Source organism: Pseudoxanthomonas sp. LARHCG66 (assembly GCF_052871755.1).
In genome coordinates this window covers 299,577-518,628 of record NZ_JBIXJW010000002.1, presented here as the reverse complement: position 1 = coordinate 518,628, position 219,052 = coordinate 299,577, and the positions used below count along the sequence as shown (strand labels likewise).

Annotated in this window: 226 protein-coding genes, 1 other RNA gene and 3 pseudogenes (1 of these 230 running past the window's edge); 130 read left to right on the top strand and 100 right to left on the bottom strand. The window is 65.9% G+C overall.

What is annotated here, in order from left to right; all coding sequences use genetic code 11:
• Together ACIPRS_RS09390 and ACIPRS_RS09385 are read right to left on the bottom strand one after the other, a co-directional pair.
• Positions 1–269: the 5' portion of a hypothetical protein gene (locus ACIPRS_RS09390; RefSeq protein WP_192202439.1), read on the bottom strand. The gene continues 97 nt to the left of window position 1, outside the view; 269 of the gene's 366 nt are visible here — the first part of the coding sequence; its start codon is at positions 267–269; the stop codon falls past the left edge of the window.
• A 90-nt stretch (positions 270–359) separates the two neighbouring features.
• Positions 360–1,823 carry a Do family serine endopeptidase gene (locus ACIPRS_RS09385; RefSeq protein ID WP_337731923.1) on the bottom strand — a complete coding sequence of 488 codons (1,464 nt, stop codon included), beginning with the start codon at positions 1,821–1,823 and terminating at the stop codon, positions 360–362.
• 554 nt (positions 1,824–2,377) lie between these two features.
• On the opposite strand from ACIPRS_RS09385, the gene ACIPRS_RS09380 reads away from it, so the two are divergent.
• The 10 genes from ACIPRS_RS09380 (at position 2,378) to ACIPRS_RS09335 (ending at position 12,763) form a co-directional block, all read left to right on the top strand.
• Positions 2,378–4,528: an adenosylcobalamin-dependent ribonucleoside-diphosphate reductase gene (locus tag ACIPRS_RS09380; RefSeq protein WP_337731717.1), complete on the top strand. Its 2,151-nt coding sequence runs from the start codon at positions 2,378–2,380 to the stop codon at positions 4,526–4,528.
• An 874-nt stretch (positions 4,529–5,402) separates the two neighbouring features.
• Complete coding sequence (locus tag ACIPRS_RS09375; RefSeq protein ID WP_446538363.1) at positions 5,403–5,993, top strand: hypothetical protein; 591 nt, start codon at positions 5,403–5,405, stop codon at positions 5,991–5,993.
• Between the two features lie 118 nt (positions 5,994–6,111).
• Positions 6,112–6,948: a TSCPD domain-containing protein gene (locus ACIPRS_RS09370; protein ID WP_446538362.1), complete on the top strand. Its 837-nt coding sequence runs from the start codon at positions 6,112–6,114 to the stop codon at positions 6,946–6,948.
• A 10-nt stretch (positions 6,949–6,958) separates the two neighbouring features.
• Complete coding sequence (locus ACIPRS_RS09365) at positions 6,959–8,146, top strand: AAA family ATPase (RefSeq protein ID WP_446538361.1); 1,188 nt, start codon at positions 6,959–6,961, stop codon at positions 8,144–8,146.
• Positions 8,143–8,727: a DUF4276 family protein gene (locus tag ACIPRS_RS09360; RefSeq protein WP_446538360.1), complete on the top strand. Its 585-nt coding sequence runs from the start codon at positions 8,143–8,145 to the stop codon at positions 8,725–8,727. The genes ACIPRS_RS09365 and ACIPRS_RS09360 overlap by 4 nt, the downstream gene beginning before the upstream one ends.
• Positions 8,728–9,010: 283 nt before the next feature.
• The gene (locus ACIPRS_RS09355; RefSeq protein WP_446538359.1) at positions 9,011–9,706 is read left to right on the top strand and encodes a hypothetical protein; all 696 of its coding nucleotides are present in this window, start codon (positions 9,011–9,013) and stop codon (positions 9,704–9,706) included.
• 53 nt (positions 9,707–9,759) lie between these two features.
• On the top strand, positions 9,760–10,434 hold the full coding sequence (locus ACIPRS_RS09350; protein ID WP_446538358.1) for a DUF6988 family protein: 675 nt from the start codon (positions 9,760–9,762) through the stop codon (positions 10,432–10,434).
• Between the two features lie 297 nt (positions 10,435–10,731).
• Positions 10,732–10,950, top strand: coding sequence for an XAC0095 family protein (locus tag ACIPRS_RS09345; protein WP_446538357.1), 219 nt, complete (start codon positions 10,732–10,734; stop codon positions 10,948–10,950).
• A gap of 43 nt (positions 10,951–10,993) precedes the next feature.
• A complete protein-coding gene (locus ACIPRS_RS09340) occupies positions 10,994–11,761 on the top strand; it encodes a hypothetical protein (protein WP_446538356.1) in 768 nt (255 codons plus the stop codon).
• 534 nt (positions 11,762–12,295) lie between these two features.
• Positions 12,296–12,763 (top strand): hypothetical protein, encoded by a 468-nt coding sequence (locus tag ACIPRS_RS09335; RefSeq protein WP_446538355.1) that lies wholly within the window; start codon positions 12,296–12,298, stop codon positions 12,761–12,763.
• 132 nt (positions 12,764–12,895) lie between these two features.
• On the opposite strand, the gene ACIPRS_RS09330 is transcribed toward ACIPRS_RS09335, so the two are convergent.
• Entirely contained in the window at positions 12,896–13,513 is a 618-nt protein-coding gene (locus ACIPRS_RS09330) for an FMN-dependent NADH-azoreductase (RefSeq protein WP_446538354.1), read from the bottom strand.
• Between the two features lie 130 nt (positions 13,514–13,643).
• On the opposite strand from ACIPRS_RS09330, the gene ACIPRS_RS09325 reads away from it, so the two are divergent.
• The 3 genes from ACIPRS_RS09325 to ACIPRS_RS09315 all read left to right on the top strand — a co-directional run bounded on the left by ACIPRS_RS09325 (position 13,644) and on the right by ACIPRS_RS09315 (position 15,512).
• The gene (locus ACIPRS_RS09325) at positions 13,644–14,000 is read left to right on the top strand and encodes a winged helix-turn-helix transcriptional regulator (protein WP_337731702.1); all 357 of its coding nucleotides are present in this window, start codon (positions 13,644–13,646) and stop codon (positions 13,998–14,000) included.
• 153 nt (positions 14,001–14,153) lie between these two features.
• On the top strand, positions 14,154–14,507 hold the full coding sequence (locus ACIPRS_RS09320) for an FKBP-type peptidyl-prolyl cis-trans isomerase (protein WP_446538353.1): 354 nt from the start codon (positions 14,154–14,156) through the stop codon (positions 14,505–14,507).
• Positions 14,508–14,723: 216 nt separating this feature from the next.
• Positions 14,724–15,512, top strand: a complete 789-nt coding sequence (locus ACIPRS_RS09315; protein WP_446538352.1) for a tetratricopeptide repeat protein — start codon at positions 14,724–14,726, stop codon at positions 15,510–15,512.
• Between the two features lie 63 nt (positions 15,513–15,575).
• Here ACIPRS_RS09315 and ACIPRS_RS09310 read toward each other — a convergent pair whose 3' ends face one another.
• A complete protein-coding gene (locus ACIPRS_RS09310) occupies positions 15,576–16,157 on the bottom strand; it encodes a pyridoxamine 5'-phosphate oxidase family protein (RefSeq protein ID WP_446538351.1) in 582 nt (193 codons plus the stop codon).
• 454 nt (positions 16,158–16,611) lie between these two features.
• On the opposite strand from ACIPRS_RS09310, the gene ACIPRS_RS09305 reads away from it, so the two are divergent.
• Complete coding sequence (locus ACIPRS_RS09305; protein ID WP_446538350.1) at positions 16,612–17,691, top strand: hypothetical protein; 1,080 nt, start codon at positions 16,612–16,614, stop codon at positions 17,689–17,691.
• An 18-nt stretch (positions 17,692–17,709) separates the two neighbouring features.
• On the opposite strand, the gene ACIPRS_RS09300 is transcribed toward ACIPRS_RS09305, so the two are convergent.
• The 4 genes from ACIPRS_RS09300 to ACIPRS_RS09285 form a co-directional block, all read right to left on the bottom strand.
• Positions 17,710–18,456 (bottom strand): LytR/AlgR family response regulator transcription factor, encoded by a 747-nt coding sequence (locus ACIPRS_RS09300; protein WP_446538349.1) that lies wholly within the window; start codon positions 18,454–18,456, stop codon positions 17,710–17,712.
• Positions 18,450–19,604, bottom strand: coding sequence for a sensor histidine kinase (locus tag ACIPRS_RS09295; protein WP_446538348.1), 1,155 nt, complete (start codon positions 19,602–19,604; stop codon positions 18,450–18,452). Before ACIPRS_RS09295 ends, ACIPRS_RS09300 begins: the two co-directional genes overlap by 7 nt.
• A 178-nt stretch (positions 19,605–19,782) precedes the next feature.
• The gene (locus ACIPRS_RS09290; protein ID WP_446538347.1) at positions 19,783–20,211 is read right to left on the bottom strand and encodes a hypothetical protein; all 429 of its coding nucleotides are present in this window, start codon (positions 20,209–20,211) and stop codon (positions 19,783–19,785) included.
• Between the two features lie 53 nt (positions 20,212–20,264).
• A complete protein-coding gene (locus ACIPRS_RS09285) occupies positions 20,265–21,719 on the bottom strand; it encodes a M20/M25/M40 family metallo-hydrolase (RefSeq protein WP_446538346.1) in 1,455 nt (484 codons plus the stop codon).
• A gap of 199 nt (positions 21,720–21,918) precedes the next feature.
• Between ACIPRS_RS09285 and ACIPRS_RS09280 the strand changes: the two genes are divergently transcribed.
• From ACIPRS_RS09280 to ACIPRS_RS09270, 3 genes are all read left to right on the top strand, one after another.
• Positions 21,919–22,116, top strand: coding sequence for a hypothetical protein (locus ACIPRS_RS09280; RefSeq protein ID WP_446538345.1), 198 nt, complete (start codon positions 21,919–21,921; stop codon positions 22,114–22,116).
• A 173-nt stretch (positions 22,117–22,289) separates the two neighbouring features.
• Complete coding sequence (locus ACIPRS_RS09275) at positions 22,290–23,780, top strand: ComEC/Rec2 family competence protein (protein WP_446538344.1); 1,491 nt, start codon at positions 22,290–22,292, stop codon at positions 23,778–23,780.
• Between the two features lie 114 nt (positions 23,781–23,894).
• Positions 23,895–24,530, top strand: a complete 636-nt coding sequence (locus tag ACIPRS_RS09270) for a hypothetical protein (protein WP_446538343.1) — start codon at positions 23,895–23,897, stop codon at positions 24,528–24,530.
• Positions 24,531–24,579: 49 nt separating this feature from the next.
• On the opposite strand, the gene ACIPRS_RS09265 is transcribed toward ACIPRS_RS09270, so the two are convergent.
• Both ACIPRS_RS09265 and ACIPRS_RS09260 read right to left on the bottom strand, forming a co-directional pair.
• On the bottom strand, positions 24,580–25,614 hold the full coding sequence (locus ACIPRS_RS09265) for an NAD(P)H-dependent flavin oxidoreductase (protein ID WP_446538342.1): 1,035 nt from the start codon (positions 25,612–25,614) through the stop codon (positions 24,580–24,582).
• A 102-nt stretch (positions 25,615–25,716) separates the two neighbouring features.
• Positions 25,717–26,535, bottom strand: coding sequence for a hypothetical protein (locus tag ACIPRS_RS09260; protein ID WP_446538341.1), 819 nt, complete (start codon positions 26,533–26,535; stop codon positions 25,717–25,719).
• Between the two features lie 169 nt (positions 26,536–26,704).
• Here ACIPRS_RS09260 and ACIPRS_RS09255 point away from each other — a divergent pair, with 169 nt between their 5' ends.
• The gene (locus tag ACIPRS_RS09255; protein WP_337731691.1) at positions 26,705–26,905 is read left to right on the top strand and encodes a hypothetical protein; all 201 of its coding nucleotides are present in this window, start codon (positions 26,705–26,707) and stop codon (positions 26,903–26,905) included.
• A 9-nt stretch (positions 26,906–26,914) separates the two neighbouring features.
• Here the strand turns inward: ACIPRS_RS09255 and ACIPRS_RS09250 are convergent, their stop codons facing one another.
• Positions 26,915–27,301 carry a DUF6165 family protein gene (locus ACIPRS_RS09250; RefSeq protein WP_192202218.1) on the bottom strand — a complete coding sequence of 129 codons (387 nt, stop codon included), beginning with the start codon at positions 27,299–27,301 and terminating at the stop codon, positions 26,915–26,917.
• 82 nt (positions 27,302–27,383) lie between these two features.
• Here ACIPRS_RS09250 and ACIPRS_RS09245 point away from each other — a divergent pair, with 82 nt between their 5' ends.
• The 4 genes from ACIPRS_RS09245 to ACIPRS_RS09230 all read left to right on the top strand — a co-directional run bounded on the left by ACIPRS_RS09245 (position 27,384) and on the right by ACIPRS_RS09230 (position 32,984).
• Positions 27,384–28,673 carry a glycoside hydrolase family 2 TIM barrel-domain containing protein gene (locus tag ACIPRS_RS09245; RefSeq protein ID WP_446538340.1) on the top strand — a complete coding sequence of 430 codons (1,290 nt, stop codon included), beginning with the start codon at positions 27,384–27,386 and terminating at the stop codon, positions 28,671–28,673.
• A gap of 81 nt (positions 28,674–28,754) precedes the next feature.
• Positions 28,755–29,369: a hypothetical protein gene (locus tag ACIPRS_RS09240; RefSeq protein WP_446538339.1), complete on the top strand. Its 615-nt coding sequence runs from the start codon at positions 28,755–28,757 to the stop codon at positions 29,367–29,369.
• A gap of 85 nt (positions 29,370–29,454) precedes the next feature.
• Complete coding sequence (locus ACIPRS_RS09235; protein ID WP_446538338.1) at positions 29,455–30,687, top strand: MFS transporter; 1,233 nt, start codon at positions 29,455–29,457, stop codon at positions 30,685–30,687.
• A gap of 152 nt (positions 30,688–30,839) precedes the next feature.
• On the top strand, positions 30,840–32,984 hold the full coding sequence (locus ACIPRS_RS09230) for a methyl-accepting chemotaxis protein (protein WP_446538337.1): 2,145 nt from the start codon (positions 30,840–30,842) through the stop codon (positions 32,982–32,984).
• Positions 32,985–33,005: 21 nt separating this feature from the next.
• Here the strand turns inward: ACIPRS_RS09230 and ACIPRS_RS09225 are convergent, their stop codons facing one another.
• On the bottom strand, positions 33,006–33,584 hold the full coding sequence (locus tag ACIPRS_RS09225) for a mechanosensitive ion channel family protein (protein WP_337731686.1): 579 nt from the start codon (positions 33,582–33,584) through the stop codon (positions 33,006–33,008).
• A 109-nt stretch (positions 33,585–33,693) separates the two neighbouring features.
• Entirely contained in the window at positions 33,694–34,146 is a 453-nt protein-coding gene (locus ACIPRS_RS09220) for a hypothetical protein (RefSeq protein WP_446538336.1), read from the bottom strand.
• 206 nt (positions 34,147–34,352) lie between these two features.
• Between ACIPRS_RS09220 and ACIPRS_RS09215 the strand changes: the two genes are divergently transcribed.
• On the top strand, positions 34,353–35,189 hold the full coding sequence (locus tag ACIPRS_RS09215; RefSeq protein ID WP_192202211.1) for a hypothetical protein: 837 nt from the start codon (positions 34,353–34,355) through the stop codon (positions 35,187–35,189).
• A 123-nt stretch (positions 35,190–35,312) separates the two neighbouring features.
• Here ACIPRS_RS09215 and ACIPRS_RS09210 read toward each other — a convergent pair whose 3' ends face one another.
• Entirely contained in the window at positions 35,313–35,735 is a 423-nt protein-coding gene (locus tag ACIPRS_RS09210; protein WP_337731684.1) for a hypothetical protein, read from the bottom strand.
• 304 nt (positions 35,736–36,039) lie between these two features.
• On the opposite strand from ACIPRS_RS09210, the gene ACIPRS_RS09205 reads away from it, so the two are divergent.
• A complete protein-coding gene (locus ACIPRS_RS09205) occupies positions 36,040–36,783 on the top strand; it encodes an SDR family oxidoreductase (protein WP_446538453.1) in 744 nt (247 codons plus the stop codon).
• 16 nt (positions 36,784–36,799) lie between these two features.
• Here ACIPRS_RS09205 and ACIPRS_RS09200 read toward each other — a convergent pair whose 3' ends face one another.
• The 3 genes from ACIPRS_RS09200 to ACIPRS_RS09190 all read right to left on the bottom strand — a co-directional run bounded on the left by ACIPRS_RS09200 (position 36,800) and on the right by ACIPRS_RS09190 (position 38,588).
• Positions 36,800–37,438: an isochorismatase family cysteine hydrolase gene (locus tag ACIPRS_RS09200; protein ID WP_446538335.1), complete on the bottom strand. Its 639-nt coding sequence runs from the start codon at positions 37,436–37,438 to the stop codon at positions 36,800–36,802.
• 109 nt (positions 37,439–37,547) lie between these two features.
• Positions 37,548–37,820, bottom strand: a complete 273-nt coding sequence (locus ACIPRS_RS09195) for a hypothetical protein (protein WP_446538334.1) — start codon at positions 37,818–37,820, stop codon at positions 37,548–37,550.
• Positions 37,821–37,973: 153 nt separating this feature from the next.
• Positions 37,974–38,588, bottom strand: a complete 615-nt coding sequence (locus tag ACIPRS_RS09190; protein WP_337731680.1) for an ECF-type sigma factor — start codon at positions 38,586–38,588, stop codon at positions 37,974–37,976.
• A gap of 342 nt (positions 38,589–38,930) precedes the next feature.
• On the opposite strand from ACIPRS_RS09190, the gene ACIPRS_RS09185 reads away from it, so the two are divergent.
• Complete coding sequence (locus tag ACIPRS_RS09185; RefSeq protein WP_337731679.1) at positions 38,931–39,395, top strand: transposase; 465 nt, start codon at positions 38,931–38,933, stop codon at positions 39,393–39,395.
• A 431-nt stretch (positions 39,396–39,826) separates the two neighbouring features.
• A complete protein-coding gene (locus tag ACIPRS_RS09180; RefSeq protein WP_337731678.1) occupies positions 39,827–40,036 on the top strand; it encodes a hypothetical protein in 210 nt (69 codons plus the stop codon).
• Between the two features lie 33 nt (positions 40,037–40,069).
• Here the strand turns inward: ACIPRS_RS09180 and ACIPRS_RS09175 are convergent, their stop codons facing one another.
• Together ACIPRS_RS09175 and ACIPRS_RS09170 are read right to left on the bottom strand one after the other, a co-directional pair.
• Positions 40,070–40,588 (bottom strand): adenine phosphoribosyltransferase, encoded by a 519-nt coding sequence (locus tag ACIPRS_RS09175; RefSeq protein ID WP_446538333.1) that lies wholly within the window; start codon positions 40,586–40,588, stop codon positions 40,070–40,072.
• Between the two features lie 111 nt (positions 40,589–40,699).
• The gene (locus tag ACIPRS_RS09170) at positions 40,700–41,233 is read right to left on the bottom strand and encodes an outer membrane beta-barrel protein (protein WP_192202202.1); all 534 of its coding nucleotides are present in this window, start codon (positions 41,231–41,233) and stop codon (positions 40,700–40,702) included.
• A 317-nt stretch (positions 41,234–41,550) separates the two neighbouring features.
• On the opposite strand from ACIPRS_RS09170, the gene ACIPRS_RS09165 reads away from it, so the two are divergent.
• Both ACIPRS_RS09165 and ACIPRS_RS09160 read left to right on the top strand, forming a co-directional pair.
• Complete coding sequence (locus ACIPRS_RS09165; RefSeq protein ID WP_446538332.1) at positions 41,551–42,069, top strand: DUF1993 domain-containing protein; 519 nt, start codon at positions 41,551–41,553, stop codon at positions 42,067–42,069.
• A 221-nt stretch (positions 42,070–42,290) separates the two neighbouring features.
• Entirely contained in the window at positions 42,291–44,030 is a 1,740-nt protein-coding gene (locus tag ACIPRS_RS09160) for a caspase family protein (RefSeq protein WP_446538331.1), read from the top strand.
• Positions 44,031–44,036: 6 nt separating this feature from the next.
• On the opposite strand, the gene ACIPRS_RS09155 is transcribed toward ACIPRS_RS09160, so the two are convergent.
• From ACIPRS_RS09155 to ACIPRS_RS09145, 3 genes are all read right to left on the bottom strand, one after another.
• Complete coding sequence (locus ACIPRS_RS09155) at positions 44,037–45,302, bottom strand: RNA polymerase sigma factor (RefSeq protein WP_446538330.1); 1,266 nt, start codon at positions 45,300–45,302, stop codon at positions 44,037–44,039.
• Positions 45,303–45,393: 91 nt separating this feature from the next.
• On the bottom strand, positions 45,394–45,807 hold the full coding sequence (locus ACIPRS_RS09150) for a VOC family protein (RefSeq protein ID WP_337731673.1): 414 nt from the start codon (positions 45,805–45,807) through the stop codon (positions 45,394–45,396).
• 119 nt (positions 45,808–45,926) lie between these two features.
• Positions 45,927–46,313, bottom strand: coding sequence for an MmcQ/YjbR family DNA-binding protein (locus ACIPRS_RS09145; protein ID WP_337731672.1), 387 nt, complete (start codon positions 46,311–46,313; stop codon positions 45,927–45,929).
• A 146-nt stretch (positions 46,314–46,459) separates the two neighbouring features.
• Between ACIPRS_RS09145 and ACIPRS_RS09140 the strand changes: the two genes are divergently transcribed.
• Positions 46,460–46,855 carry a low affinity iron permease family protein gene (locus ACIPRS_RS09140; RefSeq protein ID WP_337731671.1) on the top strand — a complete coding sequence of 132 codons (396 nt, stop codon included), beginning with the start codon at positions 46,460–46,462 and terminating at the stop codon, positions 46,853–46,855.
• A gap of 72 nt (positions 46,856–46,927) precedes the next feature.
• Here ACIPRS_RS09140 and ACIPRS_RS09135 read toward each other — a convergent pair whose 3' ends face one another.
• The 3 genes from ACIPRS_RS09135 to ACIPRS_RS09125 all read right to left on the bottom strand — a co-directional run bounded on the left by ACIPRS_RS09135 (position 46,928) and on the right by ACIPRS_RS09125 (position 49,798).
• Positions 46,928–47,401, bottom strand: coding sequence for a GNAT family N-acetyltransferase (locus ACIPRS_RS09135; RefSeq protein ID WP_446538329.1), 474 nt, complete (start codon positions 47,399–47,401; stop codon positions 46,928–46,930).
• 57 nt (positions 47,402–47,458) lie between these two features.
• A complete protein-coding gene (locus ACIPRS_RS09130; protein ID WP_446538328.1) occupies positions 47,459–48,322 on the bottom strand; it encodes an SDR family oxidoreductase in 864 nt (287 codons plus the stop codon).
• A gap of 579 nt (positions 48,323–48,901) precedes the next feature.
• The gene (locus tag ACIPRS_RS09125; protein WP_446538327.1) at positions 48,902–49,798 is read right to left on the bottom strand and encodes a TIGR01777 family oxidoreductase; all 897 of its coding nucleotides are present in this window, start codon (positions 49,796–49,798) and stop codon (positions 48,902–48,904) included.
• Between the two features lie 117 nt (positions 49,799–49,915).
• Between ACIPRS_RS09125 and ACIPRS_RS09120 the strand changes: the two genes are divergently transcribed.
• From ACIPRS_RS09120 to ACIPRS_RS09090, 7 genes are all read left to right on the top strand, one after another.
• Positions 49,916–50,614, top strand: coding sequence for an alpha/beta fold hydrolase (locus tag ACIPRS_RS09120; protein WP_192202193.1), 699 nt, complete (start codon positions 49,916–49,918; stop codon positions 50,612–50,614).
• A 90-nt stretch (positions 50,615–50,704) separates the two neighbouring features.
• On the top strand, positions 50,705–51,610 hold the full coding sequence (gnd, locus tag ACIPRS_RS09115; protein WP_446538326.1) for a phosphogluconate dehydrogenase (NAD(+)-dependent, decarboxylating): 906 nt from the start codon (positions 50,705–50,707) through the stop codon (positions 51,608–51,610).
• 61 nt (positions 51,611–51,671) lie between these two features.
• Positions 51,672–52,349: a type 1 glutamine amidotransferase domain-containing protein gene (locus tag ACIPRS_RS09110; protein ID WP_446538325.1), complete on the top strand. Its 678-nt coding sequence runs from the start codon at positions 51,672–51,674 to the stop codon at positions 52,347–52,349.
• A gap of 60 nt (positions 52,350–52,409) precedes the next feature.
• Positions 52,410–52,697 (top strand): DUF3247 family protein, encoded by a 288-nt coding sequence (locus tag ACIPRS_RS09105; RefSeq protein ID WP_337731664.1) that lies wholly within the window; start codon positions 52,410–52,412, stop codon positions 52,695–52,697.
• Complete coding sequence (locus ACIPRS_RS09100) at positions 52,697–52,891, top strand: CPXCG motif-containing cysteine-rich protein (protein WP_337731663.1); 195 nt, start codon at positions 52,697–52,699, stop codon at positions 52,889–52,891. The genes ACIPRS_RS09105 and ACIPRS_RS09100 overlap by 1 nt, the downstream gene beginning before the upstream one ends.
• Positions 52,892–52,955: 64 nt before the next feature.
• On the top strand, positions 52,956–54,266 hold the full coding sequence (locus tag ACIPRS_RS09095; protein WP_446538324.1) for a PQQ-dependent sugar dehydrogenase: 1,311 nt from the start codon (positions 52,956–52,958) through the stop codon (positions 54,264–54,266).
• A gap of 66 nt (positions 54,267–54,332) precedes the next feature.
• Positions 54,333–54,776, top strand: a complete 444-nt coding sequence (locus ACIPRS_RS09090) for a hypothetical protein (RefSeq protein WP_446538323.1) — start codon at positions 54,333–54,335, stop codon at positions 54,774–54,776.
• 189 nt (positions 54,777–54,965) lie between these two features.
• Here ACIPRS_RS09090 and ACIPRS_RS09085 read toward each other — a convergent pair whose 3' ends face one another.
• Both ACIPRS_RS09085 and ACIPRS_RS09080 read right to left on the bottom strand, forming a co-directional pair.
• Entirely contained in the window at positions 54,966–56,813 is a 1,848-nt protein-coding gene (locus ACIPRS_RS09085; protein WP_446538322.1) for an ABC transporter ATP-binding protein, read from the bottom strand.
• Positions 56,814–56,872: 59 nt separating this feature from the next.
• Complete coding sequence (locus ACIPRS_RS09080; protein WP_337731659.1) at positions 56,873–57,445, bottom strand: NADPH-dependent FMN reductase; 573 nt, start codon at positions 57,443–57,445, stop codon at positions 56,873–56,875.
• 70 nt (positions 57,446–57,515) lie between these two features.
• Here ACIPRS_RS09080 and soxR point away from each other — a divergent pair, with 70 nt between their 5' ends.
• The 3 genes from soxR to ACIPRS_RS09065 all read left to right on the top strand — a co-directional run bounded on the left by soxR (position 57,516) and on the right by ACIPRS_RS09065 (position 59,173).
• Positions 57,516–57,980, top strand: a complete 465-nt coding sequence (gene soxR / locus ACIPRS_RS09075; protein ID WP_192202184.1) for a redox-sensitive transcriptional activator SoxR — start codon at positions 57,516–57,518, stop codon at positions 57,978–57,980.
• A gap of 61 nt (positions 57,981–58,041) precedes the next feature.
• On the top strand, positions 58,042–58,569 hold the full coding sequence (locus tag ACIPRS_RS09070; RefSeq protein WP_337731658.1) for a DUF2059 domain-containing protein: 528 nt from the start codon (positions 58,042–58,044) through the stop codon (positions 58,567–58,569).
• A complete protein-coding gene (locus ACIPRS_RS09065) occupies positions 58,556–59,173 on the top strand; it encodes an HAD family hydrolase (protein WP_337731657.1) in 618 nt (205 codons plus the stop codon). Before ACIPRS_RS09070 ends, ACIPRS_RS09065 begins: the two co-directional genes overlap by 14 nt.
• Positions 59,174–59,341: 168 nt before the next feature.
• Here the strand turns inward: ACIPRS_RS09065 and ACIPRS_RS09060 are convergent, their stop codons facing one another.
• Entirely contained in the window at positions 59,342–60,382 is a 1,041-nt protein-coding gene (locus ACIPRS_RS09060) for an oxidoreductase (RefSeq protein WP_446538321.1), read from the bottom strand.
• Between the two features lie 171 nt (positions 60,383–60,553).
• Between ACIPRS_RS09060 and ACIPRS_RS09055 the strand changes: the two genes are divergently transcribed.
• Positions 60,554–60,907, top strand: coding sequence for a BON domain-containing protein (locus ACIPRS_RS09055; RefSeq protein ID WP_337731655.1), 354 nt, complete (start codon positions 60,554–60,556; stop codon positions 60,905–60,907).
• A 112-nt stretch (positions 60,908–61,019) separates the two neighbouring features.
• Complete coding sequence (locus tag ACIPRS_RS09050) at positions 61,020–61,568, top strand: lipocalin family protein (protein ID WP_446538320.1); 549 nt, start codon at positions 61,020–61,022, stop codon at positions 61,566–61,568.
• 152 nt (positions 61,569–61,720) lie between these two features.
• On the opposite strand, the gene ACIPRS_RS09045 is transcribed toward ACIPRS_RS09050, so the two are convergent.
• The 7 genes from ACIPRS_RS09045 to ACIPRS_RS09015 all read right to left on the bottom strand — a co-directional run bounded on the left by ACIPRS_RS09045 (position 61,721) and on the right by ACIPRS_RS09015 (position 70,453).
• Positions 61,721–62,302 carry an acyloxyacyl hydrolase gene (locus tag ACIPRS_RS09045; protein WP_446538319.1) on the bottom strand — a complete coding sequence of 194 codons (582 nt, stop codon included), beginning with the start codon at positions 62,300–62,302 and terminating at the stop codon, positions 61,721–61,723.
• A 94-nt stretch (positions 62,303–62,396) separates the two neighbouring features.
• Positions 62,397–63,812 carry an efflux transporter outer membrane subunit gene (locus tag ACIPRS_RS09040; RefSeq protein WP_337731652.1) on the bottom strand — a complete coding sequence of 472 codons (1,416 nt, stop codon included), beginning with the start codon at positions 63,810–63,812 and terminating at the stop codon, positions 62,397–62,399.
• Positions 63,806–64,558: an SDR family oxidoreductase gene (locus tag ACIPRS_RS09035; protein ID WP_337731651.1), complete on the bottom strand. Its 753-nt coding sequence runs from the start codon at positions 64,556–64,558 to the stop codon at positions 63,806–63,808. Before ACIPRS_RS09035 ends, ACIPRS_RS09040 begins: the two co-directional genes overlap by 7 nt.
• Before the next feature lie 31 nt (positions 64,559–64,589).
• A complete protein-coding gene (locus ACIPRS_RS09030; protein ID WP_446538318.1) occupies positions 64,590–67,757 on the bottom strand; it encodes an efflux RND transporter permease subunit in 3,168 nt (1,055 codons plus the stop codon).
• A gap of 90 nt (positions 67,758–67,847) precedes the next feature.
• On the bottom strand, positions 67,848–69,056 hold the full coding sequence (locus ACIPRS_RS09025; protein WP_446538317.1) for an efflux RND transporter periplasmic adaptor subunit: 1,209 nt from the start codon (positions 69,054–69,056) through the stop codon (positions 67,848–67,850).
• Between the two features lie 126 nt (positions 69,057–69,182).
• Positions 69,183–69,980, bottom strand: a complete 798-nt coding sequence (locus tag ACIPRS_RS09020) for an SDR family NAD(P)-dependent oxidoreductase (protein ID WP_337731922.1) — start codon at positions 69,978–69,980, stop codon at positions 69,183–69,185.
• Positions 69,981–69,985: 5 nt separating this feature from the next.
• Entirely contained in the window at positions 69,986–70,453 is a 468-nt protein-coding gene (locus ACIPRS_RS09015; RefSeq protein WP_446538316.1) for a hypothetical protein, read from the bottom strand.
• Positions 70,454–70,807: 354 nt separating this feature from the next.
• Between ACIPRS_RS09015 and ACIPRS_RS09010 the strand changes: the two genes are divergently transcribed.
• Positions 70,808–71,836, top strand: a complete 1,029-nt coding sequence (locus ACIPRS_RS09010) for a LysR family transcriptional regulator (RefSeq protein WP_337731646.1) — start codon at positions 70,808–70,810, stop codon at positions 71,834–71,836.
• A gap of 267 nt (positions 71,837–72,103) precedes the next feature.
• Positions 72,104–72,634, top strand: a complete 531-nt coding sequence (locus ACIPRS_RS09005) for a hypothetical protein (protein ID WP_446538315.1) — start codon at positions 72,104–72,106, stop codon at positions 72,632–72,634.
• 243 nt (positions 72,635–72,877) lie between these two features.
• Here the strand turns inward: ACIPRS_RS09005 and ACIPRS_RS09000 are convergent, their stop codons facing one another.
• The gene (locus ACIPRS_RS09000) at positions 72,878–73,213 is read right to left on the bottom strand and encodes an OmpA family protein (RefSeq protein WP_446538452.1); all 336 of its coding nucleotides are present in this window, start codon (positions 73,211–73,213) and stop codon (positions 72,878–72,880) included.
• Between the two features lie 60 nt (positions 73,214–73,273).
• Positions 73,274–75,301: pseudogene (locus ACIPRS_RS08995) on the bottom strand (sodium-translocating pyrophosphatase); the annotation flags it as partial.
• 260 nt (positions 75,302–75,561) lie between these two features.
• Here ACIPRS_RS08995 and ACIPRS_RS08990 point away from each other — a divergent pair.
• Positions 75,562–76,083 carry a hypothetical protein gene (locus ACIPRS_RS08990; protein ID WP_446538314.1) on the top strand — a complete coding sequence of 174 codons (522 nt, stop codon included), beginning with the start codon at positions 75,562–75,564 and terminating at the stop codon, positions 76,081–76,083.
• Positions 76,084–76,137: 54 nt separating this feature from the next.
• On the opposite strand, the gene ACIPRS_RS08985 is transcribed toward ACIPRS_RS08990, so the two are convergent.
• The 6 genes from ACIPRS_RS08985 to ACIPRS_RS08960 all read right to left on the bottom strand — a co-directional run bounded on the left by ACIPRS_RS08985 (position 76,138) and on the right by ACIPRS_RS08960 (position 79,623).
• Positions 76,138–76,629, bottom strand: coding sequence for a DUF2846 domain-containing protein (locus tag ACIPRS_RS08985; RefSeq protein ID WP_192202167.1), 492 nt, complete (start codon positions 76,627–76,629; stop codon positions 76,138–76,140).
• 3 nt (positions 76,630–76,632) lie between these two features.
• A complete protein-coding gene (locus tag ACIPRS_RS08980) occupies positions 76,633–77,250 on the bottom strand; it encodes a hypothetical protein (protein ID WP_446538313.1) in 618 nt (205 codons plus the stop codon).
• Between the two features lie 117 nt (positions 77,251–77,367).
• Positions 77,368–77,736, bottom strand: a complete 369-nt coding sequence (locus ACIPRS_RS08975) for a nuclear transport factor 2 family protein (protein ID WP_446538312.1) — start codon at positions 77,734–77,736, stop codon at positions 77,368–77,370.
• A gap of 29 nt (positions 77,737–77,765) precedes the next feature.
• Entirely contained in the window at positions 77,766–77,897 is a 132-nt protein-coding gene (locus tag ACIPRS_RS08970; RefSeq protein WP_446538311.1) for a hypothetical protein, read from the bottom strand.
• A gap of 69 nt (positions 77,898–77,966) precedes the next feature.
• The gene (locus ACIPRS_RS08965; protein WP_446538310.1) at positions 77,967–78,359 is read right to left on the bottom strand and encodes a DUF488 domain-containing protein; all 393 of its coding nucleotides are present in this window, start codon (positions 78,357–78,359) and stop codon (positions 77,967–77,969) included.
• A gap of 7 nt (positions 78,360–78,366) precedes the next feature.
• Positions 78,367–79,623: a 6-phosphofructokinase gene (locus tag ACIPRS_RS08960; RefSeq protein ID WP_446538309.1), complete on the bottom strand. Its 1,257-nt coding sequence runs from the start codon at positions 79,621–79,623 to the stop codon at positions 78,367–78,369.
• Positions 79,624–79,743: 120 nt separating this feature from the next.
• Between ACIPRS_RS08960 and ACIPRS_RS08955 the strand changes: the two genes are divergently transcribed.
• The 5 genes from ACIPRS_RS08955 to ACIPRS_RS08935 all read left to right on the top strand — a co-directional run bounded on the left by ACIPRS_RS08955 (position 79,744) and on the right by ACIPRS_RS08935 (position 85,930).
• Positions 79,744–80,322, top strand: a complete 579-nt coding sequence (locus ACIPRS_RS08955) for an adenylate kinase (RefSeq protein ID WP_142125568.1) — start codon at positions 79,744–79,746, stop codon at positions 80,320–80,322.
• Positions 80,323–80,461: 139 nt separating this feature from the next.
• The gene (locus ACIPRS_RS08950) at positions 80,462–82,171 is read left to right on the top strand and encodes a cellulase family glycosylhydrolase (protein WP_446538308.1); all 1,710 of its coding nucleotides are present in this window, start codon (positions 80,462–80,464) and stop codon (positions 82,169–82,171) included.
• Positions 82,172–82,292: 121 nt separating this feature from the next.
• Positions 82,293–83,624 (top strand): UDP-N-acetylmuramate:L-alanyl-gamma-D-glutamyl-meso-diaminopimelate ligase, encoded by a 1,332-nt coding sequence (gene mpl, locus ACIPRS_RS08945; RefSeq protein WP_446538451.1) that lies wholly within the window; start codon positions 82,293–82,295, stop codon positions 83,622–83,624.
• A 238-nt stretch (positions 83,625–83,862) separates the two neighbouring features.
• On the top strand, positions 83,863–85,248 hold the full coding sequence (locus ACIPRS_RS08940; RefSeq protein ID WP_446538307.1) for a S8 family peptidase: 1,386 nt from the start codon (positions 83,863–83,865) through the stop codon (positions 85,246–85,248).
• A gap of 103 nt (positions 85,249–85,351) precedes the next feature.
• Positions 85,352–85,930 carry an LON peptidase substrate-binding domain-containing protein gene (locus ACIPRS_RS08935; RefSeq protein WP_446538306.1) on the top strand — a complete coding sequence of 193 codons (579 nt, stop codon included), beginning with the start codon at positions 85,352–85,354 and terminating at the stop codon, positions 85,928–85,930.
• Positions 85,931–86,066: 136 nt separating this feature from the next.
• Here ACIPRS_RS08935 and ACIPRS_RS08930 read toward each other — a convergent pair whose 3' ends face one another.
• Positions 86,067–88,073 carry a bifunctional DedA family/phosphatase PAP2 family protein gene (locus ACIPRS_RS08930; protein WP_192202159.1) on the bottom strand — a complete coding sequence of 669 codons (2,007 nt, stop codon included), beginning with the start codon at positions 88,071–88,073 and terminating at the stop codon, positions 86,067–86,069.
• A gap of 129 nt (positions 88,074–88,202) precedes the next feature.
• Here ACIPRS_RS08930 and ACIPRS_RS08925 point away from each other — a divergent pair, with 129 nt between their 5' ends.
• The 8 genes from ACIPRS_RS08925 (at position 88,203) to ACIPRS_RS08890 (ending at position 96,256) form a co-directional block, all read left to right on the top strand.
• Positions 88,203–88,799 carry a phosphotransferase gene (locus ACIPRS_RS08925; RefSeq protein ID WP_255431487.1) on the top strand — a complete coding sequence of 199 codons (597 nt, stop codon included), beginning with the start codon at positions 88,203–88,205 and terminating at the stop codon, positions 88,797–88,799.
• Positions 88,796–89,353: a DUF2867 domain-containing protein gene (locus tag ACIPRS_RS08920; RefSeq protein ID WP_446538305.1), complete on the top strand. Its 558-nt coding sequence runs from the start codon at positions 88,796–88,798 to the stop codon at positions 89,351–89,353. The genes ACIPRS_RS08925 and ACIPRS_RS08920 overlap by 4 nt, the downstream gene beginning before the upstream one ends.
• Positions 89,350–90,168 (top strand): SDR family oxidoreductase, encoded by an 819-nt coding sequence (locus ACIPRS_RS08915; protein WP_446538304.1) that lies wholly within the window; start codon positions 89,350–89,352, stop codon positions 90,166–90,168. Before ACIPRS_RS08920 ends, ACIPRS_RS08915 begins: the two co-directional genes overlap by 4 nt.
• A gap of 58 nt (positions 90,169–90,226) precedes the next feature.
• On the top strand, positions 90,227–90,631 hold the full coding sequence (locus ACIPRS_RS08910; RefSeq protein WP_446538303.1) for a DoxX family protein: 405 nt from the start codon (positions 90,227–90,229) through the stop codon (positions 90,629–90,631).
• Between the two features lie 397 nt (positions 90,632–91,028).
• On the top strand, positions 91,029–92,087 hold the full coding sequence (locus tag ACIPRS_RS08905) for a tyrosine-type recombinase/integrase (RefSeq protein ID WP_446538302.1): 1,059 nt from the start codon (positions 91,029–91,031) through the stop codon (positions 92,085–92,087).
• Entirely contained in the window at positions 92,078–93,817 is a 1,740-nt protein-coding gene (locus ACIPRS_RS08900) for a hypothetical protein (RefSeq protein WP_446538301.1), read from the top strand. The genes ACIPRS_RS08905 and ACIPRS_RS08900 overlap by 10 nt, the downstream gene beginning before the upstream one ends.
• Positions 93,818–94,752: 935 nt before the next feature.
• Positions 94,753–95,856, top strand: coding sequence for a hypothetical protein (locus ACIPRS_RS08895; RefSeq protein ID WP_446538300.1), 1,104 nt, complete (start codon positions 94,753–94,755; stop codon positions 95,854–95,856).
• Positions 95,843–96,256 (top strand): hypothetical protein, encoded by a 414-nt coding sequence (locus tag ACIPRS_RS08890; protein WP_446538299.1) that lies wholly within the window; start codon positions 95,843–95,845, stop codon positions 96,254–96,256. The genes ACIPRS_RS08895 and ACIPRS_RS08890 overlap by 14 nt, the downstream gene beginning before the upstream one ends.
• A 55-nt stretch (positions 96,257–96,311) precedes the next feature.
• Here the strand turns inward: ACIPRS_RS08890 and ACIPRS_RS08885 are convergent, their stop codons facing one another.
• The 3 genes from ACIPRS_RS08885 to ACIPRS_RS08875 form a co-directional block, all read right to left on the bottom strand.
• The gene (locus ACIPRS_RS08885) at positions 96,312–97,049 is read right to left on the bottom strand and encodes an SseB family protein (protein WP_446538298.1); all 738 of its coding nucleotides are present in this window, start codon (positions 97,047–97,049) and stop codon (positions 96,312–96,314) included.
• A 3-nt stretch (positions 97,050–97,052) separates the two neighbouring features.
• Positions 97,053–97,322: a BPSL0761 family protein gene (locus ACIPRS_RS08880; protein WP_446538450.1), complete on the bottom strand. Its 270-nt coding sequence runs from the start codon at positions 97,320–97,322 to the stop codon at positions 97,053–97,055.
• A 101-nt stretch (positions 97,323–97,423) separates the two neighbouring features.
• A complete protein-coding gene (locus ACIPRS_RS08875; RefSeq protein ID WP_446538297.1) occupies positions 97,424–98,236 on the bottom strand; it encodes a hypothetical protein in 813 nt (270 codons plus the stop codon).
• Between the two features lie 118 nt (positions 98,237–98,354).
• Between ACIPRS_RS08875 and ACIPRS_RS08870 the strand changes: the two genes are divergently transcribed.
• Positions 98,355–98,597: a helix-turn-helix domain-containing protein gene (locus tag ACIPRS_RS08870; protein WP_446538296.1), complete on the top strand. Its 243-nt coding sequence runs from the start codon at positions 98,355–98,357 to the stop codon at positions 98,595–98,597.
• Positions 98,598–99,104: 507 nt separating this feature from the next.
• Here the strand turns inward: ACIPRS_RS08870 and ACIPRS_RS08865 are convergent.
• Positions 99,105–100,070: an NAD(P)/FAD-dependent oxidoreductase gene (locus ACIPRS_RS08865; RefSeq protein WP_446538295.1), complete on the bottom strand. Its 966-nt coding sequence runs from the start codon at positions 100,068–100,070 to the stop codon at positions 99,105–99,107.
• Positions 100,071–100,760: 690 nt separating this feature from the next.
• Between ACIPRS_RS08865 and ACIPRS_RS08860 the strand changes: the two genes are divergently transcribed.
• Complete coding sequence (locus ACIPRS_RS08860; protein WP_446538294.1) at positions 100,761–100,907, top strand: hypothetical protein; 147 nt, start codon at positions 100,761–100,763, stop codon at positions 100,905–100,907.
• A gap of 396 nt (positions 100,908–101,303) precedes the next feature.
• On the opposite strand, the gene ACIPRS_RS08855 is transcribed toward ACIPRS_RS08860, so the two are convergent.
• Complete coding sequence (locus tag ACIPRS_RS08855) at positions 101,304–102,188, bottom strand: manganese catalase family protein (protein WP_446538293.1); 885 nt, start codon at positions 102,186–102,188, stop codon at positions 101,304–101,306.
• A 303-nt stretch (positions 102,189–102,491) separates the two neighbouring features.
• On the opposite strand from ACIPRS_RS08855, the gene ACIPRS_RS08850 reads away from it, so the two are divergent.
• The 8 genes and pseudogenes from ACIPRS_RS08850 to xth all read left to right on the top strand — a co-directional run bounded on the left by ACIPRS_RS08850 (position 102,492) and on the right by xth (position 108,268).
• Complete coding sequence (locus ACIPRS_RS08850; protein ID WP_446538292.1) at positions 102,492–102,929, top strand: hypothetical protein; 438 nt, start codon at positions 102,492–102,494, stop codon at positions 102,927–102,929.
• 51 nt (positions 102,930–102,980) lie between these two features.
• A complete protein-coding gene (locus ACIPRS_RS08845; RefSeq protein ID WP_446538291.1) occupies positions 102,981–103,424 on the top strand; it encodes a ZIP family metal transporter in 444 nt (147 codons plus the stop codon).
• Positions 103,425–103,597: 173 nt separating this feature from the next.
• Complete coding sequence (locus ACIPRS_RS08840) at positions 103,598–103,774, top strand: DUF3606 domain-containing protein (RefSeq protein ID WP_446538290.1); 177 nt, start codon at positions 103,598–103,600, stop codon at positions 103,772–103,774.
• Positions 103,775–103,778: 4 nt separating this feature from the next.
• A complete protein-coding gene (locus tag ACIPRS_RS08835) occupies positions 103,779–104,282 on the top strand; it encodes a DNA polymerase ligase N-terminal domain-containing protein (RefSeq protein ID WP_446538289.1) in 504 nt (167 codons plus the stop codon).
• Between the two features lie 166 nt (positions 104,283–104,448).
• Positions 104,449–106,323 (top strand): annotated as a pseudogene (gene ligD, locus ACIPRS_RS08830) (DNA ligase D); the annotation flags it as partial.
• Positions 106,313–106,897: a DUF488 domain-containing protein gene (locus ACIPRS_RS08825; RefSeq protein ID WP_446538288.1), complete on the top strand. Its 585-nt coding sequence runs from the start codon at positions 106,313–106,315 to the stop codon at positions 106,895–106,897. The pseudogene ligD and the gene ACIPRS_RS08825, both read left to right, overlap by 11 nt.
• A gap of 289 nt (positions 106,898–107,186) precedes the next feature.
• Positions 107,187–107,465: a hypothetical protein gene (locus tag ACIPRS_RS08820; RefSeq protein ID WP_446538287.1), complete on the top strand. Its 279-nt coding sequence runs from the start codon at positions 107,187–107,189 to the stop codon at positions 107,463–107,465.
• A gap of 5 nt (positions 107,466–107,470) precedes the next feature.
• Positions 107,471–108,268, top strand: coding sequence for an exodeoxyribonuclease III (gene xth, locus ACIPRS_RS08815; RefSeq protein WP_446538286.1), 798 nt, complete (start codon positions 107,471–107,473; stop codon positions 108,266–108,268).
• A gap of 9 nt (positions 108,269–108,277) precedes the next feature.
• Here xth and ACIPRS_RS08810 read toward each other — a convergent pair whose 3' ends face one another.
• Genes ACIPRS_RS08810 through ACIPRS_RS08800 form a run of 3 tightly spaced genes read right to left on the bottom strand, consistent with a single transcriptional unit; the run spans position 108,278 to position 110,959 of the window.
• On the bottom strand, positions 108,278–109,018 hold the full coding sequence (locus ACIPRS_RS08810) for a DNA-formamidopyrimidine glycosylase family protein (RefSeq protein WP_446538285.1): 741 nt from the start codon (positions 109,016–109,018) through the stop codon (positions 108,278–108,280).
• Positions 109,011–109,787, bottom strand: coding sequence for a DUF72 domain-containing protein (locus tag ACIPRS_RS08805; protein ID WP_446538284.1), 777 nt, complete (start codon positions 109,785–109,787; stop codon positions 109,011–109,013). The genes ACIPRS_RS08810 and ACIPRS_RS08805 overlap by 8 nt, the downstream gene beginning before the upstream one ends.
• 8 nt (positions 109,788–109,795) lie before the next feature.
• Complete coding sequence (locus ACIPRS_RS08800; protein ID WP_446538283.1) at positions 109,796–110,959, bottom strand: zinc-dependent alcohol dehydrogenase; 1,164 nt, start codon at positions 110,957–110,959, stop codon at positions 109,796–109,798.
• 170 nt (positions 110,960–111,129) lie between these two features.
• Between ACIPRS_RS08800 and ACIPRS_RS08795 the strand changes: the two genes are divergently transcribed.
• From ACIPRS_RS08795 to ACIPRS_RS08735, 13 genes are all read left to right on the top strand, one after another.
• Positions 111,130–111,624, top strand: coding sequence for a YciE/YciF ferroxidase family protein (locus ACIPRS_RS08795; RefSeq protein ID WP_446538282.1), 495 nt, complete (start codon positions 111,130–111,132; stop codon positions 111,622–111,624).
• A 5-nt stretch (positions 111,625–111,629) separates the two neighbouring features.
• The gene (locus ACIPRS_RS08790) at positions 111,630–111,923 is read left to right on the top strand and encodes a hypothetical protein (RefSeq protein WP_446538281.1); all 294 of its coding nucleotides are present in this window, start codon (positions 111,630–111,632) and stop codon (positions 111,921–111,923) included.
• Between the two features lie 35 nt (positions 111,924–111,958).
• Positions 111,959–113,473, top strand: coding sequence for an FAD-dependent oxidoreductase (locus ACIPRS_RS08785; RefSeq protein WP_446538280.1), 1,515 nt, complete (start codon positions 111,959–111,961; stop codon positions 113,471–113,473).
• Positions 113,470–114,000 carry a hypothetical protein gene (locus ACIPRS_RS08780; protein WP_446538279.1) on the top strand — a complete coding sequence of 177 codons (531 nt, stop codon included), beginning with the start codon at positions 113,470–113,472 and terminating at the stop codon, positions 113,998–114,000. Before ACIPRS_RS08785 ends, ACIPRS_RS08780 begins: the two co-directional genes overlap by 4 nt.
• Before the next feature lie 232 nt (positions 114,001–114,232).
• The gene (locus ACIPRS_RS08775; protein WP_446538278.1) at positions 114,233–114,448 is read left to right on the top strand and encodes a hypothetical protein; all 216 of its coding nucleotides are present in this window, start codon (positions 114,233–114,235) and stop codon (positions 114,446–114,448) included.
• Positions 114,421–115,680, top strand: coding sequence for an NAD(P)H-binding protein (locus tag ACIPRS_RS08770; protein ID WP_446538277.1), 1,260 nt, complete (start codon positions 114,421–114,423; stop codon positions 115,678–115,680). The genes ACIPRS_RS08775 and ACIPRS_RS08770 overlap by 28 nt, the downstream gene beginning before the upstream one ends.
• Positions 115,661–116,137: a DUF2269 family protein gene (locus ACIPRS_RS08765; RefSeq protein ID WP_446538276.1), complete on the top strand. Its 477-nt coding sequence runs from the start codon at positions 115,661–115,663 to the stop codon at positions 116,135–116,137. The genes ACIPRS_RS08770 and ACIPRS_RS08765 overlap by 20 nt, the downstream gene beginning before the upstream one ends.
• A 69-nt stretch (positions 116,138–116,206) precedes the next feature.
• Entirely contained in the window at positions 116,207–116,863 is a 657-nt protein-coding gene (locus ACIPRS_RS08760) for a DUF6766 family protein (RefSeq protein WP_446538275.1), read from the top strand.
• Positions 116,864–116,906: 43 nt separating this feature from the next.
• Complete coding sequence (locus tag ACIPRS_RS08755; RefSeq protein ID WP_446538274.1) at positions 116,907–118,304, top strand: cytochrome ubiquinol oxidase subunit I; 1,398 nt, start codon at positions 116,907–116,909, stop codon at positions 118,302–118,304.
• A complete protein-coding gene (cydB, locus tag ACIPRS_RS08750; RefSeq protein WP_446538273.1) occupies positions 118,304–119,305 on the top strand; it encodes a cytochrome d ubiquinol oxidase subunit II in 1,002 nt (333 codons plus the stop codon). The genes ACIPRS_RS08755 and cydB overlap by 1 nt, the downstream gene beginning before the upstream one ends.
• 69 nt (positions 119,306–119,374) lie before the next feature.
• The gene (locus tag ACIPRS_RS08745) at positions 119,375–119,896 is read left to right on the top strand and encodes a hemerythrin domain-containing protein (RefSeq protein WP_446538272.1); all 522 of its coding nucleotides are present in this window, start codon (positions 119,375–119,377) and stop codon (positions 119,894–119,896) included.
• A gap of 28 nt (positions 119,897–119,924) precedes the next feature.
• Complete coding sequence (locus ACIPRS_RS08740; protein ID WP_446538271.1) at positions 119,925–120,338, top strand: CBS domain-containing protein; 414 nt, start codon at positions 119,925–119,927, stop codon at positions 120,336–120,338.
• Positions 120,339–120,552: 214 nt separating this feature from the next.
• On the top strand, positions 120,553–122,376 hold the full coding sequence (locus ACIPRS_RS08735; RefSeq protein WP_446538270.1) for a mechanosensitive ion channel family protein: 1,824 nt from the start codon (positions 120,553–120,555) through the stop codon (positions 122,374–122,376).
• 3 nt (positions 122,377–122,379) lie between these two features.
• On the opposite strand, the gene ACIPRS_RS08730 is transcribed toward ACIPRS_RS08735, so the two are convergent.
• The 10 genes from ACIPRS_RS08730 to ACIPRS_RS08685 all read right to left on the bottom strand — a co-directional run bounded on the left by ACIPRS_RS08730 (position 122,380) and on the right by ACIPRS_RS08685 (position 131,809).
• Positions 122,380–124,488, bottom strand: coding sequence for an amylo-alpha-1,6-glucosidase (locus tag ACIPRS_RS08730; protein ID WP_446538269.1), 2,109 nt, complete (start codon positions 124,486–124,488; stop codon positions 122,380–122,382).
• 3 nt (positions 124,489–124,491) lie between these two features.
• Positions 124,492–125,544 carry a glycosyltransferase family 4 protein gene (locus ACIPRS_RS08725; protein ID WP_446538268.1) on the bottom strand — a complete coding sequence of 351 codons (1,053 nt, stop codon included), beginning with the start codon at positions 125,542–125,544 and terminating at the stop codon, positions 124,492–124,494.
• Positions 125,541–126,941: an alpha,alpha-trehalose-phosphate synthase (UDP-forming) gene (locus tag ACIPRS_RS08720; RefSeq protein ID WP_446538267.1), complete on the bottom strand. Its 1,401-nt coding sequence runs from the start codon at positions 126,939–126,941 to the stop codon at positions 125,541–125,543. The genes ACIPRS_RS08725 and ACIPRS_RS08720 overlap by 4 nt, the downstream gene beginning before the upstream one ends.
• Entirely contained in the window at positions 126,938–127,702 is a 765-nt protein-coding gene (gene otsB, locus ACIPRS_RS08715) for a trehalose-phosphatase (protein ID WP_446538266.1), read from the bottom strand. Before otsB ends, ACIPRS_RS08720 begins: the two co-directional genes overlap by 4 nt.
• 70 nt (positions 127,703–127,772) lie before the next feature.
• Positions 127,773–127,952 carry a hypothetical protein gene (locus ACIPRS_RS08710; RefSeq protein ID WP_446538265.1) on the bottom strand — a complete coding sequence of 60 codons (180 nt, stop codon included), beginning with the start codon at positions 127,950–127,952 and terminating at the stop codon, positions 127,773–127,775.
• 192 nt (positions 127,953–128,144) lie between these two features.
• Positions 128,145–128,483 carry a hypothetical protein gene (locus ACIPRS_RS08705; protein WP_446538264.1) on the bottom strand — a complete coding sequence of 113 codons (339 nt, stop codon included), beginning with the start codon at positions 128,481–128,483 and terminating at the stop codon, positions 128,145–128,147.
• Complete coding sequence (locus ACIPRS_RS08700; RefSeq protein ID WP_446538263.1) at positions 128,480–128,728, bottom strand: hypothetical protein; 249 nt, start codon at positions 128,726–128,728, stop codon at positions 128,480–128,482. The genes ACIPRS_RS08705 and ACIPRS_RS08700 overlap by 4 nt, the downstream gene beginning before the upstream one ends.
• Positions 128,729–128,822: 94 nt before the next feature.
• Positions 128,823–129,770: a BON domain-containing protein gene (locus tag ACIPRS_RS08695; protein WP_446538262.1), complete on the bottom strand. Its 948-nt coding sequence runs from the start codon at positions 129,768–129,770 to the stop codon at positions 128,823–128,825.
• Positions 129,771–130,307: 537 nt separating this feature from the next.
• Entirely contained in the window at positions 130,308–130,502 is a 195-nt protein-coding gene (locus tag ACIPRS_RS08690) for a hypothetical protein (RefSeq protein WP_446538261.1), read from the bottom strand.
• Complete coding sequence (locus ACIPRS_RS08685; protein ID WP_446538260.1) at positions 130,499–131,809, bottom strand: sigma-54-dependent transcriptional regulator; 1,311 nt, start codon at positions 131,807–131,809, stop codon at positions 130,499–130,501. Before ACIPRS_RS08685 ends, ACIPRS_RS08690 begins: the two co-directional genes overlap by 4 nt.
• Positions 131,810–132,016: 207 nt before the next feature.
• Here ACIPRS_RS08685 and ACIPRS_RS08680 point away from each other — a divergent pair, with 207 nt between their 5' ends.
• Entirely contained in the window at positions 132,017–132,589 is a 573-nt protein-coding gene (locus ACIPRS_RS08680) for a COG4315 family predicted lipoprotein (RefSeq protein ID WP_446538259.1), read from the top strand.
• A 99-nt stretch (positions 132,590–132,688) separates the two neighbouring features.
• On the opposite strand, the gene ACIPRS_RS08675 is transcribed toward ACIPRS_RS08680, so the two are convergent.
• From ACIPRS_RS08675 to ACIPRS_RS08665, 3 genes are all read right to left on the bottom strand, one after another.
• Positions 132,689–133,138 carry an RES family NAD+ phosphorylase gene (locus ACIPRS_RS08675; RefSeq protein WP_446538258.1) on the bottom strand — a complete coding sequence of 150 codons (450 nt, stop codon included), beginning with the start codon at positions 133,136–133,138 and terminating at the stop codon, positions 132,689–132,691.
• Positions 133,139–133,257: 119 nt separating this feature from the next.
• Entirely contained in the window at positions 133,258–134,124 is an 867-nt protein-coding gene (locus ACIPRS_RS08670; RefSeq protein ID WP_446538449.1) for an SDR family oxidoreductase, read from the bottom strand.
• 125 nt (positions 134,125–134,249) lie between these two features.
• Positions 134,250–134,639, bottom strand: a complete 390-nt coding sequence (locus ACIPRS_RS08665) for a sensory rhodopsin transducer (RefSeq protein WP_446538257.1) — start codon at positions 134,637–134,639, stop codon at positions 134,250–134,252.
• A 109-nt stretch (positions 134,640–134,748) separates the two neighbouring features.
• Between ACIPRS_RS08665 and ACIPRS_RS08660 the strand changes: the two genes are divergently transcribed.
• Complete coding sequence (locus ACIPRS_RS08660; protein ID WP_446538256.1) at positions 134,749–135,711, top strand: TIGR03885 family FMN-dependent LLM class oxidoreductase; 963 nt, start codon at positions 134,749–134,751, stop codon at positions 135,709–135,711.
• Between the two features lie 54 nt (positions 135,712–135,765).
• The gene (locus ACIPRS_RS08655) at positions 135,766–137,979 is read left to right on the top strand and encodes a glycogen debranching N-terminal domain-containing protein (RefSeq protein ID WP_446538255.1); all 2,214 of its coding nucleotides are present in this window, start codon (positions 135,766–135,768) and stop codon (positions 137,977–137,979) included.
• 19 nt (positions 137,980–137,998) lie between these two features.
• Here the strand turns inward: ACIPRS_RS08655 and ACIPRS_RS08650 are convergent, their stop codons facing one another.
• On the bottom strand, positions 137,999–138,619 hold the full coding sequence (locus tag ACIPRS_RS08650) for a DUF4142 domain-containing protein (RefSeq protein WP_446538254.1): 621 nt from the start codon (positions 138,617–138,619) through the stop codon (positions 137,999–138,001).
• A gap of 478 nt (positions 138,620–139,097) precedes the next feature.
• Between ACIPRS_RS08650 and ACIPRS_RS08645 the strand changes: the two genes are divergently transcribed.
• The 4 genes from ACIPRS_RS08645 to ACIPRS_RS08630 all read left to right on the top strand — a co-directional run bounded on the left by ACIPRS_RS08645 (position 139,098) and on the right by ACIPRS_RS08630 (position 141,661).
• Positions 139,098–139,463, top strand: a complete 366-nt coding sequence (locus ACIPRS_RS08645) for a response regulator (RefSeq protein ID WP_446538253.1) — start codon at positions 139,098–139,100, stop codon at positions 139,461–139,463.
• 192 nt (positions 139,464–139,655) lie between these two features.
• Positions 139,656–140,012, top strand: a complete 357-nt coding sequence (locus ACIPRS_RS08640; RefSeq protein ID WP_446538252.1) for a response regulator — start codon at positions 139,656–139,658, stop codon at positions 140,010–140,012.
• A gap of 91 nt (positions 140,013–140,103) precedes the next feature.
• Positions 140,104–141,027, top strand: a complete 924-nt coding sequence (ku, locus tag ACIPRS_RS08635) for a non-homologous end joining protein Ku (protein WP_446538251.1) — start codon at positions 140,104–140,106, stop codon at positions 141,025–141,027.
• Between the two features lie 112 nt (positions 141,028–141,139).
• Positions 141,140–141,661 (top strand): GIY-YIG nuclease family protein, encoded by a 522-nt coding sequence (locus ACIPRS_RS08630; protein WP_446538250.1) that lies wholly within the window; start codon positions 141,140–141,142, stop codon positions 141,659–141,661.
• 168 nt (positions 141,662–141,829) lie between these two features.
• Here the strand turns inward: ACIPRS_RS08630 and ACIPRS_RS08625 are convergent, their stop codons facing one another.
• Both ACIPRS_RS08625 and ACIPRS_RS08620 read right to left on the bottom strand, forming a co-directional pair.
• Positions 141,830–143,488, bottom strand: coding sequence for an ATP-binding protein (locus ACIPRS_RS08625; RefSeq protein WP_446538249.1), 1,659 nt, complete (start codon positions 143,486–143,488; stop codon positions 141,830–141,832).
• 3 nt (positions 143,489–143,491) lie between these two features.
• Complete coding sequence (locus ACIPRS_RS08620) at positions 143,492–145,000, bottom strand: ATPase domain-containing protein (protein ID WP_446538448.1); 1,509 nt, start codon at positions 144,998–145,000, stop codon at positions 143,492–143,494.
• 331 nt (positions 145,001–145,331) lie between these two features.
• Here ACIPRS_RS08620 and ACIPRS_RS08615 point away from each other — a divergent pair, with 331 nt between their 5' ends.
• The 10 genes from ACIPRS_RS08615 to ACIPRS_RS08570 all read left to right on the top strand — a co-directional run bounded on the left by ACIPRS_RS08615 (position 145,332) and on the right by ACIPRS_RS08570 (position 154,422).
• Positions 145,332–146,084, top strand: coding sequence for a hypothetical protein (locus ACIPRS_RS08615; RefSeq protein ID WP_446538248.1), 753 nt, complete (start codon positions 145,332–145,334; stop codon positions 146,082–146,084).
• A gap of 54 nt (positions 146,085–146,138) precedes the next feature.
• On the top strand, positions 146,139–146,540 hold the full coding sequence (locus tag ACIPRS_RS08610; RefSeq protein ID WP_446538247.1) for a host attachment family protein: 402 nt from the start codon (positions 146,139–146,141) through the stop codon (positions 146,538–146,540).
• Positions 146,537–146,887 (top strand): thioredoxin family protein, encoded by a 351-nt coding sequence (locus ACIPRS_RS08605; protein WP_446538246.1) that lies wholly within the window; start codon positions 146,537–146,539, stop codon positions 146,885–146,887. Before ACIPRS_RS08610 ends, ACIPRS_RS08605 begins: the two co-directional genes overlap by 4 nt.
• A gap of 355 nt (positions 146,888–147,242) precedes the next feature.
• Entirely contained in the window at positions 147,243–148,925 is a 1,683-nt protein-coding gene (locus ACIPRS_RS08600; protein ID WP_446538245.1) for an ABC1 kinase family protein, read from the top strand.
• 609 nt (positions 148,926–149,534) lie between these two features.
• Positions 149,535–149,957: a VOC family protein gene (locus ACIPRS_RS08595; RefSeq protein WP_446538244.1), complete on the top strand. Its 423-nt coding sequence runs from the start codon at positions 149,535–149,537 to the stop codon at positions 149,955–149,957.
• Positions 149,958–150,054: 97 nt separating this feature from the next.
• Complete coding sequence (locus ACIPRS_RS08590; protein ID WP_446538243.1) at positions 150,055–150,591, top strand: RNA polymerase sigma factor; 537 nt, start codon at positions 150,055–150,057, stop codon at positions 150,589–150,591.
• Positions 150,588–151,688: a hypothetical protein gene (locus tag ACIPRS_RS08585; RefSeq protein ID WP_446538242.1), complete on the top strand. Its 1,101-nt coding sequence runs from the start codon at positions 150,588–150,590 to the stop codon at positions 151,686–151,688. Before ACIPRS_RS08590 ends, ACIPRS_RS08585 begins: the two co-directional genes overlap by 4 nt.
• A 106-nt stretch (positions 151,689–151,794) precedes the next feature.
• Positions 151,795–152,460, top strand: a complete 666-nt coding sequence (locus ACIPRS_RS08580; RefSeq protein WP_446538241.1) for a hypothetical protein — start codon at positions 151,795–151,797, stop codon at positions 152,458–152,460.
• 115 nt (positions 152,461–152,575) lie between these two features.
• Entirely contained in the window at positions 152,576–153,112 is a 537-nt protein-coding gene (locus ACIPRS_RS08575) for a cysteine hydrolase family protein (protein ID WP_337731627.1), read from the top strand.
• A gap of 83 nt (positions 153,113–153,195) precedes the next feature.
• Complete coding sequence (locus ACIPRS_RS08570) at positions 153,196–154,422, top strand: acetylornithine transaminase (RefSeq protein WP_446538240.1); 1,227 nt, start codon at positions 153,196–153,198, stop codon at positions 154,420–154,422.
• A gap of 30 nt (positions 154,423–154,452) precedes the next feature.
• Here ACIPRS_RS08570 and ACIPRS_RS08565 read toward each other — a convergent pair whose 3' ends face one another.
• The 6 genes from ACIPRS_RS08565 to thiE all read right to left on the bottom strand — a co-directional run bounded on the left by ACIPRS_RS08565 (position 154,453) and on the right by thiE (position 160,270).
• Complete coding sequence (locus ACIPRS_RS08565; RefSeq protein ID WP_446538239.1) at positions 154,453–155,736, bottom strand: sensor histidine kinase; 1,284 nt, start codon at positions 155,734–155,736, stop codon at positions 154,453–154,455.
• The gene (locus ACIPRS_RS08560) at positions 155,733–156,422 is read right to left on the bottom strand and encodes a response regulator transcription factor (protein WP_446538238.1); all 690 of its coding nucleotides are present in this window, start codon (positions 156,420–156,422) and stop codon (positions 155,733–155,735) included. Before ACIPRS_RS08560 ends, ACIPRS_RS08565 begins: the two co-directional genes overlap by 4 nt.
• Before the next feature lie 4 nt (positions 156,423–156,426).
• Entirely contained in the window at positions 156,427–157,551 is a 1,125-nt protein-coding gene (locus ACIPRS_RS08555) for a DJ-1/PfpI family protein (RefSeq protein ID WP_446538237.1), read from the bottom strand.
• Between the two features lie 70 nt (positions 157,552–157,621).
• The gene (locus ACIPRS_RS08550) at positions 157,622–158,251 is read right to left on the bottom strand and encodes an HAD-IA family hydrolase (protein WP_446538236.1); all 630 of its coding nucleotides are present in this window, start codon (positions 158,249–158,251) and stop codon (positions 157,622–157,624) included.
• A complete protein-coding gene (gene hemL / locus ACIPRS_RS08545; protein ID WP_446538235.1) occupies positions 158,248–159,540 on the bottom strand; it encodes a glutamate-1-semialdehyde 2,1-aminomutase in 1,293 nt (430 codons plus the stop codon). Before hemL ends, ACIPRS_RS08550 begins: the two co-directional genes overlap by 4 nt.
• Positions 159,541–159,634: 94 nt before the next feature.
• Complete coding sequence (gene thiE, locus ACIPRS_RS08540) at positions 159,635–160,270, bottom strand: thiamine phosphate synthase (RefSeq protein WP_446538234.1); 636 nt, start codon at positions 160,268–160,270, stop codon at positions 159,635–159,637.
• Positions 160,271–160,335: 65 nt separating this feature from the next.
• Here thiE and ACIPRS_RS08535 point away from each other — a divergent pair, with 65 nt between their 5' ends.
• The gene (locus ACIPRS_RS08535; protein ID WP_446538233.1) at positions 160,336–160,527 is read left to right on the top strand and encodes a rubredoxin; all 192 of its coding nucleotides are present in this window, start codon (positions 160,336–160,338) and stop codon (positions 160,525–160,527) included.
• 205 nt (positions 160,528–160,732) lie between these two features.
• On the opposite strand, the gene ACIPRS_RS08530 is transcribed toward ACIPRS_RS08535, so the two are convergent.
• The 3 genes from ACIPRS_RS08530 to ACIPRS_RS08520 form a co-directional block, all read right to left on the bottom strand.
• Positions 160,733–161,581, bottom strand: coding sequence for a SirB1 family protein (locus ACIPRS_RS08530; RefSeq protein WP_192202143.1), 849 nt, complete (start codon positions 161,579–161,581; stop codon positions 160,733–160,735).
• Positions 161,582–161,619: 38 nt separating this feature from the next.
• Entirely contained in the window at positions 161,620–162,066 is a 447-nt protein-coding gene (locus ACIPRS_RS08525; protein WP_446538232.1) for a DUF192 domain-containing protein, read from the bottom strand.
• A 91-nt stretch (positions 162,067–162,157) separates the two neighbouring features.
• Positions 162,158–162,583, bottom strand: a complete 426-nt coding sequence (locus ACIPRS_RS08520; protein ID WP_446538231.1) for a hypothetical protein — start codon at positions 162,581–162,583, stop codon at positions 162,158–162,160.
• A 159-nt stretch (positions 162,584–162,742) separates the two neighbouring features.
• On the opposite strand from ACIPRS_RS08520, the gene ACIPRS_RS08515 reads away from it, so the two are divergent.
• Positions 162,743–163,132: a transcriptional regulator gene (locus ACIPRS_RS08515; RefSeq protein WP_192202140.1), complete on the top strand. Its 390-nt coding sequence runs from the start codon at positions 162,743–162,745 to the stop codon at positions 163,130–163,132.
• 27 nt (positions 163,133–163,159) lie between these two features.
• Here the strand turns inward: ACIPRS_RS08515 and rpiA are convergent, their stop codons facing one another.
• From rpiA to ACIPRS_RS08480, 7 genes are all read right to left on the bottom strand, one after another.
• Positions 163,160–163,810 (bottom strand): ribose-5-phosphate isomerase RpiA, encoded by a 651-nt coding sequence (gene rpiA / locus ACIPRS_RS08510; protein ID WP_337731615.1) that lies wholly within the window; start codon positions 163,808–163,810, stop codon positions 163,160–163,162.
• A gap of 170 nt (positions 163,811–163,980) precedes the next feature.
• Positions 163,981–164,448 (bottom strand): EVE domain-containing protein, encoded by a 468-nt coding sequence (locus tag ACIPRS_RS08505; protein ID WP_446538230.1) that lies wholly within the window; start codon positions 164,446–164,448, stop codon positions 163,981–163,983.
• Positions 164,445–165,068 (bottom strand): 5-formyltetrahydrofolate cyclo-ligase, encoded by a 624-nt coding sequence (locus ACIPRS_RS08500; RefSeq protein WP_446538229.1) that lies wholly within the window; start codon positions 165,066–165,068, stop codon positions 164,445–164,447. The genes ACIPRS_RS08505 and ACIPRS_RS08500 overlap by 4 nt, the downstream gene beginning before the upstream one ends.
• 178 nt (positions 165,069–165,246) lie before the next feature.
• Positions 165,247–165,433: non-coding RNA, 6S RNA (gene ssrS / locus ACIPRS_RS08495), on the bottom strand.
• 84 nt (positions 165,434–165,517) lie between these two features.
• Positions 165,518–165,814, bottom strand: a complete 297-nt coding sequence (locus tag ACIPRS_RS08490) for a cell division protein ZapA (protein WP_142125591.1) — start codon at positions 165,812–165,814, stop codon at positions 165,518–165,520.
• Entirely contained in the window at positions 165,811–166,032 is a 222-nt protein-coding gene (locus tag ACIPRS_RS08485; protein ID WP_142125592.1) for a TIGR02449 family protein, read from the bottom strand. Before ACIPRS_RS08485 ends, ACIPRS_RS08490 begins: the two co-directional genes overlap by 4 nt.
• A gap of 117 nt (positions 166,033–166,149) precedes the next feature.
• Positions 166,150–168,411, bottom strand: coding sequence for a putative bifunctional diguanylate cyclase/phosphodiesterase (locus ACIPRS_RS08480; RefSeq protein WP_337731612.1), 2,262 nt, complete (start codon positions 168,409–168,411; stop codon positions 166,150–166,152).
• 137 nt (positions 168,412–168,548) lie between these two features.
• Here ACIPRS_RS08480 and ACIPRS_RS08475 point away from each other — a divergent pair, with 137 nt between their 5' ends.
• From ACIPRS_RS08475 to ACIPRS_RS08460, 4 genes are all read left to right on the top strand, one after another.
• A complete protein-coding gene (locus ACIPRS_RS08475) occupies positions 168,549–169,091 on the top strand; it encodes a UPF0149 family protein (RefSeq protein ID WP_337731611.1) in 543 nt (180 codons plus the stop codon).
• Positions 169,091–170,413, top strand: coding sequence for an aminopeptidase P N-terminal domain-containing protein (locus ACIPRS_RS08470; RefSeq protein ID WP_446538228.1), 1,323 nt, complete (start codon positions 169,091–169,093; stop codon positions 170,411–170,413). Before ACIPRS_RS08475 ends, ACIPRS_RS08470 begins: the two co-directional genes overlap by 1 nt.
• Before the next feature lie 10 nt (positions 170,414–170,423).
• Complete coding sequence (locus ACIPRS_RS08465; RefSeq protein ID WP_446538227.1) at positions 170,424–170,558, top strand: hypothetical protein; 135 nt, start codon at positions 170,424–170,426, stop codon at positions 170,556–170,558.
• 354 nt (positions 170,559–170,912) lie between these two features.
• Positions 170,913–171,878, top strand: coding sequence for a hypothetical protein (locus ACIPRS_RS08460; protein ID WP_446538226.1), 966 nt, complete (start codon positions 170,913–170,915; stop codon positions 171,876–171,878).
• A 62-nt stretch (positions 171,879–171,940) separates the two neighbouring features.
• Here ACIPRS_RS08460 and ACIPRS_RS08455 read toward each other — a convergent pair whose 3' ends face one another.
• Both ACIPRS_RS08455 and ACIPRS_RS08450 read right to left on the bottom strand, forming a co-directional pair.
• On the bottom strand, positions 171,941–172,372 hold the full coding sequence (locus ACIPRS_RS08455; RefSeq protein WP_446538225.1) for a GFA family protein: 432 nt from the start codon (positions 172,370–172,372) through the stop codon (positions 171,941–171,943).
• Positions 172,373–172,381: 9 nt separating this feature from the next.
• Positions 172,382–172,777 carry a YciI family protein gene (locus tag ACIPRS_RS08450; RefSeq protein WP_446538224.1) on the bottom strand — a complete coding sequence of 132 codons (396 nt, stop codon included), beginning with the start codon at positions 172,775–172,777 and terminating at the stop codon, positions 172,382–172,384.
• A 165-nt stretch (positions 172,778–172,942) separates the two neighbouring features.
• Here ACIPRS_RS08450 and ACIPRS_RS08445 point away from each other — a divergent pair, with 165 nt between their 5' ends.
• Positions 172,943–173,335, top strand: a complete 393-nt coding sequence (locus ACIPRS_RS08445) for a GFA family protein (protein WP_446538223.1) — start codon at positions 172,943–172,945, stop codon at positions 173,333–173,335.
• Positions 173,336–173,416: 81 nt separating this feature from the next.
• Here the strand turns inward: ACIPRS_RS08445 and ACIPRS_RS08440 are convergent, their stop codons facing one another.
• The 9 genes from ACIPRS_RS08440 to rph all read right to left on the bottom strand — a co-directional run bounded on the left by ACIPRS_RS08440 (position 173,417) and on the right by rph (position 181,923).
• Positions 173,417–173,869 carry a hypothetical protein gene (locus ACIPRS_RS08440; protein WP_446538222.1) on the bottom strand — a complete coding sequence of 151 codons (453 nt, stop codon included), beginning with the start codon at positions 173,867–173,869 and terminating at the stop codon, positions 173,417–173,419.
• Between the two features lie 69 nt (positions 173,870–173,938).
• Entirely contained in the window at positions 173,939–174,256 is a 318-nt protein-coding gene (locus ACIPRS_RS08435) for a hypothetical protein (RefSeq protein ID WP_446538221.1), read from the bottom strand.
• A 168-nt stretch (positions 174,257–174,424) separates the two neighbouring features.
• A complete protein-coding gene (pepQ, locus tag ACIPRS_RS08430; RefSeq protein ID WP_446538220.1) occupies positions 174,425–175,780 on the bottom strand; it encodes a Xaa-Pro dipeptidase in 1,356 nt (451 codons plus the stop codon).
• Positions 175,781–175,847: 67 nt separating this feature from the next.
• Positions 175,848–176,195, bottom strand: coding sequence for a PilZ domain-containing protein (locus ACIPRS_RS08425; protein WP_192202128.1), 348 nt, complete (start codon positions 176,193–176,195; stop codon positions 175,848–175,850).
• Complete coding sequence (locus ACIPRS_RS08420; protein WP_446538219.1) at positions 176,192–178,726, bottom strand: DUF1631 family protein; 2,535 nt, start codon at positions 178,724–178,726, stop codon at positions 176,192–176,194. The genes ACIPRS_RS08425 and ACIPRS_RS08420 overlap by 4 nt, the downstream gene beginning before the upstream one ends.
• Before the next feature lie 90 nt (positions 178,727–178,816).
• A complete protein-coding gene (hemW, locus tag ACIPRS_RS08415; protein WP_446538218.1) occupies positions 178,817–179,971 on the bottom strand; it encodes a radical SAM family heme chaperone HemW in 1,155 nt (384 codons plus the stop codon).
• A gap of 138 nt (positions 179,972–180,109) precedes the next feature.
• On the bottom strand, positions 180,110–180,703 hold the full coding sequence (rdgB, locus tag ACIPRS_RS08410) for an RdgB/HAM1 family non-canonical purine NTP pyrophosphatase (protein ID WP_192202125.1): 594 nt from the start codon (positions 180,701–180,703) through the stop codon (positions 180,110–180,112).
• A gap of 6 nt (positions 180,704–180,709) precedes the next feature.
• Positions 180,710–181,099: a VOC family protein gene (locus tag ACIPRS_RS08405; RefSeq protein ID WP_337731600.1), complete on the bottom strand. Its 390-nt coding sequence runs from the start codon at positions 181,097–181,099 to the stop codon at positions 180,710–180,712.
• Between the two features lie 98 nt (positions 181,100–181,197).
• Positions 181,198–181,923 (bottom strand): ribonuclease PH, encoded by a 726-nt coding sequence (rph, locus tag ACIPRS_RS08400; RefSeq protein ID WP_446538217.1) that lies wholly within the window; start codon positions 181,921–181,923, stop codon positions 181,198–181,200.
• A 129-nt stretch (positions 181,924–182,052) separates the two neighbouring features.
• Here rph and ACIPRS_RS08395 point away from each other — a divergent pair, with 129 nt between their 5' ends.
• The 5 genes from ACIPRS_RS08395 (at position 182,053) to ACIPRS_RS08375 (ending at position 186,899) form a co-directional block, all read left to right on the top strand.
• Positions 182,053–182,913 (top strand): YicC/YloC family endoribonuclease, encoded by an 861-nt coding sequence (locus ACIPRS_RS08395; RefSeq protein WP_337731598.1) that lies wholly within the window; start codon positions 182,053–182,055, stop codon positions 182,911–182,913.
• A complete protein-coding gene (gene gmk, locus ACIPRS_RS08390; RefSeq protein ID WP_192202121.1) occupies positions 182,910–183,527 on the top strand; it encodes a guanylate kinase in 618 nt (205 codons plus the stop codon). The genes ACIPRS_RS08395 and gmk overlap by 4 nt, the downstream gene beginning before the upstream one ends.
• A 228-nt stretch (positions 183,528–183,755) precedes the next feature.
• A complete protein-coding gene (gene rpoZ / locus ACIPRS_RS08385) occupies positions 183,756–184,055 on the top strand; it encodes a DNA-directed RNA polymerase subunit omega (RefSeq protein ID WP_142125611.1) in 300 nt (99 codons plus the stop codon).
• Between the two features lie 127 nt (positions 184,056–184,182).
• Positions 184,183–186,354 (top strand): RelA/SpoT family protein, encoded by a 2,172-nt coding sequence (locus ACIPRS_RS08380; protein ID WP_446538216.1) that lies wholly within the window; start codon positions 184,183–184,185, stop codon positions 186,352–186,354.
• A gap of 161 nt (positions 186,355–186,515) precedes the next feature.
• Positions 186,516–186,899, top strand: coding sequence for a RidA family protein (locus tag ACIPRS_RS08375; RefSeq protein WP_446538215.1), 384 nt, complete (start codon positions 186,516–186,518; stop codon positions 186,897–186,899).
• A gap of 88 nt (positions 186,900–186,987) precedes the next feature.
• Here ACIPRS_RS08375 and ACIPRS_RS08370 read toward each other — a convergent pair whose 3' ends face one another.
• A complete protein-coding gene (locus tag ACIPRS_RS08370) occupies positions 186,988–188,025 on the bottom strand; it encodes an AraC family transcriptional regulator (RefSeq protein WP_446538214.1) in 1,038 nt (345 codons plus the stop codon).
• A 119-nt stretch (positions 188,026–188,144) separates the two neighbouring features.
• On the opposite strand from ACIPRS_RS08370, the gene ACIPRS_RS08365 reads away from it, so the two are divergent.
• The 4 genes from ACIPRS_RS08365 (at position 188,145) to recG (ending at position 195,253) form a co-directional block, all read left to right on the top strand.
• The gene (locus tag ACIPRS_RS08365; RefSeq protein ID WP_337731594.1) at positions 188,145–189,380 is read left to right on the top strand and encodes a parallel beta-helix domain-containing protein; all 1,236 of its coding nucleotides are present in this window, start codon (positions 188,145–188,147) and stop codon (positions 189,378–189,380) included.
• Positions 189,381–189,389: 9 nt separating this feature from the next.
• Complete coding sequence (locus ACIPRS_RS08360) at positions 189,390–190,565, top strand: SO2930 family diheme c-type cytochrome (protein WP_446538213.1); 1,176 nt, start codon at positions 189,390–189,392, stop codon at positions 190,563–190,565.
• Between the two features lie 36 nt (positions 190,566–190,601).
• On the top strand, positions 190,602–193,061 hold the full coding sequence (locus ACIPRS_RS08355; RefSeq protein WP_446538212.1) for a TonB-dependent receptor: 2,460 nt from the start codon (positions 190,602–190,604) through the stop codon (positions 193,059–193,061).
• Positions 193,062–193,147: 86 nt separating this feature from the next.
• The gene (gene recG, locus ACIPRS_RS08350; protein WP_446538211.1) at positions 193,148–195,253 is read left to right on the top strand and encodes an ATP-dependent DNA helicase RecG; all 2,106 of its coding nucleotides are present in this window, start codon (positions 193,148–193,150) and stop codon (positions 195,251–195,253) included.
• 15 nt (positions 195,254–195,268) lie between these two features.
• On the opposite strand, the pseudogene ACIPRS_RS08345 reads toward recG, so the two are convergent.
• A pseudogene (locus ACIPRS_RS08345) lies at positions 195,269–195,511 on the bottom strand (DUF6053 domain-containing protein); the annotation flags it as partial.
• Here ACIPRS_RS08345 and ACIPRS_RS08340 point away from each other — a divergent pair.
• The 3 genes from ACIPRS_RS08340 to ACIPRS_RS08330 all read left to right on the top strand — a co-directional run bounded on the left by ACIPRS_RS08340 (position 195,417) and on the right by ACIPRS_RS08330 (position 198,222).
• Positions 195,417–196,355 carry a nucleoside hydrolase gene (locus ACIPRS_RS08340; protein ID WP_446538210.1) on the top strand — a complete coding sequence of 313 codons (939 nt, stop codon included), beginning with the start codon at positions 195,417–195,419 and terminating at the stop codon, positions 196,353–196,355. The pseudogene ACIPRS_RS08345 and the gene ACIPRS_RS08340 sit on opposite strands and share 95 nt — an antisense overlap.
• A gap of 74 nt (positions 196,356–196,429) precedes the next feature.
• Positions 196,430–196,672, top strand: coding sequence for a type B 50S ribosomal protein L31 (locus tag ACIPRS_RS08335; RefSeq protein WP_055940095.1), 243 nt, complete (start codon positions 196,430–196,432; stop codon positions 196,670–196,672).
• A gap of 260 nt (positions 196,673–196,932) precedes the next feature.
• Entirely contained in the window at positions 196,933–198,222 is a 1,290-nt protein-coding gene (locus tag ACIPRS_RS08330) for a citrate synthase (RefSeq protein WP_446538209.1), read from the top strand.
• 72 nt (positions 198,223–198,294) lie between these two features.
• Here ACIPRS_RS08330 and ACIPRS_RS08325 read toward each other — a convergent pair whose 3' ends face one another.
• From ACIPRS_RS08325 to ACIPRS_RS08315, 3 genes are all read right to left on the bottom strand, one after another.
• Positions 198,295–199,329, bottom strand: coding sequence for an aldo/keto reductase (locus ACIPRS_RS08325; RefSeq protein WP_446538208.1), 1,035 nt, complete (start codon positions 199,327–199,329; stop codon positions 198,295–198,297).
• Between the two features lie 109 nt (positions 199,330–199,438).
• Positions 199,439–200,095 (bottom strand): hypothetical protein, encoded by a 657-nt coding sequence (locus ACIPRS_RS08320; RefSeq protein WP_446538207.1) that lies wholly within the window; start codon positions 200,093–200,095, stop codon positions 199,439–199,441.
• A gap of 106 nt (positions 200,096–200,201) precedes the next feature.
• A complete protein-coding gene (locus ACIPRS_RS08315) occupies positions 200,202–202,628 on the bottom strand; it encodes a penicillin-binding protein 1A (protein WP_446538206.1) in 2,427 nt (808 codons plus the stop codon).
• 216 nt (positions 202,629–202,844) lie between these two features.
• Between ACIPRS_RS08315 and ACIPRS_RS08310 the strand changes: the two genes are divergently transcribed.
• From ACIPRS_RS08310 to ACIPRS_RS08245, 14 genes are all read left to right on the top strand, one after another.
• Positions 202,845–203,903, top strand: a complete 1,059-nt coding sequence (locus ACIPRS_RS08310) for a pilus assembly protein PilM (RefSeq protein ID WP_446538205.1) — start codon at positions 202,845–202,847, stop codon at positions 203,901–203,903.
• Positions 203,903–204,679, top strand: coding sequence for a PilN domain-containing protein (locus ACIPRS_RS08305; protein WP_446538204.1), 777 nt, complete (start codon positions 203,903–203,905; stop codon positions 204,677–204,679). The genes ACIPRS_RS08310 and ACIPRS_RS08305 overlap by 1 nt, the downstream gene beginning before the upstream one ends.
• Positions 204,676–205,365: a type 4a pilus biogenesis protein PilO gene (locus ACIPRS_RS08300; protein WP_192202108.1), complete on the top strand. Its 690-nt coding sequence runs from the start codon at positions 204,676–204,678 to the stop codon at positions 205,363–205,365. Before ACIPRS_RS08305 ends, ACIPRS_RS08300 begins: the two co-directional genes overlap by 4 nt.
• Positions 205,362–205,889, top strand: a complete 528-nt coding sequence (locus ACIPRS_RS08295) for a pilus assembly protein PilP (protein WP_446538203.1) — start codon at positions 205,362–205,364, stop codon at positions 205,887–205,889. The genes ACIPRS_RS08300 and ACIPRS_RS08295 overlap by 4 nt, the downstream gene beginning before the upstream one ends.
• A gap of 14 nt (positions 205,890–205,903) precedes the next feature.
• A complete protein-coding gene (locus ACIPRS_RS08290; RefSeq protein ID WP_446538202.1) occupies positions 205,904–207,835 on the top strand; it encodes a type IV pilus secretin PilQ in 1,932 nt (643 codons plus the stop codon).
• A 137-nt stretch (positions 207,836–207,972) separates the two neighbouring features.
• The gene (locus tag ACIPRS_RS08285) at positions 207,973–208,983 is read left to right on the top strand and encodes an AAA family ATPase (RefSeq protein WP_192202106.1); all 1,011 of its coding nucleotides are present in this window, start codon (positions 207,973–207,975) and stop codon (positions 208,981–208,983) included.
• Positions 208,984–209,014: 31 nt separating this feature from the next.
• Complete coding sequence (locus tag ACIPRS_RS08280; protein ID WP_446538201.1) at positions 209,015–209,911, top strand: DUF58 domain-containing protein; 897 nt, start codon at positions 209,015–209,017, stop codon at positions 209,909–209,911.
• 2 nt (positions 209,912–209,913) lie between these two features.
• The gene (locus tag ACIPRS_RS08275) at positions 209,914–210,366 is read left to right on the top strand and encodes a DUF4381 domain-containing protein (RefSeq protein ID WP_446538200.1); all 453 of its coding nucleotides are present in this window, start codon (positions 209,914–209,916) and stop codon (positions 210,364–210,366) included.
• A 14-nt stretch (positions 210,367–210,380) separates the two neighbouring features.
• Positions 210,381–211,385, top strand: a complete 1,005-nt coding sequence (locus ACIPRS_RS08270) for a vWA domain-containing protein (protein ID WP_446538447.1) — start codon at positions 210,381–210,383, stop codon at positions 211,383–211,385.
• A complete protein-coding gene (locus ACIPRS_RS08265) occupies positions 211,382–213,142 on the top strand; it encodes a tetratricopeptide repeat protein (RefSeq protein ID WP_446538199.1) in 1,761 nt (586 codons plus the stop codon). The genes ACIPRS_RS08270 and ACIPRS_RS08265 overlap by 4 nt, the downstream gene beginning before the upstream one ends.
• Positions 213,139–214,815 (top strand): BatD family protein, encoded by a 1,677-nt coding sequence (locus tag ACIPRS_RS08260; RefSeq protein ID WP_446538198.1) that lies wholly within the window; start codon positions 213,139–213,141, stop codon positions 214,813–214,815. Before ACIPRS_RS08265 ends, ACIPRS_RS08260 begins: the two co-directional genes overlap by 4 nt.
• 138 nt (positions 214,816–214,953) lie before the next feature.
• Positions 214,954–216,267 (top strand): dicarboxylate/amino acid:cation symporter, encoded by a 1,314-nt coding sequence (locus tag ACIPRS_RS08255; RefSeq protein WP_192202101.1) that lies wholly within the window; start codon positions 214,954–214,956, stop codon positions 216,265–216,267.
• A gap of 99 nt (positions 216,268–216,366) precedes the next feature.
• Positions 216,367–218,364, top strand: a complete 1,998-nt coding sequence (gene tkt / locus ACIPRS_RS08250) for a transketolase (protein ID WP_446538197.1) — start codon at positions 216,367–216,369, stop codon at positions 218,362–218,364.
• A 116-nt stretch (positions 218,365–218,480) separates the two neighbouring features.
• Complete coding sequence (locus tag ACIPRS_RS08245; RefSeq protein ID WP_446538196.1) at positions 218,481–218,954, top strand: REP-associated tyrosine transposase; 474 nt, start codon at positions 218,481–218,483, stop codon at positions 218,952–218,954.
• Positions 218,955–219,052: the final 98 nt, after the last annotated feature.

The following is a 219,052-nucleotide window of genomic DNA, read 5'->3' as shown; positions in this document are numbered from 1 at the left end:
TCCGCGGCGCTGTCGATCAGGTCGCGGCCCTTGTCCATCAGCGCGTCCACCTGTTCGCGCGCAGCACCCCCGCCGGCTTCGGCGGCCGCGATGCCGGACAGCGCGGTGTCGGCCAGTTCCGCCTTCACGTTGGCCTTGCCCAGGCGGAGTTCATCGCCGGCGGCACTCGCGGCGCCCTTGATCGCTTCGCCGGCAGCGGCGGCGGCGGACGCGAGATGCGAACCGGCTTCGCCCAGATTGGACTTCAGCGCATCGGTGTTGGTGGGCATGGTCATGGTCGGCTCCTGTGGGCGGGGGATGGGGCCACTCTAATGCACGGCGGTGAACGGGCTGTTATGCCCGTCCACCGTGATCGCCGGTCACTGCATCAGCAGGCGACCGGTGCCGCGTCCACGCAGGATCTGCAGCACCAGCTGCTCGGGTTTGCGTTCGAAGCTGGCGCGGAAACCCGGCAGGTCGCCGAACTCGCCGCTGCTGCCGGCCACGATGATGTCGCCCGCGCGCAGGCCGCTGTTCCAGGCGCGGCTGTTGCGCACCACGTTGCTGACCTGCACGCCACCGTTGGCACCCTGGCTGCGCAGTATCTGGCGTGCCGATTCGTCCAGTTCCTTCAGCGTGGCGCCAGTCAGGCGTGCATCAAGGCTGGCGCCTTCCGCACTGCGCACGCCTTCCTTCAGCGCCACGTTGAGTTGCAGCGGCTTGCCGTCGCGGCGCACTTCCAATGCCACGCGTGCGCCCACCGGCTGCAGGCCTTCGAAGTTGTGCAGGGCGGCGCGGTTGTCGATGCGCTGGCCGTTGGCGGCCACCACCACGTCGCCGGGTTGCAGGCCTGCCGCAGCGGCAGCCGAGCCCGCATACACGCGCGTGAGCAGGGCGCCACGCGGGGCCTCCAGGCCCAGCCCGCGGGCGACGCGTTCGTCCACGTCCTGCGATTCCACCCCGAACGTGCCCCGGCGCACCACGCCGTTGTTGGCAATCAACTGGTCCATGATCCCGCGCGCCATGTTGATCGGGATGGCGAAGCCCAGGCCGATGTTGCCGGCCATGCTGCCGCGTGGATTGAAGCTGGCGGTGTTGATGCCCACCAGCCGGCCCTGCAGGTCGACCAATGCGCCGCCCGAGTTGCCCGGGTTGATCGAGGCATCGGTCTGGATGAAGTTCTGGTAGCCGGCCACCGGGATGCCGCTGCGGCCCACCGCCGACACGATGCCCGATGTCACCGTCTGGCCCAGGCCGTAGGGGTTGCCCATCGCCACCACGAAGTCGCCCACCTGCAGCTGGTCGCTGTCGGCCATCGGCACGGCGGTGAGGCCCTGGGTGGGGATGCGGATCAGCGCGATGTCGGTATCCGGGTCCGAACCGATGAACTCGGCCTCCACCTGGCGGCCATCGCTCAGCGTGACCGACACGCCGTCGGCGTTCTCCACCACATGGTGGTTGGTCAGCACGTAGCCCCGGGTGGCATCGACGATCACGCCCGAGCCCAGTGCGCGCTCCACGCGCTCGCGCGGCATGTCGGGGATGCCGAACAGGCGGCGGAACACCGGGTCATCGCCGAACGGCCCCAGCGGGCTGGCCACCCGGACGGTCTGCCGGCTGTACACGCTGACCACCGCCGGGGTGACCCGCTTGAGCATGGGGGCCAGCGAAGGCAGCGCCTGGCCGTCCGCGGTGGCGGGCAGGGCGGCGGCGGCCGGGACGGCGGCTGCGGCGACAGGGGCCGCCTGGGCCGGCTTCTGCAGCAGATCGTTCAGGCCGGTGGCGGCGAAACCGCCGAACGCGGCGGCGGCGGTCAGGGCCAGCAGGGTGGGAAACGGGCGCAGCGCTTTCTTCATGGTCGGTCGGCAGGTCGTTGCGTCGGGAAGGGAATGGGGCCGGAAGGGCGCCCGTTCAACCTGAATGAGTCTGCTGACGGACCCCTAAACCTGCAATGAAGTCCGGCCTCCGCGGCCCCTGATCCGGCACCGGCGCGTGATGACGGACGGTGGGGTGGATGCCATGCAATTGTCATGTCAATCCGGTTGACAGGGGTCACCCCCGGGCGTAGTTTGACGGCTTCGCGCGGACACAAGATGTTGCGGTCCAGCACGAAGCGGACCCAAGCACTGGTGTTTTTTCGGGCTTTGCGCTTGGGAAATCGGGCGCCTTTGGGGATTGGCGCATGAGGGCGAGGGAAGCAGTGGGCACCATGGCGATGGCAGGTCCCACTTCCACAATCCGGCAACCCGGGCGGCGCATCCTGTGCGGCTGCCCGCGGCGCCGTCCCCGTCGTCCGGGTCCGCCATGAACATCCCGCAGTGAATCGCGGGGGTGGGCCCACCGCCCACCCGCCATAGCCAACACACGTTCCAGTCGTTTTTAGGAGAACAACATAACCATGAGTACGGTGCGCCTCGAGGCGATCAAGACGGAACAGCCTGCCCTGATTCCCATGCAACCGGCATCCCAGGACATCTGGGACAAGAAGTACCGGCTGAAGACGAAGCAGGGCGACGCCCTGGACGCCGACATCGATGGCACCTACCAGCGCGTGGCCCGTGCCCTGGCCGACGCCGAAGGCACCCCGGAAAAGCGTGCCTACTGGTACGAGCGCTTCGTGTGGGCGCTGCGCCGCGGGGCCATTCCCGCCGGCCGCATCACCTCCAATGCCGGCGCCCAGCAGCACAAACCGGCCACCAGCACCATCAACTGCACCGTGTCCGGCACCATCGAGGACTCCATGGACGGCATCCTGGACAAGGTCCACGAAGCCGGCCTGACCCTCAAGGCCGGCTGCGGCATCGGCTACGAGTTCAGCACCCTGCGCCCGAAGGGCGCCTTCGTCGCCGGTGCCGGCGCCTACACCTCCGGCCCGATGTCCTTCATGGATATCTACGACAAGATGTGCTTCACCGTCTCGTCGGCCGGCGGCCGCCGCGGCGCGCAGATGGGCACGTTCGAAATCTCCCACCCGGACGTCAAGGACTTCATCCGCGCCAAGCGCGAAGACGGCCGCCTGCGCCAGTTCAACCTGTCGCTGCTGATCACCGACGGCTTCATGGAAGCGGTCGACACCGACGCCGACTGGCCGCTGGTGTTCCCGGTGAACATCAAGGAGAAGGGCGACATCGACGTCGAGGACGCCGCCCAGGTGGTCTGGCGCGAGTGGCCCACCCACAAGAACTACATCGTCCGCGACGACGGCCTGGTGGCCTGCAAGATCTACGGCCACATCCGCGCGCGGCACCTGTGGGACATGATCATGGTGTCCACGTACGACTACGCCGAGCCGGGTTTCATCCTGATCGACCGCGTCAACGAGATGAACAACAACTGGTGGTGCGAGACCATCCGCGCGACCAACCCGTGCGGCGAGCAGCCCCTGCCGCCCTACGGCGCCTGCCTGCTGGGCTCGGTCAACCTGACCACCTTCGTGCGCAACCCGTTCACCGACCAGGCCAGCTTCGACTGGGAGGAATACAAGGAAGTCGTGCGCGTGTTCACCCGCATGCTCGACAACGTGGTCGAAGTGAACGGCCTGCCGCTGGAACAGCAGCGCGCCGAGATCCTGCGCAAGCGCCGCCACGGCATGGGCTTCCTGGGCCTGGGCAGCACGCTGACCATGCTCAAGCACAAGTACGGCAGCCCGGCGTCCTGCGAGTTCACCGAAGCCATCGCCCGCGAGATGGCCGTGGCCGGCTGGGAAATGGGCCTGGCGCTGGCGAAGGAAAAGGGCGCCGCGCCCATCATGGACGAACTGTTCACCGTCACCGCCGCCATGCTGCGCCAGCGCCCGGAAATGGCGAAGGACGGCTGGAAGGTCGGCCAGGAGATCCCCGGCAAGGTGCTGCACGCCAAGTACAGCCGCTACATGCAGCGCGTGGCCAGCGTGGCCCCGGAGCTGGTGGACGAACTGGCCGAAGTGGGCAGCCGCTTCACCCACCACAGCTCCATCGCCCCCACCGGCACCATCAGCCTGTCGCTGGCCAACAACGCCAGCAACGGCATCGAGCCCTCGTTCGCGCACCACTACAGCCGCAACGTGATCCGCGAAGGCAAGAAGTCGAAGGAAAAGGTCGACGTCTGGTCGTACGAGCTGCTGGCCTACCGCGAACTGGTCAACCCGAAGGCCATGCCGTTCTCGGACGACGCCGATGCGAAGCTGCCGGAGTACTTCATCGCCGCCGACGACATCAGCCCGAAGGAGCACGTGGACGTGCAGGCCGCCGCGCAGAAGTGGGTGGACAGCTCCATCTCCAAGACCGCCAACGTGCCCACGGACTACCCGTACGAGCAGTTCAAGGACATCTACCGTTACGCCCACCAACAGGGCCTGAAGGGCTGCACCACGTTCCGCTTCAACCCCGCCGCCTTCCAGGGCGTGCTGGTGAAGGAAGCCGACCTGGAGAACACCACCTACCGCTTCGAGCTGGAAGACGGCAACGTGGTCGAGGTGAAGGGCAACGAGCAGATCGAGTACGACGGCGAGATGCACACCGCCGCCAACCTGTTCGATGCGCTGAAGGAAGGCTACTACGGCAAGTTCTGACGCTTTACTCCTCTCCCCGCCTGCGGGGAGAGGATGCCCGAAGAGCCTGCCCCGTACTTGATACGGGGGCAGGTGAGGGGGAGCGAGCGCAGCGAGTTGCTGTTGCTCTTCGCGAAAAGCGGCCCCTCATCCGCCTTCGGCACCTTCTCCCCGCATGCGGGGAGAAGGAAAGAGGGAATTCCTCCCCGCTTGCGGGGAGAAGGAAAAGAAGGAGATCGGCTGTACCCCTCTCCCCGCCTGCGGGGAGAGGATGCCCGGAGGGCAGGTGAGGGGGAGCGAGCGCAGCGAGTTGCTGTTGCTCTTCGCGAAAAGCGGCCCCTCATCCGCCTTCGGCACCTTCTCCCCGCTTGCGGGGAGAAGGAAAGAGGGAATTCCTCCCCGCTTGCGGGGAGAAGGAAACGAAGGAGATCGGCTGTACCCCTCTCCCCGCCTGCGGGGAGAGGATGCCCGGAGGGCAGGTGAGGGGGAGCGAGCGCAGCGAGTTGCTGTTGCTCTTCGCCAAAAGCGGCCCCTCATCCGCCTTCGGCACCTTCTCCCCGCTTGCGGGGAGAAGGAAAAAGGGAATTCCTCCCCGCTTGCGGGGAGAAGGAAAGAGGGAACTCCTCCCCGCTTGCGGGGAGAAGGGAAAGAAGGAGATCGGCTGTACCCCTCTCCCCGCCTGCGGGGAGAGGATGCCCGGAGGGCAGGTGAGGGGGAGCGAGCGCAGCGAGCTGCTTTTGCTCTTCGCGAAACGCGCCCCCATCCCACCCTTCCCCCGCACGCGGGGGAAGGGGCGCATCACGGCAGGCTTCGATTCATCGGCTTCACCGTTTCACCCCGCGCAATCGGGTATAGCATCGGCAGCGTCACGAACCTCGCCCACAAGGAGGGCAACATGAGCAACGGCAATGGTGTCACGGCGACGCTTTCCGGCGCGGCCGAAAGCGTGAAGGAAACAGTGGCAGGCATCGGCGAAGCGGTGGCCACCACCGCCAGCGAAACGGTCGCCAAGGCGAAGAAGGCGGCCAAGAAGGCGCGCAAGACGGTCACCGCCGACATCGCCAAGGCGAAGAAGGCCGTGGCCAAGCGCACCGACAAGGCCACCAAGGCGGTGAAGAAGACCGTCGCCAAGGCGAAGAAGAAGCTGGCCGCCGCCAGTTCCGCCGCCAAGGCCGAAGCCGCCAGCCTGCAGAAGAAGGTGACCGGCAAGAAGGCCGCCAAGAAGACGGCGAAGAAGGCAGCGAAGAAAGCCACCAGGAAGACGGCTGCCAAGAAGGCCGTGAAGAAGGTCGCCAGGAAGGCCACGGCCAAGAAGGCCGTCGCCAAGAAGTCGGTGAAGAAAGCAGCAAAGAAGGTCGCCCGCAAGGCGCCCGTGAAGAAGGCGGCGAAGAAGGCCGCTCCGAAGAAAGCGGCCAAGAAGGCCGTGCGCAAGGCAGCCCCGAAGAAAGCCGCAAAGAAAGCAGCAAAAAAAGCGGCCCGTAAGTAAGACCTGATGCACCCCTCCTCCCCCGGGTCCGGGGGAGGGTTGGGGCGGTCGCCGGCCCGGAGGGCCAGGTCCCGCCCATCGATGACAACTTTCAGAACACGAACAGGATTCCACCGTCATGGCCGTCAAGATCGACAAGAAAATCAAGGGCTACAGCGTGCTCACCCCGGAAGACAAGGCGCGCGAAGCCGCTGCGCTGATTCCCACGGCGTCGGTGCCGCGCGAGACGGTGGAAAAGGAAGTGCCGCAGGACAACATCATCCAGATGCACGAGCGCATCGAGCGCCCGGAAGTCCTCATCGGCAGCACCTACAAGATCAAGTCGCCGCTGGTGGAGCACGCCATGTACGTGACCATCAACGACATCGTGTTGAACGCCGGCACCGAGCACGAGCTGCGCCGTCCGTTCGAGATCTTCGTCAACAGCAAGTCCATGGAGCACTTCCAGTGGATCGTGGCGCTGACGCGCATCATGTCGGCGGTGTTCCGCAAGGGCGGCGACGTGACGTTCCTGGTGGACGAGATGAAGGCGGTGTTCGATCCGCGCGGGGGTTACTTCAAGGCCGGTGGCGTGTACATGCCGTCGCTGGTGGCCGAGCTGGGCGCCATCGTGGAAGAGCACATGAAGTCGATCGGCCTGATCCACGACCCGGAAATGAGTGCGCACCAGCGCGCCATCCTGGCCGAAAAGCGCAAGCAGTACGAAGACCGCGCAAAAAAAAACTCTGACGTAAGCGTTGTTCCTTCTCCCGCCCCGGCGGGAGAAGGTGCCCGAAGGGCGGATGAGGGCGCTTCTGCCGTCATGCCCGGTTCTTCGGAAGACATCGCCGTCACCGGCGACGGCGCCAGCTTCCCGCCCTCCGCCACGCTCTGCCACAAGTGCAGCACCAAGGCCCTCGTCATCATGGACGGGTGCGCTACGTGCTTGAACTGTGGTTATTCGAAGTGCGGGTGAGGAGTTTTTCTTGAAGATTGAATCAATCCGTCTTCGAAACTTTAAGGCATTCAGGGATGTTCATCTTCAGGATATCCCCGCGTTCCTCGTGGTTGTCGGTGCAAATGGGGCCGGAAAGTCTACGCTGTTTGATGTCTTCGGCTTTCTACACGATTGCCTGAAGGGCAATGTTAGGCAAGCCCTCGACAGTCGAGGTCGCTTCAAGGAGGTTCTGAGTCGAGATGCAACCGACGACTCGATCCTCATCGAAATTCAGTACCGAATGCCGCTTGCGGGAGTTGAGCGACTAGTAACGTATTCTCTAGAAATTGCTGAGCGTTCGACTGGGCCATACGTTAGGCGCGAGGTACTAAGATATAAGCGTGGCCGATATGGAAGTCCGTTTCATTTCTTGAATTTTTCCGATGGCGAAGGCTATGCCATCACCAATGAGGAAGATTTCAATAAGAGCGACGAAGAGTTGGAGCGCGAGAGTCAGCGCGTCTCCTCAGACACTCTCGCCATTAAAGGCTTAGGTCAGTTTGAGAGATTCAAGGCCGCTAACGCATTCCGTCAGCTAATCGAATCTTGGCATGTGTCTGACTTTCACATAAATATGGCGCGTGGAAGGAAAGAGGCTTCTGGCGATTCGGAGCATTTATCAGAGACTGGCGACAATTTGCCGCGTGTTGCTCAATTTTTGTACGAGCAACATAAGCCTACCTTTACAAAGATATTGGAGACAATGTCCAGACGAGTTCCGGGCATCTCATCTGTCGAGCCGCTATTGATGGATGATGGATACCTAACACTACGTTTTAAGGACGGTTCCTTCAAAACGCCTTTTCTTGATCGGTACGTTTCAGACGGCACCATCAAGATGTTCGCGTACTTGATCCTTCTTTACGATCCAAATCCTCACCCGCTTCTATGCGTCGAGGAGCCAGAGAATCAGCTTTACCCGAAGCTCATGACTGAGCTTGCTGAGGAGTTTCGGCTATACGCACTTAGGGGGGGGCAGGTGTGGGTTTCGACCCATTCACCAGACTTTCTTAACGCCGTAGAGCTCGATGAGGTTTGCTGGTTAGTAAAAGTTGGTGGGAGCACGCAGATCAGAAGAGCGAAAGACGACCCTCAAATCAGCGCATACATGAGTGAAGGGGACAAGATGGGTTACCTGTGGAAGCAGGGGTTCTTCGAGGGCGCTGATCCTGTATGAGAGAGCTGGTTTTCTTGCTTGAGGAAGAATCAGCTAAAGCGCTGTTGGATTCGATGCTCCCGCGATTTCTTGATCCTACTATTGCGCTACGATTCATCGCCTTTGAGGGTAAACAGGACTTAGAGGGGCAGCTAACTCGGCGGCTTCGTGGTTACATGAATCCGAACGCCAGGTTCGTGGTGCTTCGCGATCAAGATAGTCACCCTGACTGCAAGCTATTGAAGCAAAGGCTGGCTGATCTCGTGGCTGCGTCAGGCAGAGCTGATGCAACTGTAGTTCGTATTGCCTGCAGAGAGCTCGAAGCTTTTTACTTGGCAGATCTGGATGCCGTGCAAGCAGCGATCAAGGTGGATGGTATTGCGGCCCTGCAGGGGAAGGCGAAGTACCGAGTGCCAGACTCTTTCGGAAGTCCGAGCCAAGAAGTGAGGACTTTAACCGGTGGTATGTACCAGAAGGTAAACGGCTCTCGCGAGATAGGTAAGTACCTAGATCTAGAAAACGAGCGGTCCGCGAGCTTCAAGAGTCTCATTGGCGCTGTAAGAAGGCATGAGCGAGAATTGCTTACTCTAGATCTCTGGTAGCCAGCGTAGCTCGTAGGGTGGGCTTCAGCCCACCTTCCCCTCAGCTGAGGGGAAGCGAGCAGGTCGGCCAAGGCTTACCCTACGTTTTTATATGACGACCATCCGTTATGGATAGATGCATGGAGAGAATTGGCGCCAGAATAGACGAGCGGCTCTGGGCGACGGAGCAGCGTGCAGGCTAGGACTAAGTGCACCGTTCCGCCCGTAGCTATGCGGTTCCGCGGTGATTTTAGCCCACCAGGTGAGTTAAGTGGCCGGATGAGAGTGATTTTAAGGGGCGGGTATGGATTGCAAGCTGCTGGAATTCTGCACTCTCCCGCTGGATGCGCAGGCGGGCTGGGCGCAAGTCGTCATTGGGCTGATCGCCGCAATTGCCACATTTTTTGCTGTTCTAGTGGCACTCCATTCAAGTCGTGTGTCGGCCGCCACCGCGATGAGTATTGCGAGAGATGAGTCGGAGGAAAGAAGTCGATTGCGGAATGTTCAATCTAAGGCCATGGCTGCCGCATTCACTGACGAACTCTGGGACAATATTGCACGCGTCGAAGCAGGAAGAATTAACGTTGAGTTGCGAGCGAACTGGGAGGAGGATCACTTGGCTGACCATGTGGCCTCGCAGCTCTCGAACTGCTCAGCGCCTGTACTTGAGTCTTGCATCACGAGGCTGGACATCTTCGATCCTGAAGACGCGAAGCTCTTCGCTCGCGCGGCAACGAAGCTGATCTACGCGCGACGCCGTGCCGGTGTCCTGAAGGACAATATAAGCCTGAATCTTCACTCGGACGTCGTGTATGACGGTTCAGCCATATTGGACTCCATGCTGGAACTTCTCTGTAGTGCTCTCCAGCGGGCCCATCAAATATCAGGGATAGCCGAGGCTGCAGAGTCCCCGCGCGCTCACGCGGAAGCTTTCGTCGCTCGCGGAAACGCGGAGTCGATGCGCGGGGAGCGCACTGATCAAGGCAACGACAGCGCGTAGGATGGATTGAGCGAAGCGAAACCCATCATCCGATGCGAGAAGGTGGAGGTCCGGTGGAGTACAAACGGGACGAGCCAAATCCTGCGGCCATCGAACGGCTGGAGCGCGTCTCTCATGGAAGTCGCCTTCTGCACCTGGCGCTTGATGAGCTTTGGGAGGAGCTGCCAGCCCCTTTGGATAAGCGGATGTTGGTAGTTCAAGCGTTTGCAAACATCGTGAAGCAGCACACGACTGCCCAATGGGTTCTTATCCAGCATCAACTGGACGTTACTGCAACGGCACTCGTTAGGCCTGCTTACGAAACTATGCTGCGCGCGATTTGGGCCTTTCGCGGTGCTGACGATGCCTGGATAGAGGAGTTCCTAAGCCCAGTGCCGGCGGCGTTGACCTCTGATGCGGAGACGCGCATGGGGCCTGACGTAAAAACAATGCTGCGAGTCATCGCGCAACATCATCCTGCTTCCATTTACGAGCCCCTTGCTGCGCTCAAAGATGCCACGTGGCGAGGAATGCACTCCTACGTGCACGGCGGGATACGTGCAGTTGTACAGAGCTCCGTGCCGTTTCCGCACCACGAAGCCGGCTCCGTCCTCATCAATGCCAATGGGATGTTGATTCTGGTGACTAATGTCGTACGAATGGCGCACGGCTTGTGGTCTCCCACCTTGCCTCTGTTGCAGCAGCAGTACGCCGATTGCCTGCCAAACGCGCCTGTTGCTGGCGTCTAGTTTTCACCTGCTGAAAATGTAAATAGACACCACGGCATTACCAACGCAAACTCGCCTCCAAGGAGCGTCGAATCTCCCCTAGTAGCGGTACCCACCTCCGACATCTTGGTGGGTTTTTTGTGCTCAATGCATCGGGCGCATCCGACGCAGACTGTTCCGCGTCGGGAGGGCGGCTAATACAACACCCTTGAGGGAAATATGCCCGCCGGCTACTAGCGGTTCGAACCTCCCGACACCCTGCGGGCGCATGCCGCGCCCGCAGGCACGCCTTGCACCCCGCACGCGGAAGGATTCGCCATGAAGCACGCAACGCCCACCGACCCCGGCTACCACCTGCCCGCCGACGCCCGCGCCGAACTGCAGGCCCTGCGCGACCACCTGCACCTGCTGGCCCAACTCAGCACCCCCGAACACCAGAACCCCGACGACCTCATCCTCACCCGCAACGGCCTGGCCCACTGCTTCACCCACCTCGCCGACACCGCCGACCACATCGTCGCTGCCGTGACGGCGTGATGGCATAGTTCCGGGTAGGGGATAACCACAAGGAGCGTCGGGGATGGGCGTACTGGCAAGCATCGGATCCAAGATCCAGCACCTGCTCGAGTTGGCCACCAAGCTCACCATCATCGGCGTACCGGCACTGTACTTCGCGGGGTGGGCATATCTGGACACCTACTGGAGTGAGTTCGGTATCGGCGATGCACTGCTGGGCTACACCAGCGTGGACTACATACGTAGTGGTGCGTTGGTACTCATCCAATCCTTAATCGGCGGCGCTCCGTGGGTCCTAAGGTTTGCTTGGATATCCGTCGCAGTTCTCGTCATGCTCGCGTGCATAAGGACCTTCGGTATTCCTCGACTGTTCGGTGCAAGCAGGATGGCCAGGAAGTTCCAGGCCGAGATGCGTCGGCTGGGCCGGGTTGACCCAAAGCACCGCGCCGTGGCGGGTTCCGTCGATGCAGTATTCGAGAGCAGCCAAGCCGGTGTGCTCAGCCTGCTCCTGTTATTCCTTTTCGCCGTCGGCCTGATCTACCTCGGGATCAAGCCTGCGGCATCCAAAGCGAAGGCAGACGCCGAGAAAGAGCGCGTCGCGCTGTCCAAGCTCGCCACCCTGGAGCGCAACTGGGTGCTGGGATACACCGAGGCCGAGTCGGCAAGGCCGGCGCTGGTCATGCAATGCGGAAACGACATGTGCGTGCTGCTGAGAAGCGAGAGGACCGAAGCTGTCCCGCGCTCGTCGATCACCCGCATGGAGACCTGCCGTCGGATAAGCAAATCGGACGACGGCATGTTCCGCTGTACTACTCGGACGGAACTTCTCTGACCCCGTAGGGTGGGCTTCAGCCCACCTTCCCATTAGTCGCCATGCGATCCAGGCGGTGGGCCAGGGCCCACCCTACGCATGAGATGGCATTCCAGGCCCCATCGCTCTCACATTGAGCCCCATCGATGGAGCTCCGAGTCCCATCGATCGAGCTCGGAATCCCAAGCGCCGGGCTCCCCCATGCCATCGATGGCTTTCCGAAAGCCATCGATCGCTCTCCCAAACCCATCGATGGCATTCCGAGCCCCGCCGCTCTCACATTGAAAGCCATCGATCGCTTTCAAAGACCCATCGATGGCACTCCGAGAGCCATACCCTGGCTTTCCGAAAGCCATCTGCAAGGCTTCGAGCTCCAGACCTCACATTCCGAATGCCATCGATCGCTTTCCGCGCTCGGTCGTTGGCATTCCGAGCTCCATCTCATTCCGAGAGCGCCCTGCATTTGTGAGAGGTTTTGCGAACGCATGCACGCTAGGCTGCGGTCGTCGGCGATGAACGCCGACGTGTCCTTTCAATGTGATCAATGGAGTGAACATGACCCAGAACCGCATCTCCCTGCGCCTCACCGGCGAAGACATAGTCGCCGCCGAAGACGCCATCACCACCCTGGAGCAGCGCCTCACCGGCCTGATCGGCCTGACCCCCGACGAGCGCCGCGAACTCACCAAGATGGGCGACAAGTCCGAAGCCTTCTGCCGCCAGGCCGTCATCACCCTGGGCAAACACGCCGACGTACTGCCGCGCAACTTCGACGTGGACGAATACCGCGCCGACCTGGCCGCCCTCGACACCCTGCGCCCACTGCTCACCCGCCTGCAACGCGTGTACGACCGCATGGTCGACAGCGAAATGGCCCTCGGCAGCGACCTGATGGTCGCCTCCCTGGAAGGCTACGCCCACCTCAAGGTAGCCGGGCAAGGCGATGGCCTGGACACGTTGAAGGAAGCCCTGGGTGCCCGCTTCAACCGCAAGCGTCGGCAGGAACCCGAACCGGCCGCGTGAGCGCAGCGTCATGCAAAAGAAAGGCGGGCTTCGGCCCGCCTTTTCTCTAAGCGTGCGACCAAGGCGTCGGCCCACGCGGCATAAGCCGCCATGCACCCCGACAGCAGAGTGAACGTTCACCCTGCACGTGCATCACGCCGCTTCCAGCTGGCCCGCCTGCGCCAGCGCACCGGCCATCGCGGCCTGCGCATGCTCGGGGCCCAACCGCACGCCCTCGGCACGCACCACCTCGATGCGGGTCACGCCCAGGAAGTCCAGGAAGCTGCGCAGGTAGGACTCCTGGTGCTCGTACCCCGCGACCGGGGAGCCCGCCGCGTAGACGTTGCCGCGTGCGGACGCGATGATCACGCGCTTCTCGCCCAACAATCCGTGCACCCCCTGCGCGTCGTAGCGGAACGTCCTGCCCGGCACCGCGATTGCATCCAGCCACGCTTTCAGTTGGCTGGGCACACTGAAGTTGTACATCGGTGCACCGATGACGATGACATCCGCCGCCAGCACTTCCTCCAGCACACGGCCCACCACCGACACGTCCGCCTGCAGCGCGCTGTCCTGCGCCGGCACGTCAGCGCCCGCCGCCACCGCCAGCAGCGGCGCCGACGCCTGCGGCAGCGGCTGCGCGGCGAGGTCGCGATAGGTGATGTCGGCGTCCGGGCTGAGCGCGAGCAGGCGTTCGACCACCGCCGCGGTCAACGTGCGGCTGACCGAATCGCCGCCGGTGATGCTGGAATCGATATGCAGGATCTTCATGGGGCAAGTGCCTTGTGGGGAAGGAGTGCGGCCGCATGTCGATCGTCTCCGTGACGCCGCTGCCACCGCGTCGCGAAAATCTAGTGGCGTATAGTCGTGTCAACAAGAAGGATTGATTTGAGTACCAGGTATGCAAAACCATACTGAGCAGGTATGCACCGACATCGCACACAACATCGATGAAATACATGGCGACATCAGGAAGGCCGTCGCCATCTTCGGTGGCAAATGGAAACTGGAAATCCTCTGGCTGCTGCACCAGCGCATGCACCGCTTCAATGAACTGCGGCGCGCCATTCCCGGCGTGACCCAGCACATGCTGACCGCGCAACTGCGCGAGCTGGAAAGCGACGGACTGGTACGCCGCACCCTCTACGCGGAAGTCCCCCCACGCGTGGAGTACGAACTCACCGACCAGGCCGTGCGCCTGCAGCCCGTGTTCGAAGCGATGCTGGAATTCATGCGGGGCAGGCGGCCGTCGGCATAGTGTTGAAGGCGGGCTTGAGCCCGTCCACGTAGGCCGTGCGCGTATGTGCATGAGGGCAAGGCCCCCTGCGACTCTCTACCCCTTTCCTCCTCTGGACCGCACGGGCGATAGACTACGCACCACGAACATCCCGATCCCCACAAGGAACACCCCATGGCATTCACCACCACAACCTCCGGCCTGCAATTCGAAGACACCGTCGTCGGCAGCGGCGTCGAGGCCAAGCCCGGCAGCAACGTCACCGTGCACTACACCGGCTGGCTGTACGACAACGGCGCGCAGGGCGCCAAGTTCGATTCCAGCAAGGACCGCGGCGAACCCTTCATCTTTCCCCTCGGCGGCGGCATGGTCATCCAGGGCTGGGACGAAGGCGTGCAGGGCATGAAGGTGGGCGGCCAGCGCACCCTGATCATCCCCGCCAACCTGGGCTACGGCGCCCGCGGTGCCGGCGGCGTCATCCCGCCCAACGCCACCCTGAAGTTCGACGTCGAACTGCTGGGCACCTGAGCCAGGCGACCCGCGTAGTCCGGGTAAGCGCAGTGCACCGGGCGCATTCGCACGAAAGGTGGGCCGAGGCCCAGCCTATGCTGTCGACGCCGCACGCCACCCCGTAACATGCGCGAACCGATCCGCAGGGTTCACGCCTCCCGAACGATGAAGGCAAGGGCGCCGCGGTCATCACTACGCTGGGGGCGTATGCGACACCTTCTCATCGGTTTCTTTATGCTGCTGACCGCATGCAATGCCAACAGCGCCGACATGCGCGCGCAGTTGGACGCATGCAGCGACAGCACGCTGCCCGACGCCGCCATAGCGGCCTGCGCCCGGGTGCTCGGCGTCAAGCACCTGCCGCCGGATGGGCGCAGCCATGCGTACTTCATGCGTGCGCGAGCGGCCATGGAAAAGCAGGATTTCGCCGCCGCCTTGGCTGACCTGGATGAGTCCATCCGTCTGATTGACTCCCAATCGGCCAGCTTCGCGACGCGCGGCATCGTGCACGGCACGATGGGTGACATGGAGGCGGCGATCACCGACTTCAGTCGCGCGCTCGAACTGAACCCGCAGGATGCCGCGACCTTTCAGAACCGCGGCAAGGCTTACTCCGATACCGGCAGGCAGCAACGCGCCATCCAGGATTTCACGCGTGCCATCGAACTGGGCAACGACGAAGCCGCCACCCGCAACGGCCGCTGCTGGGCGCGCGCGCTTTTGGGCCAGGAACTCGACCTCGCTCGCGAAGACTGCGAGACCGCGGTTCGCAAGGAACCCAAAGATGGCAACAACCACAACAGCCTCGCCTTCGTCCGCTTCCGCAGCGGCGACTACCCCGGCGCGATCGCCGACTACACCACCGCGCTGTCGCTTGATGCCAGCGGTGCCTCTTCGTACTACATGCGCGGCCGCGCGAAAGCGCTGACCGGCGACGCGACCGCCCAAGCCGACATCGACAAGGGCCTGAGCCTGGAACCCGGCGTCGCCGACCGCTACGCCCGCTACGGCATCGCCCCGTAGGGCGGGCTCAAGCCCGCCATCGCACGCGATCCACACACGTCGAACGGCGGGCCGGGGCCCGCCCTACGGCGTCCGGCGCAGTTCGGCCACCTGCGCCTCCAACTCAGCGATGCGCGCGTCGCGCTCGGCAAGCGCACGCTGCACGTCTTCGGCTTCGAAGCGCACCGGGATGTACTTCGGACAATTCCAGTCGAAGGCTTCCACGTGGATCGTCATCGTGCGCTCGGTACGTCCCGCGCCCGGTGACTCCTCCACGCTCAAGCGGCCCAGCAGCTTCAGCCGCTGCCGATGCGTGTAGTCCATCAGGATCAACGCCACACGATCGTCCTGTGCCACGTTGCCCACGCTGATGAACTGCCGGTTGCCGGGCAGGTCGGTGAACGACAGCATCTTCGCATCGACCACGCGCAGGAAACCCGGCGCGCCGCCGCGATGCTGCACGTACGGCCATCCGGTTTCCGACACGGTCGCCATGTAGAAGCTGCGCTGCGCGTGGATGAAGGCGGCTTCGTCGGCCCCGAGTTCGGCATTGCGTACCTCGTCGCCGGATTCGAAGGCCCGCGCGTACTGCGCGCGGCTGCCGTCGCGTGCCTGCACGTCGCGTACCGCGGGGGTGAAGGCGATGTTCGCGAACGCGTGTCTCATGTCGATCTCCCAAGGCGGCCTGTCGGGTGGGCTCAGGCCCACCTTCGCACGGTATCCGCCTCCATCCAACGGTGGGCCAGGGCACACCCTACGGCACCGGCCACACCTGCGCCGGCTGACGTGCCATGCGCTTCGTGGCGCCTGTGATCAACGACATCCGCGAGGGTGCGGATGACCGGCACCTCATCCCGCGCTGTGCAAGGCTTGGTCATGCCGGAGACGCGCCTCGGGCTTGCCGTGCAGGCACGTCCAGCCCCACAACCGGGGCCGGGGACGACCGACGGAGGCGGACCGGGTGTCATCGGTTGTCGCTGCCGACAACGGCTTATTCGTGATCGACGCTGGACGGAGGAAGGGTGTGGAGACAGTCAGGATGAGAACAGGAAGGCGTCGCGCGGCGCGCGCGCTGGTCGCGATGGCATTTGCGGCCTTGCCGGGCATGGGATGGGCGAACATGCTGATGCTGCACGCGCAAGGCGATCCCGGCGACCGGGAGCTCTACTTCACCCAGCTCATGATGGCCGACCGCACGCCGATGGACGCGATGCTGGGGACCACGTCGATCCGCGAGATCGAGGTCTTCGGTCTTTACGAGAATGCGGGCAAGCCGGACTGGACCGTGCTGAAGTTGCAGTTCGAATGTCCGGCCGATTCCGCGCCATCGGCGACGCCCAGGCGCGCGACGGGCCCCGCGGTTGCGGCGCCGCAGCGTTGGCGCATGGGCGAGCGCAGCTATCAGTTCACCCGCGACGCGGACAACGTGCCGCTGCCGGCCACCCCGTGGCAATCCCTTTCGAATCCCGCCTACAGAAAGGCCGGCATGCTGGCCTGCAATGAGCTCCTGACGCGGTCCGCACTCCATGCGGCAGGAGGATGGGACGCGTTGGATCCCGCCAGGTTCAACGCGGGCCTGGCGCCGCTCGGGATCGGCGAGGTCATCTCGGTCGCCCAGGCGACGAGCATCGTCACCGTGGGGAGCTTCGTCTGGCGGGATATCTGGAAGGCGCAGAAGCCGGGAGGGGCGAGGGACAGGCGATTGACCGAGGCGGAGATCGCGAAGAACCGGAGCGAACTGGCGGCGGTGGGCGCGAAGATGGAGACGCTGGATGCGGAGGCGCGGGCGTTCGCGCAACCGATCATCGAAGCGGACCGGACCGAGCAGGAGTTCCTCGCGATTGCGAGGAAGGTCCAGGCAGGCAGGAAGGTCACCGAACTGGAGGGGTCGATGCTGATGGTGTGGCTGGGCAAACCTGAGGCGCTGGCGCTGGCCCGGCTCGGCGCGAATCCGCAGGTGACGGAGGCATCCGGGATGCGGTTCATCAGCTACAGCGACGAGGCGGATACCCGGTCGGCGGTCGTGAGCGCGGCATCGGGTCGTGTGCTGTCGCAATCCGGCGCCTATACCTCGTGCGACGTCAGCTTCGTGACCGTTCCCGACAAGACCCAGGCGTGGCGTGTGGCGGACATCCGCATCCGTTCCGAAGGACCGGCGGGCGGCATGTGCCGATCCCTCCTCAATACCCCGGAGAACTGACGGACACGTCTGACGACCTCAGGCCGATGCGGATGCGGATGCGGACGGCGGGGTCGCCAGGAGCGACTGGACGTCGTCCCGATAGCGGCGCCCGGTCACGATCACCCGTCCGCAATCCAGCGTCAGGCGGTAGCGGCCGGAGCCCAGGGTCAGGATTTCCGTGACGGCGGCGATGCGGACCACCGAGGATCGGTGTGCGCGCAGGAATGCGGTGGCATCGAGTTCCTTGATGAACTCACCCAGCGGACGCCGGTACGTGAACGTACCCAGCTTCGTTTCGATGTCCAGGTAGTTGCCCTGCGCACGCACGACCTGGATATCCGCCTGGTCCACGCGCATGGTGCGGCGGCCCAGCTGCAGTGACAGCGGGCGCCCGCTGGCCGGCAACGTGCGCGGCGGTTTGTCGGGCAGCGCCACCAGGCGCGACACGGTGTCCCGCAGCCGCTCCGCCGAGACCGGCTTGAGCAGGTAATCGATCGCCCTGTCCTCGAACGCCCGTACGCCGTGCTGGTCGTAGGCGCTGACGAATACGACCTTGGGCGGCGGGCCGTTCCACCGTCGCAGCGCGGTGAAGCCGTTGCCCCCCGGCAGCTCGATGTCGAGGAAGAGCACGTCCACCTGCGTGCGCCGCGCCAGGCGCATGAGTTCATCCACATCGGTGCACTCCGCCACCACCTGGATGACCGTACCGGCGACCTTGCCCAGCAGGCGTCGCAACCGCTGCCGTGCCAGCGGTTCGTCGTCGACGATGACCGCGGTCAGCACGTTGCTTCCCTCGCGGCTGGCGCGGCGGTCAGTGGACGGGGATCGGGCAGCGGCACCTGCAGATCCACGCGGTAGACGTCCGGGTCGTTTTCGCCCCGATGCAGCTGGCCGCGCTCGCCGTAGAGCAGGCGTAGCCGTTCTTCCACCGCGCGTTGCCCCATGCCGTTGCCGTCCTTGCGCGCGCCTTCGACGGCGCGCGAGTTCTCCACCGACAGGTGCAGCGTCTGTCCCTGCTGCCAGGCGGCCACGGTCACCCAGCCCGGGGCGCGCGATCGCGCGATCGCATGGACGATGGCGTTCTCCACCAGCGGCTGCAGGGACAGTGTGGGAACCGGGATATCCAGGCACGCGTCGTCCACCCGCACGGTGGCGTTGACGCGTGGGCCCAACCGGATCTCTTCGATCATCAGGTAGTTGGTGACGTGCTTCAGCTCGTCGCGCAGTGGCCGCTCCTGCAGTTGGTCGGCACGCAGCCCGTCGCGCAGCATGTCGCAGATGGCGACCAGCATGCGGTCGGCCTGGTCCACGTCGGTCTGCATCAGCTCGGCCACCGAGTTGAGCGCGTTGAACAGGAAGTGCGGATTCAGCTGCGCGCGCACCGCCTCCAGCCGCGCCAGCGCCAGGCTTTTCTCCAGCGCCGTCACCCGGTGCTGGCGGTCTTCGGTGTGCTCGAAATAGACGATGCCGTGAACCATGGCGACCACCATGATGCCGAGGATCAGGTTGTTGCTGACGCTGGTACCCAGCAGGTCGAGCATGGGCGGCAGCGTCGGATACCAGGCGAAAAGAGGATTGGACAGCCAGGCGTATATCGCCTTTGCCACGATGAAGCCGGCCACCAGGCCTGCATTGATGGCGACGTTCCTCCCGAGGTGCTGGCCGCCCAGCGGAAAGCGCGACACCACCAGATACGCCACCACGGTCATCGGCACCCAGGCCCAGGTGCTGCCGATGGCGTACGTCAGCGCGCCTGTCCAGCCGTACACCTCGCCGTCGGCGGACCGCATGTCGACCAGCTGTCGCGCCAGCATCAGTCCGTACAGCGCCCACCACCCGGTGATGACCGCGACCAGCACGGCGAAGCGCACACGCCCGCGGCGCGGTGTCCCGTGCGTGCGCGGAAAGGCGGTGTCAGCGTGGTCGTGCATGGCGTGCGTCAGTCCCCGGCCTTCCGACAGATGACTGGCATTGTGCGGGACAGGGCAGCCGCGTGCATCGACAGCGCGGACGGCCGGGGTTGCTTCCGGCGGAGGGTGAAGGCCAGACCTGCGACGCTGCGCTCGCAAGGCGGTGTCGATGGACGGACGGTGCGCGGCGCGACGGTGCTCAGCGCGGGTTGCAGACGGGCGGGTTGGTCATGCCGAACGAGAACAGATTGCCGCCATTGACGGTGCAGGCATAGGTCTTGCCGTTGCTGGCCTTGAGCGTCACGTAGGTGTTGACGCCTTCGGTGCGGCGTTCGACGAGGGTCAGCTCCGACGGCGACAGGCCCAGCACGCCGCCGGTTTCGGACAGGATGCGCTCGTCGGACAGGGTGTTGGTCTTGGTGGCCACGGCCGAGCAGCCGGTGAGCGAAGCGATGAACAGCGCGCTGATGAGGAGGTGCTGGGTATTCATCCGGGTTCCTTTGAAGAGGCGGGTGCCTGCGGTCCACCCTGCGAGGGCGGCCGATGGCGCGACGCCATCATCGGATCCGGCTTCGAACCCGCTCAATCGGGTGGGGACGACCCGCACCGGCGCGGTGATCAACGACATCGGCACTCGCGGCAACTGCCGCTGCCACCGTCCTCATCCCGCCGTCCGCCGGTTCACTGCACCGGCAACACCTGCGCCGGCCCTCCGGTGACCTTCCCGCGCGTCTTGGCGGTCTCGCCGAGATAGGCCAGGGCGAACTGGGTGAACTTGACGCTGTGCTGCGCCGATTCCCCCATCGTCGCCAGTGTGTCCTGGGGCGTGTGGATGTAGGGGAAGCTGCCGTTCGGCCCGCCGGCCTCGAACATCATCGCCGCGGGATAGCCGGCGTTCGTCCATGACGCATGGTCGGAGCACGCGTAACCACAGGCCACGCTGCTGCGCGTCAGGCCCATCGGCGCCAGGTAGGTATCGAACAGGGTGATGAAGAAATTCTTCAGATCGGTGTTGGAGTAGTCGCTGATCAGTTTCATGTCCGTCACCGCGCCCGACTTGTAGTTGGTCATGTCCACCTGCAGCACGCTGACCACGTTGACGCCGCTGGCGCGGAACGACTGCGCGATGGCATGCGAGCCGCGCAGGCCGACTTCCTCGGCGGCATACCCCATGAACTTCACCGTGCGCCGCGGCTGCCAGCCGTCGGCCAGTGCGATGCGCAGCGTTTCGGTGAGCGTGGCGATGCCCGATGCATCGTCGTCGGCGCCAGGCGCATGCTGGTTGGGATCGTAGGGATTGCTGCCGTTGATCGAGTCCAGGTGCGCGCCCAGTACGACGACGTCGTTGGGCAGGTCCCGGCCCTGGATGGTGAGGATGACCGAAGGCTGCGTGCTGCAGTTCGCGCAGGCGGTGAACAACTCCGTGCTGACATCATCGCGGCCGGCGGCGAGCGATTGCCAGTGGTCCCGGATCCATTCGGCCGATGTCTTGCCGTGGCTGCTGGCGAAGTAGCGGTTGCGATAGCTGGAGAGGTGGTTGATGGTGTCGTAGAGGCGCTGTTCCTGCACCTGCGGCAACCAGCGGCTCACGGTGGCCTGGTTGTCGAGCGTGTAGCCGGCGGCCAGTGATTTCGTCATCGCCTGCTTCGCGCGATCCGCACTGACGAAGGCCTCGGCCTGCGCGCGGCTGGGGAATGCGAAATAGCCGCCGCACCGGCGCTCGCTGACATGCACGTAGCGGCTGATCTCGCCGAGGCGGTCGGCCCGGGTTTCGGAAATCACCAGCGGCGTGCCGGTGCTGTCGCGCCGCGCGACCGCATCACGGGCCAGGCCGCGGATCCCCTGCCAGGTGTCGCGCGAGGTCACGATGTACACCGGCGCGAACGGGTCGGTCTGCGACGGCGGCGCCACCACCACGGGCGGGGCTGTTGTCCCGCCTGCCTGGACGTGATGCACGGGGGGCGCCTGGGTCGCATCGGCAACGCGCGTCGCCTTCCATCGGGCCACCCCGTGGGAAACGGCAGGTGCGTGCACCCCGGACGCCTGCACCGCCCGCAGGGTGTCCGACCTCAGCAGGAAAAAGCTGATCAGCAGGGAGAGCAGCAGTGTCATCGGACCCGGCAAGAACAGTTTCATCGTGGCATCCCCCCGGATGACGGCCTGCAGCGTTGCGGCTGCCACGCTACCACTTCCACAGCCGGTCCACGCGGGTGAAGCCCGTCATCCGATACCCCGTTTCGTCGGATCTCCGGTGGCTTGGTCGCACGCGGGTTGCGTGTGCCCCGGCGCGCGCACGACCCTGCTCCCCGCCATCAGGCCGCAACGGAGCAATCGCATGAAGAAACTACGATCCACCGTGCTGATCATCGGCGGCGTGGTGCTCGCCACCGTCAGTCTCTACGATGCCTCCCTGCCCACGCGCGCGCTGGGACTGCCGCTGGCGGGAGGCGAAGCTGCGATCGCCGCGACCTTCCTGTCGTTGGCCGCTGTCCTGGTCTGGTTCGGCATCCGCGGCCTGCACAGGGCGGTGTAGGGCGGGCTCAAGCCCCCCAGCAGGGATGCGCCGACACACGGGATGCTTCGAGCGAAGCCGCCCGACCGATGGATGACCTTGTGTGCATGGTCATGGCGTTGGCATGGAGGAGCGCGAACATGGCCATTGCCCGGGTCGCGTCCCTCCTTCGCCACGGTCCCGTGAGGAACCCCATGATCGACAATCCGTTCGACGCGTTCGTTGGATCCAGGAAGCCCGTGCCGATGTACGACGCGGCCGAGGAAGGGAAGGCCTTCGCGTACCTGCTGTGGGGCGACGGGGTGAAATTCGAAGGCGCGCCGGGCACCGGCAGCCGGCGCAAGGTCACCGCGCGCGGCAGGACGGGATGGGTGCTGGCCTCCGCGCTCGATGGCACATCGCTGCTGGAGTTCTACTTCATCGATGTGGGGCAGGGCGACGGCGTGCTGGTGAAGACCCCCTCCTTCCAGCACATCCTCATCGACGGGGGATTTCCGCGCGACAAGCAGCCCAGCGGAAAATCGGCGGCGGATTTCATCGACTGGAAGTTCGTGAAGGATTACGGACTGTCGAGCGTGGAGCTGGACGCCCTGATCTCGTCGCACAACGACGAGGACCACTACGGCGGACTTTCCGATCTGCTGGGCGTCGACGTGACCGAGGAGCTGGATGCCGAGGCCATCCACGTCGACCGCTTCTATCACGCCGGTGTTTCGTGGTGGACGCTGGGCGGGAAGCGGTCGCTCGGCGAGGTGGTGGAACACGACGGCGAACGCTACCTGGTCGACCTGCTGGATGACCGCGATTCCGCGCTGCAGGGCCTGGATGCCGCAAGCCCCCGGCCGTTGCAGGGCGAGTGGGCGAAGTTCATCCGGCGCGTGGCCGATACCACCACCGCCGATGGTGGCCATTGCGTGTTCGCCAGGCTCAGCGACGAGACGCCCTGGCTCCCCGGCTTCGACCCCGACACCAGCGACGTATCCATCCGCGTGCTGGCCCCCATCGAGGCCGAGGTGCAGGGACGCGCGGCGCTGCGCAACCTCGGCCGGAGCGAGCTCAACACCAACGGCCACAGCATCCTGCTGCGCGTCGACTACGGGCGCACGCGCACCCTGTTGACGGGCGATCTGAACAAGGGCGCGCAGCAGGACATCCTGCACGCGATGGCCGGCAGCCTGCTGGAACTGCAGTGCGACGTGGCCAAGGCCTGCCACCATGGAAGCGCGGATGTGTCGCTGGCCTTCCTCCAGGCGATGGCGCCCTCGGCGACCATCATTTCATCGGGGGACGCGGAGGGACACGACCACCCGCGGCCGGCCATCGTGGCCGCCAGCGGCGCGACGGGCCACCTGACGGTGGTGAAGGACGAGATCGTGACGCCGCTGGTGTACTCCACCGAACTCGCCCGCTCCTACGCGGTCGGCAAGCTGGACAGGATCGAGGTGCCCGGCGGTGCGGCCGTCGAGGGCGACGATCTTGCCCGCACCACGCTGCATTACCGCACCACCAAGGCGGGCGATCTGCGCCCGAAGAAGGGATCCCGCAAGGCACGGGGGGCCTACGTGGTGTCGGGCCTGGTCTATGGTCTGGTCAACGTGCGCACGGATGGCGAGACCCTGCTGGCAGCGACGCTGGACGAGAAGAACGCGGAGTGGAGTGTCAGGACGTTTCCGGCGCGTTTCTGACGGTTCCCATGCGATGCACGCGCATGCCCTCCGCCACGATGGCGCCTTCGCCGGAAGCGTGCTTTAGTAGCCCTGTCGCGCCCTGGGGAGGGCGCCATCCACCAGGGGAATTCGATGTCCAGATGTCCGGGCTGGCTGGCCCTTCTGTTCGCCGTGCTGCCTGCCACCGCCTGGTCGCAGCAGTGCACGAAGCCGGCGCTGCCGGATACCGAGATCGAAGGCTGGCACCGGAGTGAACTGGGTGGCGTCATCGTGGGGACCGCGCGCTATTCCATCGCGTCGCCCAATGCCGGGCCGAACGAGACCTTCACCCTCGGCATTTCCTTCAGTCACGCTGCCTCGGATGAATCGCACGACCTGCGTCCCCCCGACCACCGTGCATTGTCGGACCTGATGACGTCCAGCCTGCAGTTCCGTGACGAGCTCAAGGACCGCACCCGTCCACGCACCTGGGACACCGACGCCGTGCGTGTGATGCTGGATGGCAAACCCTTCCCCGGTCGCTTCGATGTGCAGGGCTCGCCGGGCCGCGACCATGCCATCGCGATCAACTGGGAGGTCTGGTACAGCGACGAGAACCTGATGGACGCGCTGGAAAATGCGCGCGAGGTGGAGATCATGCTGCGCCACACGCCCACCGGCACCTTTGCCACCCGGCGCTTCGATGTGTCTTCGTTCAAGGGCATCCGCAGCAAGCTGATTCCGTACTGGCGTTGTACCGCGACTCCGTTCCACACCCACCGTCATTGAGGCAGGCCGACGGAGGTGGGAGGTCGGGTCGCCCCGCCTGCGGCACCCCTCAGTCCATCCCCATCAACGCCCGCGTCACCGCCGCAGCGCCCACGCCGGGGAACCGGCCGGGACGCGTGCCTGACCACAGCGGCGAGAAGTCATCCCGCCCGCGCGCTTCCGCCGCCGCACGCAGGGGGGCGAGGGCCTGCGATGCCCAGGGGAAGGCGGGCGGCAGCGTGGAGATCGCGCCGAGGTCGCGCATCAGGCGATTGACCAGGCCGCGCGCGGGGCGGCCACTGAACAGGTTGGTGATCGCGCTGTCGCGGCCCTCCTGCTGGAGCGCGGCGCGATGCACGGCCGAGGTGGTGGCTTCCGGGCACAACAGATAGGCGGTGCCGGCCTGCACCGCGCTGGCGCCCGCCGCCAGCAGCCGCTGCACATCGGTCCGGTCGCCGATGCCGCCTGCCGCGATGACCGGCACCGTCAGCACCTTCGACAGCGCGGTGACGAGGTCGAGGGTGGGCGGTTGCGCGGTGAGGTCGTCGGCAAGGAAATGCCCGCGATGGCCGCCCGCTTCGATCCCCTGCGCGATCACCAGGTCGACACCGCGTTGCTGCAGCCAGCGGCCTTCCTCCACCGTGGTGGCGGACGCCATCACCCGTGCGCCCCACGCCTTCATGCGCGCCATCAGGGCGGCGTCGGGCAGGCCGAAGTGGAAACTGAGGACCTTCGGCTGGAACGGTTCCAGCAGATCCACGGTGGCCGCATCGATAGGCCGGCGTGCACCGGCCGTGGAGGGCGGCGGAGGTTCGACGCCGAACGCGTCGAAGTACGGCGCGAGCGCGTTCCGCCATTGCTGCTCATCCGCCGGGTCGGGATCCGCCATCGCGTGGCAGAAGAAGTTGAGGTTGATGGGGCGGTCCAGCGTGGCGAACGTCTGCAGGGCCGCTTCCAGCTGCGTTGCGCTGAGCAGCGCGCATGGCATCGAACCGAGGCCGCCCGCGTGGGCCACGGCCAGTGCGAGCGCTTCATCCTGCACGCCCGCCATGGGCGCCTGGATGAGCGGAAGGTCGATGCCCGGCAGGGACGGGATGAGAGCCATGGCGGAACTCCGGCGACGTGCGGTGGGTAGCTTACGCTCGCGTCAGGTTCTCCATTCCATCGGCATGACCAGGCGCAGTGGTACGCCTCGCATGTGGCGCCCTTACTGCACAGCCATTCCCGATTCCAGCAGCAAGGCAACCGCCGCATGCAGGTTGTGCGCGCCTTCCGATCCGGTGTCCGGATGGCCCGGCAGTGCGGCTTGCAGATGCAGAAGATCATGGTGGTCCATCTCGCCGTGCAGCACGGCGGCGAGAAGGATGGGGCTGCGCAGACGGTCCACCAGAGTGGCGACGGATGCCATGCCCTGGCGTGCGACCAGCGCACGCACGGCACGGCGCTGCAGCCACAGGTCGATGGCGCTGAAGGGCGATCCGGTGCCGGGTGACGAGAGTGCGAGCCGGTGGATGCGATCGTCGTCGGGCGCATCACGCCGGAGGATGTCCAGTGCCACCGAGAGTTGCGGCAGTCGTTCATGCAGCAGGGCTTCGTCCCATGCCGGAGACGTTCCTTCCTGCGCGAGCAGCCAGCCGGCCAGGTACGCATCCAGCGCATCGCGCGCGTCGTCGAGGGGCAGGGGATGGGGTGGTTCGCCCTCCGTGTGCCGGAGCCACGCCCAGGCATCGGGCAGGTCGCACGCGGCGAGCCATTGTTGCAGGCGCTCGTGTAACGCAGGTCCCAGGACATCGCGCAGCGGCGTCCCGGTCTTCCCGTCCAGCCGGTCGGTCCACGCGCGACACAGCATCACGATGGCGGCGACGGGATCGTCCGGCGCCGCCGCGCGCAACCAGGTCTGCTGCCAGTCGGTGGCTTCCTGCAGGTGGACGGGCAGGAGGAGGGGATCGGGCGCAAGCGGTACGCGCGCTTCCAGCGCGACCAGATGCGCGGCGAACGCGCTGTGTTCCGTGCAGTAGCCGCACATGGGACAGGACTCCGGATCAATCGGGACATGATCAGGATTCGTGTCTCAGGGCGTGAGCCGGACGGCAGAGACGAGGGAACCGGCCTCTGCGGACGCGCGCGGAGCACGCCATGACGTGGTGATGACGCGCGCCGTCTTACGCTGTAACCCATCCCGGAGGAGCATGGCCATGGCACAGACCACCCGCGAAGACGTCATCCTGCAGCTGGACCGCGTGGACACCGCGCTGGAAGCCCCCGAAGCCGACAAGGCGGCGATCCTGCGTGACGCGCTGGAGTGGCTGGCGGACAACCCGCCGAAGATCGCCGCCGATGCGCTGTACTACCGCGAACGCCTGCAGGTGATCCGCGAGCGCCACGGCGCGGCGTGAGCGCTGCCGTCAGGCCTGGTACTGCTTCTCTTCGATGAAGCGCGAGCCGGCCAGGCGGTTGATCGTGTTCTTCACTTCGATGCGCTTGCCGTTGTGCTGCGCCACCGCGCGTGCCAGGGCGATGAAGTCGGCGTCGAAGGCCTGCGCCGCTTCCTTGGCGCGCAAGGCGTCCTGCACGTCCCACATCAATTCGTTGATGGTGCGCAGATCCACCTTCAGGCCCGCCAGTTCCGGCTGCGCGGCCGCCAGCCCGCTCCACAGGGCGTTCAGGCCATCCAGTTCCACCTGCACGTGCGCGCGCTTGCCGGCATCGTCGATGCGCTCGGCCTTGATTTCGAGGATGGAGAGTTTGTCGGCCAGTTCGCCGATGGAGACGGGGATCAGGATGGTATTCATGCCGGCATTCTAGCGCCCGTCCGTGCCGCGACGGGCTGCGTGGCATGATGCCCCGTCGTCCTTATGGCCGGAGAACGCCCGCATGCTGCAGCGCCTGTTCGTGTCGATCCTTGCCCTGGCCGTGCCCGCGTGGGCAGTCGCGGCGCCGTCGCAGGTCCGCATCGTGCAGCAGGAGGGCGCATACGTATTGCTGGTGGACGGAAAGCCCTTCCACGTGAAAGGGGCCGGCATGGCCGGCGCCGGTCAGGAGGCGCTGGCCGCGCGAGGCGGCAACAGCTTCCGCACCTGGAGCACGGGAACCGATCACGTCGACGTGCGCGCGATGCTGGACCGCGCGCAGCGCAACGGGCTGAAGGTGGCGATGGGCATCGAGGTGGGCAACGAGCGTCATGGCTTCGACTACGACAACGACGCCGCGGTGGCGGAACAGCTCGAACGCATCCGCCGGGAAGTGGGCCTCTACAGCGACCATCCCGCCGTGCTGATGTGGGTGGTGGGCAACGAACTGAACCTGCATTACAGCAACCCGAAGGTGTGGAATGCGGTCGGGCAGATCGCGGACATGATCCATCGCGAGGACCCGCACCACCCGGTGATGACCACGCTGGCCGGTTTCGACCGGAAGCTGATCGACCTGTTGAAGGCGCGCGCGCCGTCGCTGGACCTGATCGGCATCCAGCTTTACGGCGACATCGGCGCATTGCCGGAGAAGCTGGCGACCAGCGGCTGGACCGGTCCGTACGTGGTCACCGAATGGGGCCCGACCGGGCACTGGGAAAGCCCGCTGACGGCGTGGAAGGCGCCGATCGAGGACGATGCCTCGCGCAAGGCGATGCTGTTGCAACAGCGCTACGAAGAGGTGATCGCAGCGGATACGGAACAGGGACTGGGTTCGTACGTGTTCCTGTGGGGCAACAAGCAGGAGCGCACGCCCACGTGGTACGGCCTGTTCCTGCCGAGCGGGGAGAGCACGCCGGCGGTGGATGCGATGCAGTACGTCTGGACCGGCGCGTGGCCGTCCAACCGTGCGCCATCGGTCCAGCCGTTGACGCTGGACGGTCGGCGCGCCATCGACAGCATCACGCTGGAGCCGGGCAGGGAATACACCGCGCAGGTCGATGCGTGCGACGCCGACGGCGACACGCTGCGCTATCGCTGGACGGTGCTGCACGAAACCACCGCCACCAGCATCGGCGGCGATCGCGAGGACGTGCCGCCGGAGGTGATGTTGGCGATGCAGGACGACGGCGAGGGCGGGGTGCGTTTCGCTGCCCCCGGCAAGCCCGGTGCGTACCGGCTGTTCGTGGACGTGCTCGATGGGCAGGGCCATGCCGCATACGCCAACCTGCCGTTCCGCGTGACGGAACGCTGAGCCGAGCCGCAGGATTGCGCGCCCGGCCGGACTGCGATGGAATGGCGCATGCGCGCCGGGGGGCGCCTCCAGGGGAACTTGATGCGGAACTTGATGATGGGCCTGCTGCTGCAGGCGGGCGTGGCGGTGTCCGTGTCGGCGCAGGAGCAGGCGCCGCAGGCGGCGGTGGTGGAGACCGGTACGCTGGTGGTGGACGTCAAGCCGTTCACCAGTGAGAAGGAACTGCCGAAGAAGGTCGACGAGCAGCTGAAGAGCGGCGCGCTGGAATGGGGCGTGCGCGATGGCCAGGTGGTGTTCTCGCTGGTCAACAAGCAGTTCATCGATTTCCCGCTCAACCACATGACCCGCTACGGCCAGCAGGAGACCCTTTCGTTGCCGGCGGGCGACTACCGCGTCACCGGCATCGGCCTGGAGATGACCACCGCGTTCAGCGTGAAGAAGGTGCTGGAACGGGGCGCGTTCGTGAACGAGGACGTGGTGACGTTCCGGATCGAGCCGGGCAAGACCACCACGCTGTCGGTGAATCCGGTGATCCGTCGCGACGCGACCTTCGCGGTCAATTTCTGGATGCCCACACTGATGACGCGCGTCATGACCGAGGCCGGCGAAACGCCGGAAACCGCGCTCAACACGCGTGGCCCCGCCTCGATCGCCTGGCCGCAGTACACGGGACCGCTGAAGTTCGTCGCCAAGTGAGGCAGTGCGGGGGCTGACGGCGGATAGCGGACAGCGTTCCAGTCGTGGGGTCGACTGCGGCTGCTGCGCCGCAGCATAATGCGTCATGGACGTTACGCCCCCGATTTCTTTCCCTTCCGTCGCCGACCAGCTCACCGCGCGCCAGATCGGCCTGATCCTGTTCGCGCTGACGCTGGGGGGCTTCGCCATCGGCACCAGCGAATTCGCCAGCATGGGGCTGATGCCGAACATGGTGGCCTCGCTCGGCGTGACCGAGCCGCAGGTCGGCCACCTGATCAGCGCCTACGCGCTGGGCGTGGTGGTGGGCGCGCCGCTGCTGGCCATCCTCGGTGCGGGCTGGAAGCGCAAGACGCTGCTGCTCGCCCTGATGGGCTTCTATGCGCTCGGCAACCTGGCCAGCGCACTCGGGCCGACCTACGAAAGCCTGTTGGTGTTCCGCTTCATCGCCGGGCTACCGCATGGCGCGTACTTCGGCGTGGCCGCACTGACGGCGGTGGCGATCAGTCCGCCCAACAAGCGCGGCCGTGCGATCAGCCTGGTGATGCTGGGCCTGACGCTGGCCATCCTGATCGGCAATCCGCTGGCGACCTGGCTGGGCCAGATGATCGACTGGCGCTGGGTGTTCGCCTTCGTCGCGATCATCGCGCTGGTGACGGGCGTGTTGCTGGCGGTCTGGCTGCCGGTCGGCATCGATGGCCCGAAGGCCAGGCCACTGGATGAGCTGCGAGCCTTCAACCGCGTGCCAGTCTGGCAGGCGCTGGGCATCGGCGCGATCGGTTTCGCGGGCATGTTCTGCGTCTTCAGCTACCTCGCGCCGACGATGCTTGACGTGACGCGCGTATCGCCGGCCTGGATCCCGCTGGGCCTGGCCGGTTTCGGCGTGGGCGGCGTGATCGGCAACTTCGTCGGTGGCTGGCTGTTCGACCGTTTCCAGCTGCGCGGCGCGTGGATGGTGCTGGCGTGGGCGATCGTGGCGCTGCTGCTGTTTCCGTGGCTGGCGACCACGTTGCCGACGATCCTGCTGGCCACCGTCGCCATCGGTCTGATGGGCGCGCTGGGGCCGATCCTGCAGTCGCACCTGATGGATGTGGCGGGCGATGCACAGACGCTTGCCGCCGCATCACACCACGCGGCCTTCAATACCGCGAATGCACTCGGCCCCTGGCTGGGCGGCATGGCGATCACCGCCGGCCTGGGCTGGACATCGACCGGCTACGTCGGTGCGGCGACCGCCGTGGTGGGCCTGCTGGTCTATGCATGGGCGCGGCATACCGCCCGTGCCGAGGCGACGGCGCTCGCCTGCGAGCTGACGCGCTGAGCTACGCGCGCTGTCGTGCGGCAACATGCGTGTCATCAAACTGAAACAAAGAGATGGCGGTCGTGGATTGCGGAATGCAGGGCGGTGGCGCGTCAATTCGCCGTGCCGCGCGCCGCTAAGGAAGGTGTATTCCTTCCCAACGTCGTACCGCCATGTCGTCCTATTCCGCTTCCCGCCCCCTCAGCCTGCAGACCAAGCTGCTGGGCGCCCTGACCCTGGGGCTTGCCGTCATCCTGTTGTGCGCGCTGGCCGGCCTGGGTTCGGCGTGGCTCAGTCTTTCCACCGAGGTGCCCGAAGAGGTGGCCCAGGCCGCGGAGGGTGAGCGCCTGAGCCGCGACTTCCGCGTGCAGGTGCAGGAGTGGAAGAACATCCTCATCCGCGGACACGACGAGGAGCAGCGGGCGAAGTACGTCGGCGCCTTCGATCGGAAGGGGCGCGAGGTGGCCGCCCTGGCGAAGACCCTGTCCAGCGGGATCGCCGATCCGCAGGCGCGCAGGCTGGCGGCCGATTTCGCCACCCAGCATCACGCGTTGGAAGGCAACTACCGCGCCGCACTGGTGCAGTTCGCGGCAGGGGGCTACGACACGCAGGAAGGCGATCGCCTGGTGAAGGGCATGGACCGCCAGTTGGGCGAGACGCTCGAAGCCCTGGTGGCGCGCACCAAGACGATTGCCGATGCGGCAGTGGTGGCGCGCTCGCAGGACGCGCGTCGCATGCTGGTGGGGTGCGCGGCCCTGTCGGTGGTGGCGGCGATCGTGCTGGTACTGGTACTGGCGTGGTGGATACGGCGGTCGGTGATCCGTCCTGTGGTCGAGGCCGCCGCTGCCGCGCGGGCGGTCGCGGCCGGGCGCCTGGACAAGCGGGTCGACGTGCGCAGTGGCGACGAGATCGGCCAGTTGGGCACGGCGATGGCCGACATGACCGCGACCCTGCAGGGCGTCATCGCCGAGCAGGGCGAAATGGCGTTGCGCCACGACGAAGGCAGCATCAGCTTCCGCATGGACGATTCGCGCTTCCCCGGCGAATACGGGCGCATGGTGCGTGACACCAACGCGCTGGTGGCGTCGCACATCGCGGTGATGCAGCGGCTGGTGGAGATCATGCAGTGCTACGCGGTCGGCGACCTGTCCATCGACATGGAGGCGCTGCCCGGTGAGAAAGCCGCATTGACGGACGCCATGCGCACCACCAAGGCGAATCTCTCTGCGATCAACGCCGAAATCAGGCAGCTGGCACTGGCGGCGGCGTCGGGCGACTTCAGCCGTCGCGGCGACACGCAGCGATACCAGCACGATTTCCGCAACATGGTGGACGGCCTGAATCGCCTGATGGAAACCACGGATGGCAACCTGGCGGATGTGTCGTCGCTGCTGCAGGCCATCGCGCGCGGCGACCTGACGGCGCGCATGGAAGGCGACTTCCACGGCGTGTTCGCCACCATGCGGGACGATGCCAATGCCACGGTGGCGCAACTGCGCACCATCGTGCGCCAGATCCAGGGCGCGTCATCGTCGATCAACACGGCAGCGGGGGAGATCGCAGCAGGCAACAGCGACCTGTCGCGCCGCACCGAGCAGCAGGCGGCCAATCTGGAAGAAACCGCCGCTTCGATGGAAGAACTGACCTCCACGGTGCGCCAGAACGCCGAATCCGCACGCCAGGCGAATCAGCTGGCGATCGGTGCGGCCAGCGTGGCATCGGAAGGCGGTGCGACGGTCGCACGCGTGGTCACGACGATGACCGAGATCGAGCAGTCTTCCCGGAAGATCGCCGAGATCATCTCGGTCATCGACGGCATCGCCTTCCAGACCAACATCCTGGCCCTCAATGCGGCAGTGGAAGCGGCGCGGGCCGGCGAGCAGGGCCGTGGCTTCGCCGTGGTCGCCTCCGAAGTGCGTACGCTGGCACAGCGCAGCGCCAATGCCGCCAGGGAGATCAAGGGCCTGATCGAGACCTCGGTGGACAAGGTGGCCGATGGCTCGGCGCTGGTGAACCAGGCCGGCGCGACGATGGGCGAAATCGTCACCGCCGTGCAGCGGGTGACCGACATCATGGCGGAGATTTCGGCTGCTTCGCAGGAGCAGAGTGCCGGGATCGAGCAGGTCAACCAGGCCATCGTGCAGATGGACGAAACCACCCAGCAGAACGCCGCGCTGGTGGAAGAGGCATCGGCCGCCGCCCGCTCGATGGAAGATCAGGCGCGCGAACTCATCGGGGCGGTGAATGTGTTCGTGCTGGATCCGCGTGCGTCGCCTGGTCTCGCCCCTGGCCGTGTACGCGCACTGGCCGCTGCCTAGTCGGGTACCGGCGCTGGCGGACTATTCGGGTGAGGTGGTCGCGGGGGGCGAGCCCGACCGCCAGCGCCGCGTGGTGCGCTGGAAGAAGTGGCTGTTGGGGATCTGCAGCACGGTGTCGCCGCGTAGCGCGTCTTCTTCCAGCAGGGTGGTGTAAAGCAGATTGATGTCGATCACGCGCCCGCGCAGGCCGGGCTTGTCGCCGTTCTCCAGCACTTCGATGTGGTCGTGCACGCGGAACGGACGCGTGGTCAGGATCAGCACGCTGCAGAAGATGTTGGACAGCACGCTCCATGCGGCGAAGAACGCGACTGCGGCGACCGCGGTGAAGCCCGTCAGTGCGGTCCACAGCACGCTGCCCGATACGCCGAGCCGTCCCAATGCGAGCATGAACGCCGAAACGTAGAGCAGCACGCCGAGCAACCGGCGCGCGCTCACGGCAACCTGCGCGGGCAGCCGGTAGTGATCGCAGATCCGGCGCACCACGATGCGCAGCAGGCGCAACAGCAGCCAGGCGGCGAGCAGGATCCCGAGCGCCTGCGCGACGGGAATCGCGAGGCTCGCCCATTCCTGCAACCAGTCGGGAAGTCGCAGCGACGCCATCAGCCTTCCTGCCGCGATGCATGACGCGCCGTCGGCGCCTTTGCCAGTGAGAGTTGGATGTTCATGCTGGAAGGGTGGCCCGCGCCTCGCGGATGGTCAACCGCGCGCATCATGGGTCGAAGGGATGGGCCTTGCCGCATGCGTAGACGTGGTTGTAGTCGCTGGACATGCACTGGTAGAAGTCGCGCCGCGCGCCGGTGGCGGCCGCACAGTCTTCCGCGGTCAGTGCAGCCAGCAGGCGCTTCAGCGCCGGGGTGGCCGCATCGTAGGCGGGCTGGCTCATGTAGCCGGCGCGCAGGTTCTTCTCGCCGACCTCCAGCATGGTCTCCACGCCCCAGCGGGCGTTCTCCACGGCCTTGTCGCATGACAGGGCCGGCGAGGTGTCGCTCACCTGCGCCAGGTGCCCGGCGATCGCGGTGACATCGGCCTGGACGTCCGGAGGGAGTTCACGCGGGGCGGCCGGCTCGCCGCCGCAGGCCATGCCCGCCACCAGCGACAACGCTGCCAGCGCCGGAATGTGGAGAACCCCAGGGCGGTGGGAACGGCAGGGTCCTGCGGTCATGGATTTGATGCGCGTTTGAAGTTTGGTTGCGCATTCTATGGCAGGTGGATCGTGGGTCCGGTACGGCAGGTGCAGCGCGCGAAGGCACGGGCTGCTTGTGATGCACGGTCCCCCTTGCAAGAATGCCGTGGGGCCGGGTCTGGCGCGGGCAGGAAGCGCCGCCCGTCGTATCCGGACCCCAGACACTTCCACTATGTGAGGACCACATGACCTACAAGCTACTTGCCGCCATCGCGCTCGCCCTGTCGAGCGTGGCGCCCGCGGCCATCGCGGGTGAATGCGAGGACAACTTCAGCAAGTCCGGCAGCATTTTCTCCGGCACCGATTTCAGCAGCCGCGTCACCGTGCCGGACTCGACCGTCAAGGATGCGATGGGCCAGCTGCGCGGCATCATGATCGCCGAGAAGATGGACGTGATCACCGAGGATGCGGAGACCGGTTCCATGCTGGTCGAACAGCGTTCCACCGGCACCACGCGCGCCATTCCCACCCTGATCAACGTGAGCGCCGAGGGCAAGGATGCGATCGTGCAGATGACGGTCAAGACCGAGAAGGGCCAGATCGCCAAGGCCGATGCCATGCGTCCCTACATGTGCACGCTGTTCGCCAAGCTGAAGGGGGGCAAGGAAGGCCGTGCCGCCGCGGCCCAGGGCGCGAAGACGCAGAACAACGCCGATGTCACGGTGAAGGACGTCTTCATTTTCTCGCGCGAGATCGCGCGTGAAGCCAAGGGCAATGCCGTGGCCGTCACCGCGCGCCACAAGGGCCGCAACTACGCGTTGCGTGGCCGGGTGGACTACGTGCAGGAAGATGGCGAGGACTACAACGTGTCCTTCGAGATCCCCGACCAGAGCAAGATGCTGATCCAGGTGCCGGGCGACAACGAGCCGCGCGTGGGCGTGGCGTGCCTGTTCCGTCCCAACCAGCTGGCCAACGTGCTGACGTTCCGCAAGGGCGACAAGGTGACGTTCAAGGGCCAGTTCCTGCGTTATGACGATTTCAAGCGCGTACTGTGGCTGCAGAACTGCGTGCAGACGCGATGACCCGCATCCGGTCCCGGACGTGAACGGCCGGGAACGACGTGCAAAGGAAGGGCGCCCCATGGGCGCCCTTCTTGTGTCAGTTGCTGAGGGGGTGCGTGGCAGGCGTGGCGTTCCGCCGTGGCGTCAGCTGTCCTGGCGACGGTAGACGCCGACATTGGTATAGCAGCGGCCATCACTGAGATGGCCGCGCATGCGGATCACGAGGGTGTCCGGATCGACCAGCTCGCGCTCGGACCATTGCACTTCGCGGCCGTCGTGCCAAGTGGTGGAGTGCAGTTGCGTGGGAGATACGGACTCGAAGCTCAGCGCATCGGCATGCGGCGTGCTGTGGTACGGATACGGGGTGCCGTCGACACGGCCGTCGAAGGCGGCCCGATGCCGCTTGCCGTTCTTGCCCAGCCATTCCGACGCGATCGACAGCGCACCGTCGGCGGCGCAGTCGAGTTGATACAGCGCCCTCCGCGGAGGGCGCCCGAGTTGGTAGTCGCACTGCTCGGGTAGCAGGTGCCAGGTGCCGGCGAATCCGGCGGCCGCATGTGTGGTCATGTGCGCTCCTTGCGCGAGAACCGGGCCGGTGACGGCCCGACCACGCCATGCTAGCGACAACCCCCGGGTGGCCGGTTGCTAACACCGTCGCACTTCCACATTCCGTCGTGATGATGAACGGGGCAGCGCGGCAGGCGTTCGGCGTGACTGTGAGCCGGATTGCGACGCATGCCTCAGCATGCGGACGGGAAACGCGCGCAGCGGCCGCGACCGGCGGGCTGTCACGCCGTGGCGCGGTACGGCGTCCTGGATGGCATGGCGGCTCGAAGCGCTGTCATTCCATCCAGTCCAAGGGAGTCGATCCATGAAAGTCGTCGTTGTGGGAGGTACCGGTCTGATCGGGAAGCGCCTAGTCGCGCTGCTCACGGCCGAGGGGCATGCAGTGGTGGTCGCAGCGCCGTCCACCGGTGTGAACGCCGTGACCGGAGAAGGCGTGGCGGCCGCACTCGCGGGCGCCGATGTGGTGGTCGATGTCGCCAACGCGCCTTCGTTCGAGGATGCGGCGGTGAAGGCGTTCTTCGAAGCCTCCACCGGACACCTGCTGGCAGCCGCAGCGCACGCCGGTGTGCGTCACTACGTGGCGCTGTCGGTGGTCGGTACAGAACGCCTGCAGGGAAGTGGCTATTTCCGTGCCAAGTGGGCGCAGGAGCAGCGCATCCGGGCGGGTGGGGTGCCTTACACCCTCGTGCGCGCGACCCAGTTCTTCGAGTTCATGGATGGCATCGCGCAGTCCGGCGTGCAGGGCGAAGACATCCTGCTGCCGATGGCGCGCATGCAACCGATGGCGGCCGATGACGTGGCCGCCATGCTGGCGGGCGTGGTCGATTCGACGCCGGTGGAGGGCATCGTGGAGATCGCCGGGCCGGAGGCGCGCCCGATGGCGACATTCGTTGCGGACCACCTGCGAACCTGCGGTGACAAGCGCGAAGTCAGGGCCACCGCCGGGGCCCTGTATTTCGGCGTATCGCTGGACGACGACACGTTGCTGCCCACGGGCGCCGCCCGCATCGCGCCGACGAATTACGCAACCTGGTCATCGCGGAAGTAGGTTTGCGCGGAGCCGATCAGACACGCGCACGTGCCGTCAGCGCATCGACAAGGCCCTGGGTGGTCAGGATGGCGTGCGCGTAGGTGGGGGCGTTGATTTCATGCGCGGCATGCATCGCGGCCGCGCTGGCGGCTGCGGTGGCATCGCGCACAAGGGTCACGTGGTAGCCCAGCTCCGAGGCGAACCGGCCCGTGGTTTCGATGCAGGTGTTGGCGATCAGGCCCACCAGGATCACATGGGTGATGCGGTGCTGCTTCAACAGGTAATCGAGGTCGGTGTTGGAGAAGCCACTGCCTCCCCAGTGTTCCTTGGCGATGATGTCGCCGGGTTGAGGCGCGAAATCCGGGTGCCACTCGCCGCCCCAGCTGTCCTTTGCGAAGGGCTGCACGCGTGCCGCGCCCAACTGGTACGGCGTCGGATGGTCCCAGCCCTTGAAATCATCCGGCTCCGAGCGATGGTGCGGCACGATGAACACGGGCAATCCTGCCTGCCTGACGCAGGACACCACGGTGCGCAGGTGGGCATGCAGATCCACGCTGCGCGCAATGTCGGCCACCAGCGGCCAGAGTTTTCCGTCTTCCGCGAGGAAGTCGTTGTAAGGGTCTACGAAGAGCAGCGCGGTACGCCCGGCGGGATAGCCCTGCATGGGAGACATGGCAGCGTGTCCTCATGACGCGGACAGTGGTCCGAAGCGGCAGCATCGCGCCGCGGGCCTTCCCCGCATTGCATCGGCGTGCGCGACGGGCCGCAGCGTGGCGCCGTCATCAGGCGCGCTGGGCGCGCCCGCCCGCCGGTTCAGCCGTCGCGTCATCCGGCAGTTCGTCCATTGGCATGGCATCGCCGGCGCCCGCGTGGCCGACCCAGGGCGGCACGTCCATTTCATGGTCCAGGGCATCGGTGACCAGCAGTTGGACCAGCGCGTCATGCAGCGCTGGATCGGACCGTCTCAGGACGGCCAGGGCCGCAGCCTGCTCTTCATCGCCCATGTCCGAATAGGCGTCGAACAGTTCCAGCGCGAGCGTCAGGCAGGCCTTCATCCCATCGCCGCCCTGTCAGACGGCGGGAACGGCTCCGCTTCCGGGGCCGTGAACCTTTGAGGGAGGGGAAGGTTTTCGCTCACATCGGGATCATTCGCCTTCCGGCCGCAATCCCGGACGTCCGGCGTAATGAAAGATACGCGTGCTGCCCGGTCAGAACGGTTCAGGCAGCTCACCGTCGCCAAGGTGACTGAACAGGAACGCGCGCGCCTTGCGCCAATCCCGGCGCACGGTGCGCTCGGTCACCTTCAGCACGCCGGCGATCTCAAGCTCACTGAGGCCCCCGAAATAGCGCATCTCCACCACCTGCGCCAGCCGCTCGTCCAGCTTGGCAAGGTCGTTCAACGCCTGATCGAGGATCAGCAGTTGCTCCAGCCGTGAACCCTGCCCCGGCTCCGTGTTCTCGTCCAGCGGCAACAGGTCCATGCCTTCGCCGCGCTTTTCCGCCAGCGCACGCCGCACTTCGTCCAACAGCACGAAGCGCATCGCGCGCGCCACCAGTGCGACCAGATGGGCACGATTCTCGACGCTGAAATCGGCGCTGGCGAGCTTGAGCCAGGTCTCGCTGATCAGCGAGGTAGGAGACCTCACATGACTGCGGCGCTGCTGGCGGATCTGCGACCGGGCAATCTGGTGCAGGTCCCGGTACAGCAACGCGTAGATCTGGTTCCAGGCCCCGGGCTGCCCGTTCTCCACGTTGCGCAGCAGTTGGGTGACCGAATCCGGGTCCGGCGGGGCCAGATCCTCGTTGCCTCGGGGGTGCAGCATGCCGCTCGTATCAGGTCCAGCGCCATCCGGGTCCCTCTTCTCTCTCATGTCCGGACTGTGCCTTTCATCACGATCTCGTCCCATATATGACCCGGCTGCGCTTGGACATGCAAGCCGTAACGGCGCATTCGCGGGTCATGTCGCAGTGGAGAAGGCATCCCTGCAAAGGGGTGGGAAGTGGGGGGGCCTGGGTGTTTCCGGGCGAACGGTCGACCAGCAAGAGGGGTGTCATGCATAGCGCGAAAAGAGTCTGTGGTAGGGGTCTTCCAGCCAATCTGGCCATGACGCGGGGGTTTTCCCTCGCGGCGGCCCGAGGGGTTCCGCATGCGGCATGAGGCATTGATGGGCACGTTGCGTGAAGAAGGCGACGAACTCGTGACACGTCAGCACCCCCTCGTCGCAGGGCCGCAGTCCTGGCCTCTGCCCCAGGGGCTGGGTCCGCGTGCCATCAGCCAATGGCCGATTACGCAGCGGCTCAGTGCGGAAGAATGGAATTTCCTGATGCAGGCGCTCCCGGGCCGGGTTGGCGCGCGTGCGCGCCATGGCGGCAATGCGCGCCGGTTTATCGAAGCGGTTCTCTGGGTGGCGCAGACCGGCGCGTACTGGTCGGATCTGCCGCGCGAATTCGGCTCCTGGCATGGCATCTATGTGCGGTTCATCCGTTGGGCGCAGGACGGCAACTGGAACGAGGTACTTGCGCGGTTCGATCGGCAGGACCAGCGTGGGCGAGACCTCCAGGCCCTGGTCGAACGCTATCTCCATCGCAACAACACCAAGCATCTCAGCCGGGCAATGCGCGCATCGTGAGACGCGTTTCGCGCGGCATGTACAGGAAGTGGAAAGCAGGGCGCCCGGAGGAAAGCCTCCCCTGGGTGCGGTAGCCCGCGCTGCTTCGCATGGTGGCCCGGCGTCATCGCGCGACATGCATCTGCGGATTCATCACATGGTTGGGGGGAATGCTTCTGCAGGCGCAGCTGCCTGCGCGACATCGCCTCTTTCCGAAGGCTATCTGTCGGCGCTCCCCGCCCGACAGCTAGGTGGGCCGGCCCGATCCCCAAGGAACCGGCTCGCAGCCCGTCATGCCCGACACATGACGGGTATCGCGCTTCGGCGCCTGAGGGGGAGGTGCAATGCCTCCCCCTCGTTCTTTGCGCACACACGGATTGATTACATTCCGCTTCAGTCCGCTTAACGGTTCGCCGCCTATGCTTGGGCACCCTGCTGTCAGGAGCACCCGCATGAGCACCCATGTCTTCACGGCGCAGGATGCCGAGGGTCGTCGCTGCCGTATCGAGGTACATCGTGGCAACGCAGGCGATGCGACGCATGGCGACGCTCCCGCCATGCCGAGGTATGTGCTGGAGGATGGGAGCCGCGTACGCCGCATCGACAACGACACCTTCCTGGTCGTCGGCACGGGGGCCTATGTGAGCCGCGTCATCGAGTGAGCGCGGTGTCCGCGCCAGGCGGTGCGATGGATGTCAGAACACCACCGACGCGTACAGCGGCGCGGGATGGGTCCAGGCGCTGCGCGCTCCCAGGAAGCCGAGTTCGACCAGTACGCCTGTCCCGACCACCGTGGCGCCCTGATGTTCGACCAGCTGCACGGCCGCCTTGAGCGTGCCCCCTGTCGCCAGCACGTCGTCCACCACGATGACGCGTGCGCCCGCAGGCATGGCATCGGCGTGGATCTCGAGACGATCACGCCCGTACTCCAGTCCGTAGTCCAGCGCCAGCGTGTGCGCCGGCAGCTTGCCCGGCTTGCGCACGGGCACGAAGCCGACTCCCAGTTCGCGCGCCACCGCGGCGCCCAGGATGAAGCCGCGCGCTTCCACGCCCACCACCGCGTCGATGCCTGCGTCACGCCAGGGTTCGGCCATCGAGGTGATCGCATCGGCGAAGGCAACCGCGTGCGCCAGTACGGGCGTGATGTCCTTGAACAGGATGCCGGGCTTGGGGAAGTCGGGCACGTCGCGGATGTGATCGGTCCAGGCGGGCATGGGGAGCTCGGATCCAGGGAGGCCGCCGATGCTAACGCAGTCGCGTCATCCGCAGAAAAAAGAAGAGCCGCTGGCAGGGCCAGCGGCTCGTGGCTTGCGGTCGGGTGCTGCTTAGAAGTCGTAACGGACCTGAAGCTGCGCCAGGTCCAGATCGGCATCTTCCACTTCGAAGCGGCTGTACTCGCCGCGCAGGGCGACCGTGTCATTGAGCCGGTACTGCAGGCCGACGCCGTAGACCGGGTCGGTGCCGTTGTCGTCTGTCGTGCCGGTCACGCCCGGCAGCGCAGTATCCAGGTCCCAACGCTGGAAGCCGGCTTTGGCGTAGCCGGAAAACTTGTCGGTAAAGGGCACCGTGCCCACCGCGGTCAGGTAGACCGAGCTGGCCTCGATGTCGCGGCCGATGCCGTCCGTTTCCAGTTTGCCGAGATCGGCGTAGCCACCTTCAAGACCGAACCAGCGATTGAACTGGTAACCACCGAACACGGAGAACGCGGTGTCCTCGTCGTCGTACCCGGCTTCGTCCACCAGCGACTGGCCCACGCCTGCGCCGACATGGAACCCCTTGTCGGCGGCTTGCGCACCGAACGCGGCAGCGCCGACAAGCACGGCGAGGAGAGTGCGGGACAGGATCTTGTTCTTCTTCATTGCTATCAACTCCAGCAGGAACACCGCGGGGGGAGGGAGAGCGGTGTCGCCAGCGACAGGTCCGGGCGGAATGCCAGGGCAGCTGTCGTTGCACGAAGAAGATGGGCGTGTCGGGAGGGCGTCCAAGGTCGATGATGGCGACGCACTTTCCCGCGGATGGAACGCACGCGTGCCTGCTTCCTTCCTGCATCACGCAGCGCGTTCCGGCGCATCGCGCGCGGAATGGACACGATGGGATGCACTCTCCCGCGAACCGTGGCTAATCAACCACCACGCGCCCGACTATCCTCGCGCTCTTCTTTCTCCGGAACTCCGCCATGAGCGCAGCGCTGTCGATGTACCAGGCTTCCATTCCCGTCTTCCTGCGTGCGCTGGGCAACCTGCGCCAGGTCCTGGAGAAGGGTGAGGCGCATGCGCGCGAACAGGGATATGAACCTGCCGTACTGCTGCAGTCGCGGCTGTATCCGGACATGCTGCCCCTGGTCCGGCAGGTGCAGATCGCCACCGATACCGCGAAGTTTGGCGCGGCGCGTCTGGCGGGGGTGGAATCCCCACGCTTCGAGGACGTGGAGACCACGTTCGCCGAACTGTTTGCGCGACTCGATGCGGTGGCCGCGTATCTCGGCACGTTCGAGGAGAGCGCCTTCGAGGGCAGCGAAGATCGCGTGGTCACGCTGACCACGCGCACGCGCGGCGACCTGACGTTCAATGGCAGTGGCTATCTGCTCGGCTTCGCCCTGTCCAACCTGTTCTTCCACGTGACCACCGCCTACGCCATCCTGCGCCACAACGGCGTGCCGCTGGGCAAGCTGGACTACCTCGGCCCCGCCGCCTGAGCGGTGTCCTCCGCCACCACCGCATGGCGTTGTCAGGAGTGAACCGCGCGCTCCCTGCCGTGCGGTGGCTTCCCTGAGGAGCCGGTTGCCCTGCGGCGACGGATTGCTGCCCGTGTCACGGCATGCGACCCGCTGCTCCGATACTGTCGGCCGGGCATCCACGCCATGCGAGGCCACCTCGCCTGCGCGGACGCCGGGACCACATCAGGGAGGAAGCAGCGATGGCAACGGCACTACGTATCCTGTGCGTGCATGGCGTGGGCCAGCATCCGCCGGGCGGGGCATGGCAGCAGCAATGGGAGGCGGCGATCCACGACGCCTGCCGCCAGGTCGATGCCGAGCGCGCGCTCGACATCCAGTACTGCCACTACGACGATATCTTCGCCCTGCACAAGGTCAGCCTCGGGGACACGCTCGAAGCGCTGGCGCGGCTGCTGGCGAACGGCATCACTGCCCCGTTCAGGCGTGCGCGCGGCGACGATTCTAAGCTGCGCCACACCGCCGGCATGGTGGTGAAGTGGGTCGAGAGCGCGACGTTCCGCAAGCAGACCCGGACGCGGCTGGTACAGCGCATCGAGGCGATGAAGCCGCACGTGGTGCTCGGCCACAGCCTCGGGTCGCTGGTCTGCTACGACACCTTCACCCATGAAGAAACGCGCGCCACCGCGAATGGCCGCTACTTCGCATCGCTCGGCTCGCAGATCGGCAATCCCTTCGTGCGTGGTGAATACCAGGCCGGTCGCCTCAGCGCGATCGAGAAGGCGCGCTTCTGGTACCACCTCTACAACCGTTTCGATTCGGTGTTCACGGCGCGTGTCTCCATTGCTGCCGACAACTTCCGCCAGGTCGACACGCATTTCGACATTCCCGGCAACGCCGACCATGCGGCCGAGGAGTACCTGCGCCATCCGCAGGCCATCAGCACGTTCTGGTTCGATGTGCTCAACGATGAAACCACGCGCATCACCCGCGCCCTGCGCGAACAGACGCCGGTCGCCTGCCGCGTGGCGACGCCGCGCAAGCGTGCGCTGCTGATCGGCATCAACGACTATCCCGACCCGGACCAGCGCCTGGGCGGTTGCGTCAACGACGTCTTCCTGATGAGCGCGATGCTGCAGGAACAGGGCTTCGATGCCGGCGACATCCGCGTGGTGCTGAACGAGCGCGCCACCGCCGATGGCATCCGCGAGCGCGTGGACTGGCTGCTCGAAGGCGTGCGCAGTGGCGACCAGCGCATCCTGTACTACAGCGGGCACGGCGCCCAGCTGCCCAGCTACGGCCTGGGGGACCGTGTCGACCGCATGGATGAAACGCTGGTGCCCTACGACTTCGACTGGACGGAGGACACCGCGCTCACCGACGACTGGCTGTTCGAGCGCTACGTGCAGCTGCCATACGACGTGGATTTCAGCATCCTGCTGGACTGCTGCCATTCCGGCGGCATGGCCAAGGGTGGTCCGGCGCGCATGCGCGGACTCAACCCGCCGGACGACATCCGCCATCGTGCGATGAAGTGGAACGCCGCCCGGGAGATGTGGGTGCCGCGCGAACTGGAACTCAACGAGCGCAAGCAGCTGGCCGTCGACCAGGACACCATGCCGCTGGGCGACATGAGCGGCCGCCTGGGCTATGCATTGCCGGTACGCACGCTGCCGCTGGGTGAAGCGCGCCAGATGCGCAAGAAGCTCGGCCACAAGGGACCGTACATGCCGCTGCTGCTGTACGCGTGCCAGGAAGGCGAATTCGCCTACGAATACGAGCACGGCGCGGTCCAGCATGGTGCGTTCACCTATGCGCTGGTGAAGAACATGCGCCGCATGCTGGCCGGGGGCCATGGGGACCGGCGGCGGTTGAAGGTCAGCGATCTGGTGAAACACACCTCGCAGGAACTGCGCGAACTGGACTACGACCAGACTGCCGCCCTGGCCGGGCCCGAGATCCGCCTGTCGCGCTGGATGTAGCGGGGCTTACCCGGCGGCGCACTCGCGCGCGCGCGCCAGCAGCAGGGCCTGCTCGCGCGCGTTGCGGGTCATCGCCGCCGCGCGCTCGAACTCCGCACGTGCTTCGTCGCGGCGGTCCAGCTTGAACAGCAGATCGCCGCGCACGCTGGGCAGCAGGTGGTACTGCTTCATCGCCGGTTCGTCGCGCAGCCGGTCCACCAGCGGCAACGCACTGGCCGGACCGGCGGCCATCGACACGGCGACCGCACGGTTCAGTTCGACCACCGGTGACGGATTCACCTGTGCCAGTGCCGCGTACAGCGTTGCGATCCGCGCCCAGTCCGTCGCATCCGCCGTGCCGGCGCGGGCATGGCAGGCGGCGATGGCGGCCTGCAGCGCATACGGGCCGAATGCACCGCCCAGCTGTTCGGCGCGCTCCAGCGCGGCCAGTCCGCGCCGGATGAGCAGGTGGTCCCAACGGCCGCGATCCTGGTCCAGCAGCAACACCGGCTCACCGTCCTTGCCGGTGCGCGCGTGCAGGCGCGAGGCCTGGATCTCCATCAGCGCGACCAGCCCGTGCACTTCCGGTTCGCGTGGCGCCAGTGCGGCCAGCATGCGGCCCAGACGCAGCGCTTCCTCGCACAGCGCGGGCCGCATCCAGCCGTCACCGCTGGTGGCCGAATACCCTTCGTTGAAGACCAGGTACACCACGCCGAGCACCGACAAAAGGCGCTCCTGCAGCTCTTCCCCGCGTGGCACCTCGAACGCCACGTCGGCGTCGGCCAGGGTGCGCTTGGCACGCACGATGCGCTGGGCGACAGTAGGTTCGGAGGTCAGGAACGCGCGCGCGATCTCGTCCGTCGTCAGCCCGCACAGCAGGCGCAGCGTCAGCGCCACGCGGGCCTCCATCGACAGCACCGGATGGCACGACACGAAGACCAGCCGCAGCAGGTCGTCGTCGATGTCGTGATCCAGCGCGTCTTCGTCACGCGCGCGCCGTTCCTCCTGCACATCCTCCAGCTCGCGCGCCAGTTCCTCGTGCTTGCGGTCCAGCAACTGGAGCCGCCGCAACCGGTCGATCGCACGGCGCTTGGCGGTGGTCATCAGCCACGCCCCCGGGTTGTCCGGCACGCCGTCACGGGGCCAGGTTTCCAGGGCGGACACCAGCGCGTCCTGCGCCAGTTCTTCGGCCAGGTCCAGGTCGCGCAGCATGCGGGCGAGACCGGCGATCACGCGCGCGGATTCGATGCGCCAGACGGCATCGATCGCGCGATGGGCAGGGGAGGTCGACATGCCGCGCATCACACCACGGCGCCGCGACCGGTGAAAGTCGCAGCGCAGCGAACAGGGGCATCACGGTGTGCACGACGTTCCCGCACGGGCATCAGGCATCCTTCTCGCAGTTGATCATCCACGGCACACCGAACGTGTCGACCAGCATGCCGAAGCGTACCGCCCAGAAAGTCTGCGCCAGCGGCATCGTCACCTGGCCGCCATCGGAGAGCGCGGCGAAGATGCGTTCCGCGTCGGCGATGCTGTCCACCGACAGCGACACCGAACAGCCCTTCACGCCTTCGTACGGATAGGACGGGTGGTTGTCCGACCCCATCAGCACGGTCTGGCCGAACATCACATGCGTATGCATGATCTTCTGCTTGTACTCGGCCGGCATGTCCTCGCAGCCTTCGGTGCCCTCGAAGCGCATCATCGGCCCCAGCGTGCCGCCCGTGGCCTGCGCGTAGAAGGTGAAGGCGGCTTCGCAGTCGCCATTGAGGATCAGGTAGGGATTGACGTTCATGGTGCGCTCCTTGGGGTGATGGGTACGGGCCTGGCCAGCCCTGCTTCTTTCCTTCGACGAACCGGCGTGCCCGGAATCGACATGCCAGGCCGGTCTTCTTCATTCGGGGCGCACGCCGCTCAGCGGACCTTTCCGTCCGGGGCCGTCGCCCCTTCCCGGATCTCGGCACGCTGCCGCCGGCTCAACCTGTCCCAGGCGTACCGGTATGACCACGCCACCAAGTCCTTCAGGTGATCGGCCGGCACGGTGGAAACGTCCACCACCGTGACCCAGCGGTGGTGCCCCAGCCAGCGCGCGGGCTTGATGCCGGGCTGGTCGGTCAGTTCAAGGAAGCGCTCCGGCGGCACCTTGAAACTGAAACGCCACCGCTCCGGTTCGCTGGTCTTGAAGTAGGCGAAGCGCTTGCCGCCCACCGCATACACCAGGATGTTGGCCGGTGCGTCGTACCGTTGTTCGACGGCGCCGGGCAGGGACCTGCAATGGCGTTTGAGGGCGGCGACATCCATGCAGGCATGCTAACGCCGCCACGGCGGGCGAAGCGCCGGCCCCGACACGGTCGAGGGCAGCGGCTGTCCGCGAGACGACGATGTTCACACCCGCCTTCGTGCAACGGATTACCTTGCGTGCCTTGCCATGCACAGGATCGCCCGCCATGTCGTCCCCCTCCCTGTTCACCCGCGTGGCCAAGGCGGCCTCCACGTTCACCGGCAGGCCCACGTGTTTCGCGCTGGCGCTGGCGGTGCTGCTGGCATGGGCGATCAGCGGGCCGATGTTCGGTTTCAGCGACACCTGGCAGCTGGTCATCAATACCGGCACCACCATCATCACCTTCCTGATGGTGTTCCTGATCCAGAACACCCAGAACCGCGACACCGAAGCCATGCAGATCAAGCTGGACGAGCTGATCCGCGTCTCGCGCAACGCCAACAACGCGTTGCTCGACCTGGAGGAAATGGAAGAGAAGGAGCTCGACGCCCTGCGCGCCCGCTACGAGGACATGGCGCGGCAGGCGCGCGAGGCGCAGCAGGCGAAGGCGGATCGCAGGTAGCCCATGGATGCCGCGATTGCGCTTGGTTCCATCCCGGCCTTCGGGTGAGTGGAATCCCGGCGCGATGGTCCATCACGCCGGCAACCGCTTCTCCATCCGGTAGTTGTGGATGGCCACGCCGCCGAGCGACAGATCGTTGCGGCCCAGCATCAGGAAGCCGCGGCGCTCGAACAGCGGCCGCGACAGCTCGCTGGCTTCCACGAAGATGCGCGGCACGTGCAAGTGCAGCGCATGCGCCTCCAGTGCGGCGTACAGCAGCGAACCCACGCGCATGCCTTCGGCTTCCGGTGCGATGTAGAGGAAGTCGAGGTGCCCGTCGTCTTCCATGTCGCCGAAGCCCAGCACCGATCCGTCGGCATCCTGCGCGACCAGCACGTGGCGCCCGTCGGTGCAACGGGCTGCCGTCCCCTCGAGGGTCGCCGTCGCCGCCCAAGCGGACACCTGCGCCGCGGTGTAGGCGCGTGGCCCGTAGTGCATGACGGATCTGGCGTACAGATCGGCCAGCGTGGAAGCGTCGTCGGGACGGTAGGGGCGAAGCGTCGGCATGGACGAGAACGAGGACGAGGACACCGGGGCGGCATCCTCAGTATGCCGTGCCTCGGCTCACGCCGAGATATGCCCGCCCCCGTTGATGTGGATCAGCTGGCCGGTGATGTAGCGCGCATCCTCGCTGGCCAGGAATACATACGCCGGCGCGACTTCCGACGGCTGGCCGGGGCGCTTCATCAGCGTGTCCGAACCGAATTCCGCCACCTGCTTGCGGGTGAACGAGGCCGGGATCAGCGGCGTCCAGATGGGACCCGGTGCGACCGCGTTGACGCGGATACCCCGGTCCGCCAGCGACTTGGCCAGCGAGAACGTCATCGCATGGATCGCGCCCTTGGTCGCGGCATAGTCCAGCAGCGTGTCGTGGCCGCGCACGCCGGTCACCGAGCCGGTGTTGATGATGCAGCCGGTCTTCTCCGGCAGGTGTTCCAGCGCAGCGTCGACCAGGTGGAAGAACGAGAACAGGTTGGTCTCGAAGGTATGCCGCAGGCGCGCGGGCGTCAGTTCTTCCGGCGCATCCACGGGGTACTGCTGCGCGTGGTTGTTGACCAGCACGTCCAGCGCACCGAACTGCTTCACCGTACGCGCGACCACGCGGCGGCAGCGGGCCGGCGTGGCCAGGTCGCCGCGCACGACCAGGGCGCGGCGACCCGTGGCCTCGATCAAGCGCTGCGTTTCCCGTGCATCGCGATCTTCTTCCAGGTAGGCAATCGCGACATCGGCACCCTCGTGGGCGAAATGCACCGCCACCGCCCGTCCGATGCCGCTGTCGCCACCGGTCACCAGCGCCACCTTGCCCTCCAGCCGGCCGCTGCCGCGGTAGCCGGGGCGGATGGTTTCGGGTTCGGGCTGCATCCGTGGTTGGCGGCCGGGCTGGCGGCGCTGGGTCTGCGGACGGTTGACGCGCTTCTTGGTGGGCATGACGCACTCCTGGAAGGAACGTCCCGACCGTAAGTGCGCGGACGTTACGCCTCCGTCGGCAGGCGATGAAGATCGTCGTGATCGCTGCCGCCATGGGGGCGCGCGACATTCACGCTGCGCTTGCCGTGGGCATCCGGAAACCGGACTCGCGTCACCGATGACCGGGCGTGTCCGTGGAGAAGGCCGGCGCTTCTCCCGTCAAGGCTAGCGCGTGCGCAAAAAAAGCCTGGCGCTGCTCTCACTCGGGCTGGCGCATGAGGCGAAAAGCCTCGTTCTTCTCTCATCAAGCCTGGCGTGCCAGCCGAACAGCCTCTCTCTACTCACACATAGCCTGACGCGACAGCCAAAAAGCCTGGCGCTTCTCTCATCCGGGCTGGCGCATGAGGCGAAAAGCCTCGTTCCTCTCTCATCAAGCCTGGCGCGCCAGCCGAACAGCCTCTCTCTACTCACACATAGCCTGACGCGACAGCCAAGAAGCCTGACGCTTCTCTCATCCGGGCTGGCGCACGAGGCGAAAAGCCTCATTCCACTCACACATGGGCTGGTGGCTCAGGCAAAACGTCTCGCGGGTGGCCGCGGTCACCTCGCCGGGCTCCGCAGCAGGTCCTCAAGCGCCGTCTCCAGCGTGGGAAAGCGGAACGTGAACCCCTCTGCCAGTGCATGCGCGGGCAGCACGCGCTGGCCGGTGAGCAGAAGCTGGGCCATTTCACCGAAGCCGAGGGTCAGCGCGAAGGCCGGCGTGGGCAGTACGGCGGGGCGATGCAGGGCCTTGCCCAGCGCGCGTGCGAAGTCGCGGTTGGTCACCGGCGCGGGTGCGGTGCCGTTGTAGGCGCCGCCGGCCTGATCGCGTTCCAGCAGCCACTGGACCAGGCTGACCAGGTCGTCGCGATGGATCCAGCTCATCCATTGCCGGCCATCGCCCATCGGTCCGCCCACTCCCATGCGGAACGGCGGCAGCATCTTCGCCAGTGCGCCGCCCTCGGTGCCGAGCACGATGCCGGTCCGCACGCGGCAGGTGCGGACATCCAGGCTTTCGGCCTGCATCGCTTCGGTTTCCCAGTCCAGGCACAGGCGTGCGGCGAAGTCGTCGCCGGGGGCGGCGGATTCGTCCAGCGCCACGTCGTCGCGCGGGCCGTAGTAGCCGATCGCCGAGCCGGATACCAGCACGCGCGGGCGCGCGGCCTGGCGTGCCATCCACGCGATCAGCGCCTGCGTGGTGCCGATGCGCGAAGCCCGGAATGCCGCCTTGCGCTCCGCGTTCCATCGCCCGGCCATGAGCGGCTCCCCGGCCAGGTTCACGACCGCTTCCACTCCGCTGGCCTCCTCCAGCGTGGCGAGCGCGTCCACGCCCGGCAGCTGCGCACGGGCGCGAGCAGGGTCGCGCGTCAGCACGCTGACGGTGTGGCCGGCCTGCAACAGGCGGGCGCAGAGGGCCTGGCCGATGAAGCCGGTACCGCCGGTGATCAGGACGCGCATGCAGCAGGACTCGTGAGGGATGCCTCCAGCTTACGCAGGTGTGCGTGTTGCGGATGTGGAACGGACCGTCGACGGCGATCGGCGATGGTCCGGCATGCGGGTGATTACACTGTCGGCATGGCTTCGCTACCCCTGCTCCTGCTCCCCGGTCTGCTGTGCGATGAGCGCTTGTGGCATGCGCCCGCTGAAGCCCTGGCCGACGTCGCGGCGGTGCATCACGCCGACCTGACCCGGGACGACAGCGTCGCCGGCATGGCAGCGCGCGTGCTGGCCACGGCGCCGCCGGTGTTCGCATTGGCGGGATTGTCGATGGGCGGCTATGTCGCGTTCGAGATCCTGCGCCAGGCGCCGCAGCGCGTTGCGCGGCTGGCGTTGCTGGACACCAGTGCGCGCCTGGATCCGCCGAAGCGGCTCGCCGTGCGGCGGGCGGGGCTGGCGATGGCCGAGTCCGGGCGTTTCGCGGGGGTCACCCGCAAGCTGCTGCCGCAGCTGGTGCACGAGAGCCGGGTGGACGACGCCGTGGGCGCGGAGGTGATGGCCATGGCGCAGCGCGTCGGCCGCGATGCGTTCCTGCGCCAGCAGCGCGCCATCATCGATCGTCCGGATTCCCTGCCGCTGCTGCCCACCCTCGCCGTGCCGACGCTGGTCGGCGTGGGCGAGGACGACCGCATGACGCTGCCGGAAGAATCCCGGATCCTGCACGAGCGCATTCCGGGCGCGCGGCTGCATGTGTTCGCGCGCTGCGGACACCTGCCTCCGATGGAAGTCCCGCAGGAAACCTCGACGGTCCTGCGCGACTGGCTGCTGGCCGCATGAGCCGCCGCACGCGCATGCACGCCATGGCCGTGCGCAGGGCGGACAATGTGCGGGAACCTCTTCTTCTTGACTGACCACACGGGAGTACACATGGAACTGGCGATGATCGGGCTGGGGCGCATGGGCGCCAACATGGCCGAGCGGCTGGTAAGCGGCGGCCACGCGGTGCGCGGCTACGATCCGGGCGATGCCGCGCGCCAGCAGGCGGAGGCGCGCGGCATCGTCGCGCACGCCAGCCTGCAGAACGCAGTGTCGGCGCTGCCCACGCCGCGCGTGGTGTGGCTGATGGTGCCGGCGGGGCACGTGGTCGATGACACCCTGGACCAGTTGCGTCCGCTGCTGTCGGCGGGCGACACGGTGATCGATGGCGGCAACTCCAACTACAAGGACAGCCAGCGCCGTGCCGCACAGCTGGGCGACGCCGGCATCCACTATCTCGACTGCGGCACCAGCGGTGGCGTGTGGGGCCTGGCGGAAGGCTACAGCCTGATGATCGGCGGCGACGCCGGCGCGGTGGAGCAGCTGCGCGCCGTGTTCGCCACGCTGGCGCCTGCGCCGGACAGTGGCTGGGGCCGGGTGGGTCCGAGCGGTGCGGGCCACTTCGCCAAGATGGTCCACAACGGCATCGAATACGGAATGATGCAGGCGTACGCCGAGGGCTTCGCCATCCTGAAGAAAAAGCAGGAGATGGCGTTCGACCTGGGGGCGCTGGCCGACATCTGGCGCGATGGCAGCGTGGTGCGCTCGTGGTTGCTGGACCTGACGGCCGATGCGCTGAAGAAGAATCCGGAGATGCAGGGCATCGCGCCTTACGTGGCCGATTCGGGCGAAGGCCGCTGGACCGTGGCCGAGGCCATCGACCTCAATGTCTCCGCGCCGGTGATCACGCTGTCGCTGCTGGAACGCCTGCGCTCGCGCGATGACGATTCCTATGCCGACAAGCTGCTGGCGGCGATGCGAAACGAGTTCGGCGGGCATGCGGTGAAGCAGGGTTAGGCTCACCTGGCCTTATCGCAGGCGAGGCTAGTCTGGCCGCATCGACACGAGGGAAACGCCGATGAAGATCCTGATGGTACTGACGTCCCACGATCGCCTGGGCGATACCGGGCACAAGACCGGCTTCTGGCTGGAGGAATTCGCCGCGCCGTACTACGTGTTCAAGGATGCGGGCGCGGAGGTCGTGCTGGCGTCGCCGAAGGGCGGGCAGCCCCCGCTGGACCCGAAAAGCGACGCACCCGATGCGCAGACCGCCGCCACCGTGCGCTTCAACGAGGATGCGGACGCACTGTCCGCACTGGCCGGCACGCTGCGCCTGAAGGACGTGGTGGATGGCGAGTTCGATGCCGTGTTCTATCCGGGCGGGCATGGTCCGCTGTGGGACCTGGCCGAGGATGCCGATTCCATCCGGCTCATCGAGCAGGCGTTCTCCGCCGGCAAGCCGGTGGCGGCGGTGTGCCATGGGCCGGCGGTGTTCCGGCACACGCGCGGCGCCCTGGGCGAACCGCTGGTGAAGGACAAGCGCGTGACCGGCTTCTCCAACGAAGAGGAAGCGGCGGTCGGTCTGGCCGACGTGGTACCGTTCTCGCTGGAAGACGTGCTGAAGAAGAACGGCGGGCACTACGAGCGCGGCGCCGTGTGGCAGTCGTATGTAGTGACCGATGGCAGGCTGGTGACGGGACAGAATCCCGCCTCGTCCGAAGCCGCGGCCGAGGACGTGCTGCGCCTGCTGCGCTGATGTGTTCACGGCCGCTTACCGCGCCGGGACTAGGGTGGGCCATCCGCACGGAGCCGAGCCATGACGCACGCGCCACAGCATCTCTACACCCGCCAGGACGACATCGCCCGCATGGAGGCGCTGATCCTGCAATTGCCGGACGAGGCGATGGTGGAGTTGAAGCTCACCGATGGCGGCTCCATCACCGGCATCGTGCCGGTGCGGCCCAGCGTGCAGGTGTTCCGCGATGCCGAAGGCCATGAAGGCTTCAATGCCGTGGTCCGCATCGACGATGGCGCGCGCCCGCACGTGGCGCATTTCCTGTGGCTGGACCGAATCGCGTCGGTGACGGCGCTGGGCTCGGCCTGATGCCGCACCTGCCATCCGCCGACATCACCTGCCCGTACTGCGGGGAAGTCATCACGCTGGTCGTGGATGATTCGGCCGGCGACCAGCGCTACGTCGAGGACTGCCATGTCTGCTGCAAGCCCATCGAGGTGCGGGTGACCATCGATGCGGACGGAATGGCCGAGGTGGACGCGTGGGGACAGGACGAGGCCTGAGCCGTTGACGCGGTGTTCGCACCGCCGCGCCTAGGCTCGCAGCATTCCGTCGGGAGCGCGTGCCATGGTGCCGATCCGCTGCCTGTTGCCGGTGCTGCTGCTGGGCTGCCTCTCCTGCACCGGGCGCGCGCAATCGCCGGCCGAAACCGGGCCGCAGCCCACGCTGCCGGCACCGCAGGAGCGCTGGATTCCCACGGTGAACGTGGCCCCGGCCGTGGGCTGGCCGGAGGGTACTGCGCCGGCGGCCGCGCCCGGCCTGGACGTCACCGCGTTCGCGCGTGGACTGGACCATCCGCGCTGGCTCTACGTACTGCCGAACGGCGACGTGCTGGTTGCCGAGACCAATGCGCCCCCCAAGCCGGCACAGAAGCAGGGCCTGCGCACCTGGTTCATGCAGCGCGCCATGAAGAAGGCAGGTGCGGCCGCGCCCAGCGCCAACCGCATCACCCTGCTGCGCGATGCCGACGGCGATGGTGTGGCGGAGCTGCGCACGGCCTTTCTCACCGGCCTGTTCTCGCCGTTCGGCATGGCGCTCGTCGATGGTCGGCTCTACATCGCCAACGCCGATGCCATCGTCAGCGTGCCGTACCGCGAGGGACAGACGGTCAGCGATGCGACGCCGGTGAAACTCGTCGACCTGCCCGGCGGCCCGCTCAACCATCACTGGACCAAGAGCCTGCTGGCCAGCGTGGACGGGCGCCACCTGTATGTCGGCGTGGGCTCCAACAGCAATGTCGGCGAGAACGGCGTGGCAATGGAAACCGACCGCGCCGCGATCCTGCAGGTGGACGCGGCGACCGGCGCGCGCCGCGTGTTCGCCTCGGGCCTGCGCAATCCGGTGGGCCTGGCGTGGGAACCGCAAGGCGGCGCGCTGTGGACCGTCGTCAACGAGCGCGACGAACTCGGCGACGCGCTGGTGCCGGACTACCTGACGTCCGTGCGCGAGGGCGCGTTCTACGGTTGGCCTTACAGCTACTACGGCGACCACGTCGACGCGCGCGTGCAGCCGCCGCGCCCGGACCTCGTGGCACGGGCGATCGCGCCGGACTACGCGCTGGGCGCGCACGTCGCCGCGCTGGGACTGGCCTTCCACGACGGGGCGGGCTGGCCGGTGGCGCTGCAGGGCGGTGCCTTCATCGGCGAGCACGGGTCCTGGAACCGGCGCGAGCCGGCCGGTTACCGGCTGGTGTTCGTGCGTTTCGCCAACGGACGCCCGCAGGGCACACCGGCCGACGTGCTGACCGGCTTCCTCGACGCCAACGGCAATGCGCGTGGCCGGCCCGTGGGCGTCGCCGTGGATGCGCGCGGCGGTGTGCTGCTGGCCGACGACGTAGGCAACATGGTCTGGCGCGTGGCCCCGGCCGCGCGACCGTAACGCGCGTATCGCGACGGGCGGGCGTATGCTCCGCCTCGGTCCGACAACCAACCCTGGGGAGGGGAGATGAACACGACCAACACCGCTGCATCCAAGCGTCCGCTCGGCTTCTGGATCATCGGCGCGTTCGCGCTGGTCTGGAACCTGATCGGCGTGGCCATGTGGTACCTGCAGGTGAACATGTCCGCCGAGCAGTTGGCGGCGATGACCGAGCCGCAACGCCAGGTCTACGAAGCGACACCCGGCTGGCTCAACATCGCCTTCGCCGTGGCGGTGTTCGCCGGCGTGCTGGGCGCGCTGGGACTGCTGCTGAAGAAACGCTGGGCAGGCACGATGTTCCTGCTGTCGCTGATCGCCCTGCTGGTGCAGATGATCGGCGCCTACGTGGTGACGCCGGCCTGGGCGGCCTATGGGCCGGTGGGACTGGTGATGCCGGCGGTGCTGCTGGTGATCGCGCTGTTCCTGTGGCGGTACGCGGACAAGGTGAAGGCGCGCGGCTGGCTGTCGTGACGTGTTTTCCCCTCTCCCTGCGCAGCGGGGAGAGGGTGCCGAAGGCGGGTGAGGGGCGACGAAGCCCGTGCTTTTGATGCCGACGGATCGTATCCAGGATCGGATTCAAGACGCGAAGCGATGCGTCGCCGCGCTCGCCCCTCATCCGGCCTTCGGCCACCTTCTCCCCGCCGCGCGGGGAGAAGGACATCAAGCCTCGACATCCTCCAGATCCACGCCGATGAAACCGCCCGACTGGCGGCGCCACAGCGCGGCATACAGGCCGTCTTGCTGGAGCAATTCCTCGTGGCTGCCGCTCTCGATCACGCGGCCACCATCCATCACCACCAGGCGGTCGAGCACGGCGATGGTGGATAGGCGGTGCGCGATGGCGATGACCGTCTTGCCTTCCATCAGTGCGTACAACTGCTCCTGGATGGCGGCCTCGACTTCCGAATCCAGCGCCGAGGTGGCTTCGTCCAGTACCAGGATCGGTGCGTCCTTCAGCAGCACGCGCGCGATGGCCACGCGTTGGCGCTGCCCGCCGGACAGCTTCACGCCGCGCTCGCCCACCTGGGTGTCGTAACCGCTGCGGCCCTTGGCATCGGTCAGGCCGCGGATGAACTCGTCGGCGTGCGCGCGTTCGGAGGCCTGCATCAGCTCGGCCTCGGTCGCATCGGGGCGGCCGTAGCGGATGTTGTCGCGGATCGAACGGTGCAGCAGCGAGGTGTCCTGGGTGACCATGCCGATGTTCCGGCGCAGCGACTCCTGGGTAACGTGCGCCACGTCCTGGCCATCGATCAGGATGCGGCCACCTTCCACGTCGTAGAAGCGCAGCAGCAGGTTCACCAGCGTCGACTTGCCCGCGCCCGAGCGGCCGACGATGCCGACCTTCTCGCCCGGCTTGATCACCAGCGACAGGTCGTCGATCACCCTGGCTTCGCGGCCGTAGTGGAACTTCACATGGTCGAAGCGGATCTCGCCGTGCGTGACGTCCAGGTCCTTCGCATCCTTCGCGTCGGCGATCGCCAGCGGCTGGGCCAGGGTGCCCATGCCGTCCTCGACGGTGCCGATGTTCTCGAACAGCCCGGCCACTTCCCACAGGATCCAGTCCGACATCGAGCGGATACGCATCACCAGCGCGATGGCCACCGCGATCGCGCCCATCGAGATCGACGCCTGCAGCCACGCCCAGATCGCCACGCCGGCGATGCTGGCCAGCAGGAAGGCGTTGAGCGTGTGCAGGGCGACGGTCAGCTGGGTGACCAGCCGCATCTGCGCGTGCACGGTGACCATGAACTCGTCCATCGCGCCGCGCGCGTAGTCCTGCTCGCGCATGGTGTGGGCGAACAGCTTGATGGTCTGGATGTTGGTGTAGCTGTCGACGATGCGGCCGGTCATCTGCGCGCGCGCGTCCGACTGCGCCATCGATACCTTCTGCAGGCGGGGCACGAAGTGGAACACCAGCACCAGGTAGCTGGCCAGCCACACGACCAGCGGCAGCACCAGCCACACGTCGGCCTGCGCGACCAGCACGACGGTACCGACGAAGTAGACGACGACGTAGACGAACACGTCCATCAGCTTCATCACCGTCTCGCGGATCGACAGCGCGGTCTGCATGACCTTCTGCGAGATGCGGCCGGCGAACTCGTCCTGGAAGAAGCCGACGCTCTGCCGCAGCAGATAACGGTGCGACAGCCAGCGGGCGATCATCGGGTAGTTGCCGAAGATCGTCTGGTGGATGATCAGCGATTGCACCAGTACCAGCAGCGGGTAGGCCACCACCACCAGCAGGCCCATCCACAGCAGCTTCTGCCCATGCACCTGCAGGAAGCTGTCGCGGCCGGTGCTGCCCATCCAGTCGACCAGCTGCCCCATGTAGTCGAAGAAGGTGATCTCCAGCGCGGAGATCACGCCCGTCAGCACCGACATCGCGATCAGCCACGGCAGCAGCGGCCGCGAATAGTGCAGCAGGAACGGCAGCAGCTTGCGGGGCGGGGTGGCGGGTTCGCCCTTGGGGTACGGATTGATGCGGGTTTCGAAGAATCGGAACATCGGGTCGGTCCATGGCAGGTGCCGCCGTCACGGCGCACCGGTGAGTGGGGTTTGCGTGCTCAGCCCGCGGGATACGGCCAGGCCGCGCGTGCCTGGCGCAGCGCATGCCCGTACCACGCCAGCTGGTCGAGCATGCGTCGCGCCGCACGCTCGCTGGCATCGGCGTCGTGCGGTCGGCCGCCGGCGTCGAAGCGGCTCCAGGCCTGGGTGAAATACACACCGTCGCGGACCGGTGCAGCGTGCAGCCCGCTGAAGACCTGTCGCAACTGCTCCACTGCACGCGAGCCGCCGCTGAGCCCGCCATACGCGACGAAGCCGACCGGCTTCGCATGCCAGTGCGAGGCCACCAGGTCGATCATGTGCTTGAGCGCGGCGGGGTAGCCGTGATTGTACTCCGGCGTGACCACGACGAAGGCATCTGCGCGCCAGATGCGTTGTTGCAGATTCACCAGGTCCACGCTCGATGCGCCCCCGTGCCGATGCGGCAGGTCGAGCATGGCCGGATCGATCGCATCGACGGCGTAGTCGCGGCGCTGCGCCAGCAGGCCGCGCAGCCAGTCGGCCACGGTGTCGCAGAAGCGGCCTTCACGCGTGCTGCCGTACAGCAGGGCGAGGTTGAGGGGTGGCGTCATGCCGGTCCACGTATTGCCAGGGGAGAGGCGGGCAGGGTAGAACCTCAAGCAATCTTGAGGTCAACCCGCCATGCCTGGAAAACAGCATCCGCCCATCGAAACGGAACTCACCGTCGGCCAGGTGGCCGCGCGTTCCGGCGTCGCCGTCTCCACCCTGCACTTCTACGAAGCGAAGGGGCTGATCCACAGTTGGCGCAATGCGGGCAACCAGCGCCGCTATCCACGCGAGGTGCTGCGCCGCGTGGCCGTCATCAAGGTCGCGCAACGCACCGGCATTCCGCTGGCGGAGATCCAGTCCGCGTTGTCCTCATTGCCCGATAACCGCACGCCCACCGCCGCCGACTGGAAGAAGCTCTCCGCGCGCTGGCACGCCGCACTCGAGGCCCGCATTGCCAGCCTCACCCGCTTGCGCGACCAGCTCGACGGTTGCATCGGCTGCGGCTGCCTCTCGTTGAAGGCGTGCCCGTTGCGCAATCCGTGGGACGAACTGGGCGAGGAGGGCCCCGGCGCCCGGTTGCTGGAAGCGGACGGGTAGGCGGCACGGGAGATGTCCTATCCTGCGCGGGCGCCAAGGTCGGCGCCGAAAAGGAGGACGCATGAAAAAGTGGATGCTGTGCTTGTTGCTTGTCGTGGTGTCGCCCGCGTTCACTGCCGCCGCCGCGCCGGCCAGCGAAGCCTCGGTACGCGAGCTGCTGGACGTCACGAAGACGCGCCAGATGCTGGACCAGGTGTATGCCCAGGTGGATGCCATGTACGCCGGCTCGATGCGCCAGGCGTTCGGGGGCACGTTGTCGGCCGAGCAGCAGGCCCGCGTCGACCGGCTCAGCACGCGCATGATGGCGTTGGTGAAGAAGGAGTTGTCCTGGGAGGTGCTGGCGCCGATGTACGTCGACATCTACGGCAAGTCGTTCACCGAGGACGAAGTGCAGGGCATGCTCGCGTTCTATCGGACGCCAGCCGGGCAGGCCGTGGTCGACAAGATGCCGGTGGTCATGCAGCACTCGATGGAGGCGATGCAGTCGCGCATGGGCAGCCTGATGCCCGAGATGCAGAAGCTGCTGGCCGAGGAGCTGGAGAATGCCCAGGCCGAGCCCGAGGCGACGGCACCGCATGGCGGCCACTGAGCACACGGACGGACGGGACCTTGCGCTGTTCGACTTCGATGGCACGCTGACCACGCGCGAGACGTTTCCGGATTTCATGCGCCATGCCGTCGCGCGTTCGCGGCTGCTGATCGGCAGCGTGCTGCTCGCGCCGGTGGTGTTCGGCTACCGGCGTGGCTGGGTGGCGGGCAATCCCACCCGGGCCAGCATCGTGCAGGTGGGACTGCGCGGCGTGGATGCGGAACGCCTGCGCGCGCAGGGCGCAGCCTTCGCGCATGACGTGCTGCCCGGTGTGCTGCGGCCGGAAGCGATGGCGCGCCTGGCGTGGCATCGCGAGCGTGGCGACCGCATCGTGGTCGTCTCGGGTGGGCTGGATGTCTATCTCGCCCCGTGGTGCGCGACACACGGCGTCGACCTGCTGTGCTCGGTGCTGGCCGAGCGGAATGGACGCATTACCGGCTATGCGGGGCCGCAATGCGTCGGCGAAGAAAAGGTGCGCCGCGTGCACGCGCTGTGCGATCCACGGGCGTATGCCGCCATCCATGCCTACGGGGATACGCCTGAAGACCAGGCCATGCTGGCGATGGCGCACCATCGGACGTATCGCGGCAAGGCGGTGGCCTGAATCTGCGTTCCTGTAGGAGCGACGTAAGTCGCGACCGCACGCCATCCGCAACACAGGATCCCGGGCGCGCTCCCGACCTGTCGTCTGGGTGAGCGCAATGCAGGTGCCTGGTGACTCGGGTGATCCGGCCTTGCGGTCGCGACTCGCGTCGCTCCTACAGGGAAGCAGTCAGCCCAGCGGGATCGCGCGCTGCTCCTCGCTGCTCTGCACGCCCGACTCGATCAGGCGCATCACGTCCAGCGCTTCCTGTGTCGTCACCGGGGGCGCGGTGCCCAGCAGGATCGCATCGCGGATGCCGCCGTAGTAGCGGCGATAGTCGCCGGCCTCGGCCTGCGCGACGCCGGCGACGAGGCGGCCTTCGCGTTCGGCCACCCGTTCTCCCGCACGCGTATCCACGCCCCAGCCCGGCGCGCCCGGCACCACGCCGGCACGCAGCTGGTCCTCCTGCACGTCCAGCCCGTGCTTGAGGTAGCTGCCGCGCGTGCCGTGCACCGCGAAGCGCAGGCCGTTGCCGGCGACGAGGGCGGATGCATGCAGGAGGGCACGGTGGTGCGGATAGCGGAGCGTGACGTCGAAGTAGTCGGGTGCGCGCGCGCCGTCGCGCAGGCGGGCGATGTCCGCGGTGATCGCTTCGGGAACACCGAACAGCTGCACTGCCTGGTCCAGCAGGTGCGGGCCCAGGTCGTACCACAGTCCGCCGCCGGGTTCGTCGCGCTCGCGCCAGCGGTCCTGTACGGCGGGGCGGAAGCGGTCGAAGTGCGAGTGGAATTCGGCCACGCGCCCGATCGCACCTTCATCGATCAAACGCTGCACGGTCAGGAAATCCGCATCCCAGCGACGGTTCTGGAACACGCTGACCACGCGCCCCGCGTGCGCTGCGGCCGCCACGACCTCCCGCGCCTCCCGCAGCGTGAGGGTGAACGGTTTGTCCACCACCACGTGCTTGCCCAGGCCGAGCGCCGCGATCGCCAGCGGTGCGTGCGAGTCGTTCGGCGAGGCAATGACCACCAGGTCCACGGCGGGATCCGCGAACGCATCGTGTGCATCGGGAGTGACACGCGTGCGGGGCCAGTCGGCGTGCACCTTGCCGGCGTCGCGCGAAACCACCGTATGCAGCGCGAGGCCGGGCGTGGCCTGGATCAGGGGCGCGTGGAACACCTTGCCCACGAAGCCATAGCCGACCAGCGCGACGTTGAGTGAGTCAGTCATGCGGGCAGTGTCCGGGAGCCAGTGGACATAGTAGGTGCAACACGCGCATTGATCACGCGTCCACCTGCATGAACGTCACGCAACGCTTAACTGAACAGTACGGATCCTCTTCACGTGCGCTGTACCCCCGCGCCCCGACACTCCGAACGCACCACGAAAGGAGAAAGAACCATGAACCATGTACGCACACGTTCGATGTTGACCGCCGCTCTGTCGACGGCCCTGTTGTTCTCCAGCGCCCATGTGCTGGCCGACAATCCGCCCAACGAGCCCGAGGAGAACACGCAGAACGACTCCTCGCAGCCCGTCAATGACACCTGGATCACCACCAAGGTGAAAGCCGACCTGCTGGCCACGGAAAACGTGTCCGGCCTCGATATCAAGGTCGAGACCGTCAATGGCGTGGTGACGCTCACCGGCGCCGTTTCCAACCAGGCGCAGAAGGACAAGGCCATCGCAGTGGCCAAGCAGATCAAGGGCGTTTCCAAGGTTGACGCCAGCGGCCTGACGCTCGCCGCGAAGTAAGCCGCGGTTCCGAGGTGTGGCACGGAGCGGATGTACTCCAGCGTAGGGTGCATCCGCTCCTCTGTTTCTGCCGTATGCCTCCCACCTTTCTCATCCATCGAGGGCGTGACCGATGAACCGCCGACACCTGGGTACGATCACCGTTGCCGCGCTGCTGGCGTGCAGCATGTTCTCCGTGCAGGCTGCCGCGCCCGTCACCTCGGTGCCACAGCTGGACATCTCGCGCTATGCCGGCCAGTGGCATGAGATCGCGCATCTGCCGATGGCATTCCAGAAGCAGTGCGTGGGCGACATCACCGCGCGCTATTCGCTGGATGCGCCGGGGAAGATCGGTGTGCTCAATGCGTGCAGGACGAAGGACGGCAGCATCGACCAGGCCCAGGGCGTGGCACGTCCGGTGGAAGGTCATCCGGGTCGGCTGGAGGTCCGCTTCGCCCCCGAATGGCTGTCATGGCTGCCCTGGGTATGGGCGGACTACTGGGTGATCGCGCTCGACCCGGAATACCAGTGGGCGATGGTGGGCGAACCCGGCCGCGACTACCTGTGGATCCTGTCGCGCGAGCCGTCGATGGAGCGCGCGCAGTTCGAGCAGCTGAAGGCGAAGGCCGAAGCGATGGGGTACGACCTGGCCCCGTTGATCATGGCAGCGCCGCTGAGATAGAGGATGCATGTTGCCGTTGTAGGAGTGACGTGAGTCGCGACCGCGAGAACTGAGGCTCCAGGGAACCTGCGGTAAGCGCGGGGGCACTGGCGCTACAAAGACCATCACACCGTGCAGTCGCGACTTGCGTCGCTCCTACAAAAGCCGAAACGTCAAAGCCTGTGCGTATAGCGGAACTGCAGGAAGTTCTCGCCCGGGTTCGGCTTCTCGATGCGTGCGTTGGAAAAATGCTGGAAGCGCAGCGACCATTCGTGCTGGCGATCCGCGCCGAAGGCCTTGCCCACGGCGATGTGGTCGCCGAAGTTGAAGGTGGTGCCGAACTCTTTCTTCCGCGTGTTGTACTTCGGGAAGATCACGTTCACGCCGATGCCGCCTTCGACGAACCAGCCTTCGCTCCAGCCATTCGGACGCCAGCGCAGCGCGGGCGTGAAGCCGACCTGCGTGCTGTTGTCGCTGTCGCTGTGCCAGCGGCCGATCTCGCCCTGCCACTGGCCGCTGACGTGGCCGTAGCGGTACTGCTTTTCCCAGCGCCAGTCGCGGCTCGCGCCAACGGTCAGCGCGTGCGCGTCCTCGGCGACGCCGCCCTGCACGAACCAGGCCGCGCGCGGCTCGGCGGCGGTGGCGGTACCGGCGGCAAGCGCCAGCAGGCCGGCCACGGACCAGCGGCTCAGCAGGGGAAGGGGGGAGGGGCGACGGGCGCGTGAGGGGGTGACGGCAAGGTTCTGGTTGGACACGGACACACTCGATCAAGGGGAACAAGCCGCGCCCGTGGGCGCGGCGGTACATTTTCCAGGTTGGGTCAGGGCGAGTGAAGGCGACGCGTCAGGCTCAGGGCTGCGCCGCCAACGCGGGGGCCACGTCCTGTTCGCCCCAGCCGCCCAGCGATTTGTAGATCGCCACCACCCCGACATTCACGCCAGCCTCTGCCTGTGCCAGCGCGTCATCGGCGGCCAGCTGGGTACGCTGCGCGTCCAGCAGGGTGAGGAAGTCGGACGAGCCGGCACGATACCGGACTTCGGCCAGTTCTGCTGCACGGCGCGCGGCAACGGATTGTTCCAGCCGGAATTTCAGCTGTGCCTGCTGCTTGGCATAGGACAGCAGTGCGTTTTCCGTTTCCTCCAGGGCACCCAGCACGGTCTTTTCGTACTGCGCCGCCACGCCATCGGCCTGGGCTTCGCTGGCACGCAGGCGTGCGCGCACGCTGCCCATGTCGAATGCGGCCCAGCTGATCGAGGGCGTGACCTGCCAGGCCCGGTTGTCGCCGCTCACCAGGTTGCCCCAGCCGCCGGACAGGAAGCCGATGAAGCCGCGCAGGCTGACCCGCGGGAACAGATCGGCCGTCGCCACGCCGACGCGGGCCGTGGCCGCCGCCAGTCGACGTTCGGCCGCGCGCACGTCGGGGCGCTGGCGCAGCAGTTCGGTGGTGTCGCCGATCGGCAGGGCCTTGGCGAACGCCGGCGCCTCGCGCGGGGCGAGCAATGCGTCCAGTTCACCGGGGCGCTTGCCCACCAGCACGGCGAGCCGATGCCGCGACTGGCCTTCGCTCGCTTCCAGTGCGGGCACGTCGGCTTCCACCGCACGCACGCGCGCCAGGCTGCTCTGCACTTCCAGCTGGCTGCCGGCGCCCAGGTCGAAACGCGATTCGGTCAGGCGCTGGGTGTCGCCCAGCGTCTGCAGAATGCGGCGCGCCACTTCCAGCCGCTTCTGCGTACCGCGCAGTTCGAAGTAGTTGCGTGCCACCTCCGCAGCCACGCTCACCTGCGCGGCCTGCAGGTCATTGCGCTGCGCCTGCAGGTCCGCGTGCGCGGCTTCGGTATTGCGGCGCACGCGACCGAACAGGTCCAGCTCCCACGCGGCATCGAAGCCGGCGGAGTAGCTGTCGGTCTCCACGCGGCCCTGTCCTTCCACGGGCTGCTTGGTGCGCGTGCCTTCCACGCCGGCAGTGACATGCGGGGCCAGGTCCAGGCGGCGTTCGGAGAACACCGCGCGCGCTTCGTTGACGCGCGATATCGCGATGCGTACGTCGGGATTGGCCAGCAGCGAATCGCGCACCAGCTGGTCCAGCACCGGGTCGTCGAACTGGCCCCACCACGTGGCGACCGGATGGTCCGCCACGTAGCCGGCCGATGCCGCATGCTGCAGTGCCGCCGGTGCGGTCTGCGGTGCGGTGTAGTCGGGGCCCACGGTGACGCAGCCGGCGAGCAGCGCGGCTGCCACGCCCAGCGTGAGGGAACGGATCACCATGGCAGCACCTGGTCGAAGTAGAAGTAGCCGCCGGTCGGGCCGTCGTTGCCGATCAGGGCCAGCTGCACGCTGGTGCGCGCGCCTTCCGGCACGGACAGTTCGCCGTTCTGCTGGTCGCCGGACTTGTTCATGTCGGTCTGCACGTAGCCCGGATGGATGGTGTTGACCTTGATGCCGGTGTCCTTCAGCTCGTGCGCCAGGTGCACGGTCCACGCGTTCACCGCGCTCTTGGACACGTTGTAGGCCGGTACGCCCTTGAACTCGTAGATGAAGGAGGCCGGGTTCTGGTGCTCCGAGATCGAGCCCAGCAGGCTGGATACGTTGACGATGCGGCCCGCGTCGGACTTGCGCAGCAGCGGCAGGAAGGCCTGCGTGGTTTCGATCAGGCCGAACACGTTGGTCTCGAACGTGGTGCGCCAGGTCTCCAGCGACTGGCCGGACACGCCCTTGGTCATGTCGTCGACCATGATGCCGGCGTTGTTGACCAGGATGTCGAGCTTGCCGTGGCGCTGTTCGATTTCCTTCACGGCCGCAGCGATGCTGGCCGCGTCGGTAACGTCCAGCGCGATGGCTTCCACCGGCAGGCCCTGGGCCTGCAGGTCGAGCGTGGCTTCGACGGCCTTGTCGCGATTGCGGCCGGCAAGGATCGTGTGCACGCCGGCTTCGGCCAGCTGGCGGACGGTTTCGCGGCCGATGCCGCGGGTGGCGCCGGTGACGAGGGCGATCTTGTTGGATGAAGTGTTCATGGCATTGCCTCGTGAGGGAGGAGAGGAAGCGTCAGTGGGATGCCGTGGCATCGGTGGCCGGCGCATGGGAAACGAGCGGACGGTTGGCCAGCTTGCGCAGGGCCACGTAGAACACCGGGGTCAGGAACAGGCCGAACAGGGTGACGCCCAGCATGCCGGCGAACACCGTGATGCCGGTGATCGAGCGGACTTCGGCGCCGGCACCGCTGGACAGCACCAGCGGCACGGTGCCGGCGATGAAGGCTACCGACGTCATGATGATCGGACGCAGGCGCAGGCGACAGGATTCCAGTGCTGATTCGACGATGCCCTTGCCCTGCAGCTCCAGCTCGCGGGCGAACTCGACGATCAGGATGGCGTTCTTGCACGCCAGGCCCATCAGTACCACCAGGCCCACCTGCACGAACACGTTGTTGTCGCCACCGGCCAGCCACACGCCGAACAGGGCGGACAGCAGCGTCATGGGCACGATCAGGATCACCGCCAGCGGCAGCGTCCAGCTTTCGTACAGCGCGGCCAGCACCAGGAACGCCAGCAGCACGGCCAGCGGGAACACCACCAGCGCCGCGCCGCCCTGCGTCATCTGCTGGTAGCTCAGATCGCTCCAGCCGATGCCCATGCCGGTCGGCAGCACCTGCTGCGCCAGCTCGGTGACCTTGGCCATGGCTTCGCCGGAGGACAGCACGCGCGGATCGGCGTCGCCCAGCAGGTCCGCGGCGGGATACCCGTTGAAGCGGATCACCGGGTCCGGGCCGTAGGTCTGCTTGACGCTGACCATGCTGCCGATCGGCACCATCTCGCCATTGCCGTTGCGGGTACGCAGGTTGGCGATGTCCTCGACGTTGTCGCGGAACGGACCGTCGGCCTGGGCGATCACCTGCCAGGTACGGCCGAACATGTTGAAGTCGTTGACGTAGGCCGAACCGAGGTAGGTCTGCAGCGTGTCGAACAGCTCGGTCAGCGGCACGCCCTGCGCCTTCGCCTTCACCCGGTCGACCTCGGCATCCAGCTGCGGCACGTTGGCCTGGTAGCTGCTGATCGGGAAGCCCAGGCCCGGCGTCTGCGACGCCGCGCCCTGGAACGCCTGCACGGCGTTCTGCAGTTCGCCATAGCCCAGGCGGGTGCGGTCCTCGATGAACAGCGACCAGCCGGAACCATTGCCCAGGCCCTGGATGGGCGGCGGCATGAAGGCGAAAGTGAAGCCTTCCTGGATGGTGGAGAACTTCTGGTTGAGTTCGGCGGTGATCTCCTCGGCAGAACGCGAGCGCTCACCGAAGGGGTCGAGGGTGAAGAAGATCACACCGTTGTTGGGTGTGTTGGTGAACTGCAGCGGGTTGAGGCCCGGGAACGCGATCTCGCTGGCGACGCCGTCGACTTCGTTGGCGAGTGCCGCCATCTTCTTGAGCACGGTGTCGGTACGTTCGATCGAGGCGCCTTCCGGCATCTTCACGCCGGCGATCACGTACAGCTTGTCCTGCACGGGAATGAAGCCCGCCGGCACCGCCTTGAACATGAGGCCCGCACCGATCAGCAGCACCATGTAGACCGCGAACACCGCACCGCGCTTGCCGAGCGCGCGCGACACCGCGCCTTCGTAGCGCTGCGAGCTGCGGTTGAAGAAGCGGTTGAACGGACGGAACAGCCAGCCGAACAGGCGGTCGATCAGCCGCGACGGGCCGTCCTTCGGCGCATGGTGCGATCTCAGCAGCTTGGCGGCCAGCGCCGGCGACAGGGTCAGCGAGTTGATCGCCGAGATGACCGTGGAGATGGCGATGGTGACGGCGAACTGCTTGTAGAACTGGCCGGTCACGCCGGTCAGGAAGGCCATCGGCACGAACACCGCACAGAGCACCAGCGCGATGGCGATGATCGGGCCGGAGACTTCCTTCATTGCCAGGTGGGCCGCTTCCAGCGGCGTGGCGCCGAGTTCGATGTGGCGCTCGACGTTCTCCACCACCACGATGGCGTCGTCCACCACGATGCCGATGGCCAGCACCAGGCCGAACAGGGTCAAGGTGTTGATCGAGTAGCCCAGCAGGTACAGCACGGCGAACGTACCGACCACCGAGACCGGTACCGCCAGCAACGGGATGATGGAAGCGCGCCAGGTCTGCAGGAACAGGATCACCACCAGCACCACCAGCAGGGTGGCTTCCAGCAGGGTCATGACGACGGACTTGATGGAGTCGCGGACGAAGATGGTGGTGTCGTAGATCGACTGGATCTCCACGCCCGGCGGCAGCGTCGGGCGGATCTCGTCCATCTTGGCGACCACGGCGTCGCGGATCTCCAGCGCGTTGGCGCCGGGGGCCTGGAAGATGCCGATTGCCGAGGCGTTCTTGCCGTCCAGGCGGGCGCGCAGCGTGTAGTCGCCTGCCGCCAGTTCGATGCGGGCGACATCGGCCAGGCGCACGATCTCGCCGTCGGTGCCGCTCTTCAGCACGATGTTGCCGAATTCCTCGACGGTTTCCAGACGGCCCTTGGCGTTGATCGGCAGCAGGAAGTCGCTGCCGTTCGGCATCGGCTCGGCACCGAGCTGGCCGGCCGAGACCTGCACGTTCTGTTCGCGCACGGCGCGCAGCACGTCGCCGGCGGTCATGCCGCGGGCGGCCACCTTGTCGGGGTCCAGCCACAGGCGCATCGCGTAGTCGCCGCCGCCGAACTGCTGCGCATCGCCGACGCCCTGGATGCGAGCCAGCTCATCCTTGACGTGCAGGCGCATGTAATTGCGCAGGTACAGCGAATCGTACTTGCCGTCCTTCGAGGTCAGGTGCACGACCATCAGGAACACGGGCGACTGCTTCTGGGTGGTGACGCCCTGCCGGCGCACGTCCTCGGGCAGGCGGGCCTGTGCCTGCGCCACGCGGTTCTGCACGCGCACGGCGGCTTCGTCGGGATCGGTGCCCGGCTTGAAGGTCACCGTCAGCGACAGCACGCCATCCGAGCCGGCGACGGACTTGACGTACATCATGTCCTCGACGCCGTTGATGGCCTCTTCCAGCGGCGTGGCCACGGTTTCGGCGATCACCTTGGGGTTGGCGCCGGGGTAGACCGTACGGACGACGACCGACGGCGGTACCACTTCGGGGTATTCGCCGATCGGCAGCAACGGGATCGAGATCAGGCCGGCGGCGAAGATCACGATCGACAGCACGGCGGCGAAGATCGGCCGGTCGATGAAGAATCTTGAGAAGTCCATGGGTGGATTTCCTGGAAAGAAGAAAGAGCGTCCCCGTCGCCTGCCAGGAAAGTGGCAGGCGTGGGGTCAATCAGGGCGATGCGCGGAGCGTCAGTTCTTGGCGACGGCCTGGGTCGGTGGCGCGTCGGCCGCCCCCATCACCACGGCCTTGGCCTGCACCGGCATGCCGGGGAAGAAGACCTTCTGCACGCCGCTGACGATCACGCGGTCGCCGGCCGACAGGCCCTTCTCCACGATGCGCAGGCCGTCGGCCATGCGGCCGACCTGCACGTCGCGGCGCTGGGCCTTGCCTTCCTTGTCCACCACGTAGACGTACTTGCGGTCCTGATCGGTCAGCACGGCCTTGTCGTCCACCAGCGCGGCCTTGAATTCACCGCTGCCCAGCAGGCGTACGCGGGCATACAGTCCGGGGGTGAAGACGCGGTCGGCGTTGTCCAGCAGCGCGCGGGCGCGGATGGTGCCGGTGCTCCGGTCCACCTGGTTGTCGAGGAAGTCGACCACGCCCGCATGCGGGAAGTCGGTTTCGTCGGCCAGTGCCACCTGCACGGGCACCTTGCCGTCGCGTTCGCTGGGACGCTCGCCGTTGCGGGCCATCTCGGCGTAGCGCAGGAAGGCGCGTTCGTCGGCATCGAAGTGCACGTGCACCTTGTCCAGCGAGACGACGGTCGTCAGCACGCTGGCGGCATCGCCGGCGCTGACCAGGTTGCCGGCGGTGACCAGCGCACGACCGGCGCGGCCATTGATGGGGGCGCGCACCTGGGTCCATTCCAGGTTCAGACGCGCGCTTTCCAGCGCCGCCTGCGCGGCGGCGACATTCGCCTGTGCCTGGTCGGCGTTGGCGCGGCGCTGTTCGTACTCCTCGGTGGACAGGGCCTGCAGGTCGGACAGGCGCTTGGCGCGCGAGGCCTCGCTGCGGCCGAGTTCGGCCAGCGTGCGGGCGCGTGCCAGTTCGGCCTGCGCGCGTGCCAGTTCGGCACGGTAGCTGCGCGCGTCGATGGTGAAGAGAACGTCGCCCTTCTTCACTTCCTGGCCTTCGGTGTAGTTGACGCGATCGATGTAGCCGGACACGCGCGGACGCAGGTCGACGTGCTCGATGGCCTCGACGCGGCCACTGAATTCGTCCCACTGGCTGACCGACTTCACGGGTACGGCCGCGACGCTGACCTCCGGCGGGGGCGGCGCGCCGTGTTCGGCGGCCTGTCCGCTGCAGCCGGCCAGCACGGCAAGGGCGAGCGCACTGAACGCACCCAGCGCCAGCAGACGGCGGGCGCGCGGGGGAGTGGGGAGATTCGTGTTCATGGGTGGTGGTCTCTTGGGGGAGAGGAGGAAACGGGGGCCAAGACTGCGACCTGAAGTCAGGTTGAGGTCAAGCGGCGGATCGGATCGATGCAGGCGGAGACGGAGCGGTGCGTTGCGGCGTGACAGTCAGGCGGATGCGCGGCCATTGCGCCGGGCGCCGGCGACGGCCCACAACGCGTCTTCGAAGTCGCACGCCACGGTCTGCTCCGGCGGCTTCGCGTCGCGCGCGGACCAGGTGACGATGGATTGCGAAGAGCGGCCGGTGCGCGTCAGCAGCGATACCGCGCTGCGTCCGACGGCCAGCGCATCGGGCCATTCCGCGCACGCGTTGATCGCGTTTTCAGGCGTGCAGACCGGCTTGTCCACCGACAGCAGCTGCACGCGCACGCCGAGGGCATGCGCTTCTTCGTGCAGCACCTGCGCCAGCATGCGCATCGCGGCGCCGGTGACCGAGGCATGGCCATAGCCGGACCAGCCGCGCTCCGCATACGGCCCGCCGATCAGCACGTAGTTGGCGGCGGTCTGGCTTTCGGCCAGCACCGGCAGCAGGTGGCGGGCGGCGGCGAGATGCGGGATCAGGTCGGCTTCGAGCTTTTCCAGCAGGAACGATGCCGGGCGATCCAGCAGGCGTCCGCTCTGCAGCGGCGTGCCCATGCTGGCGAACACTGCACGCAGCGGGCGACCACGGTCGCGCACCTGCTCGGCCAGGCGCGCGGCATCGCGGTCGTCGTGGATGCAGGGGGAGTGGATCAGCTCCAGTCCTGGCTCGTCCTCGAAATGTTCCGCCAGCGCACTCATGCGCGGGCCGTCGCGACCGACCGCCAGCACCGGGCTGCCGGCTTCGAGCAGCGCACCGACCACGCCGAATCCGACGTTGCCGCCTGCGCCCAGCACCAGCGCGCCCGGGGTGAGGGTGTCCTTCATCGTGTTCACTGCTTGCTCCGCATCGAAAGCGGTGCGATACGCGCGCTGGCACCGGCCGCCTTCACCCGCAGGCGCAGACGACCGCCATCGGCCAGATGGCGGGGCAGCGTGAACTCGCGGAAGCCGGTGGCCTTGCTTGCGAACGGCAGGTGCACGGCGGACCGACCCGTCGCGGGGGAGGATGACGACGGGTCGGCCGGCCTGCGGAAGCGTTCGGCCAGCGCACGCGCAACGGCACGGAGCCAGCGCATGGCGGCACTCGGAAAGGAAAAAGGCATGGGCGCCAGTCTGGCGACCGGTGCGGTGATCGCGATATCCGGATCCTGTTGCGCGATTGCCTGATCCTGCACGCCCTCGAGGGCGGTGGCCACGAACGCTTGGCAGGTGCCAAGGCGCAGCGCGGGGGTGCTGCGGTCATCGGCACCGGGGGCGACGCCGTTCGTCGGAAGGCGACGGGCTAGTGTCCCGCTCATGGGATGAATCCTCCCGCGACCGGGATAATCCCAGCCAGCGAGGCAAACCCGCCCATGCGGCGTCCACCACCCAGCACGCCACCACGCTGCGACCGCGGCGCGGCCACGTGGCCCGGGAGATCCCGCAACAACAGGCTTTTTCCGCGACGGAAAGCGCGTGGTGCCGGGGCTTCCTGCGGATCTTCGGGGTGTTCCAGGGATTGGAAGAGGCGGGCGAACAGCATGGGGGCGGTACCCGGTGGAGGACGATGGGCGCCACGTTACGCCCCCAATGAGGACTTGATTAGTCCTGATTTAGGGGAATAATCATCCCGTCAGCGGGCCAATGTGCCCTTCGTCCTCTGGAGTCATACGATGAGCCACGATCTCAACGACACCCTGATCTTCGTCAAGGTGGTGGAGCAGGGCAGCTTCATCGCCGCTGCCAATGTGTTGCGCCTGCCCAAGACCACGGTCAGCCGCAAGGTGCAGGAGCTGGAGACGCGCCTCGGCGCGCAACTGCTGCACCGGACCACGCGCAAGCTGGGCCTCACCGAAGCCGGCAACGTCTACTACGAACACTGCCAGCGCATCGCGCGCGAATTGAACGAGGCCGCGAGTGCGGTCAGCCAGCTGCACGCCGGTCCCCGCGGCTGGTTGCGCTTCACCGCGCCGTACTCGATCGGCATCGACAAGATCTCGCCGCTGCTGGGCGAATTCCATGCGCAGTATCCCGAGATCCGCGTGGAGATGGTGCTCGCCAACGACACGCTCGACCTGATCTCCGGCGAGATCGATGTGGCGCTGCGCATAGGCAGCCTGCCGGATTCCAACCTCGTCGCGCGCCGGCTGAGCACCCTGCGCACGCAGGTGTATGCCAGCCCGAAGTACCTGGCGCGTTATGGCGAGCCGCTGCATCCCGACGACCTGCAGCACCATCGCGTGCTGGCCATGCAGAAGCACCGCCGCGGCAACGGGTGGGCGATGACGCTCAGTGATGCGAGCGGCGAGCGCGACTACCCGATCAACCCCATCCTGGTCGCGAACGACCCGGCCGCGCTCAAGGGTGCATTGCTGTGCGGGGAGGGATTGATGCTGGGCGCCGATGTCATGGTGAAGTCGTACCTGGAGCAGGGCCACCTGCAGCGTGTCCTGGCCGGCTGGACCGGGCAGGAGTACGAGTTCAACGCGGTCTTCCCGCGCGGCCACGTGCAATCCCCGAAGGTGCGCGCGTTCGTCGATTTCCTGGTCGAGCGGATGAAGTTCGACGTGGACTACATGATGGAACACTGCCCGGTCTACCTGAAGCAGCAGGCCGAAGCGCGCGCCGCCGCCGGGACGGCGCCCGAGGCCGAAGCCGCGGCAGCGGTGGGGCGCAAGGTGCTGGCCGACGTGCTGAGTTGACGACGGCAGCCGCGCAACGTCGTCCCAACGTTCGTTGCGTCCCGTTGGCGGTTGCGGCTGCCCCCGCGGCTTGCGAACACGAGCAAAGGCAAGCTGGGTCCCGGCGTTCGCCGGGACGACGGTGGATGCGGTCGGGTTCCGGCTAACGATTCCCGAACGCAAGCCGGCGTGCGGCTGGCTAGGATGGAGGCGCATCGCCGGAGCTGGGTTGTCGCGCCATGGATGGACCACCGCACCGCGTCTGCCACCTGACCAGGAATCCGAACGATGAACAAGCTGATGACAGCATCGATGGTGCTGTGCCTCGCGGCCTGCGCGCCATCTGCGCCCGAGGTGGATACCCGGGCCACGCCCGCGGCGGCGCCCGCGCAGGCGGCGGTGGTCAAGACGGCGACACCTCCCGCCGAGGTTGCGGACGATCCTGCGGCGGTCAACCAGACGATCGATGAAGTGCTGGGCGAGCACGCGCGCTATGAAGCCGTGATCCGCCAACTGCAGCAGGCGGTCGCAGCGAACGACGCGGCGGCCGTGGCCGCGCTGGTGGACTATCCGTTCTCCACCGTGCGGGAAGGGCAGCCGATGAAGGTGGCGGATGCCGAAGCGTTCGTGCGCGACTACGACAGGATCATGCTGCCGGCCATCGCCGAGGCCATCACGCGGCAGAAGTATTCGCAGTTGATGGTCAACTACAAGGGCGTGATGTTCGGCAACGGCGAAGCCTGGGTGAACGGCATCTGCAAGGATGACGCATGCAAGGATGTCGACGTGCGCGTGGTGGCGCTGCAGCCGACGTCCTGATCCGATCATCGCCCTTGCGAACTAAGGTCCCTGTAGGAGCGACGCGAGTCGCGACCGCACGGTGTAAGCGCCGGGAGGCGCCCAATCGGCAGGAACAGATCGAATGATGATGTTCCTTTGTTTGTCTTAGTGGGTGCGGCTTACGTGCGCCGATAGCGTGCGGTCGCGACTCGCGTCGCTCCTACAGGGGATTAAGAAAGGGCGGCCAATGGCCGCCCTTCTTCTTGACGCATCGTGCTTCGCTTATTCCACCAGCACATCCACGCGCCGCGCTTCATCGGCATCGCCGCCGCCGGTGGTCTGCGCCGGCTTGTCGAGCGCGATCCGCTCCACCGCCACGCCATTGACCACCAGCCATTGCTGGATGGCCTCGGCGCGCTGCTTCGCCAGCGCCTCGTTCGCAGCGGCATCGCCACTGGCATCGTGGAAGCCGGACACGCGGACACGCTTGCCCGGATCGGCACCGAGCGTGCCCAGCACGCCGGCCATCCGCGCGCTGGTATCCGAGGGCACCACCGCCGATCCGCTGTCGAACAGGATGCGCGCACTGCGTCCGTCCACCACCTCACCGGCGGCCATCGGCGCGGCATGCGCGGCGACCTCCGTCGACGTGGCGCTGCCCAGCCAGCCATTGACCGGCAGCACCGGCACCAGCAGCAGCGCGACGATGTTGATGATCTTGATCAGCGGATTGATCGCGGGGCCGGCGGTGTCCTTGTAGGGGTCACCGACCGTGTCGCCGGTGACGGCGGCCTTGTGCGCCTCGCTGCCCTTGCCGCCATGGTGGCCGTCCTCGATGTACTTCTTGGCGTTGTCCCACGCACCGCCGCCGGTGGTCATCGAGATGGCCACGAACAGGCCGGTGACGATGGTGCCGATCAACAGGCCACCCAGCGCCTGCGGTCCCAGCAGCAGGCCGACGATGATCGGCACGATCACCGGCAGCAGCGATGGCACGATCATTTCCTTGATCGCCGACTTGGTCAGCATGTCCACGGCCTTGCTGTAGTCCGGCTTGCCGGTGCCCGCCATGATCCCGGGGATCTCGCGGAATTGCCGGCGCACTTCCTCCACCACGCTGCCCGCCGCGCGGCCCACGGCTTCCATCGCCATCGCGCCGAACAGGTACGGGATCAGGCCGCCGATCAGCAGGCCGACGATCACCAGGTGGTTGGACAGGTCGAAGGTGAACACCGTGCCGGGGTGCGCGGTCTGCAGGTTGTGCGTGTAATCGGCGAACAGCACCAGCGCGGCCAGTGCGGCCGAACCGATCGCATAACCCTTGGTCACCGCCTTGGTGGTGTTGCCCACCGCGTCCAGCGGATCGGTGATGGCACGGATTTCCGGCGGCAGTTCCGCCATTTCCGCGATGCCACCGGCGTTGTCGGTGATGGGGCCGTAGGCGTCCAGCGCCACGATCATGCCGGCCATCGACAGCATCGCCGTCGCGGCGATGGCGATGCCGTACAGCCCGCCCAGCGCATACGCACCGAGGATGGCGGCGCACACCGCCACCACCGGCCATGCGGTGGAGCGCATCGATACGCCCAGGCCGGCGATGATGTTGGTGCCGTGCCCGGTGGTGGATGCAGCGGCCACGTGCTTGACCGGCGCGTACTGCGTGCCGGTGTAGTACTCGGTGATCCACACGATCACACCGGTCAGCACCAGTCCGACCAGCGCGCAGAAGTACAGGTTCATTGCCCCGTAGCTGGAATCGGCCATCAGCTGCGTGGTGATGGGGTAGAACGCGACGGCCGCCAGCACCGCCGACACGATCACGCCCTTGTACAGCGCGCCCATGATGGAGCCGCCTGCCTTCACCTTGACGAAGAAGGCGCCGATGATCGAGGCGATGATCGACACGCCACCGAGCACCAGGGGATACAGCACGGCGTTCTCGCCGGCCTGCGCCGCCATCAGGCTGCCCAGCAGCATGGTGGCGATGATGGTGACCGCGTAGGTCTCGAACAGGTCGGCCGCCATGCCGGCGCAGTCGCCGACGTTGTCGCCGACGTTGTCGGCGATCACGGCGGGGTTGCGCGGATCGTCTTCGGGAATGCCCGCTTCCACCTTGCCCACCAGGTCCGCGCCGACGTCGGCGCCCTTGGTGAAGATGCCGCCGCCCAGGCGCGCGAAGATCGAGATCAGCGACGAGCCGAAGGCCAGGCCGATCAACGCATGCAGCGCTTCGGCCTCGGTGTAGCCCATGTGCAGGTGGAGCACCGCGAAGTAGCCGACCACGCCCAGCAGGCCCAGGCCGACCACCAGCATGCCGGTGATGGCGCCGCCCTTGAAGGCCACGTCCATCGCCGCGCTGATGCCCTTTCTCGCCGCTTCGGCAGTGCGTACGTTGGCGCGCACCGAGACGTTCATGCCGATGTAGCCTGCCGCGCCGGACAGCACGGCGCCGATCAGGAAGCCGATGGCGCTGGCCCAGGAAAGGAAGAAACCGATCAGCACGAACAGCACGATGCCGGCGATGCCGATGGTGGTGTACTGCCGGTTGAGGTAGGCGCTGGCGCCCTCCTGCACGGCCGCCGCGATTTCCTGCATGCGGGCATTGCCCGCGGGCTGTTTCATGATCCAGCGCGCAGCCACCACGCCGTAGATGATCGCCACGCCGGCGCAGATCAGCGCCAGCGTCAAACCGTGTTGTTCCAGCATGACCCCTCCCAAGGTTGATGGATGTCGTCCAGCAGAACGCTTGAACACGCAACCCAATCCCGGTGGAGCCTGTTGAACGATTGAGCGCACTCGACCGCTGCGATGGACTGCAGCACGAAACCCTTGTTCAGACATCCCTGGAGCTGGCCCGAGTATGACCGGATGCGATGCGTGCCGCCAGCGGTGACGGGCCGGTTCAGGCATTCCGTGCCAGCCTTTCGCCCCCGATCCTGTTTTCGCATCCGTTTCAAGGAGTTGCCATGCGCCAGACCGTCGCACTACCGTTGTTCGCCGTCTGCCTCGCACTGGCGCTGCCCGCACAGGCGGCCGATCCGGCGCCCGAGATCCAGCGTCCTGCCGGCGCGCCGCAGGCGGTCGGTGCGGTGCACAGCCTGCGGCAGATCCCCGAGGCCTGCGCGCGGCTGGAAGGCGCCTTCACCGGCGACGCGACGCAGCCTTATCACTATGCCCCGGTGCGAACGAGTCCGCAGTGCCAGCCGCGCGCGCGCTTCATCGATTTCGACAAAGCGAAGCCATCGGTCGCGACAGGCTGGAAACTCAATGACGTGATCCGCGTGCCGAGCGCCGCGTGTCCCTCGCAACAGGCGGTCGTGCGTGTGTGGCGCAAGCCCGGCAGCGCCGCGCCGCCGCCGCTGGATGGACAGGGCCAGTCGCGCATCTACCTGCAGGAAGCGAAGCAGCAGGCAGGCGCTGCGGCACAGGCGCCGTCGCTGACGGTGTATGCGGCGAAGCTTGAGGTGGAAGGCAAGGCCTGCAAATAAGGACGGCGACGATCTCCCTGGGGGAGACCGTCGCCGCGGGGTCCGCTTCCGCGCTTACTTCTTCGCGGGCTTGAGCTCTTTCGCCATGCCGTTGAAGGCGGCCTCGTCGGAAGGCGACAGGTTCGGGCGACCGGCCATGAAGCCCATCGTGATCGAGCCAAGCACGTAGTAGGTCTCGCCTGCTTCCACTTCCAGTGTCAGCACGTCCTTGGCTTCGGAGTGCACGGTGTACTGATGGGTGCCCGGCGCGACGGAGGCGACGAAGTACGTGCCGCTGCTGAGCTTGCCGAGCTCCGTTTCGCCTTCGCGGACCTTGTACTTCACCGCGGCGCCGGCGAATTTCTTCTCGCGGAAGAACACGATCTGGCCCATGCCTTCGGACGGTGCGCCGATCAGGCTGTCGCCCGCTGCCGGCGCAGGCGCGGGCGCTGCCTCGGGTGCTTCCGTGGCGGCAGGCGCAGCGGCCTCCTGCGATTGGGCGTGGCCGGCCGCCATCGGCAGCAGCAGGGCGAGGCAGAGCAGCGAACGGTTCAACGGATGACGCATGGGTTACTCCTGTGTGTCGGGTGGTTTCGGGGTGGAGGGGATGTCGGGCATCGAGGGCGTCGGGGCCGCCGCGTCTGGCGCGATGCCGCTCGTGGTGGCTTCCGTGGAAAAGGAGCCGGCCAGCTTGGCCGTCGCCGTCGTCAGCGCGGGTATTTCGATTTCCTTGCCGTGGATGAAGTGCGCGAAGGGTCCGATGCCCAGCGACGCGCCCAGTGCGGCGCCGCTGGTGTCGCGTCCTGCACCGCCCAGCTTGAAGCCGCGCAGCCGGATGGTGTGGTCGCCGATCTGGAGGCGCCGCGCCGCGAGGATGAGTTCGCCGGGTTTGCCTCCACCGCGCGAGGGCTCGGCATGCACGATCTCGCCGGTGCCTTCGATGCCGGCGGGGATCACGACCGCATCGTCCACGACCACCGGTTCCTTCAGGCGCAGACGGAAGGCGTCGCCGCGGTGGGCGTGCGCGGAACTGATGGGGTCGAGTATCTCGATGACGAGCAGCGTGCCATCAGGCAGTACGCAGCACGCAGGCTGCGCTGCTTCACCGCTGACGGGAGCAGGTGGCACCGGCGCGTCCTGCGCGCCGCACGGCAAGGCGCACAGTACCGCGAGCAGGCCCGCGGCCACGCATGTCCATTGTCTTAGCATGTTCCCCCCTGGCGGCAACGCTAGCGCAACAGAAGGGGGTCGCCAAGCGGGGGAAGCGGCCATTCCGTGGCCAGGGCCGGGTGCCGCAGGCGCCCGCTACGAAGCGGCAGGGGTACCCTGGTGATAGGACAGCTGCCAGCCGAGCGCGGTATGTCGCCACACCGACATGCGCAGCGCGGCACTGTGCCGTGTGCCGTCGCCAGCGATTCCGTGCGAGGCGAAGTGCAGCAACGCCACGCGGTCCGAGAGCCGCTCGATGCGGTGATCGTAGGCGAGGACGCGGGGCGGAGACGGGCGATCGGCGAGAAAGTCGATGACGGTCTGCCGCGTGTAGCGCGTGCCCGAACGGCCCACCTCATGGAAGTCGGCATGCAACAGGCGCTCCAGCCGTTCGCGCGTGCAGGTCACGCCGGGGTGATGGAGTTCGGATTCGAGGGCCGACAGTTCGGCGAGCAGATCATCCATCGGGCCATGCTAGCGCGAGGAGACGGCGGTCAGGACGTTGTGCGCAGGGTGGAGCTTGCCGCGTCCTTGTGCGCGAGATACTGCCCGAAACGGTAGCCGGCGCCTGCTACAGCGAGCCCGATGGCGACGGCAAGCAGTCCGATGAGCACTTTGCGGAACATGGGAGCACCCGGTGGCGTGGCGACGGATCCACGCTAGCACCACCGCGCAAGCCGCGACGGTGCCTGAAGTCATCCTGCCTTGATGCTGGCGCCGCGTTCGGCCAGCAGCGCGCGCAGCACCGACCGGTGGCAGTGTGCTTCGTCCTCGCAGTAGCAGCCGACCGAGAAGTCGCTGCCGTGCGACAGCGCGGCGAGCAGGTCCAGCGTGCGGGCATTGTCGGGCACGGCCATCTCGGCGCGATACTTCCTGGCGAAGGCAGCCCAGGCCTTGGGTGTCGTCGCCTCCTGCGCCTGCTTCACCAGCTCCGTGCTGGGCGCGAGATTGGGATACCAGACGTCGTACCAGTCCTGCGCCGCGAACTCCGCCTTCGGCACGCCACGTGGCGGCCTGCGCACCGTGCCGATGCGCAGGCCTTCGTCCTTCGCGCGCGGACTGCCAAGCCGGACGATGCGCAGCGTCACGCGTCCGTCAGCCTTCCCACGCCGGCAGTTTCTTCTTCACCGCCACGTTTTTCAGCGCGACGTACTTGGGCAGGCCGTCGGTGCCATAGGGCGGATAGGCTTCGCCGCGGATCAGCGGCTGCAGGTACTTCCGCGCGGCGGGCGTGATGCCGTACCCGTCCTTGCGGATGAAGCCCGGCGGGAATTTCTTCTCGTGGTTGGCCACCTTCGACAGCGGCGCGGCCTCGATCTTCCAGCGGAACGGTGCGTCGGACGTGCGCACGATCACCGGCATCACCGCGTTCTGTCCCTTGAGCGCGAACTGCACGGCGGCCTTGCCCACCGCCTGCGCCTGCTCCCAATCGGTCTTCGAGGCGATGTGGCGCGCCGACCGCTGCAGGTAGTCGGGCAGGGTCCAGTGCACTTTCAGGCCCAACTGGTCCTTCACCCGGCCCGCCAGGTAGGACGCCACGCCACCGAGCTGCGTATGGCCGAACGAGTCCTTGCCCCCGCCGGCATCGGCGACGAAGCGGCCATCGGCATGCTGGATGCCTTCGCTGGCCACCACCACGCACCAGCCCACGCGGTCGACGACCTTCTTCACCTGCGCGAGGAACTGCGTCTCGTCATAGGCGCGCTCCGGGAACAGGATGATGTGCGGCGCCTCGTCGGGCGACTGGCCGGCCATGCCCGCCGCCGCGGCCAGCCATCCGGCGTGCCGGCCCATGGCCTCGTAGACGAAGACCTTGGTGGAGGTTTCCGCCATCGCCGCCACGTCCAGCGCGGCTTCCCGCACGGAGACCGCCGTGTACTTCGCCGCCGAGCCGAAGCCGGGGCAGGTATCGGTGACAGCCAGGTCGTTGTCGACCGTCTTCGGCACGCCGATGCAGGTCAGCGGGTAGTCGAACGCCTGCGCCAGCTGCGAGACCTTCCACGCCGTGTCGGCCGAATCGTTGCCGCCGTTGTAGAGGAACCAGCGCACGTCGTGCGCCTTCAGCACGGCCAGCAGGCGCTCGTACTTCGCGCGGTCGGCCTCCAGCGATTTCAGCTTCACGCGGCAGCTGCCGAAGGCACCGCCCGGCGTGTGGGCCAGGGCGCGGATGGCGGCGGCCGACTCCTTGCTGGTGTCGATCAACTCCTCGCGCAGGGCGCCGAGGATGCCGTTGCGTGCCGCCAAGACCTTGATTTTCCGGGCCCGCGCTTCGGTGATGACCGCCGATGCGGAGGCGTTGATGACGGCGGTGACACCGCCGGACTGCGCATAAAGTAGGGTGCCAGATGCCATGTGGGGTTCGTTCCGGGTTGCCGGGATGCGGTAAGCTTCACACAGATGACGCGGTGCAGCGCGGCGCCCGGCGCCCGGCGCGGTCCACCGCTCGCAGGATTCCAGTTTGGGAGTTACAGCATGCGATTGGTTCTACTGGGCCCACCCGGGTCGGGCAAGGGCACTCAGGCGGCGCGCCTGAAGGACTACCTGCAGGTACCACACATCTCCACCGGCGACCTTCTGCGCGCCGAAGTGGCCGCCGGCAGCCCGCTGGGCCTGCAGGCCAAGGAAATCATGGCGCGCGGCGACTTCGTCAGCGACGACATCCTGCTCGGCATGCTGGAAGACCGCTTCGCACGCCCCGACACCGCCAACGGTTTCATCCTGGACGGCTATCCGCGCAACCAGGCCCAGGCCGATGCGCTGGGCACGTTGCTGGCCCGGCTTGGCCAGCCCATGGACTATGCGGTGCAACTGGAAGTGCCGGCCGACCTGCTGGTCGAACGCATCGCCGGCCGTGCCGCCGCCGAAGGCCGCGACGATGACACGCCCGAGGTGGTGCGCAACCGCCTGGACAAATACACCACCCAGACCGCGCCGGTGATCGATTACTACCGCCAGCACGGCCAGCTGACCGTGGTGGACGGCGTGGGTTCGCTGGACGAGGTGTTCACCCGCATCACCGAGGCGCTGGCACCGGCCAAGGAAGTGGGCTGACGTCCCCGCATTCCCGGACGCGACTCCACGAAGCCCCGCCATGCGGGGCTTCTTCGTTGAGGGCTGTGATGGCGGGCATCGCGGGCCGCAGGGGCCGGCTGTTATGGTCCGGGTCCCGAGGGGACGCCCGGAGTCGTCGATGAAGCGCATCGCCTGCCTGCTGCTTGCCAGCCTGCTCACCGCATCGGCCGCCGAAGCCAGGGACTTCCTGCGCGCGCAGGGCACGCAGATCGTCAACGAGGCGGGCAGGCCGGTGATCCTGCGCGGGATGGGGCTGGGCGGCTGGATGCTGCAGGAAGGCTACATGCTGGACATCGACGGCACGGGCACGCAGCGCAGCATCCATGCGCGCATCGCCGAGCTGATCGGGCCGGAGAAGGCCGATGCCTTCTACCAGGCCTGGCGAGACAACCACACCACCAAGGCCGACATCGACGCGATGGCGCGCTGGGGGTTCAACTCCGTGCGCCTGCCGATGCACTACGCGCTGTACACGCTGCCGGTGGAACAGGAGCCGGTCGCCGGCCGGCAGACCTGGGTGGAAGAAGGCTTCCGCCGTACCGACGAACTGCTGGCCTGGGCCAAGGCCAATGATCTGTACCTGATCCTCGACCTGCACGCCGCGCCCGGCGGGCAGGGCAACGACAACAACATCGCCGACCGCGATCCCACGCAGCCCTCGCTGTGGGACGACCCGCGCCACCAGGACAAGATGGTGGCACTGTGGAAGAAGCTGGCGCAGCGCTACAGGGACGAGCCGTACATCGCCGCGTACGACATCATCAACGAGCCCAACTGGGGCTTCGCCGACAAGGCCGACAGCAACGGCTGCAAGGAAGACGGCAACGCGCCGTTGAAGGACCTGCTGGTCCGCACCACGCGCGCGATCCGCGAGGTGGACAAACGCCACATCATCGTCATCGAGGGCAACTGCTGGGGCAACAACTACCGCGGCGTGCTCGACGACGGCCCGTGGGACGACAACCTGGTGATCAGCTTCCACAAGTACTGGAACGTCACCACGCGCGAGAGCATCGCCGACCTGCTGGCGCTGCGCGACAGGCACCGCATGCCCCTGTGGCTGGGCGAAACCGGTGAGAACTCCAACGACTGGTTCGCCCGCACCGTGGCCCTTGTCGAAGGCGAGGGCATCGGCTGGGCGTGGTGGCCGCTGAAGAAGATCCGCTACAACAACCCGCTGCAGGTGGTGCCGAACGACGGTTATCGCCGGGTGCTTGCGTACTGGAAGGGCGAGGGTCCGCGTCCGTCCTCGGAGGAGGCAGAAGCGGCGCTCATGCACCTCGCCCGCGAGGACGTGCGCTACGAAAACAACGTGCAGCATCCGGACGTGATCGATGCGTTGTTCCGCGCGCCGCATTCGGACCAGTCGGTGCCGTTCAAGGCGCACGCGATCGGTGCGCAGGGCGGCATCATCGCGGCGGTCGATTTCGACATGGGCCGCAACGGCGTGGCCTACCACGATCTCACGCCGGCCAATCACCATATCTCCGACGGTGGCGAGCGCGTGGTGTGGAACCCGGCCATGACCTACCGCAACGACGGTGTCGACCTGGGCAAGGGCGACGACGGTGCACTCCATGTGGCGGGCATGCGACGCGGCGAGTGGCTCAAATACACCTTCGATGCCGGTGCCGGCGGCCATTATCGGCTGGCGCTGGACGGGCGCGGCACGGGCCGTGTCTCGCTGGTGCTCAACGGGGTACCGGTGAAGGCCGCCGAACGCGCCCGCGGATTCCGTGCGCTGCGACTCGCACCCGGGCGCAACACGCTGGTAGTGAAGGCCGAGAGCGATGGCCTGGATCTGCAGGCCCTGCATTTTTCCCGCTGAACCCGCGTCACGTCCACGCCTTGCAGGACGTGCCGAACCCGGCGCGCTCGGCTAAAGTTCGCGGACTCATTCCGGAACCGCAGTCTTGAAGATCCACATCCTCGGCATCGCCGGCACCTTCATGGGCGGCGTGGCCGCCCTGGCCCGCGAACTCGGCCACACCGTCGAAGGCAGCGATCAGGCCATCTACCCGCCCATGTCGACCCAGCTCGAGCAGCTCGGCATCGCGCTGGCGCAGGGCTACCAGCCGCAGAACATCGCGCCGGACTGCGACGAGATCGTCATCGGCAATGCCCTCTCGCGCGGCAACCCCGCGGTCGAGGCGGTGCTGGACCAGGGCCGGCGCTACATCTCCGGCGCGCAATGGCTGTCCGAACGCGTGCTGCCCGGCCGCGACACGCTGGCCGTGGCGGGCACGCACGGCAAGACCACGACGACGACCATCCTGACCTACCTGCTGGAAGCGGCCGGGCGTTCGCCGGGCTTCCTGATCGGCGGCGTGGCCGAGGACTTCGGCGTATCGGCGCGCATTGGTGGCGGCCGCGAGTTCGTCGTCGAGGCCGACGAGTACGACACCGCCTTCTTCGACAAGCGCAGCAAGTTCGTCCACTACCGCCCGCTGGTCGCCATCCTCAACAATCTGGAATACGACCACGCCGACATCTTCCCGGACGTGGCGGCGATCCAGCGCCAGTTCCACCACCTGGTGCGTACCGTGCCGCGCCGTGGTCGCCTGATCGTCAACGGCGAAGACCGGAAGCTGGAAGAGGTGCTCGCAATGGGGTGCTGGACCCCGGTGGAGCGCTTCGGCTTCGATGCCGCGCTGGAGTGGAGCGCGCGCCTGATCCGCGACGACGGCAGCGCGTTCGCCGTCCGCCACCACGGCAACGAGATCGGCGAGGTGCACTGGCCCATGCTCGGCCGCCACAACGTGCTGAATGGCCTGGCCGCGCTCGCCGCCTGCCATGCGGTCGGTGTCGATGTCGCCACCGTGCTGCCGGCGCTGGCGGCGTTCCGCAGCGTGAAGCGGCGGCTGGAAGTGATCGGCCAGCACGACGGCATCACCGTCTACGACGACTTCGCCCACCATCCCACCGCCATCCACACGACCCTTGAAGGTCTGCGTGCGCGTGTCGGCGATGCGCGCATCCTGGTGGCGATGGAGCCGCGCAGCAACTCGATGCGTTCCGGCGCGCATGCCGAGGCGCTGGCACCCTCGCTCGACATCGCGGACCTGGTCGTCTTCCTGCACCGGCCGGAACTCGCGTGGGATGCAGGCAAGGTCGTCGGCGCCATCCGCGGCGACGCACGCACCGTCCCCGACGCCGATGCGCTGATCGCGGCGTTGAAGACGCAGGTGCGGCCTGGTGACCACGTGGTGTTCATGTCGAACGGCGGCTTCGACGGTGCGCCCCGACGCTTTCTCGCCGCGCTGTCGGCGACACGGGGCTAGCCACGCGCTCGCGCGTGGCGCTGCGGCGGCGCAACACGGAAGCGTCGTCCATGCCGGCGCGGCCGACAAAGGGCGCGTGGCGGATTTCGCCGTGGCGTGGGTTTCCAGATGAAGTGTGACCTGACGAGTGCGTGACCGGTCTTGCCTTGCTTTACGTGGGCGGCAGCAAGCGAACGCGGACCCTAGAGTGGCGCGGCACGGTGGATGCCGTGCTTCCAATCACACTCGGAGGTATTTCATGCAGCAGATTGCCCGCGCCATCGTCATGGCGCTTGGTGTGTTCGGCTACGCTGGCGGCGCCCACGCGACCACGTACGTGGTGACCGCCAACTCGAACAGTTTCGACGGCCAGCTCGCCAGGAAACTGGAGGCCACGGGCGCACGCATCGTGGCGACGCTGCCGCAGATCGGCGTGGCGATCGTCGAATCGGACAATCCCGCGTTCGTCTCGCTTGCGGGCCGCATTCCGGCCGTGCGCTCGGCCGTGGCCGATGTTGCGATCCACTACGACCTGCCCGCCGCGGCGGAACAGATCACCGCCGACTACGCCAATCCGCCGGCATCCGGTGACAACGACAGCTTCTTCGATTTCCAGTGGGGCCACGCCGCCATCGATGCTGCGGGCGCCTGGAACGCAGGTTACCGGGGCGCTGGCGCGACGGTCGCCGTGCTGGATTCCGGCGTCTACTGCGCGCACCTGGACATCATCCCCAATCTCAATACCGCCAAGTCGGCGTCGTTCGTCGCGGGGCAGACGTACTGCAACACCAGTGGCAGCACGCACGGCACGCATGTGATGGGCACCATCGGCGCGGCCGACAACGGCATCGGTACCATCGGCGTCGCCCCGGAGGCGGAACTGATCGCAGTGAAGGTACTGAATCCGGTGACGGGCAGCGGCTCGTTCGCCGCCATCATCCAGGGCATCGTGCACGCCGCCGATGCGGATGCTGATGTCATCAACATGAGCCTGGGCGTGAACGGCGGGCTGCAGGTGGGTGGCAGCGAGGTGGCGGAACTGGTCAACGCCACCGCCCGTGCGGTGCGATACGCCAACAAGCAGAACGCGACCGTGGTCGCATCGGCCGGCAATGATGGCCGCGACCTGGATCACGACAGCGGTCGGGTCTGCGACACCGATGGCACCTGCACCACGGTGAACCTGCGTTCGTTCCCCGGCCAACTGCCGGGCGTCATCACCGTCAGCGCGCTCGGCCCGCAGGCCTGGCTGAAGAATCCCACCGGCACCGACTTCGACATCCGCGCCAGCTATAGCAACTATGGCCAGTCGGCCATCCACTTCGGCGCTCCGGGCGGCAACTACGACTACCCGGGGACCGAGAACTGCACCTTCAAGGGCATCCTGCGCGCGTGCTGGGTGTGGGACATGGTGTTCAGCACCACGTCCGGCACCTCGGGCTACGGCTGGTCCGCCGGCACCAGCATGGCGGCACCGCACGTCTCCGGCGTCGCGGCGCTGATCATCGGCAAGCACGGTGGCGAGCTCTCGCCGGCCGCGGTGGAGCGCATCCTGCGCGCATCGGCGGACGATCTCGGCAAACCGGGCAACGACGCGACATTCGGTGCGGGACGCGTGAACGCGCAGCGTGCCGTCACGCAGTGATGCGCTGACCTCCACGCTGCCAGACGCGAGGGCCACGCCTGTCACGGCGTGGCCCTTTCGTTTCCGCTTCCCCGCGCGGAACATCGGCCTTTAAACTGCCTGCATGCACTCGCTGGAATCCCTGCCGCTGTTCCCACTGCACAAGGTGCTGTTGCCGGGCGCCGCCATGGATCTTCGCATCTTCGAGCGGCGTTACCTGGACCTGGTGCGTGATTGCGGACGCGCCGGGAGCGGGTTCGGCGTCTGCCTGATCCTGGAGGGCTCCGAAGCGGGGGCGCCCGCGACGCCCGCGGCTTACGGCGTCGAAGCGCGTATCGAGAACTTCGACATGGGCGAGGACGGACTGCTGTCGCTGCGCGTGCGCGGCCACCGGCGTTTCCACGTGGTCCGCACGCGCGTTCGCGACAACGGGCTGGTGATGGCGGATGTGGAATGGCTGTGCGCCGACGAGGACTGGGAGATCCGTCCCGAGCACGCACTGCTGGGCACCTTGCTGCAGACCATGATGGAAAAGGTGGGCAGCGATCTGAATGGATTGCCGCCGCGCATCTTCGAGCACGCCGCCTGGGTGGGATGGCGATTGGCGCAGGTGCTGCCGATCACCCCGGAACAGCGCGTGTCGATCCTGCAGGAAGATGACGTGCACGCGCGCCTGCAGCGCCTGCTGGAGTGGATCGACTGACACCGGCCCGGCAGGGAGGGCTTCAGCCTCGACCGCACATGCTGAATTCCGGGATGCTTGACGGAAGGGCGTCGGGGTTGGATTTCAACAGCCAGCAAGGCTGGTCAGCCCCTCCTGCAGGAACCCTCCCGGTGAGTCAGGGCGGGACCGCCTCGCCACCGGTGCGCAAGCGCAGCACCGGCAACCCAGAATCCGGATGCGGCGCGATCGCGTGAGCGAGATCCGGCGTGGCCTGCGTCACCGCGTCGAGCGCCGTGCGCGCTTCGCGCAGTGGCCGCCACAGGCGCACCAGATTGAAGGCGCGCTGCTGCTGCAGCACCTGCGCACTGCCGATCCACAGCGGTACATTGCCCGGCTGCAGCCGCGTGTCCGCCGGCCACAGGCGCAGCACGAACACTTCGCCGGGCTGGTCGCCATTGCGCAGCATCAGCAGGCTCTCCGCGCGCGTATCCAGCGTGGCCGGCAGCACCGGCTGCTCATCGTCGGGCAGGTCGCTGTCCAGCAGGTTCAGGGCTTCCTCCCACCCGGCCTGCGGCTGTTCGCGCCAACCGGCGGCCGTCAGGCTGGCCTTCAATGGCGCCAGCGGCCCGGCGACCTGCACGTCCAGCGGCCAGCGCTGTTCGTCATCGAATTCGTTCCGGCGCGCCGGCAGTGACTGCCAGTCGCGTTGCCACCAGTCCTGCAGCGCAATCGTCCGTTCGATCACAGGTGCCTGGAACTGCGCCAGCATGGGCTCCACGTTGCGCGGCGCATGCCACAGTCCGGCCAGCACGAAGCTGCCGTAGAACAACCATGCGATGGGCTTGATCCAGAACGAACGCACCATGCGGCGGCGGTACGCGATGCCCAGCACCAGCAGCCACACCAGGCCGAACAACATGCCGCCCACCACATCGCTGAGCCAGTGCGCGCCCAGGTAGATGCGCGCGAAGCCGATCAGCGCCACCACGATGCCCGAGACCAGGTAAGGCCACACGCGCGTACGGCCCGGCAGTTCGCGCGCGATCAACACAGCGAAGAAGCCGAAGGTGATCGTCGACATCGTCACCGCGATGGAGGGAAAACCGAAGCCGCTGCTGACGCTGGGCGGCTTGGGGATGTCCACCGACGCGCCGAGCCATGCGGTCAGCGCCAGGCCGAAGGCGAGCGCCGCGAGCCAGTGCCCGGCCGCCATCCAGCGCCTGCGCCAGCACAGGTAGACCAGCACCAGCAGCGACGCCGGTGCCAGCACCTGTTCGTCGCCCAGCGAAGCGATTGCGGCCAGCGGATAGTCCGCCAGCGGATTGCGCAGCGCACGCATCAGTTCGTGGACCCACAGGTCCATGGCGAGCGGTTCGCCGTGGCCGATCACGATGATGAGAAACGCGAACCACACCCACACGATCGCCAGCAGCAGGATCGCCAGCAGCGCGAGCGGCACGGACTCGCGCCGGAAGGGGTCGAACACGGCCGCGGTGTAGCGCCCCAGCACGGGGTGCGCGTGCGACCACGCCAGTGCGCGCGCCAGCAGGGCGTCGGCGTGCGCGGCGAACCAGCGGTAGGTATAGAGCACCAGCGCCCAGGCCAGCGCCAGCACCAGTACCAGCAGGCCCAGCACCAGGGCCAGCCGGCCCGCCACGGCGGCGACGGCATCGTAGGCATGGCCCAGCACCCAGCCGGGCAGCAGGAACGCCGCCGCCCATGCCACGCTGGCTGCGCCACTGGCCACCAGATAACGGCGCAGCGGCATCCGCGATATACCGGCCACGGCCGGCACGAAAGGGCGGATGGGCCCGACGAAGCGCGCGACGAAGATGCTCTTCCACGCATTGCGCCGGAACAGCAGTTCGCCGCGATCGAGCAATTGCGGGTATTTGCGGAATGGCCAGACCGTCCGCAGCTGTTGCCCCCAGCGGTGTCCTATCCAGTAGCTGGTCGCATCGCCGATCAGGGCGCCCAGCGTGGCGCAGGCAACCGCATACGGGCCGGAAATCTCCCCCAGGCCGATCAGCACGCCCACCGCGAACAGCAGCGGCAGGGCGGGCACGATGGCGCCGATGATGATCGCCGCATCGCAGAACGCGATGGCGAAGATCACCAGGCCCGCGGCGACAGGATGTGCACTGATCCAGGCCAGCAGGTTGTCGAACCAGGAAGATTCCATCGCGGGATTATAGGCGGCTGTTCCTGACCCGCGTCTGCCACCCCCGGGCAGTAGAATGACGTCGTGGACTTGCGCTCGCCCTCCGAAATCACCGCACTCAAGGCCGACAGCTTCGGTCGCATCTCCCTGATGCAGGGTCCGTCGGGTCCGTTCGTGCGCCGCGATCTCGCGCACGTGCCCCTGTGGCTGCGGCTGCCCGCCTGGTGGCTGGCGCGGCGCGAGGCTCTGGCGTTGCGCAAGGTCGCGGGGATGGCCGACGTGCCCCAGCTGCTCGACTGGACCGGCCGCCGGCTCGACCGCAGCTACATGGAGGGGGCGGCGATGTACCAGCGCCCGCCACGCGGCGACCTGGCCTACTTCCGCGCCGCACGCCGCCTGCTCCAGCACCTGCACCGCCGGGGCATCGCCCACAACGATCTCGCCAAGGAGGCGAACTGGCTGGTGCTGGAAGACGGCCGCCCGGCGATCATCGATTTCCAGCTCGCCACCCGCGGCGACCCGCGCTCGCGCTGGATGCGCCTGCTGGCGCGCCAGGACCTGCGCCATCTGCTCAAGCACAAGCGCATGTATTGCGGCGCGTCGCTCACCCCCATCGAGAAGCGGGTGCTCAAGCGCACGTCCTGGCTGCGTGACCTCTGGTTCCGCACCGGCAAGCCCGTCTACCGCTTCATCACCCGGCGGTTGCTGAAGTGGGAAGACAACGAAGGGCAGGGACCGAAGCCGTGAGCTTCCGGCGAGCACGCGCGGTCTCCTGTGCGGTGCCTGCGGACAGCACGCTGCGCGCCACGGCCGACGATGCCTACTTCGTGCATTGCGCCGCCATCGGACTGTCGCGCGCGCCCGTGTCCGCCTTGCAGGTGTACCAGGACATCGCGCATCTGGTGCCCGCCTGGTTCGAGGGAATGATGACGGCACGCAACTGCGTGATGCGGTGGTTGGGCATGAAGGACCTGGGGCGTATCCGTGCCGCAGGCCGGGCACCCGATGTGCGGGTCGGCGAGAAGGTCGGCATCTTCACCGTGCTCAGCCACGCCCCGGACGAGATCGTGCTGGGTGACCAGGACCGGCACCTGCGGGTGTCGCTGTCGTTGCAAGTCAGACGGCAGCACGATGCCGCGCATCTCTACTGCGCCACGGTGGTCGAACACCCCAACTGGCTGGGTCGGCTCTACATGCTGCCGGTGGATCCGATCCATCGGTTGATCGTGCCCCACCTGCTGCAACGCTACGCGCGTCGGCTGTGCGACGCCTCCGCCCCTTTCCCACGGGATGCACCATGAATCCATTATCCGGCAAGACCCTCTTCATCACCGGTGCCTCGCGCGGCATCGGCCTGGCCATCGCCCTGCGCGCGGCGCGCGATGGCGCCAACGTGGCCATCGCCGCCAAATCCTCGGTACCCAACCCCAAGCTGCCGGGCACCATCCACACGGCAGCCGAGGCGGTGAACGCGGCGGGGGGACGCGGACTCGCACTGAAGTGCGACATCCGCGAAGAAGACGACGTGAAAGCCGCCATGGCGGCCACGGCGGATGCCTTCGGCGGCATCGACATCCTGGTCAACAATGCCAGCGCCATCTGGCTGGCCGGCGCGCTGGAAACCCCCATGAAGCGCTTCGACCTGATGCAGCAGGTCAACGCGCGCGGCAGCTTCCTGTGCGCGCAGGCCGCGCTTCCCTACCTGAAGCAGGCCCCCAATCCGCACATCCTGACGCTCGCGCCGCCGCCCACGCTGGACCCGAAGTGGTGGGCGCCGCACACCGGTTACACGTTGGCGAAGATGGGCATGAGCTTCGTGACCCTCGGGCTGGCAGGCGAATTCGGTCCGCAGGGCATTGCCGTGAACGCGCTGTGGCCGCGTACCATCATCGCCACGGATGCGTTGAACATGATTCCCGGCGTGGAGATCCCGCGCTGCCGCACGCCGCAGATCGTCGCCGACGCCGCGCATGCCGTGCTTGCCCGTGATGCGCGTGGTTTCCACGGTCACTTCCTGATCGATGAGGATGTGCTGCGCGAAGCCGGCGTCGCGGATTTCGCGCCGTATGCCGTTGATCCGTCGCAACCGCTGCTGCCGGACCTGTTCCTGGAATAGCGGGCAGGTGCGTTGCGCAACCTGTCTTCGATGCCGGTCATGAAGAGGAGCCACGACGATGTCGCCATCTGAAACCGCAGGACGCCAGGCGCTGGCGTTCATCCGCATGGCCCTGGCCACGCTGCTTTTCGTCCACGGCATCGCGCGCGTGCTGGCCGATGGCGTGGCACCTTTCGGCGTTTTCCTGGAGTCGCGCGGATTTCCGTTCGGACTGGGGATCGCATGGTTCGTGACGGTGTTCGAACTGGTCGCGGCACCGGTGTTCGCGGCGGGCCGATGGATCACGCCGATCGCGCTGGTGTTCAGCGCGATCTACGCCTGCGGCATCTGGCTGGTGCACGCGCCGGCGGGCTGGTTCGTGGTGGGCCTTGGCCGCAATGGCGCCGAGTACAGCGTGCTGATCATCGCCTGCCTGCTGGCCAATGCGTGGGCGCACCGCACCCGTTCTACCGTTCCGACATGAGGCTGTCATGAAATACCTGCACGCGATGATCCGTACACGTTACATGTGAGCAAATCGTTGCATACCATACATGTAAGAGTAGTGACATAAGCTGCCTGTATTGTCCTGACTGACTGGAATTCGCTCAGGACGCTCCGCGTGGCGGCTTCGATTGCAATATTCATTGGGCTCTCTCCTTGGCTCGGCGATCGCCATGGCCACGCTTGAGTTTGTGCATTACTCCAAGCGGAGCCCGGAAGTTCGGGACGGAAAGGTGGAATGGCAAGATCTGCCAGGGCCATCACATAGCCTTCCGCAAATCCTTTGGAGAGACGGTCAGACCTGGGCTGAGGCTAACGTCTGGGCGCTAAGTCGAATGCTGGACGGTCGTTTAGACAGAAGGACGATCTTGAGCGCCATGACGCACCTGCTTGCGTTTGCAAAGTGGTGCGAGGAAGAAGGTGTGGAATGGTGGCACTTTCCAGACAAGCAAAGTGAGCGATGTCTGACGCGCTTTCGCGGCGCCCTGGTGAAGCAGCGAAAAGAAGGTGAGCTCGCGCCGTCGACGACAGCGCAACGCATGAGGGCGGTGGTTCAGTTCTATCGCTGGCTACTTGAAAGTTCGCTACTTAGATCAGACCGAGAACTGTGGGGCGAGCGGACAGTGCGCCGAAGGTTTACCGACAGTTTTGGCTTAGAGCACTCAATAAAGGTGGCGAGCACAGATCTCGCGATTCCCAACAGGAGTGTTGCCGGCGCCCTTCAGTATGAAGATGGCATCCAGCCAATATCTATAGAGGCGATGCGTCAAATTCTCGATTTCTCAAGCGAGAGAACGAGTCTAGAAATATGGCTAATGCTACGCCTAGGCTTCCAGAGTGGGCTAAGGATAGGTTCCATTCTAGATCTCAAGATTCGAACACTTGAGAAGGCGAGCCTTGATCCGGTCGTTGAGTGGAACCGGATCGCTGTAGGTCCTGGTGCCAGGCCGCCGGTGGCAACAAAGTTTGGAGTCACAGGCAACGTTCCGATCCATACAGACCTCCTGCAAGAGCTCTTGGCATATGCCACCAGCACGCGCCGGCTCAAGAGGCAGGCAATGGCCTCAGGGGAAAATCGAGATCTGTTGTTTCTTACGCGCTTTGGGGAACCTTATAGTGGAAATGAATGCAGGGCCGTGAACGTGGCGATGTCGCGCCTACGCAAGGGCGCATTGATCGCTGGAAGAAGAGAGTTCGAAGACTTTCATTTCCATAGGACAAGGGCCACGTTCGCAACTATGCTCATTCGCGCGGCGCTCAAGTACATGACCGCGAGTGCGGCAGTAGAGTTTGTTAGAGACGCATGCCTGCACAGAGACGACGCAACCACTCTGAGATACATCAAGTCAATGGAGGAAGGTGCGGAGATGTCGGAAGCGGCAGATGCATTCAGCCAATCATTCATGGGTTTGGCGAAGCATAGGGCATGTCAATGACAAGATTGCCGGGTCTCTCTCTGGAGAAGCTCCACTACGGCTCGCACCAACAAGTATGGGATCTCGGGTTCTTGCTCTACAAGAATGGAGCACTAACGCGGCGCGACAACTTCGTTGAAGCAATGCGTTCAGGTCAATTCGGTGCTCCCCTGAGCGAGCGCATAGAACTCGTGGAACGTCTTCACGAGGTGGTTCTCGCACGTATCGAGGCCGGAAAATCTGAACAGACGATTCGTTCAAGTCTTAAGGCGCTGAAGCAGTTCTGGGGATATCTAGAAGACCAGCAAGTAGAAATATCTCTAAGCAGCATCACAAGCGGCTTCCTGCTGTGGTGCGAATCCATGATCCATAGGGTCAGGATCAAAGGGGACTTGCAGCCAAAGACAGCCTTGAGTTCTGCAAAGAAGGTAGGTGCACTATTGGGGAGAGTTCTAGGGAATGAGTCTCCCCGACCTGCAGCCGGCTTGCTCCGGCTGACTCGAATTGGTTCACTCGGGGGAGGAAGTAGCGGCTTTCCGTTGGTGAAAGCAGATGAGCAAGACCTATCATCTCTCCCTAACTTTGGACATCTTCTGGCAGACATTAGCCACGCACTTGATGCGGCTGCGATACGTGGTCCTAGGCCAATATCGGTGGATCTCAGTGATGGAAGCAGGCTAGTCATTGGCGGTGGCTTGCGTAAGCCAGAAATGAAAGTTGAAGAGATTGTGAGCCGTGACCTTCGATTGATGGCGACGAGAGCGAGGATGCCACTAGGCGAAGGCGAGAGCGTCATTGACCAGAGGCCAAGCTTGTTGAACCAGAGAATAGAAGCCGAGCTTCTGATCTTCATAGCTCAGACAGGGATGAATCTGAGCCAGGCTGCCAAGCTAAAGATTGGCCCTTTGCGCTGGCAATCGAAGGGCGAAGATCTGCTGGCGTTCAGAGTGTACAAAGATCGCCGCGCGGGAGAAGCAGAGTTTCGCTGCTTCAAGGAATACAGAGAGCATTTACGTCGCTATGTGTCATGGCTGGGTGAAGTCGGTCTCCGGGATATGGATGAGCGAATTTTTCCATTTGTTGCTGTGCAGGGGAAAATACCAAGCTCTGAAGCGCTGCCGACATTTCAAGCCACGCGCGGAGCCTGCGCTGAGCTTGGGGTGCTTTATATTGCGCCAAGAGAACTGAGGAAGAGCCGAGTTAACTGGCTTCTACGATACGTCCATAGGCGTGGATTAGTTGCCAAGATGGTCGCGAACAGTGAATTGACCTTGATCCGCGAATACATTCGGCCAAGCCCTCAAATTGCTGCCGTTGAGATAACCCGTTTTCATGCCAAGAATGAATCCTTGGTACTTGCGCCAGGTCCAGGTCTCTGCGCCGACAGTGAACGCGGTCCAATTCCAATTGCTGGTATCCCTGCTGAGGCACCTAAACCAGACTGCATTAGCCCGGATGGATGCTTGTTCTGCATCCACCATCGAGATGTCCTCTCGAAAGAATATTGTTGGAAACTCACCTCACACCTGCATCTGAAGAAGCTTGAGCTCGCGCTGACACGGCCCACTAAAAACGCACCCGATCACCCTGTGGTAGCGGTGATTGACCGCCTCCGAGGCAAGCTCAAGGGCATCGCGGCGATAGGCTCGCGTAATTCCGCCTGGTCCGATCATGCCGAAGATGCTATCCGCTCTGGGAACTATCACCCGGCTTGGGATGTGGAAATTCGGTTGTTGGAGGCGCTGATATGAATCCAAGCAGTCTTCCGGGCCTTCAAATTGATTCACCTCTATCCAATCCAAAGTTTGCTAACTTCCGGCCCTCCTCCTGGCCACCCGAACCGGATTTCCCGGTGGTCATCGATGAAGCAGGCCGCGTCGTGAGTCAATTCAATGACCTCATTTGGGATCTGACCGTATGGGCTGGGAAAGTTCTTCGCTGGAACTTTGGTGATGGTCCCACCCGAGGGACGCCCCTAGATCGGAGGAACGCGGACGTCATGCGGCTCGCCGCTGCCTGGTGGCTTTATGGCCCCCATGCGGTAAGGACTGCAGGAGCGCTCGTGCAACGACTTAGCAGTCTGAAGCCTCTTCTTGCAGCGTGCTCTGAAGCTGGTATCTGTGCATCAGAACTGTGGCGATATCCGAAAGTTATAGAGTTGGCTGCAAGCAGGTTGGCAAAATCAAGTGCTTCCACCGTCATATCGCATTTGCACGACTTATTCTCTGCTCGAGAGACTATAGGTTTCACTATTCTCGATGAGGCCGGACTCCGTCTACTTGCGCGAATGCTGCCTACGCACCATACGACGCAAACAGCGTACATACCGCCAAGAATATGGGCATACCAAGTATCAAGACTGCGCGAAGCGCTGGACGACTTTCATGCGCATCGAGAACAAGTGGAAGCGTGCTATAGGTTCTGTCTAGAAGCGTATCTGACGAATGCGAACGGGGATCCGGGGTCTATGCGGTCCCTAGAAGATGGACGACTACCATTTAAGAGAGATCCTTATCCGAAGCGGCAGCCAGAGTACTGTGTTTTCCATGGCCCGTTTAAGGATACGGCCCGTCGCTTTGGTGTCGATGCTCTTTTCGATCGTTGGATTGGATCTACTGAAAAGTGCGGAGTCAAAGCGATCTCTTCCTACATGAGATGTGTGACGTGGGTAGCTACTGCATATCTCATGAACTTCAGCCTTATGCGCATCGACGAAGCGGAGCAGCTGAGATCCGATTGTTACCAAATTATTCGGGATGAACTGGGGGACGATATCCACCTTGTCCGTGGTCCGACAACTAAGACGAAGAGTGATGGAGAGACGAACTGGATCGTTGGATCCTCTGTGCAGTTGGCCGTAGAGGCAATGTCCGCTATTGCCTTCTTACGCCTGGAAGCCGCAGTGCTTGACGGGCCACTCGATGGCGTGGATCGAGCCAATCCTTTGCTCCAAGCGCGATCTTATGAGCCATGGTCCCCACGTCAACTAGTCAACGCCAGGAAGGCTACCATGTCGCTTGTCGGATACCTTCGGAAATGGCCGCAGGTTCTTGAAGAGGACCAGCTAAAGATCACGAGGGAGGATCTGGAAGTTGCAAATCGCATGACCACTGGCTTGGATCCGGAACTGTTCTCGATTGGCAAGACCTGGCCGCTGGCATGGCATCAACTCCGGAGAACCGGCGCTGTGAATATGCTCGCAACGGGTATGGTGTCCGAGCTTTCTTTGCAATATCAGCTCAAGCATGCGACCTTGGCGATGAGTCGATACTACGGCCAGGGATATTATCGGCTCAAAAAATCCTTGGACCCGGAAGCCAGGGGCGTCTATTTAAGAGAGATGTTTCAGGCGACGGCGCGTGATTTCATGAGTCTTCATGATGCGCGACAAGCGTCGCCCCACGGAGACAAGCGCAAGGAACAGATTCTCGAGCCAGTTCGCGAGAGCGATCATCTCGCCCTGTTGCGCAGTGCAGAGCAAGGCAGGATCTCATACAGGCAAACCTTTCTGGGTGGTTGCGCCAATCCGGGGCCACCCTGTCCTTTGGGCGGCATCAGCAATATCAGTGGATGCATGGGTCACCAGAACATCAAGCCATGTGAGTGGATTGTCGTAGACAAGGCGAAGAAGCCAGTGATTGAAGCATTGCAACGAGAAATTGCGCGGCGCAGAGAGAGTGCTGAGCCAGATACACCTCTATGGAATTCGCTAGGAGCGAACTTGGAATCGGCGGAGCGTGCCCTGCGTCTTATCAATGGACATGGGGGGAGCTCCGATGGGGCGGGCTGAGAATCAGTTCCGGGAGGCTTTTGGACGGTTGAAGGAAGGTAAGCCGATTCATCTTCCTAAGGGTTCAAAGGTCAGTCAGAACAATGTGGCTAAGGAAGCGGGTGTCGATCCTTCTGCCCTGCGTCGATCACGCTTTCCCGCGCTGATTGAAGAGATTCAAGCGTGGGTCGCCGCCGCAGAGTCAGTTGATGTCGCGCAGAAGCCAAGCCAGCAGCAAGTTAGGCAGGAGCGCCGTGATCTGAGGATGCTTCTTGCAGACATGAAGGTTCAACGCGACGATGCTTTGTCAAAGCTTGTCGGTGCCGAGTTGCGTCTGGTCGAGCTCATGACGGAACTTGACCAGCTTCGACTAAAAGTAGCCCCATCTACAGTTGTTCCGCTACGCGCGGGGAAGTCGTGATCAGTACGCGCATCACTTAAGTCGGCGGCTGGGAGCCAAGGTTCAAGCTCGAAGTTTATGCTGTCGGATGAGCGTGTGCTAAGAAGGGAGTCGCTCCAATCTCTTCCAGAAATCGTGGTCTGGGTTTGGTGTCGAATACGGCAACCTCGATATTTCTAGGTTTTCTAGGTCCCATCGCCTGAACGATGGAAATCAGATGCCGTGCACCTCGTTCCATTTGATCAGCCTCAACTCCCGCATAGATGAGCAGGGTCGACTCACTTGTTTCGTCCTCCATCGAGATTTTCTCAAGGAGATAGATCTCCCAGATGTATGAAGGGAAGGGCGCGCTCGCGACAAGCATCCTCATCAATCCATCAGGAGGTGAGGCTGCCAATCGTATGTTCAACAACCCAGCGCTGAGATCGACCTTGTCGAAGGTTTCCAGAGTTCCTACATTCAGTAGGATGGCTACTTCTTCGGGATAGAGAACAGCCCCACCGTCATTTGGATTGACCATCAAGGTTGCCCCTCTTGTCTGCTCAAAGAGTGTAGCGCAAGGAAGACTGACCGTTCGAACGGCTTTGGAGCTCGCGCGCAGGGCGCGCTGAGATGAAGTGAAAAAGGGAATCGCGTCAAATCCATCAGGGTGACGGAACTGAATCAGCCTAACGTTCTTCGAATCATCGGAGATCGGAACGTGTACATAGACCCTCGCGCGGAGCAGGCACGTGAAGAACCTCTCTTCGTTAAGATGGCTCCTCTTTCCCTGCTCAAACCTGTCTTCCAACTCGCGTTCGCTGACGATTGACATCGCTCAACCTCCAATGTGCGGTCCGTGCTTGTAGCTACTAACCCACGCCGGATCGAATTCTGTAACAAGCAGGTTCGGGTAAAAGAGCGAGCTCGCTACCTCAAGGAGTTTCGCCTCGTTGGCAGCAATGGCCTGGACATCCGATACCGATGGAAAGTGCCGGAGCAGTCTGTAGGCCTCCGCACGAATGTCCTTAGGAACATCCATGTTGGCGGAGAGGTCGCGAAGGAACGCGCCAGCCTGAATGAGGTGGCGCGTGCGCTCGACAGGCATGGTCACGGAGACACCTTTTTGTCTTGGAGTCACTGCAGGTAGGGGCGAAAATGGGCACAGTGGAAGGTCATGCTTCGTAGCCTCGGTTGGATCGCTGGTCGTTACGACTTTCGTGACGTCTTGCTGCGACTTATGGCATCAACTAAGCGACTTGGGTGATCCGCCCAATAGGAAAGCCCAGGTGGCAGCACATTGGAAAGGAAGACGCTCAGTAGAACAGGCTTTTTCCACTGAGGATCGGGCACGAACTGATACTCCTCTGGAGAGAGGTCATTATTGGCTGATCTCACAGTGAGCCAGCGTGACCTGCGGCGCATCTCGGCTAGCATTGCCGTGCGTGCAGCATCTTGATCCATTCCATTGCGAAGTAGGGCAGCAGTACCACCTCGGGTTGCGTGCCAGGCAAGGTATCGCTTTCGGGCCAAACTCAATTCAGACCAGTCATTTGCCATCGCATGCACGATAAAGGATGCGTTTGCGGGCTCCAGAGCATGGCGACGAAAAAGATGAGCCAAGTAAGTCTCTATCTCTGCGGTTGAGAGTGCTTCCCAGAGTTCGACGATGCCGCCTACCGAGCCTTGACGTGATACAAGTTCAAGTAGCGCTGCCTGAAGGGTAACCTGTAGGTGAAAGCGCTCACCCCAGTCAGTGAGGTGGCACCACCCTAAGGGTTCGTAGAGCGCACGATGGATGCCGGAGTCATGCTCTGACGGGGTACGCAAAACACGGGCTTCTTCAAGTTGACGAAAGAGCGCTTGGCTTAGCGGCGCCCCGGTACTAAAGGGCGCTTCGACCTGCGTCGACAACTCAAGAGCGTACCAGGCAGCAAGGCGCAGTAAACCGAGCGACTGGGCAAAAGGCACCAGGTCGCGAGCGGCGGGCAGAAGAGTCGATTGGGTGCGGACACATGTCATTGCACCTCTCGCGAGTAGGCCGGGGAGCTTATCAGTGGCCGGGTCAAGATGCTACACAATTTTCATGTAATCGGTAGGTGCGCCATAGATTTCCCAGTCGTCCAGGACTGGTGGCGACATGGCATCAAAAACAATCTACCGGGACGACTATCGACGGCTGGTGGAGCAGTTGAGAGGGCGTCGCGAGGAGCTGGGGCTGTCGCAGAGTGACGTGGCCCGCCAGTTGGGGTGGCCCCAGCAAAGGATTTCCGCCGTCGAGGCGGGGGCCCGCAGACTCGACGTCATCGAATTCTTCCAGCTGACCACAGTGCTCGGGCTAAGCCCGTCAAGAGCAGTAAAGCTCATTCTCCTCACGGTGTAGGGGCTCTGGTGTTCGCCCTGCAGAGGTAGAACGCCACAAGTGCCGCGTATACAACAGCTCCGGATATGGACTAAGTGGACTGCGTCATATGAGGCAGCTTGAATACCTGACCTGCACCCATATTCGGAGACGCATCCGCCATCTCGCCTGCGATGGGCGGAGGGCGTGGCAGCTTCCGACCTATTCTGTTGAAAAAACCCGGTTGCTCGGATTTCTCACTAGGCGAAAAGCATGAGAGTGCGATATCCACAGGTTTCGAGCTTCAAACTGCATTGAAAACGCGCCGTTTTCGACCTTACCCACGTCGCTGGAGAGTTCTTCAACGGAATAGGCCGGAAGCTGACATCGGCTAGCGTACGTGTCAAATATCGTCATCGAGGCCAGGCAAAGATCCACTCTCACCCTATCGCAGTGCGTGCCGTAGATACGGCGCCGCCGCAATCTTGTTCGACCTCGCAGCCTCGGGCGGCGTGCCTTGTGCGACACTTTGCCCCGCTTTGATCGTCCTCACCCCCGTGCCGGCTTGCGGGGTTTTGATGGCAACGCCTGATGGATAGCGCTGGCAGCGATCGCGGCATGACCGAACGCAACCGCGATTTGATTGAGATCGCTCACCACGTCGCCAATGGCATAGAGTCCGACAATCGAGGTCTCCATCCGTTCGTCGGTCATCACCGTTCCCTGTGCGCCAATCTTCGCTCCGGCACCTCGTGCCAAATCACCACGCGCTGGTGCCCCCATGGCGGCATACACGAGATCGAAGCGATGGGTACGCCCTGTCAGGTCGGTGACGTCCCAACCTCCTTCGGTACAGGTCAACGTCTGTAGCGGCGGAAGAACGTGGACACCGTTCGTATCGATCTGCCGAGAGGCTTCCGGATCCCCTCCCTCCGAAGGTACGACGGTTACGTCTGCGGAGAATGTGGAGAGGTAATGCGCGTTGGAGGCCGCTCTGTCCAGAGGCCCGACGACGGCTATGCGCTGGTCCGTGGCTTCATACCCGTCACACAACGCACATGACCTGAGTAGACCGTTGCGCAATGCAGCCTCGGGATCGCCCGAGGCCAAGGGGGGCAGGTGATCAACTACGCCTGTGGCCAGCAACACCACGGGGGCGTGCCACTCCTGCCCGCCGGCTTCTACCCGCCATCCTGTCCCGATCCGTTCCAGGAGGTCGACCCGCATGTGGTGAATCGTTGTCCCATACGTGGATGCCTGGTCACGCAATCTGCGAAGCAGTTCGGTGCCCGAAACGCCCCTCGGGAACCCCGGACAGTTGTGGCTCTCAGGGATCCAGCGGGCGCGGCTGCGGCCATCGTCGAACACGACCACGTGCCGGTGGAGCCGTCTGAGGTAAGTGGCGGCGGTCAGGCCGGCCGGACCGCCGCCTACGATGATGCAGTCAAGTTCCATCGAAAGGTCACCGGGGGACTGAAAGCTGCGTGCCACGTAACGCCGCATGTTGCACGCCATGGCGCGCCATTCTCGCAAGCTTGGATAGCGAACGTCCGCAGCTCGTCGCGCGATGAACGCGGTGGCTCAGGAAACCTGATCACAAGCTTTCCACGAGATCTTCGAGAGCCTGCGTTCGCATTGCGTTGCGGCACCCTCGACGACGCCCGAATCGCCAGTGTGCCGGAGCCGGACATCATTCACGTTCAAGGAGAAGCATTTCATGCGGTTCTCACGTCTCGCCAGACCGGAAGGCAAAGGTTGGCGGCACAAGAAGGCTGCCATTCGCCGATGGCTCGAAGCGGATCCAGGCATGCTGTTGCCGACCACCGAGCTCAGATTGGCGCGACTGTTTGAGACGCTATCCGAGCGCGACCAGCGGCGGGCCCATCGATATGTCGATCGAATCTCTCCGGCATGCCGTGCCGTAAAAGTAGTGCCGCAAGCAGGCATGCACTCGTAGGACGCTGACTACGTCCTCAAGACTCAACGGAATCCCGTTCCGCCATCTGGTGGACGTTCTGCTCGCCTGAATTGCGCAAGGAATACGTGGTTGCGGTGTCTTACAAAGCGCATTATGCCGCGGCATGCGGCAAGCATTCCTTCGCTGCATCGACCGGCATTGATCCTTCCGGAAACATTTTCTCTTCACCAAGCAGGGCACACCATCCGTCTACCGACACTTTCCGCGTCGGACAACGGAGAACCGAAATGGGCCAGGGTCAGAACAACCAGCACGAAAACCAGCAGAACGAGCGCAACCAGGACCAGAGCCGCCAGCAGAACGAGCAGCAGAACCGTGAGCAACAGGACCGCAACCAGCAGAACCGCAACCAGCAGGATCGTGAAGAGGAATAGCGCCAGCAACAACAGCGCCGCTGAAACGCAATACAAAAAAAGGCCCCAGTCGGGGCCTTTTCTGACTCTGGATCTTGTCTGATAGGCCACTGAAGAAGAGGCATGTCGTTGAAAATCTGTTTCACCTTGTGACGCTTGCCTCGCTGACGACAGTCTGGAGTTACGCAGGGTCGTTTGCGCCAGCTGACCAAGACATTGGTATCGATCAACGGTCTCAGTCGATCGTCGGACGGTTCATAGATCGCAATGGTGGCCTGCCTTGGCGATCGAGCGAGATCGGTCGGTCACCGTTGCATATGCCAGTCCGCAACAGGCCGGGTGCTGCACGTGGCGACGTGGAGTGAGCCTGACCGCTGCCAACCAATAGGCGGACGAGGCGCTGCCCCGCCTGTTCTGTCATCCCGTAGCGCCAGCACCCGGGCCTGCACCCAGTTCCGCCCCGGTTACGGGATTGGAGTCCGGATCCGACGCGGTTCTGGCTGCCATCGCCTCCAGTGCGGCTTGGTGCGACTCGTCCAGAACCACCGAGGCACGGCCATCGCCGCCGTCGACGGCCGCTTGTGCGTCGCGGTCGTCGATCCGTTCCCACAGTTCGCCGCTGTTCCAAGGCCCCTGCACATCGCCTTCGCCCTGGGACATGTCGTAGAAGATGTCGGTGAATGCGGGATCCCCGGGCAGCTTTCCGGGAGGGAAGTTCGGTGTGATGGCGTACAGCGCCTTCTCGAAGGATTTCTGGTGCGCCACTTCGCGTGTCATCAGAAACGTTAGCGCGTCCTTGATGCCGGGGTCGTCGGTCACGTTGATCAGGCGCTCGTACACCAGCTTAGCCCGCGACTCGGCCGCGATGTTGGAACGCAGGTCCGCAGTGGGATCGCCGATGGTGTCGATGTAGGCCGCTGTCCAGGGGACGCCGCTGGAATTCACCAGCGCAGGTCCGTTGCCATAGAGGATCGACTCGGTCTGGGTGGTGCTGTTGCCACTCAGCGTGCGCATGGCGGCCATCTCTTCGAGGCCTTCGGCCATATCGGCTTTGGCGCCCTTGCCGAGCATGGCGATGATCGAACCGATGATCTCGAGATGGCTCAGTTCTTCCGTTGCGATGTCGTAGAGCAGGTCTTTCCTGCCTGGATCGTCCTCGGCCAACGCCTGGGTGAAGTAGCGCATTGCAGCGGCCAACTCGCCCTGCGGACCGCCGAACTGCTCCAGCATCAAGGTCGCGAGCAACGGGTCCGCCTTGGCCACGCGGACGGTGTATTGGAGACGCTTGTTGTGTATGAACATGAGGGGGGCTCCTGGAGTTTTGTCGCGCTGACGCGCTGACAGAATCGAATCTAGGAGTGCCAAGGTGATGCGGATATGACGAGAAAGAAGCGTTTATGTATATCAGGCGAATACACAACCTGCTCATGCGTGCACACCAAGAATGTTTCGGCACATTCCGTGCCTATCAGGAGACCTGAAATGAACCAGTTCCGCGTCGCTCTATTGCTGATCGCCCTCTGCACCGCCGTTGCCCTCGCCGGTTGCCGGAACGACAACAACGACAGCAACCCGAACGATGTTTCAACGGACACCGTCTGATCCATGGCTGCCGATGGCGAACAGGGCGGAACCGGTGCATTCGGCCGCTTCTGGGTATCGCGCCAACGTCTGACGGGATGGCTCGGCGCCACCATCCTCATCGGTGGTACCGTCTCCCTGATGTCGCATGCCTGGGACGCGGTGGCGGCGAGCGTAGCTACGCAGCGGGCTTTCATGGGGGGATCGATGGCCACCATGGCGACTGCATTGGGAGCGTGTCCGGTCCTGCTGTCGAGGCGGTTATCGGACCGCTGGTTCGATGCCCTGCTGGGCTTCGGGACCGGCGTCACGTTGGCGGCCTGTGCGTTTTCTCTGATCATTCCTGCGGTAGAGGTAGCGCGCGGGCTCCCGCTTTCAATTGAGAGCGTATCGCTCGCGAGTACAGTCGTGGGAGTGGCGGTCCTGCTGGGCGGTGCATGGATGATGGCCGTGGACCGCTAGCTCCCCCATGAGCACTTCATCAAGGGTGTCGAAGGCGCAGCGTCGAACAGGGTGGGGCGCACGTGGCTGTTCGTGGCTGCCATCGCGCTGCACAACCTTCCGGAGGGGCTGGCCATCGGCGTTGGATACGCCAATCCGGATGGTCTCTCGCAGGCTAACGCGCTTGCGCTGGGCATCGCCATCCAGGACGTGCCGGAGGGGTTGGTGGTGGCGATCGCACTGCTGGCTGCCGGTTACCGACGCCTGACATCCGTCGCCATCGGGGCGGCCAGCGGCGTGATCGAGCCGATAGGTGCGGTGCTGGGTGCCGCCGTGGCCACGCAGTCGCTGGCGGCCCTCCCATGGGGCCTGGGCTTTGCGGCAGGGGCCATGCTGTTCGTCACCAGCCACGAGATCATCCCGGAATCTCATCGCAAGGGGCATGAACGTCTCGCGACCACCGGCCCGATCGCAGGATTTGTATTGATGATGATGCTGGACACTGGGCTCGGGTAAGGCTGCTCCGCAACCGATGGAATCCTTTGCGCTTGTGCGTCGGGCATCCTGGAGTCGTTGCACGCCGCTTCACTTCCTGCCCACGCGACGCGTTCTACGGTTGCACGTGCCGTGCCGGGCACTGTATGCCGCGGGAGCGGCGCTCCACGCGCAAATCCACTGGAGATACCGCGATGACCGACGACAAGCGCAACATAGGGTCGCCCGACCGCGACCGCATCAATCTTGGCGAGGATTACGAGGTCGAGTACTGGTCGAAAGAACTGAGCGTTACTCCAGAGAGACTTAGATCCGTCGTGGAGGCCGTCGGCCCGAGCGTGAAGGCCGTGCGGGAACATCTCGGCGCCTGAAGACGTGTCGCTGCAGGACTATCGGCGAAAACGGCGTTTTGACGCGACGGCCGAGCCGGAGCCGGGTGCGCGTCCTCGCAGAGCCGGGCGCGCCATCTTCGTTGTCCAGTTGCATCATGCGAGCCGACGGCACTACGACTTCCGCTTGCAGGTCGGAGATGCCCTGAAGAGCTGGGCGGTCCCGAAAGGCCCGAGCTACGATCCCGGCGTCAAGCGCATGGCGGTCGAGGTGGAAGACCACCCATTGGACTATGCGGCATTCGAAGGCGAGATTCCCAAGGGCCAGTATGGCGGTGGCCACGTCGCCCGGTTCGATCAGGGGGTATGGGCGACCGAAGGCGATCCCGAGGAGCAGCTGGCAAGGGGCCATCTCCGCTTCGAGCTGTTCGGCACCAAACTGAAGGGTGGCTGGCATCTCGTGCGGTCGGGCAAACCGGCCAGGCAGCCACAGTGGCTGCTCTTCAAGGACAAGGACGGGCACATTGGAAGCGGACGATCTGCTCGCTGACGTGGCAACTGCACCGCAGGAAGACCTCAAGCGCGCCGGCAGTGGCAAGCGCGCGAAGAAGAAACTCAGCGTCTTGCCGGCGGCCCGCAAGGGCCGCAGGAAGGACTGGGCCGCTCTTGCACAAGCGCTGACGAAGGCGAAGAAGTCGAGGCCGCCGAGCGGCCCGTTCGAGCCGCAGTTGGCAAAGCTGGGAGACACGCCGCCGGAAGGCGAACACTGGATCCACGAACTCAAATGGGACGGGTATCGCATCCTGACGACGATCGCCGATGGACGCGTGCGCTTATGGTCGCGCAACGCGAAGGAGTGGACGGACAAGATTCCGGAGATTCGCGCGGCCATCGAACGTCTTGGTCTTGCTTCGGCCGCACTGGATGGTGAGCTGATCGCTGGGGCGGGTACCAAGCAGGATTTCAATCTTCTCCAGGCTACCTTGTCCGGCGAACGCCAGGACACACTCACCTATGCGCTCTTCGACCTGTTGCACCTGGAGGGCGTGGATGTGACGGCCGCGCCGCTTCTCGAGCGCAAGACCTTGCTGCAGGCGGTGTTGCAAAACACGCCACGCCATCTCGCATTCAGTTCGCATATCGAAGGGGTGGGGAGCGCCGCGTATGAACTCGCCGGCAGGCGGCACTTCGAAGGCATCATTTCCAAGCGCGCCGACCGTGGTTACCAAGGAGGGCGTAGCGACGACTGGCGGAAGACGAAACGACTCGCTTCCGATGAATTCGCCGTCGTGGGTTACACCGCGCCCAAAGGCAGCCGCACCGGCTTCGGCTCGCTGCTACTTGCCCGCCCCGACCCGGAGCACGGCTGGCGTTACGCGGGCCGGGTGGGCACGGGCTTCGACGACGAACGCATGCGTCAAGTGACCGCACTGCTGACCGAGGGTGGCAGCAGGAAACCTACCGCCCATGTCGGCGCGACCGACACGGATCTGCGTACCGCCACGTGGTTCGCGCCCCGGTTCGTCGTCGAAGTGTTCTATCGCGGTGTCGGACGACAGGAGCTGCTCCGCCAGCCTTCGCTGAAGGCCGTGCGCCCGGACAAGGACATCGCCGATCTCATCGATACCGACAGAGGGAACACCATGGGCACCACGCTTTCCAAAGCGACCAAGCCGCGCAAGCCAGTAACAGCGCGGCGCGGAAAGGCGCCGCTCACCGCCGAGCTGCCGTCGTTGTCCAGCCCCGGGAAGGTCCTGTTCCCGGCCGACAGGATCACCAAGCAGGAGGTCTGGGACTACTACCTCGCCGTCGCTGAATATCTCCTGCCGGAAATCGAGGGCAGGCCGGTATCGATCATCCGGTGTCCTTCCGGCATCGCGAAGCCGTGCTTCTTCCAGAAGCACATCACGGCAGGCCTGGAACGGGTCGCTGCCGTCAGTCTGAAGGAAGAATCGGGCGTCGCGGCCGAATATCTGGTGGTCGAGGACGTGCCGGGCCTGATGGAACTCGTGCAGTTCAACGCGCTGGAGTTCCATCCCTGGGGCTCGCATGCTGTCGCACCGGAGCGCGCTGATCGGGTGGTGTTCGATCTTGACCCGGGGCCTGATGTTCCCTTTGCCGAGGTCAAGCGCGCCGCTGTCGACATCCGCAAGCTGCTGGCCCAGCTCGAACTCGAATCCTTTCTCCGCGTGTCGGGGGGAAAAGGGTTGCATGTCGTCGTGCCGCTGAATCCCGGGTGCGACTGGGACCTGACCAAGCGCTTCGCACATGGGTTCGCGGACGCGCTGGCGCAGTCGGAGCCCCAACGCTTTCTGGCGACGGCGACCAAGAGCAAACGAAACTGCCGCATCTTCGTCGACTATCTCCGCAATGGTCGTGGTGCGACAGCGGTGGCGTCCTACTCCATGCGTGCCCGCCCTGGCGCGCCCGTCGCCATGCCGCTGAGCTGGAGCGAGCTGGCCAAGCTCAGCCGATCCGATGCGTTCTCGATCAAGGACGTGCCCGCCAAACTGAGGCGTCGTCGCAAGGATCCGTGGGAAGGTATCGGGAAACTCAAGCAGAACCTGTCGCGGTGGAGCGATGGCGGGTAAGGCCGCCGCACCGGGCCATTTCGAGGAGGTCGGGGTGGGCGACGACGAGCTCGCCACGACCGTCTGGACCATCGGACATTCCACGCGAACGCTCGACGTCTTCGTGCGCCTGCTCCATCACAATGGCATTGGGGCCATCGCGGACGTGCGCCGCTTTCCCGGCTCGCGCCGCTATCCCTGGTTCGGTAGCGACGCCATGGCGGCGAGTCTCCACTCCGCCGGCATTGCCTATATATGGCTGCCCCAGCTCGGCGGCAGGCGGCGACCGCGGAAGGATTCACCGAACAGGGCATGGCGGAACGCCGCCTTCCAAGGCTATGCCGATCACCTGGCCAGCGCCGAGTTCGCCGAAGGGCTTGCGCAGGTCGTCGCGCTCGCGCCGGAGGCGCGCACCGCGATGATGTGCGCGGAGTCGCTGTGGTGGCGGTGCCATCGGCGCCTGATCGCAGACCTGCTGGTGCAGCGCGGATGGACGGTGCTGCATGTTCTGGACGAGGATGCGCCAAAGCCCCATCCGCTGAATGTCGATGCGCGCATTCAGGATGGCGTACTCGTTTATCCGCCGAAGGCGTGATCAACGCGATCCGGTCCAGCGCGGGTCACATCCTCTTCAAGCCACCCACGCAACACTGGCGACATGGCTCGCTTCCCATCCTCGCCGGACGAGCCGCTTTGACAGGGCCGGTGTCCGCACCGGCCCTGTTTCTCCGGGTTGACGCCCTGTTTACCCGGGACGTGTCCCACTGACTGGTAGTCCCTTGTCGGAGCACGCGATGGGTCGGTTCGATTCAGAAAGATTCCGTGAGCTACTGGAACGGCTGCGGCCCGCCGGCGGTGTCGCACGATGCCTGCACTATCCGGGCATGACCCCGATTCCCGAAGGGTTCGACCGCTTCGCCAGCCACGACGCGCACGAGAGGGAACTGGCGTGGGGAGACGTGTGTCCGGCGTACGCACTGGCGCTGGTATCCCGCGGCAGCTACGCGCTGCCGCAGGACGATACCGAGATGGAGGTGCTCTGGGACGAGCTGGGCGGTGATTCCACACGCGTGTGGACGGAGGTCAGGGACGTGGTGGTGCGCGCCTGGGCGTGGCTGGATGCGCACCACCCGGACGCGCTCGCGCCCGGCTCGGGCGGGTAGGCCGCATGGCGCGCCGGAAGAAGACCCTCAGGATTGCGACGTTCAACGTCAACGGCATCAACACCCGGCTGCCGCACCTGTTGACCTGGCTGGAACGGGAGCAGCCCGACATCGTCGGCCTGCAGGAATTGAAGGCCGTAGATGCGGCGTTCCCGCAGGCTGCGTTGGCGGACGCGGGGTATGGCGCCATATGGCAGGGCCAGCGATCGTGGAACGGGGTGGCGCTGCTCGCACGCGGACAGGAACCGGTGGAAAGCCGACGGGGACTGCCCTGGAGCCCTGGCGACGACCAGAGCCGGTACATAGAAGCGGCGGTGCACGGGATCATCGTAGGCTGTCTCTACCTGCCCAACGGCAATCCCCAGCCCGGTCCCAAGTTCGACTACAAGCTGAAGTGGATGGGTAGGCTGCAGCGGCATGCGCGGTCGCTCGTCGATCTCCCGCATCCGGTCGTGCTGCTGGGGGACTTCAACGTCGTCCCCACGGACGACGACATTTACGATCCCAAGAGCTGGCGTAAGGATGCGCTGCTGCAGCCTGCATCCAGGGAGACCTTCGCCACGCTGTTGCAGCAGGGATGGACGGACACCCTTCTGGATATCCACGGACCGGGGAGCCGCATCTACACGTTCTGGGACTATTTCCGCCAGCACGCAGAGCGGGATCGCGGGCTGCGCATCGACCACCTGCTCGCCAATCCCGTGCTCGCGAAGCGCCTGATCGATGCGGGTGTGGACCGCTGGGTCAGGATGCTGGAAAAGGCCAGTGACCACGCGCCCACGTGGATCGAGGTCAAACGCTGATCGACGCGTTCACCCGTTGTGACCAGGATGGTGCTGGCACGTCGGGCAGAAGAAGGTGCGTCGCTTGCGCGTGCCGAGTTCCTTCAGCGTGAGCGGTCCGCCACATGCTGGGCACGTCTTCTTCGCATGCACCTGCCAGTGGCGCTTGAGTACGCCCGCCTTCTTCCACGCCAGGAAGTCGAAGCTGTATTCTCGCGCTTGCGCGATCAGGCGGCCCAGCTGGCGCGGCGGAATCCGGCCGAGCGGCGTGGCGGGGTGCAGCCGGACACGGAACAGCACCTCGTTCTTGATGATGTTGCCGACGCCCGCGAAGATGTCCTGGTCCAGCAAGGCGTCGCACACCAGGACATCCGGCTGTGCGCGAAGCTTGGCGCGTGCGCGGGCCGCGCTCCATTCGGGCGCCAGTACATCTGTCCGCCAGTCGTAGACCTCTTCCAGCGGTGCCTCGATGTACTTGAGGGACGACGCATAGACATTCAGCACGCCATTGTCGAAGCGTAGCGATACCCGAGGGACGGCCGGCTTCTCCTCATCGATCCGGTAGGAGCCGAACAGCAGCATGTGGACGCGCAGGCTGAACCCGCTGAACTCCAGCAGGAAATGCTTGCCCCAGCTCCTGACCGACCGCACGCGTCGGCCCTGCATGCGTGCGATATCGAGCGTACTGTTGCCGGTGACGGCGCGGACGGTCTTGCCGCGGAACTTCGCGGCGGCTTCCCGCATGATGACCAGGGAAGGACCTTCAGGCACGTCCCCGTTTCCTCGTTACGCGGGTACGCACGATCTCCTGCAACCGTGCTGCATTGGCGGTGGCGAAACCGTGGGCCGTGTTGTCGAAGACGATCCAGGGCGAGGTCGCCGCCCGGCTTGCCGCGACGTTGGCGGCAAGCGCCACCAACGCTGCTTCGCCATAGTCGCTGTAATACATGCGTGGCGCTCCGTGCCAGCGCCAGTACGACCAGCCTGGATGGCCACCCGGTGTGGCGGCGGCAGGCACCAGCGCAGGATCGGCCGCGACGCGACTGATACCGTGCTCCATCATCAGTGCGTCCGCCTTCTCCGTAAACCAGCTGGCATGGCGTGGCTCGCAGGCACACGGCACTCGGGTGCGACGCCGCAACAGGCGAAAGAAAACGGACACCACGCGTGCATCGAACGCATGTGAGGGCGGCAGCTGCAGCAGGTAGCCACCCAGGTGTACTCCGAGCCCCAGTGTCTGTGCCAGAAACGCGTCGAGCGGGGGAGCGGCGCCCCGCAAGGCCAGGTCGTGGGAAATCAGCCGCGGCAGCTTGACGGAAAAGCGGAAGCCGGCAGGCACCGACTGCGTCCATCGTGCATAGGTCTCCGAGCGATGCGGCCGATAGAACGAGGAATTGATCTCCACGATCGGGAAGCGCGTGGCATAGCGCGATAGCACGCTGCTGCCCTCGCCGAAGAGCTCCCGGTAGGGGCGAGGTGTCGCCCAACCCGCGCATCCGACACGCGCCGCCTTCACCGGAGTCACCGAGCGTTGCTGCATGGGGTGATTCAGGGCGTCAGTACCACCTTGCGGCACTCATCCTCGCGATCGTTGAACATCTGGTAGCCGCGCGCGGCATCGTCCAGCGTCATGCGGTGCGAGATGATCACCTCCGGTGCCAGCCGCCCCTCACCGATCGCCTCAAGCAGCTCGGGCATGAAGCCCTGCACGTGGGTCTGCCCCATCTTGAAGGTCAGGCCCTTGTCGAAGGCGTCGCCAAACAGGAAGCCGTGGATGAAGCCTGCGTACACACCCGGCACGCTGACCGTTCCGCCCCGGCGGGTGGCGGCGATGCACTGGCGGAGCGCCTTGCCGCTCGAACCCTCCAGCTTCAGTGTGGTCAGCAGGGTTTCGGTAGCGCTGCCCTTGGCCTCGAAGCCCACGGCTTCGATGCTGGCATCGACGCCGCGTCCGCCGGTGGCTTCGATGATCGTGCCGGCGGGGTCGTCGTCGTCGTCGAAGTTGATCGGAATGACGCCATAGGTCGTCTTCGCGAATTCCAGGCGGTACGGGTTGTGGTCGATCATGAAGATCGTTTCCGCCTCGAGCATGCGTGCGCAGGCGGCCGCCATGTACCCCACGGGCCCCGCGCCGAAGATCGCCAAGGTCGACCCTTGCTTGACGCCTCCATTGAGCACCGCCTGGTAGCCGGTGGGCAGGATGTCCGAAAGGAACAACACTTGCTCGTCGCGTAGTACATCGGGTACGGGAAGCGGTCCGACATTCGCCTTCGGTACCCGTACGAACTCGGCTTGGCCGCCGGGGACGCCACCGTAGAGGTGGCTGTAGCCGAACAGCGCCGCGGGAGGCTTGATGTTCTTGGGGTTCATGGAAGCCCCGCGCCCGGTGTTGGTGGTCTCGCAGGCGGAGTACTCGTTGAGGAGGCAGTGGAAGCACTGCCCGCATGCGATGACGAACGGTATCACCACGCGATCGCCCCGCTTGACGCGGGTGACGGCCGATCCGGTCTCCTCGACGATGCCCATGAACTCATGGCCGAGAATGTCGCCGTCCTTCATGCCTGGAATCTTGCCGCGGTAGATGTGCAGGTCGGAGCCGCAGATGGCGGTGGCCGTGACGCGTAGCAGGATGTCGTCGGCCTCGACGATGGAGGGATCGGGTACCGTCTCCACGCGGACGTCTTTGGAGCCCTGGTAGGTCAACGCTCTCATGGCATGCATCTCATAACGGACGGGACTCAAAGCTCCCGCATCGTTGGTCAACAGGTTGTGAGCAAGCAACGACGAGGCCGGTAAGGTCTGCAGGCTGCGGCTTCTTCATAACCTCACCATGCCGCCGTCACTAGGGTGAAGCCTCACTCATTCCAAGGCGAACACCCGCGATGGCTATCAAGGACATGCAGGACCTCTTCATTCATGAACTGTCGGACATCTACAGCGCCGAGAAGCAGCTGACAAAGGCGCTTCCCCGTCTGGCGCGCGCCACTTCAAACCCGGATCTCGCGGAGGCTTTCACCTTTCATCTGGAAGAGACGCAGGGACAGATCGAGCGCATCGATACGCTGGTGGAGGAGTTGGGCATCAAGCTCAAACGCATCAAGTGTGCGGCGATGGAAGGGCTGGTGGAAGAAGGCAAGGAGGCCATCGAGTCCATCGAAGAAGGCCCGCTGCGGGATGCCGCGCTGATCGCCGGCGCGCAAAAGGCCGAGCACTACGAGATCGCCAGTTACGGCACGTTGGCCGCTCTGGCTAAGCAACTGGGCCACAAGAACGCACTGGCCGCCCTGCTGGAGACCCTGGAGGAAGAGAAAGCCACCGACGAGAAGCTGACGATGCTCGCCGAGCAGGGCGGCAATCAGGCGGCGGCGGAGGACTGAATGCCATGCGTCGCCCCCGCGCGGACACCGTGATCGAGATGGATCAGCTCGAGCGAAGGTTCGATCATCTCGGCCATGGAGCGGTAGTTACTGATTTTTCAGCGTTCGTCCGGGAGTGCGACCGCGTGGTCGCACTCCTGCCTGCCGCAGACCGATCCTGGGCCCGGGAGCGCATCGAGCAGCTGCGCGCCCGCCTTCACCGCGTAAAGCAGCAGGAGGGAGGCTGCGATCAGGCCCATGACGCCGCGCAGGACCCGGACGAACACGTCGCGCCCGGAAACGACCGACGCCTGCCATGAAGACGGCGCGTACCCATCCCGTTTGGCGGGACGTCATGGCGGAGACCGCGTCCTGGTGGCGTGACGCACCTCCGCAGAAAGCGGACGTGGTCGTCATCGGGGCCGGCGTGGCCGGCCTGAGTACCGCGCTGCAGCTCGCGCGGGCCGGGCGCGATGTGTGCGTCCTTGAACGTCGTGGCATAGGGTCGGGAGAGACGCTGCGGACCAGTGCGCATCTTGCCTCGGCGCTGGATGATCGCTTCACGACGCTGGCGCGCTACCACGGTGAGGAGGGCGCACGGCAGGCCGCTGCCAGCCACGCCGCCGCGATCGACTGGATGGCGGAGATCGCCTTGGCCGGGCACATCGACTGCGACTTCCGGTATGTGCCGGGTTTCCTCTTCTCCTGCCACAAGCGAGCCGACGAACTGAAGGATGAAGCGCAGGCGGCGAGCCAAGCCGGTCTGCATGCCGTATTGCAGGCCGAGGGGCTGGCATCGCTGCCTGCGCTGGGGCCCGTGATTCGTTTCGAGCGGCAGGCACGAGTGGACATCGGGTCCTACCTGTTGGCTCTGGCACGACGGGCCCGCGACGCGGGTGTCGTGTTCGTGCGCGCAGACGTCACCGGCGTAACGGGCGGCACGCGACCGGAGATCACGTGCCGGAACGGTATGGTGTTGCGCGCCCGGGCGGTGGTCGCGGCGACCAATGTGCCCGTCCACGAAACGGGCGCGACCTACCTGAAGCAGGCCGCGTACCGCACGTACGTGGTGGTCGGCCGTGCACCGGGCGGGAGCATTCCGGATGCGCTGTACTGGGACGATGGCGATCCTTACCACTACGTCCGTCTGCGCAGGCCAGATAAGGGCGATGGTGCGGAGGTCGAGATCCTCGTCGGAGGCGGTGACCACAAGACCGGACAGGACGATGATCCGACCGTCTATGCACGCCTGCAGGACTGGACGCGCGTCCACTTTCCTTCGGTCACGCGCTTCACGCATGCATGGTCAGGCCAGGTCCTGGAGCCATCCGACGGACTGGCTTTCATCGGTGCCGATCCCGACAACGAAAACGTGTTCCTCGTGACTGGCGACTCCGGCAACGGGCTGACGCACGGCACGGTCGCCGCAATACTGCTGGGCGAGCTGATCGCCGGGCGCGACCACCCTTGGGCCGCGCTGTACGCGCCGGGGCGCCATCGGCTGAAGAGCGCGCCCACGTGGCTGCGCGAGAACGCGAACGCCGCGTTGCAGTACCGGGACTGGCTGGCACCGTCGCACGAGCAGGCGCTGGCGGCACTCCCGCACGGGAGCGGGGTCGTCGTCCGTCGCGGTGTGCACCGTGTTGCGGTCTATCGGGCAGGCGACGGCGCGCTGAACGCGCACAACGCGCGGTGCACGCATCTGGGATGCGTAGTCCGCTGGAGCAGCGAAGAGAAGTCATGGGACTGTCCGTGCCATGGCTCGCGTTTCGATGCGGCGACGGGCACCGTGCTCAATGGTCCCGCGAGTGAGCCGCTAGAGCCCTTCGACCTGAACGGGGACGACGCGCGTGACGCGGACATCCCGTGACCACCACGCTGTGGGGCTTGTATGCGGGATATCTGGTCTGGCTGCTGGCCGGCTGTGTCGACTTCCATTGCCATCGCCGCACGGATCTGCCGCATACCTCCGGTCTGCGGGAGTCGGGCCTCCATCTGCTGCAGACCGGCCTGATGGGCGGCATGCTGATGGCATGGATGCTGTTCGAGCCAAGCCTGGCGCTGGCGATGCTGATGGGCGTACTGGTACTCGCGCATGCGATGGCCGGCTACGCGGACACGCGGGCCGCATGGCCGCGCAGGGCCATCACGCCGCTCGAACAGCACGTGCACAGCGTGCTGGATACCGCCCCCTGGATCATCCTCGTCGTCATGCTGTACCGCGACGGTCGCCTGGCAATGCAGCAGGGCTGGGACTGGGCGTGGCGTTCCCCGCTGCCGCCGGCCTCAGCGTGGGCGGCGATGTTGGTGCCCGCGTTGCTGTTGTGCGTGCTGCCCTTGCTGCAGGAGTTGCGGGCGGCGTGGCGGGCGCGTGGCGAGCCGGGTGCTCATCCATAGACCCGCAGCGAAGGCCGCGTAGACGGCCACCATGCCCGCCGGCCCCACTTTGTGTTCGAATCCGGGGCTCAGCCGCCGCGGCACCACGTGGTAGTCCACCACGTAGGCCAGGGTGGCGATGCCCGCCGCGCGTACGGCACGACCGCTTGTCGAGGCACGGGCCGGTCGTGTGGCTTCGTACCCGGTGGCCCAGAGGAGGGAGCTGGCGTGATGGATGACATAGCCAACGGCCGTGTGCCGCCAGGAAGGCGCGCGCGCGAAGCGGGCGCGCGGATACCAGAGCCACTGGCTGGCGGCATTGGTGCCGGCGGAGGCCGAACCGACGCGCCACCGGCTGCAGAGCGAGACGGCGAGCGTCGACAGCACGCTGGCGATACTGCCGCTGCGGACCACATCGCGCCAGCGGACAGGAGGTTGCGCGTGCTGGTGGCCGGCGGTCGTGGCGTGATCGGGCGTCGGCTGGTAAATGCGCTTCGTGTGCGGGGTCATGAGGTGGTCCTGGCAACGCGCGACGGGAGCGGCAACGGCGTGGTGCTGGATTTCGCGCACATGCCCAGCCAGGTCGAGCTGGTCCGCGCGCTAACGGGCATCGACGTCGTCATCAATGCGGTGGGTATCTTCCGCGCCTCAGGGAAGCAGAGCTTCGATGCACTGCATGTGAAATCGCCGGCGTGCCTGCTGGAGGCAGCGCGCGCAGCGGGGGTCTTCCGGTTCGTGCAGGTGTCCGCGCTCGGCGCCGACACCGCGTCGTCGATCGCGTACCTCGCCAGCAAGGGCGAGATGGATGCTCGCGTGCTGGCATCGAGCTCACCTGCGGGCATCGTCGTACGCCCTTCGCTGGTGTTCGATCCTCGCGGCGCCAGTACCCGCTGGTTCGCGATGCTGGCCGTCCTGCCGGTCACGCCGCTGCCCGGCGGCGGCCAGCAACGGCTGCAGCCGGTGCACGTGGAGGACTTGGCGAAGGCGGTGGTGCGTCTTGTCGAGGCGGGCAGTGCCGGCATGTGCGTGGATGCGGTAGGACCCCGTGCACTGCGACTGCGCGACTATATACAGCACTTCAAGCGATCGCTTAACGCGGGCAGTCTTTTCGTTACCGTGCCTGGGTGGCTGGCACGCGTTGCCGCGGGCGTCGCAGGATGGTTGCCGCGTGCGCCGTTCCACAGGGATGCACTGCGGATGCTGGAGCATGGCAATGTCGCTGCGGCCGATACAATGGTGCAATGGCGCGGCGGCGCGCTGCGTGATCCGGCGGATTTCACGACAGGCGCATCGGACTTGCGTACGACGGCGTGGCTGGGCTGGCTGCTGCCCATCATGCGGATCACGCTGGCGGCGATGTGGATAGCGACGGCGCTGGTCTCGCTGTGGGGATATCCGCGCGAGGCCAGCCTTGCGTTGCTGGTGCGCACCGGACTGCAGGGCGAATGGGCGACAGCTGCACTGTGGACTGCGGCACTGCTGGATCTCGTGCTGGGCTTGGCGATACTGCGGCCACGCTGGCGTACGCCGTCCTATCTCTTCCAAGGGTTAGTGGTGGTGGCCTACACCCTGATCATCAGCCTGTGGCTGCCCGAGCAGTGGCTACATCCCTACGGCCCGGTGTTGAAGAACCTTCCCGTGCTCGCCATGATCGCCTGCCTGTGGGCGCTGGACCGTGGACATGGACCTGATCCTCGTTAAGTACATACATGTGCTGTCGTCGACGCTGCTGTTCGGCACCGGCGTTGGCACGGCGTTCTACCTGCTGGTCGTCAGCCTGACCCGCGACGCGCGCGTGGTCGCCGTGGTGGCACGCTACGTGGTGGTCGCCGACTGGCTCTTCACGGCCACCACGATCGTCGTACAGCCGGCGACGGGCCTCTATCTGGCGCACCGGCTGCAGATCCCGTGGGGCACGCCATGGCTGTACTGGTCGCTGGTGGCCTTTGCCATCGCGGCGCTGTGCTGGCTGCCGGTGGTGTGGCTGCAGATCCGTCTGCGCGACATCGCCGTACAGGCCGCCGCTGCGGGTCAGCCCCTGCCGGCGCGCTACAGCGCCTATCTGGGGTGCTGGGCTGCGCTGGGCGTCCCTGCCTTAATCTCATTTCTCGCGATTTTCTTCATGATGGTCGCCCGTCGCGTGCCTTTCGCAGGCTGACGTACACCTTCACATTCTTTTTTCCCTCCAAAGCGAAGAGTCGGTCATCGAATTTGCAGGGTGATCGACATGTCTTCACGTACCTCGTGTTTCCACCGCAATGGCTTGTCGCTTGTACTGCTGGCGCTGTTTCTCGGCTTCTGGGTGGCGCAGGTAATCACCGGCCATGCCGCATACAACCAGGAGCGTCTGGATCAAGGCCTGACGCTGCTCTCATTGTCGGCTTACTTGCGAAGCGGGCACTTCATTTCCGCCACCTTCGAGAATTGGGAAAGCGAGTTCCTGCAGATGGGCATGTACGTGTTGCTGACGGTGAGCCTGCGCCAAAGGGGCTCCGCAGAGTCGCGGCCGCTCGATCCAGCGGAAGAGGAGGAACGTATCGATGCAGGTCCGACCCCTTGGCCGGTGCGCATAGGTGGTTTCTGGAAGTCGCTGTATGCCCACTCGCTGTCGATGGCGTTCCTGCTGCTGTTCGTAATGACCTTCGTCCTTCATAGCTGGGGCAGCTGGCTGCTCGAGAATGAGGAACGTGCAGCTCAGGGGCAGGCTTCCCTTTCCTGGACAACGCATCTGCTGGACAGCCAATTCTGGTTCGAGTCGATGCAGAACTGGCAAAGCGAGTTCCTGGCGGTGCTGTCCATCGTGGTGCTGTCGATCTTCCTGCGCCAGGACAAGTCGCCCGAATCCAAACCGCTGCGTGCGCCGCATTCGCAGACGGGGACCTAGTGCTTTCATAAGCTCTTCCCATGCCGGGTGGGAGGGTGTCGGCATGGACGCCCTGCTGCTTTCCCGCATCCAGTTCGCCTTCGTCATCAGCTTTCACGTGCTGTTCCCGGCATTCACGATCGGGCTGGCAAGCTGGCTGGCCTTCCTGGAGTTCCGCTGGCTGCGCACGCGCGACACCGTGTGGCGCGACCTCTACTTCTTCTGGTTAAAGATCTTCGCCGTCTCGTTCGGCATGGGCGTGGTCAGCGGGATCGTGCTGAGCTTCCAACTGGGCACCAACTGGGCGGGCCTGAGCCGGTTCGCAGGTGCGGTCCTGGGACCGCTGCTGGGCTATGAGGTACTCACTGCGTTCTTCCTTGAGGCCAGCTTTCTCGGCGTCATGCTGTTCGCCTGGTCACGCGTACCCCCATGGCTGCACTTCCTGTCCACCTGCATGGTGGCACTGGGTACGTTGCTGTCCACGTTCTGGATCCTATCGGCCAACAGCTGGCTGCACACACCGCAGGGCCACGAGATCGTCGATGGCATCGCGCGGGTCGTGTCCTGGCGCGAGGTCATCTTCAATCCCTCGTTTCCCTACCGCCTGGTGCACATGACGCTGGCCGCCTATCTGACCACGTGCTTCGTCATCGGCGGCGTGGCCGGCTGGTATCTGCGCAAAGGCATGCACACCGATCCCGCATGGCGCATGCTGCGGCTGGCGACGGTCTTCGCACTGGTCACGGTGCCTCTGCAGATCGTGGCCGGGGATCTGCACGGCCTCAACACGCTGGAACACCAACCGGCGAAGATTGCCGCGATCGAGGCGCACTGGCGGCCGGCGCCTTCCGGGGAGAGCGTGCCTCTGGTGCTGTGGGCCGTGCCGGACGAGACCGCCGCACGCAACCGGCAGGAGGTGGTGGTACCGAAGCTGGGCAGCCTGGTGCTGACGCATTCATGGGATGGCGCGGTACCGGCGCTGGAGGAGTTCGCGCCCTCCGAGCGTCCGCCGGTGCGGCCGGTGTTCTACGCCTTCCGCATCATGGTCGGCGTCGGCGCGCTGATGCTGCTGCTGGCGCTGGTGTCGGGATGGTCATGGCGGCGCGGACGACTACGCGAGAGCCGCAGCCTGCACGTGGCCTGGAATCTGATGCTGCCGGCCGGCTTCGTGGCGATCATCGCGGGCTGGTTCGTCACCGAGATCGGGCGCCAGCCGTGGCTGGTGTACGGCCTGCTGCGCACGGCATCCGCGGTCAGCGAAGTGAGCGCGACCAGCGTCGCCCTGTCCCTGGCTGTCTACGTACTGGCCTACGCGATCGTGTTCGGCTTTGGCATCACCTACCTCTACCGCATGCTGCGCCGCGGTCCGCTCCCGCACGAACCCGAACCGGACACGGAAGAGGGTGAGCGCACGCCGGCGCGGCCCATCAGCGCATCCGACGCTTCGCTGGAGGATGGCTGATGGACATGGCGTACTGGCTGCCCGTGGCGTGGTTCGCGGTCATCGCGTTCGGGGTCTTCATGTACGTGGTGCTGGATGGCTTCGTCCTGGGGCTCGGCATTCTGGTCCCGTTCGCACGAGATGATGCGCAGCGCGATCTAATGATGAATACCGCCGCGCCGATCTGGGACGGCAACGAGACATGGCTGGTGCTCGGGGGCGCTGGACTTCTCGCGGCGTTTCCGGCCGCGTATGCCACGATCCTGCCCGCGCTATACCTGCCTGTATTGATGATGCTGGTGGCGCTGGTGTTCCGCGGAGTCGCGTTCGAGTTCAGGTTCAAGGCCCAGCGCACGCGATGGCTGTGGGGCTGGGCCTTCGCCGCTGGATCGCTGTGCGCGGCGTTCTGGCAGGGTGTGATCCTGGGTGCGCTGGTCCAGGGGCTGCCGGGCGTTGGCGAAGGGGCCTGGGCTTGGCTGCGCCCCTTCGCCATGATGACCGGATGCGCGCTCGTCGCGGGCTACGCGTTGCTCGGCGCGACCTGGCTTATCCTGAAGACCACCGACGACGTGCAGCGACTGGCGCGCCGCTGCGCGCGCCCACTGGTCGTCGTCGTGGCGGGCTTCATGGCACTGGTCAGCGCGGGCCTGCCCTTCCTGAGCGCGCGTGTGATGGAGCGCTGGTTCACCGGGGGCGCCTTCTGGCAACTGGCGCCGGTACCGATGCTCGCCCTTGTGGCGGTGTGGCTGTTGTGGCGGGTCACCGTCCGCGAGGGACGCGACGCGCGCCCGTTCCTACTGGCGCTGCTGTTGTTCGCGCTGGCCTATGCGGGCCTGCTGCTCGGCCTGTGGCCTTTTCTGGTACCGCCGGTGCTGACGATATGGGATGCCGCGGCACCGCCGTCGTCGCAAGGTTTCATGCTGGTGGGCGTGGTGTGTCTGTTGCCCTTGATCCTCGGATACACGGCGTGGTCGTACTACGTTTTCCGCGGCAAGCTCCAGCCCGGCCAGGGTTACCACTGATCGATCACAACCTTTCCACCTCGTTGCCGGCAGATTGGAAGGCCCACCCAGATCATCAGGCAGGCATCCATGGCACGCGACATCCTGAAAACGCTCAAGGCCGAGCACGACCAACTGCGCGCGTTGTTCGCTGAGCTCGGAGAGACGACCGACCGCGGCGTCAAGAAGCGTCAGTCGCTCCTGGAGCGGATCGAAAGCGCATTGATCCCGCACGCCAAGTGGGAGGAGGAAGTCTTCTATCCCGCGTTCCGCGACCGGGCCGACCGCGACGGCCAGCAGGTCTACGCCGAGGCGCTGACCGAGCACCATGCGGTCGAGAAGACGGTGATCCCGGAGGTGCATGCAGCCTCGCCGGGAACACCCGAGTTCGCAGGACGCGCCAAGGTGTTCGGTGAGCTCATCGACCATCATGCGACGGAAGAGGAAACCACCATGTTCAAGATGGCGCGCTCCCTCTTCAATGCGCAGGAGCGCGCCGAACTGGACGAAGCGTATGCGGAGTGGAAGGAGTCCGCCGGTGCGCAGGCTGTCATGGCAGGCGAAAAGGCCAAGGCGGCCGTCAAGGGCACCGTGAAGAGTCTGACCCAGTAATGCGATCGAACCAGAAGAGGACGACGAAATGAAGATCAGCGAAATAATGAGTGGCAACGTGTGCGTCGTGGCGCCGGACGACCGCCTGTCCCACGCGGCCGCACTGATGGCCGAGCACGATGTAGGTAGCCTGCCGGTGGGAGAGGACCAGCGCCTGGTCGGTTTCCTGACCGATCGCGACATAGCCGTGCGCGCGGTAGCACGGGGGTTGGGCGGCGACGCGCGGGTACGCGAGGTCATGTCCACCGAGGTCAAGTACTGCTTCGACGACGATGACGTGGAGCATGTGGCCATGAACATGGCCGATCTGGAAGTGCGGCGCTTGCCGGTGGTCAGCCGGGACAAGCGTCTGGTCGGAATCGTCTCGTTGGGAAATTTCGCCCAATCGGGCGAGCGTGGTGCATCACAGGATCTGCTGGAAGGCGTGGCCGCGCGGCATTGACATGCTGTTCGCGCGCATTGCGCTACAACGAATGCGCGCCCGGTCCGCTTGAGCAACGTGCCCTGCGGATCGCGGCGCGACTCTCTCTTTCCCATGAGATACCTGCCACATACGTCTGCCCGTTTCGTCGCACGCGCACCCTGCGGTTGCGTTTCGCTGACATCGGACGCCTGGGCGAACCGGGTCCGATGAGTCCCGTCATGCAGGGGTGGCCATGATGCCTCGCGATGTTCTGACGCAGCGCCAGCTGTGGGCCGATGTGGTGGTTGCGGGCAGGCAGATCGGCGAGGGCCTCGGCGAAGCATTGCGCGCTTGGCGGGGTGCGCTGGAGCGGGCGACAGATCACTGGCCCGTTCTGGTTACGGCAGGCGCACTGCTGCTTGTGTTCCTGGCGTTCGTACGCTTCAGACTGCTCTCCGTTATCCAGGCCCGTTCATTGCGCCGTTGGCCTCAGCACCGTGTCGGGGAGACTGCGGGTGCGGTCGCGGTGGCGATCGCGAGTGGTTTGGCCATGTGGCTGGCCGGCTCGCTGTTGCTGCAGGTGTTCGTGTGGGCCGCGCAGCCGGCGCTATCGGTGCGTACCATGGCCCGCACGCTGGTTGCCGTGCTGACCTTGGCGTCGGTGGTCACCGCAACGGGACGCGGTCTGTTGCAGATCGTGGCGGCCGGCGGAGCAGCGGCCACCGTACTGCGCCCGGTCCCTGGGGTGCTGGCGGGTGCGCTCGTGGTGGTCGCCTTCATCGAACAGAGCTGGGACGCACGGTCGATGGGTGAGGCAGCGGCTGGCGCCGTCCGGACGGCCTCCATCCCGGTGATGGTGCTCGCGTTGGCGTTCCTGTTGTCCCGAGGAGCGCGTGCATTGGCCCTGACCGCGTCCGCGGAGGGGCAGCGCTTGGTCCACGCCGCGCGCGCAGGCCTGCTGCTGGGATGGCTGGTGCTGGCGCTGGTGATCGGCAGTGCGGTGACCGGCTATGTCGCGTTGTCCGCCTTCGTGGCCAAGCAGGCGGTCTGGAGCGTGATCGTGCTCGCTTGGCTGCTGCTGTTCGTGCGCCTCATCCGGGATGCGGGCGACTGCGTTGTTCTACAGCGCAAGGGGCTACTGCACTGGTCGCGGCGATTGGGCATCGGGACCCGCCGGTTACGGCAGCTGGTCGTGCTGGCGAGCGGGGCCGCTACCCTGATCGTGGTCTGCCTGGTGCTGGTGCTGTTGAGCGCGCCCTACGGACTGGGCCCCGACGACCTCGCCGGGCGCCTGTTCGACGATGGTGGCCGGTTCCGCGTTGGGAACCTGATCTTCAGTCCGCTGCAGCTAGTACGTGCCCTTTTCGTGCTGGCGGTGGCGGTGCTCGCAACCCGGCTGCTCGCGCGCTGGATGTCGTCCCGTCTTCTGCCGACCACACGGCTCGACGCGGGCGTGCAGACGTCGGTGACCACCCTGGTGGGGTACGCCGGCGTCATCGTCGGGATCGGTCTGGCGCTGGCGGCGCTGGGCGTGGAGGCCAACCGCATCACGTGGGTGGTGAGCGCACTGACGGTGGGCATCGGCTTCGGTCTGCAAGCAATTGTGCAGAACTTCATCTCCGGTCTGATCCTGCTGATCGAGCGCCCGGTGAAGGTCGGTGACTGGGTCGTGGTGGGAGACGCCGAGGGCGATGTCCGGCGGATCAACGTGCGCGCAACCGAGATCGCGCTGCCGGACCGTACGACGGTGCTCGTTCCCAACTCGGAATTGATCACCAAAGCGGTGCGCAACCGCACGTTCACGGCAGGCGAAGGCTTGGTCAAGGTACTGCTGCCGGTACCGGCGGTGGCGGACATCCCGCAGGTGGTCGCGATCGTCGAGCAGGTGGTCCACGGGCAACGCGAGCTCATGGCCTCTCCGCCAGCGCAGGTGCAACTGGAAGAAATCAGGGACAACAAGGTCTGGATCAGCGTATCGGGCTATGTGGATGGCCCGCGCCAGGTCAGTCGCATACGCGGCGAATTGCTTTACGCACTGGTCCAGAGCCTGCAGGCCAGCGGTGTCGCGCTGGCCTGAAGCTCAGTTGCGAACTTGCAACGAGACGTGACCCTCGGGGTCGCGTTCGACGAACGCAGCCACGCGCCCACCCGCCTCACGGAATACCAGATCCACGCGTTGCTCACCGACCGCGATGTCATGGATGGTGACGTCCTGGATGCCGAAGGGGAGCTCGGCGCGGTGCACGTGGATCGCCTTGGCGGCTCCATCCACCTGTACGCCCAAGCATGCCTGCAGCAGCATGAAGGCGGAGCCTGCGGCCCATGCCTGCGGCAAGCAGGCAACGGGATAGGCGACTGGCGGGGCTCCCTGCGACCGCGCGAATCCGCAGAACAGCTCCGGCATACGCATGTCGAAATGGACCGCCGCTTCGAACGCACCGCGCAAGAGCCGGGTAGCCGCGCCGCGCACGCCGCTCGAAGCCAGCCCGCTGGCGCAGAGCGCCGAATCGTGTGGCCATACTGAGCCATTGTGATAGGAGATCGGATTGAAGCGCGCTTCGCCGCGTGCCACCGTGCGGATGCCCCAGCCGGTGAAGAATGCCGGAGACATCAGTTGCTCGGCCACCGCCAGGGCGCGTTCCGGTGGCGGCAGGCCGAACTGCAGCAGATGACCCGCATTGCTGGTGCGGACCGCGCACAGCGCCCCTTCGCCGTCCAGCGCCAGGCCGTAGTAGGCGGCGTCGTCCATCCAGAAAAGACGTTCCACCGTGGCCCGAAGCTCCTGGGCCCGCCGCGTCCAGTGTTCCGAGGCCCGCGAGTCCCAGCGTGCTCCCAACTCTGCCATCGTGCGCAGCGCGGCGTAGGCATATCCCTGCACTTCGACCAGCGCGATGGGGCCTTCCGCGAGCCGACCATCCGCGTGGAAGACCGAATCGCCGCTGTCCTTCCAGCCCTGGTTGGCCAGTCCACGGTCACTGGCGCGGGAGTACACCAGCAAGCCACGCGGATCGGCGTCGCACACGCGCTCGATCCATTGCGTCGCGGCCAGCAGCGCCGGCCAGAGCTCCTGCACGGTCTGCAGGTCGCCGGTCCGGCGCAGGTAGGCGCCCGCCAGAGCGATGAACAGCGGCGTGGTATCCACGCCGCCGTAGTAGAGGCCGAACGGCAGCTCCTTCAGCGCGGACATCTCGCCCTTGCGCGTCTCGTGCATGATCTTGCCCGGCGCGGCATCGAGGAAAGGCGATTCCTCCTTGGCCTGGTGCTCGGCCAAGAAGCGGAGCACGCCTTGCGCCAGTCCGGGATCCAGCCACAGGGTTTGCATGGCGGTGATCACCGCATCGCGGCCGAAGGGTGTGGAGAACCACGGAATACCGGCGTAGGGATAAGGCCCGGTATCCAGCTCGCTGGTAAGCAGCGCGAGGTCCGAACGGGACCGCCGCATCCACTGGTCGAACAGCGGGCCACTGCTGGAGACACGCCCACCGCGACGCTGTCGCCTGCGCATGTATCTGCGCGCCTCTGACGCTTCGTCCCGATAGCGTTGGCGGGAGGGAGCGGCTTCGCACTCCGCGCCGATCTCGGTGTACAACTCCTCGTGCGCACCCGGCGCCAGTACCAGGACGAACTCGATGCATCCCGGCGACACCTGCGCGGGCGGCCGCGAGAACAGCACGGTCGAGGTGCGCTGCACGCCGTCCAGACCCTCGTACCCGAACGCATAGCCCCACTCGTTGCTTTCCGGGCCGAGCAGGCGGCCACGAGCGGCGCGCCGGCTGCCGCGTACCTCGAACATATCGACGAAGTCGGCGTCCAGGCGGAAGCGCAGGGGCAGGCGCGCAGGACGGTTGCCGTAGTTGGTGCAGGTGATCCGCTCGTACATGCGCTGCCGGCACAGGAAGCGGCTGCGGGTGATGTGTATCAAACCCTCCGGTGCGCCCATCTCGTCGATCGCGGACAACGCCCGGTTGGTCAGGTGGGCGACGAACAGCACGTTGTCCTGGGTCACTGCGGAACTGAGCAGCGCCGGTTCCTGATCGCCCAGCAACATCTCGTAACGCGAGACGACGCGCGTGTCGTGCACGAAGAAGCCCTCGGCAGGGGCGACGACATTACCGACCGCGTCGGCGACCAGGAAGCTGTCGCCGTCCTTCAGCACATAGCGGGTGAGCGGTGCGGATGCGCCCTCCATCGATCAGGCCTTCAACCGGCGGGACGCACCCTCCACCATCCGCAGGTAGAGGCTTTCGTAGTCCGCCGCCATTCGCTGCGCGTCGAAGCGCTGCTCGAAGCGCCGACGCACGTCGCCACGATCCAGTCGCCGGCAGCGCTGGACCGCGTCCACCGCATCGGCGATGGCGTCCACGATAAAGCCGGTCTTGCCCTCGTCGACTACCTCGGGGACGGAGCCTTCGCGCCACGCTATCACCGGCGTGCCGCAGGCCATGGCTTCGATCATCACCAGGCCGAACGGCTCGGGCCAGTCGATGGGGAAAAGCAGCGCGGCGGCGTTGCCGAGGAACTCCGGCTTGCCCGCGTCATCGATCTCGCCAATGAACTCCACGCCTCCCTCCGCCAGCATCGGCTCGATGGTGTCGTGGAAATAGCGTTTGTCCGCCGCATCCACTTTGGCGGCGATCTTCAACGGCAGTCCCGCAAGACGGGCGATCTGGATGGCCCGGTCCGGTCGTTTCTCCGGCGAGATGCGTCCCAGGAACGCCAGATAGTCGCCTCGCGGCGCGGCTGGAGGACACAGTGCAGAGACCGGCATCCCATGCAGGATCGTCTGCCACCAGTTCGCCCAAGCGATGGGCCTGCGCTGGTGGTCGGAGATGGAAACCAGCGGGAACCGCGACCAGCGACGATAGGCCTGCGGGAGGTCCTGTTTGTCCTGGCGCCCATGCAGGGTGAACACGCACTTGTCGGCGATGTCGTCGAAGATCGGCAGCGGCAGCAGATCCACATGGAAATGCAACACGTCGAAATCGTCCGCGACCTCGCGGATACCCTGCAGCATGGACAGGTGCGCAGCGGCGGCCGACTTGAGTGGTGCCGGATCCAGCCGCAGCGCGACATCACGGTGGCTGACCAGATTGGCGGTGGTAACCGAGTCCCCGCTGGCGAACAGGGTGACATCGTGCCCGCGCGCGACCAGCGCTTCAGTCAGATAGGACACAATGCGTTCGGTGCCGCCATAGAGTTTAGGAGGCACGGATTCGAACAACGGCGAGACCTGCGCGATCCTCATGACGCGACTCCTTCGCCCAAGGCACGCATGGGCACGGCGCCGTGGTTGCCATGGGCAGGTTCGCGCACGGGCCCGGCAGGCGATTGCAAGCGCGCAAGGAATCCGTCCGCCCAGGCTCCGATTCCGCTATGCCGGAGCGTGTTGTACATGGCTGACCACCTCGCTTCGCGTTCGGCGCGCGGCATGCTCCGCGCACGGGCGATGGCCTCGGCCATCTCGTCGATGTCGTGAGGGTTCACCAGCAGGGCGTCCTCCAGCTGATGGGCGGCGCCCGCGAAGCGCGAGAGGATCAGTACGCCGGGATCGTGTGGGTCCTGCGCTGCCACGTATTCCTTGGCGACCAGGTTCATGCCGTCGCGCAATGGCGTGACCAACGCCACGTCCGCAGTCCGGTAGAAGCCGGCGAGGACATGGTGTGGGTAGCAATGGTTGACATAGCGGATCGGCGTCCAGTCGGGACGCGCCAAGCGGCCGTTGATGTGGCCGGCGAAGCGTTCGAGTTGCTCGCGCAGGTCGCGGTATTCGGGAACGTCCTCGCGGCTGGGCGGTGCGATCTGCAGGTAGGTGAGGCGGCCCACATCGTCGGGATGGGTGTCCAAGTAAGTGCCGAACGCCTGGAATCGTTCCGGCAGCCCCTTGGAGTAATCCAGGCGGTCCACGCCGATCGCCAGCCGCCGATCCTCCAGGCTGCGACGCAGGGCGCCCACCGCCTCGCAGCCACTGGCCGACACCGCGTCGCGGGCGACTTGGGCAGCATCGATGCCGATGGGGAACGCCTCGATAGTGCACTCCCGGGCATCGATACCCATCGCGTCGAAGTAGCGCCGAAGGTTGTCCGCGTCCGCTTGGGTCTGCACCCCGACCAGATCGTAGTGGGCCAAGGCGGAAAAGATCTCGCGATGGTCCGGCAGCATGCACAACACATCCCACGACGGCAGCGGAATGTGCAGGAAGAACCCTATGCGCTGTCCAAGCCCGCGAGCGCGCAATGCGGCGGCCAACGGAATGAAATGGTAGTCGTGTACCCAGACTTCGTCGTTGCCGCGCAACTCGCGGGCCAGGGCATCGGCGAAATAACCGTTGACGGCCAGGTATCGCGCGTACTCGCCGCGGTCGAAATGGATCAGGTCCACGCGGTAGTGCAGCAGGGGCCACAAGGCACGGTTGGCGAAGCCGTGGTAGTAGCCTTCGAAATCATCTTCCGGCACATCGAGTAGGCAGAACCGGATGCCGTCCCCGATCTGCACCCGTGAAGGGCCATCGCCGTACTCGCCGCTCCATCCGAACCACACCCCGCGACGCTCTTTTAGCACGCCATGCAGGGCCACAGCCAAGCCGCCGGCCTGCACGGCGCCCGGCAGCGCCACGCGATTTGATACCACGAACAATCTGCTCACTTCCTTTCTCCTTGTCGCTCTTCTCCACACTCTTCTACAGAGAGCCAGTGCAGCACCTCCTCCGGGTCGCGCAGTAGGTAACGCGCCGCACTCGCACGACGATCTTCGCCAACGCGCACGCTGATGCCGCCCAGCGCGTTGACTGTTTCGAATCCCGGCTCGTCTGCGGGATCGTCGCCGGCGAATACCGGCACACGTCCAGCGAAGGGCGCACGATGCATGAACGCAGCGATGGCCACACCCTTGTCCATCCCGTCGGGACGGATCTCGATACCGTGGCGGCCGATATGCAGCCTGTGGCTCGGAAAGGCCTGCGCGAAGCGCCGCGCGAATGCCGTCATCTCATCGGCAGCGTCCGGCGCCGCGCGCCAGTGCAGGTACAAGCACGGGCCTTGCGCTTCGACCAATGCACCCGGATGCCGGTCCGCGATCCGTCCCGCTTCGTTCACCCACGCGGGCGCCACCGATGGATAACGGCTCTCCGCGCCGGGTCGCAGTTGCACACCATGGAGACAGGCGGCGTGGGCAGGAAAATGGGGTCGCATGAGTGTGTCCAGCGCCGCAAGACTCCGCCCGGTCACCAGTGCCAATGCGCCACCCAGACGGTTCTGCAACGTCACCAGCAATGCACGCACGCGATCCTCCAGCACCACCGCATCGGCACGCTGCACGTGCGCCGTCAGCGTTCCGTCCACATCGAGAAACAGCGCCCAGTCGTCGCGTGGTGGGGGTGGAGATCGATCGGGTCCGTTCTGACTCATGCCCCCAATCTAGAGGGGCCCGCGTGATACGGGCGTGGAGCCGAATGTAAAGCTGACCCGCCCAAGGAGATCAATCGCGGCGCTTGGCAGGAATGAACGGCGAGACAGGATCGCTGGCAGGGAAGGTTTCTTCGAGCGCCTCATCCTGATTCTCGCTTGCATGGGTCTCACGCTCACGGCGTTGATTTTCCGTCTCTTCGACGATGCGTGGCTCGTCAGGTGCTGGTGGATCCTTGCGGTCCCGGGTCATGTCGGATCTCCATTCGTTTTATCGCGCAATCAAGCGTGGGCGCCACCCCTCCAAGCGGCGAGTGGCTCGCCGCATGTCTGCCGTTCCTCGGTGGTGGCTGGGCGTGCATCAAGCGCACCCGGCCGCCATCGGTTGGTCTGTAGCCCGGCTCCAAAACGGGTGCTGTATGCCGCGGACTATGCCAGTCGCAACTCACGGCATCGCTGCGTATGAACCCGACTCGGACGCGCACCCCACCTGCGGCCTGGGTGCATGACGGCGGCTTATCGCGACCATGGCCGAGAGTTGCGGCGCGCGCATCTTGCTCCAGCGGGCACCCCATCGGATGCCGGCAGCGGGAGACCGGACGGCGACGATCTGTGGATGGCTCGGCGCCGCCTCCTGTTGAAGGTGAATTTCGACGACCCAGCCCATGCGTTGCCGTCGGACCTCGAGAACCTCCACACTTTCCAGAAAAAGGCGATGCCGACCTTCATCATCCTCGACCCAGCGGAAGCAGTCGGGTAGTCGCGCGGGAAGTGCCTTGGTCATGCCTGTTCTCCTTCGGCACGGTCGACCATCGCGGGTTCACCACTGGCTTGGGCGCAATGGGCGCAGCAGAACATGCGGCCTCCGCTTTCCGCCCCGTGGCCGATGATCCGACACCCGCAGTGGTCGCACGCTGGCGCGAACGCATGGATGGCGCACTCGAACGAATCGAACGTGCCGTGTCGACCTTGCTGTTCGATCGTGAATGCCTTGTCGTAGGAATTTCCGCATACATCGCAGCGGTTCATGCTCTGCTCCTTTGTCGATCTTGTGATGTGCGGTCGCCGGAAGAGCAGGCCAGCCGGTGCAGCCATGCATGTGCTCTTCCATGTGGCAATCCGCTCAGCCGGAATTTTGGCTCTCTTCGCCGGATGCATCTGCAGCGTTCGAGCCTTCGGAAGGCGTGCGGGACGGCTTGCCTGCAACGCGGATCTCGTTGCGCACATCGTGCACGCCGCTGCACGCGTCGACGATGTCCTCGGCGCGGTGTTTCATCCAGCGGCTTTCCACCGAACCCTTGAGGGTGGCGACACCCTCCCTCACCTCCACGGTGATCCCGCTGGCGTCGAGCAGCGGATCCTCCGTCAACCGCTCGTTGAGGTCCTCGGTGATGCGTTCGTCCGAGCGCCGGTATCCCTTGGGCCCGTGGCCGCGGAAACAGCCATGGGCGCGCTGACCCTCGTCGCGGTAGCGGTCATCGCCGGAATCCGCGAAACGACCGTAGCCCCCCTGGCCGCGTTCGGGCTGACCGTATCCACCGACCCCCACGTCCGCGTCGGGTGACCTGCTGTAACCATGCCTGCCTTGGCTGTAGCCGGTGCGGTAGCCCTGCGCATCGCTCCCCTGTCCCGGCAGACCGGCGCGCCCCGCGTTCTGGCTGTCCGCGCTGAGTCCGCCTTCGTCTTCGTACTGCGCGGATGCGTAGCGCCTGCCGGAGCCTGACGGAGAATAGGTCTCCGCATACCCGTCGTGGGCCTGCATGTCGGGTTCGCGCCCGGGCTGCGGCCCGAACGGCGCGCGACGGCCTCGCCGTGCACTCTCGGCGCCCCGAAATCGGGCTTCATCACGCATGCGATCACCTCGCTCTGGCCATGTGCGCGATCCCTGCATGTCGTCGCTGTCCTTCCTTGCGTCGCTGCCACGCGCACGGTAGCCCGCATGGTAGTGCTGATCCTCTTCGTAACGGCTCATGTCGTTTCTCCGGTAGTTCCACCAGGCTCGACTCTCATCGAGCAGACGCGCTCCCAGGGTTTGCAGATCGCCGATGGCGGCTTTGAGTTCGGTACCCACGTGCTTATCCACGCATGTTCTCCAGTGACTCGTAGGAAGAGTTACGCAATGTGCGTGCCAGCTCCGCTATGCGAGGAAGATGCGCCTGAGTGCCGATCCCGGCCGCCGGGCGCGCAGATGTTTCCTGCGCTGCGAACATCTTTCGTGCTATCGACGACTGCTGGATGGAGTTCTCACGGAACTGGCATGGGGTTTGCGTGCCTGCTTTCATCCGATCAAGGGAGCCATCGCATGTATTCCCATCACTCAGTCAAACCCGCGTTGCTCGCGCTTCTGACCATCTGTGCGGTTGGCTGCGATCGAAGGGACGCACCCATGGTGGACGGCGACAGCAAGGCGGTCAGTTCTCCGCCCGGAGAAATCGTTGATCCCGGCCCTGAGGCATCCGCTCAGGCGGAAAGGATGCCGCGCCCCCGCACGCCGGACCGGCCGGCATGTCCCGAAGACGGACCGGTTGCCTGCAACGGAGACGAGCGTGCTCTGGACGCATCGGAACGTGTGCGGGACGCGCCCGCCGCCTCTCGCCACGACCCATGATCAGCCGGTGGGTTGCGATCCCGCGTCCGGTACGTTCAGCACGTCCACACAGCGGCCCAGCGCGCGCTCCATGCGGTCCAGCGTGTCGTGCAACTCGCGATGATCGCTGTACTCGAGCTCGCGCCTGAGGAGCAGCATGCCGACGGCCAGCACGTTCAACTCGTTGCGCAGGGAGTGTAGGTGGCGGCCACTCAACACAAGCGTCTTCTCGCCAGATGATTGTGCACGGTTCTCACGCTGACCCCCAGACTGCGCGCCGTAGCTGTCTTGTCGCCTTGGTGGAAGGCGAGCGTCCTGTCCAACATCCGTTCCTGCACTTCCTGGAACGTCATGCCTACACGGAAGCGCAGGTCGGCCGCATCGTCCGGGTCCCTGTCCTGCGGCCGACGTAGAGGCATTACATGGACTTCGCGGCCATCCTGGCGCAGATACGCATATTCCGTTGCTGCGCGCAGTTCGCGCACGTTGCCAGGCCATGGGTATCGCTCCAGTCCGGATATGCAGTCCGGTGCCAGTACCTTCGCGTCGCCGATCTCGTTGTTCATCACATCTACAAAGCGCTGCGCGAGCAGGCCGATGTCAGCCCCGCGAGCGCGCAACGGAGGCAACGCTATCGGATAGCGGGCCAGGCGGTAGTAGATATCCGGGCGAAGGCCACCTTCGGGCCCGACGGCCCGGTGTGTGGCCGCCACGACACGGACGTCGACCGGAATCTCGGTGCTGCCACCGAGACGGACCAGGCGTCCGGTCTCCAGTACCCGGAGCAGATACACCTGCAGGACCGCAGGCATGTCCCCTATTTCGTCGAGGAACAGGGTGCCGCCGCTGGCCTGCTCGAAAAGGCCGAGATGGCGCGCGTTCGCACCGGTGAATGCGCCACGCTCGTGCCCGAAAAGCTGGCTACCCAGAAGTTCGCCCGGAATGGCGCCGCAATTCACGCACACGAGGTTGCCGGTGCGGCCGCTCTGGTCATGGATCGCGCGTGCAGCCAGTTCCTTGCCGGTCCCGGTCTCGCCAGTGATCAGTACGCTGAACGAGGTGGGTGCGACACGCGCGATGTCTTCGCGCACAGTCGCTATGACCTCACTATGACCGACCAGCAGATGCGACTGTGCTTCCCTCGCGTGTTGCCGCCGCTCGAACTGCGACAGGGTCTGCCGCAGCAGCTGGTCAAGTTCATTCGGCGGCAGGGGCTTGCCGATGAACTGGGTTGCGGGCGTGGCGACCGCACGGCGGATCTCGTCGCGGTTCTGGGTGCCGGAAACGAACACGATCTGTCCCGAGCGGTCGTTGGGCAGTCGCGCGATGACGTCCAAGCCGGTCCCGTCGGGGAGCGCCATGTCGAGCATGGTCAGGTCGGCGTCGTGCGTGGAGAGCCAGGGACAGGCTTCCGCGACACTGTGGAAGCGATGGGCATCGAACCCGCGGCCGCGCGCGACCTTGGCGAGGAACGCACTGAAGTCCTGATCGTCATCGACGATGGCAAGGGTGGGTGCCAGCACGAAGCATCTCCTTGATACGGGCGGAAGATTTAGCGCACCCGACGTTACCCCGGCGCGATGGATCCGTGCATAAACTGCTGCCGGAAAAAAATGTCGAAGAGTGAAGAAGTTGCATCTGGCAATTCAAGACTGAACGCGATGCGTGTACTCCAGGCTTGGCACGTGTCTTGCGTCACAAGTAATTCCCCCACCTCTTCAGGAATCACCATGCGACGCTTCCCCCTCGTGCTTGTCGCCACCGGAATGATGCTGATAGGCGCGTGCCAACGTCAGGACACGACTGCCGACCCGGAAAGCGCGCCCGCCACGCGTCCTGCTCCGAAGGCCGATACACCGGGTGGCACGGCCGGCGGCTCGACAACTGAACAGGCTTCATTGCGCCTTTCGCAGGGAAGCCCTTCCTACCTGGTGGACAGCAGTGGCGCCTCGCTCTATTTCCTGGAAGGCAACCAGGATGGAGCGCGTTGCGATGCGACCTGCGAATATGCATGGCCTCCCGTGGCGACCTCATCCGCCAGCGTTGAAACCGGCGTCGAGCAATCACTGGTGGGGCAGATCGAGCGCAAGGATGGGCAGAACCAGCTGACATACGGCGGGCAACCGCTGTACCGGTATGCGGGTGATGCCGGCGCGGGGAGGACGTCCGGACACGGTGTAGAGGACCGTTGGGGGAAATGGCGACTTCTGTCGCCGTCGGGCGAAGCGCTGCAACATGCCGTCAACGCCGACAACCCGTCCGAGCGCAGCCCACCCTCTGCGGACAGCACGCGCGAGCCATGAGCGCTCCCGCATCGAGCGCTGGGGCGTATCCCATAAGTGCTGGCGCTTTCTGTTGCTCCCCTCGGCCGTACATGCGCCCGCATCGTGAAAGGCGCGCCTTCATTGGCGCAGCCTTTGATCGGCGCGGAACATCTCGACAAACTCCAGGCTGCAATCCGCATAGGAGGGATGACGAGGGTTGATCAGGAGGTTGAAAGAGGCAGGCGCCACGGCGCTGGGAATCCGAAGCGCCAGTTGGCGCGATGACGCCAGCCAGTCGTCTCCCACCCGCTGCACTCGCGCGCGATACGGCCATTCATCCCACTCATCAGGCAGCGTCTCAGGCACTTCGATGCATGTGGCGGGAAGCGCCAGCCGCCCGTATATAAGGGTAGCTGGCAGTGCATCCTGATGATGCACGAGAAACTCCAGCAGCGCCGTGGACGCCACGCAGGATGCATAGATGGCGTCGTACGTGCCGGTGCTCCAGCGGGCCGGCGCGTGACTCGGCCTGAACAACATGTCGCGCCGGGCTTGGGTATCGATCTGGAATGCGGTGATGGTGTCCATGCTGCGTGCGTCCTCGGGAGATAGTTCACTCTACGAAGAATGCGGCATACGGCATGTGGACATGCACACCGCGCAGCAGGTCGCTGCCGGCCCTCGGACGGGAGCCGGACCTGGCGACGCTACAAGGTAACGGCACCGCCTGACACGGTGAGCAAGGTGCCGGAGGTGTAGCTGGCCGTATCGGCCGCTAGCATCACGTAGGCCGAGGCGAGTTCGGCCGGTTGCCCCGGCCGCCCCATCGGAACGTGCGCGCCGAACTCCGTGACCTCTTCCTCCGACATGCCGGCTGGAATGAACGGTGTCCAGATCGGGCCCGGAAGGACCGCGTTCACGCGGACGCCCTTGTCGGCCAGCGTGCCGGCCAGCCCGATGGTAAGGTTGGCGATGGCGCCCTTGGTCGCCGCATAGGGCAGGATGTTCGGGCTCGGTTTCTTGGACTGCACCGAGGCGGTATTGATGATCGACGCGCCGGGGGACAGGTGGGGCAGCGCAAGCCGGACCAGATTGAATACCGCGTGCACGTTAGTGGCGAACGTCTTTTCCCACTCATCCAACGTGATCTCTTCGAAGGACTCGTAGTACTTCTGGTAAGCGGCATTGTTCACCAGGATGTCCAAGCCCTCCAGTGAAGCCACGGCGTCCTGCACCAGGCGCTCGGCCTGCGCGGGATCGCTGATGTCGCACGCAAGGGTTGCCACTTTGCGACCGGCTTCGCGGACGAGCGTGGCAATGTGGTCGGCATCCTTTCGTTCGGAGGGCAGGTGCGCGATGGCTACGTCCGCACCTTCCCGCGCGTAGGCGATCGCCACGGCTGCGCCGATGCCGCTGTCGCCACCGGTGATCAGCGCTTTCTTGCCTGCCAGAAGTCCATGGCCGACGTAGCTGTCCTCACCATGGTCCGGGCGCGGATCCATGCGGTCCGTCTTGCCGGGGAACGCCTGTTGCTGTGGCTTGAAGGGAGGCTTCGGGTAGTCGCGTACATTCATCATGGCGTCTCGTCGCGTAAGTGAGCGCCCAGTATGCGCAGCGTGCGAGAAGAGGATGCGAACGCGGTGACGGGTTACGACGCAGTCGTGTTACGCGGGCGGATGGCCGCGACGGTATGGGGCCGTCAGGCGGGATAGGCGAGCGAGGTCATCAATGCGTTCTCGGCCTGACGCGAGTCCAGGCGCGTGTGCTGGACGACGACCGGCACGCTGGCGACCACGACGCTTGCATAGGGCGTGGCGCGCGGCAACGGGGCCGGATCGTCGAAATCGTTGTAACGCAGGTGACGTGTCCGTCGAGCAGGCACGGTGTGCCGGTATGGCCCGACCGGTTCGCGATCGGTGTAGTAGATGGTTATGTCGACGTGCGCGTCGGCATCGCCCGTGTTGAGGATGCAACACGCTTCGTGGCTTTCCAGCTCGGGTGCGGGACCATGGCTACGGTCGGGCAGGTAGCCCTCCGCGATCACCCACGTCGTATGGCCGAGAGCGTTGTGAGGTGGTGGCGATGGCACGCTTGGCTCCTGTTGCGAAACGCGCAGCAAGGCTGCGGTCGCCCGCGTTAGGAGAATGTGCATCGTGGATTCACGCCGATGCCACAGGGCGTTCGTCTAGTGTCGCGGCATGGCGCTGATCGGCTACCACGCATCGCATGAACAATTTTCTCCTGCGGACCTGCTCGCATGGGTCGCAAGAGCCGAACAGGCCGGATTCCACGCGGCGATGTGTTCGGATCACTTGCTTCCCTGGAGCCGCGCCCAGGGCCAGAGCGGACACGCTTGGACTTGGCTCGGCGCGGCGATGTCGCAGACGTCGATGCCGTTCGGCGTGGTCAATGCGCCCATAGGCCGCTATCACCCAGTCGTCATCGCGCAGGCGGTCGCTACGCTGGGGTGCATGTTCGGCGACCGGTTCTGGCTCGGCGTCGGCAGTGGCGAAGCCCTGAACGAGCACGCCGCCGGTGATGCCTGGCCCGGCAAACCCCGGCGCAACGCGCGACTGCGCGAAGCGGTGGACGTGATGCGTGCCCTGTGGCGAGGCGAATGCGTGACCCACCGCGGTAGCTTTGAGGTCCGGGACGCGCAGCTGTTCACCCGGCCACCGCACATGACACCGGTCCATGTAGCCGCCCTCACTGCGGAAACGGCACGCTGGGCTGCTGATTGGGCCGACGGGCTCGTCACCATCGCCACCCCCACTGCCCCGGTGGCCGAGATTCTCGCGGCATTCCGTGAAGCCGGGGGTACGGGCAAGCCGATCCACCTGCAGGTCAAGGTGTCGTACGCGGCCAATGAGAACCTCGCACTGGAAGGCGCGCTGGAGCAGTGGCGCTGCAACGCGTTACCGGCGCGCGCGACGGAGGAACTGCGGACGATCGAGGACTTCGAGCGGGTGGCGCGGGATATCGGACCCCGTGAAATCCAAGGGGCTGTACACATCAGCGCCGATCCGGAGATCCACGTCGCTACGCTGCAGCGCTATCTGGCGATGAAGGTGGACTCGCTCTATCTGCATAACGTCAACCGCCAGCAGGCGGGCTTCATCGACGTCTTCGGTCGGCATGTGTTGCCGGCGCTGAGGCGCTGAGCCATGGCGGCATCCGGTTCCTCGATAGAGCGCCCCAACCACGATCGGGGGCTCGTGAACCTGCGTGCGCGGCCTCACCGCCACATCGTCAGCCATGGTGAAACCGCGCTGGTGGTCGACGCTGCAGGCGAAATCCGTCCGGAAGAGGATCTGGGCCTGTTCGTCCGCGGTACCCGGATGCTAAGTGCGTACGCTTGGCGCGCGGGGGGACGAAGACTGGTCCCCGTGTCGCTGTCCGCGGCGCGCCAGGACCAGTGGCATGGCTATTACTTGGTGCCTGCCCACGGAGACGATGAAGGCGATCCGCGCGCTGGCGCGGCGAAGCAGGGCATTGAGGTGCTCATCGCGCGCATTGTCGGCGAGGGTCTGCACGAAGACGTCTGCATCACCAATCACGCCGGCCACGCCGTCTCCTTCGTGCTGGAACTGCGTGCCGCCGCCGACTTCTTGGGGCAGGACGAAGCGGGCAACGTGAGCCCGGGACGTGGCCGCACGACCTGCGTGACGGCCGACACCGCCGATCAGGTGGATCGGCGCTGGCGTTACCGTGCACGCCGTACGGATCCCCGCGACGGGCGGGTGCGTCGCGTGGAAATGGACCTGCGGTTGCAGGTCGATCGCCAGGCGGAGCCGGGGAAGTCGGCGGACGAGGCACAGCACATCCGGTTTCGCGTGGCGCTTCCGCCGCGAGGGCAATGGCGCAGTTGCCTGGTATGGAGCGTGGAGCGAGACGGCAGGGAGCTGAATGCACCCCCATGTCCACGCCGTGCCACTCCGGCGCTGGAAGAACGACAGGAACCCGCGTGGCTGCGCGCGTCGCTGGCGGTAAGTGACGCGCGGGCAGGCTGCCGCGCCGCCTACGTGGATGTAGTCGGCCTGCTCGGTCGCGCGCAGCGCGATCTGCGTGCGTTGCGAATGCCGCGCCTGGATGACGGCGACGCTTGGACCGTCGGTGCCGGCGTACCGGCCTACTTGGCCACCTTCGGGCGGGACATCCTGACCACGGGTTGGCAGTCGGCGATGCTCGGGGATGAACTGATGCGCGGCGGTTTGGCCGAGATGGCGCGCACCCAGGGTCGTTGTCGCGACGACTGGCGGGATGAGTCGCCCGGACGCATGCTGCACGAGGCGCGCAGCGAACCCGCCGCCTGCCTCAATGAACGCCCGACCGCCCGGTACTACGGCAGCCTGACATCCTCCAGCCTGTTCCCGTTCGTGGTGGGCCAGCTCTGGCAATGGACCGGCGACACCGCGCGCGTGCAGGCGTTCGTCGAAGCCGCCGTGCGCGCGTTGCGTTGGCTCGATGAGGAGGCCATGCAGGTGCCGGGGCCCTTCTATGCGGTCCGTACGCGCTCGTCCCAAGGGCTGGACAACCAGACATGGAAGGACTCGTCCGAATCCGTCGTCGACCTCGGGGGGAGGATTGTCGAGCAACCTGTGGCCACCTGCGAAGAGCAGGCGATCGTCTACATCGCCAAGCGCGACTTCGCGGACGTGCTAGATGCCGTTGGGCGGCATGACGATGCCGCGACGCTGCGCCGGCAGGCCGAAGCCCTGAAGCGTCGATTCAACGAGCGCTTCTGGGTCGAGGAGACGGGGTTCCTCGCGATGGCACTGGATGCGCGCGGACGACGGATCGCCTCGATCGGATCCAACGCACTGCGATGCCTGGCCAGCGGCATCGTGGAGCCCGGCATCGCGAAGTGCATAGCGGACCGGGCCTTTGCGCCGGACATGTTCAGTGGCTGGGGCGTCAGGACCTTGTCCTCGGACCATCCTGCCTACAACCCGCACGGCTACCACGTAGGCACCGTATGGCCGGTGGAGCACGGCCCGTTCGCGCTGGGTCTTCGGCGATACGGTTTCGCTGAACAGTGCCAGCAGCTATGCCTGGCGCAGTTCCAGCTGGCCGACCTTTGCGAGGGCCAGCGCATGCCCGAATGCGTGACCGGGCATGCGCGCGATGCGATGCATCCGTTTCCGGCCATCTACGCGGCCGCAAATGCCCCGCAGGCGTGGTCGGCCTCTACGCCGGTAGTGTTGTTGCAAGCCCTGCTTGGCCTTCGCGCGGACGCACCGCGCGACACGCTGTGGCTCGATCCCTGTCTGCCGGAGTGGCTGCCGGAACTGCGGCTGCAGCGGCTCAGGGTGGGCGGGGCTTCGCTGGACATCGACTTCTTCCGCGATGACGCGGGCGCGACGCAATTCAACGTGACGCGGAGCGATGAGCGTCTGGTAGTGCGTCGCGGCGTGCCCGATGCACCCTGAGCCAGCGCAGCCTGGGCGCTCAGTTCGCGGGTGCCTTCGCAGCCAGGCGCTGCGCCTGCTCCAGATGCGCCGCCACGTGCCCGCGCGTCGTAGTGAGATGCTGGCGCACCTGTTCGGAGGTGGCAGCCGGGATCAGCCGGGTATCGAGCGCGTCAAGCGCCTCCGCATGGCCTTTGACCATCGCGTCGACGTAGGCGCGGGCGTAATCTTCGCCCGATCTGGCGTCCAGTGCCGCGAGTTGTGCCTCGCCTTTGCGGTGCTGCGCCACGGCGTCCGATGCGGAGGCATCCGGATTGAGCGCCAGGGTCTTGTCGCGGTTGTCGGTGTGCTGATCGATCATCATCTGCGCAAAAGCGGCAATGTCCCCCTTTACGCCCTTTCCCAGTGCTTGTTCGCCAGCGGCGATCTCGTGTGCATTGATTGCGTTGAGCACGCCAAGTGCAGCGCTCTCCGAGGTAGCGGAACTCGTAGATGCCGCAGCATCGTCGACGGCGGACGCGGCTGCGGCGGTCGGATCGTTGCCGGGCGCCGGCGTGGATGACGCCATGTCGGCGCCGTCGGGATTTGAGCGGTCCCCACACGCGCACAGCAGACCTACGCAGGCAAAGGACACAACGGTAAGAACAAATAGACGGTTCATGGGTTCTCTCCTGGATTGGGGGTCTCATGGCATGCCGGTTTGCAGTGCCACATCGGCAATGTCGACGCTATGGCATGAAGAGGATGTCCGTGGTGCCGGCGCCTTACTTGCAGTACCAACCGACTTCTTTTGGTGGTGCGTTTCGCCTAGCGCCACATTCATTGAGGTCTAAGGTGAAAGAGATGTCATTCGACGGCGGTGAATGAAGGCGTAGCCACGCCAAAGCACGTGATGGATAGCTCGGTGATTGCAATAACCTTCTATCGGATCGTGGCACTGTTTCACATCAGTCCGGATAGCAAAGTGCAAAGATGATGGCTCCTTCGCAAAGGACAATAATGTTGAGATCCGCCGCAAGGAATGCCGCACTAGATGCTTCCGCTGGTTTGCTTCGGCGAGCCTTGGTCATGGAGGAGGACTACCTGGTCGCGGACAGGAGTCGGGAGCTGAGGTCTGAAACGATTTCTCAGGAGTTGAAATGAAACCACGCATCCTCATTGTGGAAGATGAATCGCTTATTGCGATGCTGCTGGAGGATATTCTGACTGACGCAGGCTACATCGCCGACGCGACCGCCACCAACGTCGAGCAGGCAATGTCAATGATCGAAGCCGGCTCGTTCGACGCCGCCATTCTCGATGTAAACCTGGGAGGCAGTGCCTCGTTTCCTGCAGCGGAGATTCTCCGCTCGCGAGGAGTTCCCATCCTGTTTACAACTGGTTATGGAGAACAAGGACTTCCTGCAGCATACACATCCATCCCTGTATTGCTGAAGCCCTTCCGAAAATCGGACATTGAGGCCGCACTTCGATCGCTTCTGGGCAAGCCTTCAGCCACCCGATAGCCGACTTGCCGGTGTAATTCGCGCACTCTGCAACGCATCCCTTTGCGCGCGGACTAGAACGAGGTTCTTGTCGATATTGGCTTATGCTTACTTGAACCAGTTCCAGGCCTGATGAGAAATCTCTAGTCCGCCACGCATCCAAAGTGGTCTCATGAGCGTATCAGCCACTCGATCCATGAGTGGGCTGGGCCGATGAAGAAGCAACACATACTTCTCGTGGATGACGAGAGGGACCTGAGGCGTGTCGTGCGGCTGGCTTTAGAGGCGTTCGGCTTCATTGTCACCGAGGCGGCTAACGCAAGGGAGGCCGGCATCCGCCTACGCGACGGCACGAAGTTCAACGCAGTGATTACAGACGTCATCATGCCTGGTTCTGGGTCGGGGGTGGATGTGGCGTGTGCGGCGTTGCAAATCCAGCCGAAATGCGTCGTCATTGTGGTATCTGCTTCGCCCCTATCGCAGATTCGCGGCTTGCCAAGCAGGGCTCACTTTCTTCATAAGCCATATCGGATACAGGATCTGATGGGACTCTTGCGAAACGGGGTTTAGAATGTGAAGCATCGCAACATGCAATGCTTCTTCACGCAGATTTTCCGTATCCCTGATCAGAGTACCAGCATCGATTGCAGGAGACGCTGACATGGCGCGTCCCATCTGGACCGGAACCCTATCATTCGGTCTTCTCAACATCCCTGTTTCATTGATGTCTGGCGAGCGAAGAGTCGATATCAGCTTTCGCATGCTCGACGCCCGGGACAAGAGCCCCATCCGCTTCGAACGCGTCAACGCCGAAACCGGCGAGGAGGTGCCATGGAAGGACATCGTCAAGGCTTTCGAGTACGACAAAGGCAGCTACGTGGTAGTGGAAAAGGATGATATCGCCTCAGCCGCACCGCAAACACATGAGTCCGTAGACGTGGAGGCTTTCGTCGATCGCAACGAGATCGGCATCCGCTTCTACGAGAAGCCCTATATTCTTGTTCCTGGCAAGAAGGCCGAGAAGGGATACGTCCTGCTGCGCGACACGCTGCACGCCACCGGAAAAGCAGGTGTGGCCCGGGTGGTCATCAGAACGCGCGAGTATTTGTGCGCGGTCCTCCCTGAGCAGGACGCGTTGGTGTTGATGATGCTGCGCTATCCACAGGAGCTGGTTGATCCGGAAGAGTACAAACTGCCCGTTGGTAAGGCAGCGGACTTCCGCATCACCGCGAAGGAGCGGGAGATGGCAGAGAGCCTGATCGACTCCATGTCGGCTGCCTGGAAGCCCGATGACTACCATGACGAATTCCGGACTCGGCTCGAGGCGATAATCAAGAAGCGGATCAAGGCAAAGGGCGCAACCACCCGGATCGCGGATGACGAGGCGCGGGATAGCGAGGACGCCACCACCAATGTCGTCGACTTCATGGCGCTTCTGCAGAAGAGCCTGCAGAGCAACAAGCGCACACCCGCCAAGAAGGCGCCAGCCAAGAAGGCCGCCACAGGAAAGTCCGCAAAGAAGAGCACGAAACGAGGCAAGAAGGCCCCAGCGAAAAGGCCGCGCAGCGCGACAACTTCGCGCTGATGACAGCGTGTCGCGACGAACAGTGCGAATCGAGGGTATCGGCTCTGGCCCTGCAGGGACGGCATATCTGTATGTACTTCCATGCGCGTACGAGGATTTCGCCAAGCTCGGCATGGCGAAGGATCCGTTGGTACGTATGCATGCGTTCTCATCCCGGTACTACGAGTTCTTTGATCTGGATGGCGGATGGATAGCCGAGGCTTCCGACGTGAGGGAGGCGCGTGCATGGGAGACCCATTGGAAGCGCAAGTTGCGAGCGCACGCCGCACCTCCGCCATTGCTCGTCCCCAAGCATGCGGCGGGACGAACGGAATGGTTCAGGGGTGCGATGCCTCAGCTACAAGAGGCCGGCGCCCTCCTGGCCGCCCAAGGTTTCATGGTCCACAGGCCTCTGAAAGGGTGGGTGACAAAGCGGCTCCTTGAGCGACTCGATTACCTGGAGGCCGGAGAACAGGCTGCCGTCCTGCGCTTCGGGCCTGCCGATGAATGGCCAGAAGCACCGTCGAGCAATTCTCTGGCAGGCGTTAGGGATACCCTGGATGCCTATAGAGCGCTGCGGATACCTTTGGCTGACATCATCAGTCCGGCCATGAAGACATGGCTGTCGCGCAACAGCCTGGTTTCGGATGATTGACCACTCGATGCGTGTGATCGTCGATCACTGCAAGCGACTCGACGCCTTCTCGATACAAGGGTTGGCGGCGCGGTTCAAGCGACGAAGGAAAGGTACTTGGGTGGGCATGGACCCTTCGAGGCAGAACCCGGTCCGGAGGCATCGCAACGCCCGATGGCGACGGAGCGACTACTGAGACGGCCGCTGCGGGTCGCCGGTGAATATGCGCTCGATCGCCGAACGCAGATCTTGAATGCAATAAGGCTTGGCCAGGATCCTGATCCCTAGCCTCGATGCCTCGTTCGAGAATGCATCAGCGAAGCCGCTGCTCAGTATGATGGGGAGGCCAGGTCGCCGGGCCCACATCTCCTCGGAAAGCTCGATGCCGTTCATGCCTCCCGGCATCATGATGTCGGAGAGGACGAGGTCTATGACGCGATCATTGCCGAGAGCCCCCAGCGCTGAGGCCGCATTCTTCGCATGAGTGGCCTCGAAGCCAAGACTGTCCAACATGTCCAGGATCATCGATGCAACTTCCGCATCGTCTTCCACCAGCAGCACCGACCCCTTAAATGTCCCCTCCTGGTCTCTGGGAATCTCAGGCACCTGTTCTGGTGCCAACGAGGGCTCTGCCCGCGGAAGGTTCAGGGTGATCGTACTGCCGGCACCCACTTCGGACTCGATCTCCACGGAGCCACCCGACTGGCGCGCGAAGCCATAGACCTGAGCCAGTCCCAGCCCGGAACCTTTTCCCACTTCCTTGGTGGTGAAGAAGGGATCGAACACACGCGCCTTCACTTCTGGCGTCATGCCCGTTCCCGTATCCGAGACCGCCAGCCGCACCTGTTCGTGGCCTTGGGGCTCGACGGCATTGCAAGCCGAGATGGTGATCATTCCTCCGCTGTCCATGGCGTCACGGGCGTTCACGCAAAGGTTGAGGATGGCGATCTCCAGTTCGCCCGGATCGACATATACAGGCCAAGTGTCGGCGGAAAGCTCGAGCTTCACATGTATGTCGCCCCGCAGGCTTCGATTCAGCAGGTCGCGCATCTGGGTGATAAGCGTAGGAACGTCGACCACTTCCTGCCTGAGTGCGTGGCTGCGCGAGAACGACAGCAGTTGTCGGGTCAGGCTTGCGCCCCGTTGTGCGGCTTGTTTCATGCCGGCTGATATCCGTTGGCATCGTTCCTCGTCATCATGCCGCTCCAGCATGTCGATGCCGGCGGTGATGACCATCAGAAGATTGTTGAAGTCGTGCGCGACGCCTCCCGTCAGCTTACCGAGCGCATCCATCTTCTGGGCATGACGTAATGCGTCTTCCACGCGGGCCCGTTCCTCCATCTCAGATCGGAGCTGGGCATTCATCTCCAGCAGTTGTGCCGTCCGCTCATCCACCAGCGACTCCAGTCGGGCCGCCGCAAGCCGCTGATCATCGAGCAGTGCACTGATCTCGCGTTGGCGCCGACGGGCACGTAGCGCGCTCTGGACCACGCTGACCAGCGTGATGGGCTGCAGTGGGCGCTCGATCAGGGAGACATTTCCCAATTGCCGCATCTGTGCTTCTCTCCAAGCGGTGACCCGCGGCTGGACGTGATGACTGGTCAGCACGATGAAGGGAAAATCCGACCAAGGCTCCTGGTTGGCGACCCACTGCGTGAGGAGCTTCGCCTGATCGCCTACCAGTCCTTCCTCCGCCACGAAGGCGGTGCCGGCGCCCGCGTCAAGACCGGCGACCAAAGAGGCGATATCCGGACAGACCTCAGCTTGTATGTTGGAGCGCCGCAGTACCTCCGCAGCCGCGAGGGCGTCGCGGCCAATGGGCGCCAGCACCAGCACGGTCCTGTCCATGTCTCAAGCCGTTCTCTCGGATTCGCCGTCCAACAACGGCTCGCCACTTCCCACATACGTCGGAGTGCCCGAAAGAACCCCGCTGAACTCGCGGAGCGGCGGCCCAAGCGAGAGGCCGTGTCGACTCAACTTGAACTCACGAATGGTGTGCTCATGGTCGCCACTGCGCTTCTTGACTACAGAGAGTGCGCGCCTGACGACTCCGCCGTGCTCGAAGTAGCGGAGCATCAACACCGCGTCACTCAAATAGCTGATGTCCAAGGGTGTGTCCATCGGACCCACTAAACCATGTTGCGCCATGATCAGCAAAGTAAGTACTCCCTGTTGGCCCAGAAAGGTCAGCAGCTCATGCATCTGAAGAATCAGAAACCGCCCATCCGGCATGGCATTCAAATAGCCATTGAGGCTGTCGATGATGACGACGCGGACACCATCTTTCTGCACCCGCTCGCGCACGATCTTCGCGAACTCTCCTGGTGACAGTTCGGCCGGGTCGATCTGCTGGAACATGAGGAGACCGGCATCGAGCGCTGCCTGCAACGGCAGGCCCAAGCTCTGTGCGCGGGCTTCTATTGTTCCCCGACCTTCGTCGAAAGCAAAGAACGCGCTCTTCTCGCCACGTTGGGCCGCTGCTATGGCGTAGCTGACCGCAAGCGACGATTTGCCCACGCCGGCGGCCCCGATCAGCAGGGCATTGGTGCCCCGTTCGAGTCCACCCCCGAGAAGATCGTCCAGTTCGGTATTTCCACTACCGACGAATTCGCCGACAAAGCTGGCATGGTGCTCGGCTGCGATCAGGCGAGGGTAGACCTCGATCCCGCCTTTCTTTATGGCCATGTCGTGATAACCGCCGCGGAAGGGGATGCCGCGCATTTTCACGACGCGAAGACGCCTGCGTTCTGCTCCGTATTCGATGGCCAACTGCTCGAGCAGAACCACCCCATGGCATATGGAGTGCAGTTGCAGATCGTTGTCATGCGATGTCATGTCGTCCAGCACAACCACCGTGCACGATCTGATGGCAAAGAAGTGCTTGAGCGCGAGCACCTGGCGCCGATAGCGGAGCGAGCTTTGCGCCAGGAGCCTGAGTTCCGACAAGCTATCGATCACTACTCGGGTCGGATTGAGCGCAGAAACGCGGTCCAGGATCAGTTTGGTGGTCTCGGCCAGCTCCACTTCCGCGGGGTGGAGGACGGTCAACTCCTGGGACGGGTCGAGTGTGGTCTCCGGCGGAATCAACTCGAAGATCTCTATATCCGACACGTTCCATCCGTGCCGCCTGGCGACGAGCTCAAGCTCGCGCTGCGTTTCCGACAACGAGATGTAAAGCGTTTTTTCCGATTTTCCGGCTCCTTCCAGCAAGAATTCGAGCGCCAGAGTTGTCTTGCCGGTGCCGGGTCGGCCCTCGTAGAGATACATCCTGTCGGCATCGAAGCCTCCCCCGAGGATACTGTTCAATCCTGCGTTTCCCGTGGAAATGCGATGTTCCGATGCTGGCAGTGCAGGCGGCAGGTCTTTCTCCATGACAACCTCGACGTATGGGAGCAGAGGAAGAACTCCACGCGACCGGCGGCAGGCTTTCGGCCGCGCGCTGTGGGCGACTATGCAGCGAATGTCGTGAAGAATTGATGTTCGAAAGGGTGAATCCGCAGCTCCGTAGAGCTGATGAACCACCCTGCCCTAGATGTCGCGGACCGACGCAATTCCATCCGGCGCGTCGGCGGCGTTGAAACCACATTTTGTTCACCAATCTGACCTGCGGTGCACATCGTGGTCACGCCCGATATGAAACCTTGAAAAAACAACGCGAATGCGATTCCTGACGAAATTGGAGGCTGTGCTCATGACGCGCGACGCTTCACATCGAGACGAAAACAAGGATCCGATTACCGATGCCCCTGGCTCCCATCCTGTCGGGGTGGGTGTGGGCGGCGTTGCAGGCGGTGTAGCTGCAGGTGCCTTGGCCGGCACGGTATTCGGCCCCATCGGCACGTTGATCGGCGCCGCAGCAGGCACTATCGCGGGGGCAGCCGCAGGAAAGGGCGTGGCCGAGCGCATTGACCCGACTCTGGAACTGGAATACTGGCGCAAAGCCGCGCCCTCGCGCGCCTACTTTGCGGATGAAGACGACTTTCACCGTGACTATGCAGCGGCCTACCGGGCCGGGGCAATGGCCCGCAGCGAGTACCCGGATGAATCATGGGAAGACGCGGAGCGCAGATTGCAGGCGGACTGGGGCGCGGGTCGAGGCGATTCGCGTCTCGAATGGGAGCGGGCTCGCCCAGCCGCGCAGGACGCGTGGGGTCGCGTCGACCGCACATATAACGCATACGCCTGGAGTGACGACACCTATGCGCGGCGTTTTGACAGCGCACCCTATCGGCAGGATGACGATGAATTCGACGACTATCGTCCCGCTTACCGTTATGGCACCTACGCGCGAGGCGAATACTCGGAACGCGAGTGGGATGACGGCCTCGCGTCGGAGCTCGAGCGGGGCTGGGAGCGCTTCAAAGGGACTTCGCGGCTTACCTGGGTTCGGGCCAAGCATGCGGTCGCCGATGCTTTCAATCTTGATCGGCAGCGTCCGCACTGATGGTGCGGATGTCGCGATGTGATCAAGCCAGCATATTCCAGCCAGGAGCAATCTATGGAACCCCTACCTATTGATGCGCTGGTCGTTGTCGCTGATGGGGAAGGCGCCCGCGTGTTCCGCAACCGGGGGGAGCGAGGCAATGTTTCGCTTCACCAGTACGACCTGCTCGAACTGGTCAACATGAACGACGATGGACCTGCCGGGAGTATGCCCGGCGAGTCCTCGAGCCGCCAGATCGACGAGGCGACGTTTGCCAAGCAGCTCGCCACCGGGCTCAACAGTGCTGCACTCAAGCAACAATACGAACATCTCGTGCTCGTGGCTGATCCCACCACATTGGGGCGAGTTCGTCGCTTGTTGCACAAGGAAGCCAGACAGCGGCTTGTGGCGGAGCTTGGCAAGGATATGACCAATGTTCCATTGGAGGGGATCGAGCGCACCATCATGGCGCGATGAGCTACGCGGCATGCTATGCGGGAGTCGCGCCACTGCGCTCCGAAATCGACCGATTAAGAGGCTGGGTCCTGCTTGAGTTCGGTGCGCCATGGTGCGGGCATTGTCGCGTTGCGCAGAAGGCCCTAGAGGCAGTGCTGGAAGAGTATTCCTGCTTGCAACACGTCAAGATCGAAGACGGAAAGGGCCAACCGCTGGGGCGCTCCTTTAGCGTTAAGCTCTGGCCCACCGTGATCCTGCTCAAAGACGGAGAAGAGGCCGAGCGTATCGTTCGGCCGACGGAAGTCCATGACTTACAAGGTATTCGGCGCGCACTGGGAAAGCCGCACCCGGACTGTACCCAAGCGTAGGCGGCCTGCATTGAGCACATCACGTTTTCGGCTACCTGGGTACACTTTCCCGCACGTCCGGATAGTCGCTCTCGGGGGCACGACGTTCTTTCCTGCTTTCCGGCGTATCGGGTTGATCGTGATCCTTCCAGCGTGCTCCATCATTCCGGAACTTGTCGGGTGTATTGGCTTTCGCACCATCGCTGTGGGAATTCGGTTTATTGGGGGAATTACGGTTCATCGCCCTGGATCCGTTTCAACAAGACCCGATTGCGCGCCCACACCGGTTAAAGGAGGGTGACGCGGCAGTAAGTCGTTCACTCGGCACTCACTTCGTTCGCGCGAAAAAAGACTCATCAAACAATGAGGAGTGCGCATGACCGGTTCGCCCCCGCCCATGAGCGATGCAAAGCTGCCGCGGCGTGCGGCGATTCTTCGCTTCCTGTTCCGCTATCGAAAATCGGGCGTGTTCAACGGGCTCTCGCTGGAGCCGGCCATGGTTGACGGGGACGTAGTCGATGATGGGACGCCGGAAAAGTTTGCCGATGAACTGGAGGCGCTCGGCCCGACTTTCGTCAAGCTTGGACAGATGCTGTCCACGCGTCCGGATCTGGTGCCGGCCACCTATGCCGCTGCGTTGGAGCGCATGCAGGAACAGGTCACGCCAATACCTTACGAGACAATCCGGGAGCAAGTGGAAGACGCGCTCGGTGTCCGCATCAGCAAGGCTTATGCCACTTTCGAGGAAGCGCCCTTGGGTTGCGCCTCTCTGGCACAGGTCCACCGCGCGACCTTGCGCGATGGGCGCGAGGTCGCGGTCAAGGTTCAGCGGCCCGGAGTGTCGCAACAACTGATGGCCGATCTCGACCTGCTGCGTGGGGTCACCGACACGGCGGACCGCTTCACGGAGATAGGTCGTCATGTCCGATTCTCGGATTGGCTGAGCGAGTTCTCCCGTTCGCTGACGGCGGAGCTGGATTATGTGGCGGAGGCGGAGAACCTCGAACGCTTCCGGCAGCACCTGGCTCCCTTCCGGCAACTCTGGGTGCCGGCGCCAATATGGGACTACACGGCCAGGCGCGTGCTTACCATGGAGTTCGCGGATGGCAGTCGCGTGGATCAGGTATCCGGTGTACGGCGAACTGAGCAGAGTATGGTTCCCTTGGCAGAGGATCTGCTGCGCGGATATCTGGACCAGATCTTTGTGCACGGCGAGATCCACGCTGATCCTCACCCGGGAAATCTCAGGGTGACAGCGGATGGACGCTTGGCTATCTTCGACCTCGGAATGGTGGCCAACGTGCCGCCTCGGCAGCGCGACCGCCTGCTCAAGCTGCTGTTCGCCGCGGTCGACGGTCGTGGCGAGCAAGTCGCGGAGGAATGTATCGCACTGGGCATCCGCCTGGATGATTACGATGAGCCCCGCTTTCTGAGGGAGGTGGGCCAGTTGATCGCGCGTTATGCGGCCCACCAGTCGTCCATGTCGGAAGGTCATGTGGTATTGGAGCTCGTACGTATCGCTACGCAGTGCGGATTACGCCCGCCGCCCGAGTTGAGTCTCTTGGGAAAGACACTGCTCAATCTGGATGCGGTCTGCCATCTGCTGGCCCCGGATCTCGACACGCAGCGCCTGGTAGGAGACCAACTGCAGCACGTCATGCGTGCGCGATTGCGAAAATCGCTTTCTTCACCCAGTCTTGCCAGTGAGATGATGGAAGTTCAGGCGCTGCTGCGTGATGGGCCACGGAAGCTCTCCGACATCCTTTCGTTGGTGGCCGAGAACAGAATCCAGATGAGGGTGACGGGCCTGGAGGAGTCGAGGCTGATGGAGAACCTTCAGAAGATCGCGAACCGCATCTCGGTGGGCGTCATCACTGCCGCATTGATCCTGGCTTCGGCCATGATGATGCGGGTTCCGACACCCCATACGTTGTGGGGCTATCCGGTCATGGCACTGGTGCTCTTCCTGTCAGGAGTGGCTTTGGGCGGCGGCATCATCGCCAGTTCGCTGCTCAGCGATCATCGCGCCAGGTCGCGCGAAGAGCATGGCCCGCGCTGAGGTAGTTATGCTCGCTGCCAGTGATTCAGGGTGACTAGCTAGCGCCCCAGCCATTCTTGCGAGCCAGGGCGATGACAGCTTCCTCCGCGCTGTCGCGATGCGCATACTGTGCGGACGTAACGACGTCCGCCTGCGCGTGCCCATCCGCTACACGGAACATTGCGCGGCCCTGCCAGTAGGCCATCCCCAAGTGGTTGACCTTCTCCAGCGACTCAACGGTTAGTTGGTATCCATTCTCGGTGATCGTTCTGACGCTCATTGATTGGCTGCCATGCTGACGGCACTGGGGGAAATCTACCCAATTGAAGAAACAGTCTGTTCATCTGCAGATTGATCTGCTCGAAGAAGCGTGACGTATCGCACATCTCCCGAGACGGATTGCTTCCGGTCCGAGGAAAGGTCTCATGCCGCGGAAGATCTGATCTCCCTCGTGCGAAGGAGGATGTCCGGCCAAGCGGCCTACCAGCTTGTCACCCCCGAACCCGTCTTGGTTCTGAAAGAAATGTGCTTTCATGTCAATGGCTTCACCCTTTCTATGGACATATTCATCGCTGCAATTAAACAAGTACTTTCAGGTACTTGGGTGATGTCCGTGGCTGGGCACGTTACGTGTGCACCGGCGTCCACGATCTGGAGGCCACCGGCCGCTTCCTCACCGAAGGCCTGGGCCTGGTGGAAACCCGGCGCATGGACAGTCCCCAGGGGCGATTCACCCTGGTCTACTTCGGCGCGCCGGCCAATCCGGAGGCGGAGATCGAACTGACCTACAACTGGCCGCCGGAAGACGGATCGCCCGCCGAGGACTATGGCAGTGCGCGCAACTTCGGCCATCTCGCGTTCGAGGTCGACGACATCCATGCGACCTGCGCGCACCTGCAGTCGCTGGGCATCACCATCAACCGCCCGCCGCGTGATGGCCGAATGGCCTTCGTCCGCACGCCGGACCTGATCTCGATCGAATTGCTGCAGAAGGGAGCCGCGCTGCCACCGCAGGAGCCTTGGCTGTCGATGGGCAATACCGGCGTCTGGTGAGGGCCGGGGACGGCCGCCGGATACTTCCGCGCCCTCTGCCTGTTAACACCCGCGGCGCCCACGACGTCCTACGCAGGAAGAACGAGCAGGGAGTGGCGTGGACGCGACGGAGACCCTCGCGGCACTGGTGAAGGCCGCACGGACCGGTCAGCGCGCGGCGCTGGAGGCCCTGTATCGCCGTTTCGCGCCGGTGGTGCACGGCATCCTGCTGGCGCGCCTGCAGCCGGCCGATGCCGATGACCTGACACAGGATGTATTCGAGACCGCGCTCGCGCGCCTGTCTTCCCTGCGGGAGGATGCCGCGTTCCCGGGGTGGATCGCCAGCATCGCCCGCCATGCGGCGCTCGACGCCGCGCGCCGGCGCGTGCCGCTGACGGGCGTCGCGATGGACGATCTCACCGATGGCACCGACGTCGAAGCGCACGTGGAAGCCCGGCGCGCGATGGAGGCCATCCGCAGCTTGCCGGAAGCCTATCGCGAGACGCTGCTGCTGCGCCTGGTGGAGGGCCTGACGGGGCAGGAGATCGCAGAACGCACCGGCCTGGCGCCCGGCAGCGTGCGGGTGAACCTGCATCGTGGCATGGCCCTGCTGCGCGCCGCGCTGTCCACGCCTATACGAGGAGCATCGACATGACCCCGATCGACGACGCTTCGCCCGGCGACGACTACCTGTGGGATCGCAGTGGCGCGATCGACGACGACGTTGCGAGACTGGAGCGGCAGCTGTCGCTCTACCGCTGGCGTGACGTCTCTTCCGTGCGGGTCGCGCGTGTTCCCGCGCCCGCCCCCCGACGCCCGCTGCGCGCGCGTATCGGCTGGGCGATGGCTGCCACCCTGGCGATGCTGGCGGTGGGCCTGCTTGGCGGTTACGAGCGCCGCCTGCGTTGGCCGGTGGATCAGGCATGGCAGGTCGCGGACGTTGCGGGCACGGTGCGCATCGATGGTGCGACGGCAGGCGCGCACGCGTCCTTCAGTCCGGGGAGCGTGCTGGAAACCGGGCGTGGCGCGCATGCGCGCGTGCGCGTGGCCCGCATCGGCGAGCTGGTATTGGGAGAAGGCGCGCGCCTGCGGCTGGTGGAAACACGCAGCGGCCGCCATCGCACCCGGCTTGAGCACGGTCGCATGTGGGCGCGTATCTGGGCGCCACCGGGCTCCTTCGGCGTGGATACGCACGCGGGCGAGGTCTTCGACCTCGGGTGCGAATTCGTACTGGAGGCGGGCCAGGAGGGCGCGGGATCACTGACGGTGCGCAGTGGCTGGGTGCAGGTGGACAACGCGTGGCGCGAAGTGCTGGTTCCGCAGGGCGCCCGCGTCGACTTCGAAGCGGGCGGCCGGCCCGGCATGCCCTACGACCTGGGCGCGAGCGCGGCTTTCCTGTCGGCCTTGCGCGATGTTGATGCACGCGTGGCGCAGGGGCAGGAGGGCGATACGCAGGAAGCGGTTGCGCGCCTGCTGGCGCATGCCCGTCCACAGGATGCGATCAGCCTGCTGTCGCTGGTGCAGGCGCACCCCGCTCTTGCCGACGGGCCGGTCTTCGATCGCCTGTCGTCATGGATGCCTGCGGATGCGCGCGTCACCCGCGCCGGCATCCGCGCCCAGGGCGCGCTGGCGCTGTCGCCGTGGTGGGACGCGTTGCCGTATCCGCGCATCAAGCACTGGTGGATGCAGTGGCCGGACGTGTTCGAGGCGCGTGCCGACGCGAGGACGCTGCTGCGGGAAACACCACGCTGAGTGACGAGCACGGGTTAACGCGGCGCGCACCGGTGGCGTCTTTTCCCATGCGCGGCAACGTCGCGCGGCACGCCGCACGGCGTTGCCCCATCACCGGAGAACCGTCATGAAGATCGTCCCGCTGCACCTGCGTGCCTGTGCCGTCCTGCTGGGCCTCAGTGCCCTGTCCATGCCCGCGCATGCCGGCCCGCCATTGCTGTGCGAACCGTTCGACACCGCGGGTGCGCCATCGCTGCCCTGGGGCGCGGGGTGGAACACGCCGTCGCCGGCCTATGGCCTCGACCGCCTCGTCGCCGACACCCAGCGCCTGCTGGCCGACGACACGCCGGTCATCGCGCGGATGGAAACGCTCCGCCGCGCGGCGATCTACGCCAGTCGCGACGGCGCTGTGCTGCGCGACCTGTCCGCGCGACTGGAAGCGCGCGTCGCCGCAGCCACGGGCGCGTCGGCGCTCGCGCTCGCGCTGTTCGATGCGGGCTACTTCCGCGAAACCCTGCAGGATCTGCTGCGCCTGCAGCGGTATGACATGCCGCGGACCGGCCGGATCGATGTCGCCGCGTTGCGCGCGCAACTGGCACGCGAAGACGGCAGCGTGCGGATCGCCCAGGCCGTGGCATTGCGGCCGCAGGACGCTTCGCTGCGTTTCGCCGCTGCGCTGGTGGCGCGCGCGGACGAACGGGCCGACGACGCCGGGCGCCTCGCGCTCGAGGCGCGCCAGGGGCTCCCCGGCGATGCGCTGCTGGCGCGCAACATCGCGCAACTGGCGCGCTGAGGGACGGTGGCGGCCCCGTCGATGATGAGGAAGTGAACGACCTCCGCGCCCGCACCTTGGCAGTGCGGGCGCGATGAGGGAAGCTGGCAGCCTGTTCCCTCAATGCAGGTGCCCGATGAACCTCGCCCTGGTCGTGATCGATGTGCAGCGTGGCCTGTTCGAGCCGCAACCGTCGCCGGCCGATGCCGATGGCGTGATCGAGCGCATCAACGCGCTGTCGGCGAAGGCCCGCGAAGCCGGCATGCCCGTTGTTTTCGTGCAGCATGAGCGCGCAGGCGACCTGGAGCCGCAATCCACCGGTTGGGCGCTGCATCCCGCGTTGTCGGTGGCCGAGGGCGACCACCGCATCCGCAAGAGCACGCCGGATTCGTTCCTGCGCACCGGACTGGACGAGGTGCTGTCGTTCTGTGGCGTGGAAGGCGTGGTGCTGTGCGGTTACGCCACGGAGTTCTGCGTGGACACCACCACGCGCAGCGCGGCGGCGCATGGGTACCACGTGGTGCTGGCCGCCGACGCACACACCACCCACGACAAGGCGCACGCGACGGCCGACCAGATCCGCACGCACCACAACGCCACGCTGCCGGCGATCCGCAGTTTCGGCGTGAGCATCCGGGCGCTGCCGGCCGACGGGATCGCCTTCACCGCCTGAGCGGCGGGATGGTGCGGCGCCCGCTGGCGCGGACCCCGCGATCGGCGACAATACACGGCCATTTCCGCTGCAGAGCCGCTGCCATGAGCGCCACGACCGCCGCCGACCTGCTGGCCAACGGCCAGCGCTACTACCTGCCCGTGTATCGTCCGCGCGACGTCATTCTGGAGCGCGGCCAGGGCGCGCGCGTCTGGGACAGCGAGGGACGCGAATTCATCGACCTGTCCGCCGGCATCGCCGTTTGCGGGCTGGGCCACAACGACCCCGATCTGGTCGCGGCGCTGACCGAGCAGGCGGGCAAGCTGTGGCATACCAGCAATGTCTTCTACAGCGAGCCGCCGCTGCGCCTGGCCGAGGAACTGGTCACCGCGTCGCGCTTTGCCGAACGGGTCTTCCTGTGCAACTCCGGCGCGGAGGCCAATGAAGCGGCGATCAAGCTGGTGCGCAAGTGGGCCGCCTCGCAGGGCCGCGCGCCGGACCAGCGCGTGATCGTGACGTTCCGTGGCAGCTTCCATGGCCGCACGCTGGCCACCGTGACAGCGACGGCGCAACCGAAGTACCAGGAAGGCTACGAGCCGCTGCCCGCCGGGTTCCGCTACGTCGATTTCAACGACCTGACCCAGCTGGAGATCGCCATGTCCTGCGGCGATGTGGCGGCGGTGATGGTCGAGCCGGTGCAGGGCGAGGGCGGCGTGATGCCGGCCGCGCCCGGCTTCCTTGCCGGCGTGCGCGCGCTGTGCGATCACCATGGGGTGCTGCTGGTGCTGGACGAAATCCAGGCGGGCATGGGGCGCACCGGTACGCTGTTCGCGCACTGGCAGGACAGCGTGGTGCCCGACATCGTGACGCTGGCCAAGGCGCTGGGCGGCGGTTTTCCGGTCGGCGCGATGCTGGCTGGCCCGAAAGTGGCCGAGGTGATGCAGTTCGGCGCACATGGCACCACCTTCGGCGGCAATCCCCTGGCGGCGGCCGTCGCGCGCGTCGCGCTGCGCAAACTGGCCTCCCCCCAGATCGCCAACAACGTGGCGCGGCAGGCCGCGGCGCTGCGCAAGGGGCTGGATGCGATCAATGCGGAACTCGGTCTGTTCTCGCAGCTGCGTGGACGCGGCCTGATGCTGGGTGCGGTGCTCGGCGCGAAGCATGCCGGCCGGGCCGGCGAAGCCCTCGACCGCGCGGCGGCGCAAGGCCTGCTGCTGTTGCAGGCAGGCCCCGACGTGCTGCGCTTCGTGCCCGCGCTGAACATCACCGACGAGGAAGTGGCCGAGGGCCTCCGGCGCCTGCATGCGGCGCTGCGGGCGTTCGCTGCCTGAGCGGTGCAGCCCTCCCGATGGCGGGCATGATCAGGCGGCCGGCAGGGTAAGGCGCGCCACGGTACGGCCGGGCACACTCTCGATCCGCAGGTCGATGCCGTGGCGTTCGCAGAGTCGCTGCACGATCGACAGGCCCAGGCCAAAGCCTGCACTGTCGTCATGCCTGATGAAGGGCTGGAAATCCACGTCGCGCACGCCGGCGCCCGGGTTGGAGACACACAGCGTGTCGCCGTCCATGGCGATGGCGATGCGACCTCCGCGGGTATGCGCGAACGCGTTGCCGACCAGGTTGGACAGCAGGATGTTCAGCACCGTGGTGGGCAGGTTCGTCGCGTGGTGGCTGGCGACATCGACGTGGACGTCCACCTGCTTGTTGTCCAGCAACGGCGATTGCTCGACGACGACGCGTTCCAGCACCGGCAGCACCGCGGTGGCGCTCGCGGGCCCCGGCGCTGCCTGCTCGCGCGCCAGCGACAGCAGCAGCATCACCGTCTGTTCCAGTTGCCGCGACGATTGCGCGATGTGGTCCAGGCTGCGGTGCGCCGCCTCCGACAGCCCCGGCTCCGTGCCCAGGCGCTCGGTCGCGGTGCGGATCACCGTCAGCGGCGTCCTCAGTTCATGGCTGGCATCGCGGGTGAACTCGCGTTCGCGCTCGACGAAGGCGCGCACGCGCGCGATCAGGTCGTCCAGCCGGCGCGCGAGCAAACCCACTTCATCGTCGGGGAATGCGGCGGCGAAATTCGGCGGCAGTCGCTCCGGCGTGGCGTCTCCCACCGCCTGGGCCAGTCGCGACAGGGGCGCTGTGATGCGATGGGCCAGCCAGCCACCGAGCAGCAGGGCCAGGGTCACCACTGCGACGCCTGTCCAGAACAGGAGGTGCAGGATCTGCGTCCGCATCGGCCGGACCGCCAGCAGAGAACTCACTTCGGCGACCAGCCACGCACGCGGACCCGCCGCGCCGGGCGGATCGAGGGGACGGAGGTGGTAGTGCCGGCCCGCGGCACCGGAGAATTCCCGCCGCCGCGGTTCCTGGCGCAGCACGTCGGCCATGCCGTCCGGGAGCGCGGACATGTCGGTGACCACGGACATGAAGCCGTCGCGCGGCGTCGCCCACGTCCCGTGGTCGCGATGATGCTGCAACTGCGCGGCCACCTCGCGTTCGAGCATCGCCTCGAAGAGGTGGTCTTCGACCGTGTAGACGAACAGCAGTACGTACAGCGCGAACACGGCCGCGACCACCACGGTGAACGTGGCGAACGCCAGCATCAGGCGGTTGCGCAGGCGCCTGCGGGGCGCGTGGGCGTTGCGGCTCATGCGTCGGCCTGCAGGCGGAAGCCCACGCCGTGCACGGTCTTCAGCATCGGGGTGGTGAAGGGCTTGTCCAATGCCTGCCGCAGCAGATACAGGTGCGTGCGCAGCGGATCGGACTCCGGTGGCGCGTCGTTCCACAGGCGCTGGATCAGTTCGCTGCGCGTCAGCGTGCGCGGCCAGGCCTCGGCCAACGCCAGCAGGATCTGGTAGCTGGTCTGGTGGAGGTCCAGGTCGTGACCTTCCCGTCGCGCCCGGCCGTTGCGACGGTCGATATGCAGCGAGCCGATCTGCAGCACATGCGTCTGCCCGGCACGATGCCGTTGCGACAGTGCGATGCAGCGCGCCAGCAGTTCCGCGCCCGCGAACGGCTTTACGAGGTAGTCGTCGGCACCGGCCCGGAAGCCCTGCAGCTTGTCCTCCAGCGCATCGCGCGCGGTCAGCATCAGCACGGGGACATGCCGGTCGGCTTCGGCCCGCAGACGCTCGCAGAGACGGACGCCGTCGAGCCCCGGCAGTCCCAGGTCCAGCACCACCACGTCGGGCGGCGCGTCCAGGGCCATCTGCAATCCGCTCCGTCCATCCCCGGCGAACTCGGCCTGGATCCCCTCCGCTGCGAACAGGCCATCGAGCTGCGCGCGCAGCAACGGGTTGTCCTCGATCACCAGGACGCGGAGCGCGGAGGCCTTCATCGGTTCAACCGTCGATGCGTTGCAGGAGGGCCCTAGCTTCTTCCATGTCGGGCTTGCCTTCCAGCACGCGCTGCACCAGTGCCCTGGCCTGCGCCTGTTCGCCGAGCCGCAGGTGCGCTTCGGCGGCACCGAGTTTCAGCTCCGGTTGCGCCATGTACGGCATCGCCAGCTGCATCAGCTGCAGCGCGTGGCGGATGTCGTCGTCGCGGGAAGCGGCCTGCGCCTGGTAGTAGCCGAGCAGGCCGAGCAGGTCGACGTGGTAGCGCGCGGTCTCGGCGGCCAGGGCGGCCGCGGCGCTCCGGGTGTCGCCTTCGCGTGCCTGCGCTGCAAGTGCCATCGTCAGTTCGTCGCGCCACGCCGTGCGTACGACCGGCGTACGGCCCGTGGCGCGCACGATGGCCTCGGCGACACCGGGGGTGGAGTAGGGGTTCTGTCCGGTGACGAGACGGCCATCGACGACGACCTTCGGCATCATCAGCGGCGCCTCCTCCCAGCGTGCACCGCGCTCGCGCAGCCTGTCTTCCAGCAACCAGGGAAACTCCTTCGCCCAGCGCTTGCCGAACAGGGCTTCCTCCTCGTTGGTGAAGCCGGTCAGGGCCTTGCCATCCACGAGCGACGCGCCATTGCGCAGGCGGACGTCAACGAGCGCGGCCGGTCCATGGCAGACCGCGCCGATCACGGCACCGTGTTCGTACGCATCGGCCAGCAGCGATGCCAGCGCAGCATCGCGCGGCAGGTCGAACATCGCGCCCTTGCCGCCGACCACGTAGATGGCGGCGTAGTCGCTCGCCTTCACGTCCCGGGTTTTCCGTGTGTCCGCGAGCACGCGTGTGGCGTCCGCATCGGCGAGCAGGGCCGCATTGAACGACTCCTGCGGGTTGTACTTGTCGGCTTCCACGGCACCCCCTTGCGGACTGGCGACCTCGATGGCGAAGCCGTTCGCCTTGAAGATCAGCCACGCCTGCGACAGCTCGTCGAACTCGTAGCCCGGTCGGGTCTTGCCCTGGTCGCGGCCTTCGCCGCTGACGACGATCAGGATCCTGCCCGCATCCGCCGCGTGCAGCGGTGCGGCGAGGGTGGCCAGCAGGAGTGTGCAGGCGAGGTGGAACGTGCGTGGAATGAAGCGCATGACGACGGTTCTCCGGTGGGTGGGCACCAGTGTCCTGTCGCCGGATCAATCAAGCTTCAAACCAGGCCGGTCACCAGCCGGTCTGGGGGCCGAAGGCGTAGCGTTTCAGCGCCTTGCCGAGCGTGCGCCCGTCGGTGACGGTCTCCGCGTGCAGGCCGGCTTCGCGCGCGCCCTGCACGTTGGTGAACTTGTCGTCGACGAACAGCGTGCTGGCGGCATCCCATCCGAGCAGTTCCAGCGCATGCGTGAAGGTGGCCGGGGCCGGCTTGCGCCTCTGCAACCCGCCGCTGGTGAGTACCCGGCCCTCGATCCGCGCCGCCAGTGGCGCGACGATGCGCGGGATGGCCTGCATCATCATCGCGCCATTGTTGGTCAGCACGCCCATCGCCACGTCCGCGTGCAGCGTGGCGATGCGGGTCAGCACGTCGTCCATGGCCGTGCTGCCGGCCATCCGCGACGCGATCCATGCGTCCTCGTCAATGGCAGCGCCGATCCCTTCGCCGAGCCGCTGCAGGTAAGTGTCCGTGTCGACACTGCCGCTGTCGTACTCGGTTTCCAGCCCCGACACGAACAGCACCTCGCGCACGCGCGCGTGTTCGCAGCCGGCATGCGCGGCCAGGTGTGCGATCCGGACTTCGTGCCGGTAATGCGCCAGGACGCCATCGAAATCGAACAGCACCTGCCGGATGCGCGGCTTCATCCGGCCGCGACCACCTTGAATGCGTCGCGGGCGGCGGTGAGCGTGGCCTCGATCACCTCGGGCGTGTGCGCGCTGGACATGAAGCCGGCCTCGAACGCCGACGGTGCCAGGTACACGCCGCGTTCCAGCATGGCGTGGAAGAAGCGGTTGAACGCCGCCGTGTCGCAGGCCACCGCCTGTGCATAGGTGTCGACCTGCTGATCCGTGAAGAACAGGCCGAACATCGCGCCGACGCGGGTCGTGGTCAGCGGCACGCCGGCAGCACGCGCGGCAGCTTCCATGCCTTCGCACAACGTGGCGCTCGCGGCGGCCAGTGCGTCATGGAAGCCCGGCGCCTGGATCAGGTCCAGCATGGCCAGGCCGGCGGCCATCGCCACCGGATTCCCGCTCAGCGTACCGGCCTGGTAGATGGGACCGGCCGGCGCGATCTGCTGCATCAGGTCGCGGCGACCACCGTAGGCGCCCACCGGCATGCCGCCGCCGATGATCTTGCCGAAGGTGGTCAGGTCGGGCGTGATGCCGTAGTGCGCCTGCGCGCCGCCCAGCGCCACGCGGAAGCCGGTCATCACTTCGTCGAAGATCAGCAGCGTGCCATGCTGCGTGCACAGCGCGCGCAGGTGCTGCAGGTAGCCTTCGCGCGGCGGCAGGCAGTTGGCGTTGCCGACGACGGGTTCGATGATCAGGCAGGCGATCTCGCTGCCGTACTGCTCGAACAGCGCGGTCGCGCCCTCGAAGTCGTTGTAGCTCAGCGTCAGGGTCAGTTCGCTCAGGCCGGCCGGCACGCCGGGCGAGGTCGGCACGCCGAGCGTGAGCATGCCGCTGCCGGCCTTCACCAGGAACGAATCGCCGTGCCCGTGGTAGCAGCCTTCGAACTTGACGATGCGGTTGCGGCCGGTGGCGCCACGCGCCAGGCGGATCGCCGACAGCGTGGCCTCGGTGCCGGAATTGACCATGCGCACCATCTCGCACGACGGCACCAGCCGCGTGATCGTTTCCGCCATCGTCACTTCGGCCGGGCAGGGTGCGCCGAACGACAGGCCGTTCTGGATCGCCGCCTGCACCGCGTCGCGTACCGCCGGATGGTTGTGGCCGACGATCATCGGGCCCCACGAGCCCACGTAGTCGATGTAGCGATTGCCATCCACATCATGCAGCCAGGCGCCATCGGCGCGCTGCACGAAGAACGGCTCGCCGCCCACCGACTTGAACGCGCGCACCGGCGAATTGACGCCGCCGGGCAGCAAGGCCTTGGCTCGGGTGAAGAGGGCGTGGGACTGGTCGTGGTTCATGGGGGGTTCCAGTAAGGGATATCTGTAGGAGGGGCTTTAGCCCCGAGAGCTTCGGCAACGAAGGCGGTCGGGGCTAAAGCCCCTCCTACACGGGTCAGATGCCGAAGCCACGTCGATAGGCGATCGCCGCCGCCACCGGATCGGGCGCCTCGAACACGCCGCCGATCACGGCAACCAGGTCGGCGCCGGAGGCGACCAGCGGCCCCATATTGTCCGGGGTAATGCCACCTATCGCCACCCGCGGCACGCCCAGCGCCGCGGCACCCGTCAGCAGGGCCGATGCCGCGCGGCGAGTGGTCACCTTGCTGGTGGTGGGGAAAAACGCGCCGAAGGCCACGTAACTGGCGCCTGCGGCGACCGCGCGTTGTGCGTGCACGGCCTCGTCGTAACAGGAGGCCCCGACGATGGCGTCTTCACCCAATCGCGCGCGCGCGGTAGCGATATCGCCGTCGTCCTCGCCCAGGTGGACCCCCGCTGCCCCCACCGCTTCGGCCAGGGCGACATCGTCATTGATGATCAGCGGCACGCCGGCCTGCACGCACAGCGCGTGCAGCGCGGTGGCCTGTTCGCCCCGGCGGTCAGCGCCGGCAGCCTTCTGCCGGTATTGCAGCCACGTGGCATAGGGGAGTACGGCCGCCACGCGCGCCAGCAGGCGGGCGGTGTCCGGCTCTTCCGGCGTGATCAGGTACAGCCCGCGGGCAGTGCGGACGGACGGCGGCAGGGCTGTCATGGGTGAACTTCCGGTGCACGGGCGGCGGTGGGACAATGGCCGCTCCTTCCAGCGTGCATTATCCGATGACCGACGCCACCGCCACCATCTTCCGCACCTGGATGTGCGTGGTCTGCGGCTTCATCTACGACGAGGCCGATGGCCTGCCGGAAGAAGGCATCGCCCCGGGCACGCGCTGGGACGATATCCCGGCCGACTGGACCTGCCCGGATTGCGGCGTGGGCAAGGACGATTTCGAGATGGTGGAGCTGGACTGACATGCTTCCTGCGCCCCTGTAGGAGCGACGTGAGTCGCGACCGGAGGCGTCGGATGTCCGTAGTGCGACCCCGGCAGGGGATGGTTGTTTACGGCGAAACAGCGTGAGGTAACGCGCGCGAAGCCGGGACGATGGAGTTCATGTTGTGCGGTCGCGACTCACGTCGCTCCTGCAGGGGACGCAGGAAGTGGCCTGCTCCTGACGCTCAATGCATCCGCGACGAACGCACCGCGCTGAGCTCCACCAGTTGCTCGCGGATCGCCGACGTGTCGTTCGCCTCCGGCGCCAGCTGCAGATAGCGCGTCAGGTCGCGCTGGGCGCCATGGCGGTGATCCATCTTGAGGTACGCGAGGCCGCGGTCGCGCAGGGCATCCGGTTGATCGGGCGTCAGCTTGAGCACGCGATCGACGCTGCGCGCGGCGCGGTCCCACTCCTCGCGCTCGGCGTACACACCGTGCAGGTTGCGCAGCGTACGCACCAGGATCGCGCGTGGTGAAGCCGGGTTGAGGATGTGCAGCAGCGCTGCATCGTCGGGAACATCGCCGCCCAGATGCGGCTTGGCGCGTTCGCGCAGTTCGTCCACGCCCAGCGGACGGCCACCGTTGAAGGGATCCATCACCAGCAGGCCGTCGTCCACCGGCAGGCGCACCAGGAAATGACCGGGGAAGGACACACCGTCCAGGGGCACGCCCAGCCGGTGGGCCACTTCCATCTGCACCATCGCCAGCGACACCGGGTTACCCAGCCGGCGCTCGAACACCTGGTTGAGGTAGCTGTTGCGCGGGTCGTAGTACTCGTCGTGGTTGCCGGTATAGCCCAGTTCGTCGAACAGGTGCCGGTTGATCGCCGCCATCTTCAGCGGCCACGGCTCGATCGTGTCGATCTCATGGCGCAGGTGTTCGGCGTGGCTCTGGACCAGCGTGTCGTAAAGGTCCGGGTCCAGGTCGGGGTACTCGTCGCGCGCGATCAGCAGCGCGGTTTCCAGCAGCGGCACGGTTTCATCCGCCTGGCTGGCCAACGCATTCCATTCCGGCAATGTCAGTCGATCCCCCATGGCCACAGAGTGCGGCCGTTCGCGCCGACAATCAAGCCTCAGCGGACGGGCGGAATGCCATCGCCGAGGCCCAGTTCCGCGCCGTCCTCGAGCTTCAGCCGTTCCGCTTCGCCGGCATTGAGTTCAAGCACGTAACGGGCCGGCCGGGCGCTGGGGTAGGACGGGCAGGCATTGCCGCCGGAACAGGGCGGCACGTTGCGCTGCTGCGACACCAGCTTGCGGCTGTTGTCGAAGTAGAGGATGTCCAATGCGATGCGGGTGTTCTTCATCCAGTACGCCTGCGGCTCTTCGGCGTCGTGGATGAAGAGCATGCCGGTGCCATCGGCCATCGCATCGCGGAACATCAACCCGCGCGCACGCTCGGCATCGTCGTCGGCGATCTCCACCGTGAAGCGCTCGCCCCCCACTTCGACCCATGGCCCGCCGTTGGCGCAGCCGCTGAGGAGAAGGGCAAAAGCGAGCACGGTCAGCTGGGGGAGGCGCATGTCGAAGTCCGCTGTTCGAGGAGGGCCGTAGTGTAGCGCCGTGCCCGGAGCATGTCGGTCTGCGGTGATGGGTGCGCGCGCCGTAGCGGGTTCAGTCCGTGCGCAGCTTCGCGGCGATCCTCTCCGCCGCGAGCCGGTTGTCGCGATAGTAGGCGGCGTTCTCCGCCAGCGCGTGCCAGCGCTGCTGGTCTTCCACGTGATGGCGCAGTTGGCGGACGACGCCCGGCATCAGCTGGTGATGACGGGCGCTGTCCGCGCGCTGGGCGACCTGCAGCAGGTCGAGCAGCAGCAGGATGCCGTCATGGTTGCGTTCGGCCTGCCTGCGTGCCGCGAGGAACAGCCTGTCGAGCCCGGCCGGCGGCAGCCTGGCGAGGCCCGGGTCCGCCAGGCTGTGGCCGGGATCGGCCTGCAGTACGTGCAGTGCGTCATCCAGCGGGATGAGGGGCGGTGCGGACATCGCCACATCACATGTATCGGCGGTGGGCGCTTCGTGCCCGTTGGCTTCCATCAATGGCATCGACATCTCCTTGTGTCTGTGGGAAGGCTCGCGGTGGCCCGGCTTCCGTGGGCAGGAACGCCGCCACGCGATCGGTACCGACTTTATGAACTCGATAAGTTCACGTCAATTAACTTAATTAGTTAATAAGTGTGATTCGCCGCCGCTAACGTTCCCCGCATGGGCAACGAGCGTGAAAAATTCTCGCAGCGACTGGCGCACGCCATGCAGCAGGCTGGCTACGAGCCACGCCCGACGGTGTTGTTCCATCTGTTCAACACCCGCTATCGCGGCCGCTCTGTCACTTTCCAGACCACGTCACGCTGGCTCGGTGGCCGCGCGATTCCCGCGCAGGACAAGCTGCAGGTGCTGGCGGACCTGCTGGGGGCGGATCCGCATACCCTGCGCTTCGGCACGAGCACGCGCTCACGCGTGGCCGAAACGCGGGCCACGTGGCCTGCCGGCGCCGGTAGCCGCGAGCGCCAGGTGATCGATGCCTTCCTGCGGTTGCCGCCGAAGAAGCGCGAACTCGTGGGCGAACTGGTGAAAGCGCTTGCGGACGAGGCGTAAAAGCGCTCGGCCGCCTGTGCCGGTCGCCTAGCGCAGCACGACCGGCGGTTCGCCGCCGACGATGACGATATCTGCCGGACGGCGGGCGAACAGGCCCACGCTGACCACGCCGGGGATCTGGTTGATCTCGCGTTCCATCGCGACCGGGTCGGTGATCGACAGGTTGTGGATGTCCAGCACCACGTTGCCGTTGTCGGTGGTCACGCCGTCGCGCCACACCGGCTGGCCGCCGGTCAGCGCGAGGATCTCGCGCGCCACCAGGCTGCGCGCCATCGGGATGACTTCCACCGGCAGCGGGAACCTGCCCAGCACGGGCACCTGCTTGCTGGGGTCGATGATGCAGACGAACTGCTTGCTGGCCTCGGCGATGATCTTCTCGCGCGTCAGCGCCGCGCCGCCGCCCTTGATCAGGCGCTTGTGCGGGTCGCACTCATCGGCACCGTCCACGTACAGGGACAGCGTGCCGGTGTGATTGAGGTCCAGCACCTCGATGCCGTGCTGCTTCAGGCGCGCCGTGCTCTGTTCGGAACTGGATACTGCGCCCTTGATGCGGTCCTTGATGCCGGCCAGCGCATCGATGAAGAAGGCCACGGTGGAGCCCGTGCCCACGCCGACGATCATGCCGTCCTCGACGAACTCGATGGCCTTCTCGCCGGCCAGGCGCTTTGCTTCGCTCATGGGTTCAACACTCGTGTACAGGATGGGGTTGTTGTAGGAGCGACGTAAGTCGCGACCGGGAGGGTGGGGACGCAGGGGAAGGCAGGGGACGTGGGAAGCGCGGTGCTGTCATTCGCCCCCGGTCTGCAGGGCGTGCGGTCGCGACTTACGTCGCTCCTACAGGGGCATGGCTACTCCAGCGCCAGCAGGTACTTCCACTGTGCGGCCGTCACCGGCGATACGGAAAGGCGGCTGCCGCGCTGGGTCAGCGCGAAGCCTTCCCCCAGCGCATCGGCATGCTGCTTGACCTCTTCCAGCGTGATGGTGCGCTTGAGCTTGCGCTCGAACGTCACGTCCACCAGCGACCAGCGCGGATCTTCGCGCGTGCTCTTGGGGTCGTGGTAGTCGGATTTCGGATCGAACTGCGTTTCGTCCGGATAGGCGGTACTGGACACGGTGGCCGTGCCGACGATGCCCGGCTCCTTGCAGTTGGAGTGATAGAACAGCACGCCATCGCCTACCTGCATGCTGCGCATGAAGTTGCGCGCCTGGTAGTTGCGCACGCCGTTCCACGGCTCGGTGCCGACCTTTTCCAGGTCATCGATGGAGAAGGCATCCGGTTCCGACTTCATCAGCCAGTAGCGCTTGCGGGCGGTCATGGTGGGGCGTCCGGCAAAGAGGAAGGAAGCAGCGTGTCGCGCTCGGTGCAGATGGCATCCAGCGGTACATCCCAGGCCTGCGCGCCGACCGTGTCGATGCGCTGCGCCTCGAAACCGACGCCGATCAGCCACGGCGGCGCGGGGCGTTGCAGGCGTGGCGCCAGCGTGCGGTCGTACCAGCCGCCGCCCATGCCAAGACGGTGGCCCGCGGCGTCGAACCCCACCAGCGGCACGACGATCAAGGCCATCTCGGTGGCGGTCAGGCCAGTGCGTGGATCGACATCCGGTTCGGGAATGCCGTAGCGGTTGGTCACCAGCTCGTCGCCCGGCCGCCAGGGTGCGAAGCGGAGTGTTTCGTCGTCGGCCAATACAGGCAGGCAGTAGACCAAGCCGGGTGGCAGGCGCAGCTGCCAGCTGTGCAGGCCGATTTCGCCGTCCATCGCCCAATAGCCGGCGACGTAACCTGTGGCAGGGAAGAAGGGGAGGGCGAACAGGCGCGTGGCCAGTGCGTCGGCCCCGGCGATGCGCTCGGCGGCGGGCAGGGCGCGGCGGCGCGCACGCAGTTCACGGCGCAGCGCATTGCGCTCGGCGGCCATGGCGGAAGACGGGGAGTCGGGCATGCGTGAATTTTACGGCATGCACACCGGCGCTGCCGGTGGGACCGCGGGAACGGCGTCAGTCACGGCCCTGGGCGTCGGATCCCTAGTGCAGTCGGCTTCGTTTCGAAGTCATCCCGCTCAAGGGCGGGTGCAACAGGACCGGCCGGGTCGCGGCTGATGCCGCTGCCGCGGGAAAAATACGTCCTCCGCCATGCACGATGTTCGCGAAACGACCTTGAACCCGGGGTTCAAGTGGGAAGGTTGGGCAACCATCGGGCTTTCCGCTGCGAGGCAGACCTGCACTCCCGGTAACCGTCACCATCCCGTGGTCGTAATTAAGGGACAAGGCGAATGTTTGCGCTCACTGTCGAGTACAGCAGAGGACGCGAGGCCAGTATAGCGATTGAGGACTTTTTGCCTAGCCCGTTCGTCGGCCGATTCAGTGCGCGGTCGGCGACATGCACATGCTGTTACGGCGTACCCAGCACGCCGTCGAGCTTGCGGTGCAGGTCCTGCAGCGTGCGTTCGACATCGCGGTTGCGTGCGTGCTGTTCATCGCGCAACTGTTGCAATTCGTGTGCCAGGTTCAGCGCGGCCAGCACGGCGATGCGATCGACCGCGGCCATGCGGTTGCTGCCGCGTACCTCGCGCATGCGGCTGTCGAGCAGCTTGGCGGCCGCCATCAGGCTGGAACGTTCATCGGGCGCGACGCCGACGGTGTACTCGCGGTCCAGGAGGTGGACGCTGACCGGTTCGTTGGCGCTCACGTGTGCTGCTCCAGGGATTTCAGGCGGCTGATCATCGCTTCCACCCGCGAACGCGCCTGTTCGTTCTTGGCCAGCAATTGCGAGCGTTCACCGACCAGCTGTTCCTGCTGCTGGCGCAGGCTGCGGTTCTCGTCCGCCAGGCGATGGCAGCGGTCCGCCAGGTCCTGGATGCGCGTGCTGAGCGCGCGGAGCTGGTCGAGGAGGTCGGCGTTGTCCATGGCGGGCACATTAGGCATGCGCTTGGCGGGCGGTCAAGGGCGGCCGGGGGCGTGGGAGCGACGCCCGTCGCGATACCGGGACCCTGATCGCCACCGGCGCCGCTCCCGCAAGGGAATTCAGGAGGCGACGCGCATGCCCGAGCCGGGGTAGTAGTCGCGGATGAAGCGCAGGCACTGGTCCGGGCTCAGTGCCTGCGAGACCCAGTGGCCCTGGACTTCGTCGCAGCCGTGGTTGCGCAGGAACTCGTACTGGTCCCACGTTTCCACGCCCTCGGCCACCACTTTCAGCGCCAGCGACTGGCCCATCGTGATGATGGTGCTGGTGATCGCTTCATCGTCGGTATCGTGGGTGAGGTCGCTGATGAACTCCCGGTCGATCTTGAGCGTCGTCAGCGGCAGACGCTTCAGGTACGCCAGCGATGAGTAGCCGGTGCCGAAATCATCGATCGCCAGCGAAATGCCCAACCGGCGGCAGGCGCGCAGCGTGTCCGCGTTCTGTTCGGGGCTGGCCATCACCACGCTTTCGGTCAGTTCCAGCTCCAGCCTGCCGGCGGGAACGCCCGTCTCCTGCAGAGTGCGCGCCACCACTGTCTGCAGGTCGCCGCGCTGGAGCTGGGTGGCGGACACGTTCACCGCCATGGAAAGTTCTTCCAGGCCTTGGTCATGCCAGTTGCGCAGGGTCAGGCAGGCTTCCCGCAACGCCCAGGCGCCGATCTCCAGGATCATCCCGGATTCTTCGGCCAGGGGAATGAACTGTGCCGGCGAGACCATGCCGAATTCCTTGCTGTCCCAACGCAGCAGCGCCTCCACGCCGGTGATGCGCTGGCGCGAGATCGACAGGCGCGGCTGGAACACCAGCGACAACTCGTTGCGGTCGATCGCGCGGCGCAGTGCGCTGGCGAGGATCGCGCGGTGACGGTTCTTCTCGTCCATCGACTCGGAGTACATCTCGTACGTGTGCCGGCCCATCGCCTTGGCCTGGTACATGGCGGTGTCGGCATGCTTCAGCAGTTCGGTCGGCACCTGCGCGTGTTCGGGATACAGGCTGATGCCGATCGACGGCGACACCGCCAGCTCCAGCCGTTCGCCGAAATTCAGCGGGGCACGGAACGCCTGGATGATGCGCTGTGCCACGGCCTCCGCGTCGGGCATGCCGTTGATGTCCTCCAGCACCACGGTGAACTCGTCGCCGCTCAGGCGCGCCACCGTGTGCTGGGTGCCCACCGTCTGCTGCACGCGCGCGGCGGCAGCGCGCAGGATGCGGTCGCCGGTGGCGTGGCCCAGCGAGTCGTTGATGTCCTTGAACCGGTCCAGGTCGATGAACAGCACCGCGACGTGCCCGTGCTCGCGGCGTGCACGCACGATGGCGCGCGACAGGCGTTCGGACAGCAGCGAACGGTTCGGCAGGCTGGTCAGCGTGTCGTAGTTGGCCAGGTAGCGCAGTTCCTGCTCGGCCCGCTTCTGTTCGGTGATGTCGGTGAGCACCTGCACGTACAGCGGGCGTTCGCCACTGGCATCGGGCACCACGTTGGTCTCGATGCGGCAGAGGATCTCCTCGCCGTCCTTGCGTACCTTCCAGATCTCGCCGGACCAGCGTCCGGTGAGCCGCAGCTCGCGGTTCATCCGTTCGAAGAACGCATCCTCGTGCTGGTCGCTGTCCAGCATGGTCATCGGCTGGCCGATGATCTCTTCTTCGGCGTAGCCGGTGATGCGGGTGAACGCCGGGTTGATGGTGATGAACTGGTGCGCCCAGTCCAGCACCGCGACGGCCTCGTTCATGCTGCGCATCACCTCGCCGGCGATACGGTGCTCGTATTCGGCATTCCGGCTGGCGGTGATGTCGCGCGCGGTGCCGGCGATGCGGATCGGCTGGCCCTCGTTGTCGCGGTCGACCACCCGGCCGCGTGCGCGCACCCACACCCACGTGCCGTTGCCGTGCATGTCCATGCGGTGCTCGGACGTGAATATCGGCGCCTTGCCCTGCAGGTGCAGGCGCAGGCGCTCCATCACCAGGGGCAGGTCTTCCTCGTGGATGGTCGGCACTTCGCCCTGCCGCGTGAGCACGGTGATGTCGCCCGTCTGCACGGCGGTCTCGTCGGCGCGCATCCGGTACAGCCTGCGCTGCACCAGGTCGTAGTCCCAGAACTGTTCGCCGGATGCCCATAGCGCCAGCTTCAGGCGCTCGTCGCGGTTGCGCAGGGATTCGCTGCGCAGCGGTTCCTGCGGCAACTGCCGGGCCGCCAGCCAGGCCTGCCACCAGCGGCGCGTGCCGATCACCACCACGCCCGCCAGCACCACGCCGGCAAGCAGCATGACCGGCACCCGGGACGACAGCGGGGACGCCGTTGCGAGGAGTGCGACGACAGAGAGGGCGTGCATGCGGGTGGACGGACCGTGCCGAGCCTGAGCGATGCTGGAGTGTAGGCATGCGTACACACGCACAACAAGCCGGGACGCGGGTTTTCGTTGCTACACTTGCGAGGTTGTCCGAAACCCTTGGCGGATTGCGTTCTTCTATGCCCGACCTTCCCGATATCGCCGACGTGACCGCCGCTTCCCGCCAGTTGGGACTGGCCATGGAGGCGCCGGAACTGCATGGCGCACTGTGCGGCTGGCTGGCCGGTGGCGGTGCCGCCGACGGCACCTGGCTGGCCCGTGCGCTGGCCGACGATCAACTGCCTGCCCCGGCCGCCGGCAGTGCCCTGGACCAGTTGCGCCAGACCGCCGTGGCGCAGCTCGAAGACCGCAGCTTCGCCTTCGACCTGCTGTTGCCGGCCGCCGACCGTCCGCTGGACGAGCGTGCCGAAGCGCTGTTCTCGTGGTGCCAGGGTTTCCTGGGCGCCTTCGGGCTGGCGACGGGCGCTTCGCCGCCCCTGTCCGAGGAAGGACAGGAAGCGCTGCAGGACCTCGCGCGGCTGGCCCAGGCGTCGGCCGAAAGCAGCGACGACGATGAAGATGAAGACGCCCTGGCCGAACTGGAAGAGTTCGTCCGCGTCGCCGTCCTGTTGCTGCATGGCGATTGCGTGCTCGGGCCCCGGCATCGCCGGAGCCTGAACTGATGAAGGCACTGGCCGGGATCAGCGCGGCCGAGTTCGCCCGCCGCCGCAGGCAGTTGATGCGGCTGGCCGGCAACGATGCCATCCTCGTCCTGCCCGCGGCGCCGGAGCGCGTCCGCAGCCACGACACGCACTATCCGTACCGGCAGGACTCGGACTTCTGGTACCTGTGCGGGTTTCCCGAACCGGATGCCGTGCTGGTGCTGGTGCCGGGCCGCAAGCACGGCGAAACCATCCTGTTCTGCCGCGAACGCGACCCCGAACGCGAAGGCTGGGATGGCCCGCGTGCCGGCCAGGAGGGTGCGGTCAACGATTACGGCATGGACGATGCCTATCCCATCGACGACCTGGACGAGATCCTGCCCGGCCTGCTGGAAGGGCGCTCGCGCGTCTACTACCACTTCGGCCGCGATGCCGATTTCGACCTCAAACTGATCGGCTGGGTGCGCCACGTGCGCGCGCACGTCAAGCAGGGCGCGCAGCCGCCGCACGAATTCCTCGAACTCGGCCACCTGCTGCACGACCTGCGGCTGTTCAAGTCCAAGGAAGAAATCAAGCTGATGCAGCGCGCCGCCGACATCAGCGTGCTGGCGCACCAGGCTGCCTATCGCGCCGCGAAACCCGGCATCCGCGAGTACGAACTGCAGGCCGACGTGGAGCGCGTGTTCCGCGCCCACGACGCCTGGCCGGCCTACAACAGCATCGTGGGCGCCGGCCGCAATGCGTGCGTGCTGCATTACCGCGCCAATACCGCACAGGCGCGCGATGGCGAGCTGGTGCTGATCGATGCCGGCGCCGAATACCGTGGCTATGCCGCCGACATCACCCGCACCTTTCCGGTCAACGGCCGGTTCACCGCCGCGCAACGCGCGCTGCACGACCTGGTCGGCGACGCCCAGCGCGCTGCGTTGTCGTGCGCGCGCGTCGGCGTGCCCTACGAGGCCGGGCACGTCGCGGCCGTGGAAACCCTCACCGAAGGCCTGCTCAGGCTGGGCTTGCTGAAAGGCAAGCTGGAAAAGAACCTCGCCGAAGGCACCTATCGCCGCTTCTACCGCCACAAGACCGGCCACTGGCTGGGCCTGGACGTGCACGACGTGGGCGACTACCGCATCGAGGGCGAGTCGCGGCTGCTGGAGCCGGGCATGGTGTTCACCATCGAGCCCGGCCTGTACGTCGGCCACGATGACGAGACCGTCGACCCGAAGTGGCGCGGCATCGGCATTCGCACCGAGGACGACGTGCTGGTCACCGACGGCGAGCCCGTCGTGCTGACCGACGCGCTGGCACGCAGCGCCGATGAGATCGAGGCGGCGATGGCGGGGTGAGGGGCATGGCGTGGCCAAGGAAATTTTCCTCGCTGCCGAGCCGTTGAGCCTCGCGCCCGCACCTCGGTGGTTCAACGTCGAGGCGACAAGCTTTGCGCCCGAACCGGAATGGATCGACCGCAAGGCGAACTGCCTTCTCGCCTGACCTGAAAGCATCCCGATGCCGAGGCAAACTTCCTTGTCATCCCACCTTCGAGGTGCGCGGCCGAGGAAATTTTCCTTGGCGGCGTTCCAGCGTGCCTTGCGGTCGAGGAAAGAATCCTCGCCATCTCACCTCGATGTCTTGCGTGCGCACCTTTCTGGTTCGGGTTCTGGCAGCGGCGGCGTGCTGGGCGCGGTCAGCCCTGCAGAGGGGCTGTGTCGCCCGCGAATAGTTTCCGTGCAGGGGACAGGCTGACGGTGTCGGGCTTCGGTGCGCTCATCCCCAACTATGGTTCCGGGGACGACTTGCCCGGCAGGCACCTGCACGCTAGCGTTGCCATCTTCAGGGAGGACTCGCATGCGCATCCGGAAGGGAATCGTGGTCTTCGTGGCGTATACGTGGGCTGCCCTGGCGCAGGCCACTTCGTTGCCGCCCTCGCCGGCCGGCATCGAGCCAGAGACCGTGGAAGCCCTCCTCGACCGCGACGCCCCGCCCGCGACACGCGACCGCGCCATGCAGAGCCTCGTCGCCAGCGCACAGGCGGGCGACGGCTACGCTGCGTTCTACCTGGGGGCGCTCTACCGGCATGGCATGGACCATCCGGCGAGGCGCGTCGAGCGCGACGTGGAGACCGCGCGATTCTGGCTGGAAAAGTGCGTGGCCTCGCCCCGCTGTCCGCTGGTGGCCCTGGCCTCGCTGGCGGAACTTGAACTCGCCGCCGGCAATGCCAAGCCTGCCATGCAGTGGGGACAGGCATGGGTGGTGCTTGACCGGGAGTTGGAAAAGCGCACGCGCGGTCCGCGGCCGCACGACAACACCATCGACATTCCGTTCCGCCATACCGCGTACCACGCCTATCTGCTCGATCGCTGCTACAAGGCGATGGCGCCGGCGCGTGATGCCGAATCGCTGGGCCGCGCCTGGTTCGACGAACTGGCGCGCACGCACGGGCCGCAACTCGACCGCATGCTGTTCACCGCGCTGGACGAACAGTCATCCGGCGGCAGTGAGGGCGAGGACCGGCCGCACTTGCAGATTGCGACCGAGGCACAGCGAACGAAGACCATGGGCGGCGATGTGCGGATTCCCATCGGCCCGTCGCTGGGCTACTTCCTCTACCGCGGCAGTCCAGCCGGCGGCCGAGCCGACGGCGTGTGGATGATCGAAGCGCTGCCGAATCCCGCTGGCGCGCGTGGGCTGGAAGCGCAAGCGCGTGGAGTGCGGACACGGCCTTACACCCCGGCTGCGGACGGCCGACGCGCGTATGCCTATCTTCCGCTGACATTCAACGATGGCGCCTACTCGCTGACGCCACAGCGTTAGACCCGTACGCACGTCTGCCGGACCGTGAGCGCGACGCTGCCGGGCGGACAGGCTTGCTGGACTCAGCTCAGCAACCGGACATCGCCGACCCATAGCTGACGCCAGCGGGCCGTCTTTTCGTCCGCAGACAGGGTCTGCGGCGATGCAGGAACGGATGCGGCGAACGTGTCGCGTGCGGTCAGGCAGGCGGTGTTCACGGCCGCATATCCGCGCTCGCCGCACTCATGCAGCACGCCCACCAGCACGCCGCACTCGCCACACAGCAGGAACTGAGCCGCCAGGGAGCCCTGTCGGTACCGGCGAAGGCGATCGGCCTGCGCGCGGATGACCAACTGGCCGGCGGGATCGGATATCCATGCGGCGCCGTGCGCCCGGCAGAAGCTGCAGTCGCACGCGCGCGGCGAAGTCGTTTCCGGTGTCAGGGCGGTGGAGAAGGCGAGGGTGATCGCGCCGCAATGGCAGCCGCCTTCAAGCGTGGGATGTGCCGCGGTCATGGGCGTGGATCAGCCTTCGTCCGGACGCCAGGCCGGGGGCGTCTCGTTGGTCACGTCCTGCGCGCGGGCACGGGCGGCTTCCAGCGGCCGGATCTCCAGCGTCAGGCCGTACGCGAGGCAGGGATTCTCGGCGGCGATCCGTGCGGCGGCGTCCAGCGAGTCGGCGACGATGAACCAGTAGCCGCCCACGAGTTCTTTCGCCTCGGCGAACGGTCCGTCGGTGATGCCATCGCGCGTGACCCGCTTGCCGTGGGTTTCCAGCCGGCTGCCGGGCTTCAGCACGCCATCGGCCAGGCCCTGTTCGTACCACGTGTAGAAACGGTCGATCGCGCTCTGGACATTCTGCGGCGAGGCGGTTTCGTCCCACTGACCGCGGGAGATCAGCAGGTATTCGGACTTCGACATGGGCATACCACGTTGGGACGGGGTGGGCGCATCGTACTGCGCAGGGCAGCGGGACGCACGGCGTGGTGCGCCGGCAATGCGCATCCACATGGGTAGTACGCGGCACCAGCGCTTCCTTCCCTGTCAGGTGTGTACCTTGTGTGCCTGATTCGAAGGAGATGCAGCATGGAGCGATTCACCGGTGGTTGCCTTTGCGGCAACGTGCGGTTCGTGGCGTCGGGGCGCCCGTATCGCGTTGGACTCTGTCATTGCCTGGACTGCCGTAAGCATCACGGGGCGCTGTTCCACGCCTCAGCGATTTTCCCGCGCGACGCGGTGACGGTGGAAGGCGAGACGTGCGACTACGCCGGACGCTCCTTCTGTCCTCGCTGCGGCTCGTCGGTGTTCGGCGGCAGCGGAGACGAGATCGAACTCAACCTCGGGTCCCTGGATGCCCCCGACCAGCTGACGCCCACCTACGAGCTGTGGACGATCCGTCGCGAGTCCTGGCTGCCCGCGTTTCCGCTCGCGAAGCGATATGCGCATGACCGTGATGCGGGAGGTCGGTTCGAGGCGTAGGGCCGTCCTTGCGCGGGGCAGAATTTCCTTGAGTGGCGTCGCCATGAAGGGACCTCAATCCGAATGAATTTTCAGGCCACATCATGACTGGCACTCGGCACGAATGGATCTGATATTGCCTGTGCTGAGCGCGATCTGCAGCCAGCACGACGACTGGGAGCTTGGGTATTCCATATAGGTGCCATCTTCCCGGTCGGCCACCAGCGGCGGACCGTATTTCGTCTTGGCTCTAGCGAAGGGCATGCCAGGACAAACATCGATCGGCGTGCAGTGTTGTGCGGTTGTGCTGAGTATCTCGCCGACACGACGCTCCTCGCCAAGCCAGACTGTCAAACCCGGATAGTCCATGCGGATGCTGAGGAAGTCACCGGTGTCCGTGGTGCGGAGTGGCTTTCCGAGCCTGTGCAGAACGGAGGCCTCCGTATCGCCGAGAGCAATGCCGCCGAGAGAAAGCTCGTTGTCAGCAACCAGTGAAGGCTCTGCAGCCAGCGCGGTGGAGGCACAGAAGACTGCGGCGGCAAGAATCTGTCTCATGAGGCCTAACGTTTGAAGGGTGCTGAGCCACAAGGCGGCATCGGTTTGAGTGAACTGCTCGGCGCGCACCTAGCCAGCGCTACGGTAGGTGAAGATGCCTGCGGCGACGACCTCGTAGCTGGGATCTCCATTGTGATTTGGTATGAACGTTGATGCCGGGTCAAGGATGAAAACACCCTGCTGCTCAACAAAGAACTCGTATGTACAGATGTAGACACCTTGATGATTGCGGTAAACGCGCTTTGGTTTGAGGTTGGTCACAACCTCTGGCCAGCTGGTTTCAGGAATGTCTCCCTCGGGGTGCGCGAGAAGGGCGGCACTCGCCGCGGCCAGACTCTTGGATTGATCGGGGGAGATGGATGGCGTGCAGCCGAGCACGGTTGTCATGAAGGCTATGAGGCATAGCTTGTGTAGTCGCGTCATGGCGCCTAGTGCCTGGGTTGGGTCGAGCCGCGAAGCGGGCTCGGATTGAATGAAGTGTTCCGGCCGCTGCGCGGGATTTGGAGGCACAGGCGCGCAGCGTGCGCATGAAGCCTTCGCGGGACGGCAGCCGGCTCAGCCCGCCTCCGCGAACGCCGGCCGGGTCAGGTTGTCGGCGTCGCCGGTGGTGCACAGCACTTCGTCCTCGATGCGGATGCCGCCATACGGGCGGAACGCATCCACGCGCGACCAGTCCACGCTGGCGGCGTGGCCGTTCTTCTTCACCTCGTCCAGCAGCAGGTCGATGAAGTAGAGACCCGGTTCGATGGTCACCACCATGCCCGGCTCCAGTACGCGGGTCATGCGCAGGTAGGGATGGCCGGCGGGGCGTTCGATGCGGCCGCCGCGGTCGCTGGCGGCGAAGCCGGCCACATCGTGCACCTGCAGGCCGATGGGGTGGCCCAGGCCATGCGGGAAGAACGCCGCGCTCACGCCGGTGGCCACGGCGGCTTCCGGCGACACGGTGATCACGCCGAAGTCCTTCAGGATGCCCATCAGGGTGAGATGCGCATCCACGTGCAGCTGCTTGTAGTCCACACCACTGCGCACGCTGGCGCACATCGCCTGCTGCGCGGCATCGACCGCATCGATCATCGCCTGGAACTCGCTGCCGGTGTCGTAGGCATGCGTGCGCGTGATGTCGCTGGCATAGCCGTGGAAACTCGCGCCGGCATCGATCAGGAAGCTGCGCAACGGGTCGGGCGCGACGCGCTGCAGTTCGGTGTAGTGCAGCACCGCGGCATGTTCGTTCAGGCCGATGATGTTGCCGTAGGGCAGGTCGTTGGCGTCCTGGCCCACCGCCGCGCAGTAGGCCATATGGATGCCGAACTCGCTCTGGCCCGCGCGGAACGCCGCCTCGGCGGCGCGATGGCCGCGCACGGCCAGGCGCTGCGCCTGGCGCATCAGGGTGATCTCGTACGGCGTCTTGTAGGAGCGCTGGTACTCCAGGTACTGGATGACCGGCTCGGGATTGTTCGGTGCGTAATGCGTGCCGGGAGCTGCGCCCAGCGCGCTCTGCGGCTCGCCAAGGATCGCGCTGCGCGCGGCGGGCGGCAGCAGGGCGAGCGCTTCGTCGGGCTTGCGGATGATGTGGATGTCGAAGTGGTCCACCCACCAGCCGCCGGGTGCGTCCGGTACCACATGCCAGTAGTCGAACGGCTGGTAGAAGATTACCTTCGGGCGTTCGCCCGGCGTGTACACCAGCCAGCTGTACGGCATGCGCGTCAACGGCAGCCAGGCCTTGAACTGCGGGTTGACCGCATACGGATAGTCGCGGTCGTCGAAGACCTGCCAGTGCTGCGTACCACTGGGTACGACCAGGTGATCGAAACCGCCCCGCACCAGGGCTTCGTCGGCGCGGCGCTTCATCGTCGCCAGGTGGTCGGCGTAGAGCGGGACGAGGTCGGTGTCGAAGGAGGCGGGGGCGTTCATGGCGGCGGCTCGTGCGAAAGAGCCGCCATTTTGCCGCATCCGGCCCGCGCAGGCCGTGGCGTGGAGCCTACTCGGCCTCGGGCCCGGCATTGACCCACTGGCGCAGGCGCTCCAGCGGCTCGCGGTCGATGGTCAGGAAGCGCAGGCCGGCGAAGGCCTGCCCGGGCGTATTGGCCTGGGCGGACCACAGCAGGTGTGCGCCCACGTCGATCGGCACGTCCTGGCCACGTTCATCGCGCAGGTGGAAGCGCAGCTGGTACAGCGCATCGTCCACCACCGGTTCGGTGGCGACCAGCAGCATGCCCGACTCGGAGAGGTTGCCCAGGCGGCCGATGACCTGTTCGGTCATCAGGTCGAACACGGGAACGGACTTGGGCACGCTGCGTCGGCGGGCACGGCGGAACTCGCGCATCATGCGGCGTCTCCTGCGGCTTCGGTCTCGCCACGGCGGCCAGTGAGGCTGCGCAGCGCGCTGAGGGTGGCGTTCCATGCACGGTCGATCAGGCGGCCGCGGTCTTCGGTGACCACCTGCGCCTGACCCTTGGCCATCAAGTGCGCGAGCGTGTCCAGCGAGTGCTCGCCCACGCGCTGGCCACGCTGGTTGACGAACAGCGCATTGCCGGTGACCGGGCTGAACCACGACAGGCGCTGCCGCTGCAGGTCGCCCTGCTGGTTGCGGGTGAACTCGAACCAGGTGCCGAATGGCAGCGTGCGCAGGTAGTCGTAGCACTCCTGTTCCTGCGGCGTGCGCGGCTGCGCCGGCTTCTTCTTGATCTCGCCCTGGCCACCCAGCCGTGCACGTGCCTTGAGGCGCGCGGTCAGCTCGGTGCGCGACGTGGTTTCATCCTCCTCGGCACTCGACAGGCGACGCGCGATCGCGGCCGCTTCGTCTTCGTGGTAGCCCACCTGCACCAGCGATTTCTCGATCTTGTCGGCCAGCGCGGGGCTCGGTTCCTGCGAGGTGGTGGTGGCGGCGACGATCTCCAGCGTGGTCTGCAGCTGGTCGGTCCACTCGGTGGACGATTCGCCGTTGCGCAGTTGCGTGAGCGTGAGTACGTCGGCCCAGGCCTGGCTGAGCAGGGCCTGCACGAACTTCTGTGGCTTGGCCTCGGCCATCGCGGATTCGATGGTCTCCGCAGCGCGCTGCTTGGCGACTTCCAGCCGGTCCTTGCCGCGTGCGGCCTCGATCTGCCGGCGCTCGGCCAGTTCGGCCTTGCGCGCGGCGGCCTGCAGGTGCTGCTGGACATCGCGGTTGGCGTCCTCGAAGACGGCTTCGTCGCCTTCGTAGGTCTCGACCACCGCCTCGACCGCGCGATGCAGTTTCTGCACCAGCTGCGGGTCCACGTCCTCGTCGCCCAGCCAGGTGGCGCCGGATTCGGCCACCGTGTTGAGCAGGTCGCGCGCCGGGTGCTGCGCGCGCAGGAAGAAGTTGCGGTCGCGCAAGGCGGCCTGCACGACCGGGACCTGCAGCCGCACCAGCATGTCGGCGGCGGGTGCGTCGTGCTGCACCTCGCGCTCGATTTCGTTGTAGAGCAGGTCCAGCAGTTCGAAGGTGTCCGAATCCGCGCTGGCCAGGGTGGCGTTGGGGCCGTGCTTGGCACGTACTTCGGCCAGCATGGCCTGCTGCAGGTCGGCCACGGTGCGACGCGGCTGGTCGGGCGCGCGCGGTGGAAGCGGTGCCGTCTGCAGGGCCTGCAACGTGCTCAACACATCGGGCGTGGGCAGCAGCCGGTGGGCCGGTGCGGCCGGTGCGGTCGCGCCGGTGGCATCGCCCGTCGGGGCGCTGCCCTGGCCGCCGCCCTGGTCACTGCCTTCTCCGGTGCCAGTGCCCCCTCCCTGGCCACCTTGTCCTTCGTGGCCACCCAGGCCGCCGAGGCCACCCGCGCTTCCGTATCCGCCGGAAGCGGCGAGGGCATGGGCATCGGCTTGCAGACCGCCGCGCCGGATGGCGAGCAGCTTCTGCAGCACTTCGAACGAACCTGCGGTGTTGTCGGCCGCCGGTGTTTCCGCCGCAGCCGGTGTCGCGGCGGCGCTCGACGGTGCCGGCGGCGATGACCCGCCGTGACCCGGTTCGGGTGCCCTGCCGTCGGTCATGGCGCCGGCGACAGCCTGCAGCTGGTCCGGCGTCAGCGTGGCCCAGTGCGAAGCACCGGCCTGGCCCTGCCAGGCGGTCATCGGGCGTGGTTCAGCACTGCCTTCGTCGAGCGGGTGCCGCCGTATCGCTTCCTGCACGCGGCCCCGGCGCGGCATGTAGACCAGCCCCGGCAGGATGCCCTCGCGCGACAGGAACTGGTTCACCGTGCTGGCCCACTCGCTGTAGTTCAGCATCACCTTGTGGTCGAAGGTGCGGTAGAGCACCAGCTGCGCATCCAGCGACAGCTCCAGGCACGCCGCAGCGTCCTTCAGCACGTGGCAGAGGCGGTTCGGCCCGAGCGGCAGGGTGTCCGCGTCGTAGGCGGGCGCGCGGGCGAGGACGCCAAAGCGCTGGCCCAGCATCAGGATCTGTGCGTTGCCGCGCTGCTCATGCCGCCGCGCGACTTCGCGCAGCACGATCTCCTGGTCCATCACCGCATCTTCCACCAGCGTCAGTGTCTGGTAGTCAAGGCGGGGCGCCGTCGACGCATTCGCTTCGGCGCGCGGCGCGCGGAGGCCCGCCAGTTCGCCTTCCAGGCCGAACATGTAATGCGGGACCAGTTCGGTGCGGTGCTTCTGCAGGGCGCGCAGGTCGACGAAGATCTGTGTCTGCAGGTGGTTGCTGCGGGCGTGCTCCGCCTGCTTGAACAGCTGCTGCTCGAACTCCACCAGCATGGCATTCAACGCGGTGATGAAGTCCGGCGAGATATGGTCGAACAGGTTCTGCAGCACGCGGCGCACGCGCGGCGGCAGCGCGGCCGATGCGATGGTGGTCGGCGCGGCGGCAGGCGAAGGCGATCGTGGCGCGGTCATCGGTGCAGTGAGCTCCCCTGTAGCCCCATCATTATCACACCCGGCGTTGCCTGCGCATCCATCCGTCGCCACGCGGAGAGGACGTGGGCTTCAGGTGTCGAGGAACAGTTCGATCACGTCGTTGGTGAACCGGCGGCCCAGGGCCGTGGGCCGCACGTGGGTATCGGACAGGTCGAGCCAGCCACGCCGCCGGGCCAGTTCCAGCGCCGCCTCGATCGTTGCCACGGGCAGTCCGGTGGTGGCGGTGAAATCCGCCAGCGCAAAGCCTTCCTGCAGCCGCAGTGCATTGAGCATGAACTCGAACGGGCGGCGCTCCGACGTGATGTCGTCATCGCCGCCGATGGCCTGCGGCGTGCCAGCGGTCGCCAGGTAGCTCGTGGGGTGTTTCACCTTCCAGCGACGCAGGATCTGCGCGGTGGCGCCCACGGTGATCTTGCCGTGCGCGCCGGCGCCGATGCCGATGTAATCGCCGTAACGCCAGTAGTTCATGTTGTGCGCGCAGCGACGGCCGGGCTGCGCATAGGCGCTGACTTCGTAGTGGCCATAGCCGGCAGCGGCAAGCAGTGCCTGGCAGTGTTCCTGCATGTCCCAGGCGTGGTCGTCGTCGGGCATGCCCTGGGGCGGCCGCGAGAAGAACACCGTGTTCGGCTCCAGCGTCAGCTGGTAGTGGGAGATGTGCGCGGGTCGCAGCGCGAAGGCGCATTGCAGGTCATGTTCGGCCATGGCCAGGGTCTGGCCGGGCAGGGCGTACATCAGGTCGAGGTTGATGTTGTCGAGGCCGGCATCCTGCGCCAGCTTCACGGCCTGCTCGGCCTCGCGGCTGTCGTGGATGCGGCCCAGCTTCTCCAGGCTCCCGTCGTCGAAGCTCTGGATGCCGAAGCTGATGCGGTTCACGCCGGCCGCGCGGTAGCTCTCGAAACGGCCATGCTCGGCGGTGCCCGGATTGGTCTCCAGCGTCACTTCCAGCCCCGGTGCGAAGCGCAACCGGCTGCTGGCGGCCTGCAGGAAGCGGTCGATGGCCTCCGGCGGGAACAGGCTGGGCGTGCCACCGCCGAAAAAGACGCTGTGCACCGTGCGCCCCCAGACCAGCGGCAGGTCGTGGTCCAGGTCGCGCAGCAAGGCGTCGACATAGGCATCGAACGGCAGCTCGCCCTTGCCCTGGTGCGAGTTGAAATCGCAGTAAGGGCATTTGCGCACGCACCACGGCATGTGGACGTACAGCGACAGGGGAGGCGGGATCAGCATGGGTCTATTGTAGGAGCGGGCTTCATGCCCCGCATGGGGTACATGCCCGAGACGCTTCGTGCGTGGCCGCAGGGCAATACATCGCGCCCATTTGTCCCGAGGGGGCATGAATACCCCGATGGGGCATGAAGGGCGCGCCTACAGGATCGTCTGCAGCCGCTGCTTCAATCCGGCCAGCGCCTTGCCGCGATGGCTGATGCGGTTCTTCTCGTCCAGCGGCATTTCCGCTGCCGACTGGCCGAACTGGGGGTCGAAGAACACCGGGTCATAGCCATGTCCGCCGGTGCCGCGGCGCTCATGCAGGATGCGGCCCTGCCACTCGCCTTCGACGATCAGCGGTTGCGGATCGTGCGCATGGCGCAGCAGCACCAGGACGCAATAGAAGTGCGCGCCACGTTGTTCGCCAGGCGTGTCCTTCAGGGCGTCCAGCAACTTGTCGATGTTGCGGTCGGCATGGCCGTGCTCGCCGGCGTAGCGTGCCGAATACAGGCCGGGCGCACCGTTCAGCGCGTCCACGCAGATGCCGGAATCATCAGCCAGTGCGGGCAGCCCGGTCTGCAGGCTGGCATGGCGCGCCTTGATCAGGGCGTTCTCGATGAACGTGGCGCCGGTTTCGTCGGCATCCTCCACGCCCAGGTCGGACTGCGCGATGAGTTCGATACCGGTGTCGGCCAGCAGGCTGCGCAGTTCTTCCAGCTTGCCGTGGTTGGACGAGGCGAGAACGAGCTTCATGTCGGATCAGTCCTTGGGTTGCAGCAGGTCCCAGCGGTTGCCGTAGGCATCGCGGAACACGGCGACGGTGGCGTAACTCTCCTCGCGCGGGATTTCGAGGAACTCGATGCCGGCGGCGACCATGCGCGCGTGGTCGCGCCAGAAGTCGTCGGTCTGCAGGAAGAAACCCACGCGCCCACCGGTCTGGTCGCCGATGCGCGCGCGCTGTTCGTCGGTGCTGGCCACGGCCAGCAGGAGGCCGGTTTCGGTGCTGCCCGGCGGGGCGACATGCACCCAGCGCTTGCGGCCCTGATCCGTGTCCTCGCGCAGTTCGAAGCCCAGCGCGCCACAGTAGTGCGCGATGGCGCGGTCGTAGTCGTCGACCAGCAGGGTGACCAGGCTGAGGCGTTGTTTCATGTCGGCTTCCGTGGTGGTGCCCGGTTGTGGGAGCGACGTCAGTCGCGAAGGTCTACGGTGAAGCCTCGTCGTGACTGACGTCGCTCCCACCGCGGATCTCAGCCCGCCAGCGCCGCCCGCTGCGCGGCGAACAGCTCGCCGATGCCCTTCTCGCCCAGGGCGAGCAGCGTATCCAGTTCATCGCGGCGGAACGCGTGGCCTTCGGCCGTGCCCTGCAGCTCGATGAAGCCGCCGCCGTCGTTCATCACCAGGTTCATGTCGGTGTCGCAGTCGCTGTCCTCGGCATAGTCCAGGTCCAGCACCGGCACGCCGCGGTAGATGCCCACCGATACCGCAGCCACCGCGCCATGGATCGGATCGCGCTTGATCTCGTTGCGCGACTTCAGCCAGTTCACCGCGTCCACCAGCGCCACGTAGGCGCCGGTGATGGCGGCGGTGCGGGTGCCGCCGTCGGCCTGCAGCACGTCGCAGTCCAGGGTGATGGTGCGTTCGCCCAGGGCGCCACGGTCCACGCAGGCGCGCAGGGTGCGGCCGATCAGGCGCTGGATCTCCAGCGTGCGCCCGCCCTGCTTGCCGCGCGAGGCTTCGCGGTCGCTGCGGGTATGGGTGGAGCGCGGCAGCATGCCGTATTCGGCGGTCACCCAGCCTTCGCCCTTGCCGCGCAGGAAGCCCGGCACCTTGTTCTCCACGGTCGCGGTGCACAGCACGCGCGTATGGCCGAAGCTGACCAGCACCGAGCCTTCGGCATGGCGGGTGTAGTTGCGCAGGATGCCGACGTCACGCATCTGGTCGGGAAGGCGGGCGCTGGGGCGGGAGAAGGACATGGGGGCATCCGCGATGAGGGGGGCGAAGTCTAGCAGTCCAAGCCGTTTGGCCCGGTTGGTCCCGCCCGCCCCGGTCCGCGCCACGCGTACTGCTAAGATGCGCCGCTCACTGGTCCGATGGGCACCTGCATGATCCGCAGCATGACGGCGTTCGCCACCGCCGAGCGCGCCACCGATGGCGGCTCGCTTGCCGCCGAACTGCGCGCGGTCAACCACCGCTTCCTGGAACTGGGTGTCCGCCTGCCGGATGAACTGCGCGTGCTCGAACCGGCGCTGCGCGAACGGGTGGCCTCGCGCGTCTCGCGCGGCAAGCTGGACCTGACGTTGCGCCTGCGGGCGCCCGAAGGCGAGGGTGCGCTGCAGATCAATCCCCGCGTCATCGCACACCTGTCGGAACTGGCGCTGGAACTGTCTTCGCGCCTGCCCAACCTGCGTACCGAGCTGACCGACCTGCTGCAGTTCCCTGGTGTGCTGCAGAGCAAGGGCGTGGATATGGACGCGCTTCAGGCCGAGGCCCTGGCCTTGCTTGACGCGGTGCTGGACCAGTTCGTCGCGGCGCGCGAACGCGAGGGCGGCAAGCTGGTGGCGGCGATCCTGGAGCGCGTGGACGGCATCGCAGCGCTGGCGGCCGAAGTACGGACCCTGATTCCGCAGATCCGTGCGGGCCAGCGGCAGAAGCTGGAAGTGCGGCTCGCCGATGTGGCGCAGAACATGGAGCAGGGACGGCTGGAGCAGGAACTGGTGCTGTGGCTGCAGAAGCTCGACGTGGACGAGGAGCTCGACCGCCTCGACAGCCACGTCAAGGAAATCCGCCGCGTGTTCACCCAGAAGGAGCCGCAGGGCCGGCGGCTGGACTTCCTGCTGCAGGAATTCAACCGCGAAGCGAACACCCTCGGCTCCAAGTCCGTCGACATCCGCACCACCAACATCGCGGTGGAACTGAAGGTGCTGATCGACCAGATCCGCGAGCAGGCGCAGAACATCGAATGAAGCGCGGAACCCTTTACATCGTCGCGGCGCCGTCGGGCGCGGGCAAGAGCAGCATCGTCAACGCCGTGCTGGCGCGGGACGCGGACATCGCGCTGTCGATCTCGTTCACCTCGCGCGGCGCGCGTCCGGGCGAGCGCCATGCGCAGCATTACCACTTCATCAGCGCCGACGAGTTCAAGGCGATGATCCGCGCCGGCGACTTCTTCGAGTACGCCGAGGTGCATGGCGACTGGAAGGGCACGGCGCGCCAGTCGGTGGAGCCTCAGCTCGACGCCGGCAAGGACGTGCTGCTTGAAATCGACTGGCAGGGCGCCCGCCAGGTGCGCGAGAAGGTGCCGGACGCGGTCAGCGTGTTCATCCTGCCGCCGTCGCGCGATGCGCTGGAGCAGCGCATGCGTGCACGGGGCCAGGACAGCGAGGAAGTCATCCAACGCCGGCTGGCCGCCGCCCGCGAGGAGATGTCGCACTACGCGGAGTTCGACTACGTGATCGTCAATGATGTGTTCGAGACCGCCGTCGAGCAGATGCACGCGATCTTCACCGCCAGCCGCCTGCGCCGGGAGGCCCAGGATGTCCGGCACGCCGGCCTGATTGCCACCCTTCTGGCCGAATAGTGGTCCAGCTGCAGGAGGGGCGTCAGCCCCGACCGCAAGGCAATGGTGTTCGCTGGCCGCTGGCCGCTGGCCGCTGGCCGCTGGTCGGGGCTGAAGCCTCCACCTGTAAGGGATTGGCTTCTAACTAACTGATTTTCAAGGAAAGGCTTGCATTGCCTGGGCCGCCCACCTACAATCGCCGCCCCTTTCCCCATTCACTGGGCGGCCAACAGGCTGCCGGGAGCCCGCATGGCCCGCATCACCGTTGAAGATTGCCTGGAAGTCGTCGATAACCGTTTCGACCTGGTCACGATGGCTGCCAAGCGCGCCCGCCAGCTGGCGAACGGCGTGGAGCCGACCATCGACAACAGCGAACACCAGGACAAGCCCACCGTATTGGCGCTGCGTGAAATCGCCGCCCGCAGGATCGACAACGACCTGATCGACCGCGTCGAGAAGGCCGAGCGCGAGCGCGCCGAGCGCGAGGCGCTGGAATGGGCCGCCGCCGAAGTGGTCGCCGACGACGACCTGTCCAAGGGCGACGACTGAGATCGATCCCGCCTCGGGTTTCCACCGAAACCCGCGATGACCGGAAAGCCCGCGCAAGCGGGCTTTCTGCGTTTCAGGCAGGCGCGCGCGCGTTGCCGTTGCGACGTGACTGGCATAGGCTGGCGGCATGAGTTCAGGTCGCATCGCCAAGGCAGTCCGCACCCCCGCTTCGCCGCACGACGAAACGGTGCCGGAGTACGTCGCGCAGTTCGAGAAGACCGCGCGCTACCTGCCGAAGGACCAGCTGCCGTTGCTGCGGCGCGCCTGGGAGGTCGGTGCCGCCGCGCATGTCGGCCAGACCCGCAAGTCGGGCGAGCCCTATATCACCCATCCGGTGGCGGTGGCCGGTGTGCTGGCCGAACTGGGCATGGACGCGGAAACGCTGATCGCGGCCATCCTGCACGACACCATCGAGGACACGCCGCTGACCGGTGCGGAGATCGCGGCCGAGTTCGGCGAGTCGGTGGCCGAACTGGTGGAAGGCGTCACCAAGCTGGACAAGCTGAAGTTCCGCGACCGGCAGGAGGCGGCGGCGGAGAGCTTCCGCAAGATGCTGCTGGCCATGTCGCGCGACCTGCGCGTGATCATGATCAAGCTGGCCGACCGCCTGCACAACATGCGGACCCTCGGCGCGCAGAGTGCCGAGGCGCGTGGCCGCATCGCGCGCGAGACCCTGGAGATCTACGCGCCCATTGCCCAGCGGCTGGGCATGAACCTGGTCAAGTCCGAGCTGCAGGACCTGGGATTCCGCGCGCTGCATCCCTGGCGGCACGCCGTGATCGAGAAGCACATCCGCAGCCAGCCGGTGATGCGTCGCGAATCGATGGCGCAGATCGAGGCGCACCTGTCGCAGCGGCTGGCGAAGGAAGGCCTCGAGCATCGCCTGGTCAGTCGGGTCAAGACGCCCTGGAGCATCTACAACAAGATGCAGGGCGAAGGAAAAAGCTTCGACCAGGTGATGGACGTGTTCGGGTTCCGCGTCGTGGTCGATTCCGTGCCGTCGTGCTACCACGCGCTCGGCGCCGTGCATGCGCAGTACAAGCCGTTGGATGGTCGCTTCCGCGACTTCATCGCCATCCCCAAGGCCAACGGATACCAGTCGTTGCACACGGTGCTGTTCGGACCCTACGGCTCGCCGATCGAAGTGCAGATCCGCACCACCGAGATGGACCTGATCGCCGAACGCGGCATCGCGGCGCACTGGACCTACAAGTTCGGTACCGATACGCCCAACAGCGCGCAGAACCGCGCGCATGCATGGATCGTCGAGCTGATCGACAACCAGCACGCGGCGGGCTCGTCGCTGGAGTTCCTGGAGAACGTCAAGGTCGACCTGTTCCCGGACGAGGTCTACCTGTTCACGCCGAAGGGGAAGATCCTGTCGCTGCCGCGCAATTCCACCGCGCTGGATTTCGCCTATGCCGTACACACGGATGTGGGCAACCAGGCCGTGGCCTCGCGCGTGGACAAGAAACTGGTGCCGCTGCGTACCAAGCTCGCCAGCGGGCAGAGCGTGGAGATCATCACCGCCAAGTCGGCCGCGCCCAAGCCGCAGTGGCTGGAGTTCGTCGTCACCAGCAAGGCACGTACCGCGATCCGGCACCAGCTCAAGCAACTGGAGCACGAGGATGCCGTGCAGCTCGGCCACCGCATGCTGGACCGCGCGCTGGAGGACCTCGACAGTTCGCTCGAGCGCCTGCCGCAGCAGCGCCTGGAAGCCTTCCTGGCCGAGCACAAGTATCCGCGCCTGGAAGCCTTCCTGGCGGACGTGGCGCTGGGCAACTGGATGCCGGCGCAGGCGGCGCAGGCACTGACCGCGTTCGCCGAGCTGCGCGCCGGCGGCCACTCCAAGCACTCGCAGGAAAAGATACTGATCACCGGCGGCGAGCGCGGCGTGGTCAGCTTCGCGCAATGCTGCCAACCCATCCCGGGCGACGAGATCATGGGTTACCACACGGCCGGCAAGGGCATCGTGGTGCACCGGCTGGATTGCCCCAATGTCACCGAGTTCCGCAAGTCGCCGGAACGTTGGGTGCCGATCGCCTGGGATGCGCGCGTCACCGGCGACTACGACGCCGCCCTGCTGATCGACGTGGAGAATCGTCCCGGCGTGCTGGCGCAGGTCGCCGCGGCGGTCGCCAAGAGCCAGTCGAACATCGAGCGCGTGGAATATCTGGAGCGCGACATCAACGTCGCCGTGCTGCGCTTCTCGATCCAGGTCCGCGACCGCAACCACCTGGCGGAAGTGATGCGGCGGCTGCGGCGCCTCAACGTCGTGCACGGCGTGCGCCGGCAGTGAAGTAGGGCGGGCCCAGGCCCGCCGTCGTGGCGCCCATGTTCGCAATGGCGGCGATCTGCTTGGGTTGCCTGTTTCCATCAATGCGAAGGTGATCGGGTCGCGCGCGATGGCGGGCCTGGGCCCGCCCTACGTAGAATCGGCTATCCACTGAGGAGTCGCCCATGACCAAGCAGATCATCCACACCGATCACGCCCCCGCTGCCATCGGTCCGTATTCGCAGGCCGTGCGCGCAGGCAATACCGTGTACTTCTCCGGGCAGATTCCGCTGGATCCGGCCACCGGCAACCTGGTGGAAGGCGACATCGGCGCGCAGGCCCGCCGTGCTTTCGATAACCTCAAGGCGGTCGCCGAAGCGGCGGGCGGCTCGCTGGAGCGCATCGTGCGCCTGGGTCTGTACCTGACCGACCTGTCGCAGTTCGCGGCGGTCAATGCGGTGATGCAGGAATATTTCGCCGCGCCTTACCCCGCACGTTCGACGATTGAAGTGTCCGGCCTGCCGAAGGGTGCGGCTTTTGAAGTCGATGCGGTGATGGTGCTGGAATGACCGCGGTGTCCGCGCAGCGCTAAGTTTTCTCTGCGCTGCACGGACTCCTGTATCCCGTCGGCAGAGGGGCAGCGGAGCAATCTGCGCTCTACGCGGGGCGCCGTCGCGTGTCGCTGGGCGTGTGCCCGGTCCAGCGTTTGAACGCGCGGCGGAACTCCCGCACATCGTTGAATCCTATCTGGCTACCGACGGTGGCAATGGTGGTTTCTTCGTCGTGCAGAAGTTCCAGCGCACGCTCCGTGCGGACGCGGTCGTGCACCGCGCTGAAGCTGGTGCCTTCCTCGGCGAGCTGGCGGCGCAGCGTGCGTTCGCTGAGATGCAGCGCGGTGGCCACGTCGGTCATCTGCGGATTCTCGCGCAGGCGTGGACGCAACTGCCGCTCCACCGCCGCCGTGGTCTCGCCACGCAACGACATCGCCGTCAGCTGTGCCTGGCATAACGCGAGCGCCTGCCGTGACGTCACCGGGTTGTAGCTGGCGAACGGCAGTTCCAGCCAGCGACGGTCCACCACCATGGCGTGCCGCGGCTGGTTGAAGCGGACCTCGCAACCGAACAGGTCGTCGTAGCGGGCAGCGTAGCGCGGTGCGGGATAGCCGAGTTCCAGCCGCAACGGACGGAAGTCCGGGCCCGCCAGTTCGCGCGCCAGCATCAGCGTGCTGGCGAACATTTCCTCGCACAGGAACGGCAGCAGGTCGGTGGCCTCTTCCGGTGCCGTCGCGATCACGGCCAACGCGCCTACATCGCGGTCTTCCAGTTCCAGGTCCATCAGCGGCCCCAGGTTGCGCTGGTACTCGAGGCCGATCTGCACCGCATCGCCGAACGTGGGCGCGGTCTTCATCGCCAGCCCGAGCAGGCCGAAGTTGCCGCCGTTCTGCTTGCCGCCCATGGCCAGGCCGACGCCATCGATGGGCAAGGTGGGCAGGGCGCGGCGGATGATCTCGCTGGCCTGGCGGTAGGACACGCGGGCCTGCGGGTCGTGGATTTCCTGCACGTTCAAGCGCATGCCGGCGAACCAGCTCTCGGCATTCACGCCGAATTCGCCGGCCAGCAGCACCAGCCCGCACAGCATGTTGGTGGGCAGATTGGCGATCGACAGAGGATTGCCCAGTCCGGTTTTCCAGCGCATCGAAGCCCCTCCAGCTTGTCCGCTTTGCCCCCCTTAGTATGCCGCTCCCGCCCTCCGTGTCATACGTGCCCGCACACCAGACTGGCCTGCACTACGCAGGCGTATGGGAGGGGAGACTCATGCAACGCAGCATTTCCTTGGCGATAGCCGGCGCGCTGGCGCTGCTGGCGGTGGGCTGCCAGCCCGGGACATCCGGGACCGACACCGTCGCGGCCGCCGATACAGGCTTCGCCGCCACCTTGCAGGAGCGCCTGCTGGATGCCAAGCGGGGTGATGTCATCGAAATCCCGGCCGGCCGCCACAGCTTCGACCGCAGCCTGAGCCTGCGCGCCGATGGCGTGACGATCCGGGGCGCCGGCATGGACAAGAGCGTGCTGAGCTTCAAGGGGCAGAAGGCGGGCGCGGAAGGCCTGCTGGTGAACGGCAACGACTTCACCATCGAGAACCTCACCATCGAGGATTCCAAGGGCGACGGCCTGAAGATCAGCGAGTCCGCGAACATCACCATCCGGGGCGTGAAAGTGCAGTGGACCGGTGGGCCGAGCACCAAGAACGGTGCCTACGGCATCTACCCGGTGCTGACGAAGAACGTGCTGATCGAGGACACGGTGTCCATCGGTGCGTCCGATGCAGGGATCTACGTCGGCCAGTCCGACGGGGTGATCGTGCGCCGCAGCCGCGCCGAACAGAACGTCGCCGGCATCGAGGTCGAGAACACGATCAACGCGGACGTCTACGAAAACGTCGCCACCGGCAACACCGGCGGCATCCTGGTGTTCAACATGCCGGGCCTGTCCCAGCAGGGCGGCAACATCCGCGTGTACAACAACAAGGTCATCGCCAACAACCACGAGAACTTCGGCGCCAAGGGCACACCGGTCGCCAGCGTGCCGGCGGGCTCGGGCATCGTCATCAACTCCAACGACGACATCGAAGTCTTCGCCAACGAGATCCGCGACAACGCTACGGCCAACATCATCGTGTCCAGCGTGTATTCCACCGGGTACAAGGACAGCAGCGCCTCGCCCAACTTCGATCCTTATCCCGAGCGCATCTTCATCCATGGCAACACGCTCTCCGGCGGCGGGGATTCGCCCGACGGCTTCGACCTCAAGGCGCTGAAGGTGGCGGTCTACGGCCTGCGCGGCAGCTTTCCCGACGTGCTCTGGGATGGCTACTTCAACCAGGATCGCGTGGTGGATGGCAGGAAGATCGGTCCGCAGATCTGCCTGCGCGATGTCAGCGGCGTGGTCAATGCCGACGGGCCCGGTGGCTACAAGAGCCCTGGCAAGGACATGAAGGCGCACGATTGCGAACTGCCGCGATTGCCCGCAGTCGACCTGAAGCGCGGTTGAGGAAGACGCATGCGGCATCGGTGCACGGCGTTCCTCCTGCTGCTGGTAGCGTGCCTGGTGCTGGTCGCCTGCCAGCCTGCATCCCGTGTGCATTTCATTGCCGAGGGACAGCCGGCGTCCCTGGCGGAGTGGGGTGTGTTGCGGGTCGAAGACGGCTGGTTGCGCCTCAATGATGGCGTGGTGCCCTACGACCTCAATACGCCGTTGTTCAGCGACTACGCGCACAAGCTGCGCACCGTCTGGATGCCGGTGGGCATGACGGCCACCTATCAGCCGGAACGGAGTTTCGACTTCCCGGTGGGCACCATCCTCAGCAAGACGTTCTACTACCCGTTGCCTGCAGGCAAGGCATGGGATGGGAAATCGGTCGCGCGCACGCCGCCGTCATCGTCTTCGCTCGAAGGCGAAGCGCTGGACCTGTCGAAGGTCCGCCTGGTCGAAACCCGCCTGCTGGTGCACCGTGCGGAAGGCTGGGTCGCGCTTCCCTACGTGTGGAACGATGCCCAGACCGAGGCCACGCTGAAGCGCACCGGTGAGCTGGCCACGTTCGACCTGGTCGATGCACAGGGTGGTCGCGAAGTCGCGAACTACCAGGTGCCCGACCAGAACCAGTGCGGCGGCTGCCACATCACCGACAACAAGTCGCGCAAGCTGCTGCCGATCGGGCCGAAGGCCCGCCATCTCAACCGCGACTTCGACTACGCGGGTGGTCGCGACAACCAGTTGGCCCACCTCGCGCGGGTCGGCTATCTGGCCGGCGTACCCGCGCAGCCGCCGCGGCTGGCGGATGCGTCCGATGCGCGTGCTTCGCTCGACGCGCGTGCACGCGCCTATCTCGACATCAACTGCGGGCATTGCCACAGCGCCACCGGTCCGGCCATCACCTCCGGCCTGTGGCTGGATGCGGGCACGCAGGACCGTTTGAAGCTGGGTTTCTGCAAGCAGCCCATCGCCGCGGGCAAGGGCACCGGCAACCGGATGCACGACATCGTGCCAGGCAGCGCGGAGGAGTCTATCTTCGATTTCCGCATGGACAGCAACGATCCCGCGATCATGATGCCCGAGCTGGGCCGGTCGGTCGTCCACCGCGAGGGCGTCGAACTGATCCGCGCGTGGATCAATGCGCAGCCGGGAAGCTGCGATGCAGCGAATGAAACAGACATTCAACCGCCGCCGGCCGTCTGAAGCCGGTATCCGCACAACGCTTCTCGGGAGGGAGTGATGAAAGTGATGCAACGGAATCTGGTCGTGGGTCTGCGTCGCGCACTGTTCGGCGGCTGTGTGGTGCTGGGCACGGGCGGCACGGCCTGGGCGCAGGCCACGCCCGAGGGCGAGCAGCAGGCGACCGACCTGGACACCATCACCGTGACCGCGCAGAGCCGTTCGCAGGAGCTCCAGGACGTGCCGATCGCATTGCAGGTAGTGGATCAGCAACTGCTCGACGACGTGGCGGCGGAAAACCTCGGTGATATCGATGCGTTCGTGCCTGGCCTGGTGGTGGATGCCGTGCAGCCCACGCAACCTTCGTTCCGCCTGCGTGGCGTGGAGACCAGCGACTTCGGCATCGGGACCGATCCGGCGGTCGGCATATTCGTGGATGGCGTGTACGGCGGTCGCGGCGGCGGCGTGTTGCTGCCGTTCCTCGATGTCGAGCGCATCGAGGTGCTGAAGGGCCCGCAAGGCACGCTGTTCGGCCGCAACACGGCAGCGGGTGCGATCTCGCTGGTGACGCGCCGGCCGCAGGACGAAACCGAAGCGCGCCTGCGGTTGCGACTGGGGAACTACGGCAAGCAGTACGCCGATGCGATGTGGAACATTCCCACCAGCGAGACGTCCGCGTTGCGCGTCAACGCGCTGTTCAACCACAGCGATGGCTGGTTCCAGGATGGCGCGACGGGCAAGGACCTGGGGGGAGAGAACGTGTGGGCGGCGCGCGCAGCCTGGCAGGTCCGCATGGGCGAGAACACCACCGCGCTGGTCAGCTGGGACCACGAGAGCCTTGACCAGAACGGCCGGGTGACCACCGGCATCGTGCCGTTGCCGGCCTACCCGCAGCGCCCTCCGGTGCCCGTGGATCCGGACGACTACTTCGATCCGCGCGAAGTTCCGACCTACAGCGATGCGGAGAACGCCGAGTGGCGCACGTTCGACGGCGTCACCCTGATCGTCGATCACGCGTTCACCTGGGGCAACCTGACGTCGACCTCGTCGTGGCGGCAGTACGATTCGCTGAACCAGACCGAGGAGGACGGCACCAACCGGGCTGACCTGTACATCGATTCGGTCAATACCGAAAGCAACGAGACGTTCTACCAGGAGTTCAAGTTCGCCGGCAGCAACGCGCGCCTGGACTGGGTGGCCGGTGCCAGCTTCTTCAAGGAGGATGCCGACCAGACCAGCGAGGTCAACACGAATACCGAGGCGGTGGACAACATCGTGCGCAACCTCGGCGTGGCTTACGAGATGGGCGTGCCGGACGGTAGTCTGTTCAACTTCACGTCCATGCTCGCGCAGAGTGTCGGCATCCCGGTGTCCCTGGTCGGCGACCGCTGGAACGAGCGTTTCACCAATACGTTGTCGACCACCGCGTACGCCGCCTTCGGTGACGTGATCTGGCGCGCGTCCGACAAGCTCAACCTGACCTTCGGCCTGCGCTACACGCGCGACGAGAAGGATTTCACCTGGCTCAACACGCCACGCAATGCACCCGAGCTGGAGGGCAAGCTGGATATGCTGGAATCGCTCGGGTTCTTCGCTGCGCTGGAGCAGATGGGAATTCCGATCACGCGTGAACTGCTGACCTTCGACATGGCGTTCATCGATCCGCCGGCCATGGTGAACAAGGGCGTGCTGGTGCGCGACAAGCGCAGCTGGAGCGATTTCAGCCCGCGCTTCGTCGTGGATTACCACGTCAACGACAGGACGATGGTGTTCGGTTCGCTGGCCAAGGGCTACAAGGCCGGTGGCTTCAATGCACTGCAGATCGGCCCCGCGTTCGAGAACGAGGATGTATGGAACCTGGAGGCCGGCATCAAGCAGTCCTTCGGCCGCTTTTCGTACAACGCATCGCTGTTCCATTATCGCTACGACAACCGGCAGTCGATCCGGCTGATCGATCCTGACCCGAACAATCCGGTCGACATCCCGCGCTTCGTGTTCGATACCGGCGACCTCGAAGCGACCGGCATCGATTTCGACATGCGCTGGAAAGTGACGGATGCATTCACGCTGGATGCGCAGGCAGAATGGATCGATTCCAAGTACAAGGATTACGTGACGCCGGAAGGCATCGACCTGGATGGCGAGCCCACCGGTGAGCCGCGGTTCACCGCGTCGATCGGCGCGGCGTATCGCGTGGACCTGGCCGGACACGGCGATCTGCGCTTCTCCGCACGCCATGCCTACCGCGGACGCAGTCGTTGCAATGCCGGCTCCGACCTGCAAGGCGACTGTGGCGTCAATGCGCTGCTCGATATCGGCGAAGCGCGTGACCGCACGGACATGCGTGTCGGCTGGACAGCGCCAAGCGGACATTGGAGCTGGGCGATCTATGGCAACAACGTGTTCGACAACCAGTACGTGAAGGGCCTGAACACCTACGGGCGCGGACCGCTGGGCGTGGTGGGCGCCACCATCAGCGAGCCGCGTACCTACGGCATGGAAATCGTCGTGAAGTTCTGAGCCGCGCGGAGACGCGCTGGACGTGGGCCCCGGCATCGTGAGGTGCCGGGGTTTTTGTTTCGGGCCGTTCCCGGCATCCTTGCGCCATGCCCGCACGTCGTGAAGCCCCCCCCATCGATCTTTCCGCAGAACCCCTGAGCCGCCTGCCGGGCGTGGGGCCGCGCGTGGCGGAGAAGCTGGCCGCGCGCGGACTGTCGACGATGCAGGACCTCTGGCTGCACCTGCCGCTGCGCTACGAGGATCGCACCGCGCTGACCCCGATCAGGCAACTGCAGCCCGGTGTGCCCGCGCAGGTCGAAGGTCGGGTCGAGGCCGTGGAGCGCGGCTTCCGCTACCGGCCCGTACTGCGCGTGGCCGTGGGCGACGAATCGCATGGCACGCTGGTGTTGCGTTTCTTCCACTTCCGCGCGGCGCAGGTGGCGCAGTTCGCCGTGGGCGCGCGCATCCGCTGCTACGGCACGCCCAAGCCGGGCCAGAACGGGCTCGAGATCGTGCATCCCAGTTACCGTGTGCTGGGCGATGACGACGAGATGGCATTGGGGGATGCCCTCGACCCGGTCTACCCGGCGGTCGATGGCATGGGACCGGCCACGCTGCGCAAGCTGATCGGGCAGGCGCTGGAGCGGCTGCCGGCCGCCGATGCGCTGGAACTCCTGCCCGCACCGCTGCTGGCAGGCCTGGGCCTGCCCTCGCTGCGCGACGCGTTGTTGACGATGCATCGTCCGCCGCGCAACGCCGACGTCGCAGCGCTCGCACTGGGCACGCATCCTGCGCAGCGCCGGCTGGCCATCGAGGAGTTGCTGGCCCATCACCTGAGCCTGCGTCGCCAGCGTCTGGCATTGCAGCAGCGCCACGCGCCCGCGCTGGCGGGGAAGGGCGCGCTGGCGAAAGCGCTGGTCAAGGCGTTGCCGTTCAAGCTGACGGGCGCGCAGCAGCGCGTGTTCGCGCAGATCCGCGAAGATGTCCGCAAGCCGTCGCCGATGTTGCGGCTGGTGCAGGGCGATGTGGGCAGCGGCAAGACCGTGGTGGCCGCGCTGGCGGGCATGCTCGCGGTGGAAGCGGGCAAGCAGGTGGCGCTGGCGGCGCCCACCGAGTTGCTGGCGGAGCAGCACCTGGCCAACCTGCGTGCCTGGCTGGAGCCGCTCGGCGTGCGCGTTGCGTGGCTGGCCGGCAAGGTCACCGGCAAGGCGCGTGCGAACGTGCTGGCGCAGGTGGCGTCCGGTGAAGCGCAGGTGGTGGTGGGCACGCATGCGCTGATGCAGGAGGCGGTGACCTTCCACGACCTTGGCCTGGCCATCGTGGATGAGCAGCATCGTTTCGGGGTGCACCAGCGCCTGGCGCTGCGCGACAAGGGGGCGGGCGAGCACCATGTGCCGCACCAGCTGGTGATGACGGCCACGCCGATCCCCCGCACGCTGGCGATGGCGGCGTACGCGGATCTGGATGTATCGGCCATCGACGAACTGCCGCCGGGGCGCACACCCGTGCAGACCGTTGCGCTGAGCGCGGAGCGGCGGCCGGAACTGGTGGAACGCATCCGCACCGCCTGCGCCGAAGGACGCCAGGCGTACTGGGTGTGCACGCTGATCGACGACAGCGACGAAGTCGTCGCGCAGGCGGCACAGACCACGTTCGAAACGCTGTCGGCCTCGCTGCCCGCGGCGCGTATCGCGCTGGTGCACGGGCGCATGAAGGCAGCGGACAAGCAGGACACGATGCGGCGCTTCAAGCAGGGCGAAGTGGACCTGCTGGTCGCGACGACGGTGATCGAAGTCGGCGTCGACGTGCCCAACGCGTCACTGATGATCATCGAGAACGCGGAGCGCCTGGGCCTGGCCCAGTTGCACCAGTTGCGCGGTCGCGTCGGTCGTGGCGCGGCGGCGTCCACCTGCGTGCTGATGTACCAGCCGCCCCTGTCGATGATGGCCAAGCACCGGCTCGCGACAATGCGGCAGACAAACGACGGCTTCGTCATCGCGGAGAAGGATCTGGAACTGCGTGGCCCCGGCGAATTGCTCGGCACGCGGCAGACAGGGCTGGCGGCCTTCCGCGTAGCGGATCTGGCGCGTGATGCGGCCCTGCTGCCACAGGTACATGCGCTGGCTGAGCGGTTGCTCGCCGACGACCCCGGGGCGGCGGATCGCGTGATCCAGCGCTGGGTCGGCGGCGCGGCGCGGTACGCGTCCGCGTAGCCCGCTTCTTGTAGGAGGGGCTTCAGCCCCGAGGCTCTTCGGCCAGCCAACTGAAGCCAGATCGAAAAGCATCGGGGCTGAAGCCCCTCCTACAAGACGCGCATGCTTCCATGGCGCCGCCTGCGGTGCGAGACTCGGCGGCCGAGAAGACGAAGAGAAGACGATGACGGATAGGATTCCCCTGCTGATCGACACCGACCCCGGCGTCGACGATGCGTTGGCGTTATTGATGGCGTTCAATGATGCGCAGCACGACATCGTCGGCCTGACCATCGCGGCCGGCAACGTGGGCCTGCAGCACACCGTGCGCAATGCGCTGAAGCTGTGTGAAGTGGCCGGTCGCGAAGACATTCCCGTATTCGCCGGTGCGCCTGCGCCGCTGCTGCATCCATCGCCGGATGCGGGCTACGTGCATGGGCAGGACGGCTTCGGTGATGTCGGCTTCCCGCCGGCTGCGCGCCAGGCGGAAGCCGAACACGCGGCGCTGGCGATCCTGCGCCTGTCGCACGAACACGCGGGCCGGCTGGTGCTGGTCGCACTGGGGCCGCTGACCAACATCGCGCTGGCGCTCAAGCTGGACCCCACGCTGCCCCGGCGGATCGCACGCTTCGTGGTGATGGGGGGCGCGGTGACCTGCCACGGGAACATCACGCCGGCGGCCGAGTTCAATTTCTTCTTCGATCCGGAAGCGGCGCACCTGGTACTCGAGGCGTTCGAGCGCTACGACCTGGCCGACTGGGAGGCCACCATCGCCCACGGTCTCCATCATGAGCGGGTGGCGGGCTGGCTGGGTGCGGATTCCGACCGCGCCCGCTTCTACGACCGCATTTCCGAGAAGACCCGCCTGTGGTCCGCCGACCGACGTGGCGACCACTGGTATGCGGCCGATGCCCTGGCCATGGCCTTCGTGCTGGCACCGGAGGGGGCGCTCGAACTGGCCGAACGGCCGCTGGCCATCGAACTGGCGGGTGTCCAAGCCCGCGGGGCGTCCATCGTGGACTGGCGCCGAGAAGGCGGACGGCCCGACAAGGCCAATATCCTGCTGCGCTACGACCAGCAGCGGTTCGAGGCGCTGATCCAGGCGGCCCTGGCGGCGGTCTGAAGCGCGGGTTGCGCCGGACCGGGAGGGCGGTCTACAATGCCGCTCTTCCATTCCCGCGACACGGTGTGCCCGCCATGAAGGCCGACATCCATCCCAATTACCGCGAAGTCGTCTTCCACGACGTGACCTCCGATTTCAAGTTCCTGACCCGCTCCACGCTGGGCAGCAAGGAAACGACGAAGTGGGAAGACGGCAACGACTATCCGCTGATCAAGGTCGAAATCTCCTCGGCTTCGCACCCGTTCTACACGGGCAAGCACAAGGTCATCGACACCAGCGGCCGCATCGACAAGTTCCAGAAGCGCTACGCGCGCTGATCGAACCGTCGTTCGCCTGATCCGCCTGCGGCCGCGCCTAGTGCGCGGCCGTTCGCGTTTGCGCGTCCCCGATGATGCGCGGCGCCGGAACGCACGGTTGCGCCAGCGGCCTCATTCTTTGGTCTGACTTTGGTGCTGTATCGAGCGACGGCTCCAAACCCGCTGTGCGATAATTCGGGTCATCCAAGGTTCACTCCCTGGACTCCCGTCCCGCGCCGCCCGGCCTCCGGCCGGCGTTACCCCACGAAGGAGCGCACACTGTGTCCGAACTTGACCAGGTCACGCTGAATGCCGGCGACAAATCCGTCGTCCTGCCAGTCCTGAAACCCACGCTTGGCAACGACTGCGTCGACATTTCCAAGCTGACCAAGGAAACGGGTCTTTTCACCTACGACTCCGGTTTCACCGCTACCGCCAGTTGCAAGTCGGCCATCACCTACATCGATGGCGACAACGGCGTGCTGCTGTACCGCGGCTACCCCATCGAGCAACTGGCGCAGCATTCCAGCTTCCTGGAAGTGTCGTACCTGCTGATGAACGGCGAACTTCCGACCAAGGAAGAGTTCGCCGGCTTCGAGCACGAAGTCACGCATCACACGATGATGCATGAGTCGCTGAAGAACTTCCTGCACGGCTTCCACTACGACGCGCACCCGATGGCCATGCTGGCCGGCACGGTCGCCTCGCTGTCGGCGTTCTACCACGACACGCTGGACCTGGAAGATCCCGAGCAGCGCCGCCTGGCCGCCATCCGGCTGCTGGCGAAGATGCCGACCCTGGCCGCCGCTGCCTACCGCTACTCGATCGGCTGGCCGATCCGTTATCCGCGCAACAACCTCGAGTACGTCGACCGCTTCCTGCACATGATGTTCGAAGTGCCGAGCGAGCCGCTGGAACTCAATCCCGTGGTCGCCAAGGCGCTGGACCTGCTGTTCATCCTGCACGCCGATCACGAGCAGAATGCATCGACCTCGACGGTACGCCTGGTGGGTTCGACCGGTGCGAATCCGTACGCCTCGGTTGCCGCCGGCATCACCGCCCTGTGGGGCCCCGCGCATGGCGGCGCCAACGAGGCCGTGTTGAAGATGCTGGAGGAAATCGGCGATGCGAAGAACGTCGCTTCCGCCGTCGCCAAGGCCAAGGACAAGGAATCGGGTTTCCGCCTGATGGGCTTCGGCCACCGCGTCTACAAGAACTTCGATCCGCGCGCCAAGATCATCCGCGAGATGACCCACAAGGTGCTCGGCGAGCTGGGCGTCGACGATCCGCTGCTGGAAGTGGCGATGAGGCTGGAAGAAGCGGCGCTGAAGGACGAGTACTTCATCCAGCGCAAGCTGTATCCCAATGTCGATTTCTACAGCGGCATCATCTACAAGGCGCTGAAGATCCCGACCGAGATGTTCACCGTCATGTTCGCCATCGGCCGCACCGCCGGTTGGGTGTCGCACTGGCTGGAACAGCAGGTCGATCCGGAAGCCAAGATCGGCCGTCCGCGCCAGATCTACACCGGCTACGCACCGCGCGACTACGTGTCGGCCGACAAGCGCTGAGTGCTCCTGCCGTGCCACGAGAAAGGCCCCGCGAGGGGCCTTTTTCTTTGTGCGTAAGGCGCGGCACTGGGGTCAGCGCACTGGCACGTCCGGCAGGTCCAGCAGCGCCTCCTTGCCGCCGCGCAGGCGCGGGGCGGTCGCGGCGACGATGTCGTGCGGAAAGCCTGGCGGGATGGCGCTGGCTTCCTCCAGGCGCGCGCGCTGCGGTGCGCTCAAGGTGACCGCGGTTGCGGCCAGGTTGTCCGCCAGCTGTTCCGGCGTGCGGGGACCGATGATGGGCAACACGCCACGCCCCAGCACCCATGCGATGGCGATCTGGCCGGGCGGAAGGCGGGTTTCCTCCGCGACGGCAAGCACCGCATCGACCGTCGCCGTCTTGCGGGCGTCGCTCTCGCCGTGGATCACCACGCCCAGGCCCTGCGCGCGTCCGGTTTCACCCTTGCGGTACTTGCCTGTCAGCAACCCGCCACCAAGCGGCGACCAGCCCACGGTGCCCAGGCCGAAAGCGCGGGCCATCGGGAGCAGTTCGCGCTCCACGGTCCGTTCGACCAGGCTGTATTCCAGCTGCACGGCGGAGATGGGCGCCCAGCCGCGCAACTCGGCCAAGGTGGCGGCGGTCGCCACCCGCCAGGCGGGGAAGTCGGAGAGTCCCGCGTAGACGATCTTGCCGGCACGCACCAGCGCATCCAGTCCGCGCGCGATTTCCTCGACGGGCGTGTGGCCATCCGGCATGTGGACCCACAGCAGGTCGATACGGTCGGTCTTCAGGCGGCGCAGGCTGCCCTCGACCGACTGGATCATCGTCTTGCGGCTGTTGCCGGTCTCCTGCAGTCCGGCGTCGGCGCGCGCCCCCAGCGAGAACTTGGTGGCCAGCACGAGCGCATCACGGTCGCCGGCAATGAACTCGCCAACCATCTCCTCGGACTGGCCGAACTGGTACTGGTCCGCGGTATCGATGAAGTTGCCCCCGGCATCGCGATAGTGGGCGTAGATCTGCGCCGCGTCCTCACGGTCGCTGCCGTAACCCCATCCTTTGCCGAAGTTGCCGGTGCCCAGCGCGAGTGTTGAAACGCGCAGGCCGGTGTTGCCGAAGACGCGGTAGCGCATGCTCCCCTCTCCCGACGATGCCGCCGCTGCATGGTGCGGGCGTGCGAAGCGGGAAGTGGACGCCGACCGGGCGGCGGCGTCTTGCACGGCGTTGCGCTTTGCCGCGCTCTCAGCGCTGCGGCGCGCCGGATTCGTAGCGGGCGATCTCCTCCTCCGCCAGCAACTGCCGCAACTGCGTGGCGGAGGCCCGCTTCATCGGCCTTTCGTCCACCGAGGACAAGGGCGCCTGGCGCAGCGCGTCGTGCGGCAGCACGGTGAGGTCGAAGCCCAGTTCCTCTGCGCTGAATACCCACACGGGCAGGTCCGCCACGCGCTCGCGGTCGAGGCGCAAGCGGCGTTCGCGCGGTTCGGCCGGGATGCGATGCTCTTCGAGGAAGCGAGTGACCGCATCCGGGTCGTCGCTGTGGACATGCATGTGGACGGGCGTGTTCGCATCGGCCGTGCCTTCCAGCACCGGGCCCACCAGGCGTGGCGAGAATCCCGACAGGAACTCCATCGCGCGCAGCGCAGCTTCGCGCCGCTGCCTCAGGCCCGCCGCGTGCGCCTCGCCGACGAACAGGCGCTGGTACTCGCGCAGCGCGTCCTCGATCTCGCGGTTGCGGGGCAACGACGCATCGTCGTGGATGCCGAGCCGGTTGGCCGCCTTGAGCTTGGCCTGGTGGAAGTCGCGGATGCCGCCCTCGGCCATCAGCCGGGCAGCCTCGTGGGCAAGGCGCTGGCGGCGCTCGCGCGTGCGGGTTTCGGCGTGTTGACGGGCGTGGTGCATGGTGAGCCTCCGCGTCGAAACTGACCGCGAATGTACACCATGCGCCCGACGTGTCCATGACGGCGCCGAAGCGCCGTCATGCGGTCTTCATCGGCCAGGCGGACCGTCAGAAGATGTCGAACGCTTCCTCGTCCGGCACGGCATCTTCGGGGCCGTACAGGTCGTAGTCCTGGATGCGATCCATGTCTTCGACCTTCACCCATTCGGTCACGCCGTTCAGCGTGGCCTGCACCATGCCGTCGGGCGGATCGTTGAGCGCGACCGGCTTGTCCTTCAGCGCCACGCGCATGTAGTCGATCCAGATCGGCAGCGCGGCCTTGCCGCCGTATTCGCGATAGCCGAGCGACTGGAAGTTGTCGCGGCCCACCCACACCACGGTGGCGTACGTGCCGCCGAAGCCACCGAACCATGCGTCCCGGTGGTCGTTGGTGGAGCCGGTCTTGCCGCCCACGTCTTCGCGCCCCAGCACCTTGGCTGCGGTGCCGGTGCCGCGCTGGACCACGTCGCGCATCATCGACACCAGCTGGTACGCGGTGCGCTCGTCGATGGCGCGCGGCGCGGTGACGGCATTCGGGTCGGCCGGCTTCGCTTCTTCCGTAGGCTTCTGCGTAACGGCGGCTGCGGCGGGCTTGGCGGCATCGGCAGGACCGAAGTTGAAGCCGTCCACCACCTGGCTGGACGGCGTACTGCCGCCATGCTGGCCCTGGCCGCACCCGCGACAGGCGACGGCCGGATTCTCCTTGAACACCACGTTGCCCTCGCGGTCCTTCACTTCGTCGATGAACCACGGCGTCACCCGCGAACCGCCATTGGCGAACACCGCATAACCCCGTGCCACGGAGAGCGGGGTCAGCGAGGCCGTGCCCAGTGACATCGACAGGTTCGGCGGCAGTTCGGCTTCCTCGAAGCCGAACTGGCTGATGTAGGTGCGCGCGAACGGCACGCCCATGCCGTCCAGCAGGCGCACCGACACCAGGTTTCGCGACTGCACGAGCGCTTCGCGCAGCCGCATCGGGCCGCGGAAGCCGCCGCCGTCGTTCTGCGGGCGCCACATGTGGCCGCGGCGGTCGCGGAACACGACCGGTGCGTCCAGCACGATGGACGCGGGATTGAAGCCCTTCTCGAACGCTGCCGCATACACGAACGGCTTGAAGCTGGAGCCCGGCTGGCGCCGCGCCTGGGTGGCACGGTTGAACTTGTTGCCAGCGAAGCTGTAGCCGCCCACCAGCGCGCGCAGGGCGCCGTTGTTCGCGTCCAGCGATACCAGCGCGGCCTGCGCGCGCGGGATCTGGTCGACCACATAGGTGCCTTCTTCCTTGCCGGCCTTGATGCGGGCCATGTCGCCGCGCTTGAACAGCTTGGCGGGCGTGCGACCGGTCCACTTGCTGGCGGCGGCAGGCAGCACGAGTTCCTTGCCATCCGCCATCACCACCGTCGCACTGCCGTCAGCGGCGGTACGCGCCACCACCACCGGCATCATGCCGTTCTGCGCCGGCACGCCCCGCAGGTGCGCGGCCAGCGCGGACGCATCCGCGTCGGCGCCCACGTCGAAATGCTGTTCAACGCCGTTCCATCCATGGCGGTGGTCGTACAGGCCCAGCCCGTCCCGTACCGCGTCGTTGGCAGCAGCCTGCAGCGTGGCATCCAGTGTGGTGGTCACGTGGTAGCCCTTGGTCAGCGCCTCGGGCCCGAAGCGCGCGATCATCTCCTGGCGCACCATCTCGGTCACGTAGGGCGCATACACCTCGATCGGCCGCTCATGCGGCTTGGCGTGCATGGGCTCGGCCTTGGCCTGCGCGGCATCGGCGGCAGTGACGTAACCATCCTCGCGCATGCGTTCCACGACATAGGCGCTGCGCTGCTGGTTGCGGCCGGGATTGCTGATCGGATTGCCGCTGGACGGGAACTTCAATGCGCTGACGAGGGTGGCGGTCTCGGCCAGGGTCAGCTGGTCGAGCGTCTTGCCGTAGTAGTACTCGGCGGCGGCGGCCACGCCATAGGAGCGGTTCCCGAAGAAGCTCTTGTTGAGGTACAGCTCAAGGATCTCGTCCTTGGTCAGCATCTTCTCGATGCGGATGGCGAGCATCATCTCCACCAGCTTGCGGGTGTAGCTGTACTCGGAGCTGAGGAACCACTGCCGGGCCACCTGCTGGGTGATGGTGCTGCCGCCGGCCACGCGGCCTTCCTTGCGGCTGACGATCTGCCAGACGGCACGGGCGATACCCGTGGGGTCGATGCCGTTGTGCTCGTAGAACTTGCTGTCCTCGGCCGCGACGAAGGCCTGCTTGACCCGGGCCGGGACCTTGTCGATCTGGACGGGATAGCGCCGGATCTCGCCGTACAGCCCCATCAGCCGGCCGTCGCTGGCGTAGATGTAGAGGGGTTCCTGCAGTTCCACGTTCCGCAGGGACTGGACGTCCGGGACCTTGGACGAAACCGTGTAGTACAGCACCCCCAGACCGACCAGGCCGGCGAGGGCAAGTATCAGGAACGTGATGAGGGTCCAACGGAGAAGACGACGGAAACGGGACATCCAGTGCTTTCCGATTGCAGAATTCGTAGCGGCAGAGTATAGATGACCGCCGGGATCACCACGGGTGATCCCAAGGGGAACAGGGACTTGGGGAACAACCCTCGTGAAACGTGACAAGCCGCACAGCCACGTCAACGTCGGTTGCCAAGAGTAAAAACTTGGTTATTAATGTCGGCGCGTGTCGTGCGCCCAGTGCCCGTCGGAAGGGGAAAGACCGTGGGGCTAATCCCAAAAAGCCAGTCGTCGCTGATCGGCGTCGATATCAGTTCGACTGCGGTAAAGCTGCTGCAGCTCTCGCGTGTGGGCAACCGTTACCGGGTTGAGCACTACGCCGTCGAGCCGCTGCCGCCCAATGCCGTGGTCGAGAAGAACATCGTCGAGGTGGAAGCCGTCGGCGAAGCCATCCGTCGCGCAGTGAACCGCGCCGGCAGCAAGGCCAAGCACGCCGCTGCCGCAGTGGCCGGATCCGCGGTGATCACCAAGATCATTCCGATGCCCGCCGACCTGGACGAGAGCGATCTGGAGGCCCAGGTCGAGCTCGAGGCCGTCAACTACATCCCGTATCCCATCGAGGAAGTGAACATCGACTTCGAGGTGCTGGGCGCCATGCCCAACAACCCGGAGATGGTGCAGGTGCTGTTGGCCGCCTCGCGTTCGGAGAACGTGGAGCTGCGGCAGTCCGCGCTGGAACTCGGGGGCCTGACCGCCAAGGTCATGGACGTGGAAGCCTTCGCGGTAGAGAACGCCTTTGCCCTGATGGCCAACGACCTGCCCGTGCCGCAGGACGGTGTGGTGGCGCTGGTCGACATCGGCGCCACGATGACCACGCTGAACGTCCTGCGCCGTGGCCGCAGCCTCTACAGCCGCGAACAGGTGTTCGGCGGCAAGCAGCTGACCGACGAAGTCATGCGCCGCTACGGGCTGACCTACGAGGAGGCCGGCCTGGCGAAGCGCCAGGGTGGCCTGCCCGAAAGCTACGAAGTCGAAGTGCTGGAGCCTTTCAAGGAGGCGACGGTCCAGCAGATCAGCCGCCTGCTGCAGTTCTTCTACGCGGGCAGTGAATTCAACCGCGTCGACCAGATCGTCCTGGCAGGCGGCTGCGCCGCACTGGCCGGCTTGCCGGAGATGGTGGAAGAGCAACTGGGCGTACCCACCGTGGTCGCCAACCCGCTGGCGCAGATGACCCTCGGCCCGCGCGTGCAGGCACATGCGCTGGCCCAGGACGCTCCCGCGCTGATGATCGCCACCGGCCTGGCTTTGAGGAGCTTCGACTGATGGCAAGAATCAACCTACTCCCGTGGCGCGCCGAGCGCCGCGCCCAGCGGCAGCGCGAGTTCTACGTGATGCTGGGTGCAGCGGCGATCGCGGGCCTGCTGCTGTCCTTCCTGCTGTGGTTCCACTACGACGGCCAGGTATCCGGCCAGACCAAGCGCAATGACTTCCTCAAGGATGAGATTGCCAAGGTCCAGGCGCAGAACAAGGAAATCGAGCGCCTCGACGAGCAGAAGCGCCGCCTGCTGGCCCGCAAGGACGTCATCGAGAAACTGCAGGCCAACCGTTCGCAGATGGTGCACCTGTTCGACTCGCTGGTGCGGACCATTCCGGACGGCGTGATGCTGGCCAACATCAAGCAGGAAGGCGAAGTGCTGACGCTGCAGGGGCGCGCGCAATCCAACGCGCGTGTCAGTACCTACATGCGCAACCTGGAAACGTCCGGCTGGATGACCAAGCCTGAACTGTCGATCATCGAAGCCAAGCCGGAAGAGGTCAAAACGCTGACCAATACCGGTGCAGGCAGCGCGCTGCCGTACGTGTTCACGCTCCAGGTGCGGTTGGCGAATCCGACGGCGGAACAGGAAGCGGAAAGCGCCGCTGCCGGCGCTGCACCTGCCGACCCGAACGCCCCGGCCACGACCCCTGCTCCGGCAGCGCCGCTGGAGGGGCAACCGTCGGCACCCGCGCCCGCCACACCCGCCGCGCCTGCGCCCGCCACCCCGCCACCGGCCGCGCCCGCAGTCGGTTCGCCCCAGGCTTCCGGGAGCAACACATGAGCCAGAAGACGTCGCTCAAGAACCTGGACATCAACAACATCGGTGCATGGCCGCAGAACGCCAAGATCGGATTCTGCGTGGTGCTCGCCCTGTTCATCCTTGTCCTGTCCTACTTCCTCTTCGTCAAGGGGAAAGTGGAGACGCTGGATTCGCTCGAGCAGGAAGAGGTGCGCCTGCGCCAGGACTTCGAGAAGGAGCAGGCCAAGGCCGCCAACCTCGAACCCCTGAAGCAGCAGTTGGCCCAGATGGAGCAGGTGCTCCAGCAGATGCTGCGCCAGTTGCCCAGCAAGACGGAAATGCCCGACCTGATCATCGACATCTCGCAGACCGCGCTGTCCAGCGGCCTGACCAACGAGCTGTTCCAGCCGGAGCCCGAAACGCTGAAGGAGTTCTACGCCGAGAAGCCGATCCAGCTGCGCATGGTGGGCAACTACCACCAGTTCGGTGCCTTCGTCAGTGGCGTTGCATCGCTGCCGCGAGTGGTGATCCTGACCATGCACGACATCTCGCTGCAACCGAAGGAAGGCAAGGGCGGCATCAATCGCGGCGCCCTGGAGCTCTCGGGCACGGTGAAGACGTATCGCTACCTGGATGAAACCGAGGTTGCGGAGCAGGAGGCCGCGGCGGCTGAAGCTGCCAAGGCGAGCGGCAAGGGCAAGGCGCCCGCAGCGGGAGGGCAGCAATGATGCGCGGCAACTGGCACTTCATGATCCTGGCTGCGGTCGTGCTGACGTCCGGCTGCGCCCGCGGCATCACCAGCACGCCCGGGGATGCGCCGAATCTGCAGACCTGGGTGGAAGACGTGCGCGCCCGTCCCGCACCACCGCTTGAACCGCTGCCCGTGATGCAGCAGTTCGAAACCTTCGAATACGCGGCGCAGACGCTGCGGGATCCTTTCAGCAACGCCTGGAGCAATACCGATGGCGGCGGGCTGCGGCCGGATCCTGACCGGCGCAAGGAAACACTGGAGCAGTACCCGCTGGACAGCCTCGACATGGTCGGCACGCTCGGCAAGGGGGCAGGTCTGGTGGCACTGGTGATGGGACCCGACAAGGTCACCTACCGGGTACGTCCGGGGAACTACCTGGGGCAGAGCGATGGCCGGGTCACCTCGGTCCGCGAAGATGGCTTGGAACTTGTCGAACTAGTGCCGGATGGCGCAGGCGGATGGCTGGAACGGCCGGCGTCGATTGCGCTTGAAGATCAATGATTGGGGGATACACGATGACCGCTACGAATGCCCACCGCCCGCGGCCGTCCCGGCGCCTGGCTACTTTCCGGGTCTGCTCTCTTGGGCTGGCCATCGGCCTGCTTGCGGCTGCCAATGCTGCAGGCGCCGCGTCGCCAACGCCACCGGCCACGTCCCCCGCCACTGTCGCGACGCCTGCGTCCGCAGTTTCGGTGTCGAACATCGACTTCCGTCGCGGCGAAGATGGCTCGGGTCGGCTGATCGTCAAGTTCGATGGCCAGGGTGCTGCCCCGGACCTGCGCAACCAGGGCGACAGCGTCGTGGTGAATGTCGGCAACGCGACACTGCCCGCTTCACTGCAGAAGCCGCTCAACGTGGTCGATTTCGCCACGCCCGTGCAGCGCGTCGAAGCGCAGAGCAAGGGCGGTGGAACGCAACTGGTGCTCAGCACCCGCGGTGATTTCGAATCGCTGGCCTACCAGTCGGGCAACGAGTATGTCGTGGAGATCGTGCCGCGCGCCGGACAGAAGGCCGTGGGCGGGGCGAATGCCACCTCCGGGACCAGTGCTTCTGCCGTGGTCGCGGCAGCGCAGAAAGTGGCCTCCGAGGCACGCCGCTACAGTGGCCGCCCGGTGACGTTCAACTTCCAGGACGTGCCCGTGCGCACGGTGCTGCAGCTGATCGCCGAAGAGTCGAATCTCAACATCGTCGCGTCCGACACCGTCCAGGGCAACGTCACGTTGCGCCTGGTCAACGTGCCGTGGGACCAGGCGCTGGACATCGTGTTGCGCGCCAAGGGCCTGGACAAGCGCCGTGATGGCGCCGTGGTCTGGGTCGCTCCGCAGCCCGAACTGGCCAAGTTCGAGCAGGACAAGGAAGACGCGCGCATCGCGATCGAGAACCGCGAGGACATGGTCACCGACTACGTCCAGATCAACTATCACAGCGCCTCCGCGATCTTCAAGGCACTGACCGAAGCCAAGGGCATCGGCAACCAGAACAGCGGTGGTGGCGGTGGCGGCGGTGGTAGTGGCGGCCGGGACCAGGAGAACGGCTTCCTCTCGCCGCGCGGTCGCCTTGTGGCCGACGAGCGCACCAACATGCTGATGATCAGCGACATCCCGAAGAAGGTCGCGCAGATGCGCGAACTGATCTCGATGATCGACCGGCCCGTCGACCAGGTGCTGATCGAGGGCCGCATCGTGATAGCTAGCGACACCTTTGCACGCGATCTCGGCGCCCGCTTCGGCATACAGGGCCGTCGTTTTGGCGACCGCAGCCAGGGTATCGGTGGTTCCCTGGGTGGAAACGCCGGCAATGTCAGCGACCCCAGCCGGCCCATCACCCCGGGCGGCCTGAACGTCAATTTGCCGGCGGACGGGTTCACCGAAGCGGCGGCAGGCGCGCTGGCTTACACCCTGCTGGGCCGCAATTTCGCCATCGATCTCGAGCTGTCGGCGATGCAGGAAGAGGGACGTGGCGAAGTCATTTCCAATCCGCGCATCGTCACCGCCAACCAGCGTGAGGGTGTCATCCGCCAGGGCCGGGAAATCGGCTATGTCACCATCACCGCTGGCCAAGGTGGCGTCGCCACGCCGAACGTGCAGTTCAAGGAAGCCTTGCTGGAATTGAAAGTGCTGCCGACGATCACCAACGACAATCGCGTCTTCCTGAACCTGAATGTCAAGAAGGATGAGGTGGCGGAGCTGATCACGCTCGAAGGCTATGGCACCGTTCCGACGATCGACAAGCGCGAAATCAACACGGCGGTGCTGGTCGAGGATGGCCAGACCGTCGTGATCGGTGGCGTGTACGAGTTCGCCGACCGCAGCAGCGTGGCGAAGGTGCCGTTCCTCGGCGACATCCCGTTCCTGGGCAACCTGTTCAAGAAGAAGGGACGCAGCAAGGAAAAGGCGGAGTTGCTGATCTTCATCACGCCGAAGGTGTTGTCGGTTACCAAGCGCTGACGCGTCGCGCTCATCGCATCATCGAAACGGGCCGCGATTGCGGCCCGTTTCGTTTCTTCCCACCTGAGGCTGAATCCGGTTCCGATCCGTTGTTCCCTGCGGGAACCGCCATGGCAAACTGCGGTCACAGGCAGGCCATGCCTTCCGGAACGCCCATGGATCATCCGTCTCAGGACACCCGTACGCTGTTCGATCGCTTCATCGCGTTGCGCGAGGACCTCTCCCGGACCATCGTCGGCCAATCCGCGCTGGTCGAGCGGCTGTTGATCGCGTTGCTGGCCGATGGGCACCTGCTTGTCGAGGGCGCCCCGGGACTTGCGAAGACGACGGCCATCCGCGCGTTGGCGTCGCGGCTGCAGGCGGACTTCGCGCGCGTGCAGTTCACGCCGGACCTGTTACCCGCCGACCTTACCGGCACCGAGGTCTGGCGACCGCAGGATGGCCGGTTCGAATTCCAGCCCGGGCCGGTTTTCCACCCCTTGCTGCTGGCCGATGAAATCAATCGCGCGCCGGCCAAGGTGCAGTCGGCATTGCTGGAAGCCATGGGCGAACGCCAGGTGACAGTGGGTCGGCATACCTACCCGTTGCCGGCACTGTTCCTGGTGATGGCCACGCAGAATCCGATCGAGCAGGAAGGCACTTTCCCGTTGCCGGAGGCGCAGCTGGACCGTTTCCTCATGCACGTGAAGATCGGTTACCCCGAGGCGGCGGCGGAGGCCGACATCCTGCGGCTGGCACGTGATCGCGCGCGCGAACAGATGCAGTCGGTCCCGGCGGCGGTCGAGCGCATGCCGCTGGAGGATGTCTTCAGTGCGAGGGCACAGGTGCTGGACCTGCACCTGGCACCGGCACTGGAACGCTATCTGATCGAACTGGTCCTCGCCTCGCGCGATGCCGCGCGCTACGACGCGACGCTGGCGCGGCGGATTGCCTGGGGCGCGAGCCCGCGGGGTTCCATCGCGCTGGAGCGCTGCGCACGTGCGCGCGCCTGGCTGGCGGGCCGCGACTACGTGACGCCCGACGACATCCGCGCCATCGCGCCGGACGTGCTGCGCCACCGGGTATTGCCCAGCTACGAGGCGACGGCCGAGGGCTGGGATGGCGATCGCCTGGTGAAGGCGTTGCTCGACGTGGTCCCGCTGCCCTGAGCGCCTGCGCGAACGTCCGCACGGCATGCCCATGAGCGAAGGCATCGTACCCACCCTTGCCGAGTTGATCGCGTTGCGGGCCAGCGCGCAGCGACGACCTCCGGCGCGGCGCGGACGGCATTCCATCACCGGGCCCGCCGCCTCGCCCTTGCGCGGGCGCGGCATGGAATATGCGGAGTCCCGCGAGTACGTGGCGGGCGACGATGTCCGCCACATCGACTGGCGACTGACGGCGCGCAGCGGGCGCACGCATACCAAACTGTTCCAGGCCGAACGCGAACGCCTGACGCTGGTCGTGGCCGACACGTCGCCCCTGCTGTACTTCGGCACGCGCACGCGCTTCAAGTCGGTACAGGCCGCGCGTGCCGGCGCGGTGGCGGCGTGGCAGGCCGTGCGCGACGGCGATCGCCTGGCGATCGTGCGGGGCAGCATGACCGAAGCGCCTGTTCCGCCCGCATCGGGTACGCGTGGAGCGTTGCGTGTCCTCGATGCGCTGGTGCGCTGGTATACGGCGCCACCGCCGGAGGATCTCGGGTTGGCGTTCGCGCTCGACCACGCGGCGCGCCTGCTGCGACCGGGCTCGCGCCTGCTGGTGCTGGCCGATCCCCACAGCCTGGCCACCATCCCGGAGACGCGGTGGCCGGCACTGGCCGCGCATCATGACGTGGTCGTGCTCTTGCTGACCGATCCGCTGGAGACGGATCCGCCAACGCAGCGCCTTCCCTTCGTCACCGGAAGCCAGCGCGTGGAGCTCGATCTTGCCAGCACCGCGCAACGCGACGCGTGGCGTGCCGAGTTCGAGCAGCCCCTCGACCGCGCGCTCGATCGTTTGCCTGCACGCGGCGTGGAAGTAAGGACGCTGTCCACCGATGCGGACAGCGACGCGTGGCTCGTCGCGCTGGGCCGCGCGCAGCCGCAGGTGGCCTGAGCATGGGCATGGCGACGCTGGTGTTGCGTGATGTGCATGTGCCGGCGTCGCCGTCGTGGTGGCCGCTGGCGCCGGGCTGGTGGTTGTTGATCGCTGTCGTCCTGCTGCTCATTGTCGGCGCGATGGCATGGCGACTGCGTCGCCATCGACGTCGCCAGGCATGGCAACGCTGGTTCGATGCGACGAACGAAGAAACATCGCCTGCCGGACAGGTGGCCGCGATGTCGGAGCTGCTGCGGCGTGCCGCGCGCCGCCTGGATGCTTCGGCGGACAGGCTGGAAGGCGAGGCATGGTTGCGTTTCCTTGATGGTGGACACGGCCACGCGTTCACGCAGGGGCCCGGCCGCCTGTTGCTGGAGGGCGGTTACCGCCGCGACGTGGACGCGGCCGAGTTGGCTGCAGCGCGCACCGTCGCGCGCGCGCGCTTCCTCGAACTGATGGCGGGTTCGCGTTGAGCGGTTCACTGCCGATGCTGCAGTTCCTGCAGGACGGCTACGCCGGCTTCGCATGGCCGTGGTTCTGGCTGGCGTTTCCCTTGCCCTGGGTAGTGCGCTGGCTGCTGCCCGCGCGGCGAACCCAGGACGATGCGCTCAGGGTGCCTTACGGCCGTTCGGTGCAGGCCATCGCGCAGCGCGGCGGCCGAGGCATGCCGGGGCGGGCCGCCGCGCTGGCCTGGCTCGTGTGGTTCCTGCTGTGCGCCGCTGCGGCGCGTCCGCAGCAGTTTGGCGATGCCGTCACGCCGCCGGTGAGTGGACGCGACCTGATGCTGGCGGTCGACCTGTCCGGCAGCATGACCGAGCCGGACATGGAGCTGGGAGGCGCCGTGGTGGACCGCCTGACGGCTGCGAAGGCGGTGCTTGCCGACTTCCTCGACCGTCGCGAGGGCGATCGGGTCGGGCTGCTCGTGTTCGGACAGCGCGCGTATGCCATGACACCGCTCACCCGCGACCTGCAGACCGTGCGCGACCAGTTGCGTGACGCCGTGGCCGGGCTCGCTGGCCGCGAGACCGCCATCGGCGATGCGATTGCCCTGGCCGTGCGTCGCCTGCGCGCACAGCAGGACGGCCAGCGTGTGCTGGTCCTGCTCACTGACGGCGTCAATTCCGCCGGCATCCTGACACCGCAGAAGGCGGCGGAGCTGGCGAAGGAAGAGGGTGTCCGCATCCACACCATCGCGTTCGGCAGCGACGGCGCGATGAGCGTGTTCGGCATCCCGCTGCCGCTGCCCGCCAGTTCGCCGGAGGACATCGATGAAGCCACCCTGCGCGAGGTGGCGAGCAGGACGGGGGGCCGCTTCTATCGCGCGCGCGATACGGGCGAGCTGGCCGGCATCTATGCCGAGTTGGACCGTCTTGAGCCGGTGGAACAGCCCGGCAAGGCCGTGCGTCCGCGCATCGAACGCTATGCATGGCCGCTGGCGGGCGCGCTTGCAGTGGCTCTGCTGGCCTTCGTGTTGCCAGGGAGGCGCAGGTGAACATCGACTGGACCGCCCTGCATTTCCTGCGGCCACACGCGTTGTGGGCCCTGCTTGCGCTACCCGCGCTGGCGTGGGCGTGGCGAATCCGCCGGCAACGCGAGAATGCCTGGCGGGGACATGTCGATGCCCATCTGCTGCCGCATCTGCTGGTGCGGGGCGGTGCCGGCGCGCGAACAGGAGTGCTTGCGGCCGCCATCGCCTTCGTACTCGCGGTGCTCGCGCTGGCCGGCCCCAGCTGGCGCCAGGCCGACCAGCCGCTGTGGCAGGCGCAACGCCCGCTGGTGGTGGTGCTGGATCTCTCCAGTCGCATCACCGCCACGGATCTTCCGCCGTCGCGCCTGCTCCAGGCGCGGGCGAAACTGGCCCAGGTGCTGGAGGTCCGTGCAGGCAGTCCCCTTGCACTGGTCGCCTACGCGGACGACGCGTTCACGGTGACGCCACTGACCGACGACACCGCCAATATCCGCCTGTTCCTCGATGATCTTGCGCCGGACATCATGCCGGTCGACGGGCAGCGCGCCGATCGCGGCATCGCCTGGGCAGCGCGTCTGCTGACGCAGGCCGACGTCCGGAAGGGGGACATCCTGCTGCTCAGCGACCAGGCCGATGATGCCGCGCTCCGCGCCGCCACCGATGCCCGTGCACAGGGCTTTGCCGTCTTTGCGCTGGGGGTTGGCACCGCCTCGGGCGCTGCGTATCGCAGCGGCGACAGCGTGATCGGACGTGCCGCACTGGATGCCGCATCGCTGCGCGCACTGGCGGCTGCGGGAGGCGGTCGTTACCACACACTGACCGCGGACGAGTCCGATCTTGCATCACTCGGCCTGCGCTCGCCGGAACAGGTGGGTGAAGGCAGTGCCGCCGCGGGTGGTGGCAAGGCATGGCGCGATGAAGGCTACTGGTTGCTGATTCCGATCCTGATGCTCGCATTGCTGTGGTTCCGCCGTGGCGCCGCGCTGGTGCTGGTGGGGGCGCTCTGGCTCCCGCTCGCGCAACCGGCGCATGCGGCTGGCATCGAGTGGTGGCAGCGCCCGGATCAGGCCGAACACGCGCGCATCGCCGAGGGCGCCGATGCGTACCGGCAGGGCGACTTCGCTGCCGCCGAGCAGGCGTTCACCGGTATCGATACCGCCGAGGGCTGGTACAACCTCGGCAACGCGCTGGCGAAGCAGCAGCGTTACGACGACGCCATCGCGGCGTACGACCGTGCATTGCGCGCGCAGCCGGGCATGGCCGACGCACTGGCGAACCGTGCGGCCGTGGACGCGGCACGCAAGCGCCCCCCGTCGCCAGGGGAGGGCCAAGGCAAGCCAGGACCGCAGGGCGACGGAAAAAATCCGTCGGAGGCGCAGCAGGACGACGCGAAGCCCGATCCCGCGGATGGCAGGAACGCATCGCCATCGCCTGCGGACACGCCTTCCGCCTCCCCAACAGCGCGCGATGCGGGCAAGCCGTCTGCTGACTCAGATCCATCGCGCACCGGCGCGCCACCATCATCCACGCCGGATGCTGCCGCGCAGGCTGCTGCCGATGCGGCACAGCGTGAGCGCATGCGTGCGGCGATGGCGCGCGAATCCGGAGCTGGGAAGGATGCAACCGAGAACACGCCTGCCGTTCCGGTCGAAACCGCGGAGCAGCGCGAACGGCGCCAGGCGGTCGATGCATGGCTGAAGCGTGTGCCGGACGAACCCGGTTCGCTGCTCAAGGCAAAGTTCCGGCTCGAACACGAACGCCGGCAGAGGGAAGGGCGATGAAGCATCGGGTATTGATCCTGTTGTGCCTGCTGGTGGCATGGCCGTTCTCGTTGATGGCCGCCACCCGCGCGTGGCTGGAACAACCCACCGTCACGCTCGGGCAGGCGGTCACGCTGAATGTGGAAACCGATGCGGTGTCCGCCACGCCCGACCTGACCCCGCTGATGCGCGATTTCGAGGTGGAAGGGCAGTCCGACAGCCGCAGCGTCGGACTTGTGAACGGGCGCGTGCGCAGCAGCACCATGTTCGCGCTGACGCTGCGTCCGCGGCGCGCGGGCACGCTGGCGATCCCGGCGTTGCAGGTCGGCGGCGAACGCACCGCCCCGCTGATGCTCGAAGTGACCGCGACCCCGACCGCCAGCGCGGCATCGAACGGTCTCGTATTCGTGGAAACCGAGATCGACGATCCAAGCCCGTACGTGCAGCAGTCGGTGGGCGTCACCGTACGGCTCTACTACGCCACGCCGCTGGTCTCCGGCCAGCTCGACCTGGATCCGCCGGAGGGCGCGTTGCTGCAGCGGGTCGGTGACATCGTGCAGTCCAGCCGCGAGATCGACGGGCGGCGTTACAGCACCGCAGAGCGTCGCTTCCTGCTGGTGCCGGAGCGCAGCGGCCCGCTGACACTGCCCGGCCCGCGTTTCAGCGGACGGGGTGCGGGCGGCTGGATGGACGACCTGCTCGGCGGCAACAGTCGCGAGGTCGACATCACCGGCTCGCCGCGTACGCTGCAGGTTCGCGCGCAGCCGGCGAACGCACCTCAGCCCTGGCTGCCAGTGCGTGATCTGCGCCTGCGCTACACCGCAGTGCCCGATCAACTGCGTACGGGTGAAGCGGCCACGCTTGCCATCGAGACCACCGTCATCGGCGCCACGCAGGCACAGCTGCCCGAACTGCCCGTGCCCTCGATACCCGGCGCGCAGGTGTTCGCGGAGCCGCCGCAATACGATGAGACGTTCAATGGCGGTACGCCGCAGGTGAAGCTGACGCATCGCTACTCCGTCGTGCCCTCGCAGCCGGGCTCGCTGTCGGTGCCCGGCGTGGCGATGGCGTGGTGGGACGTGCGTACCGGCACGGCGAAGCGCGCGACGCTGCAGGACCTGGCGATCCCGGTCGTGCAGGGGAGCGGGCAGGCGGCGCATCCGCCGGCACGGGATGCCGCAGCGCCCATGGCGCCGGCCGCCACGGACGACGGCGTCATGGCGCTGTCCGGCGATCGACGCCTGCCAGCCCACCTCTGGCCGTGGCTGGCCGCCGGTTTTGCGTTGCTGTGGCTGGCCACGCTGGTGTGGGGGCTGTCGCGTCGGCCGGGTGGCGCGAACGTGGCCCGCAACCGCGGACATGTGACGGACCCGGCCCGTCCGATGACATCCTCCGCCACCCACACGGCGGCCGACCTGAAACGCGTGCTCGATGCCGGTGATCTCGACGATATCGAAGCCGTGCTCTGCGGCATGGCGCGTCCTGCGGCCATCGACCTGGACGACCTGCAGCGTCGCCTCGCCATGCCGGCGCAGCGTGCCGCAGTGGACCTGCTGCGCCGTGCCCGCTGGGCCGGCGGCGATCCGGCACAGGCCCGCCTTGCGCTGCGTGAAGCCTTCCGTGGAGGGCCGCAGTGGCAGGCAGGCAACGTCGGCGTGGCGGACGAACCGCTGCCGCCGTTGTATCCACGGTAGGGGAAACCAGGCCGATGTTCGTCATCCCTCTGCCGTAAGCGATGCCCTTCAGGCGGCACCCACGCGCGCCGCCATGCGTGGACGGGCCGCCATGCCGGGTTTGCTAAGCTCCCGACTTTGTCGCTGCAGGACCCGCCGATGACCGACGCCACGCCCGCCAACCGCGCCAAGCTCCCGTTGCACTGGAAGATGGCCATCGGCTTCGGCATCGGCCTGATCGTCGGTCTCATCGTGCATGCCTCCGGCCAGGGCGACGCGGGCTGGGTGCAGGACGTCACGAAGTACGTCACCACGCCCTTCAGCAAGATCTTCCTCAACCTGATCTTCATGCTGATCGTGCCGCTGCTGTTCTCGGCGCTGGTCTGCGGGATCGCCGAGATGGGCGACATCCGTGCGCTGGGCCGGATCGGCTGGAAGACGCTCGCCTACACCATCGTGCTGTCCGCGGTGGCGGTGCTGCTGGGGCTGGTGCTGGTGAACGTGCTGAAGCCGGGCGTGGGGGTCGATCCCGCGCTGGCGCAGCAGCTGATCGCCGAGAACGCCGAGCGGACGAAGGAGATCGTTGCCAGCGTCGGCAGCCAGCCCACCGGCATGGACATGCTGCTGTCGATCGTGCCGGACAACGTCATCGGCGCGGCGTCCAGCAACGCCGCCATCCTGTCGCTGATGTTCTTCGCGGTCATGTTCGGTGTCGGCCTGGTGCTGACCCCGTCGGAGAACACCGGCGTCCTCAAGCGCGGCATCGAAGGCGTATTCGAGATCTCGATGACGCTGATCGGTCTGGTGATCCGCCTGGCGCCGTACGCGGTGGCCTGTTTCATGTTCAACCTAGCGGCGATCTTCGGTTTCGACCTGCTGGTGCGCCTGGGGGCGTATGTCGGCGTGGTGGTGCTGGCGCTCGCGCTGCACCTGGTGGTCAGCTACTCGGTCGCGTTGAAGCTGGCCGGCTACTCGCCCCTGACGTTCTTCCGCGGCGCGCAGGAAGCGATGGTGATGGCGTTCTCCACCGCCTCCAGCAACGCCACCCTGCCCACCGCGTTGCGCGTGGCGGACGAGAAGCTGGGCCTGCCGCGCACGGTGTCGCGCTTCGTGCTGACCGTGGGCGCGACCGCCAACCAGAACGGCACCGCGCTGTTCGAGGGCGTGACGGTGATCTTCCTGGCCCAGTTCTTCGGCGTGGACCTGTCGCTGGGCCAGCAGTTCATGGTGATGCTGGTCTGCATCCTGGGCGGCATCGGCACGGCCGGCGTCCCGTCCGGCTCGCTGCCGGTGGTGGCGCTGATCTGCGCCATGGTCGGTGTGAACCCCATCGGCATCGGCCTGATCCTGGGCGTGAACCACTTCCTCGACATGTGCCGGACCACCCTCAATGTCACCGGCGACCTGACCCTCGCGTCGCTGGTGGCCAAGGGCGAACGCGTCGACGTGAAGCTGCCCGGCCAGCCGGGCTAACACCCCGCGCAGGCCCTCGCAACCGCGACAGGGCGGGCGGGGGGTGGGACAATGGGCAGCCCGCAGCCCGCCGGGCGCCGCCCCTCTGCCCCGATCCCCATGACGACGCCCACCCGCCGCCAGCTCGCCAACGCCATCCGTTTCCTCGCCGCCGACGCGGTGCAGGCCGCCAATTCCGGCCATCCCGGCATGCCCATGGGCATGGCCGATATCGCCGAAGTGCTGTGGAACGACTACTACCGCCACAGCCCGTCGAACCCGCACTGGTTCAACCGCGACCGCTTCATCCTCTCCAACGGCCATGGCTCGATGCTGCAGTACGCGCTGCTGCACCTGGCCGGCTATGACCTGCCGTTGCAGGAACTGAAGAATTTCCGCCAGCTGCACAGCAAGACCGCCGGCCACCCGGAGCGCCACGAGACGCCGGGCGTGGAAACGACGACCGGTCCGCTTGGCCAGGGCTTCGCCAACGCGGTCGGCTTCGCGCTGGCCGAGAAGCTGCTGGCACAGCGCTTCAACCGCGAAGGCCACGCCATCGTCGACCATCGCACCTTCGTGTTCATGGGCGACGGCTGCCTGATGGAGGGCATCTCTCACGAGGCTGCCTCGCTGGCGGGCACCTGGGGCCTGGGCAAGCTGGTGTGCTTCTGGGACGACAACAAGATCTCCATCGACGGCAACACCGATGGCTGGTTCACCGACGACACGCCGGCGCGCTTCGAGGCCTACGGCTGGCAGGTGGTGCGCAACGTCAACGGCCATGATCCGGTCGAGATCAAGACCGCCATCGACACGGCGCTGAAGGCTGCTGACAAGCCCACGCTGATCTGCTGCCGCACGACGATCGGCTTCGGTTCGCCGAACAAGGCCGGCAAGGAATCCAGCCATGGCGCGCCGCTGGGCAAGGACGAGCTGGACGCGACCCGAGCCGCGCTGGAATGGCCGTACGGCCCGTTCGAGATTCCTGCCGACATCTACGCCGGCTGGAACAAGGTCGATGCCGGCAAGGCGCGGGAAGCCGACTGGAATGCGCTGTTCGACGCTTACGCCACGCAGTATCCGGAGCAGGCCGCCGAACTGAAGCGTCGCGCCTCCGGCGAACTGCCGGCCGACTTCGTCGCGCAGGCCGATGCCTACATCGCCAAGGTGCAGGCCGAAGGCCCGGTGATCGCCTCGCGCAAGGCGTCGCAGAACACCATCGAGGCCTTCGCGCCGCTGTTGCCGGAACTGGTCGGCGGCTCGGCCGATCTGGCACACTCCAACCTCACGCTGTGGAAGGCCAGCAAGTCGGTGTCCACCACCGACCCGAACGCGAACTACGTGTACTACGGTGTGCGCGAGTTCGGCATGACCGCGATTGCGAACGGCCTGGCGCTGCACGGCGGCTTCGTGCCGTTCGACGCGACCTTCCTGGTGTTCAGCGACTACGCCCGTAACGGCGTCCGGATGAGCGCGCTGATCCCGGCACACGCCATCCACGTGTACACCCACGACTCCATCGGCCTGGGCGAGGACGGCCCGACCCACCAGCCAGTCGAGCACCTGGCCTCGTTGCGCTACATCCCGAACAACGACGTGTGGCGTCCGTGCGACGCGGTGGAATCGGCGGTGGCGTGGAAGCAGGCCATCGTCCGCCAGGACGGCCCGAGCTGCCTGGTGTTCTCGCGCCAGAACCTGCCGCACCAGCCGCGCACCGAGGCGCAGGTGGGCGACATCGCACGCGGCGGCTACGTGCTGGCCGATGCCGATGGCACGCCGGACGTCATCCTGATCGCCACCGGTTCGGAAGTCGGCCTGGCCACGCAGGCCAAGGCGACGCTGGACGCGCAGGGACTCAAGACGCGCGTGGTGTCGATGCCGTCTACCGATGTGTTCGACCGCCAGGATGCGGCTTACCGCGAGACCGTGCTGCCGAAGGCCGTGCGCAAGCGCGTGGCGGTGGAAGCGGCCATCAGCGACTTCTGGCGCAAGTACGTTGGCCTGGATGGTGCGGTGATCGGCATGACGGGCTTCGGCGCGTCCGCCCCCGCCGACGCGCTGTACAAGCACTTCGGTATCACCGCGGAGGCGGTGGTCGAGGCGGCGAAGTCGCTCTGAAGCGGTCCATCTGCCGCTGTAGGAGGGGCTTTAGCCCCGACCGCGTCGGAATTCTGCCCGCTCGCTGAAAGGGTTTCACCGATAGTTGCTGGAGCCATGGCGCATCACCCTGCGCCATGGCTTTTCAACATCCGGGCTCTGGTCACCAAGCGTTGCGCCGAGGTCGTTGGTCCGAGCCGGGTCGCATCTATCTGGTAACCACTACGACTTACCGGCGCGAGCCTCATTTCAGTCAATGGGAAGTGGCCAGCAGGATGTCGGAGGTGCTCGCCTGTCGCAGCACATGGTCGCCGCACGCAGAACTGCTTTGTTGGGTGCTGATGCCAGACCATTGGCATGGATTGGTGCGGTTGACCGGCACCGCGCCGCTCGCGCAGGTAGTGGGCTTGGCGAAGGGACGGTCAGCGCATGCAACGCGTAACGTCTTGGCCGGGAAGCGGGTCTGGGCAGGCGGATTCCATGACCGCGCGCTGCGAAGGGACGACGACACCCTGGTAGCCGCTCGCTACATCATAGCCAACCCTATGAGAACGGGACTGGTTGCGCGCGTTGGTGACTACCCCTTTTGGGATGCAGTCTGGTTGGAGTAATGGGACGGCGGTCGGGGGGGGGGGCCCCCCCCCCCCCCCCCCCGCGGGGGGGGGGGGGGGGGCCCCCCCCCCCCCCGGGCCCCCCCCGCGCGCCCCCC

Excerpts from the sequence above, each read along its gene's own strand:
- ACIPRS_RS09380 (WP_337731717.1), top strand. The coding sequence starts at position 2,378 with ATGAGTACGGTGCGCCTCGAGGCGATCAAGACGGAACAGCCTGCCCTG.
- ACIPRS_RS09375 (WP_446538363.1), top strand. The coding sequence starts at position 5,403 with ATGAGCAACGGCAATGGTGTCACGGCGACGCTTTCCGGCGCGGCCGAA.
- ACIPRS_RS09370 (WP_446538362.1), top strand. The coding sequence starts at position 6,112 with ATGGCCGTCAAGATCGACAAGAAAATCAAGGGCTACAGCGTGCTCACC.
- ACIPRS_RS09360 (WP_446538360.1), top strand. The coding sequence starts at position 8,143 with ATGAGAGAGCTGGTTTTCTTGCTTGAGGAAGAATCAGCTAAAGCGCTG.
- ACIPRS_RS09355 (WP_446538359.1), top strand. The coding sequence starts at position 9,011 with ATGGATTGCAAGCTGCTGGAATTCTGCACTCTCCCGCTGGATGCGCAG.
- ACIPRS_RS09345 (WP_446538357.1), top strand. The coding sequence starts at position 10,732 with ATGAAGCACGCAACGCCCACCGACCCCGGCTACCACCTGCCCGCCGAC.
- ACIPRS_RS09340 (WP_446538356.1), top strand. The coding sequence starts at position 10,994 with ATGGGCGTACTGGCAAGCATCGGATCCAAGATCCAGCACCTGCTCGAG.
- ACIPRS_RS09335 (WP_446538355.1), top strand. The coding sequence starts at position 12,296 with ATGACCCAGAACCGCATCTCCCTGCGCCTCACCGGCGAAGACATAGTC.
- ACIPRS_RS09330 (WP_446538354.1), bottom strand. The coding sequence starts at position 13,513 with ATGAAGATCCTGCATATCGATTCCAGCATCACCGGCGGCGATTCGGTC.
- ACIPRS_RS09325 (WP_337731702.1), top strand. The coding sequence starts at position 13,644 with ATGCAAAACCATACTGAGCAGGTATGCACCGACATCGCACACAACATC.
- ACIPRS_RS09320 (WP_446538353.1), top strand. The coding sequence starts at position 14,154 with ATGGCATTCACCACCACAACCTCCGGCCTGCAATTCGAAGACACCGTC.
- ACIPRS_RS09315 (WP_446538352.1), top strand. The coding sequence starts at position 14,724 with ATGCTGCTGACCGCATGCAATGCCAACAGCGCCGACATGCGCGCGCAG.
- ACIPRS_RS09310 (WP_446538351.1), bottom strand. The coding sequence starts at position 16,157 with ATGAGACACGCGTTCGCGAACATCGCCTTCACCCCCGCGGTACGCGAC.
- ACIPRS_RS09305 (WP_446538350.1), top strand. The coding sequence starts at position 16,612 with ATGCTGATGCTGCACGCGCAAGGCGATCCCGGCGACCGGGAGCTCTAC.
- ACIPRS_RS09295 (WP_446538348.1), bottom strand. The coding sequence starts at position 19,604 with ATGCACGACCACGCTGACACCGCCTTTCCGCGCACGCACGGGACACCG.
- ACIPRS_RS09290 (WP_446538347.1), bottom strand. The coding sequence starts at position 20,211 with ATGTCGTTGATCACCGCGCCGGTGCGGGTCGTCCCCACCCGATTGAGC.
- ACIPRS_RS09285 (WP_446538346.1), bottom strand. The coding sequence starts at position 21,719 with ATGAAACTGTTCTTGCCGGGTCCGATGACACTGCTGCTCTCCCTGCTG.
- ACIPRS_RS09280 (WP_446538345.1), top strand. The coding sequence starts at position 21,919 with ATGAAGAAACTACGATCCACCGTGCTGATCATCGGCGGCGTGGTGCTC.
- ACIPRS_RS09275 (WP_446538344.1), top strand. The coding sequence starts at position 22,290 with ATGATCGACAATCCGTTCGACGCGTTCGTTGGATCCAGGAAGCCCGTG.
- ACIPRS_RS09270 (WP_446538343.1), top strand. The coding sequence starts at position 23,895 with ATGTCCAGATGTCCGGGCTGGCTGGCCCTTCTGTTCGCCGTGCTGCCT.
- ACIPRS_RS09265 (WP_446538342.1), bottom strand. The coding sequence starts at position 25,614 with ATGGCTCTCATCCCGTCCCTGCCGGGCATCGACCTTCCGCTCATCCAG.
- ACIPRS_RS09260 (WP_446538341.1), bottom strand. The coding sequence starts at position 26,535 with ATGTGCGGCTACTGCACGGAACACAGCGCGTTCGCCGCGCATCTGGTC.
- ACIPRS_RS09255 (WP_337731691.1), top strand. The coding sequence starts at position 26,705 with ATGGCACAGACCACCCGCGAAGACGTCATCCTGCAGCTGGACCGCGTG.
- ACIPRS_RS09250 (WP_192202218.1), bottom strand. The coding sequence starts at position 27,301 with ATGAATACCATCCTGATCCCCGTCTCCATCGGCGAACTGGCCGACAAA.
- ACIPRS_RS09245 (WP_446538340.1), top strand. The coding sequence starts at position 27,384 with ATGCTGCAGCGCCTGTTCGTGTCGATCCTTGCCCTGGCCGTGCCCGCG.
- ACIPRS_RS09240 (WP_446538339.1), top strand. The coding sequence starts at position 28,755 with ATGCGGAACTTGATGATGGGCCTGCTGCTGCAGGCGGGCGTGGCGGTG.
- ACIPRS_RS09235 (WP_446538338.1), top strand. The coding sequence starts at position 29,455 with ATGGACGTTACGCCCCCGATTTCTTTCCCTTCCGTCGCCGACCAGCTC.
- ACIPRS_RS09230 (WP_446538337.1), top strand. The coding sequence starts at position 30,840 with ATGTCGTCCTATTCCGCTTCCCGCCCCCTCAGCCTGCAGACCAAGCTG.
- ACIPRS_RS09225 (WP_337731686.1), bottom strand. The coding sequence starts at position 33,584 with ATGGCGTCGCTGCGACTTCCCGACTGGTTGCAGGAATGGGCGAGCCTC.
- ACIPRS_RS09220 (WP_446538336.1), bottom strand. The coding sequence starts at position 34,146 with ATGACCGCAGGACCCTGCCGTTCCCACCGCCCTGGGGTTCTCCACATT.
- ACIPRS_RS09215 (WP_192202211.1), top strand. The coding sequence starts at position 34,353 with ATGACCTACAAGCTACTTGCCGCCATCGCGCTCGCCCTGTCGAGCGTG.
- ACIPRS_RS09210 (WP_337731684.1), bottom strand. The coding sequence starts at position 35,735 with ATGACCACACATGCGGCCGCCGGATTCGCCGGCACCTGGCACCTGCTA.
- ACIPRS_RS09205 (WP_446538453.1), top strand. The coding sequence starts at position 36,040 with ATGAAAGTCGTCGTTGTGGGAGGTACCGGTCTGATCGGGAAGCGCCTA.
- ACIPRS_RS09200 (WP_446538335.1), bottom strand. The coding sequence starts at position 37,438 with ATGTCTCCCATGCAGGGCTATCCCGCCGGGCGTACCGCGCTGCTCTTC.
- ACIPRS_RS09195 (WP_446538334.1), bottom strand. The coding sequence starts at position 37,820 with ATGAAGGCCTGCCTGACGCTCGCGCTGGAACTGTTCGACGCCTATTCG.
- ACIPRS_RS09190 (WP_337731680.1), bottom strand. The coding sequence starts at position 38,588 with ATGCTGCACCCCCGAGGCAACGAGGATCTGGCCCCGCCGGACCCGGAT.
- ACIPRS_RS09185 (WP_337731679.1), top strand. The coding sequence starts at position 38,931 with ATGGGCACGTTGCGTGAAGAAGGCGACGAACTCGTGACACGTCAGCAC.
- ACIPRS_RS09180 (WP_337731678.1), top strand. The coding sequence starts at position 39,827 with ATGAGCACCCATGTCTTCACGGCGCAGGATGCCGAGGGTCGTCGCTGC.
- ACIPRS_RS09175 (WP_446538333.1), bottom strand. The coding sequence starts at position 40,588 with ATGCCCGCCTGGACCGATCACATCCGCGACGTGCCCGACTTCCCCAAG.
- ACIPRS_RS09170 (WP_192202202.1), bottom strand. The coding sequence starts at position 41,233 with ATGAAGAAGAACAAGATCCTGTCCCGCACTCTCCTCGCCGTGCTTGTC.
- ACIPRS_RS09165 (WP_446538332.1), top strand. The coding sequence starts at position 41,551 with ATGAGCGCAGCGCTGTCGATGTACCAGGCTTCCATTCCCGTCTTCCTG.
- ACIPRS_RS09160 (WP_446538331.1), top strand. The coding sequence starts at position 42,291 with ATGGCAACGGCACTACGTATCCTGTGCGTGCATGGCGTGGGCCAGCAT.
- ACIPRS_RS09155 (WP_446538330.1), bottom strand. The coding sequence starts at position 45,302 with ATGTCGACCTCCCCTGCCCATCGCGCGATCGATGCCGTCTGGCGCATC.
- ACIPRS_RS09150 (WP_337731673.1), bottom strand. The coding sequence starts at position 45,807 with ATGAACGTCAATCCCTACCTGATCCTCAATGGCGACTGCGAAGCCGCC.
- ACIPRS_RS09145 (WP_337731672.1), bottom strand. The coding sequence starts at position 46,313 with ATGGATGTCGCCGCCCTCAAACGCCATTGCAGGTCCCTGCCCGGCGCC.
- ACIPRS_RS09140 (WP_337731671.1), top strand. The coding sequence starts at position 46,460 with ATGTCGTCCCCCTCCCTGTTCACCCGCGTGGCCAAGGCGGCCTCCACG.
- ACIPRS_RS09135 (WP_446538329.1), bottom strand. The coding sequence starts at position 47,401 with ATGCCGACGCTTCGCCCCTACCGTCCCGACGACGCTTCCACGCTGGCC.
- ACIPRS_RS09130 (WP_446538328.1), bottom strand. The coding sequence starts at position 48,322 with ATGCCCACCAAGAAGCGCGTCAACCGTCCGCAGACCCAGCGCCGCCAG.
- ACIPRS_RS09125 (WP_446538327.1), bottom strand. The coding sequence starts at position 49,798 with ATGCGCGTCCTGATCACCGGCGGTACCGGCTTCATCGGCCAGGCCCTC.
- ACIPRS_RS09120 (WP_192202193.1), top strand. The coding sequence starts at position 49,916 with ATGGCTTCGCTACCCCTGCTCCTGCTCCCCGGTCTGCTGTGCGATGAG.
- gnd (WP_446538326.1), top strand. The coding sequence starts at position 50,705 with ATGGAACTGGCGATGATCGGGCTGGGGCGCATGGGCGCCAACATGGCC.
- ACIPRS_RS09110 (WP_446538325.1), top strand. The coding sequence starts at position 51,672 with ATGAAGATCCTGATGGTACTGACGTCCCACGATCGCCTGGGCGATACC.
- ACIPRS_RS09105 (WP_337731664.1), top strand. The coding sequence starts at position 52,410 with ATGACGCACGCGCCACAGCATCTCTACACCCGCCAGGACGACATCGCC.
- ACIPRS_RS09100 (WP_337731663.1), top strand. The coding sequence starts at position 52,697 with ATGCCGCACCTGCCATCCGCCGACATCACCTGCCCGTACTGCGGGGAA.
- ACIPRS_RS09095 (WP_446538324.1), top strand. The coding sequence starts at position 52,956 with ATGGTGCCGATCCGCTGCCTGTTGCCGGTGCTGCTGCTGGGCTGCCTC.
- ACIPRS_RS09090 (WP_446538323.1), top strand. The coding sequence starts at position 54,333 with ATGAACACGACCAACACCGCTGCATCCAAGCGTCCGCTCGGCTTCTGG.
- ACIPRS_RS09085 (WP_446538322.1), bottom strand. The coding sequence starts at position 56,813 with ATGTTCCGATTCTTCGAAACCCGCATCAATCCGTACCCCAAGGGCGAA.
- ACIPRS_RS09080 (WP_337731659.1), bottom strand. The coding sequence starts at position 57,445 with ATGACGCCACCCCTCAACCTCGCCCTGCTGTACGGCAGCACGCGTGAA.
- soxR (WP_192202184.1), top strand. The coding sequence starts at position 57,516 with ATGCCTGGAAAACAGCATCCGCCCATCGAAACGGAACTCACCGTCGGC.
- ACIPRS_RS09070 (WP_337731658.1), top strand. The coding sequence starts at position 58,042 with ATGAAAAAGTGGATGCTGTGCTTGTTGCTTGTCGTGGTGTCGCCCGCG.
- ACIPRS_RS09065 (WP_337731657.1), top strand. The coding sequence starts at position 58,556 with ATGGCGGCCACTGAGCACACGGACGGACGGGACCTTGCGCTGTTCGAC.
- ACIPRS_RS09060 (WP_446538321.1), bottom strand. The coding sequence starts at position 60,382 with ATGACTGACTCACTCAACGTCGCGCTGGTCGGCTATGGCTTCGTGGGC.
- ACIPRS_RS09055 (WP_337731655.1), top strand. The coding sequence starts at position 60,554 with ATGAACCATGTACGCACACGTTCGATGTTGACCGCCGCTCTGTCGACG.
- ACIPRS_RS09050 (WP_446538320.1), top strand. The coding sequence starts at position 61,020 with ATGAACCGCCGACACCTGGGTACGATCACCGTTGCCGCGCTGCTGGCG.
- ACIPRS_RS09040 (WP_337731652.1), bottom strand. The coding sequence starts at position 63,812 with ATGGTGATCCGTTCCCTCACGCTGGGCGTGGCAGCCGCGCTGCTCGCC.
- ACIPRS_RS09035 (WP_337731651.1), bottom strand. The coding sequence starts at position 64,558 with ATGAACACTTCATCCAACAAGATCGCCCTCGTCACCGGCGCCACCCGC.
- ACIPRS_RS09030 (WP_446538318.1), bottom strand. The coding sequence starts at position 67,757 with ATGGACTTCTCAAGATTCTTCATCGACCGGCCGATCTTCGCCGCCGTG.
- ACIPRS_RS09025 (WP_446538317.1), bottom strand. The coding sequence starts at position 69,056 with ATGAACACGAATCTCCCCACTCCCCCGCGCGCCCGCCGTCTGCTGGCG.
- ACIPRS_RS09020 (WP_337731922.1), bottom strand. The coding sequence starts at position 69,980 with ATGAAGGACACCCTCACCCCGGGCGCGCTGGTGCTGGGCGCAGGCGGC.
- ACIPRS_RS09015 (WP_446538316.1), bottom strand. The coding sequence starts at position 70,453 with ATGAGCGGGACACTAGCCCGTCGCCTTCCGACGAACGGCGTCGCCCCC.
- ACIPRS_RS09010 (WP_337731646.1), top strand. The coding sequence starts at position 70,808 with ATGAGCCACGATCTCAACGACACCCTGATCTTCGTCAAGGTGGTGGAG.
- ACIPRS_RS09005 (WP_446538315.1), top strand. The coding sequence starts at position 72,104 with ATGAACAAGCTGATGACAGCATCGATGGTGCTGTGCCTCGCGGCCTGC.
- ACIPRS_RS09000 (WP_446538452.1), bottom strand. The coding sequence starts at position 73,213 with ATGGCCGCCGGTGAGGTGGTGGACGGACGCAGTGCGCGCATCCTGTTC.
- ACIPRS_RS08990 (WP_446538314.1), top strand. The coding sequence starts at position 75,562 with ATGCGCCAGACCGTCGCACTACCGTTGTTCGCCGTCTGCCTCGCACTG.
- ACIPRS_RS08985 (WP_192202167.1), bottom strand. The coding sequence starts at position 76,629 with ATGCGTCATCCGTTGAACCGTTCGCTGCTCTGCCTCGCCCTGCTGCTG.
- ACIPRS_RS08975 (WP_446538312.1), bottom strand. The coding sequence starts at position 77,736 with ATGGATGATCTGCTCGCCGAACTGTCGGCCCTCGAATCCGAACTCCAT.
- ACIPRS_RS08970 (WP_446538311.1), bottom strand. The coding sequence starts at position 77,897 with ATGTTCCGCAAAGTGCTCATCGGACTGCTTGCCGTCGCCATCGGGCTC.
- ACIPRS_RS08960 (WP_446538309.1), bottom strand. The coding sequence starts at position 79,623 with ATGGCATCTGGCACCCTACTTTATGCGCAGTCCGGCGGTGTCACCGCC.
- ACIPRS_RS08955 (WP_142125568.1), top strand. The coding sequence starts at position 79,744 with ATGCGATTGGTTCTACTGGGCCCACCCGGGTCGGGCAAGGGCACTCAG.
- ACIPRS_RS08950 (WP_446538308.1), top strand. The coding sequence starts at position 80,462 with ATGAAGCGCATCGCCTGCCTGCTGCTTGCCAGCCTGCTCACCGCATCG.
- mpl (WP_446538451.1), top strand. The coding sequence starts at position 82,293 with ATGGGCGGCGTGGCCGCCCTGGCCCGCGAACTCGGCCACACCGTCGAA.
- ACIPRS_RS08940 (WP_446538307.1), top strand. The coding sequence starts at position 83,863 with ATGCAGCAGATTGCCCGCGCCATCGTCATGGCGCTTGGTGTGTTCGGC.
- ACIPRS_RS08935 (WP_446538306.1), top strand. The coding sequence starts at position 85,352 with ATGCACTCGCTGGAATCCCTGCCGCTGTTCCCACTGCACAAGGTGCTG.
- ACIPRS_RS08930 (WP_192202159.1), bottom strand. The coding sequence starts at position 88,073 with ATGGAATCTTCCTGGTTCGACAACCTGCTGGCCTGGATCAGTGCACAT.
- ACIPRS_RS08925 (WP_255431487.1), top strand. The coding sequence starts at position 88,203 with ATGCAGGGTCCGTCGGGTCCGTTCGTGCGCCGCGATCTCGCGCACGTG.
- ACIPRS_RS08915 (WP_446538304.1), top strand. The coding sequence starts at position 89,350 with ATGAATCCATTATCCGGCAAGACCCTCTTCATCACCGGTGCCTCGCGC.
- ACIPRS_RS08910 (WP_446538303.1), top strand. The coding sequence starts at position 90,227 with ATGTCGCCATCTGAAACCGCAGGACGCCAGGCGCTGGCGTTCATCCGC.
- ACIPRS_RS08905 (WP_446538302.1), top strand. The coding sequence starts at position 91,029 with ATGACGCACCTGCTTGCGTTTGCAAAGTGGTGCGAGGAAGAAGGTGTG.
- ACIPRS_RS08900 (WP_446538301.1), top strand. The coding sequence starts at position 92,078 with ATGTCAATGACAAGATTGCCGGGTCTCTCTCTGGAGAAGCTCCACTAC.
- ACIPRS_RS08895 (WP_446538300.1), top strand. The coding sequence starts at position 94,753 with ATGAACTTCAGCCTTATGCGCATCGACGAAGCGGAGCAGCTGAGATCC.
- ACIPRS_RS08890 (WP_446538299.1), top strand. The coding sequence starts at position 95,843 with ATGGGGCGGGCTGAGAATCAGTTCCGGGAGGCTTTTGGACGGTTGAAG.
- ACIPRS_RS08885 (WP_446538298.1), bottom strand. The coding sequence starts at position 97,049 with ATGTCAATCGTCAGCGAACGCGAGTTGGAAGACAGGTTTGAGCAGGGA.
- ACIPRS_RS08880 (WP_446538450.1), bottom strand. The coding sequence starts at position 97,322 with ATGCCTGTCGAGCGCACGCGCCACCTCATTCAGGCTGGCGCGTTCCTT.
- ACIPRS_RS08875 (WP_446538297.1), bottom strand. The coding sequence starts at position 98,236 with ATGACATGTGTCCGCACCCAATCGACTCTTCTGCCCGCCGCTCGCGAC.
- ACIPRS_RS08870 (WP_446538296.1), top strand. The coding sequence starts at position 98,355 with ATGGCATCAAAAACAATCTACCGGGACGACTATCGACGGCTGGTGGAG.
- ACIPRS_RS08865 (WP_446538295.1), bottom strand. The coding sequence starts at position 100,070 with ATGGCGTGCAACATGCGGCGTTACGTGGCACGCAGCTTTCAGTCCCCC.
- ACIPRS_RS08860 (WP_446538294.1), top strand. The coding sequence starts at position 100,761 with ATGGGCCAGGGTCAGAACAACCAGCACGAAAACCAGCAGAACGAGCGC.
- ACIPRS_RS08855 (WP_446538293.1), bottom strand. The coding sequence starts at position 102,188 with ATGTTCATACACAACAAGCGTCTCCAATACACCGTCCGCGTGGCCAAG.
- ACIPRS_RS08850 (WP_446538292.1), top strand. The coding sequence starts at position 102,492 with ATGGCTGCCGATGGCGAACAGGGCGGAACCGGTGCATTCGGCCGCTTC.
- ACIPRS_RS08840 (WP_446538290.1), top strand. The coding sequence starts at position 103,598 with ATGACCGACGACAAGCGCAACATAGGGTCGCCCGACCGCGACCGCATC.
- ACIPRS_RS08825 (WP_446538288.1), top strand. The coding sequence starts at position 106,313 with ATGGCGGGTAAGGCCGCCGCACCGGGCCATTTCGAGGAGGTCGGGGTG.
- ACIPRS_RS08820 (WP_446538287.1), top strand. The coding sequence starts at position 107,187 with ATGACCCCGATTCCCGAAGGGTTCGACCGCTTCGCCAGCCACGACGCG.
- xth (WP_446538286.1), top strand. The coding sequence starts at position 107,471 with ATGGCGCGCCGGAAGAAGACCCTCAGGATTGCGACGTTCAACGTCAAC.
- ACIPRS_RS08805 (WP_446538284.1), bottom strand. The coding sequence starts at position 109,787 with ATGCAGCAACGCTCGGTGACTCCGGTGAAGGCGGCGCGTGTCGGATGC.
- ACIPRS_RS08800 (WP_446538283.1), bottom strand. The coding sequence starts at position 110,959 with ATGAGAGCGTTGACCTACCAGGGCTCCAAAGACGTCCGCGTGGAGACG.
- ACIPRS_RS08795 (WP_446538282.1), top strand. The coding sequence starts at position 111,130 with ATGGCTATCAAGGACATGCAGGACCTCTTCATTCATGAACTGTCGGAC.
- ACIPRS_RS08790 (WP_446538281.1), top strand. The coding sequence starts at position 111,630 with ATGCGTCGCCCCCGCGCGGACACCGTGATCGAGATGGATCAGCTCGAG.
- ACIPRS_RS08785 (WP_446538280.1), top strand. The coding sequence starts at position 111,959 with ATGGCGGAGACCGCGTCCTGGTGGCGTGACGCACCTCCGCAGAAAGCG.
- ACIPRS_RS08765 (WP_446538276.1), top strand. The coding sequence starts at position 115,661 with ATGGACCTGATCCTCGTTAAGTACATACATGTGCTGTCGTCGACGCTG.
- ACIPRS_RS08760 (WP_446538275.1), top strand. The coding sequence starts at position 116,207 with ATGTCTTCACGTACCTCGTGTTTCCACCGCAATGGCTTGTCGCTTGTA.
- ACIPRS_RS08755 (WP_446538274.1), top strand. The coding sequence starts at position 116,907 with ATGGACGCCCTGCTGCTTTCCCGCATCCAGTTCGCCTTCGTCATCAGC.
- cydB (WP_446538273.1), top strand. The coding sequence starts at position 118,304 with ATGGACATGGCGTACTGGCTGCCCGTGGCGTGGTTCGCGGTCATCGCG.
- ACIPRS_RS08745 (WP_446538272.1), top strand. The coding sequence starts at position 119,375 with ATGGCACGCGACATCCTGAAAACGCTCAAGGCCGAGCACGACCAACTG.
- ACIPRS_RS08740 (WP_446538271.1), top strand. The coding sequence starts at position 119,925 with ATGAAGATCAGCGAAATAATGAGTGGCAACGTGTGCGTCGTGGCGCCG.
- ACIPRS_RS08735 (WP_446538270.1), top strand. The coding sequence starts at position 120,553 with ATGATGCCTCGCGATGTTCTGACGCAGCGCCAGCTGTGGGCCGATGTG.
- ACIPRS_RS08730 (WP_446538269.1), bottom strand. The coding sequence starts at position 124,488 with ATGGAGGGCGCATCCGCACCGCTCACCCGCTATGTGCTGAAGGACGGC.
- ACIPRS_RS08725 (WP_446538268.1), bottom strand. The coding sequence starts at position 125,544 with ATGAGGATCGCGCAGGTCTCGCCGTTGTTCGAATCCGTGCCTCCTAAA.
- otsB (WP_446538266.1), bottom strand. The coding sequence starts at position 127,702 with ATGAGTCAGAACGGACCCGATCGATCTCCACCCCCACCACGCGACGAC.
- ACIPRS_RS08710 (WP_446538265.1), bottom strand. The coding sequence starts at position 127,952 with ATGACCCGGGACCGCAAGGATCCACCAGCACCTGACGAGCCACGCATC.
- ACIPRS_RS08705 (WP_446538264.1), bottom strand. The coding sequence starts at position 128,483 with ATGACCAAGGCACTTCCCGCGCGACTACCCGACTGCTTCCGCTGGGTC.
- ACIPRS_RS08700 (WP_446538263.1), bottom strand. The coding sequence starts at position 128,728 with ATGAACCGCTGCGATGTATGCGGAAATTCCTACGACAAGGCATTCACG.
- ACIPRS_RS08680 (WP_446538259.1), top strand. The coding sequence starts at position 132,017 with ATGCGACGCTTCCCCCTCGTGCTTGTCGCCACCGGAATGATGCTGATA.
- ACIPRS_RS08675 (WP_446538258.1), bottom strand. The coding sequence starts at position 133,138 with ATGGACACCATCACCGCATTCCAGATCGATACCCAAGCCCGGCGCGAC.
- ACIPRS_RS08670 (WP_446538449.1), bottom strand. The coding sequence starts at position 134,124 with ATGAATGTACGCGACTACCCGAAGCCTCCCTTCAAGCCACAGCAACAG.
- ACIPRS_RS08660 (WP_446538256.1), top strand. The coding sequence starts at position 134,749 with ATGGCGCTGATCGGCTACCACGCATCGCATGAACAATTTTCTCCTGCG.
- ACIPRS_RS08650 (WP_446538254.1), bottom strand. The coding sequence starts at position 138,619 with ATGAACCGTCTATTTGTTCTTACCGTTGTGTCCTTTGCCTGCGTAGGT.
- ACIPRS_RS08645 (WP_446538253.1), top strand. The coding sequence starts at position 139,098 with ATGAAACCACGCATCCTCATTGTGGAAGATGAATCGCTTATTGCGATG.
- ACIPRS_RS08640 (WP_446538252.1), top strand. The coding sequence starts at position 139,656 with ATGAAGAAGCAACACATACTTCTCGTGGATGACGAGAGGGACCTGAGG.
- ku (WP_446538251.1), top strand. The coding sequence starts at position 140,104 with ATGGCGCGTCCCATCTGGACCGGAACCCTATCATTCGGTCTTCTCAAC.
- ACIPRS_RS08630 (WP_446538250.1), top strand. The coding sequence starts at position 141,140 with ATGGCGAAGGATCCGTTGGTACGTATGCATGCGTTCTCATCCCGGTAC.
- ACIPRS_RS08625 (WP_446538249.1), bottom strand. The coding sequence starts at position 143,488 with ATGGACAGGACCGTGCTGGTGCTGGCGCCCATTGGCCGCGACGCCCTC.
- ACIPRS_RS08615 (WP_446538248.1), top strand. The coding sequence starts at position 145,332 with ATGACGCGCGACGCTTCACATCGAGACGAAAACAAGGATCCGATTACC.
- ACIPRS_RS08610 (WP_446538247.1), top strand. The coding sequence starts at position 146,139 with ATGGAACCCCTACCTATTGATGCGCTGGTCGTTGTCGCTGATGGGGAA.
- ACIPRS_RS08605 (WP_446538246.1), top strand. The coding sequence starts at position 146,537 with ATGAGCTACGCGGCATGCTATGCGGGAGTCGCGCCACTGCGCTCCGAA.
- ACIPRS_RS08600 (WP_446538245.1), top strand. The coding sequence starts at position 147,243 with ATGACCGGTTCGCCCCCGCCCATGAGCGATGCAAAGCTGCCGCGGCGT.
- ACIPRS_RS08585 (WP_446538242.1), top strand. The coding sequence starts at position 150,588 with ATGACCCCGATCGACGACGCTTCGCCCGGCGACGACTACCTGTGGGAT.
- ACIPRS_RS08580 (WP_446538241.1), top strand. The coding sequence starts at position 151,795 with ATGAAGATCGTCCCGCTGCACCTGCGTGCCTGTGCCGTCCTGCTGGGC.
- ACIPRS_RS08575 (WP_337731627.1), top strand. The coding sequence starts at position 152,576 with ATGAACCTCGCCCTGGTCGTGATCGATGTGCAGCGTGGCCTGTTCGAG.
- ACIPRS_RS08570 (WP_446538240.1), top strand. The coding sequence starts at position 153,196 with ATGAGCGCCACGACCGCCGCCGACCTGCTGGCCAACGGCCAGCGCTAC.
- ACIPRS_RS08565 (WP_446538239.1), bottom strand. The coding sequence starts at position 155,736 with ATGAGCCGCAACGCCCACGCGCCCCGCAGGCGCCTGCGCAACCGCCTG.
- ACIPRS_RS08560 (WP_446538238.1), bottom strand. The coding sequence starts at position 156,422 with ATGAAGGCCTCCGCGCTCCGCGTCCTGGTGATCGAGGACAACCCGTTG.
- ACIPRS_RS08555 (WP_446538237.1), bottom strand. The coding sequence starts at position 157,551 with ATGCGCTTCATTCCACGCACGTTCCACCTCGCCTGCACACTCCTGCTG.
- ACIPRS_RS08550 (WP_446538236.1), bottom strand. The coding sequence starts at position 158,251 with ATGAAGCCGCGCATCCGGCAGGTGCTGTTCGATTTCGATGGCGTCCTG.
- hemL (WP_446538235.1), bottom strand. The coding sequence starts at position 159,540 with ATGAACCACGACCAGTCCCACGCCCTCTTCACCCGAGCCAAGGCCTTG.
- thiE (WP_446538234.1), bottom strand. The coding sequence starts at position 160,270 with ATGACAGCCCTGCCGCCGTCCGTCCGCACTGCCCGCGGGCTGTACCTG.
- ACIPRS_RS08535 (WP_446538233.1), top strand. The coding sequence starts at position 160,336 with ATGACCGACGCCACCGCCACCATCTTCCGCACCTGGATGTGCGTGGTC.
- ACIPRS_RS08530 (WP_192202143.1), bottom strand. The coding sequence starts at position 161,581 with ATGGGGGATCGACTGACATTGCCGGAATGGAATGCGTTGGCCAGCCAG.
- ACIPRS_RS08525 (WP_446538232.1), bottom strand. The coding sequence starts at position 162,066 with ATGCGCCTCCCCCAGCTGACCGTGCTCGCTTTTGCCCTTCTCCTCAGC.
- ACIPRS_RS08520 (WP_446538231.1), bottom strand. The coding sequence starts at position 162,583 with ATGCCATTGATGGAAGCCAACGGGCACGAAGCGCCCACCGCCGATACA.
- ACIPRS_RS08515 (WP_192202140.1), top strand. The coding sequence starts at position 162,743 with ATGGGCAACGAGCGTGAAAAATTCTCGCAGCGACTGGCGCACGCCATG.
- rpiA (WP_337731615.1), bottom strand. The coding sequence starts at position 163,810 with ATGAGCGAAGCAAAGCGCCTGGCCGGCGAGAAGGCCATCGAGTTCGTC.
- ACIPRS_RS08505 (WP_446538230.1), bottom strand. The coding sequence starts at position 164,448 with ATGACCGCCCGCAAGCGCTACTGGCTGATGAAGTCGGAACCGGATGCC.
- ACIPRS_RS08500 (WP_446538229.1), bottom strand. The coding sequence starts at position 165,068 with ATGCCCGACTCCCCGTCTTCCGCCATGGCCGCCGAGCGCAATGCGCTG.
- ACIPRS_RS08485 (WP_142125592.1), bottom strand. The coding sequence starts at position 166,032 with ATGGACAACGCCGACCTCCTCGACCAGCTCCGCGCGCTCAGCACGCGC.
- ACIPRS_RS08480 (WP_337731612.1), bottom strand. The coding sequence starts at position 168,411 with ATGCACGCCCTCTCTGTCGTCGCACTCCTCGCAACGGCGTCCCCGCTG.
- ACIPRS_RS08475 (WP_337731611.1), top strand. The coding sequence starts at position 168,549 with ATGCCCGACCTTCCCGATATCGCCGACGTGACCGCCGCTTCCCGCCAG.
- ACIPRS_RS08470 (WP_446538228.1), top strand. The coding sequence starts at position 169,091 with ATGAAGGCACTGGCCGGGATCAGCGCGGCCGAGTTCGCCCGCCGCCGC.
- ACIPRS_RS08460 (WP_446538226.1), top strand. The coding sequence starts at position 170,913 with ATGCGCATCCGGAAGGGAATCGTGGTCTTCGTGGCGTATACGTGGGCT.
- ACIPRS_RS08455 (WP_446538225.1), bottom strand. The coding sequence starts at position 172,372 with ATGACCGCGGCACATCCCACGCTTGAAGGCGGCTGCCATTGCGGCGCG.
- ACIPRS_RS08450 (WP_446538224.1), bottom strand. The coding sequence starts at position 172,777 with ATGTCGAAGTCCGAATACCTGCTGATCTCCCGCGGTCAGTGGGACGAA.
- ACIPRS_RS08445 (WP_446538223.1), top strand. The coding sequence starts at position 172,943 with ATGGAGCGATTCACCGGTGGTTGCCTTTGCGGCAACGTGCGGTTCGTG.
- ACIPRS_RS08440 (WP_446538222.1), bottom strand. The coding sequence starts at position 173,869 with ATGAGACAGATTCTTGCCGCCGCAGTCTTCTGTGCCTCCACCGCGCTG.
- ACIPRS_RS08435 (WP_446538221.1), bottom strand. The coding sequence starts at position 174,256 with ATGACAACCGTGCTCGGCTGCACGCCATCCATCTCCCCCGATCAATCC.
- pepQ (WP_446538220.1), bottom strand. The coding sequence starts at position 175,780 with ATGAACGCCCCCGCCTCCTTCGACACCGACCTCGTCCCGCTCTACGCC.
- ACIPRS_RS08425 (WP_192202128.1), bottom strand. The coding sequence starts at position 176,195 with ATGATGCGCGAGTTCCGCCGTGCCCGCCGACGCAGCGTGCCCAAGTCC.
- ACIPRS_RS08420 (WP_446538219.1), bottom strand. The coding sequence starts at position 178,726 with ATGACCGCGCCACGATCGCCTTCGCCTGCCGCCGCGCCGACCACCATC.
- hemW (WP_446538218.1), bottom strand. The coding sequence starts at position 179,971 with ATGCTGATCCCGCCTCCCCTGTCGCTGTACGTCCACATGCCGTGGTGC.
- rdgB (WP_192202125.1), bottom strand. The coding sequence starts at position 180,703 with ATGAAGCTCGTTCTCGCCTCGTCCAACCACGGCAAGCTGGAAGAACTG.
- ACIPRS_RS08405 (WP_337731600.1), bottom strand. The coding sequence starts at position 181,099 with ATGAAACAACGCCTCAGCCTGGTCACCCTGCTGGTCGACGACTACGAC.
- rph (WP_446538217.1), bottom strand. The coding sequence starts at position 181,923 with ATGTCCTTCTCCCGCCCCAGCGCCCGCCTTCCCGACCAGATGCGTGAC.
- ACIPRS_RS08395 (WP_337731598.1), top strand. The coding sequence starts at position 182,053 with ATGATCCGCAGCATGACGGCGTTCGCCACCGCCGAGCGCGCCACCGAT.
- gmk (WP_192202121.1), top strand. The coding sequence starts at position 182,910 with ATGAAGCGCGGAACCCTTTACATCGTCGCGGCGCCGTCGGGCGCGGGC.
- rpoZ (WP_142125611.1), top strand. The coding sequence starts at position 183,756 with ATGGCCCGCATCACCGTTGAAGATTGCCTGGAAGTCGTCGATAACCGT.
- ACIPRS_RS08380 (WP_446538216.1), top strand. The coding sequence starts at position 184,183 with ATGAGTTCAGGTCGCATCGCCAAGGCAGTCCGCACCCCCGCTTCGCCG.
- ACIPRS_RS08375 (WP_446538215.1), top strand. The coding sequence starts at position 186,516 with ATGACCAAGCAGATCATCCACACCGATCACGCCCCCGCTGCCATCGGT.
- ACIPRS_RS08370 (WP_446538214.1), bottom strand. The coding sequence starts at position 188,025 with ATGCGCTGGAAAACCGGACTGGGCAATCCTCTGTCGATCGCCAATCTG.
- ACIPRS_RS08365 (WP_337731594.1), top strand. The coding sequence starts at position 188,145 with ATGCAACGCAGCATTTCCTTGGCGATAGCCGGCGCGCTGGCGCTGCTG.
- ACIPRS_RS08360 (WP_446538213.1), top strand. The coding sequence starts at position 189,390 with ATGCGGCATCGGTGCACGGCGTTCCTCCTGCTGCTGGTAGCGTGCCTG.
- ACIPRS_RS08355 (WP_446538212.1), top strand. The coding sequence starts at position 190,602 with ATGAAAGTGATGCAACGGAATCTGGTCGTGGGTCTGCGTCGCGCACTG.
- recG (WP_446538211.1), top strand. The coding sequence starts at position 193,148 with ATGCCCGCACGTCGTGAAGCCCCCCCCATCGATCTTTCCGCAGAACCC.
- ACIPRS_RS08340 (WP_446538210.1), top strand. The coding sequence starts at position 195,417 with ATGACGGATAGGATTCCCCTGCTGATCGACACCGACCCCGGCGTCGAC.
- ACIPRS_RS08335 (WP_055940095.1), top strand. The coding sequence starts at position 196,430 with ATGAAGGCCGACATCCATCCCAATTACCGCGAAGTCGTCTTCCACGAC.
- ACIPRS_RS08325 (WP_446538208.1), bottom strand. The coding sequence starts at position 199,329 with ATGCGCTACCGCGTCTTCGGCAACACCGGCCTGCGCGTTTCAACACTC.
- ACIPRS_RS08320 (WP_446538207.1), bottom strand. The coding sequence starts at position 200,095 with ATGCACCACGCCCGTCAACACGCCGAAACCCGCACGCGCGAGCGCCGC.
- ACIPRS_RS08315 (WP_446538206.1), bottom strand. The coding sequence starts at position 202,628 with ATGTCCCGTTTCCGTCGTCTTCTCCGTTGGACCCTCATCACGTTCCTG.
- ACIPRS_RS08305 (WP_446538204.1), top strand. The coding sequence starts at position 203,903 with ATGGCAAGAATCAACCTACTCCCGTGGCGCGCCGAGCGCCGCGCCCAG.
- ACIPRS_RS08300 (WP_192202108.1), top strand. The coding sequence starts at position 204,676 with ATGAGCCAGAAGACGTCGCTCAAGAACCTGGACATCAACAACATCGGT.
- ACIPRS_RS08295 (WP_446538203.1), top strand. The coding sequence starts at position 205,362 with ATGATGCGCGGCAACTGGCACTTCATGATCCTGGCTGCGGTCGTGCTG.
- ACIPRS_RS08290 (WP_446538202.1), top strand. The coding sequence starts at position 205,904 with ATGACCGCTACGAATGCCCACCGCCCGCGGCCGTCCCGGCGCCTGGCT.
- ACIPRS_RS08285 (WP_192202106.1), top strand. The coding sequence starts at position 207,973 with ATGCCTTCCGGAACGCCCATGGATCATCCGTCTCAGGACACCCGTACG.
- ACIPRS_RS08280 (WP_446538201.1), top strand. The coding sequence starts at position 209,015 with ATGAGCGAAGGCATCGTACCCACCCTTGCCGAGTTGATCGCGTTGCGG.
- ACIPRS_RS08275 (WP_446538200.1), top strand. The coding sequence starts at position 209,914 with ATGGGCATGGCGACGCTGGTGTTGCGTGATGTGCATGTGCCGGCGTCG.
- ACIPRS_RS08270 (WP_446538447.1), top strand. The coding sequence starts at position 210,381 with ATGCTGCAGTTCCTGCAGGACGGCTACGCCGGCTTCGCATGGCCGTGG.
- ACIPRS_RS08260 (WP_446538198.1), top strand. The coding sequence starts at position 213,139 with ATGAAGCATCGGGTATTGATCCTGTTGTGCCTGCTGGTGGCATGGCCG.
- ACIPRS_RS08255 (WP_192202101.1), top strand. The coding sequence starts at position 214,954 with ATGACCGACGCCACGCCCGCCAACCGCGCCAAGCTCCCGTTGCACTGG.
- tkt (WP_446538197.1), top strand. The coding sequence starts at position 216,367 with ATGACGACGCCCACCCGCCGCCAGCTCGCCAACGCCATCCGTTTCCTC.
- ACIPRS_RS08245 (WP_446538196.1), top strand. The coding sequence starts at position 218,481 with ATGGCTTTTCAACATCCGGGCTCTGGTCACCAAGCGTTGCGCCGAGGT.